This is a genomic window from Intrasporangium flavum, assembly GCF_001956915.1.
Taxonomy (GTDB): Bacteria; Actinomycetota; Actinomycetes; order Actinomycetales; family Dermatophilaceae; genus Monashia; species Monashia flava.
Map to the genome: position 1 here is coordinate 1 of NZ_MLJO01000012.1, position 175830 is coordinate 175830.

Below are 175830 nucleotides of genomic sequence, written 5' to 3' on the forward strand. Positions count from 1 at the left end.
GTTCAACAACCCCACCCCCATAAGGAGCGAGGCAACCCCGCGAACGGGGTTAAAAATGATCCAGGCTGAGCCGAACAACCAGCAAAAATACTGATCGTCGTTGTCAACCAAAGAAATAAAATCATCCAAGAAACCAGCCACCCGCGACCATCAAGCCACGAGCGACGCCGGCCCCTCGAGACGAGGTATTGGCATCGATTTTTGACACGCTGTTGAGTTCTCAAGCATCAGACACACACCATCAACCACACCCACCAACGCGGGCCCGGCCTCCGGGGCAACCCTTCAAACTTACCCGCCGCCTCGACCTGAGTCAAACTCGCGAGCCGCTCCGAAGAGGCATCTCACGCGACCCTCCGGAGAGGGTCTGGCGGGTCCGACGGCCCCCGGCCATCAGGTCGGGTTTCCCATCGGTGTCGGCCCCGGGACCCGGCCGCCTCGGCGTCCGTTCCGCCCGGTCGGGCTGACGTCGTAAACGTTAGCCCGTGGACCCGGAGGAAGACAAATCCGTATCCCCCCGTGCGGCGGTCGGCGCCCGACCACCGCACGGGCACAGGCCTGTTCGGTCAGGCGATGCGGTCGATGACGATGGGGTCGAGCACCGGACGCGAGCCCTCGGGGGCCACGGTGATCCCGCCCTCGAGGGCCGCGACGGCCCGCTCGAAGCGCTCGGGTTCGTCGGTGTGCAGGGTGAGCAGCGGCTCTCCCCCGCGCACGCTCGCGCCGGGCTTGTAGTGGATCTCCACCCCGGCGCCGGCCTGCACCGGGTCCTCCTTGCGGGCCCGGCCGGCGCCCAGGCGCCACGCGGCGACCCCCACGGCGAGCGCGTCGAGCTCGACGAGCACCCCGTCGGCGGGCGCGAGCACGTGGTGGGTCTCCTTCGCCGTCGGCAGCGGCGCCTCGGGGTCGCCTCCCTGGGCACGGATCATCCGGCGCCACGCGTCCATGGCACGCCCGTCCTTCAGCGCGTCGGCGGGGTCGACCTCGACGCCCGCGGCCTGGACCATCTCGCGCGCCAGGGCCAGCGTCAGCTCGACGACGTCCTCGGGGCCGCCCCCCTCGAGGACCTCGACCGACTCGCGCACCTCGAGGGCGTTGCCGGCCGTGAGGCCGAGGGGCGTGCTCATGTTCGTGAGCAGGGCGACGGTCTTGACCCCGGCGTCGGTGCCGAGGCGCACCATCGTCTCGGCGAGCTCGCGCGCCTGCCCGAGCTCCTTCATGAAGGCACCCGACCCGACCTTGACGTCGAGGACGAGCGAGCCGGTGCCCTCGGCGATCTTCTTGCTCATGATCGAGGTGGCGATGAGGGGCACGCACGAGACGGTGCCGGTGACGTCGCGCAGGGCGTAGAGCTTCTTGTCGGCCGGCGCGAGGCCCGAACCGGCCGCGCAGATCACGGCACCGACGTCCTCGAGCTGGGCGAGCATCTGCTCGTTCGACATGTCCGCCCGCCAGCCGGGGATCGACTCCAGCTTGTCGAGGGTGCCACCCGTGTGGCCCAGCCCGCGGCCGGACAGCTGCGGCACCGCGACGCCGCACGCCGCGACGAGCGGTGCCAGGGGCAGGGTGATCTTGTCGCCGACGCCACCGGTCGAGTGCTTGTCGCTCGTCGGTCGCGACAGCGAGGAGAAGTCCAGCCGCTCCCCCGAGCGGATCATCGCGTCGGCCCAGCGGGCGATCTCGCGGGGGCTCATCCCGTTGAGGTAGATCGCCATCGCGAGCGCGGACATCTGCTCCTCGGCGACGACGCCGCGCGTGTACGCGTCGATGACCCAGTCGATCTGTGCGTCGGTCAGCTCGGACCGGTCACGCTTGGCGGAAATGACGTCTACGGCATCGAAGGCTTCGCTCACGCGACCATCATTCCCCAGCCCGGCACGCGTCGGAGCACGGGCGGCCGTTTCCGCCACAGGCGGAGCGGTCGGCCGTGACGCCCGATCAGGGGCACCACGGCCGACCGAGGATCTCAGCCCTCCGCGGCGTCGAGGTCCGCGGCGCCGAAGGCCTGCGGGAGCACCGCCGACATCGGCAGGACGCCCTCCGGCGTCATGAGGAGGCAGTCGGGGCCGCCGTTCTCCCAGAGGAGCTGGCGGCAGCGCCCGCACGGCATCAGGGCCTGGCCGTCTCCCCCGACGCAGAACACGTGGGTGAGTCGGCCGCCACCGGTGGCGTGCAGCTCGGAGACCATGCCGCACTCGGCGCACAGCGCGACCCCGTACGCCGCGTTCTCGACGTTGCAGCCGGCCACGACGCGTCCGTCGTCGACGAGACCGGCCACCCCGACGCGGAAGTGCGAGTACGGGGCGTAGGCACGCTCCATGAGCTCGACGGCACGCCGCCGGAGGGCCTCCCAGTCGACGTCGGTCACGAGGCCTCGCCCTTGCGGTACACCTGTCCGTCGGCCGCCGGCATCCGCAGGCGCTGCGAGGCGAACGCGAGCACGAGCAGCGTCGCGACGTACGGCGTCATGGCGGTGAACTCGTTGGGCACGCTCGGCGCCGACAGGAACCACCCGAGGGCGAGGACACCCATGACGACCATCGGCACACCCTTGAGCGGCTTGCCCTGCCGACGGCGGACGAACTGCCAGATGCCCCACGCGACGAGGGCGACGGCGATCGGCAGCAGGTAGGCGCGGACGACGTCACCGCCACCGCGCAGCTGCACCGCGTCGGTGTAGCCGAAGAGGGCCGCGCCGCCGGCGAGGCCACCCGGGCGCCAGTTGCCGAAGATCATCGCGGCGAGGCCGATGAAGCCGCGGCCACCGGTCTGGCCCTCGCGGTAGAGGTTGCTGGCCACGAGGACCAGGAAGCCACCCGCGAGCCCGGCGAGGCCGCCGGAGATGAGGACCGCCGTGAACTTGTAGCGGTAGACGTTGATGCCGAGCGTCTCGGCCGCCACCGGTGACTCACCGCACGAGCGCAGCCGCAGCCCGAAGGCCGTGCGCCACAGCACCCACCACGTGGCCACGAGGAGGAGCACGGCGATGACGGTCAGGATGTTGAGGTTGGTCGTCAGCGCCCGCAGCACCGACGCGAGGTCGGAGACGAGCCACCAGTGCTTCTGCTCGAGCGTCAGCAGCGGATCCGCGAGCCCGGGCACCGACAGGAACGGAAGCTGCTCCAGCGGCGGCGACTGCGTCGGGCCACCGCCCGGCAGGCCGGTGAAGGTGCGGACGGCGAGGTAGGCGCCGGCACCGGCCCCGAGCAGGTTGATCGCGACACCGGAGACGATGTGGTCGACGCCGAACACGACGGTGGCGAGGGCGTGGACCGCGCCGCCGACGACCCCCGTGAGGATCGCACCGAGGATGCCCGCCCACGGGCCGTAGTGGAAGCCGAAGAAGGCACCACCCCAGGTCCCGAGGACCATCATGCCCTCGAGGCCGATGTTGACGACGCCGGCGCGCTCGCTCCAGAGGCCGCCGAGACCGGCCAGGCCGATGGGGACGGCGAGGCCGATGGCGGCCATGAGGGCGCCGGAGGAGTCGATGTCGTTGGCGCCGGTGATGACGCGGACCGTCGAGAGGACGACGAGGCCGCCGACGATGAGGGCGGCCCAGAACCAGCGCGGTCGACCGGTGCGCTTGGCCGCGGGCGCAGCGGCCGGGGCCGTCTCGGTGATGACGGGGGTGCTCATGCCACCGCTCCTTCCGCCGGGGCCGAGGCTTGCCTGGCGAGCTCCGTGGCGACGCGACGCTGCTCGAGGGCGACGTTCGCGCGGCGCACGATCTCGTAGGCGATGACGACGGACAGCACGATGACTCCCTGGATGACGAGCACGAGGCGGTCGCTGACTCCGGCGCTGATCTGCAGGCCGTTGCCCTGGGCGTCGAGGTAGGCGAACAGCAGTGCGGCGAAGCCGATGCCGATGGGGTTGTTGCGACCGAGCAGGGCGATGGCGATGCCGGCGAAGCCCAGACCCGCCTGGACGGTGTCGCCGTAGACGTAGTCCTGGCCGAAGAGCAGCGGCATGCCGACGAGGCCGGCCGCGGCGCCGGAGATGAGCATCGAGGTCAGCACCATCCGCTTGACCTTGACGCCGCTCGCGACGGCTGCCGACTCGGAGCGACCGGTCGCGCGCAGGTCGAACCCGAACCGGGTCTTGTTGATGACGAACCAGTAGAGGACACCGACGAGGATGGCCAGCACGACGAGGCCGTACACCTTGCTCGGGGTGGCGATGATGCCGTCGAGCGAGATGCCCGGCACCCGGGAGTCCGCGGGCAGCGGCTTGGTGTTGGTCGCGTTGCTGCCCTGGACCTTCTCGGCCGTCTTGCCGAGGAGGAAGGCGACGAGCAGCGTCGCGATCGCGTTGAGCATGATCGTGGAGATGACCTCGGAGACGCCTCGCGTCACCTTGAGGACACCGGCGATGCCGGCCCAGAGGGCGCCGGACGCCATGGCCACGATGATCGCGACGATGATGTTGAGCCAGCCGGGCAGGAAGCCCTGGCCGGCGAAGAGGGCCGCCGCGAACGAGGCGACGCGGTACTGGCCGTCGACGCCGATGTTGAACAGGTTCATCCGGAAGCCGATGGCCACGGCGATGGCCGAGAGGTAGTACACGGACGCGGCGTTGATGATGGCGACGACCTGGCGCGGGAGCGGGGCCTTGAACAGCTGGGCCCAGACGGCGCCGACGGGGTCGCCCGCGACGTAGAGGATGATGCTCGTCACGACGACGGCCACGACGATCGACAGGAGCGGCGCCGCGATCGCCATGAGGATGCGACGGGCGTCCAGGCGGGCGGTCATCGGGTCTCCCCCTCGTCGTGGGTGCCCGCATCGGGCGCATCGGTGGGTGCCGGTGTCGAGCTGTCGGACGTGTCGGGCGTGGCGTCGGTGGACGCCTCGGCCGCGTCGACCGAGTGCGCGCCGGTCATGGCGGCACCGAGCTCCTCGCGGGTCACGACGTCCGGGTCGAACTCTCCGGACAGGCGTCCGCGCAGGATGACGCGGATCGTGTCGGACAGGCCGACGAGCTCCTCGAGGTCGGCCGAGATGAGCAGGACGGCGAGGCCGTTGCGGCGGGCCTCCTTGATGTGGTCCCAGATCGCCGCCTGCGCGCCGACGTCGACGCCACGGGTCGGGTGGGCGGCCACGAGGACGCGCGGGCTTCGGCGCATCTCGCGACCGATGATGAGCTTCTGCTGGTTGCCGCCCGACAGCGACCCGGAGGTGACGTTGATCGAGGGCGTGCGCACGTCGTACTCGTCTACGATCGTCTGGGTCTCGCGCTTGGCCGCGCCCGCGTTGACGAGGACGCCGCCCGGCCCGGTGACGTTGATGGCCTCGGTCTGGTGGCCGAGGATGACGTTCTCCCAGAGGGGCGCCTCGAGCAGCAGCGCGTGCCGGTGGCGGTCCTCGGGGATGTAGCCGATGCCGGCCTCGCGGATCTCGCGGACCTGCCAGTCGGAGATGTCGACGTCGCCGAGGAGGATGCGCCCGCTCGAGGGCTCGCGCATGCCCATGATGACCTCGACGAGCTCGGCCTGGCCGTTGCCCTCGACGCCGGCGATGCCGACGATCTCCCCGGCGTGGATCGTGAGGTCGATGCCGTCGAGCAGGGCCGGGCCCCCGGCCGGGTCGGTGAGCGAGGTGTCCTCGATCGTCAGCAGCGGTGTGTCGGTGACCGTCGACTCCTCGGTGGAGGGCGACGGCAGCTCGGAGCCGACCATGAGCTCGGCCAGCTGGCGCGGCGTCACGCCGGTGGGGTCGACCTCGGCGACGGTGGTGCCGCGTCGGATGACGGTGATGGCGTCGGCGACCTTGAGCACCTCGTCGAGCTTGTGCGAGATGAACACGACGGTGAGGCCCTCGGACTTGAGCTCGCGGAGGTTCTCGAAGAGCTCGTCGACCTCCTGCGGCACGAGGACCGCGGTCGGCTCGTCGAGGATGATGATCCGCGCGCCGCGGTAGAGGACCTTGAGGATCTCGATGCGCTGGCGGGCGCCGACCCCGAGGTCGGCCACGAGCGCGTCGGGGCGCACGTCGAGGCCGTAGGCCCCGGAGATCTCGCGGATCTTGGCGCGGGCGGCGTCGCCGATGCCGTGCAGCTTCTCGGCGCCTAGGACGACGTTCTCGAGGACCGTGAGGTTGTCGGCGAGCTGGAAGTGCTGGAAGACCATGCCGATGCCGGCCTCGATGGCATCCGACGGCGAGCGCAGCTGGCGCACCTGGCCGTCGACCTCGATGGTGCCCTCGTCGGGCTGCTGGACCCCGTAGAGGATCTTCATCAGGGTCGACTTGCCGGCACCGTTCTCACCGACGATGGCGTGGACCGTGCCCTTGTCGACGGTCAGCGCGATGTCCTTGTTGGCGACGACGCCCGGGAAGCGCTTGGTGATGCCCTCGAGCCGGACGGCAGGGGCGCCGTGGTGGACGGCCTTCGGAGGCTCGCCGGGCTCGCCCCCGGTCACGGGCTCGTTGGTGACGATGACACACACTCCTCATGCGGGCCCGCCTCGACGCGGGCGTCGATCGAGTATTGAACCAGCACTCGCGAACCTAACGCGCCACGCGGTGCCGGGGTGGGTAACTCGGTGAAGATGCGACGGCCCGGACGACGCGCACGCGTCGCCCGGGCCGCCCGGTGGGACGGCCGCGAAGGCCGCTCCCCTCCGAGAATCAGGACGATCAGGACTTCGGGACGGTGATCTCGCCCGAGATGATCTTCTGCTTGTACTCGTCGAGCTTGCTCTTGATGTCGTCGATGTGGCCACCGGTCGTGGCGTAGTCGACGCCGCCGGCCTTGAGGTCGAAGACCCGGTTGCCGGCCTTGAAGGTGCCGTTCTTCACCGCGGTGATGAAGTCGTAGACACCGACGTCGACCTTCTTGATCATCGAGGTCAGGATGACGTCGCGGACGTCGGCCGGGGCCGTCTTGGCCTGGTCGGAGTCGACGCCGATGGCCCACTTGCCGGCCGCCTTGGCCGCCGTGAAGACACCGCCGCCGGAGCCGCCGGCTGCGTGGTAGACGACGTCGGCGCCGCCCTGGTACATGCCGTCGGCCGCGGCCTTGCCCTTGTCGACCGAGTTGAAGCCCGAGAAGTCCGGCGGCTGGGTCAGGTACTTGATGTCGATCTTGACGTCGGGCTTGACCGCCTTGGCGCCGGCCACGTAGCCCGCCTCGAACTTCTTGATGAGGTCGGTCTGGACGCCACCGATGAAGCCGATGTGGTTGGTCTTCGTCTTGAGGGCCGCGGCCGCACCGACGAGGTAGGAGCCCTGCTCCTCGGCGAAGGTGATCTGGTCGACGTTCGGGCCGGCCGAGTCGGGCGACGAGTCGTCGACGATGGCGAACTTGACGTCGGGGTTGGCCTTGGCGGTCTCGCCGACGGCCTTGGCGTACGCGAAGCCGACCGCGACGATGTTGTTGTAACCGGCGTCGATGAGCTGCTGCAGGCGCTCCTTGCGGGCCGACTCGGGCTCGCCGTTGACCGCGGCCGCCTCCTTGGTGTCGGCACCGAGCTCGGACTTGGCCTTGTCGAGGCCGGCGGCGGCGGCGTCGTTGAACGACTGGTCACCGCGGCCACCCACGTCGTAGGCCATGCCGATCTTGAGCGAGCCGCCGGCGGCGCCGGTCGAGCCGCCCGTGCTGCCGGGGGACGTCGTGTTGTCGGTGCTGCTGCCGCAGGCCGCGAGGCCGAGCGCGGCGGCGGCGACGACAGCCGCGACCTTCGTTGCGTGACGCAAGAGGTGCTCCTTAGGAAATTCGTCGGACCGACGACGACATCGGCCCAGATGCAAGGGAACTGTAGACCTCGGCGGGCAACGATCTACGCAGCGCCGCGGAAGTCACGGGAAGTGTTATCGATCCGCGACCGCTGTGTCGTGAGATCGACAGGACACGCCCGGTGATCTGTGTCATGGCGTGCAGGAAAGGCCCGGGAAACACCCGGGAAGGGGACGTGTCAGGCCGGGGCGGCGAGGGGTCAGCGGGCGATGCCGAGACGGCGCGGGCGCTCGGCGTCGCTGCGGGCCGACGCCGCCGAGAAGACGACGCCGGCCAGGGTGCGGGCGCCGATCGGGATCGCGGCCTCGTCGACGACGAGGTCGCCCCGGTGCAGGTCGTAGGTCGGGCCGCCGGGCGTGCGGGTGCCGAGGCGCGCCATCGCGCCGGGCACGTGCGTCAGGTACCAGGCGAAGTCCTCGCCACCGAGCGACTGGGGCGTCGGGGCGACGAAGGCGCCGGCTCCGGTGACGGCGGCGGTGAGCGCGTCGATGCAGCCGGCGTCGTTGACGACGGGCGGCACGCCCTTGGTGATCGTCACCTCGGCGTGGACCGCGTACGGGGAGACGACGGCGTGCACGACCTCCTCGAGGAGGCGCTCGACGCCGTCCCAGATGCTCGCGTCGAGCATGCGCAGGGTGCCGCCCACCTTGCCGGAGGACGGGATGACGTTGTGGGCCCCGCCGGAGTGGACCGAGCCCCAGACGAGGGCGGCGCCGGCGCGGGGGTCCAGACGCCGCGACAGCACGGCCGGCACGTCGGTGACGACCTTGGCCAGGGCGTAGGTGAGGTCCTGGGTCAGGTGCGGCCGGGACGTGTGGCCACCGCGCCCGACGAGGACGACCTCGACCTGGTCGGCGGCCGCCGTGATCGGACCGACGCGCAGGCCCACCTGGCCGGCGTCGAGGTTCGGGTCGCAGTGCAGGGCGAAGATGCGGTCGACGCCCACGAGGCCGTCCTGGGCCACGACGTCCTCGGCACCGCCGGGCATCAGCTCCTCGGCGGGCTGGAAGACGAGCCGGGCGCCGAGGCCGGCCGCGACGAGCCGGGCCTCCTCGTTCTTCAGGGCGAGCGCCGCGCCGAGCAGGGCCGTGGTGTGCACGTCGTGGCCGCACGAGTGGCTGACGCCGTCGGTGCCGGAGGCGAAGTCGAGGCCGGTGGCCTCGCGGATCGGCAGGGCGTCGATGTCGGCGCGCAGGGCGATGCGCTCGACCGGGTCGGTGGCGCCGAGGTCGGCGACGAGGCCGGTGCCGCGCAGCCGTCGCACCCGGATGCCGGCCGACTCGAGACGGTCGGCGATCGCCGCGGTGGTGCGGACCTCGCCGCGCCCGAGCTCGGGATGGGCGTGCAGGTCGCGACGGAAGGCGATGAGCTCGGCCAGGTGCTCGTCGACGACGCGTCCGATCGCGTCGAAGGGCAGGGGCAGGGCGGCATCGGTCACGATCACGGGATTCTAGCGAGAGGATGGTGCCCGCCCCGGCACCTCGGGGTCGTCGGTGTGGGCGGCACCCCGGCGCAGGACCCCGGGAGGCGACGTGGACGGGCCGGTGGCGGACGCCTCGGACGAGCCCCGCGACGTCGCCGTCCTCGACGTGCTGCGACGCGTCGACCGGGCGCTGCCCTTCACCACCGTCACGCCCGACGCGTCGGCCGCGACGACGTGGTGCGCCGACGTCCTGGCCCACGTGCGCGCGGGCGCCGACCCGCTGGCGCCCTGGCGCGACGCGCTGCGGGAGCAGATGTCCCGACGGCACGGGGTGCCGGTCGCGGCGCACGTGCCGGCGGCGTTCGTGCTCCAGTGGTGGTGCGAGGTGGCCGCGACACCCCTGGCCCACGCCGCGGCGCTCGGTCCGTGGGTCCTCGTGCCACCGGCGTCGGGGCTCGGCTTCGAGCTGGCACCCGGCCTCTACCCGCACCGCCTCGTCGTCGACCCGGCCCGCGCCCGGCTCGAGGTGGAACCCGACCCCGAGCGGAGGGCGGCCCGCTCCCGCGCCGTGTACGACGACCTCGTGCACGAGGTCGTCGCGGCGTTCGCGCCCGGGGTGCGGATGGGCTCGCGGCAGCGCTGGGGCGTCGTCGACGACACGTGGTCCACGGCATCGCGCGTCGCGGCCGGGGCCGCCGGGCACCCGACCGGGCCCGAGCCGCGTCGGGTCTCGTGCTGCTTCATCTACGCGCTGCCGGGGATGCGCGAGTGCGCGGCCTGCCCGCGCAGCGGGAGCCCCTCCGGGCGGCGGTGGGGCGCCGGGCCGCAGAACTAGGGTGTGGCCATGTCGCAGCCGATGCCCTCGCCCGACCTGCTCGTCGTCCGGGAGGAGGTGCGCGACGCCCTCGACGCCGGCCTCGGTGTCGTCGCCCTCGAGTCGACGATCCTCGCCCACGGGCTCCCCCACCCCGACAACGTCGAGGTGGCCGCCCGGATCGAGGACGCGGTGCGGGCCGGCGGCTCGGTGCCCGCGACCATCGCGGTGCTCGACGGCGTCGTCCACATCGGCCTCGGGCCGGCCGAGGTCGAGCGCGTGTGCACCGACCCCGGCGTCGCCAAGCTGTCGGTCCGGGACGTCGGTGTCGCCGCGGCCCTGGGGCTCTCGGGCGCCACGACGGTGGCCTCGACGTCGGCGCTCGCGCACCTCGCGGGTATCCGCGTCTTCGCCACCGGCGGTCTCGGCGGCGTGCACCGCGGCGCGTCCGAGACGTTCGACGTGTCGGCCGACCTCGGTGTCATCGCCTCGACGCCGGTGCTGGTCGTGTGCGCCGGGGTGAAGTCGATCCTCGACGTCGCCGGCACCCTCGAGACCCTCGAGACCCTGTCGGTGCCGGTGCTCGGCTACCGCACCGACGCCTTCCCTGGCTTCTACCTGTCCGACTCGGGACACCGCGTGCCCTGGCGGGTCGAGACGCCGGCCGAGGCGGCCCGGGTCCTCGTGACCCGCGACCGGCTCGGGACCGACGCGGCCGGGATCGTGCTGGCCAACCCGCTGCCCGTGGACCGGCAGGTCGACCGCGACCTGCACGACCGGCTCGTGACCGAGGGGCTCGCGCTGCTCGAGCGCGAGGGCGTGCACGGCAAGGACGTGACGCCGCGGCTGCTCGAGTACTTCCACGACAGCTCGGGCGGGGAGTCGCTGCGGGCCAACGTCGAGCTCGTCCTCGCCAACGCCCGGCTCGCCGGCGAGGTGGCGGCGGAGGTGGCCGCCCAAGTGCACAAGCTGCCGGCGGCGTCCGGCGCGGGGGCCTGAGCGATGCGGTCGGTGGTCGTCGTCGGCGACGTCGGGCTCGACGTCATCACCTCGCCGGGCGGGCCGATCCGGTGGGGCACCGACACCCCGTCGTCGGTGCGCCTCGTGCCCGGCGGTGCGGGCGGCAACTCGGCGGCCTGGCTCGCGTGGGCGGGCATGCCCGTGACCGTCGTGGCCCGCGTCGGCAACGACCTCGCCGCCCGCGCGGTGGCCGGGGACCTCGCCGAGCGGCACGTGCGCACGGCCTTCGCCGTCGACCCCGTGCTGCCGACGTGCGTCGTCACGGTGCTGCTCGACGCCGAGGGCGAGCGCACGATGCTGCCCGACCGCGGCGCCAACCGGGCCTTCTGCCCCGACGACGTGTGGTTCGCCGACCTGCCGCACGACGACCGGGAGACCCCGCACCTGCACGTGTCCGGCTACGTGCTGCTCGACCGCGAGTCGCGGCCCGGCGGGCTCGAGGCGCTGCGGCAGGCCCGCGAGCTCGGCTGGACCGTGTCGGTCGACCCGCAGGCCCACGCCCTCATCGAGCGCGAGACCGCCGACGCGTTCCTGTCGTGGGTCGACGGCGTCGACCTGCTGCTGCCCAACTCCTCCGAGCTCGACGCGCTCGGCGGGTTCGAGCGGGTGCTCGGGCACGTGCGGGAGGTCGTCGCCACCGACGGGGCGGCCGGCGCGCGGTGGGTGGGTGAGGGCATCGACGAGACCGTCGACGCGCCGCGCATCGACCACGTCGACGCCACGGGCGCGGGTGACGCGTTCAACGCGGGCCTGCTGTCGGTCTGGCTGAGCGGCGGGTCGCGGATGGCGGCGCTGCGGGCCGGCGTCGATGCCGGGTCCTCCGCCTGCCAGGGCCTCGGCGCCCGCCCCCGCTGACCCACGGTTTTCGCGACTCCGGTCCCCGTCCGGCCCTCGGCTCCTACCATCGGTGCAGGGGCGGCCCTGCCCGCGGCCGCGTGGGCGGGCACGTGGGAGGAGCCATGGCGCCACGCTGGCACCGCATCGACGACACCGACCTGCCGAACGACGGACGCGTGCGCAGCGTCGTCGTCGACGGTCGCAGCCTTGCCGTGAGCCGCTGCCCGACGGGCGTCGGCGCGCTGGAGAACAGGTGCCCGCACCAGGGCGGGCCCCTCGGCGAGGGCTCGATCGAGAAGGGGTTGCTGCGCTGCCCCTGGCACGGGTACGACTACGACCCGCTCACCGGCAAGCCCCCGGAGGGGTTCAGCGACGCGCCGACGTCCTACCCCGTCGAGGAGCGCGACGACGGCACGTGGGTGCAGCTGCCGGACCACGAGCCGCACCGGCGGACGGTCTCGGACGTGCTCGTCGAGACGCTCGTGGCGTTCGGTGTCCGCCACGTCTTCGGGATGGTCGGGCACTCCAACCTCGGCTTCGCGGACGCCATGCGTCGGGCCGAGGAGCGTGGCGAGCTGACCTACATCGGCATCCGGCACGAGGGCGCGGCGTCCTTCGCGGCGAGCGCCTACGGCAAGCTCACCGGGCGGCCGGCAGCGTGCTTCGCCATCGCCGGTCCGGGTTCCACCAACCTCCTCACCGGCCTCTACGACGCCAGGCTCGACCGCTCCCCGGTCGTCGCCATCTCGGGTCAGGTGCCGAGCAGCGTGCTCGGGCGCGGCGCGTTCCAGGACGTCGACCTGTCGGCCGTCTTCGCCGACGTCGCCCTGTCGAGCACGACGCTGCACGCGGGGAGCAACCACGCGGAGCTCGCGGCCGTCGCCGTCAAGCACGCCGTCGACGGTCGGGGCGTCGCGCATCTCGTGCTCCCCGACGAGGTGCAGGTGCTCCCCTCCGACGCTCCGGCCGCCGAGCCTGCAGGCCGGCTCGTCCCCCGCCTCGCCGCGCCGCCCGGCGCCGCCGTCGACGCGGCCGCAGCGCGCGTCGCCGCGGCACGGCGCCCGGTCGTCGTCGTGGGCCACGGGGCGCGGGCGGCGCAGCGTGAGGTGGTCGAGCTCGCGGAGCGGCTCGGCGCGCCGGTCCTCACGACCTTCCGCGCGAAGGGGCTCGTGCCCGACACGCACCCGCTCGGTGCCGGGGTGCTCGGCCGCAGCGGCACCCCGGTCGCGAGCTGGCTCATGAACGAGGCCGACCTGCTCGTCGTCGTCGGCGCGTCCTTCTCCAACCACACGGGGATCGCCACCTACAAGGACGTCGTGCAGGTCGACGCCGACCCCGCCGCCATCGGCCGGTTCGACCCGGTGAGCCACCACCTGCTCGGCGACGCGTCGCTCGGGCTGCGCGCGCTGCTCGACCGGCTCGACGGGCTCGATGCCGCAAGGCCGCTCGCCGCCGAGGACCAGCGCGACGACGTCGCGGCCCGGTGGGAGATCTGGCGGGCCGAGAAGTCGCGTCGCGCGCGGGACGACCGCGGTCACGGGGTGTCGGCGGCAGCGGTCTTCGACGCCCTATCGCGGCACCTTCCCGCGGACGCCGTCGTCACGGTCGACGTCGGCAACCACGCCTACTCGCTCGGGCGGTACCTCGAGTCGCACGGGCAGCCGGTGCTCATGTCGGGCTACCTCGGGTCGATCGGGTTCGGCTACCCGGCGGCTCTCGGCGCCTGGGTGGCCGACCCGTCGCGACCGGTCGTCGCGGTCACCGGTGACGGCGGCTTCGGGCAGTACGCGCTCGAGCTGACGACGGCCGTCAAGTACGGCATCCCGGTCAAGCACGTGCTGCTCGACAACCACGCCCTCGGCAAGATCGGCAAGGAGCAGGTGGCCGAGCGCTTCCCCGTCTGGCACACGTCGCTGCACAACCCCGACTGGGCCGAGTACGCCCGCCTGTGCGGCGCCGTCGGCATCCGCGTCGACCGGTCCGCCGACCTCGACGCGGCGATGCGCGAGCTCTTCGCGGCGCAGGGGCCGGCCATGCTGGCGGTGGAGCAGGACATCGAGCTGCTGTGACCGGTCGCCGGGGTGGGCGCCGGAGAGGAGGACCCGTGGGGACCGAGATCATGACGACCGTTCGATCGCTGCACGTCGTGGCCGAGCTCGTGCTGGCCGGGCCGCAGTGGCGGCAGAGCGGGTCGATCGAGCTGGCCTCTCGTGCAGGCGGTTTCGGGACGACGCGGCCCCCGGACCTGCACGTCGACGGCGCCGAGCTCGTCGGCAGCGCCGGTCGGTGGCCGCTGGACGGCTCGAGCGCGCGGGTCCTGGCCGAGGCGGTCGGGGTGGAGGTCGGCGAGCCGGCGGGCGTCTACCACGACGGCAGCCACGGCGACCCGGACGAGCGGCTCGACGTCGACGCGGGGCAGGCCCGGTGGCTCGGCGAGTGCTGGGCGCGCGGCGACGCCGCCCTGCGGGCCTTCGCGCCGCACGAGCGACCGGTGCTGTGGCCGGAGCACTTCGACGTCGGCATCACCCTGGGCGGCGTCTCGTACGGCGTCTCGCCCGGGGACGCCCACCTGCGCGAGCCCTACGCGTACGTCAGCACCTCGCCGGTGCCGAGCGGGCCGTTCTGGAACGTCGCGTTCGGCGCCGCGCGCCCGATGACGCAGCTCGGCGACGCCGTTGCCGTGCGTGCCTTCTTCGCCGAGGGAGCGCGGCGGCTCGCCGGCGACGCCGGCTGACCGGCGGCCCGAGGCCGGCCACGGCCCGAGGCCGGACCGACGTGGGTCCGGGCCGCGGGCCTTCCTGCGTCAGAAGGTCTCGCGGGGGTGGTAGACGCCCCAGACCTCGCGCAGCGCGTGGGCGACCTCGCCGCCGGTGGCCCGGGCCGCGAGCGCGTCCTTCATCGGGTAGAGCAGGTTGTCGGTGCCGCGGGCGGCCTCCTGCAGCCGGGCGAGGGCGGCGTCGACGGCGGCCTGGTCGCGCTCGGAGCGCAGGGCTGCGAGCCGGTCGCGCTGCTCGGCCTCGATGGACGGGTCGACGCGCAGCGGGTCGTAGTGCTCCTCCTGGTCGAGGGTGAACCGGTTGACGCCGACGACGGTGCGCTCGCCGTTGTCGATCTCGAGCTGCACCCGGTAGGCCGACCGCTCGATCTCGGACTTCTGGAAGCCCTGCTCGATGGCGGCCACCGCGCCGCCCTTGTCCTCGACCTGCTGGATGAGGTCGAGCACCGCCGCCTCGATCTCGTCGGTCATCGACTCGACGACGTACGAGCCGGCGAACGGGTCGACGGTCTTGGTCACGTCGGTCTCGTAGGCAATGACCTGCTGGGTGCGCAGCGCGAGGCGGGCGGCCTTCTCGGTGGGCAGCGCGATGGCCTCGTCGAAGGAGTTGGTGTGCAGCGACTGGGTGCCGCCGAGGACGGCGCCGAGCCCCTGCAGGGCGACGCGGACGAGGTTGACCTCGGGCTGCTGCGCCGTCAGCTGCACGCCGGCGGTCTGGGTGTGGAAGCGCAGCATCATCGACTTCGGGTTCTGGGCGCCGAACTGCTCCTTCATGATCCGGGCCCAGATGCGCCTGGCCGCGCGGAACTTGGCGACCTCCTCGAGCAGCGTCGTGCGGGCGACGAAGAAGAAGGACAGGCGCGGCGCGAAGTCGTCGACGTGCAGCCCCGCGGCCTGCGCGGCGCGGACGTACTCCATCGCGTTGGCGAGCGTGAAGGCGATCTCCTGCACGGGCGTCGCCCCGGCCTCGGCCATGTGGTAGCCGCTGATGGAGATGGTGTTCCAGCGCGGCATCTCCTTGTGGCAGTAGGCGAAGACGTCGGCGATGAGGCGCAGCGACTCACGCGGCGGGTAGATGTAGGTGCCGCGGGCGATGTACTCCTTGAGCACATCGTTCTGGATCGTGCCGGCCAGCCGGTCGCTCGGCACGCCCTGCTCCTCGGCGACGAGCTGGTAGAGCAGCAGCAGCGTCGATCCGGGGGCGTTGATCGTCATCGACGTGGAGATCTCGCCGAGCGGCAGGCCGTCGAAGAGGACCCGCATGTCGTCGACGGAGTCGATGGCGACGCCGACCTTGCCGACCTCGCCGTGGGCGATCGGCTCGTCGGAGTCGTAGCCCATCTGCGTCGGCAGGTCGAAGGCGACGGACAGGCCGCCCGTTCCGGCCTTGACGAGCTGGTGGTAGCGCTCGTTGCTCTCCTTGGCCGTGCCGAAGCCGGCGTACTGGCGCATCGTCCACGGCCGCCCGGTGTACATCGACGGGTAGACGCCGCGGGTGAAGGGGTAGCTGCCGGGGGCGCCGAGCTTGGCCTCGGCGTCGAACCCCGCCAGGGCCGACGCGTCGTAGACGGGCTCGATGGGCAGGTCGGACTCGGAGCGCGCACCGGTGCTGTCAGCCATGGGCCGAGCGTATCGGCGGCCCGGTCGCCGACGCGTCGGCCGGCTCTGAACGTTGCCGATCTCACGTCCGCCGGGAGGCCGCCGAACGTGGCCCCTCGACGGGTCAGGCCGTGTCGGCCCACTCGGCGAGCAGCTCGGCCTTGCGCTCCTCCCAGCGGTCCCCGAGCGTGCGCATCTCCTCGCCGATGAACTCGAGGAAGGACACCGACAGCTGGAGGCGCTGCCCAGCCGGGGTGGCCGTGCCCCCGACGGCGACGACGCCGGTGCGCATGCTCGACTCCATGTGCTGCATGACGCGGTCGCGGCTCAGGATCGCGCCGTGCCAGGCATCGGCCTGGACGACGTAGACGTCGCGACGCGTGCCGCGCTCGCGCTCCTTGCCGATGAGGAAGGTCTGGGTGAGGTACCGGACGGCCCCGGAGACGGCGGCGGGGCTGACGTCGAGCGACCCGGTCAGCTCGGCGGCGGTCATCCGGCCGTCGTCGTCGGCGAGCAGGCACGCGAAGACGCGGGCGGCCAGACGCGGCATGCCGGCCTCGGTCAGCGCGTCGCCGAGCCGCTCGACGTAGGCCGCGACGGCCCGGTCGTCGCGCCGTGGTGCCCTGCGTCGTGCCCCCATCGTCGCCTCCCGCCGTCGTGTCCGCGTGCGCGGCTCCTGCCACGACCCTAATTGAGGGTCACAACATTCAGTAAATCGTGAATCTTGTGTATCGTCGAGAGCATGAGCACGGCGATCGAGGTCCACGACCTCCGCAAGACGTTCGGCCACACCGTCGCCCTCGACGGTCTCGACCTCGAGGTGGCCACCGGCGAGATCCACGGGTTCCTCGGGCCCAACGGCGCCGGCAAGTCGACGACCATCCGCATCCTCCTCGGGCTGCTGCGCGCCGACGCCGGCGCCGCCACCCTCCTCGGCGGCGACCCCTGGCGCGACGTCGAGTCGCTGCACCGTCGCCTCGCGTACGTGCCCGGCGACGTCGCCCTCTGGCCCAACCTCACCGGCGGCGAGGTCATCGACCTGCTCGCCCGCCTCCGCGGCGGCATCGACGAGCGGCGACGGGCCGAGATGCTCGAGCGCTTCGACCTCGACCCGACCAAGAAGGGCCGCTCCTACTCCAAGGGCAACCGGCAGAAGGTCGCGCTCGTCGCGGCACTCTCCTCCGACGTCGAGCTGCTCGTCCTCGACGAGCCGACGTCCGGCCTCGACCCGCTCATGGAGGCGGTGTTCCGCGACGTCGTGCGCGAGTTCCGCTCTGCCGGGGGGACGGTCCTGCTGAGCAGCCACATCCTGTCCGAGGTCGAGTCGCTCTGCGACCGCGTCAGCATCATCCGGGAGGGGCGCAACGTCGAGTCGGGCACCCTGACCCAGCTGCGGCACCTGTCGCGCACCCGCGTCGAGGCGACGCTGGCCCGCCCCGTCGACGCGTCGACGCTGGCCGGCCTGCCCGGCGTCGCCGACGCCGAGGTGACCGGCGCGCACGTGACGTGCACCGTCGGGGCCGACGACCTCGGCCGGCTCCTCGAGGTCCTCGGCGCCCACGGCATCACCGCACTGACGAGCGCTCCCCCGACCCTGGAGGAGCTCTTCATGGAGCAGTACCGCAGCGGCGGCACGCCCGTGGTGACCTCATGAGCACCCTCGCCGCACCCTCTCCTGCACCGGCGCGCGGGCGCGTCCGGTCGGCCGGCCTCACCGGCACGCCGTCGCTGCTGCGCCTCGCGGTGCGACGCGACCGGGTCCTCGTGCCCGTGAGCGCGGTCGCCCTCGCCGGCTTCGTCGCGATGTCGGCCGAGGCGACCTTCACGCTCTTCCCCGACCTCGCCTCGGCCCAGGAGTCGATGGCCCCGACGCTCGCCAACCCCGCGCTCGTCGCCATGTACGGCCCGATCTCGAGCCTCGGCATCGACTCCATCGCGACCTTCAAGTCGATCCTGCTCGGCGGCGTCTTCCTCGCCATGCTCGCCTACGTCGTCGTGCGGCGGCACACCCGAACCGAGGAGGAGGCCGGACGGCTCGAGCTGCTCGGGGCCGGCGTCGTCGGGCGCCGCGCCGCGCTCGGGGCCGCGGTGCTGCTCGGCACGGGCGCCGTCGTGCTGACCGTCGTACTCACGGTGCTCTGGTCGATCGCCGTCGGCCTCGACGCCGCCGGCTCGGTCGCGCTCGGGGTGTCCTGGCTCGTCATGGGGCTGTCGTGGGTGGGCGTCACGGCCGTCGCGGCCCAGCTGACCTCGAGCGCCCGCGGCACGGCGGGCTGGTCGCTCGGCGCGCTCGCCGTCGCGTTCCTCGTGCGCGCCGTCGGCGACACCGCAGCCGACGACAGCCCGGCACGGTTCCTGACGTGGCTCTCGCCGCTCGGCTGGGGCGTCAAGGTGTCGCCGTTCGGGGCGAACCGCTACTGGGTCGTCGTCCTCGGGCTGGTGCTCTACGCGGTCCTCGTGGCGGTGGCGTTCGCCCTGCTCGAGCGCCGCGACCTCGGCGCCGGCGTCCTGCCGAGCCGGGCCGGCCGCGAGCGCAGCGACATCCGGTCGGCGGCGGGACTGACGCTTCGGCTCGCCCGCGGGATGCTCGTGGGCTGGGTCGTCGCGTACGTCGTGCTCGGCGTCGTGCTCGGCTCCATCGCCGGGAGCATCACGAGCTTCGTCGACTCCCCCCAGGTCGAGGACATGCTGCGCGCCATGGGAGGCGACGCCGGCACGATCACCGACATCTACTTCGCGAGCGAGCTGCACTTCGCCGCCGTCGCCGCAGCCGCACTGGCGATCGCCGTCGTGACCCGGATGCACACGGAGGAGACGACCACCCGCGCCGAGGCCCTGCTCGCGACCCCGGTGCGACGCACGACCTGGGCCGTCGGCCACCTCGCCCTCGCCGTCGTGGCGAGCGCCGGCGTCATGGTGGTCGGGGCGCTCGTCGCGGGCCTGGTCCACGGGTCGGCGGAGGGCGACGTCGGCGGCATCGTCGTGCGCCTCGTCGGGGCGGCGCTCTCGACCTTGCCGGCCGTGTGGGTGACGCTCGGGGTGGCGATGCTGCTCTACGGGCTGTGGCCCCGGTTCACGGGCCTGGCCTGGGCGGCGCTCATCACCTTCCTGCTGCTCGGCGAGTTCGGCGACCTGCTCGACCTGCCGGCCTGGCTCGTCGACCTGTCGCCGTTCGCGCACCTGCCCGCCCTGCCGGGCGGGTCGGTGCAGTGGCTGCCACTCGCCGTCCTCGCGCTCGTGGCCCTGGCCCTGGCGGTTCTGGGCGTCGGCGCGCTGCGACGTCGCGACCTCGGCTGACCCCGGACGGCGCGGCCGGCGCGACCGCATCGCGCCGGTTCGGGCCCGGCGCCGCGCATCGGTACCGTGTCCCCCATGTCTGCGATCCCCGGCTTCTGGGCCGTCATCCCCGCCGGCGGGTCCGGCACGCGGCTCTGGCCGATCTCGCGCCGCCAGTCCCCCAAGTTCCTCCACGACCTCACCGGCTCCGGGCAGTCCCTGCTGCGCGCGACGTGGGACCGGCTCGAGCCGCTCGTCGGCGACCAGATGCTCGTGGTCACCGGCGTCGCGCACGAGGACGCCGTCCGCGCGCAGCTGCCCATGCTCGGGCACGACGCCGTCGTCGGCGAGCCGTCTCCCCGCGACTCGATGCCGGCCATCGGGCTCGCCGCGGCGATGCTCGAGCGACGCGACCCGGAGGCCGTGCTCGGGTCGTTCGCGGCCGACCACGTCATCCGCGACACCGCGGCGTTCGAGGGCGCGGTGCGCGAGGCCGTCGCCGTCGCGCGCCAGGGCGACCTCGTGACCATCGGCATCGAACCGACCCACCCGTCAACGGGATTCGGCTACATCCGCCTCGGTGAGCCCCTCACGGTCGAGGGCGCGCCGAGCGCCCACCGCGTCGACGAGTTCGTCGAGAAGCCCGATGCCGACACCGCACGGCGCTACCTCGACACGGGCGAGTACCGCTGGAACGCAGGCATGTTCGTCGTCGGCGCCACGACGCTGCTCGAGCTGCTGGCCGAGAACCACGCCGACATGGTCGACCACCTGCGCACCATCGCGGCCGACCCCCGCCGGATGCGCGACCTGTGGCCCGCCCTCCAGAAGATCGCCATCGACCACGCCGTCGCCGAGCCGGCCGCGGCGGCCGGTCGCGTCGCCGTCGTGCCCGCGGCCCTGGGCTGGGACGACGTCGGCGACTTCGCCGCCCTGACCCAGCTCGTCACCTCGTCGAGCGACGTGCCGGGGATCACGGCGATCGGCCCGGCCGACGACATCCTCAGCATCGACTCCACGGCCACGGTCGCCACCGGCGGCCGGCTCGTCGCCCTCATCGGCGTCGACGACCTCGTCGTCGTCGACACCCAGGACGCCCTGCTCATCACGCGACCCGAGCGGGCCCAGGACGTCAAGAAGATCGTCGAGGAGCTCACGGCCAGAGGGCGCACCGACCTCACCTGACCGACCGCCCCGCTCGCCAGGCGCTCCCACGCGTGCACCGCGTCCGTCGAAACCGGCCACCCGGGTGGCCGGGCGGCGCGACAGTGGTGGCATGACCTCGATGCTGCCCGAGCAGGGCGAGTACCTGACGACCGGTTGGGAGCGCGACCTCGACCCTGCCGACTCCCTCGTGCGGCAGGGCGTCGACGCGCACGTCTCGTGGGCGCGGGCCCTGACCACGGCCGCACGCGGTCGCTTCGTCGAGGCCGACGCCTTCTGCGCGGGCTTCGGTGGCGGCGCGTCCGCCCTGCTCAACTGGGCGATCGTCACCCGGCCGCCGGAGCGGTGGGGCGCGGTCGCGGAGGCGATCGTCGAGGCCTACGGACCGGACGCGTCCGCCGTCGTCGTCAGCCCGTTCCCGACGCCCGACCTCAGCCCCTACGGCCTCGGGCTCGTCGGCCACCCGCCCTTCATGCTGCGGCCGACGTCGACGGTGACCGAGGCGCCGCGGACGACCGTCGAGGTGCGCGAGGCGCTCGACCGGGATGCACTCATGGCCGCGGAACGCGTTCTCGTGGAGGGCTATCCGATGCCCGACATGGCCGACCTGCCGCCCGGTGACTTCTACCGGCCCGACGTGGTGGACGGCACGACGCGCGTCTTCGTCGGGTACGCCGACGGCGAGGCCGTGGCCACCGCCGCGGCGCACTCGGCAGCGGGGCTCACCGTCGTGGAGAACGTCGCCGTCCTGGGCTCCGCGCGGGGCCGCGGCGCGGGAGCCGCCCTGACCTGGGCCGCGACGACCGCGTGGCCCGAGCAGCCGGCCGTCCTCATCGCCAGCGACGACGGCCAGCCGGTCTACGAGCGGCTCGGCTACCTCCGCGTCGTGCGGTGGACCTGCTGGGTCAAGCCGTAGGGCCGGGCACGCCCGTCTCGTCGCGGACGAAGCGCCAGAACCGCGCCACCTCGTCGCCGGACTCGACGCCAACGGGCGCGTAGTGCGTGGGCCGCCGTCGCCGGTCGTGCCAGAAGCCACCGGTGCCGGTCGGGTCGCCGGTGGCCGTGAGCCACACCGCGGTGTCGGCCCCGGAGTCGGCATCGCGCAGCAGCGGGCCGGTCAGGGCGGCGAAGCGGGGCAGCGAGTCGGTGACGCCCGGGGTGTCGGCCCAGCCGGGGTGCATCGCGTTGACCCGGATGTCGGCGGCCGCGAGGTCACGGGCCCACAGCTCGGTGAGGATCAGCTGCATCCGCTTGGTGCGCGCGTAGGCCGTGACGCCGGAGTAGCCGCCCGACGCGCTCGCGTGCCACTCGGGGTCGTCGGCGTCGAGGCGCTGGCCGTAGGCCCCGCCGGAGGTCACGACGACGACGCGTCCACCGGCGAGGGCGTCGCGCAGCCCGTAGGTCAGCACGTGCGGGCCGAGGACGTGGGTGGCGAGCGAGAGCTCGTGCCCTTCCGGCGTCGTCGTGCGGTGCTGCGGCATGACGCCTGCGTTGTGGATGACCGCGTGCAGCCGCGGGACGCGTGCGGCGAGGTCGCGGGCGAAGGCCGCCGTGGCGGCGAGGTCGCTGACGTCGGCGACGGCCGGCTCGACCTGCGCACCGGGCACGTCGGCCTCGAGCCGGCGACGCGCGTCGTCGAGCCGCTGCTCGTCGCGGCCTGTCACGTGGACGACCGCCCCGAGGCGGAGCAGCCCACGGGCCGTGGCGAGCCCGAGCCCGCCGCTGCCACCGGTGACGAGGACGTGCCGGCCCACGAGCGCGCCCGGCACGGGGTCCTCGGGCCACCAGGCCCGCCTCACCGCGGGACCGATGCGGGTGTAGCCGAGCACCAGGGACTTGTCCATGAGCCAGTCGAGCGCGGCCGCCGCGTCGTGGAGCACCATGCCGCCACCCTAGGTCGCCGCCCACGGCGCCACGAGGGCAGCGGCCCGAGGAGAGTAGACGCAGGCCGCCGGCACGAGGTCGTCACCGAGCCGTCACCCGACCCACCCCGCAGCGTCGCCCGCGGACCGGGTCGCCACCGCCACGGTGGTCCCGTGCGCGTCGCCATCGTCACGGAGTCGTTCCTGCCGACGGTCAACGGGGTCACGACGAGCGTCTGCCGGGTCGTCGAGCAGCTGACCGACCGCGGCCACGACGTCCGGGTCGTCGCCCCGCGGTGCCGGGACGGCGGGCCCGAGGTGTTCCACGGCGCGCGCGTCCACCGGGTCGCCTCCGTGGCGGTCCGCAGCTTCGACGTCGGGCTGCCGACGCGCGAGGTCGAGCGGGTGCTGCGCGGCTTCGCTCCCGACGTCGTCCACGTCGCGAGCCCCTTCGCGGTGGGCGCCGCCGGCCTCGCCGCAGCCCGCCGCCTCGCCCTGCCGACCATCGCGGTGTACCAGACCGACATGGCGGCCTACGTGCGACGGCACACGCCGGGCCCTGCCGGCGCCGCAGCCGCCGCGACGACGTGGCGCTGGATCCGACGCGTCCACGCCTCGGCCGACCTGACGCTCGCCCCCTCGAGCGCGGCACTCGCCGACCTCGAGGCCCACGGCGTCGAGCGGACCGCCCTCTGGGGCCGCGGCGTCGACGCGTCGCTGCACAATCCCGCGTGGCGGATCGACGCGCTGACGCGGGCCCTGCGTCGCGAGCTCGCCCCCGGGGGCGAACGGCTCGTCGGCTACGTCGGGCGACTTGCTCCCGAGAAGGAGGTCGAGCGCCTCGCCGAGCTCGCCGGCCTCCCGGGCACCCGGCTGGTCGTCGTGGGCGACGGCCCCTCGCGCGAGTCGCTGGGAGAGGTCCTCGGCGAGGCCGTGGCCCGCGCCGCCGTCGGCCGCCCGGACGCGCCGCTGCCGCCCGCGTTCCTCGGCGAGCGGCACGGGGACGACCTCGCCCGCGCCTACGCGGCCCTCGACGTCTTCGTGCACACCGGCACGTCGGAGACCTTCGGCCAGACCATCCAGGAGGCCGGCGCCACGGGCCTGCCCGTCGTCGCGCCGCGGGCCGGCGGTCCCGTCGACCTCGTCACCGACGGCGTCGACGGCCACCTCTTCGACCCGGAGGCCCCGGGAGCCCTACGGGCCCACGTGGAGCGGGTGCTCGACGACCCCGGCCACGCGCACGCGCTCGGGCGCCGGGCCCACGAGCGGGTCCGCGGTCGCTCGTGGTCGGCGGTCGTCGACCAACTCGTCGAGCACTACGCGACGGCCGCGGCCACCGCGGCACGACGTGCCGCCCGGCGCGTGGCGGCCTGATGCCGGGGTGCGGGGCCGCGCCTGACGCGTCGAGGGTTCGTGGCCGGTCCGTGACCGCGGCGCTGTTGGAATGGTCACAGTGCGCGCTACCCGGGGGTACGGCGTCGGAGCACGGAATCCGCGGCGGTAGGGTGCGCGGGTGGCCACCAACACTCTCCCATCGACGGGATCCCAGAGACCTGCGTCGGCTCGCCGCACCACGGTGTTCATGAAGTTCCTCATGGCCGTGTCGGGCGCGCTCTTCGTCTTCTACGTGCTCCTGCACATGTACGGGAACCTCAAGATCTTCGGCGGTGTCGAGGCGTTCGACGAGTACGCGCTCCACCTCCGCACCCTGCTGACGCCGATCCTGCCCTTCGGCGGGTTCCTCTGGCTCTTCCGTGCCCTGCTCGTCGTCGCGCTCGTCGCGCACGCCTACTCGGCCTTCCACCTGTGGAGCCGCGCCAACGGCGCCCGGACGAACCGCTACGTCGCCAAGGAGGCCGCCCGCGCGACGGTCAAGAGCAAGATGATGCGCTGGGGCGGCGTCGCGCTGCTCCTCTTCCTCGTGTGGCACCTGCTGCAGTTCACGATCCTCAAGTTCAACGTCGGCCCCGACGCCGTGGCCGGCGACAGCGCCGGCCAGCTCGTCATCTCGAGCTTCCAGGTGTGGTGGGTCGTGCTCATCTACCTCCTCGCGCTCGTCGCCCTCGGGATGCACCTGTGGCACGGCGTCTGGAGCGCCACGCAGACCCTCGGCTGGGCCTCGACGGCCCGGGCCCGCCGCAACGCCAAGGCCACCGCGACGGTCATCGCCCTCGTCACGGCCGTCGGGTTCGCGCTGCCGCCGCTCGCCATCCTGTTCGGAATCGTCAAGGGGAACTGATCCATGACCGACACGACGGCCACCACGACCGCCCCCACCGAGGCGCCCGAGGCGCCCGCGACTCCCGCGGAGGCCCCCGTCGCCCCGGGCGTCGCCCACGGCCTCTACACCGAGGGCTCTCCCCTCACCGACGGCAAGGCCCCGTCCGGCCCCATCGAGGGACGCTGGAACAAGCGCAAGTTCGAGGCCGCGCTCGTCAACCCGGCCAACCGCCGCAAGCTCTCGGTCATCATCGTCGGCACCGGCCTCGCCGGTGGCGCGGCCGCCGCGACGCTCGGCGAGGCCGGCTACAACGTCAAGTCCTTCTGCTACCAGGACTCCCCGCGCCGCGCGCACTCGATCGCGGCCCAGGGCGGCATCAACGCGGCGAAGAACTACAAGGAGGACGGCGACTCCGTCTTCCGCCTCTTCTACGACACCGTCAAGGGCGGCGACTACCGCTCGCGCGAGTCGAACGTCTACCGCCTCGCCGAGGTCAGCGCCAACATCATCGACCAGTGCGTCGCGCAGGGCGTCCCGTTCGCCCGCGAGTACGGCGGCCTGCTCGACAACCGCTCCTTCGGTGGCGTCCAGGTGTCGCGCACCTTCTACGCCCGCGGCCAGACCGGCCAGCAGCTGCTCATCGGCGCCTACCAGGCGCTCGAGCGCCAGGTCGCGGCCGGCACGGTCGAGATGTTCAGCCGCCACGAGATGCTCGAGGTCGTCATCGTCGACGGCAAGGCGCGCGGCATCATCGCCCGCGACCTCGTCACGGGCGAGGTCGAGACCCACCTCGCCGACGCCGTCGTGCTCGCCTCCGGCGGCTACGGCAACGTCTTCTTCCTGTCGACCAACGCCATGGGCAGCAACGTCACGGCGACGTGGCGTGCCCACCGCAAGGGCGCCTACTTCAGCAACCCCTGCTACACGCAGATCCACCCGACCTGCATCCCGGTCTCCGGCGACCACCAGAGCAAGCTGACGCTGATGTCGGAGTCGCTGCGCAACGACGGCCGCATCTGGGTGCCGAAGAAGAAGGAGGACTGCGACAAGGACCCGCGGCAGATCCCCGAGGAGGACCGCGACTACTACCTCGAGCGGATCTACCCGTCCTTCGGCAACCTCGTCCCCCGCGACATCGCCAGCCGCCAGGCCAAGAACGTCTGCGACGAGGGCCGCGGCGTCGGCCCGATGGTGGGCGACTTCCGCCGCGGCGTCTACCTCGACTTCGCCGACGCGATCACGCGCATGGGCGAGGCCACCGTCCGCGAGAAGTACGGCAACCTCTTCGACATGTACCTGCGGATCACGGGTGAGAACCCGTACGAGGTGCCGATGCGCATCTACCCCGCGGTGCACTACACGATGGGCGGCCTCTGGGTCGACTACGACCTCCAGTCGAGCATCCCCGGCCTCTTCGTCGCCGGTGAGGCGAACTTCTCCGACCACGGCGCCAACCGCCTCGGCGCGTCCGCGCTGATGCAGGGCCTCGCCGACGGCTACTTCGTCCTGCCGAACACGATCCGCGACTACCTGGCCAAGGGCCCGTTCGAGAAGCTCGAGGAGTCGAACCCGCAGGTCGTCGAGGCCAAGGCGTCGGTCGATGCCCGCGTCGCGAAGTTCCTGTCGATCAACGGCGAGCGCAGCGTCGACTCCTTCCACAAGGAGCTCGGCAACATCATGTGGGAGTACTGCGGCATGGAGCGCACCGAGGAGGGCCTGCTCAAGGCCATCGACCTCATCCGCGCGCTCCGTGACGAGTTCTGGCGCAACGTCAAGGTGCTCGGCGCCGCCGACACGCTCAACCAGAGCCTCGAGAAGGCCGGCCGCGTCGCCGACTTCCTCGAGCTCGGCGAGCTGATGTGCATCGACGCCCTGCACCGCCGCGAGTCCTGCGGTGGCCACTTCCGCGCCGAGTCCCAGACCGAGGACGGCGAGGCCCTGCGCCACGACGACGAGTACGCCTACGTCGCCGCGTGGGAGTTCGGCGGCGACGGCGGATCGCCCGTCCTGCACAAGGAAGACCTCGTGTACGAGTTCGTCGAGATGAAGCAGCGGAGCTACAAGTGAGCGGCAACGGCATGAACCTCACCCTGAAGATCTGGCGCCAGGCCGGCCCGAAGACCAAGGGCGAGATGGTGACCTACCCCGTCACCGACATCTCCCCCGACATGTCCTTCCTCGAGATGCTCGACGTGCTCAACGAGCAGCTCAACGCCCGCGGCGAGGAGCCGATCGCCTTCGACTCCGACTGTCGCGAGGGCATCTGCGGCATGTGCGGCCTCATGATCTCGGGCAAGGCGCACGGCCCCGAGGTGACGACGACGTGCCAGCTGCACATGCGCAGCTTCTCCGACGGCGACGTCATCACCGTCGAGCCGTGGCGCGCCGACGCGTTCCCGGTCATCAAGGACCTCGTGGTCGACCGCAGCAGCTTCGACCGGATCATCCAGGCCGGCGGCTTCATCAGCGCCAACACCGGCTCGGCCCCCGAGGCCCACTCGGTGCCGGTGCCCAAGCCGGCCGCGGACCGCTCGTTCATGGCGGCGGCGTGCATCGGCTGCGGCGCCTGCGTCGCGGCCTGCCCCAACGCGTCGGGTATGCTCTTCATGGGTGCCAAGATCACCCACCTCGGCGAGCTGCCGCAGGGCCAGCCGGAGCGCGAGGCCCGCGTCGTCGACATGGTGAGCCAGCACGACGCCGAGGGCTTCGGTGGGTGCACCAACATCGGTGAGTGCGCCTCGGCGTGCCCGAAGGAGATCCCGATGGACGTCATCAACCAGCTCAACCAGGACCTGCGCCGCGCCCTGTCGCACGGACGCTGACCCGGTCTCCGGACGCGTCCCGACGCGTCCGCGCCACGCCTCACCGACGACCCGCCCCGGAGCACCGGGGCGGGTTAGTCTTTCCCGGCCATGACCACCGCCACGCCGACCCGCCGCAGCCGTCGCGCCCGCCCGGCCCGCCCGGCCCGTCGCCGCACCGCCGCCCGAGCCGTGGCCTCCGGCGTCGTCGCCGCGTTCGCCGCCTCCCTCGCCGTCGCGACGGGCGGCGCCGGCCCGGCAACCGCCGCGACCCCCGCGAGCCCGCAGCACCTCGGTGCCCTCACCTGCCGACCGTGGCAGACGCCGGTGACCGTGCCGCCCGGCACGGTCCTGACGCCGCGCGTCTTCCCCACCGCCGAGCGCCCGGCGCCCCCGCGCCCGTCGGCGACGAAGCCGGTCGCCAAGCCGGCGCCGCGCCCGCGCGTCGTGTGCCGCAACGCCGCCCCGACGCCGTTCGAGCAGCCCGCCTGGGACCCCGACTCCGTCGTCGGCGGTGCGCGACTCGCCTCGCCCGGCGTCGTCGTCGACGCCGAGCCGGGCACGCCCCTGCCGCCCGCCGTCTACGACGTGTCCTACGTCGTCGCCGACCTCTCCTCCGGTGAGGTGCTCGCGGCGAAGTCGGCGCACGCGTGGCTGCGGCCCGCGAGCACCCTCAAGACCCTCACCGCCCTGACCCTGCTGCCGCTGCTCGACCCGCACCGGGTCGTCGTCGCCTCGAAGGACGCGCAGGCCGCGGCCGGCTCGCGCGTCGGGATCCTCGCCGGCAACCGCTACCCCGTCGCCAGCCTCGTCGACGCGATGCTCATGTTCTCGGCCAACGACGCCGTGTACGCCCTCGCCGACGCGGCCGGCGGCTACGACCACACGGTCGAGCTGATGAACGCGCGCGCCCAGGAGGTCGGCGCCTTCGACACGCTCGTCGTCGACCCGAGCGGCCTCGACGACGGCGACCAGCGCTCGAGCGCCTACGACCTCGCCGTCATCGCCCGCGACGCGATGCGCCTGCCCGAGTTCCGGGCCGCCGTCGTCAAGCGCGACGCCGTCTTCCCCGGCGGCCGCGACGCGACGGGCAAGGTCTGGAAGCCGTTCCACGTCTACAACATCAACGACTTCCTGCGGCACTACCCCGGCGCCATCGGCGTCAAGCCGGGGCGCACCGACCGGGCCCAGCACACCTTCATCGGGGCGGCCACCCGCGGCGGTCGCACGCTCCTCGTCGCGCAGATGGGCAGCGTGACCGGCTCGTGGAAGCCGACCGCAGCACTGCTCGACTGGGGGTTCGCCAACGCCGACCGGGTGCGGCCCGTCGGGCGCCTCGTCGAGCCGGGTGAGGCCGCACCGCCGGTGGCCGCGCCCGCCCTGACGCCGCTTCCGTCGGCCGGAGCGGCCGACGCGACGCCGGGGGCCGGTGGCACGGGCACGCCTGCACCGGTGGCCTCGGCCCCGGTCGCGGCGAGCGACCCGGGGTCGCTCGCGGTGCTCGCCGGCGTCGGCCTGCTCGTCACGGCAGGCGTCGTGGGCATCGGCGTCGCCGTCCGGCGCCGCCGCGCCCGCCTGTGACCGTGTGACGCGTGGGTCTCCGGGCTCACTCGACGAGAAGGGGTGGGCGTCGCGCGCGCGTCGGTCAGGGGCGTCGGGGGCGCGCCACGACGACGAAGTGCACGAACGCCATGTCGCCGAAGGGGATCGGCACGACACGGGCGGCAGCGCGCAGCAGCGCCGAGTCGCTCGCGGCCCAGCGCCGGCCCATCGTGTTGGCGCCCTCGCACGAGAGCACGTCGTAACCGCAGTCCCGGAACATCTCGACCATCGTGGCGCGGGTGAAGAACCGCAGGTGGGTGCGGTCGAGGGTGCCCTGGTCGACGTAGTCCCAGCGGCCGCGGAGCAGCTTGAGCACGACGGGTGCGTACTGGATGCTCGGGATCGCCGCGACCACGACCCCGGAGTCGGTCAGCAGGGGCGGCACCTGGCGCAGCACCGACCACGGGTCGACGAGGTGCTCGAGGACGTCGTTGAAGAAGACGGCGTCGAAGCGCTCGGTGCGGCCCTCGAGCGCGTCGGGGAAGTAGCCCTCGACGACCTCGTCGAAGCCGTGCCCCTCACGGGCGGCCGCCGCCTGCGAGGGCACCGCCTCGATGCCGACGACGCGCGCGTCCGGGCCGAGGACGCGTCGCAATGTCACGCCGAAACCGCCTGCGCCACAACCGACGTCGAGCACCGTGCGCGCCCCCGGAGGGACGAACGGCGCGACGTCGAGGCGTGCGTTGTCGACGTAGACGTCCTGCTGAGGCGGTTGCACGGTCGGTCACTCTCCCCTGGTGAGGCCGTCCCCGGACGTCCGGGTCAGCGTGCCGCCACCCTACGCAGCCGCCGCGCGGCTCCGGCGGCGAACACGGTGAACCCGCCGAGGACGAACCCGGCGGCCACGCTCGCCCGGTCGACGGCTCGCGACGGGACGGGCGCGGCGTCGTGCCTGCCCCGGGCGCCGGGATCCGGGCCGAGCGAGCCGTCGCTGTGCACCGCGGGATCGGTGCCGCCGTACGGCACGAGCCGCGTGTCGCTGCGGGCCGCGACCGGGGCCACGAACGAGGGCCGTGCGACCCGGGCCAGGCCGGGGCGAGCCCCGTCGGGCTCGAGCCCGCTGAGGTCGGCTCGACCTGCGGCCCACGCCGCCGACAGCAGGACGACGCGGGAGATGAGGTTGAGCCACACGAGCAGGCCGACCGAGAGGGCCACCGCACCGAGCAGCGGGTTGGCCGTGGCCCGCCCGATGAGCCACGCCCCGAGCAGCTTGAGCACCGTGAGGGCCAGAGCGCCCAGGAGCGCGGCGTGGCGCACCGAGGGCCACGGCAGCCGCACCCCTGACAGGACCCGCAGGAGCAGGACCATGATGAGCGTGTCGATCGCGAAGCCGACGAGCGCGCCGGCCAGCCCGACGACGAACCCGTTGCCCGACAGGCCGACCCACGAGGCGACCTTCGAGGCGAGCCCGCCGGCGGCGCTCGTCAGGACCGCCGACACCACGACGGCCACGCCGAGGGTGGAGAGGACGAGCAGGTCGCGGGCCTTCTGCGACACGGCGTTGCCCGCGGCCTTGTCGAAGCCGAAGATGCCGCGGATGCCGGTGCGGAGCGCGCCCACCCAGCCCAGGCCCGCGAGCAGGAGGGTCACGAAGGAGACCAGCCCGGTGACGGTGAGCGTCAGGCTCGAGGGCGCCTCGATGCTGATGATCCCGTTCGGGTTGTCGGGCGTCTTGACCATGCCCGGCAGGATCTGGTTCAGCGTGTCGGCGATCGCCGCGAGCAGGTCGGGCCGCCCCTGCAGGACGAAGCCGAAGATCGCGAAGGCGAGGGCGACCGCAGGGAAGACCGAGAAGAAGGCGAAGTAGCCGACGCCGGCGGCGAGCAGGTTGCCGTTGGCGTCGCTGAAGCGCTGCCACGACTGGTAGGCGTGCGTGGCCTTGAGCCGGTCGATCGTCCGCTTCAGCCACTCGGGCACGGGTCAGCCTCCAGACAGCGCGTAGGTGTGGACGGGACGCCACACCTCGTCCGTACCCTGTTCGTAGAGGTGGAGCGCCCCGACGGTGAACTGCACGGCGTAGCCGGCGAGCTCGTCGAAGGCCCGGTCGAGGTCGGGCGCGGGAACGTTGTGGGCGACCGTCACGTGCGGGTGGTAGTAGAACTCGAGGCTGCGCGAGACCGGCCCGGACCGCAGCTGCTTCTCCAGCGCCTCGCACGCCGAGACGCCCTGGGCGACCTGGATGAACACGACGTCCGACACCGGGCGGAAGGTGCCGGTGCCGCGGAGCACGACCTCGAACGGCTCGTGCCGCTCGGCGACGTCGGCGCAGTGCTCGCGGAACGCGGCGTAGACGTCGTCGTCGACGGGCGTGGGCGGCAGCAGCGTGATGTGCGCCGGGATCTTCGAGGCCTCGGGGTCGCCGAAGGCCGCGCGGCGGGCCTCGAGGAACTCGCCGTGGGGTGACGGGATCGGGATCGAGACACCGATCGTCGTCCGAGGCGCAGCAGTCACGAACCCGACCGTACCGAATGCGGCTGCGGTACACCCGTCCGGGCCGGGTCCGGCTCCGCGGCAGGCCGCCCGACCGTACGCTGGGCCCGTGCCCGGCCAGCCCGCCCCGGACCCCGCGACCGACCGCGGGCGGCGGCTGCGGGTCGCCGCCCTCTTCGTCAGCGACTGGGGGCACGAGTTCCGCGACGTCGCGTCCGGTCGTGTCCCCTCGCACCGGCTCTTCGGCATGGCCGAGCTCGCAGCCCGCGGCCACGACGTGCGCCACCTGACCCGTCGGCGCCGGGTGTTGCGCATCCCCCGCGCCCTCGAGTGGCGCGCCGTGCAGGCGGCCTGGCTGCTGCGGGAGCAGCGACACCTCGACGTCGTCGTGGCCACCCACGAGGCGGCGGCCCTGCCGGCCCTGCTGCTTCGCCGGGCCGGCCTGCTGCGCCGCCCGGTGGTCGTGCTCACCGTCGCGGCGCTCGAGGCGACCTCACGCGGCGGGCGGGCCGGGCATGTCCAACGCGTGGCGCTCAGTGCCGCCGACGCCGTGACGGTGTTCGCGTCGGCACAGGTGGCGCCGCTCGCCCAGCGGCTCGGGCTGCCGGCCGGACGCGTCCGCTCGGTGCCGCTCGGCGTCGACGCGGCCTGGTTCTCACGCGAGGACGCGCGCGACGGACGCGCGGTCGCAGGCGACGAGCCTCGCGACGGCGGCGTGCTGTCGGTGGGCACGAACGCCGGCAAGGACTACCCGACGCTGGTCCGGGCGCTCGACCCCGGCGTGGCGTGCACCGTGGTCACCGATCCGTGGAACCGCGAGCAGGCCGACGCGGCACTGGCGCAGCTCGACGCGGCCCGGCGGCCCGACGTACGCTTCCGCGCCGACGTGCCCATCGCGACCCTGCGCGACCTCTACTCCCGCGCCGAGGTCGTCGTGCTGCCGCTGCGGGAGTCCGAGGTGTCCTCCGGCCAGACCGTGCTGCTCGAGAACCTCGCCGTCGGCACCCCGGTCGTCGTCAGCGACGTCAGCGGCATCGCCGACTACGTCGACGCGTCGGTCGTGCGGCTCGTGCCGCCCGGCGACGTCGCGGCGCTGCGGGCAGCGCTGTCCGACGGGTCGTGGCACGACCGCGCCAGCGGTGGACCGGCCCAGGTCGCAGGGTCGTTCACCACCGCGCACCTCGCCGCAGCGATCGAGGGCGTCGTGCTTGACGTGCTCGACGGCCCCCTCTGACGCCCCCGAGGGGGGTCAGCCCCGACCGGGACGCGGCAGGAAGCCGACCTTGTCGTAGACGCGGCGCACCGTGGCCTCGGCGACCTCGGCGGCGCGCTCGGCACCGGAGGCGAGGAGGCGGTCGAGCTCGGCGCGGTCGTCCATGAGGGCAAGGGTGCGCTCGCGGAACGGCGTCACGGCCTCGACGACGACCTCGGCGACGTCCTTCTTGAGGTCGCCGTAGCCCTTGCCGGCGTAGGCGGCCTCGAGGTCGCCGATGGCGGTACCCGACAGGGCCGAGTGGATCGACAGGAGGTTGGAGACGCCGGGCTTGGTCTCCTCGTCGTATCGGATGTCGCGGTCGGCGTCGGTGACGGCCGACTTGATCTTCTTGACGATGCGGTTCGGCTCGTCGAGGAGGCTGACGAGACCGGCGTCGGTGGCCGCCGACTTGCTCATCTTGGCCGTCGGCTCCTGGAGGTCCTGGATCTTGGCCGTGGCCTTCATGATGTGCGGCTCGGGCACGACGAGGGTGTCGCCGAAGCGCTGGTTGAAGCGGGTCGCGAGGTCGCGGGACAGCTCGAGGTGCTGGCGCTGGTCCTCGCCGACCGGCACGACGTCGGCGTCGTAGATGAGGATGTCGGCGGCCTGCAGGATCGGGTAGGTGAAGAGGCCGACGTTGGTGTTGGTGCCCTTGGCCGACTTGTCCTTGAACTGCGTCATGCGGCTGGCCTCGCCGAACCCGGTGAGGCACGAGAGCACCCACGCGAGCTCGGTGTGCTGCGACACGTGGCTCTGCACGAAGAGCACCGACGCCGCCGGGTCGACGCCGCCGGCGATGAACTGCGCGGCCGTCAGGCGGGTGCGCTCGCGCAGGACCGCCGGGTCGGGCGCCACGGTGAGCGCGTGCAGGTCGGCGACGAAGTAGAACGCGTCGTGCGTCTGCTGGAGGCGCACCCACTCGACGAGGGCCCCGATGTAGTTGCCGAGGTGCAGCGAGTCACTCGTCGGCTGCATGCCGGACAGACTGCGGGGCGTGGACGTCGGGACGGTGGGCGTCGAGGGCATGCGTGCATTCTGGCCCATCGACGGGCGTGCGCCCCAACCAGCCCGCGCCGCGTGGCGCGGGCTGCGCCGCGTGCAGGCGTCAGGCGTGCGGCAGCCCGCAGGAGTAGGTCGGGAACGGGCGGCAGCCGCCGTTCCACGTGCTGCCCGTGACGGTCGCCGTGATCGCCGGGGGCGTGACGGCGGGCGAAGGCCCGACGGGGTCGTAGGTGTAGGTGAGCGTCAGCGTGCCGGCCTGGCTCTTGGTGTAGTTGCGCGTGTAGAGCGCGATGTTGCGGGGCGATCCCGCGGCCACCTGGAACTGGCTGCCCACGATGGCGCACGAGTCGGCGTCCTGGATGAGGACCTCGTTGACGCCGAGGCTGTCGCCGTCGATCTTGATCGAGGTCAGGACGATGTCGGCCGCCACGGTCCCGCTGTTGAGGATCGTGATGCCGAAGACATAGCCCTTGACGAGGTCGTTGGAGTTGCCGGGCAGCTTGCAGCCGCTCCCGGTCAGCTTGAGCGCCACGGTGACCGACGCGGCCACGGTCGGTGCGGCCGCGGCGACGAGCACCACGGGGGTGGCCCAGGCGGCCCCGCGCACGACGGTGCGCCGGCTCGGTCGCGGCGTCGCCGCCGGCGCACTCGACTGCTCGGCGGCCCCGCTCTCGGAATGGCCCTCGGTGTGGCCCTTCGCGTCAAACACGTCCTGCACCCTCCCCGGTTCGTGAACACGACTCGGACGCCCCCCATGACGTCCGATTCGGAGCGTAACGGCAGCAAAGGCTCCGTTGGAGCGGTTTCGCGCAGGTTGCCCCGTGCGTGTCGGAGCACCCCCTTCGGGCGGAATGCCGTATAGGGGCATCAGAGGGGCAGGAGGGGCGCGAGGTGCCAGAGGGTCAGAGCACGTAGTCGACGACGACGGGCGCGTGGTCGCTCCAGCGCTCCGCGTACGTCGGGGCTCGGCCCACCGACACGGTCGAGACGGTCGCGGCGAGCCTCGGCGTGGCCAGCTGGTAGTCGATGCGCCACCCGGCGTCGTTGTCGAACGCCTTGCCGCGCCAGGACCACCACGTGTACGGGCCGGGGCCCTCGCCGGCGTGCGTGCGGTGGACGTCGACCCAGCCGAGCTCGTCGAACCAGCGGTCGAGGTAGGCCCGCTCGGCCTCGAGGAACCCGGCCTTGGTGAGGTTGCCCTTCCAGTTCTTGAGGTCGGCCTCGCGGTGGGCGACGTTGAGGTCGCCGGTGACGAGCATCAGCTCGTCGGCCGCCGAGGCCCGGGCCATCCGCTCGGTCATCGCGTCGAGGAAGGCGTACTTGACGTCCTGGCGCTCGGTGCCCGCCTCCCCCGTGTGCACGTAGACGGAGGCGACCGTGAGCGGGCCTGACGCCGTGGCCACCTCGGCCTCGACCCAGCGTCCGGCGTCGGCGAAGGCGCCGTCGATGCCGACGCGGGTGACCGTGTGCGGCTCGCGCGTCAGCACGGCGACCCCGGCACGGCCCTTGGCCTCACCCTCGGTGTGGGCGACCGACCAGTGCGACCAGCCGAGCTCGGCCAGGACCTTGGCGAGGTCGGCGTCGCCGGCGCGCACCTCCTGGAGGCAGACGACGTCGGGGTCGGCCTCGAGCAGCCAGGGCAGGGCGCCCCGCCGTGCCGCGGCGCGGATCCCGTTGACGTTGGCCGTGACGACGCGCATGGCCGCGATTGTGCCCGAGGCCTCCGACGCCGCCGCCACCCGGGTCCCGTCGCGCGACGCCGGGGTCGCGGATGTGGGCGAAGCGGGCCATCGGGGCCCGGGGCGCTGCCTACAATCGCGGCGTGCCGACCGACGCCCTCACCATCGCGCCCGTGGTGCTCGCGGTCGTCCTCGTCGTCAGCGCGGTGGGCAAGCTGCGCTCGCCGAGCCGCTCGGCCGAGGCCTTCCGCGACCTGCGCGTCCCCGCTCCCCTGCGTCACCGCGCCGTCGTCGAGGCGCTGCCGTGGGGCGAGCTGCTGCTCGCCGTGCTGCTCGTGTCGGTCGGGGGCCTGCCCGGGGTGCTCGCCGCAGCCGCCGCGGTCCTGCTCTTCGCCAGCTACCTCGCACTCGTCGTGCGGGCGCTCGGCTTCGAGGCGCCGGTCGACTGCGCCTGCTTCGGGGAGTTCGCGCCGGGGCGCATCACACGCCGCACCGTCGTGCGCAACGCCTGGCTGCTCGTCCTCGCCGTGCTCTCGCTCGTCCTCGCCGACCCGGCGGACGGCATCTCGGTCCTCGGCCGGCTCTCGACGGCCGGCGCGTGGCCCTGGCTGCTTGCGGCCGCGGCGGCGGCCCTGACGACGTGGCTCGTGACGGCACCGGCCCCCGACGCGGGCGCCCCCTCGGCCGCGCCACCGGCGTCCGGCCCCCTCGGCGACCCGGCGGCCGCCACCGACGCGGACGACGACTACGTGCGGACCCGCACGCCGTCGCTGCCCGTCGTGCTCGGCGACGGCACCGAGACCGACCTCCGACAGCTGTCGACCCAGCGCGCCCAGCTGCTCCTCTTCGTGTCCGAGGGCTGCGGCAGCTGCCAGGACGTCATCGCCGCGGCGCCGCGCTGGCGCACCGAGCTGCCGGCCGTCGACGTGCGCCTCGTCGTCACCGTGCCACCGGGCGAGGGCGCCCTCACCTCGAGCGAGGAGCCGCAGAGCCTGCACGACCCCCGCCAGCGCCTCCGCGACACCTTCGGGTTCTGGGGCACGCCGTCCGCGCTGCTCCTCGGGGCCGACGGCCTGCTCGCCGGGGGCCCGGTCACCGGCGGGGAGGCCGTGCCGGAGTTCGTCGACGAGATCCGGGCGCAGCTCGGCGCGCTCGCCTGACCGGTCGCGCCGACGGCGCGGACACCAGGTGGTGTCCGCGCCGTCGTCGTGCGTCGGGTGGCGTCGTCACGCCGCGCCGTGGGTCACGGCAGCGGGAAGACCCCGGAGATGTTGCACGAGCCGCCGCCGCCCTCCTGGGCGGGCGGGGTGCTGCGGATGACCGTCGACGCGGTCTGCGTCGGTCCGGCCGTCCCGCAGCTGCTCGTGTTGTTGCAGTCGAACACCCGGTAGGTGATCGTGACGACCGAGTTGGCGCTGTTGCCCGTGACGTCGGCCGAGGTGTAGAGCAGGATGCGCTGGTTCGGCACGCCGTCCTTGGTGCAGAACTCGTGGTTCGGGTCGGTGCCGCACGGGCCGCACGAGCAGCCGCCCACGTTGTCCTTGACGACGATCTTGAAGGCGCCGGCGTCGGCGATGCCCTGGATGGTGATGCTGTCGACCACCGTGACGGCGTCACGCGGCAGCGGACCGGTGGCGTTGTGCGCGAGCAGCTCGAAGACGAAGCCCTTGTACGTGCTCGAGGAGTTGCCCGGCAGCTTGCACGCGCTGCCGGTGAACGTCAGGAACCCGGCCGATGCCGCGACGGTCGGAGCCGCCGACGCGACCGCGATCGCGGGCACCGCCCACGCGGCGCCCTTGACGACCGAGCGTCGGCTCGGAGACGTCGATGAGACGCCCTGGTTGTTGGACATGAGTACTACCCCCCACTCGAATGTTTTCCCCCCGGAGAACGAGTCGACTGTATCCGGAAACAAGCCGCTGACCAGCGGTTTTACCCGCAAGATGAGCGAATCCGAGACGGTCATGCGCCCGGGTTGTCCGCAGAAATCAGGCCAGTTCGTGACATGTCGGCCAAGGCTCTTCCGGTCGCTTCGAGGGGGTCGGAGTCGGGCGGCGCACCGTAGAGCTCGACGAGCTCGGCGGCCACCTCGGCGACGGTTGCCGGACCGGCCTCGAGCAGCTCGAGGACCACCGACCCGAGGTCGGACACGCGCACGACCTGGTGGCCGACCTCGCGCTCGACGAGGGCCACCGTGCCCTCGTCGGTCGTCAGGACGTCGACGACGGGCCCGAGCCGCACGACCGTCGCCGGCCCGTAGCCGCTCACCGGGTCCTCCCGAGGACCTCGGTGACGACGGGCCGCAGGTCGGGCGCGTCGGCGAAGTGCAGGACGCGGAGTCCCCCGGCGGCCTCGACCGCGTCGGCCAGCCGGCGCAGCGGCTCGTCGAGCCGGGCCAGCGACGACGTCTCGGGGGCGAGCAGCACGAGGGCTTCGAGGAGCCCGACGTGCTCCACCTCGACCGGGGCGCCGGGCGCGGCGTCACGGCGCAGCGCGACGATGCCGGCCAGCCAGGGGCGCACCACCGGCGAGGCGAGCCCGAGGTCGCCCGGAGCGGTCTCGTGCTTGAGGAAGGCGGTGTCGCCGCGGCGCACCGACAGCGGCTTCGGGTAGGCAAGCACGGTGAGGTCGCGGGTCAGCCCGACCGTCTCGTCGGTCAGGTAGCCGCGGCCGGGGCCGAAGGTGCTCGTGACGGTCGTCTTGCCCGTCCCGCCCGGTGCCGCGTACATGAGCGTGGCGCCGGTGCGCGGGTCGCACAGGGCCCCGGCGTGCAGCATGAGCAGCTCGCCCGCGGCGGCACCGATGGCGGCGTGGGTGATGGTCTGGGTCAGCTCCTGCAGCGACGCCACGCGGGTCGTCCGCTCGGACGGGCCGCCCTCCGTGGTGGGCGTGGGCGGGTCGTGGAGCACCTCGGCGTCCACCGGGGCGTCGGCGTCGTCCTCGAGGCACAGGTGCCACACGCGACGGGCCTCCGCGAGCAGCGACGCGTCGAGCGTGACCCGGACGCGCCGCCCGAGCGCGCGCACGACGAAGGAGGTCGGTCTCACGACGCACCCCCGAGACGGTCGAGCACCTCGCGCATCCGCTGCACCCGGTCGTGCCAGTCGAGGGTGGCCAGCCGGGACGCCCGCGCGCCGGCGTCCTCGGGCCGGCCGGACGCGTCGGTGTCGGGCTCGGTGTCGGGCTCAATGTCGGGCTCGGTGTCGAGGCCGGCACCGACGCCCCCGCGTCCACCGGTGGCGGCGGAAACCGTTGCCCCGGTGAGGGACTCGGCGACGGCGAGGACGAACCCGGCGCCGTCGGCCGAGCAGACGAGCGGGTCGGTGCTGTCGCGGAAGCCCGCGACGGGCGTGGCCACCACCGGCCGTGCGGCGGCCGCGTACTCGTAGAGCTTGATGGGGTCGAGGCTGTCGGTGAAGGGGGTGACGACGTGCGGTACGACGAGGACGTCGGCGTGCTGGAGGTAGGCCGGCACGCCGGTGCTCGGGCGGGCGCCGAGGACGAGCGCGCCGGCCCCGCGCAGCCGCTCGGAGTCGCGGTGGTCCAGCGCGTCGGGTCCGACGAGCACGAGCCGTCCGGGGCCGCCGGCGAGCCCGGCCAGGGCCTCGCAGAGGTCGAGGCAGAGGTCGACGTCGAGGCGGTCGGCGTGCAGCGTGCCGGCGTAGAGGGCCACCGGGCCCTCGGGCAGGTCGGCGGGGCGCTCGTGCACGTCGCGGTAGGCCGCGGTGTCGACCCCGTTGGGCACCAGGGTGACCGGCCGGTCGGCCCCCTTGCTGGCGGCGAGCGCCGGCGAGCACACGACGACCTCGGCGCACCGCTCGAGGAGCACCTGCTCCTGGGAGCGCACGCGGTCCAGCTGCGCGGCGGCACGGTCGGCGAGCGTCCAGTCGTCGGTGACGTCGTAGAGCGCGGGCCAGGTCGTCGCGGTGACGAGGAGCGCGCCGGTGGGGTCGTTGACCCAGAGGGCCGGTGCCGTCATGCCCACGGTCCGCGACGCGCGGATCACCTGTCGGGCCCAGCGGTCGTCGACGCCGGAGTCGAGGCGGCGCGGCAGCCACTTCGTCGGCTCGAAGAGCCACAGGGCGTCGGCACCGACACCGGGAAGCTCGGGGCCGCGGCGCAGTCCCCGGCCGCGTCGGGGCCGTGCGGCGCCGAGGGCGGCGTGGAGCGGGTCGGTGGCCGGCTCGACGAAGAGGACCCGCAGGTGCGGGTCGTCGCGCAGGAGCCCGGCGACGAGGTGCTGGTTGCGGCGCCACACGGTGTCCCAGGCCTCGAGCGAGGCGACGACGAGGTCCATGTCAGAGCACCGCCTCGTAGAGCCGGTCGGTCAGCTCGGCCTGCCGCTCGGGCGTGAAGGACGAGCGCTGGGCGGCCTGCAGCGCCGCGCCGTAGCGGTCGCGGCCGTCGGGGTCGTCGGCGAGGGCGCGCAGCAGCGTCGCCGCGGTGTCGGCGTCGCCCGGCGCGTGGAGGGCGGCCCCCGCGACCGCGCCGGACGTCTCGAGGTGGCCGCCGCCGGCGACGGCGACGACCGGCAGTGCGGCCGCCATGGCCTCGAGCACCGTGAGGCCCAGGCCCTCGACCCGGCACGGCGCGAGGAGCACCGACGCGCGCAGCATGAGGCGCTCGACGTCGTCGCGGTGACCGAGGAACGTCGTGGCCTCGGAGAGGCCGAGCGTGCCGACGAGGGCCTCGACGGCGGTGCGGTCGGAGCCGTCGCCCGCCAGGTGCAGGCGCCAACCGAGCGCGGCCAGGCCCGACGCGGCGAAAGCACGGACGGCGACGTCGGTCTCCTTCTCCCGCTCGAAGCGCTGCGCGACGAGGACCACCGGCTCGCGCTCGGCCGCGGTCGGCGATGCGTCGACGGGCTCGACGCCCGGGTGGATGACGGTGCTCGGCCGGCCGATGCTGCGGGCGACGTGCTCGCTGATGGAGATCCGCGCCCGCACCCGACGCCCCGCGAGGTCGGCGGCGAGGGCCGACACCGCGTTGCTGCCGGCGGGCCGGGCGAAGTGCTGGGTGGCCACGAGCGGGACGGCACGGCCGGCGAGGGCCGCCGCGGCCGCCACCTCCGCTGCCGTCATGTGCGCGTGGACGACGTCGGCGCCCCCGGCCGCCTGACGCGTCCGGCGGGCGACGTCGGTGACGGTGCGGGCGGGCTCGTGGCGCACACGCGGTCCTGCCGCCGCGGCGGTGCGACCCGGGTCGCCGCCGACGACGAGCACCTCGTCGCCGCGGTCGGCCTGGGCCCGGGCGAGGCGGGCGACGTGGCTCTCGACCCCGGCGAACGCGTCGGAGCGCACGACGTGCAGGACCCTCATGCGCCACCTCCGGGCCGGGCGTCGGCAGGCCGGCGCCCCTCGGTCGAGGCGCCCGCGGTCGTGGCGCCCGCGGGCGTGGCGTCGTCGGACGAGGTGCCGGTGGCCGGGCCGTGGCCGAGCGAGGTCAGCAGGTCGAGGTAGCGCCGGGCGACGAGGGCCCACGAGTGCTCCTCGGCCGTGGCACGAGCGGCAGCCCGCGCTGCCTCGACCGGCAGGGCGAGGACGCGCTCGAGCGCGGCGGCGAGCGCCTCGGCCAGCGGACCGTCGGTCGCGTCGACGACCGCGCCGTTGACGCCGTCGACGACGACGTCGGGGACGCAGCCGGTCGGGGTGGCGACGACGGGCACGCCGCAGGCCAAGGCCTCGAGGACGACGAGGCCGTAGGACTCGTAAGCGCTCGGGCTGGCGAGGACGTCGGCGGCGTGCAGCCAGGGCCGCGGGTCGGGGTGGGCACCCACGAGGTGGACCCGGTGGGCCACGCCGACGCGCTCGGCACGGTGCCGGGCGGAGGCGAGCAGCTCGGGGGTGCCGCCGACGACGACGAGGTGGGTGGAGGGGTCCGTGGCGGCGAGCGCGTCGGTGAGCGGGGGCAGTCCCTTGCGGTCGAACTCGTTGCCGATGAAGAGCACGACTCGGTCGGTTTCCTTAACCCCCAACGCCTTTCGGGCGTCGGAACGCTCGGCGCGCGTCGGCGGCCGGAAGCGGTCGACGTCGACGCCGTTGCCGATGACGACGGTCGGCGGGCGCAGCCGCGGGTAGGTGTCGCGCAGCAGCCGCTCCTCGGCGCGGACGAGGTTGACGACGACCCGGTGCGCCCCCGACCGGGTGTAGCGGTACCGGTCGCGCGCCGTGGTGAACACGTGCAGGGGGTTGCGCAGCAGGCGCAGCCGGGCGTGCCCGCGGGAGGCCATCGCCACCTGGACGATGCCGTGGTTGACGTAGACGTCGCCGGCGAGCGCGTCGTTGTGGCACACCGACAGCTGCTCCGGGTGGGCGCGCAGGTGGGCGCGCGCCCGTGCCGTGCCGACGGTGGAGAACCACACCACGCGGGCCAGCAGCGCGAGCCGCCCGCCAACGCCGCCGCCGGGCGCCGGCAGCCACCCGCCGCCGCACTCGGCGAGAGTGAACCGTCGCACGTCGACGCCGGCCCTGAGCCACTCCTGCTCGAGGTGGTGGGCCACGGCGCCGACCCCCGTGCCCGGAGCGATCTCCGGGGTGATCTGCACGACAGTCGTCATGAGGCACCCAGCCGCGTCGCCCAGGCCACCTCGGGCACCCGGCCCTCGACGACCGCGGCGGGCGCGGTGCGCCTCAGCTCGGCGTACCGCTGCGCGCCGAGGCAGATGCCGAGCACGACGAACGGCACCGAGGCCTGCACCGCCGACCAGAAGAGGTCGAACTGGGCCTGGACCAGCCGGTTGACGAGGACGCCGAGCGCGACCGAGCCGTAGACCGGGTCGAGCTTCCACGCGACGCGCAGGGCCACGACCGCGAGCACGACGAAGAGCAGGAGCCCGACCACCCCGGCCGAGGTCAGCACCTCGATCTCGGCGTTGGGCGGCTGGAACGAGACGGGGAACCGGTCGGTGTACCACCAGCGCAGCCCGACCCCGAACCACGGGTCGGTGCCCCACACGTCGAGGCTGTCCTGGAACCACGTGAGGCGCTGGAACACCGAGTTGAACTGGTTGCCGGAGTTGATCTGGTCCTGGACGAGGTTGGTCACGAAGACGACGGCCGGGGCGAGCAGCAGCAGGACGAGCTTGCTGCGGCGGCGCTCGGACCGGCCCCGCAGGACGAGGACGAAGACGGCGGCGACGAAACCGACGACGGCCTGGCGCGACTGGGTCAGGAACATCGCCACGACCATGAGCGCGAGCAGCAGCCAGCCGAGGCGCCTGCCGATGCCGGCCCACGCCGGGCGGGCGTAGAGGATCGTCGCGCCGAACGAGCAGACGGTGCCGACGAAGTTCTTGTGCATCGGGTAGGGGAAGGTGATGTAGACCGGCGAGAGGTCGCCGTGCAGCACCTGCAGGCCGCCCTCGACGACCGTGACGGCGGCGAGGAAGGCGATCGTGGCGACGACGAGCCGCATCCCGGTGCGGGCGTGCCCGTTGGCGCCGACGGCCCAGCCCACGACGAGGCTGCCCGAGACCGTCATCCACGCGTGCGCCCACTCGACGGCGTTGGCCGAGTACGGGTTGTTGACGACGGTGACGAGGGTGGCGAACTGGTAGGCCGCCGAGGCCCATAGCACGGCGCGCAGCCCCGGCGAGAAGGGCCGGCGGGCGAGGAGCAGCGCCGGCAGGCTCGCCGCCGCGAGCGCGAAGTCGGACAGCGAGAGGTCGACGCCCTGGCTGCCGACGCGGAGCACCGCGAAGAGGACGGGCAGCACGGCGAGCGGGATCAGCCCGGGCTGCACGGCCGTGACTCCGGTGGCGAGCACGGCGACGGCGATGACGATCGCCGCCTCGGGCGCCGTGGCGGCGAAGTGCCCGACGGCGAGCAGGAGGGCTCCGGCGAGCACCACGAGACCGGCCGCGCGCACCCGCCCCCAGCCGCGACCGTCCACCGCGCCACCTGCCAGCGACACCTCAGATCCCCTCTCCCGCAAGCCCGCCCGCGACCGAGTCCGACGGGCGACGCTCTGCCCGCACCGGTCCGGAGAGGTTGGCACGCAGGCGGCGACGGGCCGCGACGCCCCGCTCCCCCGGCAGCACGAGTGCGCGCACGCCGGAGCCGAGCACCTGGCCGACGCGGCTGACCTGCCAGCCGACCGCCCCGTGGTGCTTGCGTAGGAACAGCTCCTGGGCCGCCTGCACGTGCCCCTCGCGACGGTCGGGGTCGGTGCTCGTGGCGGCGCCGACGTGGACGGCGTTCGCCTCGGGCACCAGGGCGTGGCGCCAGCCGAGCCGCACGGCCCGCGCCGCCCAGTCGGTCTCCTCGCCGTAGAGGAAGAAGCGTTCCTCGTCGAAGGGGCCGACGTGGTCGAGGGCCTCGCGGCGCAGCAGCAGCACCGAGCCGATGACGTACCGGTCGCGGCGCCACCGCCCGATGCCGGCGGCGTCGAGCCACGTGCCGAGCGGCGACGGGAAGGGCCAGGTGACGCGGGCGGCGCGGCCCTCCGGGTCGACCTGCGCCGGACCGACGCTCGCCAGGCCGGGGTCGGCGGCCAGCGCCGCGACGAGCCGGTCGACGTCGGCCGGCCCGACGGCGGCGTCGGGGTTGACGAGGAGGAGGTCGGCGTCGGGATCCGCGTGACGCAGGCCCTCGTTGACGCCGGCCGCGAAGCCGCCGTTGCGCCCGGGGTCGACGTACCGCGCCCCGTGGCGCTCGGCGACCGCGCGGACCGCGGGCGAGGACGAGTTGTCGACGACCGTGACGCGGCGGCCGGCGAGCGGTTCGAGCGCTCCCCCGAGCAGCTCGGGCTGGCCGTAGGCGACGACGACGACCTCGAGCGGGCGCCGCCCCGGCCCGGCCTCGCGCGGCGTGCGCGTGGCCGACCGGTAGAGGGCGTCGTGGTCGGCGGCCACGCGCTCCCACGACGACGCGGCAGCCCGGGCCAGTCCGGCCTCGCGCAGCCGGTCGGCCGTGGCGGCGTCGCGCCCGGCCTCGGCCGCCGCCTTGGCGAACCCGGCCGCGTCGGCCTCGGCGACGACGAGAGCGGCGTCACCGACGACCTCCGGCAGGGCCCCGCTGTCGCTGACGACGACCGGGGTACCGCACGCCATCGCCTCGAGCGCGACCCGTCCGAACTGCTCGACCCACGACGGGGTCGTCAGCGACGGCACGCAGAGCACGTCGACGGAGCGGAGGAACCCGGGCAGCTGCGCCGGGTCGAGCGCCCCGAGGTGCTCGACGCGGGCGGCCACCCCGAGGTCGGCGGCGAGCGCGTCGAGACGAGGGCGGTCGGGACCGTCACCGGCGACGCGCAGCACCAGGCCGGCGTCGAGGGCCAGGGCCTCGAGCAGGACGTGCACGCCCTTGGCGGGGTCGAGCCGCCCGGCGTAGCCGACGACGACGTCGCCACCCTCGCGGGAGCGGTCGTCGCGGGTCGGGCCCGGCGTGAAGGTCGTGAGGTCGGTGCCGAGGTCGATGGTGCGCGCCCGGCCCATGAAGCCCTTGCGCTCGACGATGCGCCCTGCGGCGTCGTTGCACACGTCGACGCCGGACGCGTGCCGCAGCGCCCAGCGCTCGAGCCAGCGGAAGGGCGGCGGGTAGCGCTTGTCGATGTTCTGGGCCGAGTAGAGGACGTACGGGGCGCGCTGGCGGCGCAGCCGGCGCAGGAGCAGCACCTCGGCGGTCGCGAGCGCGAACGGCTCCTCGTGCACGTCGACGACGTCCAGCGGCCGCCCGAGCGCCCGCCACAGCGGCCGCGGGTCGTAGACGAACAGGGCCGGGTGGCGTCCGACGGTGGCGACGCCGGTGACCGGCTCGCCGTCACGGGGCACGAGGGGCACGACGCGCCCGCCCTCGGACCACTCACGGGCACAGAGGAGCTCGACGTCGTGACCGAGCCGGCGCAGCGCGCGCTCGCGCTCGCGCCAGCCGTCGACGACGGCGCTGTGGGACACGCGCAGTGCCCGCATCGGCCCCCTCCTGACCGTTCCTGGTCGGGCCCGCGGGCCCGACCGGCCCCTCCCCAGGGACCGCCGGTGCCAGATGTCCCCGACTGGGCCCCGGCATTCGGATGATATGGGACGATGCTCGCACGTACCGTCGAGATCGGCCGGGGGGACCGTGACTTTTCGTGACTTCCTCACAGTGCTGGGGGCACGGTGGCGGATCGTCGTCCTCAGCCTGTTGACGGTGATCGCGGCCACGGCCGTCCAGACGATGCTGACGCCTGCCGTCTACACGGCCAGCACGAAGATCTACCTGTCGGCCACCGAGCCGCCGAGCTCCACCGACGGCAAGTCGGGCACGTACGCCATCCAGGCCACCGACCTCGCCACCTACCTCGACGTCCTCACCTCGCCGTCGGTCAGCGAGCCGCTGACCCAGCGCCTCGGGCTGCCTCCGGGCACGCCCCTCGGCCTCTCCGGCGAGGTGTCGCAGACCTCGAACATGATGACGATCAGCTCGACCGGTGGCGACCCGCAGCTCGTGGCCCGCGTCGCCAACGAGGCCGGGCCGGTCCTGGCCGAGGTCGCCAAGAAGTTCTCGCCGCTGCTCGCCTCCAACGGCCAGGCGGTCGAGTCCACGACGATCTCGCCCGCGTCGGTGCCGGGCGAGCCGATCTCGCCGAACGCCAGGCGCAACCTGCTCATCGGCGGGCTGCTCGGCCTCGCCCTCGGCATCGGCCTCGCCCTGCTGACCCACACCCTCGACACCAAGGTGCGCACCGAGGAGGACATCAAGGCGCTGTCCAAGCGTCCGATCCTCGGCGACATCCCGCTCGTCAAGGCCGCCAAGGACTCCACCGGCTTCGTCAGCCTCGAGTCCGACCCGCACGGGCGGCACGCCGAGGCCATCCGCCGGCTGCGCACCAACCTCCTCTTCGTCGACGTCACCACCGGCGGCCACTCCTTCGTCGTCACCTCCTCGGTGCCGGGCGAGGGCAAGACGACCACGACGGTCAACCTCGCGCTCGCCATGGCCGACGCCGGTTCGCGGGTGCTGCTCATCGACGGCGACCTGCGCAACCCGTCGGTGGCCAGGGCGCTCGGCCTCGACGGCGGCTTCGGCCTCACGACCCTGCTGCTCGGGCTCGCCGAGCCCGACGACGTGATCCAGCAGTGGCGCGACAGCACGCTCTTCGTGCTGCCGGCCGGGGCCGTGCCGCCGAACCCGAGCGAGCTGCTCGGGTCCGAGCCGATGGAGCAGCTCTTCGGCAAGCTCGCCCAGCAGTTCGACTTCATCCTCGTCGACAGCCCGCCCGTCGTGCCCGTCATCGACGCCGTGCTCATCAACAAGCTGACGCACGGCCTCATCATGGTCGTCGGCGCGGAGCGGACGAAGAAGAAGGACCTCGCGAGCGCCGTCCAGTCCCTGGAGACGGTCGACGTGCCGGTGGCCGGGTTCGCCCTCAACATGGTGCCGTCAGGGTCCTCGACGACCCACCGCTACGGCTACTACGGCTACAACCACGACACCTATGCGCCGGCCAAGCCGGTCAAGCCGTCCCGGTCGGAGAAGGCCGCGGCCAAGGCGTCGGCGAAGGCCGCGGCCAAGGCCGAGCGGGCCGAGCACAAGCGGCAGCCCGCCCGGCACGGCTGACCTGCGCCGGGTCAGCGGGCGGCGCGCAGCAGCCCGCGGGCCACGAGGTCGGCGACGAACGCGTCGACCTGCTCGCCCACGGCCTCGGAGGACTGCTCCCACGCGGCCGCCACCCGGGTGCGCCAGCCCTCCGCGGGGGCGCTCGTGGCGGACGTCCAGATCGAGGCGGCGACGCCCTCGAGCACGTGGATCGGGCCCCCGGGCAGCCCCGCCACCCAGACCGTCAGGCCGTCGGCCGCGACGACCGCGGCGACGTCGCCGGCCGGCTCGTAGGCAGGGCGGTCCCCGCTCACGTCCCGCTCCCGCGTCGGCGGTGCAGCTGCTCGCCGACGCCGCGCACCGGGCGGGCGAAGAACTCGGCGACGACCTCACGGCGGGTCAGCGGCGCGCCCCGCACGATGCTGAGGTGCTCGACGTTGACGAGGACCGAGCGTCCGGCCACCGTCAGCTTGGCGCGGAGCCCACGGGCGGCGCGGATGCGGGCCCGCCACTCCTCGACGCGGGTGCCACCGCGCGCCGCGACGCGCCACAGGCCGTAGGCGGGGTCGCCGGCGTGGTCGTCGAGGGTGCCGGTGATGACGGAGAAGGCGAGGTGGGCATCGAGCCGGTCGACCCAGTCGAGGACCGCGGCGCGCTCGGCGTCCGTGGCGCTCGTCCAGACGCAGTCGACGTCGCGGGCGGCCTTGGCGTCGTTGCCGGCCCGGGCCGCGTGCAGCAGCAGGAGGCACGCCTGGGCGGGGCGCGAGGGCACGGCGCACGGTCGTCCGCCGAGCGAGGTCGTCTGCCGTTCGGACCACAGGGCCTCGAAGGCGGCCTCGGGCGTCGGCCCGGTGCCGGGGAAGAGGCGGTGCACGTCGAGCAGACCGAAGTCCTCGTGCCGGAAGGTCGCGGAGTGCTCGAACGACGAGCCGTACGCGAAGGTGTTGATGAGGTCCCAGCCGTGGTCGCGCAGCCCGGACAGGACGGCGGGCACGTCGCTCGGGTGCACGAGGACGTCGGCGTCGGAGTAGCTGCGGCTCGGCACGAGGCTCGGGTCGAGCGCGGCGCCCTTGACGTGGACGGCGCGGGCGCCGAGGCCGTCGACGAGGTGCTGGACGGCCGCGTGGGCGAAGGCGATTCGCACCTCGTGCGGGATGTCGACGGTCGACGTCACAGCCATCGAGCCAACCCCCATACACTGCGAGCCAACCGGACGTTCGCACCCTAACAGCCCGTCCGGGGCCGCGGACCCGGGTCGCGACGAACGGCCCCGCGCGACGGTGGCCGCGGGTGCCGGAGAGGGGGTCACGTGTCGCGTCGAGCCCGAGTCGTCTGGCTGCTCTGCGGGCTCGCGGCGGTCCTCGGCTTCGTCCTGACGGCACTGCTCGTGCTGCGCACCTCCCCCGGAGAGGCCGTCGACCGCTGGGTCTCCCGGGTCGTGCTCGACGGCGTGCCGGCCGGGCTCCGGCGCGGTCTCGACGCCCTCGCCCGGCCCTGGCTGCTCGTCGCGCTCGCCCCCGTCGACGTGGCGCTGGCCCTGCTCGCGATCGTCCGGCGCGGGTGGCGCCGGCTGGGCGTGGCGGTGCTCGTCGTCCTCGCGTGCGCCGTCGTGACGGCAGGCCTCGACGCGCCGGCCCTGCTCCGCCTGCCGGGAGCCGGCTACCCGTCCGACCACGCGACGGTGGGGTTCACGCTCCTCGTGGCGCTCGGCGTCCTGTGGCCCCGCCCCCTCGGACGCGGTGGGCTCGGTGTCGGGGCCGTGCTGGCCGTCGTCGTCGGCGTCGGCAACGTCAGCTGGTACGCGCACCGCCCCGTCGACGTCCTCGGCAGCGCCCTGCTCGTGGCGGCCGCGACGGCGCTGTCCGTGGCGCTGCTCGGCGGCGACGCGTCGAACGTGCGCCTCGAGGCGGGAACTCGCTCGGACGCCCCAACGCCGGACCGTTCAGAGGCCCACTGACCGCCAGACGCGGGCGTGCCCGAGGGCGCTGGCCTCCCACGTGAACCGCCGGGCCCGCGCGAGCCCGCGTGCGACGAGGGCGGCCCGGTCGGTGCCGGCGGCCAGGGCGTCGAGGACGCCGTCGGCCAGGCCCGGGCCGGTGGGCTCGACGAGCAGCCCCGCGTCGCCGACGACCTCGGGCAGCGAGGACCGGTTCGAGGCCACGACGGGGACGCCCGCCGCCATGGCCTCGAGGGCGGGCAGCCCGAATCCTTCGACGAGCGAGGGGACGACGACGACCTCGGCCGCGGCGTAGAGGCCCGGCACGTCCTCGGCCGGGAGTCGCCCGGCCAGGACGACGCCGGGCAGCTCGGCGAACAGCTCGGTCCGGCGCGGGTGCGGCGGCCCGGCAAGGACGAGCGTCAGGTCGGGGCGCGCCCGGTGGACGACGGGCCAGGCGTCGGCGAGGGCGGCGAGGTTCTTGCGCTCCGAGGCACCGCCCGCGGTGAGGACGTACGGGCCGGTGACACCGAGCGCCTCGAGGCGTCGCGACGGCAGCGCCTGCGCCCCGAAGAAGAGGGCGTCGACGCCGTTGGGCACGACGTGCGGGTCACGGATGCCGAGGGCCTCGACCGCCTCGGAGGCCGTGTACTCGGAGACGCAGACGACGGCGGCCGCCCGCCGCAGCTCCTCGGCGGCGGCCCGGACCGGGGCCGACTCGTCGGCGAAGCGCCAGGCGACGACGTCGTGCAGGGTCACGACCTCGGTCGGGGCCGGCGGCAGCTCGAGGCTCATCCGGTGCACGAGGCCCGCCCCGCGGTGCACGAGCCGGCCGACGGCGGCGCGCGGCCCGGCCGGCGCCTGCGACAGCCAGCCCATCGGCAGCCGGACCGTGCCGGGCAGCGGTGACCGGAGCGAGCGGGCGATGCTGCGCCTGACCTCCCACGTCTCCCCCGGACCCGAGAGCACGTCGAGGGCGGCGCCGGCCCGGGAGGCCACGTGGCCCTCGTAGGCCTGCGCCCCCATGGGCACGGCCGTGGCCGTCGTGGCGATGGTGAGGCGGGGCACGCGTCCTCCTCCGGCGGTCAGCGGGTCGGTGCGGAACGGCGGTCTCGGGCCGTGCCCGCATCGTAGGGTGAGAGCCGCCGCCCGGGCGGGGACCCGGGCCGTTCCGACACCCCGAGGAGGCGGCGTGACCGGTGGTCGGCCCCGCGTCGCCCTCGTCGCGTCGTCCTACGACCCGTACGTCGGCGGCGTCGAGTCGCACGTCCGGCACGTGGCCCGGGCGCTGCGCCGGCTCGGCACCGACGTCGAGGTGTGGACCGTCGACCGGGGCGAGCACCTCGACGAGCGGGTCCTCGACGACGTCGTCGTGCGGTACCTGCCGACGCCGATGCCGGCCCGCAACGCGGCGTCCCTCGCCCGCTTCGCGACCGCAGCGCCTGCCGCGTGGCGTCGCTGGCGTGCCGCCCACCGCGAGCTGTCCCCCGACGTCCTGCACGTCCAGTGCTTCGGGCCCAACGGGGCCTGGGCCCTGGCGCTGTCGCGCCACACCGGAACCCCGCTCGTCGTGTCGAGCCACGGCGAGACCATGGCCGATGACCACGACGCGTTCGGTGGCTCGGCGCTGCTGCGCCGCGCGCTGACCCGCGCCCTCGCCGAGTCCGCGGTGACCACCGGGTGCTCCGAGTCGGTGGTGGCCGACCTGCGCAGCCGGTTCGGTCTCGCCGGAGGGGTCGTCGTGCCCAACGGCGTCGACCTGGCGGCGCACCCCCTCGGCCCGGCCGGCCCCCCGCCGCCCCACGACGGGCAGGCTCCGATCGTCCTGGGCGTCGGCCGGCTCGAGCACAACAAGGGCTTCGACCTGCTCGTCGATGCCGTCGGCCGGCTGCACGAGGAGCGGCGCGCGGCGCCGCCCCGGCTCGTGCTCGTCGGCAGCGGTACGCAGGAACAGCGCCTCGTGGAACGGGCGCGGTCGCGCGGGATCGGCGACCGGGTCGAGCTCACCGGCGCTCTCGACGAGGCGGGCGTCGACGCGTGGCTGCGACGCGCATCCGTCGTCGTCGTACCGAGCCGGGTCGAGGCGTTCGGGATCGTCGCCCTCGAGGCGTGGCGGGCCGGGGCGCCGCTCGTCGCGACGAGCCTCGGCGGCCCGGCCACGTTCGTCACCGACGACGTCGACGGCCTGCTCGTCGACCCGACCGACGAGCGCGCGCTCGCCGGCGCCGTCGGCGCGCTGCTCGACGACCCGTCCCGCGCTCACCGGCTCGCGTCCGCAGGACTCGAGCGGGTGCGCGGCTACGACTGGTCCGACGTCGCCGCGGCCTACGCGAGGATCCACGCCGACGTGGTGCGCGAGCCGAGCCGCGTCACCACCTGACGGCGTCGACACCCGCACCCGACCGCGGCCAACGAGGTCGCGGTCAGCGAACCGGCGTCGCCCCGCCGAGGAGGAGGTCGAGCACCCGGGAGGCGGGACGACGGACGCGGTCGGGCAGGACCCGATCGACGGCGCCGCGGTCCTCGACCGTGAGCCCCGCACCGAGCAGGCGCAGCACGCCGACGCACATCACGGTGCCGAGCACCGCGGCGCCCACCGCACGCAGGAGCACCGGCCCCTCGACGGCTGCGGCGGCCAGGTAGGCCCCGACCGCCGACAGCGACCCGACGAGGAGCGGCACGGCGTCGCGGGCCACGACGCGCAGCGGTAGGTCGAGGGCGCGCAGCTCGCGCACCGCAAGGATGCCGAGGCTCGTCAGGGCCCCGGCGGCGTTGGCGACCACAGCACCCCACACCCCGATCGAGGGCACGAGGGCCACGGCCAGCCCGAGGTCGACGACGAGCGCCACGACGTAGGCCACGAGGATCGGGTTGCCCGACAGCCGTGCCGTGACGAACGCGAAGATCGGGCCCCCGGCCGTCGCGATGCCCGAGGTCACCGCGAGCGCCAGCACCACCGGTGAGGCTTCGGCGAACTGGTGCCCGTAGAGCACGGGGACGAGCAGGGCCAGCGGCGCCACGACCGCGGCGTCGACGAGGGCGACGACCGACGACCCGCTGCGCACCACGCGGCGGAACGCCGGTGCCACGGCCGACTCGTCGACCTCGCGCAGCCCGGAGATCGCGGGGATGAGCGGACCGACGATGGCCTGCGCCGGCGCGAAGGTGTGCACGGCCAGACCGAATGACAGCGCGTAGATGCCGAGGGCCTCCGGCGTCGCGAGCCAGCTGAGGACGAAGACCTCGCTGCGCGAGGACACGAGACCGCTGACCACCCCCGCGAGCCCCATCGGCACGGCGAACCGCCAGAAGCCGGCCGGCATCCCGCGCGGCAGGGCCGGACGCAGCACCGCGACGCGGTAGGCGGGGGCGATCCGCGCCAGGCACAGCCCGACCGCCAGACCGGTCACGACCAGGCGCGTGGCCCACACGGCGTCCGGGGTCCGCACGACGAGCGCCACGACGACGACCGCCACCTGGGTCAGCAGGGTCGTCACGAGCGCGATCTTCGCCCCGTCCGCGGTCTTGTTCTCGATGCCGAGGCTCGTCGCGCCGCCGTCGAGCGCCGAGGGCAGCACGACGCCGAAGAGCAGGGCCACGCCCATCGCCCACGGCGGCACGTCGGCGGTCACGAAGACCACGACGAGCAGCACCGGCATCGCCACGACGAGCCGGAAGCCCTGCCACTGCGAGAGCAGCCGCGCCACGTCGGCGGTGCGGCCCCCGGCGTGCGCCTTGGCGCCGTACTGGATGACCGCCGTGGCGAACCCGGTGGTCAGCAGGCCGGAGACGAACTCCATGATCGCCGTGAGCAGCGCGAGCCGGCCGTAGTCGGCGGCCCCGAGGACGCGCGCGACGACGAGGTTGACGAGGAACGCGATCGGGATCGCGACGAACGTGTGCACGACCGTCCACGCGGCGCCACGCACGGCGCGCTCCTGGAGGTGACCGGCGCTCATGGCCGTGGGGTCGTCACCGACGTCACGGGCCGCGGCGGCATCGGGCACGAGGACCCTGTCGTCGGGACCGGTCTCGTCACCGGGCGAGGAGGCCGGCATGAGCGGCAGTATGTCAGCCGTCCCGGTGGATGCGGCCCGATCCGCCCGTTTCGACCCCTCCCGCGTCGTAACCTCGCAGCGTGCCACGCCCCGTCCACGTCGCCGTGCTCGACCACACCGCCGAGCCCGGTGGCGCCGAGCTGGCCCTCGTGCGCGTCCTCGAGGGCCTCGACCCGCACCGGGTCACCCCGGTCGTCGTGCTCTTCGCCGACGGCCCGCTCGCCGCACGGGTCCGTGCCCTGGGCCACGAGGTCGTCGTCGTGCCCCTCGCCGGGGACGTGCTCGGCGCCGGCCGCGCCACCGGCCCGGCCGCGGCCCTGCACCCGCGTCGGGTCCTCGCCGGCGCGTCCTTCCTGCGGCGTCTCGTCGCGACGCTCCGCCGCCTCGACGTCGACGTCGTGCACACCACCTCGCTCAAGGCCGACCTCGCCGGCGCCCTCGCCGCGCCCCTGGCCCGGCGCCCGCTCGTCTGGCACGTGCACGACCGGCTCGCCCCCGACTACCTGCCGGCGCGCACCGCGCGCCTGCTGCAGTCCCTCGCCCGACGCGTCCCGCACACGGTCGTCGCCAACTCCGAGGCCACGGCCGCCACGTTGCCCGGTGCCCGGCGGCTCACGGTCGTGCACCCCGGGCTCGCCCCCGAGCAGGTCGCACCCGCGGCGCGCACGCGCCAGCCGGCCGGCCCGCCCGTCGTCGTCATGGTCGGCCGCATCAGCCCGACCAAGGGCCAGCTCGTCCTCGTGCGCGCGGCCCGACGCGTCGCCGACGCCCGCCCCGACGTGTGCGTCCGCATCGTCGGCGACCCGGCCTTCGGCGCCGACGACTACGCCGAGCAGGTCCGCGCCGAGGTGCGGGCGCTCAGCCTGCAGGACCACGTCGAGCTCGTCGGGTTCCGGCCCGACCCGCGCCACGAGCTGGACCGCGCCAGCGTCGCCGTGCACGCCGCGACGGTGCCCGAGCCGTTCGGCCAGGTCGTCACCGAGGCCATGGCCGCGGGCGTCCCAGTCGTGGCCACCCGCGGTGGCGGCGTCGACGAGATCGTCCGCACCGACGCCGACGCTGCGACCGGGCTGCTCGTGCGGCCCGGGGATCCCGACGCCCTCGCCGCCGCCGTCCTCGACGTCCTCGACGACCCCGAGCGGGCCCTGGCGCGCGCTGCCCGAGCCCACGCCGACGTGACGCGCCGGTTCCTCGCCGCCGCGTCGGCCGAGGGTCTGACCCGCGTCTGGGAGCAAGCCGCCCGCTCGACGCCCCACCTAGCGCCCCACCCGGTGCCCCACCCGGCGCGGAGCCGCCGATGAGCACGCCCACGACGCGCGTGAACGTCGTCTGCGCGCCGCCAAACGGCCCGAACCCCGGCATGGCGAGCGTCGACCTCGCCTTCGAGCACGTCGCCCGGCACGCCGGGCTCACCGACGTGCGCTACTGGCGGCTCTGGGACCAGAGCGAGTGGCGCGCGGCGCCGGGCGGCTCCGAGCGCCTCGACGACCACCGGGTCCGCGACACCGACACCGGCCTCACCTACGAGCTGGCCCGCGGCCGCCTCGAGGAGGTGCTCGACGCCGACCGCGTCGTCTTCTGGGGCGACTTCCTCCACATGGCCGTCTACCTCGAGCACAGCGCGCACGTGCTCACCGACCGCATCGGCCTGCCCCTCGACGCCGACGCCGCGCTCCGGCTCACCGGGCAGCACCTGCTGCTCACCGACGCCGGCCCGGACGTGCTCGGACGCGTCGTCACCTACGGCTCGACGCTGGCCTTCAACATGCCGGGCGACTATCGCGGCCCCTACGGCGAGGCGCTGCGCCGCTTCCACCGGGGCGCCGCCGCCGTGAGCCACCGCGACCCGTACTCCTCGGAGGTCGCGCAACGCCATCGCGGTGGCGCCGACTGCTGCGGTGGCACCGACGCCGCCCTCGTGCTGCCGCCACCGTGCCCCGCGACGCACACCGACTCCGCCGTGGGCGTCGGCGGCGACCCCCGCGGCACCGGAGGCGCGGGCGACCCGGGCGTCCTCGGCGTCTTCGTCGGCCGCTCCCGGCTCTCCCCCGAAGACGTCGGCACGTTCGGGCGCCGTCTCGCCGGCGCCCTCGGGCTGAGGTCGGCGTGGGTGCCCTGGGGGCACGAGCCCGGCTTCTGGCCGATGCGCGGACGCGCCCGGCTCCGGCTGGCCTGGCCCGAGCTCGACGCCGGCGTGCCCACCGCATCGGGCCTGCGGCGGGCCCGGCTCGCGGCGTCGGCCCTGCGCGAGGGGCCACGCCCCGACGAGCCCCTGACGCTGGGCCAGCTCGAGCACCGCCTCCTCGCCTGCCGCCTCGTGCTCACCGACACCTACCACCTGGCCCTCACCGCGTGGCGGCTCGGCGTGCCCGCCGTCTGCCTCGTCGACCCGCCCCACGCGGAGTGGAGCGTCAACGCCGGGGCGGTCGGGTCCGAGCGCGACAAGCGGGTCGACCTCTACTCGCGGCTCGACGCGCTGCCGCTGCTCGTGCACGCGCTGCCCGGGCGGCTGCGGTCACGCGCGGAGGTGCGACGCGTGGCCGACGCGCTCGCCGACGGCCACGCCGAGGCCGCGGCACGGTCGTGGGTGTCGGACCGTCGTTCCGCGGAGACCGCGCGCGTGCTCCGTATGCTGGCGCTGCCGTGACCGGCCGGCCCCTCGGGGAGCCCCGTCGACCGCGTGCGCCCCGCCCGACGAGCACCGGGAGCCGCGAGTGACCCACCGTCCACGCGTCGCCATCGCGCACGACTACCTCACGCAGCGAGGGGGCGCCGAGCGCGTCGTCCTCGCCCTGCACCGCGCCTTTCCCGACGCGCCGATCCACACGACGCTCTACGACCCGGCCGGCACCTACCCGGAGTTCCGCGACGCCCACGTCGTCACCTCCCCGATCGACCACGTCGCGCCGCTGCGCCGCGACCACCGGGCCGCGCTGCCGGTGCTGCCGTGGGCGATCTCGCGCCTGCCGGTCGAGGCCGACGTCGTCGTGGCGTCGAGCTCGGGCTGGGCGCACGGGGTGCCGACCACCGGCCGCAAGCTCGTCTACTGCCACGCCCCGGCGCGCTGGCTCTACCAGACCGACGCCTACCTCGGCGGCCCCGCGGCCCGCTCGCTCCGGGGCCGCGCGCTGCTGACGCTGTCGAGCCGGCTGCGGCGGTGGGACCGCGCGGCCGCGGCCTCGGCCGACCGCTACCTCGCCAACTCCAGCGTCGTGCGCGACCGGGTCCGCGAGGCGTACGGCATCGAGGCCGACGTCGTCGCCCCGCCCTACGGCATCGACGCGTCCGGCCCCCGGGAGCCGGTGCCCGACCTCGCGGACTGGGCCGGCGAGGGCTTCCTGCTCGTCGTGTCGCGGCTGCTGCCGTACAAGAACGTCGACGTCGCGGTCGACGCGGTGCGGGGGCTGCCCGAACGGCTGGTCGTCGTGGGCTCGGGCCCGCTCGAGGGCCGCCTGCGGGCCGACGCGCCCGGGAACGTCCGTCTGGTCACGGGCCTGTCCGACGCGCAGCTGCGCTGGACGTACGCGCACGCGTCGCGGCTGCTCGCCCCGAGCCTCGAGGACTTCGGCCTGACGCCGCTGGAGGCCGCCGCGTTCGGGGTGCCGACGCTGGCCCTGCACGGCGGCGGCTACCTCGACACCATCGAGGAGTCGGCCAACGGCGCCTTCTTCGACGCGCCGTCGGTCGAGGCGGTCCGGGCCGCCGTCGTCGACGCCCGCGAGCGCCGGTGGGAGCCCGACGCCGTCCGCGCCCACGCCGTGCTCTTCTCCGAGGAGCGCTTCCACGCCCGGATGCGGGCCGAGGTGGACCGGCTGCTCGCCGAGCCGTGGCCGGCGTCGGCGCCTAGTTGATGGTGCGCAGCACGAGCACCCACGCGACCACCGGGGCACCCACCGCGAGGATGATCGCGAGGACGCGCTGGGCCGCGGCGTGCGCGTAGACCTTCGCGATGACCGCCGCGGCCACCCCGGCCGCGAACACCCCGAGCGAGTACGTCGCGAACGACGCGCTCAGCTCGACGATCTCGGGCGAGCGGGTGATGTTGGCGATCGTCGCGGCCTTGCCGGCCGGGCCCCACGGCGCCGGCAGCGGCACCTGGGCCAGCAGGATGAGCGCGATGCCGAGCAGGTCGGTGCGCCCGTGGCGCGGGCCGGCGGCGACCGCCTCGCGCCGCGTCGTGGCCACCCGTGACGGCGGCACGTGCGGCGGCGGCGGACGCAGGGCCCGCGGCAGCGTCCACAGCAGGCCCGGCAGGCCGGTGAGCACCGCGAGGTAGGCGGCGTAGAGCTTCGGGCGGTAGTCCGAGGCGAAGCCGAAGACCGTGACGACGAACGGGGTCGCCTGCACGAGCACCCACACGTACACCGCGAAGGCGAGGACGCCGACGAGGACGAGGGTCACCTCGGACCGACGGCGGGTTCCTGCTCCGGACATGCCGCACAGTGTAGGCAGCCCGGGGCACCCGCCCGAATGTGCCCGAACGCGCCCGGCCCGCCACCTAGACTGGCGCCGTGGAGACGACGCGCGGGACCGCCAGCGACCTGTTCGACCCCGACCGGGTCGACGCCGACGCGCTCGCCGACGGGGGCTCGGGCTCGTCCGGATCCGGTGGGTCCGGCGACGACCACGGCAAGGGCCGCGGCGACGACGGAAGCGGCCGGCGCGAGAAGCGTCGCAACCGCAAGGTGCTCGTCGCCGCCCTCGTGCTCCTGCTCGTGCCGGTCCTCGCCGTCGGCGGCTACCTCGCGTGGCTCAACCACCTCGTCACCGACAACGTCAAGCAGGAGCTGCTCCTGCCCGACGCGTCCGGCCCGGGCGCGCTGCCCACGCTGCCCGACGGGAGCGTCGTGACCCAGCCGGCCGGCAACGGCACCAACTACCTCATCATCGGCAACGACGCCGGGCCCGACCGCGTCGGCGCCCGCTCCGACGTCATGGTGCTCGTGCACATCCCGGCCGACCACTCGCGCGTCACGCTGATCCACTTCCCGCGCGACCTCTACGTCTCGATCCCGGGCAAGGGCAAGAACAAGCTCAACGCCGCGTACGCCTTCGGCGGCGCGCCGCTGCTGGTCCGCACGATGCAGGACCTGCTCGGCGTGCGCGTCGACCACGTCGCGATGCTCGGTTTCGAGCAGTTCAAGGCCATGACCGACGCCGTCGGTGGCGTCGACGTGAACGTCGAGGAGCCGAGCAAGGACAACGGCTACGACTTCCAGGTCGGCACCATGCACATGGACGGCGACATGGCCCTGGCCTTCGTCCGCGAGCGCAAGCAGCTGTCCGAGGGCGACATCTCGCGCGGCCGCCGCCAGCTGGCCTTCATCAAGGCGCTCATGCTCAAGACGCTGAACAAGGACGTCCTGCTCAACCCGGTCAAGCTCGGCCAGTTCGCCGACGCCGCGACGAAGAACCTCACCGTCGACCAGCACCTCGACGTGGGCACGATGCGTTCGGAGGCCCTGGCGCTGCGCGACATCCGCGGCGGCGACATCCGGTTCATCACCGCCCCGTTCACCGGCTTCGGCACGAGCCCGGCCGGCGCGTCGATCGACATCGTCGACGAGGTCAAGATGAAGGACCTCGGCGAGGCGATCCGCAACGACGAGCTCAACTCCTACCAGGACTGACGGCGGGCCGCGCCCGACTCAGGCCGCGCGCCAGCTGCGCAGGTCGCCGGCCGCCGTCCACGTGCGGTCGCCGACGACGAGCCAGCCGGCCTGAGCCGTGACGGACAGCGCCACCTGCCCGGCGCGCACGCCCCGCGTCGCGACGCACGCGACGACGGTGCTGCGGTCGGTCCCGACGCGCACGACCTGCACGCCGGCGCACGCGCCGACCACCCGCGCCACGTAGGTGACGATGCCTGCGTCGTCGAGGTTCGACAGGGCCACTCCCCCGGCGGCCGTGCCCTCGGCGCGCCACGTGCGGCCGCCGTCGGTCGAGCCGACGACCTCGCCGCCGGCGCAGAGCGCCTGGGCACGCGTGGCCGAGGTGCGCGACAGGTCGAGGACCGCGGCGCCGCCGCAGGGCTTCGGGTCGGTCGCCTTCGGGGCGACGATGCTCGCCGGGTCGTCGAGGCGGCGCGCCCACGAGCCGGTCACCGCGGCCGGCGCCTGCCACGTGCCGCCGCGGTCGCGCGAGGCGTACTGGCTCGGCACGCACGACGCCGAGGACCCGATGACGAAGACACGCGATGCGTCGAGGGGCTGCACGCGGGCCAGGGCCCGGGCCGGTGAACGCAGCGTCGTCCACGTGGCGCCGCCGTCGGTCGTCACCTCGAGCGCGGCACCTCCGGCCGTGCACGTCCCGGTCGACCCGCGGTAGGCGGTCGACGCGTCGACCCCGGCGACGAGGAGTGCCACCGGGGTCGCGGTGGCCGTGGTCGCCGGCGACGGGGTCGTGGTGGTGGTCGGGTCAGCGGTCGGGCCGGTGGCGCCCGCGGTCGCGCCGGTCGGCCCGGGGCCGGTCGTGGCGGACGTCGAGGGGGTGCCGTCGGGCAGGCGGGTGGCCGCCGACGGTGCCGGGGGCGGCCCGTGCAGGCCGCCGGGGCGCAGGGCCACGGCCACGAGCACGGCGTCGATGATCAGCAGCGCGACGAGCGCGGCCGTCGCCAGCCCTCTCCTCATGAGTCATCCCCCTACGCACGGCACCGCCGACCTCCCGTCCCCCGACGGGCCCCCGCGGTCATGGTAGGGGCGAAATGCCTTGCGACGAGCGGTCGCCCGCAGACTCGGTGGGGATGTCCGGTATGTCCTCAGCGGGTCGGCGGACGCAGTGCGCCGGCGACGACCGGCAGGACGTCCTCGATCGCGGTGCCCATGAGGGCGTACGCCTCGGCCCCTCGCCCGTACGGGTCGGGGATGTCGGACTCCTCGGCGGCCCGGGCCCGCACGAAGCCCCGGCGGTCGCGGGCGGCCTCGGCGACGCGCGTCACCCACGGCGTCGCGTCCGGGGACCCCACCTCGGCGTTGGCCTCGGCGGCCGCGGCGGACAGGTCGGTGTCGGCGAGCAGGTCGGCGAGCTCGCCCAGGGTGAAGGTGCGACGCAGGACGCGCGGATTGAGCGCGACGGCGTCGGAACGGTGCCGCTGGGTGGCCGCCACGACGAGGTCGGCCTCGGCGAGGATCGCCGGGGTCAGCTGCCGCGAGGCGAACCCGACCGCGTCGGCCCCGGCCCGCTCGAGCAGCTCCACCGAACCGGGCTCGATCGGGGCGCCGACCATCGCCCGGGTGCCGGCGCTCGACACGACGAGCCCGGTGCCGTCGAGCAGCTGTGCGAGGCGGCGCTCGATGTACGGCGAGCGGCACACGTTGCCGGTGCACACGACGAGGACGCGGCCGGCCGGGACCGAGCCCCCGGCGTCGGGCGCTCCCACCGGACCGGCCGGCTCCACCGCGCTCACCGGGATGCCTGCTCGGCGAGCTCTCGCGTGAAGGCGAGGCACGCCTCCCACGTCGGCAGGAGGCCGGCGGCGGCCGCCTCGTCGAGGGTGGGGGCGGCGGCGTCCTTGGGCGACACGATCGGCTCGAAGCCGGCCGGCAGCTCGAGGCCGACCCGGGGGTCGAGCGGGTTGACCCCGCCCTCGGTCGAGGGGTTGAACACCTCGGAGCACAGATAGACCGCTGTGCCGTCCTCGACGCAGGCGAGGGCGTGCCCCAGCCCCTCGGCGAGGTAGACGGCGCGCCGGTCGACGGTGTCGAGCCGGACCGAGTCCCACTCGCCGAAGGTGGGCGAACCGACGCGCAGGTCGACGACGTAGTCGACGAAGACGCCGCTCGTCGCCGTCACGTACTTCGCCTGCGAGGGCGGCACATCGGCGAAGTGGATCCCCCGCAGCGCCCCGGCGCGCGACACCGAGATGTTCGTCTGGCGCACCGCCATCTCGTGCCCGATCGCCCCGGCGAGGTGGTCGACGCGGAAGCCCTCGGCGAACAGCCCCCGGTCGTCGGGGAACTGGCGGGGCGTCACCTCGAACGCGCCGGCGATGCGCAGCGGTCGGATGTCCATCAGGGGGTGTCCTCCGGGAGGTCGTCGGGTGGGTTCGTCGGGAAGCCCGTCAGGGGGCGTCGCGGCCCTCGTCGAGCAACCCGTGCAGGTAGCGACCGTAGCCGCTCTTGAGCTGCTCGTCGGCGTGCACCCGCAGCCCGTCGTCGTCGAGCCAGCCGTTGCGCCAGGCGATCTCCTCGACGCAGCCGATCTTCTGCCCCTGCCGCGCCTCGACGACGTGCACGAACTGGCTGGCCTCCATGAGGCCCTCGAAGGTGCCGGTGTCGAACCAGGCCGTGCCGCGGGGAAGGACGCTGACCGACAGCGTGCCGCGTCGGAGGTAGGCGTCGTTGACGGCGGTGATCTCGAGCTCGCCGCGGGCGCTGGGCGTCAGACCGGCGGCGATCTCGACGACGTCGTTGTCGTAGAAGTAGAGGCCCGGCACGGCGAAGCTGCTCCGGGGGCGGGCCGGCTTCTCCTCGATCGACACGACTCGCCCGGTGTCGTCGAACTCGACGACGCCGTAGGCCGACGGGTCGGCGACCCGGTAGGCGAAGACGTGCCCGCCGGTCAGCGTCGTGTGCTCGGCGAGGCGGGTGCCGAGGCCGGGGCCGAAGAAGATGTTGTCGCCGAGGACGAGGGCCACGCTGTCGCCGCCGATGAAGTCGGCACCGAGGACGAACGCCTGGGCCAGGCCGTCGGGGCTGGGCTGCACGGCGTAGCTGATCGACATGCCCCACTGCGAGCCGTCACCGAGCAGCCGGGTGAACTGGTCGGCGTCCCAGGGCGTCGTGATGACGAGCACCTCGCGGATGCCGGCCATCATCAGCGTCGAGAGGGGGTAGTAGACCATCGGCTTGTCGTAGACGGGCATCAGCTGCTTGCTGATGCCGCGCGTGATCGGGTGCAGCCGGGTGCCGGTACCGCCGGCGAGCACGATCCCCTTCATGGTGAGCCAGCGTATTGGGAGGTCACGCGGTGCGCGTCCACGTGCGCAGGTCGGCGCCGGACCGCCACACGGTGTCGCCGACGGCGAGCCAGCCGGCCGCGTCGACGACGGAGATCGACACTCGCCCCTCGGGCAGGCCGTCCGGCACGACGACGCAGGCGACGCTCGTCGCCGACTTCCCCGTGACGCGGGCGAGCTCGACGCCCTCGCAGCCGTCGGCGACGCGCGCGACGTAGGCGCGGGCGGAGCCCTTCTCCTCGCGCACCGACAGCGCCATGGCACTGCCGACCTGCGCGAGCCGCGTCCACGTGGCACCGCCGTCGGAGGACGTCGTGACCGATCCGTCGCCGCAGAGGGCGCGAGCGGAGGTGCCGGAGACGCGCGAGAGGTCGACGAGCGTGCCGGGCCCGCAGGGGCGGGCGGTCGGGCGCTCGGGCGTCACCGCCGTGCCCGTCGCGCCGCCGGGCGTGCGCGACCAGCCGCCCTGGAGCGCGCGGGGGCCGTTCCACGTGCGGGCGCCGTCGTCGGTGATGAACTCCCCCGCCGTGCACGAGGCGTCCGCGCCGATGACGAACGCGCGGTCGGCCGACACGGGCTGGACGCGTCCGAGGGCCTTGGCGGGCACCACCCGGGTGCCCCACGTGCGTCCGCCGTCGCCGGTGACCTCGATCGCGGCGCCGCCCTTGTCGCACGTGCCGAGCACGGCGCGCCACGCCCGGGAGTCGTCGAGCGCGACCACGACTTGGCGCAACGGCACCGGGCGGGTCTCGGGGGTCGGCGAGGGCGTCGGGGTCGAGGTCACCGGGGTCGAGCGCGGCGCCGGGGCCGCGGGCGCGGCGCCCACGGCGTCGGGGCGGTAGGCGAGCGCGACGAGGGCGGCGTCGACGACGAGCAGCACGAGCAGGCCCACGAGGGCGAGCCGTCCGGTCGAGGAGCGCATCCAGCGGGTCACGCGCCTCACTCTACGGACCCGCCGGGACGAACCGGCGCAACTCGGGCGCGTCGGCACTAGGATGCGGCGGGAACCACCAAGTCGGAACGCGCGGAAACCACCCACCCATCCATCACCCGCGGACCGGCCGAGGGAGAGACGGGGATTGTGGAGCTCCAGGACTACCTGAACGTGATCCGGAAGCGGTGGATGATCATCGCCGCGGTCACGCTCGTGACCCTAGGCCTGTCCGCCGCCTACACGGCACTGTCGCCCCGCACGTATGCCGCGACGACACAGTTCTTCGTGTCGACCTCGGGCGACGACACGACCTCGGCCCTCGCGCAGGGCAACACCTTCACGCAGGCGCGGGTCAAGACCTACGCCCAGCTGCTCGAGACGCCGAAGGTGCTCGACCCGGTCATCAAGAAGGTCGGCCTCGACTCGACGTCCGACGTGCTCGCGGGCCAGATCACCTCGGCGATCCCCCTCGACACCGTCCTCATCGACGTCACCGTCACGGCGAGCAGCCCGGGCGCCGCGCAGGCCATCGCCAACGGCATCGCCGACGTCTTCCCGCAGACGGTCGCCGAGATCGAGCGCAAGCCCGGCCAGGACAGCCCCGTCAAGGTCACGCTGACGACCCCGGCGCAGGCCGACCTGACGCCCGTCAGCCCGAAGCCGACGCGCAACCTCGCGCTCGGCCTCGTCATGGGCCTGCTCCTCGGGTTCGGTCTCGCCCTGCTGCGCGACGTCCTCGACAAGTCGGTCAAGTCCCAGCGCGACCTCGAGACCGTCACCGACCGCACCCTGCTCGGCGCCATCGCCTTCGACACCGACGCGCCGGACCACCCGCTCATCGTCCAGGTCGACCCTCGCAGCCAGCGTGCCGAGGCGTTCCGCTCGTTGCGCACCAACCTGCAGTTCATCGACGTCGCCGACCCGCCGAAGTCGATCGTCGTCACGTCGTCGCTGCCCGGCGAGGGCAAGTCGACGACCACCGCCAACCTCGCGCTCAGCCTCGCCGAGACCGGCATGTCGGTCGTCGTCATCGAGGGCGACCTGCGCCGGCCGCGGCTGCTCGACTACCTCGGCTTCGAGGGCTCGGTCGGCCTCACCGACGTGCTCGTCGGGCGTGTCGAGGTCGACGACGTCCTGCAGCCCTTCGGCCGCACCGGGCTGCGCCTGCTCGGCGCCGGCCCGATCCCGCCGAACCCGAGCGAGCTGCTCGGCTCGGCCAACATGGAGCGTCTCGTCGAGGACCTCTGCGCGCGGTTCGACTACGTGCTCATCGACGCTCCCCCGCTGCTGCCGGTCACCGACGCCGCGGTCCTCAGCACCATCGTCGACGGCGCCATCGTCGTCGTCGGCGCCGGGGTCGCCCAGCGCGAGCACGTCCGTCGCGCGCTCGAGTCGCTCGAGGCCGTCAACGGCTCGATCCTCGGTCTCATCCTCAACCGGGTCCGCGCCAAGGACGGCGGGGCCGGCTACGGCACCTACGCCTACGACTACCGCCCGGAGAGCGAGCGGCAGCGCGCCAAGGACCGCGGCCCGCGTCGGTTCCGCCGGCCCGTCGCCGACCCCGACGACCGGCACGAGGTCATGCCACGCGGCGCGCGGCCGGGCGAGGCGCCGGCCCACGGCGAGCCCGCCCACGGCGCGCACCCGCACGTCCCGGCTCCCGGTGCGCCACCTCGGGCGCCGCACGAGCCCGCCACCGACGACGCGGGCGAGCGCATCTTCCGCTGAGCACGTACGAAGGCCGCCGCACCCACGGCGCGGCGGCCTTCGTCGTGAGCGGGTGTCAGGCGCGCGCCGAGGTGACCACCGAACCGAGCGCGGTGACGACGACCGCGAGCTGCTCCTCGATGCGGGCGAACGCCTCCTCGTGCACGCGGGCGTTCTGGCGGAACGGGTCGACGACGTCGATGTCGTCGGCGTCGCGCGGCACGACCGTGCCGCGTGCCGCGGCGGCCTCGGTGACGACCTGCTCGAGCCAGGGCTGGGTCGGCAGGATCGAGCGCCACGACCGGGACTCCGCGCAGAGGTCGGCGAAGTCGCCCAGGGCGAAGATCCGGCGCATCGCCTGCGGGCGCAGACGGGCCACCTGACCGCGCTGCGCACGCGTCATCGTCAGCACGAGGGCGGCGTCGTCGAGCATCCGCGGACTCACCTGGCGCGCCCGGAAGGCGGTGACGTCGGCGCCGAGGCGCCGCAGCTGCTCACGGGTGTCGGTCTCGATGTCGGAGTCGACGACGGCTCCCGTCCCGGCGCTGTCGACCGGCACGCCGGCTCTGGGTAGCAGCTGTCTCAACCTCCGCTCGGCATACGGCGAGCGGCAGATGTTGCCGGTGCAGACGAACAGGATGCCGCGGGTCTGAGGGGTGTCCCCGAGCACTGTGCCCCCAAGGTCTCGTGTCGGTGTCGTGACGTCGAGACTAAGCGTGGATCCTGTGCATTCGGTGGGCATTGTCCGTTTGGGGCGGGTTTGTCCCGCGCGTCGGCCTACCAAGCGGTGCTGGCGCGCCGCCCCATCCCCCGGTAGTCCCACCCGGCCTCGGACCACGCCTGCGGGTCGAGGACGTTGCGTCCGTCGATGACGCGCGGGACCGCGACGAGCGTCTTGGCGCGGGCCGGGTCGAGCTCGACGTACTCCTTCCACGCGGTGAGGAGGATGACGAGCTCGGCGCCGCTGAGCGCCTCCTCGGTCGTGTCGACGATGTGCAGGTCGGGGCGCATCCGGCGCACGATGCCCGACGCCGCCGGGTCGGTGGCCACGACGTTGGCCCCGCGGCCCCACAGGCGTCCGGCAATGTCGAGGGCCGGCGAGTCGCGCACGTCGTCGCTGTCGGGCTTGAAGGTGAGGCCGAGGACGGCGACCTTGACGCCGACGAGGCGGCCGCCGGCCATCTCGGAGGCGAGGTCGACGGCGTGGTCGCGGCGGCGCATGTTGATGGAGTCGACCTCGCGCAGGAAGGTCAGCGACTGGTCGACCCCCATCTCGCCGGCGCGGGCCATGAAGGCGCGGATGTCCTTGGGCAGGCAGCCGCCGCCGAAGCCGATGCCGGCCTGGAGGAACTTCGGCCCGATGCGGTCGTCGTGGCCGATGGCCTCGGCGAGCTTGGACACGTCGGCGCCGGCGACGTCGCACAGTTCGGCCATCGAGTTGATGAAGGAGATCTTCGTGGCGAGGAAGGAGTTGGCGGCGACCTTGACGAGCTCGGCCGTCGGGTAGTTGAGCAGCAGCCGCGGCGTCTCGGAGGCGATGATCGGCGCGTAGACCTCGTCGAGCAGGGTCCGGCCGAGCTCACCGCGCTCGACGTCGTCGGGCAGTCCGTATACGACGCGGTCGGGGTGCTGGGTGTCCTTGACGGCGAAGCCCTCGCGCAGGAACTCCGGGTTCCACACGACGACGACGTCGAGGCCCGCCTCGGCGAAGCGGTCGGCCATCGCCTGGGCAGTGCCGACGGGGACCGTCGACTTGCCGACGACGACGAGCGGGCCGTCCGGGTGCGGCTGGGCGTTGGCGATGATGTCGTCGACGGCGGACCACACGTAGCTCATGTCGGCGGCGTAGCTGCCTCCGCGCTGCGGCGTGCCCACGGCGATGAAGTGGACGCGGGCGTCGGCGAGCTGCGACTTGTCGGTCGTGAACACGAGGGTGCCGGCGTCGACGCCCTTGCGCAGCAGCGGCGCGAGGCCCGGCTCGTGGAAGGACGGGATGCCTGCGGCGAGCTTGTCGACCTTCTCGGGGTCGACGTCGACGCCGACGACGTCGTGGCCGAAGTCGGCCATGCACGCGGCATGGACCGCGCCGAGGTATCCGCATCCGATGACCGAGATCTTCACGCCGGGCAGCATATCGAGGGGTGGGAAACGGCAGGTGGCCGCGAGGTTTCGCCGGGCTTCGTTACCCTCGCCTCATGCGCGTCCTCGTGACCGGCGGTGCCGGGTTCATCGGCTCGAACTTCGTGCTCCGGGCTCGCGAGACGCGTCCGGACTGGACAGTGACGGTGCTCGACGCCATGACCTACGCGGCCAACCGACGCTCGCTGGCGCCCGTGCTGGCCGACCTCGGCGGCGACGGCTCGGTGCGCCTCGTCGAGGGGTCGGTGGCCGACGCCTCGCTCGTCGACCCGCTCGTGGCCGACCACGACGTCGTCGTGCACTTCGCCGCCGAGTCGCACAACGACAACTCCCTCGACTCGCCGTGGCCGTTCGTCGAGAGCAACGTCGTGGGCACCTTCACGCTGCTCGAGGCGATCCGGCGGCACGACAAGCGGCTGCACCACATCTCGACCGACGAGGTCTACGGCGACCTCAAGCTCGACGACCACGAGCGGTTCACCGAGAAGACGCCCGTCAACCCGTCCTCGCCGTACTCGGCCACCAAGGCCGGCGCCGACCTGCTCGTGCGCGCCTGGATCCGCTCCTTCGGCATCAAGGCGACGGTCTCGAACTGCTCGAACAACTACGGCCCGCGCCAGCACGTCGAGAAGTTCATCCCGCGGCAGGTCACGAACATCCTCGAGGGCATCCGCCCCAAGCTCTACGGCTCGGGGCTCAACGTCCGCGACTGGATCCACGTCGATGACCACAACGACGCCGTCATCGCGATCCTCGAGCAGGGCCGACTCGGCGAGACCTACCTCATCGGCGCCGACGGCGAGCGCGACAACCTCGACATCGTCCGGATGCTGCTCGAGATCATGGGCCGTCCCGCCGACTGGTACGACCACGTCGACGACCGCCCGGGACACGACCTCCGCTACGCCATCGACGCGACGAAGCTGCGCCTGGAGACCGACTGGCGGCCTCGGTACGCCGACGTCCGCGCGGGCCTCGAGCAGACGGTGGAGTGGTACCGCGCCAACCCGCAGTGGTGGCAGTCGGCCAAGGTCGAGGCCGAGCGCACCTACGCGAGGCTCGGCCGGTGAGCGTGAGCCCCGACGCGTCGGGCGCCGGGCGCGCGCTCGTGACCGGAGCGAGCGGCATGCTCGCCCACGACCTCGTGCCGGCGCTGCGCGCGGCCGGGTGGGTCGTCACCGCCATGGACCGGGCCGACCTCGACGTCACCGACCCCGCGCAGTGCGTCGCGGCCGTCGAGGGCCACGACCTCGTTGTCAACACGGCGGCGTACACGCGCGTCGACGACGCCGAGACCGACGAGGCGGCGGCCTTCGCCGTCAATGCGGTCGGCGCCGCCAACGTGGCCCGTGCCTGCGCCCGCGGCGGGGCGCGCCTCGTGCACGTGTCGACCGACTACGTCTTCGACGGCACCGAGTCCGAGCCGTACGCCGTCGACCACCCGGTCGCCCCGCGCTCGGCCTACGGGCGCACCAAGGCGGCCGGCGAGTGGGCCGTGCGCGCACTGTGCCCCGAGTCGTGGGTCGTGCGCACGGCCTGGCTCTACGGGGCGGGCGGGCCGAACTTCGTCGCGACGATGCTGCGCCTGGCCACCGAGCGCGACACCGTGTCGGTCGTCGACGACCAGGTGGGCCAGCCGACGTGGACGGTCGACCTCGCCGACCTCGTCGTGCGCCTCGTCGCGGCCGGCGCGCCGTACGGCACCCACCACGGCACCTCGAGCGGGCAGACGACGTGGTTCGGGCTGGCCCGCGCGGCCTTCGAGCTGAACGGCCTCGATCCGCAGCGGGTGCTGCCGACGACGTCCGACGCCTTCCCGCGCCCCGCTCCCAGGCCCGGCTGGAGCGTGCTGTCCCACGCCTCCCTCACCGCCGCGGGTGTCGCCCCGATCCGCGACTGGCGCGAGGCGCTCTCCCTGTTCGCAGGCTGACCACCGGCCGGTCCCGTCGGAGATATCGGGCGACGTCCCCTAAACTCGGGCAAGTCGGTCAGCCAACAGGGAAGCGACCATGCGACTGCTCATCACCGGGGGCGCCGGTTTCATCGGCTCGAACCTCGCCCGGCTCGCCCTCGATGCGGGTCACGAGATCACCGTCCTCGACGACTTCTCCACCGGGTTTCGCGACAACCTCGACGGGCTCGACGTGCGCCTCGTCGAGGGCTCCGTGGCCGACCGAACCGCCGCCGACGCGGCGATGGAGGGCGTCGACTCGGTCGTGCACCTCGGCGCCCTCGGCAGCGTGCCGCGCAGCATCGCCGACCCCGTCGCCACCCACGTCGCGAACGCCACCGGCACGCTGACGGTGCTCGAGGCGGCCCGCGCGGCCGGCGTCCGCCACGTCTCGTGCGCGTCGTCGAGCTCGGTGTACGGGCTCAACCCGGCGCTGCCGAAGCACGAGCGCGAGTGGGTCCGGCCGATGAGCCCCTACGCCGTCACCAAGCTGGCCACCGAGCAGTACACGCTGGCCTACCAGCAGGGCTACGGCATGGACACCCTGGCCTTCCGGTTCTTCAACGTCTACGGCCCCCGCCAGCGCGCCGGCCACGTGTACGCGGCCGTCATCCCGGTCTTCGTCGACGCGCTCCTGCGCGGCGAGTCGCTGCCGATCAACGGCGACGGCACGAACTCGCGCGACTTCACCTACGTCGGCACGGTGTGCCGGGTGCTGCTCGACGCCTCCGAACGACGCGTCACGCACCCCGAGCCGGTCAACCTCGCCTTCGGCACCAACACGACGCTGCTCGAGCTCGTGAAGCGGATCGAGGACGCCGCCGGCATCCCCGCCACCGTCGAGCACCGCGGCCCACGACCCGGCGACGTCCTGCACTCACAGGCCGACAACGCGAGCCTGCGAGGCCTCTTCCCCGACGTGTCACCGGTGCCCCTCGAGCAGGGCCTCGCCGAGACCGTCACGTGGTTCAAGGAGAACGCATGAGCCAGACCCTCGTCGTCGTCGGGCAGGGGTACGTCGGCCTGCCCATGGCACTGCGTGCCGCCGAGGTGGGGCTCAAGGTCCACGGCCTCGACACCAACTCGCGCACCGTCGCGGCGCTCAACGCAGGCGTCTCACACATCGACGACGTCAGCGACGCCGACCTCGCCGCCGGGCTCGCCAACGGCTACGAGGCGACCGCCGACCCGGCCTGCATCGAGAACGCGGACGTCGTCGTCGTCTGCGTGCCGACCCCCCTCGCGCCCGAGGGCGGCCCCGACCTGCGGCCCGTCGAGGTCGCCGCGCAGGCGATCGGCGAGCACCTGTCCCCCGACACCCTCGTCATCCTCGAGTCGACGACCTACCCCGGCACCACCGAGGAGATCTTCGCGCCGCTCGTGACCCGCGGCCGGTTCGAGGTCGGCAGCGACGTGTTCATCGCCTTCTCCCCCGAGCGGATCGACCCGGGCAACAAGACGTTCGGCGTGCGCAACACCCCGAAGGTCGTCGGTGGCATGACGCCCGAGTGCACCCACCGGGCGCGCGAGTTCTACGGCCTCTTCATCGACACGGTGGTCGAGGCCCGGGGCGCCAAGGAGGCCGAGATGGCCAAGCTCCTCGAGAACACCTTCCGCCACGTGAACATCGCGCTGGTCAACGAGATGCTCCGCTTCTCCCAGGAGCTCGACATCGACCTCTGGGACGCCATCGACTGTGCCGAGACCAAGCCCTTCGGGTTCATGGCCTTCCGCCCGGGCCCGGGCGTCGGCGGCCACTGCATCCCCGTCGACCCCTCCTACCTCTCGCACCGCGTCAAGGCCAAACTCGGCTACGCGTTCCGGATGGTCGAGCTCGCCGAGGAGATCAACCACGCGGCCCCCGACTACGTCGCCTCGCGCGTCTGGTCGCTGCTCAACGACCACGGCAAGGCCGTCAACGGCGCCAAGGTGCTCCTGCTCGGCGTCACGTACAAGCCCGACATCGCCGACTGCCGCGAGAGCCCGGCCGACCCGCTCGCCGGACGCCTCCTGTCGTGGGGCGCCGACCTCAGCTACCACGACCCGTTCGTGCCCCGCTGGAGCCCGCGCGGCGCCGACGCCGAGCTGACGTCCGTGACGGACCTCGAGGCCGCCGTGGCATCGGCCGACGTCGTCGTGCTGCTCCAACCGCACGCCCAGTACGACCTCGACCGCCTCGCGGCCGTGGGTTCACCGCTGCTCGACACCCGTGGGGTCATCGACCAGACCGAGGCCGTCCAGCGGCTCTGACCGGCCTGACCCGATGGGTCGAGCACATACCGATGTCGTCGCCGATCGGAGTGTGCTGTGAAGGTGTTCCTGGACGTAGGTGCCCACGTCGGTGAGACGCTGGCCGTCGCGATGCGTCCGCGGTGGGGTTCGACCGCATCTACTGCTTCGAACCGGCTTCGCCGTGTTGGCCTGAACTCGAGCGTCTTGCGGACGGTCGGGTCGAGTTCTGCAAGTACGGCCTGTTCGACCATGACGGCTGCTTCGCCCTCCACAACCCTGGCTCCGTCGGGACATCCCTGTCCGCGGACAAGGACGGGTCCCTGGGCAGCATGACGTGCGAGTTCCGGGACGTCGCGGGGTGGTTCGAGCACGAGCTGGACCCGACGGACGAGATCTACCTCAAGATGAATGTCGAGGGCGCCGAGTTCGAGATCGTCCGCCGCCTGTACGAATCGGGTGCGCTCAACCGAGTGGCCCACCTTCTCATCCACTTCGACGTGCGCAAGGTGCCGGGTCGGTCGCACCTCGAGGGTGAGCTGCGAGCCATGCTCGACGAGAGCCACGTGCACTGGGTTCCCGCCGAACGCATGGTTTACGGCAACGTCGCTCGGGGCACGCGCAACTGGCTGGAATGGTGTGCTGCCCTTGGGCTCTTCGACCGGTGGTGGCCACACTGCGTCGTGCCGAGGGCCGCAGCCGGGTGCGACTTGCGCCGCTGCGGCGCCGCGTCGAGCAACGCGTGGTGCGCGCGCACGAAGGCCAAGGCTCTACTGCCGCCGATTGACCCAGTCGACCGACCCTGTGGTCGACACGATCTTGGCGGGCGATCCTGCAACGGTCACTCCGTCCGGGACGTCATCCACCACGACAGAGTTTGCCCCGATCGCGACACCGCTACCGACGGTGATGCCACCGATGATGACCGCACCGGGCCCGATGTAGACGTCGTCGCCGATCACCGGGACGCCTGCTCGACGTCCCTTGTTGGCGCCGATCGTGACGTTGTGGCTCAGGTTGCAGTTGCGACCGATCCGCGCCGCAGCGTTGACGACGATGCCACCTGCGTGTCCGATGAGCAGCCCCGGTCCCACCGATGTGGAGCCCGGAAGGTTGACCCCGAGCCGGTACCGCTGGCGCCTGAGGGCGAGGCGGGCCAACATCCGCAACGGTCCCTTCAGGGACGCGCTGCCGACGAGCCGGAACCACACGTTGTAGCGAAAGGCCTCGCCCAGGAAGTACTGCTTGACGACGTCCGAGGCCGCGCGTCGGCCGGTGATCCGGGCAACGTCGGACACGATGAGCGACCAGGTCCCTTCCACGCTCACACCTTCCTCGTCCGGACGATCTTGGCCGGCGCACCGACGACCACGGCACCCGGGGGTACGTCACGAACTACCACCGAGCCTGCTCCGACCGCCGCGCCGTCGCCGATGGTGACGCCGGCCAGTACAAGAGAGCCGGCCCCGATGAACACGTCGTCTCCGACGACGATGGGACGGTTGGTCCCGCGCAGCTCGCTGAACCGTTGTCTGTCGGCGGGGATCGGATGGTCGTTCGTGATGAACATGCAGCGCGGCCCCATCTTGAGGCGACGCCCCAGCGTGATGGTCTCGTTCCCCGTGAAGAGCGACCCGGTTCCGATTCCGGCCCCGTCGAGGACGACCAGATGCCTGCTCAGCTTGACTCCGGGTTCGATCGAAGCGGTCGATGCCACGGAGGAGCAGACCTTGTCCGCGAGGCGCGCCCGAAGCCGGTGCCCGCCGGGCACGAGCGTGTGGAGCCGTCGCGCGAACCCGTCGTAGGCGACCACAGCGAGGGCACGAGTGAGATCAGGCCGGGATGACACTGTTGTTCACCTTTCGTTCGGCGCGCCGGCGCGCGGCGAGCAGCACTCCGGCATACACGACATAGAGCATGAACGACGCGCGCACGGCGCCCGGCAGTGCGGCCGTATGCACGAGGACGAGGTACGCAGGCACCGCGAAGACGACGAGAGCGACGGTCACATACGCGACGACCGGCACCCGGTGGAGTCCCATGAGGAACCGGGCGTCCATGAGTGCCAGCCCCATGAACAGCTCCGCGACGAGGAGCAGGCGCGCGAGTGGCACCGCGTCCGCGTAGGCGTCCCCGAACAGGAGCGGAATGGCGTAGGGAGCGAGCACCCAGCCGACGACAGCCAACGCTCCTTGAACGGCGAGGGCGAGCCGGTAGGTGCGCCGGCTCGTGCTCGTCACGGCCCCCGCCGCCGCGGTCTGCACGAACAGCAGTTGCCCAACTGCTGAGGAGGTGATGCGCGAGGCCTCGGCCATGGTGGCCGCGACGGCGTACACGCCTCCGGCTGCGGGGCCGAGCACGCCCACGATGACAAGGCGATCGAGACGCTGGACGACGAGCAGGCTCACGTTGTACCCGACTGCGGGCACCCCGAGACGGACCAAACCTCGAACGGCCGGCCAGCTGAGAGCAGGGCGTGGGGTCGGCTGGTCGAAGATGTCCCAGGCGCCGAGAACCGTCTGAACCGCGGCCCCGGCGGCCGCGCAGATGAGGGCTGCCCGGAGGGTGGCGTGGCCCGTTGCCACGGCGAAGGTGAAGAGCAGGCATTGGAAGAGGACACCGATGGCCAAGAACAGGATCGAGCGTCCTGCGCGGCCATAAGCCTGCAACAGGTCCGAGGACTGGCGCGCCACCAGCAGGAGTGCGGCGACGAGCGCTGTCAGGAGCAGCTCAGTGGCCCCGATGTCCTGGAGGCCGAAGAACAGGCAGATCGCGGGGGCGAGAAGGGCGGCGGCAAGCGTCATCACGATCGAGGCGCCGAAGAAGGTCGAGACGTCCTCATCGCGTGGGACCGGCCGCGCGCGCAGCCGAACACTGACACCGGTGCCGAGTGTCAGGACGAGGCTGAGGATGGCACCGACCGTGACGATCGTCGTCAGCGCACCTTGGCCGGCGGGCCCGAGGTATCGGGCTGTCAGCACCCCCAGGACGGCGGTCAGCACCGCGTTGAGGACGGCCGGCGCGCTGACGGAGAAAAACCCAACCAGCCCCGGGCGCCGTCTCATCTGCGGCCCACGGTCGTGCGGACGAGCCCAGGCGGCAGGGACGGTGGAGCCTTGCGCCGACCGCGACGGAGGTTTGCGGCGACGCGCACGAGCAGGACCACACCCACCGCCGCGCCGGCCTCGAAGGGCACCGGGGTGAAGTCGTTGCGGACCCAGAGGAGCAGGACGAAGGTCAGGGTGCCCACGAGGGCGTTGCGCAGCGGCGTCGTCTCGATGGAGTCCAGACGGGCAATGAGCAGACCGATGATCGCCATGACGACGACCACAGCGATCACGCCGCCCGCGTGGAAGGCCTCAGCCGCCGGCGAGCCACCGATCGGCCCCACGCGCCGGCTGATCATGGCGCCGAACACCGCCGGGTCGTCGGCGACGGCGATCACGTCGCCGCCCAGGAGGCGTCCGACGATGAACCGACGGAAGGGCGCGAGGTAGGTGTCGACCCCGACGTAGGGCTCGAGATAGCGCTCGTGCAGGTCGCTCGAGACGACCAGCGGACGAATCGAGTAACCGAGCTCGGTGATGCCGTCGAAGGGCCGGAACGACGAGGGATCGAAGCCGTTGCCGAAGCCGACCTGGCGGATCACTCGTACTGCAGCACCCAGACCGAGGCCGCCGACGAACGCGAACGCCATCCAGGGCCGCAAGGGGATTCTTCGACGTCGGGCGGCCACGACGAGGTAGGCGGCCAGCGGAAGGATGACCTCGCCGCGGAGCCCGAGCATGAAGGCCGGCACGGACCACACCGCGAAGATGACGAGCCCGGCCCGGCGAGCCGAGGCCGATGGCCCTGCTGAGAGGGTCGGCATGCCGAGGCCCATCATCACGTAGGCAGCCGGCATGCTCGTCGCAGCCGTGGAGTCGAGGAACTGGACGTACGAGCCGGATACGGCGGCTCCACTGGCCAGCACGTTGTACACCCAGAGGAGACAGCCGACGGACAGGAGAAGCAGACCGATGTGCCCCGCGCTGCGGAAACGCAACCACGCTGCTGTCTCCTCGATCCGTGACTCCTGATGACGTGGGTCGAATCCGATGAGGTAACCGAGCATCAGGGCGCTCGTCGCGATCGTCACGAGCAGCGACGCTGAGGTGAACCCGTCGCTCATGACCCACTGGGTGTCCAGGGGGTTGAGCAGGCTTGGCGAGGCGCCGAGGGCGATCGGGACCAGCAGGCCCACGTGGAACAGCAGGAATAGACCGGCGTACACCGGTCCCAGCGAGAACGGCCGACGCCGGTTGAGGCGGAAGAGAGCCACGATGGCCAGGACGGCCGCAACGAGAGCCAGGCGGGCAGCCGTACCGGAGGATGCCTGACCCCCGTCGCGAAGCAGGAAGGCCACGGTGCCGAGCCCAGCGAAGACGACACCCCAGACCAGGCGGCGAGACAGGTCCCGGTCGTGCGCCCCGGTCGCCGTCCTCACGATTCGCCCCGGTAAAGCCGGTGGTGGACCTCGCTGGCCGTCTTCTGGGAGAACGCGCTGGCGGCGAAACCCGCACGTACCTCGGCCCGCCGATCGCCACCGTCGCTGGCGCGGACACAGGCGGCGACGACGTCGGCCCACACGGCGTCGGCCTGGTCCAGTCCGACAGCATTGACACCAGGCACCTGTTCGGCGATGAAGCGAACGCCGGGGAGGTCGGAGGCCACGACGGGGGTCCCCACCGCGAGCGACTCGAGGACGACACCCGGGAGTCCCTCACGGATGCTGGGAAGGATGACGACGTCTGCCTGTCGCATCAACGAGTGCGCGTCACGACGCGACCCGAGATGGTGGACCCGGCCCTCCAGCCCGGCCCTGTCGGTGGCCGCGGCGACGTCGGCGGAGTCGACACCCTCGCCTCCGACGAAGGCGAGGTGCACGTCGTGCCCGGTGTCTTGCAGCGCTGCCACAACCGACACGGCGCGAGTTCGGTTCTTCTCGGGGCTGGGCCGACCGACGTGCAGGATGACCGTCGGCTCGGGACCGATCCCCAGCTCGGACCTGAGGTCAGTGCCCTGCTCGTCCGACACCCGCACGCCGTTGACGATGACCCGAGCGCGGCGGTCAGCCTCCCAAGCACCTGAGTAGCCGTCGCGGAGCGCTGAGGGGCTGACGCCCACGATCGCCGTCGCGCACGAGTGGATGAGGGCGCGCATCACCCGCCGCTGCAGCCGTCGGCGCACGGTGTTCGCGTGCCCGTCGCCGTCACTGCGGAAGTGGGCGATGCGCACCGGCACGCGGGCAAGAGCGGCTCCGAGAAGCAACGCGCCCGAGAAGGTGGCTACGTGGCTGTCGACGACGTCCGGCTGCAGCCGGCGCAGCAGGCGCAGATACCCCACCGGGAACTTCGGGCCCAGTCGCACTGGATGCACGTGGCCGCCGAGACTCTCGATCTCGTCGGCGAGTACGCCACGGCGCCCCGACAGCGTCAGGAAGTGGAACTCGACGCCTTCCGGCGCCAAGTCTCGAACGAGGTCGAGGGTTCGCATCTCGGCACCGCCGACATCCATGGCCCCGAAAACGTGAAGCACGGTGGTCATGAGCGGTCCTCCAGAAGCTGTGTCACGGCTGCCACGAACTCGTCGTCACCCCGCGCGGCGGCGTGCCGCAGCTGTGCCGCTCGTGCGATGTTGTCGGCGCTGAGCTCGCTCCACCGCGTTTGCGGCGAAAGCAGTAGCCCGAGCCCTGTCGCGAGGTCGGCGATGTCTTTGGGGCGGCGAACCCACGGCGCGCCGAGCAGCTCGGAGACACCGCCGACGTCGGTCGCCACCGTCGGCAGTCCTGCCGACATCGCCTCAACGAGTGCCCGGGGCATTCCTTCGGTCCACGACGCCAGAGCGAACGCATCGGCGTCCGCATAGGCATCTCGCAAAGCCTGCCCGGAAAGGTGGCCCAAGAACTCCACGCCGCCTCGCGGCGCGACCTGGGACTCGATCGAGGCACGCAGCCTTCCCGTGCCGGCTACGCGCAGTGTGAGGTCCCCGCCGGCGTCACGAACGCGCGCGACAGCGTCGACGAGGTCGGGCACACCCTTGTAGGGCTGGTCCATGCTCGCAACGGTCAGGAGCCGAACAGGGCCGTCCGGTCGGCGCCGCGGCTGGGTCGCGACGTCGCCGCAACGCACGTCGGACGCGGCGACACTCCGGGTTCGCGGGCCGGCCGGGTACACGCCCTGGAGCGCGTGTGTGGTCACGTAGCGAGCAACATCCGCTCGCCGAGCCAACCAACGGCTGCCACGGTGCAGAACCGATCGGGCCATCACACCCCGCCACCCCGGCACGACATCGGGACCAACCGACTGGGCCGCGTTACCGACCACGATGACGACGAGCCGGCGGCGGCGCAGCCGGGCGGTAGCGCCTCCGACGACCCCCAGCAGGCCGGGTAGGTAGACGACGACCACCTCGTGTCGTCCCACCTGCCGCCACACGCCGCGAATCAGTGAGATCAGGGAGGCAGGACCCGACCACGGCAGGGCCGCTCCGTGTGCGCCTTGCAGGAGGGGTACACCAGACTCCGGCGCCTTGGTCAGGTCTGTGCGCCCCACCCTGGCCACCAGAGTGCACGGCACCTTGGCCGCCAGCGATTCGAGCGCACCGAGCTGTGTCCGGCCGAGGATCTCTCCGTTGGGAGCCAGGGAGCACTGCTGCTCGGTCAGGACCGCAACGGCCGGACGGTCAGGCAAGGACCTGCTCCACCACTCGGGCCGCGCACTGGTCGAGGTCGAAGTGCTGGCGCATGTGCTCCCGGGCGAGAGGGCCGCGTCGTGCCAACGCGCCCGTTTCCTTCTCGGCCGCGGCTTCGGACAGGGCCGCAGCGAGCACGTCTACCTCACCCACGGGGACAACCCAACCGCTGCCCGGCAGAACTGCCTCGGGCAACGCTCCCGCGCTCGACACGATCGAGGGAACCTCCATCGCGCTGGCCTCGAGCGCCGCTCCGTGGTTCTCGGACAGGGACGGCGAGATGGAGACATCGGCCCATTCGTAGTACGGCCGGACGTCCTCGACCTTCTCGACCCACTCGATCGTCGGGTCGTCCGCCACCTGGTACTTCTGGAGAAGTCTCTGACGGTGCTCCTCGCCTGCCTCGTCGAAGCCGGACCCGACGAGCAACAAGCGCGACTCCGGGTGGTCGAGTCGGAACGTGCTCCAGGCCTCGAGCAGCACGTCGTGCCCCTTGATCCCGACCCCGGGAAAAACTGCGGACTTGGGCGCGTAGACGTAGGCGACCATCACCGCGCGCAGTCCACTGCCCGTCGCGACCAGGGACGCCGCATCGGGTCGTGAGCCGGCAGCGACCGAGAGCGCGAACCGAGACAGATCGACGCCGTACGGCACGGCGACCACTCTGGCAGCGGGCATGCCGAGGTCGCGGTAGAGGCGCGCCGTGTACTCCGACCCTGCGATGAGCATGCTGTCGAGTCGCATGAGGAGACGTTCAACGGTCCGGATCGCCCGGCTCTCCAGATAGAGCGGGCCCGCGACCATGTGGACGCGACGAATGCCGGAGCCGAGGGTGGTCAGCCGCGCAGCCAGCGCGCTGGCGTACAGGTGGTAGAACACGACGTCCGGCCGAGTACTGCGAATGACTCGACGAAGCCGGACCAGCCCCGACAAGGTTGCGAGGCGAGGACCGAAGGTGAAGTCGAAGGGAGACTCCACGACGCTGATGTCCGCGGCATCCAGGGCCCGTCGCAGTCGTCCGTCCCCGGCCGGGATCACGGCCGTCACCTCGGCGCCGGCCGCCCGAAGGGCGGACAGCTGCGGGACCGCCCACATCCCGCCCTCGTTGGTCTTGAGCACGAGGGTCACACGGGTCACGAGGTGGTCCTGTCGCGGAGGGGCCGGTCGAGCAGGGGCATCGTGACATGCTCGGGGGCCGAGATGCCCTGACGGCCGACAACCGAGCCGATCGTCCGTCCGATGATCCAGAGGTCGAGCCACAACGACTGGGCCTCGACGTACTCGACGTCGAGGCGCAGCCGGTCGTCCCAGGCGATCGCGTTGCGACCTGAGACCTGCGCCAGCCCGGTGATGCCGGGGCGCACGTCGTGACGACGCAGCTCGATGGCGGTGTAGAGCGGCAGGTAGCTCATGAGCAGTGGCCGAGGCCCGACGATCGACATGTCGCCGCGCACGACGTTCCAGAGGGTCGGCAGCTCGTCGAGGCTCGTGGCCCTCAAGAATCGCCCGAGATCGGTCATCCGATTGGCGTCGTCGACGAGGCCGAGCTCGGGGTTGACGTGGAGCATGGTGCGGAACTTCACGAGGGTGAAGGGGCGCCCGTCGCGGCCCGGCCGCTCCTGACGGAACAGGACCGGGGAGCCGAGTCGGCGTCGGACGACGAGCGCGACGACCGCCTGGACCGGCAGCGACAGGACGAGCAGGGGTACCGCGACGAGCAGGTCGAGGGCGCGCTTGAGGAGGCGACGCCTCACCGGCCCTCCAGGTGCGCCGTCACGGCGTCGATGACGCGCAGGACGTCGGCGTCGGTGAGCCCGACGCCCGAGGGCAGCGTGACGCCGCGCTCGAAGAGCCGCTCCGACGCCCCGGTGAGAAAGGCGCGCTGGTCGCGGTGCAGAGGCTGCAGGTGCATCGGCTTCCACACGTGGCGGGCCTCGATGTCGGCGGCGTTGAGGGCCGTGACGATGCCGTCGGCGACGGTCTCGCCCTCCTCGCGCCGGGCGCCGGGACCGTCGACCGCGATCGTCGTGAGCCAGCAGTTGTCGTCGTCGTCGCGGTCCGCGCCGCTCCGGCCGAGGAGGCGGATGCCCGACACTCCCGACAGGTGCTTCTCGTAGAGGTCCCGGATCTCGCGGCGACGCGCGATCATGTCGTCGAGCCGCTCGAGCTGTCCGCGACCGAGCGCCGCGAGGATGTTGGACATCCGGTAGTTGAAACCCACCTCGCTGTGCTCGTACCAGGGCACCGGGTGGCGGGCCTGCGTCGACAGGTAGCGCGCCCGCGCCAGGACCTCCTCGTCGTCGCTGAGCAGCATCCCGCCGCCCGACGTCGTGAGGATCTTGTTCCCGTTGAAGGACAGTGCGGCGCTGCGCCCGAAGGAGCCCGCGCCCCGCCCGCCGTGGACGGCGCCGAGCGCCTCGGCTGCGTCCTCGACGAGGTGGACGTCGCGCTCGGCGAGCCCCGGCTCGAGCCGGTCGTAGTCGACGCAGCGGCCGAAGAGGTCGACGGCCAGCACCGCGGGCACCACCGCCCCCTCGGCACGGAGGGTGTCGACGGCCTCGAGGACGAGGTCGACGTCGAGGTTGCCGTCGGACTCCTGGGCGTCGACGAGCACGGGCTCGGCGCCGGTGTAGGCGATGGCGTTGACCGACGCGGCGAAGGTCATCGTCGAGACGGGCACGACGGTGCCCGGCCCGGCGCCGGCGTCGAGCAGCGCCAGGTGTAGGGCCGCGGTTCCGGAGGACAGCGCGAGGGCGCCGGCGACACCGCAGCGCGCCGCCACCTCCGCCTCGAACGCATCGACGTGCGGGCCGAGGGGTGCCACCCAGCCCGAGCGGAGCGCGTCGAGGACGTAGCGCTCCTCGGCCTCGCCGACATCGGCCTTCGACAGGTGAATTCGGGTCACGACTGGCTCACGCCCACTTCCGTGTCGGTGGCGAGTGCCTCGCCACGCATCCATTCGCGCCCCTCCTCCATGCCGATGAAGACGGCACCGAGAACGTCGTCCACCTGGATCGGGGGGACGTCGACGCTGTTGACGAGGGGGTGCCCGGTTCCGCGGCGCTCCTCGGTCGGGGAGAACAGCTCCTCGCCGAGCTTCTCCCCCGGGCGCAGGCCGGTGAAGACGATCTCGACGTCGCGGCGGCCACTCATCCGGATGAGGGTCTGGGCGACCTCGAGGATCTTCACCTGCTCGCCCATCTCGAGCACCATGACCTCGCCGTCGGTGCCGATGGAGGCGGCCTCGAGGACGAGCTGGCAGGCCTCGGGGATGAGCATGAAGTAGCGCTCGACCTCGGGGTGGGTCACCGTGACCGGGCCGCCCATCTCGATCTGCGCGGTGAAGGCGTGGACCACCGAGCCGCGCGAGCCGAGCACGTTGCCGAACCGCACCGACACGTAGCGCCCGTCGGCGCGGCGGGCGAAGTCTGCGGTGAGGCGCTCGGCGATGCGCTTGCTGTAACCGAGGACGCACGTGGGGTTGGCGGCCTTGTCGGTGGAGATGTTGATGAACGTCGAGACGCCGACGCGCTCGGCGGCGTCGAGGACGTTGAGGGTGCCGACGACGTTGCTCTTCCAGGCCTCGAGCGGGTGGGCCTCGAGGAGCGGCAGGTGCTTGAGCGCGGCGGCGTGGAAGACGACCTCGGGACGGGCCCGCTCGAAGGCCTCGGCGAGCGCGACGGTGTCGCGGATGTCGGCGAGGACGAGGTCGTCGGAGTCGAGGAGCCCGTTGCCGGTGAGGCTCATCTGCGTGGCCTGCAGGCCCGACTCGTCGCGGTCGAGCATGAAGAGGCGCAAGGGACCGAACTTGGCGATCTGTCGGCACAGCTCGGAGCCGATCGAGCCGCCGGCCCCGGTGACGAGGACCCGGCGGCCGGAGATCTGCTCGGCGATGGCCGTCGTGTCGAGCTCGACCGGGCGACGGCCCAGCAGGTCGGCGACGTCGAGGTCGCGCAGGTCGTGGGGGGTCGGACGCCCGCCGATGATGTCCTTGAGCGGGGGCAGGCTGACGACCTCGAGGCCGGCGTCGGCCGCGCGGAGCGCGAGGTCGCGCAGCGTCGAGGCCTCGGCGTTGGGCAGCGCGACGACCAGGGTGTCGGCGTCGAAGCGCTCGGCGACCTCGGCGAGGTCGGAGCGGGTGCCGCGCACCCGCACGCCCTCGAGGCGCAGCCGGTGCTTGCTCCTGTCGTCGTCGAGCAGCGCGACCGGCACGAACGGGGTGGACCCGTCGTACTTCATGCTGCGGATGAGGCGGCGCCCCGCCTCGCCGGCGCCGAAGACGATGGCGCGGCGCTCGGCCGCGGACTCCGCGGCGCGGTGGGAGCGCACAGTGCGCACGACGAAGCGCAGCGCGAACATGGCGGCCAGAGCCAGCGCCGCAGCCGTGAGCGGCACCCCGCGCGGGATGACGGCGGGCTCGACGAGCAGACCGGTGAGGAAGAGCATGGCGCCGACCACGGCGGTGGTCGCGGTCAGCTCGACGACCTCCTCGAACGAGCCGAGGACGTGGCTGATGGAGTACGGGCCGACGACGTAGCCCAGGACCAGCTGCCCGACCATCGCGGCAAGCGCGAACCAGGCGGCCCCGCGCACGAACGGGTTGTCGAGGCTGAGGCTGAAGTCCAGTCGGATCCACAGGGCCGCGTAGATCATGACGACCCAGACGAGGGCGTCGACCCCTGCCCAGCCGAGACGAACCCAGCGGGCCCTTCGAGTCTTCGCCTTCACCGTCTCATCACCCTGTGTACCCCTGGTTCCCTGCTGACCCCGAACGCGCCGCGGACCCGGGTTCTCGAGCCACCCCCGACCGGCCGTGGAGACAGAAGGTGCAAAAGGGGTAATCGGCGCGAGCCCATGCTACCTGCGTGAACGCGGCCAACCGCGCATTTGATTGCCTACTTCACTATCTGGACACCGCACGGACCGCAACCCGAAACCTGGCTTCTTCCCCCTCTCGCGGGAGGGGTCACGAGGTCCCCCGCCACGGGAGGCCCGAGCACTACGCTGCGAGGCACCGGCACCAGCCCGGGGTCCACGCGTCGACGTCCGCCGGAGGAGCACGATGTACACCCCCAAGATGAGCTCGCGCCTCGCCGTCGAGGCCCTCGGAACCTTCTGGCTCGTGTTCATCGGCTGCGGGTCGGCGATCTTCAACGGCAAGTTCGTGCGCCAGGACCTCAGCGACTCCGCCCCGGTGCAGCTCGGCATCGGCCACCTCGGCATCGCCATCGCCTTCGGCCTCGCGGTGACGACGATGGCCTACGCGGTCGGGCACGTGTCGGGCGCGCACTTCAACCCGGCGGTGACCATCGGGATCGCGATCGCGCGGCGCTTCGAGTGGCGAGAGGTGCCGCTCTACCTCGTGGCGCAGGTCGTCGGAGGCCTGCTGGCCGGGGCCGCCCTCACGGGCCTGTGGACCTCGCAGGGCCTGCCCGCCACCGGCAACCTCGCGGCCAACGGCTGGGGAGCCCACTCCCCCGGCGGTTTCGGGCTCGGCGCGGTGCTCGTCGTCGAGGCGCTCGTCACCGCATTCTTCGTCTACATCATCCTCGGGGCGACCAAGGCGGACGCCCCGAAGGGCTTCGCGCCGCTCGCCATCGGGTTCGGCCTGCTGCTCGCCCACCTCGTCGCGATCCCGGTCAGCAACGCCTCGATCAACCCGGCCCGCTCCACGGCCGTCGCGTTCTTCAACGGCAACGACGCCCCGGCCCAGCTCTGGGCGTTCTGGGTCGCGCCCATCGTCGGTGGCCTCATCGCCGGCGCCACGTACGCCTGGATCACCGGCGAGGACAGGGCCGACCTCGACATCGACGGCTCGACCGACGACGTCGACAACGCGGCCCGCGACGCCGAGGGACGCCCGGTCCTCGACTAGCGGGTCCGGGGCCGGGAAGCGGTGGTTCAGCCATGGGCTTCACCGGGAATTTCTGAAGTACATGCCTTCATGGTTGCGATATGAAGTTATGCTCTTCATATGGCAGCACTGAAGGCTGAGGCTTCACCCGTCGTCCTCATCGGCGACATCGTCGACTCCCGGCTCCACGCCGACCGCCAGCGGCTGCACGACGCGCTCGAGGCGGCCATCGACGAGGTCAACACGGCCCTGACGCCGCTCGACCCCCTCGTCATCACGCTCGGCGACGAGTTCCAGGGCGTGTTCGCCACCCTCGGGGACGCCCTCGCCGCCAGCTTCCGCGTCCGAGCCCACCTGCACCCCGACGCGGACGTCCGCTTCGGCGTCGGGCGGGGCGAGGTCTCGACGCTCGACCCGGTGCGCGGCGTCCACGACGGCCCCGGCTACTGGGCCGCGCGCGACGCCATCGTCGAGGTCGAGGAGCGCGCCACCCGGCCACGCTCGCGGACGGCGCGCACCGGCTACTCCCCCGACGCGTCCGGCGCCTCGGGATCGCACGACACGGCCACGACCCTGCGCGTCGCGCTCGACTGTCTGGACTTCATGGTTGGGTCGATGTCGACGACGACCCGCGACATCCTCGGAGGACTCATGGACGGCCGGAGCCAGCACGACGTTGCGACGCGGCTCGGCGTCAGTGCGTCCGCGGTGTCGCAGCGGGTGCGGCGCGACGGCGTCGGGGTGGCCCTCGACGCCATGGCGGCCCTCGGGCGGCTCCCGTGACGTGGCTGTCGGTCGTCCTCGTCGGGCTCGGGGTCGCCGACCTCGTCCGCTCCTCGTCCTGGCGCCGGTCGCGCCTCGTCGCGCACGTGGCCGCCCCGGCGGCGGTGGCCGCGCTCGCGCTGGTCGCCGGCCTGAGGTCTTGGCCAGACGTCCTCGCGCTCGGACTCGCGCTGGTGGGCTGCGCGGCGTGGATGGAGCTGTCCCGCCATGCCCAGCGCACCGGCCGCCGCGCGCTCGAGGCCCTGACCGCCTTCGCGGTGGTCGTCGTCGGCCTGCTCCTGTTCTCGGGCGCGGCGAGCGCGCCGGGCGGTGCCCTCGCGACGTGGCTGCACTGGGCCGACCTCCCCGGCGGCACGTCGCACTCGCCCGAACGCGTCCTGCTCGTCGCGGGGCTCGTGGCCTTCAACATCGCCACGGCCAACGTCATCGTCCGCCTCATCCTGCTGACGATCGGCGCCCTGCGTCCCGACCAGATCGCGGCGCCCCCCGTCCCCGACCCCGCCGACCGACTCAAGGGCGGACGCCTGCTCGGGCCCATGGAGCGGCTCGTCATCCTCGGCCTGGGCCTGGCCGGCGAGCTCGGCGCGGCCGGCTTCGTCATCGCGGCCAAGGGACTGCTCCGCTTCCCCGAGGTGCAGGCCGCGGCGCGCAGCGGGTCCCAGGGCGGGTCCGGCAGCTACAGCGGTGGCCCGGCGGGCATCGACGACGTCACCGAGTACTTCCTCGTCGGCAGCTTCGTCAGCTGGATCCTCGCCCTCGCCACGCTCGCGCTCGGCCGCTGAGCGCGTCCCGACGCCCCGGCGATCCCGGCCGAGCCCGACGCCCCGGGGTGACCAAGGCCGCACCCGGGCGGCGCAGGGCGGCCCCACGCTCGCTGGTAGCGTCGGAGCGTCCACGCGCCAGACCGATGTGAAGGGCCATCCCCGTGAGCACTACCCCCGTCAAGGTCGCCGTCACCGGCGCCGCCGGCCAGATCGGCTACAGCCTCCTGTTCCGCATCGCCAGCGGTGCGCTGCTCGGGCCCGACACCCCCGTGGAGCTGCGTCTCCTCGAGATCACCCCGGCGCTCAAGGCGCTCGAGGGCGTCGTCATGGAGCTCGACGACTGCGCCTTCCCGACCCTCGCCGGCGTCCAGATCGGCGACGACGCCACGAAGGTCTTCGACGGCGTCAACCACGCCCTCCTCGTCGGCGCCCGCCCGCGCGGTCCGGGCATGGAGCGCGGCGACCTGCTCGAGGCCAACGGCGGCATCTTCGCCCCGCAGGGCAAGGCCCTCAACGAGGTCGCGGCCGACGACATCCGCGTCACCGTCACCGGCAACCCGGCCAACACCAACGCGCTGATCGCCATGAGCAACGCCCCCGACATCCCCACCGAGCGCTTCTCGGCCCTGACGCGTCTGGACCACAACCGCGCGATCAGCCAGCTCGCCGCCAAGCTCGGCGTGCCGGTCACCGAGATCAAGAAGATGACGATCTGGGGCAACCACTCGGCGACGCAGTACCCCGACCTCTTCCACGCCGAGGTCTCCGGCAGGAACGCCGCCGAGACGGTCGGCGACCAGGACTGGCTCGCCGGCACCTTCATCCCGACCGTCGCCAAGCGCGGCGCGGCGATCATCGAGGCGCGCGGCGCCTCCTCGGCCGCCTCCGCGGCGTCGGCCACGATCGACCACGCCCGCACCTGGGTCGAGGGCACGGCCGACGGCGACTGGGTCTCCATGGCGGTCCGCTCCGACGGCTCCTACGGCGTCGAGGAGGGCCTCATCTCCTCGTTCCCCGTCACGGTCAAGGACGGCGCGTGGAGCATCGTCCAGGGCCTCGACATCGACGAGTTCTCGCGCGGCAAGATCGACGCCTCGGTGGCCGAGCTCGCCGAGGAGCGCGACGCGGTCAAGGGTCTCGGCCTCATCTGAGTCGGGCTTCCAACAGCCTCCGACGGGCGTCGGTCACCACGGGTGACCGGCGCCCGTTCGCATTCCCTTCGCCGAGAAGGCAACCCGACGCGTCGGGGCCGGGCACCACGAGTGCGCCCACGCGTCGGGGCCGAGGTCGACGACGACGCTCGGGTCAGCGGGAGGTGCGGTCGACCGACGTGCGGCTGGGGCCCTCCGACCCGACGTTGACCGTGGCCGAGGCGATGAGCACCCCGATGCCGAGGACGAGCAGGATGACGACGTCGAGGGCCCGCGAGCGAACGTTGAGGCCGCCGGCCTTGCGAGCGGGTCGGGCGATCAGGCGGATGACGGCGCCGATGCCGAACGCCGCCGCCATGATCCGGCCGCCCCACCGGACGTCGTAGAAGCCCATCGTCAGCACACCGATCGCCGCGAGGCCCGCGACGAGGTACCACCAGCTGAGGACGACGAACCCGCTACCCCGCCACTGCATCGACGCTGCTCAGGCGCGCGCGCCGGCGACCGACGCCTCGGCGGCCGCCACGATGTTGCTCAGCAGCAGGGCCCGGGTCATCGGGCCGACACCACCGGGGTTGGGGCTGACCCAGCCGGCCACCTCGGCGACCTCGGGGGCGACGTCGCCGGCGACCTTGCCGTCGACCCGGCTGACGCCCACGTCGAGCACCGCGGCGCCGGGCTTGACCATCTCGGCGGTGACGATGCCGGGCACGCCGGCCGCGGCGATGACGATGTCGGCCTGGCGCACCTCGGCGGCGAGGTCCTTGGTGCCGGTGTGGCACAGGGTGACGGTGGCGTTCTCGCTCTTGCGCGTCAGGATGAGGCCGAGCGGGCGGCCGACCGTCAGGCCGCGCCCGACGACGACGACCTTCGCGCCGGCGATCGGCACGTCGTGGCGGCGCAGCAGCTCGATGCAGCCCATCGGGGTGCAGGGCAGCGGCGCGGGCTTGCCGAGGACGAGCCAGCCGAGGTTGGTCGGGTGCAGGCCGTCGACGTCCTTGCGGGGGTCGACGCGCGAAAGCAGCGCCATCTCGTCGAGGCCGGTGGGCTGCTGGACGAGGAATCCCGTGCAGGCGGGGTCGGCGTTGAGCTCGTCGATGACGGCCTCGACCTCGGCCTGGGTGGCGGTGGCGGGCAGGTCGCGGCGGATGCTCGTGATGCCGATCTCGGCGCAGTCCTTGTGCTTGGCGTTGACGTACCAGTGGCTGCCCGGGTCGTCGCCCACGAGGACGGTGCCGAGCCCGGGGACGACCCCCTGCTCGGCGAGCCGCGCCACCCGCGCGGCCAGCTCGGCCTTGATCGTCTTGAGGGTCGCCTTGCCGTCGAGGATGCGTGCCGTCACGGGTGACATCCTGCCACGGCCCGCAACGGGGACCGCGGCCGCTCCGGCCGCGCCCCGACCGCGCCCCGACGCGTTCGGACCTCCGGTCAGCCGGCGAGGTCGTCGAGCGGGACGTCCGGGTCGGCGAGCCGGTCGCGGTCGACGACGATGCGTTCGCGCACGAGCTTCTGCACGGCGTCGATGGTGTCCCAGACGTTGACGTGCATGCCCGCGAGCACGCGCACGCCCTCCCCCTCGGGGACGACCCAGAACGCCATGAACTCGTTGGTGTCGGGCTTGCCGCGCAGGAGGACCTCGGCGCCGGAGTCGCGCGGCACGTACCCGGCGTACTCGAGCCCGACGTCGTACTGGTCGGAGAAGAAGAACGGGATCGGATCGTAGGTCTGCTCCCCGGTGGCCATCGACCGGCCCGCTGCGAGGCCGCCGTCGTTGGCGTTGGCCCAGTGCTCGACGCGGACGTTGGTCCCGAGCGTCGTGCTGCGCCAGCTCGCGACGTCACCGGCAGCCCAGACGCCGTCAGCCGAGGTGCGGAGGGCGGCGTCGGTGACGATGCCGTTGTCGACCTCGATGCCGGCGCCCTCGGCCAGCCCGGTGTTGGGGGTGATGCCGACGCCGACGACGACGGCGTCGGCGGGGATCCGGTCGCCGGTGCTCGTGACGACGGCTTCGACACGCCCGTCGCCCTCGAGCCGGTCGACGCCCTCGCCGAAACGGAACTCGACACCGTGACCGCGGTGCAGGTCGGCGAACCAGCCACCGACGGTGTCGCCCATGACGGCGTTGAGCGGGGTCGGCTGCGGCTCGACGACGGTGACCGACGCGCCGGCCTCGGCGGCAGCGGCGGCGACCTCGAGGCCGATCCAGCCGGCCCCGACGATGACGATGCGGGCGTCCTTGCCCAGCTGGGCCTTGAGGGCCTCCGACTCCTGCATCTCGCGCAGGTAGAGCACGCCGTCGAGGTCGGCGCCGGGCGCCTTGAGGGCCCTGGCCGAGGAGCCGGTGGCGAGGAGCAGCTTGTCGTACCGGAGGACCGTGCCGTCACGGAGCGTCACGGTGCGCGCGGCGGTGTCGAGCGAGGTGGCCGGGTTGCCGAGCCGCAGGTCGACGCCCTGCTCGGCGTACCACGCCTCGTCGTGGGGGTAGGCGGACTCGGGCTCGTCCTCGCCCTTGAGCACGCCCTTGGACAGCGGCGGCCGCTCGTACGGGAGGCGGTCCTCCTCGGTGACGAGGACGATGCCACCCTTCTCGTCGGTCTCGCGGATGCCTTCGACGGCCTTGGCGGCGGCGAGGCCACCGCCGACGATGACGTAGGTGGCGTGCTCGTCCTGCGGTGTCGTCGCGTCGCTCATGCTGGCCTCATACCCTCGCGGCTGCCCTCGCTCATGGGCCCACCCAAACACGCCGAGGCTGCGGCGTCGAGGGCCCGGACCGCGGCGGGTGGGGCGCCCCGGTCACGGATCCGAAGCAATTTCACGCAAACGGCACGGAACGAGGAATTTTCCTGCCTATGGTGAGGCCCACCACCCAGAGGGAGTCGCGGTCCCCCGCGGCCGGTGCCGGTGCCGACAGCCACCGGCGGCCGCATCGCGACCCCCTCACACCGGCCGCGGTGGTCAGCCCACCGCTCCCGTCGCGGCCACGACCCGGACCGCGGCAGGCAGGGGAAGCCACGGCACGGGCACGAGGGCCCGCCCCACCTCCCAGGGGCGGGCCCTGCTGTGCGACCAGCCGGTTGGGACAGGCCGGTCGGGACCGGTGACGGCGAGGCGGGCCGCCAGGCGTCAGGAGGTCCAGGCCCGCCAGAGGGCCGCGTACTCGCCGTCGAGCGCCACGAGCTCCTCGTGGCTGCCGAGCTCGACGACCCGGCCGTCGATGACGACGGCGATGCGGTCGGCGTCGTGGGCGGTGTGCAGGCGGTGCGCGATCGCCACGACGGTGCGCCCGGTGAGCAGGGCGTTCATCGACCCCTCGAGGTGGCGGGCCGTGCGCGGGTCGATGAGCGAGGTGGCCTCGTCGAGGACGATGGTGTGCGGGTCGGCCAGGATGAGCCGGGCGAGCGCGACCTGCTGGGCCTGCCCCGGCGTCAGGGCCTGGTGGCCCGACCCCAGCTTGGTGTCGAGGCCCTCCGGCAGGCGCTCGACCCAGTCGAGGGCGTCGACCGCCTGCAGCGCCTCGCGGACCGCGCCGTCGCCCGCGCCCTCACGGGCCAGCACGACGTTGTCGCGGACCGACCCGATGAAGACGTGGTGCTCCTGGGTGACGAGGGCGACCTCGGTGCGCAGCACGTCGAGCGGCAGCTCGACGAGCTCGACGCCACCGACGGTGACCGACCCGGTGCGCGGCCCGTGGATGCCCGAGAGCAGGCGCCCCAGCGTCGACTTGCCCGAGCCGCTCGGCCCGACGATGGCGAGCCGCTCGCCGGTGGCCATCGTGAGGTCGATGCCGTGCAGCACGTCGTGGCCGGCGCGGTAGGCGTAGCGCAGGTCGCGGCCCGCGAGGTCGGGGCCGGCGGGGCGGGCCTGCCCGGGCGTGCGGTCGGGCGGCACCGTGGCGATGCCGAGCAGGCGCGTGGTGGAGGCGATGCCCACCTGCACGCGGTCGACGGTGTGCACGAGCATGTCGAACGGGCCCCAGAGCGCCTCGGCGTAGAGGATCGCCGTGGTGATCTGCCCGAGCGTGGCCCAGCCCTGGGCGAACCCGATGGCGCCGAGGAGCAGCACGAGCACGCGCGGCAGGCTGAAGGCGACGTCCATGACGACGAAGAGCAGGTTGCGCAGCGTCATCGTGTAGCGCTCGGCCTGGCCGGACACCTCGATGTCGTCGTCACCGCGGCGCAGCCGGTGCCGCGCAAGGCCGAGCGCCTCGACGGTGCGCGCGCCCTCGACCGTCTCGGTGAGGGTCGTGTTGATGCGCGAGTAGGTGCCGCCCTCGGTGAGGTAGCCCTTCGGCGCCCGCTGCAGGTAGCGGCGCACCTGGATCATCGCGAGGAGCATGAGCACGATCGAGGGCAGCGAGAGCCACAGCGAGTTCGTCGTCATCGCGACGAGGGTCAGCACGACGGTGATGCTCGCGAAGATCGACTGCGGCAGCGCCCACCGCACGCTCTCGCTCATCGTGCCGACGTCGCGGGTGACGCGGGTGACGAGGTCGCCGGTGCTCGCGCTCTCGACGCGCGAGAGGGGCAGGCGCAGGATCGCCCGGACGACGTACTCGCGGGCCGTGGCGAGCACGCCCTGGCCCAGGTAGGTGGCCGACAGCTGGGCGGCGAAGGTGAACAGGCCCTGCACGACGACGAGCCCGGCGACGACGAGGGCCGACGAGGTGGCGCCCGCCATGGCGGCGTCGACGCGCCCGGCCTGGACGTCGGCGACCGTGGAGTCGACGAGCCGGCCGAGCAGCCGTGGCACGAGCAGGCCGGCGCCGGCGGCGAGGGCGTTGGCGACGATGACGAGGGCCACCAGCGCCTTCTCGTCGGACAGCAGGCCCCCGATGAAGCGCACGACGTCGCGGTTGGTGGCAATCGGCAGGCCGGTGCGGGCGTTCATCGTGTCGGCCACGAACTCCTGGGCCCGACGCTCGCGCAGCAGGTGCCGACGCCGCAGCGCCGCGAGCCGCTCACCCACCGAGGCCGACGCCGGTGGGCGCAGCTCCTCGGGCACCGCGGGCGCCTCGTGGGCGGCGTCCCACGTGCGCGCCGACTCGGACGCGAGGTACTCGGGCAGCAGGTCGCTGAGCGCGGCAGCGGACGGCGTCGTGGTCGCGTTCATCGCACCTCCTCCGGGTCGGTCGCACGCAGGTCGGCGGGCAGGGGCTCGCTGCGGGCAGGGTCGGTCAGGGCAGCGTTCGGGCCCGTGGCACCGACGCCCGGTGCGTCGTCGCGGGCGAGCACCGAGTGGTCGGTCTCGCCGCGGGCCACGACCGCGCGGTAGGCGTCGGAGCGGGCGAGCAGGTCGACGTGGCGGCCGCGCTCGGTGGCGTGGCCGTCCTCGAGCAGGACGATGTCGTCGGCGTGGTGCAGCAGCAGCGGCGAGGCGGTCATGACGATCGTCGTGCGCCCGGCGCGGTGGGCCCCGAGGCGTTCGGCGATGCGTGCCTCGGTGTGGGCGTCGACGGCCGAGGTGGGCTCGACGAGGACGAGCACCTCCGGGTCGGCCGCGAGGGCGCGCATGAGGACGAGCCGCTGTCGCTGGCCGCCGGACAAGCCGCGGCCACGCTCCTCCAGCTCGCCCTGCCAGCCGCCGGGAAGCGCGTCGAAGACGTCCTCGGCCGACGCCGTGTGGAGGGCACGCTCGGCGTCCTCGCGGGTGAGCCGGCCGAGCGGGTCGACGGCACGGCGCAGCGTGCCGGCGAACACCTGCGGCGCCGTGTCGCTGACGAGGATGGCGTCGCGGACGTCGTCGAGCTCGACGCTCGAGAGGTCGACGCCACCGACGCTGACGCCCCAGGGGCGTCGCGCCTGCTCCTCGTCGCGCTCCGCCTGGGCCTCGCGGGCCTTGGTGCGAATGGACCGCTCGCGCTTGGCCGCCCGGCCCTTGAGCTCTTCGGGGATCTCGTCGCTGACGAGTGCGCCCTCGTCGCGGGGCAGGTAGCGGCCGATGCGGTCGGCGAGCGCCGCGGACTCGTCGGGGACGGCGCACACGACCATGGTGAGGCGGCCCGGCTCGAACGAGGCACCGGAGCGCTCGTCGACGATCGCCGCCTCGCGGGGCAGGGCCTGCGGTGCCTCGGGGTGGACCCACGGCGGACGCTGGCCGAGCACCGCCACCGCCTTGCGCGCCGACACGACCGAGCGGGTCCACTTCTGGGCGAACTCGACGAAGGTGCGCATCGGCTGGATGAGGAACAGGCCGTAGCCGAGGAAGCTGACGAGCTGGCCCACCGTGAGCCTGCCCTGGGCGACCTCGCGCGTGCCGACCCACATGAGCGCCACGACGAAGCCACCGGACAGCAGCACGCCGACCGACTCGACGGCCGCGAGCCAGCGACCGGCGGCCACGCCCGAGTGGCGCACCCGCTGCGACTGGGCCGCGTAGTTGCCGCCGAAGGTGTCCTCGCCGCCGATGCCACGCAGGATGCGCAGGCCGGCGACGATGTCGGTGGCCATCGAGGTGAGCTCGGAGTTGCGCGAGCGCTCGACGCCCTGCCAGCGCTGCATCGGGCGCAGCAGCGGCGAGCCGAGGACGACGAGCAGCGGGGCGGACACGAGGACGAGCACGCCCATCCGCACCGACGTCGTCAGCACGATGCCGGCCACGACGAGGTAGGCCGCCAGCTGCGAGAAGGCGCGCGTCGTGATCTCCATGAGCGCGCCGAACTGGTCGCCGTCGCTGCCCGAGACCGACAGCACCTCGCCGGTGGGCGTCCGGCGGGTGAGCACGTGGCCCAGCTGAAGGGCCTTGCGCGTGACGAGCTTGGTCGTGCCGTAGAGGGCGATGAGCCACTCCCGCACGATGAACGTGTGGAAGACGATGCCGCTGCTCGCGCCGACGAGGGTGACCACGGCGAGCGCGAGCACCCATCGCAGCGTCGTGCTGCTGTCACCGGCCACGATCCCGGCGTCGATGGCCCGCCCGACCATCCACGGGCCGACGGTCTGCGGGACCATCCACACGAGGGCGGTGACCAGACCGGCGACGAAGAGCACGCCGTTCTGCCGCACCATCCACCAGAGGAAGCGGCGCGGGTTGCGGGTGTCGGGCTCGGGGGCCCCGCGCTCGGTGTAGGCGCGGGTCGGGGGCGGGAAGTCTCGCATGGCCCGTCCACCCTAGGCCGGACGACCGACACCGCCCCACCGGTTTTTCCGCGTCCCGGTGGGTCGGTGTCGGAGGCCCCCGTCGGGGGCCGGTCCCTGGTCGGTCAGTGGGTGGGTCGACAGCCGCTCACGGAGTCGGGTCCGCCAGTGCGGCGGAGCGGATGTCGCTGTTGCCGAAGGTCGCCGGGCACGAGCCGATGACGTCCGGAGCGCTGACCGGCGAGCTCGTGTAGAGCGACGCACGGTACGCGTCGACGGCCGGGCAGTCGGCGGCGTCGCGGGTGTCGTTCCACACGCCGACGACGCCGGTGCGCGTCGCCGCGGCGTAGACGTAGTCGCCGAGGAACTCGTCGGTCAGGGAGTTGGACGAGGAGCCGCGGGGGTCACCCACGGTGCCGCGGTGCATCGAGGTGAACCCGGTGAGGGCTCCGCCGACGACGTCGGAGTGCAGCACCTCGCCGACGAGGCCGCGGGGAGCCGTCGTGTTGTCCTGGTAGACCGTCGTGAAGGAGTTGACGACGACGTACACGTCGGTGCCGTTCGGCGAGATCGCCGGCGCAGAGTAGACCGGCCGGTCGCCGGAGGTCAGGGACACCGCCGTCGGTCCGGTCCACGACGCGCCACCGTTGCGCGACGTCGCGACCATGAGCCGCTCGTGGTTCAGACCGTTGGCGCCGTCGGACCACGTCATGACGATCTGGTTCGTGGCGTCAGAGCCCGTGGGGGCGCCGTTCGCGATGTCGACACCCGGAGCGGGTGCGAGGTCGACGCGAGCGCCACCGAGGCCGTCCATGACCGGGCGACCCTGGACGGGGTCGATCACGCCCGGCGGGACGACGCTGGTGATGAGCGTCGGGCCGGTGAAGTGCGCGCCGGCGTCGGTCGAGCGGTACATCATCTCGTAGCTCGTGCCGCCACGGACGCCGACGCCGAAGACGTACACCGTGCCGTGGCTGTCGGTGCGGACGGTGCAGCCGTCGGGCTGGCCGCTGATGCCGTTGTCCGTGGCCGGGCCGACCTGCTTCGAGGTCCAGGTGATGCCGCCGTCGGTCGACCGCGCCACGATGAGCGGGGTCGGCAGGGCGTGGCCCTTCTCCTGGCTGCGGAAGGAGGCCCAGCAGACGTAGGTCGTGCCGAAGTGCGGGCTGCTCGACGCGTTGTCGGCCCAGATCTGCTCCTTGTCGGAGAACGTCGTCGAGGACTGCTTCGAGACGAGGACCGGTGCGGACCACGCCGCGTTGTGCCCTGCGGTCGCACCCGTGAGGTCGTCGGTGTGCGAGACGGCGATGGCTTCGAAGCCCTTGAACGTCTGGTCCTGCCTGGTCGCGCCGAAGTTCGCGGTCAGGTTGGCGTAGTAGAGCCTCGAGCCGTTGGCCCACGAGAAGTGCCCGGACGCGTCGGGCCGTGGACCGAAGGCCAGGCCCGGGTCACCGTCGGAGACCAGGCCCGCCTCGTAGTACCGGGGCAGCGTGCCGATCGGGCCCACGTGGGGCTGGCACGCGGCGGGGCCGAGGCAGTCACGGGCGCTCCAGCCCGTGTACGTCGGCTGGGTCCAGGACGTGCCCCCGGTGGAGGACAGGTAGATGCCGGACACCCCGACGCCGGCGGTGAAGGGACACGTGTTCGGTGCACCGGCGGCGCACGACTCCATGTCGATCTCCTCGTTGGCGCCGGCAGCCACCACCGAGGGGGCGTGGGCGTCGATGGCGACGGCGGGCTCGTTCTGCTTGTTCTGCGAGAAGGGAGTGACCGGGCTGCCGTTCGTCACGAGGACGTCCGACGGCACGGCTGCCGCGACAGCGGTACCCAACAAGGCGGTGGCCAGGGATACCAGGGCAGCGGTCACGATGCGTGGTCGACGCATGACTGCTCCGTTCGACGGTCGGGAAGAGGTGAACGGTCGTCGCGTCGGCGCCCGAGGCGGCCACCCTCCAGAGTGCCCCGGCCGGACGCGTCCGACAAGACGTCCGGCCGGGTCGGTCCCCGATGTCCGGAAGGCCGGTCACGTCATGACGTGACCGGCCTTCCGCGAGAGCTGGACCTCGGCTCAGCCGGCTGCCCCGGCGAGGGCCTCGAGGGCCTGGGTGAAGCACTGCTCTGGCGGGGTCACGAGGCCGGCGCCGACCTGCCCGGTGCCGGCCACGCGTCCGGCCATGCCGGTGTTGATCTGCGGCAGGATGCCGGTGCGCGCCACGGCGGCGACGTCGATGCCCGTGGGGGTGCCCCGGAACTCGAGGATCGGCACCTGGAAGGCCTGGTGCTCCCCCACGGTGATCTCGTACATCGTCTGCGTGGCCCGCAGTGCGAACGGCACGTCGCCACCGACGAACTTGACGATGGCTGGGGCCGCCGCCATGGCGAACCCGCCGATGCCGGCGGTCTCGGTGATGGCCGAGTCGCCGATGTCGGGGTTGGCGTCGTCCGGGCCGTACGAACCGAGGAAGAGGCCCTCGGGCGTGTTGGCCGGACCGGTGAACCAGGCGTCGCCGGTGCCCGACACGCGGATACCGAAGTCGGTGCCGTTGCGGGCCATCGTGGTCACGACGCTCGCTCCCGGGATGCCGTGCGCCGCAAGGGTGCTCAGCTTGCACGCCGGCATGCCGAGGTTGAGGAAGAAGTGCTCGTTGGCACCGGAGAACCGCACCGCCTCGGCGATGTCGGCCGACGACGCGTCGGCGGTGATCATGGTGGGCAGCAGCTCGCGCAGCAGCATGAGGGAGCCGGCGCGGTTGCGGTTGTGGCCCTCGTCGCCCATCTGGAGCATCTGGGCGATGACCGCCTTGATGTCGACGGGGCCCGACGCGTCGACGCGGGCACGCACCGCCTGCTGGAGGATCGGGCCGAGCACGGAGTTCATCCAGTGCAGCCGGTCGATGACCTCGGGCCCGTACGCGCCGTACCGCAGCACCTTGCCGAGACCCTCGTTGAGCGAGCACCACGACGTGTTGTCGTGCACGTCGTCGTGCAGCTCGTAGAGCCACATCGACGGGCTGACGACGCCGGCCATCGGGCCGACGGCGTCGCGGTGGTGGCACGGCTCGAGGGTGATGCCGTCGCCCTTCTCGAGCCTGGCCTCCGCCTCCTCGGCGGTGTCGGCCAGCCCCTCGAAGAGCATCGCGCCGATGAGCGCGCCCTTGAGCGGCCCTGAGGCGCGGGCGAACTCGATCGGCGGACCGGCGTGCAGGAAGGTGCCGCGCTCGAGCCCCAGCGCCTCCGACGCGGGCTGGACGTCGACGAGGTCGGCGCCGGCGGCGACCATGCGACGCAGCGCCTCGGCGTTCGCGGCGTCGCGACGCGGGTCGGCCAGCACGGTGGCCAGGTGGCCCTCCGTGCCCGGCAGCGGCGGCTGCCACGCGGCCTCCGTGACGCGGACCGCCTGGGACCGCAGCGACTCGGTCAGAAGCGGGATGCCGGCGGTCGCGACCGTGACGTCGGCGTCGAGGAGCCCGTGCAGCGGGGCCGCCGGGCCTTCCGACGCTGACGTCGCCGAGCTCGTCGACGTCTCGGAGGTCGCGGCGGCCTCGGACGCCTGCGGCGCGTCGGGCACGTCGCGGCCCAGGAGCCGCACGGCCTCACGCGTGGCGGCCGCGTTGGACAGCAGCACCGTCGCGCCGGCCTCGACGAGCGCCTCCACCGAGGCCTCGAGCCCCTGCGGGTCGGACGCCGTGCCGGTGACCGACACGACGACGGGCAGGGTGCGGCCGGCCTCGGCTGCGATCGCGCGCGCGGCGCGCACGGCGTCGGCGAGCTCGGGGGCCGGGTCGGCGTGGGCGCCGTGGCCGAGGACGAGGTCGAGGAGCAGGACGCCGCACGTCGGGTCGGCGGCCTCGGTGGCGATGCGCTGCAGCCGCAGGGACGGGTCGATCATCGGGTGGGCCCGGCCGCGGGTGAGGGTGTCGTCGCCGAAGTCGACGACGACGTGGCCGGGGTCGCGGAGGTCGGCGCCGAGGGCGAGGTCGGGGCGCAGCGGGATGTTCGAGCGGATGTCACCGAGCGCGGCGCCCGCCACGAGCATCGCCTCGTCGGCGAGCGTGCCGCCGCAGAAGAGGCCGCGGAGGGCGGCGCCCGACGCCTTCTCGTGAGACGAGACGCCCTGCCACACGGGCCATCCGGGCTGCGCGCCGCCGGCCGCGGCGACCACGGCCTCGACCGAGGCGGTGAGGTCGGGGCGTCCCTCCCCCAGCGTGGCCCAGTGCACGGGCTTGCCCAGCCCCGCGGCGAAGGTCTCCAGGTCGGCGAGCACCTCGGCGGCCGGAGGCTTGGACACGACGACGATGCGGTCGGTGGCCGGGTCGGCCGCGAGCGCGGCGAGGGCCTGACGCGTCGAGCGGCCACCCACGGCCGCCGACACGTCACGACCGCCGACCCCGAGGCAGTGGCTGATGCCGACGCCGGCGGCGTCGAGCAGGCACATGACCTGCTGGGCTCCGGTGCCCGAGGCCGCGACGAGCCCGATGGACCCTGGGCGCACGACGTTGGCGAAGCCGAGCGCGACGCCGCCGACCACCGCGGTGCCGCAGTCCGGGCCCATGACGAGCACGTCGGCCTCGGCGGCGGCGTCCTTGAGCCGGACCTCGTCCTCGACGGGGACGTTGTCGGAGAAAACCATGACCGAGACCCCGGAGCGCACGGCGTCGAACGCCTCCACGGTGGCGTTGGCCCCCGGCACGCTGACGAGCGCGAGGTCGGCGCCCGACGCCGCGATGGCACCACCGAGGGTGCGTCGCGCCGGCGCCTCGCCGAACCCGCCCCCGCCTGACGACGCGGAGCGCAACCCCGCGAGGGCGTCGTCGACCGCGGCACGCGCGGCGACCACGCCGTCGTCGGTGCCGCGCACGGCGACGACGAGGTCGTTCGGCGACGCGTCCGGCACCTCGAAGCCCATGCCTCGGATGACCTCGAGGTTGAGGTCGGTGGCCATGGCGACCTGGGCCGCCTCGACGCCGTCGGTGGCCGCGACGGTGCGCGAGACCTGCATGAGGCTGACGGAGTCGTGGTAGGCGCCGGTGCGAAGCTCGACGTGCTCAGGCACTGCGGGATCCCTTCTCGGTGGGGTCGTTTCGATGGGTGTGGTCCGAAAGTGTCTGGTGGCGAGGCGGATCGCTCGCATCGAGCGCGAGCAGCGCTCCGGCCAGGCCCGACACGAGGTCGTGCCCCGACGAGTGCCCGATGGCCAGGACCGGCGCGAGCAGGTCGGTGACGGCCGCGGCCACGGCGGGCGCCGGGCCGGTGTCGGCGGCCGAGCTCGCGGCGCCGGGCCCTGCCTGGAGGGCGGTGACGAGGCGGGCGACCTCAGGCACGGCGTAGCCGTCGCCGGCTGCCACGAGCAGTGCCGCGGACAGGCTCGTCGTGCGGCCCAGCGCAGACCGCACGGCGGTGCGCACCCTCGACAGGGCACGCCCGGCGGCCGCCCCGGCGTCCGAACCGGTGCTCGAACCGGCGACGAGCGCGAGGAGGGCGCCGCACAGGGCATCGTCCCCGCTCGGCGTCAGGCCTCGGCCGGCCCCCACGAGGCCGTGCACGCCGCTCTCGACGGGCCGCCCGGCGAGAGCGTCCGCGACGAGCTCGGCGACGAGCTCGCCGAGGACGCCGGGCTCGGGCAGCAGCCGGGCCGCCCCGACGCGTCGCGCCCCGGCGCGAACTCGCGCAGGGCGGGCCAGGCGCGAGGCGACGACCTCCGCGTGCGGTAGCCGCACGCGTCCGGCCCCCACGAGCACCGTGTCGCCCGCGGCGACGCCCCAGCGGACCGTCGAGGAGGGCTCGGCGAGGCGCAGGCCGATGGGCAGCGCGAGCGCGTCGGAGGCGAGCACGGCCAGGACGTCGGCGTGGGCGCCGAGGCCGAGGTAGAGGCAGGTGGGGAACGCCGCGAGCACCGGGCAGGGCCGCACGGCACCGGCCACCGTCCCGGCGACGAGAGGCGAGACCGCGGCGGGCACGAGCACGTCCGAAGGGTCCGCCACCGCCTCCACCGCCCTCTCGTGCGCTCGATCCTGACGCGACGCTACCGAGGCTCGCTAGGGTGGGCTCATGGTGAAAGTTGCCAACGATCCGGCCCTCCACGACGGTGACTTGCCAGCCCCCGCACGGTCGCGGGTCGGTGGCGAGCCCGAGGTCTCCGGGATCTCCCTGCGGCTCATCGCCGGCCTCGCCGCCGGTGTCCACGGCGCGGTGCACGCCACCGGGGCACAGCTCGACGTGTCCGTCGACAGCACGACGCCGCTGCGCACCGCGCTGAATGCCGCCGCCCTCGGCGACGCCCTGACCCACCAGCTCGTGCTCGCCGACGCCGCGGCCCTGACCGAGGCAGCCGAGGCAGCCGAAGCAGCCGAGCCGGCATCCGGCACGCCCGCCATCGCGGCAGTGGACGTCCTGGCCGACGCCGGCGCAGCGGGCCTCGTGCTCTCGGGCGTCGACGAGGCCCCCTCCCGCGCCCTGCGCGGGGCCGCCCGACGCGCCGGGCTCGCCCTCATCGACGTGCCGCTCGAGGCCGTCGCGACGTTCACCACCGAGGTGCTGAGCGCGATCCTGGCCCACCAGACCGCGACGCTGCGCCGGCTCGAGGACGCCGACCGGGCCCTCGTGCAGATCGTGCTCGCCGGCGGCTCCCTCGACGACCTCTGCGAGCAGGTCGTCGGCTTCCTCGACGGCGCGGCCATGGTCACGACCACCGACGGGCGCGTCATCGCCCGGGCCGGGTCGCAGCGCGAGCTCGAGCACGCCCTGTCGCTCGAGTGCTTCGACCGCACCGGGCGCCTGCTGACCGAGGCCGAGCCGATGGGCCCCCGCCCCGAGGGACCCACCTCCGACCGCGCCGCGGTGCGCATCGTCGCAGGTCATCTCGACCACGGCGTGCTCATGGCCTGCTGCAGCCATCGGCACCTCACGGCCGACGACGCCCGCCTGCTCGAGCGCGCCGCCACCGTGGCGGCCCTCGCCATCACCAAGGACCAGGCGGTGTCGGCCGTCGAGGGCAAGTACCGCGCCGAGTTCCTCCGCGACGCCCTGGCCGGGCGGGCGGGCAGCCCGGCCGACGCGGTCGCCCACGCCGCGTCGCTCGGTTGGGACATCGACCGGCCACTCGTGGTCGTCGTGGCCGAGACCGACGAGGACGACGACCGCACGACGCGCGACCCCGAGGAGGTGCGCTTCCTCCAGCAGCGCTTCGCCCGGGCCTGGACGCACGCCGTCGCGGTGCGCGACCCGCGCTCGCCCGTCATGGGGTTCAGCCGTGAGGTCGTCACCCTCGTCCCGGTGCCCGAGGGCGCCGACACCGACCGCGTCATGCGCGTCGTCGGCGACCTCGTGCGCGTCGTGCGGGGCGACGGCGGCGGTGGGCGTCGCAGCTTCTCGGCCGGCGTCTCCCGGCCCATCTCGTCGGCGGCCGGGCTCGCCCAGGCCTACGACGAGGCGCTGTCGGCCGTCACCGTCGGACGACAGATGCAGGGCGACGGCGCCCTCGCCCACGTCGACGGCCTCGGCATCTACCGGCTGCTCGCGCTCGTGCCCGACGGCGCCGACCTGCGCCGGTTCGTCCACGAGTCGCTGCGCGAGCTCGCCACCGACGACTCCGCCGAGAACGCCGGGCTGCGCGAGACCCTGCGCGTGCTTCTCGACACCAACCTCAACGTCGCCGAGACGGCCCGCATCCTCTTCTTCCACTACAACACGCTGCGCTACCGCATCGGCAAGCTCGAGAAGATGCTCGGCCCGTTCACCACCGACCCCGACCTGCGCCTCACCCTCGCGCTGGCCCTCAAGATCCACGCGATGCGCGGCATCTGAGGCCTCCGCCCCTACGGCACGACCTGCCAGAGGGGCTCCGTCGGCGTGTATCAACGTTTGACGAACGCAATCCCCTGACCCGGGAGTAGTTTTCGCCCATCCCGGAGTGGGACGTGACCCGCATCACGCATGCGGCAACCATAGGAGTCGGAATGGCTTTGGGCTGGAAACTGCACGGGGACGGAAAGACGCTGGGGCCCGACGACGTCGTCGCGCCCGACGAACGTCTCTCGTGGGGCAAGACGGTCGGGCTCGGCGCCCAGCACGTCGTCGCGATGTTCGGCGCGACGTTCGTCTTCCCCCTCGTCATGGGCCTCAACCCGCAGCTCGCGATCATGATGAGCGGCATCGCGACGATCTGCTTCCTGCTCATCGTCAACGGCAAGGTGCCGAGCTACCTCGGCACGTCGGCGAGCTTCGTCGGTGCCGTTGCGGCGATCCGCGCGCAGGGCGGCACGACCCAGGAGGTCACCGGCGCCATCCTCGTCGCGGGCCTCGTGCTCGCGCTCGTCGGCGTCGCGATCCACTTCCTCGGTTCGTCGGTGCTGCACAAAGTGCTGCCGCCGGTCGTCACCGGCGCGGTGGTCATGCTCATCGGCTTCAACCTGGCGCCGGTCGTGGCCGGCATCTACTGGCCGCAGGACCAGTGGGTGGCCCTGCTCGTCATGGCCTTCACCATCGTCTTCGCCGTGGCCTTCAAGGGCTTCATCTCGCGCATCGCGGTGTTCCTCGCCCTGATCTTCGGCTTCGTCATCTCGTGGCTGTTCGACAAGATGTTCGGCCAGATCACGTCCTACGACGCCGCGGCGGGCAAGGTCACGACGCACTTCCGCACGAACTTCTCCGGCGTCTCCGACGCGTCGTGGTTCGGCTTCCCGCCGCACACCGAGATGGTCGCCGGCAAGGAGGTCGTCGGATGGCACGCCCCCAGCTTCTCGGTCGCGGCGATCCTGCTCGTCCTCCCGGCCGTCATCGCGCTCATCGCCGAGAACACGGGCCACGTCAAGGCCGTCGCCGAGATGACGAAGAGCGACCTCGACCCGTACCTGGGCCGGGCCATCGCCGCCGACGGTGTCGGCACCGTCATCGCGAGCTCGGTCGGCGGCTCGCCGACCACGACGTACGCCGAGAACATCGGCGTCATGGCGGCCACCCGCGTCTACTCGACGGCCGCGTACTACGTGGCGGCCGTCGTCGCGATCCTCTTCGGCCTGTCGCCGAAGTTCGGTGCGCTCGTGTCGTCGGTGCCCGGCGGCGTGCTCGGCGGCATCACCGTCGTCCTCTACGGCATGATCGGCCTGCTCGGCGCGAAGATCTGGAAGGAGAACGGGGTCGACTTCGGCAACCCGATCAACCTCGTCCCGGTCTCCGCGGGCATCATCATCGGCATCGGCGGTGTGTCGCTGAAGTTCTCGGACAGCTTCGAGCTCGGCGGCATCGCCCTCGGCACGATCGTGGCCGTCGGCGCCTACCACCTGGCCCGTGCCGTCGCCCCGGCCGACCTGCGTGAACGGGCCGACGCCGCTGGAGGCACGATGATCTCGCTGGGCCAGCGCGAGGGGGACTACGGCGACGCCGACGGCGTCGACGACCTCTACCAGGACGCCCCGGGCGGCCCGGACCGTCGACACTGACGCTTCCCGCACGACACGCACGACCCGCGTGGCCCCCGACACCGTCGGGGGCCACGCCGTTTCCCCGCCCTCCCCGGCCGGCCAGGTCGCCCGGCCGGGCAGGCATCGGCAGCGCAACCCCGTTCCTTCGGCAGAACGTGCCAAAACCGACGGCACACCGATGCATCGGGATTCTCTGGTTCCACCCCCCAACGGAAGGCAGGATCGGTTCGGTGAAGCCCGCACCCTTCGTGCACCACGCACCGCGCTCCGTCGACGAGGCCGTCGCGGTGCTCGCGCAGGCCGGCCACGACGGCAAGGTCCTCGCCGGCGGCCAGAGCCTCGTGCCCGTCCTCAACATGCGCCTCGCCTCGCCCGGCCACCTCGTCGACGTCAACGGCATCCCGGGGCTCGACGGCATCGACGTCGCCCCCGACGCCGTCCGCGTCGGTGCGCTCGTGCGCCACCGCGGGCTCGAGCGCTCCGACGCCGCCGCGTCCGCGCTGCCGCTGCTGCGCCAGGCCGTCGTCAACGTCGCGCACCCGGCGATCCGCAACCGGGGCACGACGGTCGGCTCGCTGGCCCACGCCGACCCGGCGGGCGAGATGCCGTCGGTCCTGGCCCTGACCGGTGGCGTCATCGAGGCCGTCGGCCCCAACGGCGCGCGCGAGATCCCCTGGGACTCCTTCTTCCTCGGCCCGCTCGAGACCTCCCTCGAGCACGACGAGCTCGTCGTGGCGGCCCGGTTCGGCCGCTTCCCCGAGGGCACCCGCACCGCGTTCGCCGAGTCGGCGCGCCGGCACGGCGACTACGCCCTCGCCGGTGTGGGCGTGGCCGTGACGCTGAGCGACGGCGTCGTGTCCGCGGCGAGCGCGTCGTTCGTCTCCGTGACGCCGGTCCCCTCGGTCCTCGACCTCGGCGACGTCCTGAAGGGGCTCGAGCCGCGCACCGACGCGTGGACCGCCGCCCTGGACGACGTCGCCGACGCCGTCGGCGGGCACATCGAGCCGGACGGCGACATCCACGCCACCGCCGAGTACCGGCGGATGCTCGCGACCGAGCTGACCCGCCGCACCCTGACCACCGCCGTCACCGGCGCTCCGACCGCCAGCCCGACCGCCAGCCCGACCGCCAGCCCGAGCGAGGAGCCCGGCCGATGACCGACACCACGACATCCGACGCCGCCACCGGCGAGCAGCTGCACGACGTCTCGATCCGCGTCAACGGCGTCAGCCGCACCGCGTCGGTGCCGGCCCGGCGCCTGCTGTCGGACTTCCTCCGCCACGACCTGCGCCTCACCGGCACCCACGTCGGGTGCGAGCACGGCGTCTGCGGCGCCTGCACCGTCCTGGTCGACGGCGAGCCGATGCGCTCCTGCCTGATGTTCGCCGTCAGCGCCCAGGCCCACGAGGTCACGACGGTCGAGGGCCTGTGCACCGCGCCCGACGCCCGCGTCGCGCCCACCGGCGAGTCGATGAACCCGGTGCAGCAGGCGTTCGCCGAGTGCCACGGTCTCCAGTGCGGGTTCTGCACCCCCGGTTTCCTCACGACCGTGACCGCCTACCTCGAGGAGAACCCGGCACCGACGAGCGAGGAGGCGCGAGAGGCGATCTCGGGCAACCTGTGCCGCTGCACGGGCTACCAGAACATCGTCAAGAGCGTCCTGCGCGCCGCCGAGATCAAGGCTGAGCGCGCCGCCGAGCAGGCCCCCGGGGAGCACGCATGACGACCCAGATGTTCGGGGCCCCGGTCAAGCGCAAGGAGGACCCGCGCCTCGTCACCGGCGGCGGCCGCTACCTCGACGACCTCGGCCACGACGCGCTGGCCGCCGCGTTCGTGCGCAGCCCCTACGCCCACGCCGGTGTCGTCGACATCGACGCGTCCGATGCGATCGACGTCGACGGCGTCGTCGCCATCTACACGTGGGACGACCTGCCGGGCCGCGTCGGCGAGCCGCTGCCGCTGCTCATCCCGCACCCGACCCTGACCCACGGACGCACCGGCTACCCCCTGGCGCGCGACGAGGTCAACCACGTCGGCGAGCCGGTCGTCATGGTCGTGGCCACCGACCGCTACGTCGCCGAGGACGCCTGCGACCGCATCCGCGTCACCTACGACCAGCGTCCGGCCGTCGTCGGCATCGAGAACGCCCGCGACGGAGCGCTGCTCGTCCACGACGACGTGCCCGGCAACGTCGCCGCGAACATGCTGCAGACGGTCGGCGACGTCGACGCCGCAATGGCCTCGGCCCCGCACCGGCTGACCCTCGACCTCGACATCGAGCGCAGCGCCTGCATGCCGATGGAGGGCAAGGGCGTCTACGCGCGGTGGGACAACGAGAAGGGCGAGCTGCGGATGTACTCGTCCACGCAGACGTCGACCGGCGTGCGGGCGGCGGTCGCCGCCAAGCTCGACCTGCCGCTCGCCAAGGTCGAGTGCATCGCGCCCGACGTGGGCGGCGGCTTCGGCGTCAAGATCGTGCACCCGTGGCCCGAGGAGGTGCTCGTCCCCTGGGCCGCGCGCCTGCTGAACCAGCCGGTCAAGTGGGCCGAGGACCGCCGCGAGCACTTCATCGGCGCGGCGCACGAGCGCGGCCAGCTGCAGCGCATCGAGGTCGGGTTCGACGACGCCGGAAGGCTGCTCGCGCTCGACGTCAAGATCTGGCACGACAACGGCGCCTACACCCCGTACGGCATCATCGTGCCGATCATCACCTCGACCCAGCTGCTCGGGCCGTACAAGCCGGGCGCGTACCGCGTCGAGTTCTGGTCGCTCTACACCAACACCGTGCTCGTCACGCCGTACCGCGGCGCCGGCCGCCCGCAGGGCTGCTTCGCCATGGAGCGCACGATGGACGCCATCGCCGACGCCCTCGGCCTCGACCGCGCCGAGGTACGCTCGCGCAACTTCATCCTCCCCGAGGAGATGCCCTACGACCACGGCCTGCTCTTCCAGGACGGCCGCCCGCTCAGGTACGACTCCGGCGACTTCCCGGCGAGCCTGGCCAAGCTCAAGGCCCTCGTCGGCTGGGACGACTTCGCGCAGTACCGCGCGGCGGCCGAGGCCGAGGGACGCAAGGTCGGGCTCGGGATCGGCTGCTACGTCGAGGGAACCGGCGTCGGCCCCTACGAGGGCGGCCACATCCAGATCGAGACGAGCGGGCGCGTCAACGTGTCCACCGGGCTGACGTCGCAGGGCCAGGGACACGAGACCGTCTTCGCCCAGATCGTCGCCGAGGAGCTCGGCGTTCGCCTCGAGGACGTCCAAGTCACCACCGGCGACACCCGCAAGATGCCCTACGCCGTGGGCACCTTCGCCTCGCGGGCCGCGGTCATGAGCGGCAGCGCCATCGCCATCGGCGCCCGCAAGGTGCGCGAGAAGGCGCTGCGCATCGCGGCCGACGCGCTCGAGGTGTCGCCCGAGGACCTCGAGATCGTCGAGGGCGACGTGCGCGTCAAGGGCGCGCCGGGCACGTCGATGAGCCTCGGCACCGTGTCGGTGCTCTCGAACCCGCTGCGGTACGCCTTCGACGAGGCCGCCAAGGCCGCGACGCAGTTCGCCGGCACGTTTGACCCCGACAAGCCGCCCGTCGCCGAGGGCGAGGAACCCGGCCTCGAGGGCAAGGGCTTCTACTCCCCCACCCAGGCCACCTTCGCCAACGGCATGCACGCGGCGATCGTCGAGACCGACCCCGTCACCGCCGAGATCCGCATCCTGCGCTACTGCGTCATCCACGACTGCGGCACGATGATCAACCCGATGATCGTCGAGGGCCAGGTGCACGGCGGCGTGGCCCAGGGCGTCGGTGGAGCGCTCTACGAGCGGATGGTCTACGACGAGTCGGGACAGCTGCTCAACGCCTCCTTCATGGACTTCCTCGTGCCCTACGCGTCCGAGGTGCCGACCATCGAGGCCGACCACCTCGAGACCCCGTCGCCGCTGAACCCGTTGGGCATCAAGGGCGCCGGCGAGGCCGGGTGCATCCCGGTCACCGCCGTCATCGCGTCGGCCATCGAGGACGCCGAGGGCTTCCCGATCACCCGGATGCCGATCTCGCCCAACGACCTGTGGGAGCTGCGCCGCCGCCACGCCGCCGGCGACCTCCCCTCCCTGCACCGTTCCCCGCGCACCGTCACCGACGCCGGTGCGCCTGCCGACGTCCGAGCCCCCAAGGAGCCGACCGCATGAAGATCTCCGGATCCGCCACCCTCGCCGCGCCGCCGCAGCAGGTGTGGGACGCGTTCCACGACCCTGCGGTCCTCGCCCGCTGCCTGCCGGGCTGCGAGCGCCTCGTCGAGCTCGCGCCGCACACGTACGCCATGACGGTCACGGCCGGCGTCGCGGCGATCCGCGGCACCTACGACGGCGAGGTGTCGCTCGGCGACCCCGCCGCTCCCGACTCGTTCTCGATGCGCGCCAAGGGAGCCGGCGCCCCCGGCACGGTCGACGCCGACGTCGTCGTGCGCCTGGCCGCCTCCGCGGCCGGCGGCACCGACCTCACCTACGACGCCGACGCGTCGGTCGGCGGGCCGATCGGCGGCGTCGGGCAGCGGATGCTCGCCGGCGTCACGAAGAAGATGGCCGGCCAGTTCTTCACGGCCGTCGACGCCGACCTCGCTGGTGGCGGGGCCGCCGTGCCGGCGGGTGCTGCCGCACCCACGCCGACCGCGGCCGGGACCCCGTCGTGGGTGATGGGCAGTGACGTGGCGTCCACGGGTGCCCCTGCGAGCGGCCCCGGGGCGGTCTACGCGGGCCGGGCCGCCGCGTCCGGCGAGCCGTCGCGGATGCGCGACTTCGCCCTCGGCACCCTCGCGGGCGGCGCGATCGCGCTCGTGGGGGTCGTCGTCGGCTGGGCCATCGGGAGAGGATGAGGCATGCGCGCGTTCACCGCTGCGGCCGTGCAGGTCGCCCCCGTGCCGGCACCCCTGAGCGCCGACACGATCCGCACCAACGTCGAGCACTGCGTCGAGTGGACGCGTCGCTGCGTCGAGGCCACCGGCGCCGAGCTCGTCGTGCTGCCCGAGACCGCGACCACCGGCTTCACCCCCGGCTGCTCCAAGGAGGAACTGTGGGACCTCGTCGCCGAGATCCCCGGCCCGCTCACCGAGCCGGTGCAGGCCGTGGCCCGCGAGCTCGGCGTCCACGTGTGCCTCGGCACCTACGAGCGCGGCCCCGAGCGCGGCGTCGTGTACAACTCCTCGGTGCTCGTCGGCCCGTCCGGTGACGTGCTCGGGGTGTACCGCAAGACCCACCCGTTCTGCTCCGAGATCGTCAGCGGCGGCGGCTGGGTCACGCCGGGCGACACCGTGACCGTGTGCGACACCGACCTCGGCCGCATCGGCATGATCATCTGCTTCGACGGCGACTACCCCGAGCTGTCCCGCATCCAGGCCGTCCAGGGCGCCGAGGTCATCTGCCGGCCGTCGGCGCTGCTGCGCTCGGCCGACATCTGGGACCTCACGTCACGCGCCCGTGCCTACGACAACCACGTCTACGTAGTCGGGGCCAACGCCGTCGGCACCGACCCGGCCGGCGTGCTCTACTTCGGCAACAGCCACGTCGTCACGCCGGTCGGGCACGTCGTCGCCAAGGCCGCCACCCACGAGGGCTGGGTCACGGCTCGGCTCGACCCGGACGAGGCGCTGGCCTCGCTGACACCGGGCTCGAACGTCGGCCAGGCCTTCGACCACCTGCGGGACCGCAACCTCGACCTGATCCGCAACCACCGCGACGACCTCGAGCGCCCCGCCGCGACGTCGTTCCCGCACGCCCCGATCCACCGCGGCGAGGCCGGCTGAGGCGCCATCCCACCCGACGCGTCAGCCGCCCTCGAAGCGGCGCAGCAGCTCGCGGATGGCGGCCATCTCCTCGGCGAGCGCGTGCCGTCCGGCGCGGGTGATCGTGACCCACGTGCGCGGTCGCCTGCCGGCGTACCCCTTCTCGACGTGGACGAGCCCGCTGCCGGCGAGCACCTCGATGTGCCGGCCGAGGTTGCCGTCGGTGAGGCCGAGGTTGGACCTGAGGTAGGTGAAGTCGGCTCGGTCGGCCTCCGAGAGCAGGGCCAGGATGCCGAGGCGCGCCTTCTGGTGGACGACGTCGTCGAGCCGGCTCGTGGGGTGCGGCTCGTCCTCGCCGGACGCGCCGGACGCGTCGGCCACCTCGACCGGGTCGGCGGGCGTGGCGTCGCGCGGGGTCACGACGCCACCGGCTCGTGGCGCGAGGCGGTGCCACCTGCCCGGCGTCCGCGGAGGCCGACCCCGATGAGGACGAGGCCGAGGACGGCCATGACGACGAGGTCGGCCTGGACCACGGCGTGCACGGGCACGGCGTCGCCCGGACCCACGAGGCGGAGCAGGTCGCTGAAGCGGTTGGTGAAGAAGCCGAGGTGCGCGAGCGTCACGACGACGCAGAAGACGACGACCCACACGGCGAGCCTCCGATCACGGCGTCGCCGGGCGATGAGCAGCAGCGCGATGCCGATGAAGGCCGTCGGCGCCATGAACCCGACGATGCCGAACATCCCGACCATGCCCCACGCCGAGAACGGCAGGCCGAACGTGGCGATGAGGAGCAGTCCGACACCACCCGCGATCCAGGCCCCTGCGCCCGCCCCGGCACCGCGTCGGCGGCTCCGGACGGCGAACCACAGGCCGATGACGAGCAGGCCGGCGCCGCCGACCACGGCCCAGTAGTTGTCGGCGAACTGCGAGAACCACAGCTCGGCGTCGGTGCTGTCCCTCGACTGGCCGGGACCGAGGTCGGAGTAGAGGACGTTCTGCTCGACGTGGCTGACGGCCGCGTAGCCGAGCGTCAGCACGCCGAGGACGAGCAGCGGGATCTCGAGGCCCCGGGTGTCGCGGCGGGCCACCCGGCGCAGCTGCTCGGTGCGCGCGAGGACGTCCTCGGCGGCGGTGACCTCGTGCGGTCGAGGAGGCCGGGCGGGCTGGGTCGGCTGGGGGTGGGTCATCGACGCTTCCTTCCGCGGCGGGCGCCCCTGTGCGCCCGATGCGTCAACTCTGCATTGCAGAGTAGTCACGCGTCAAGAGTTCTCGCCAAGACCAAGCCGATGCCGCACGACCGTTGGTGCGCGACCGGCGTCCCCGGCCGGCGTGTCGGCGCTCGACACGCCGAGGTGCGGCGGGACGCGTCGGGCAACGGTCGTCCGGCGGGGGCGGTGTCAGCCCGAGCGGCGTCGGCCCGGGCCACCGCGCGGGGTGGCCCGGGCCCGCTCCCCCTCAGCTCGCGGGCCGCTCGCGGCCCACGCCCTGCGCCATCCCCCAGACCGCCGCCAGCAGGAGGGCGACGACGATCGCGATGACGAGCACGACGAGGCCCGAGGGGTTCTCCCAGAGCACGAGCACGAGGGCGCCGACGGCGAGCACCCCGCCGCCGACCGCCATCGTGTGGTGCGCCACGGTCGCGCCGACCGGCCCGCGGCTGAGCGAGCCCCACGAGCTGCGGGCGGCCGCGCCCACCCGGCGGCCGGCCCGGGCGATGCCGGCGCGGCGGCCGAGCAGGATCGCGACCACGGCGACGACGAGCGCGACGATGAAGACGAGGCGGATGCCGTCGCGCAGGAAGCGCGTCACGGTGTCGAAGACGTAGGCCGAGGCCTGCGGCGACATGACGTCGGTGGGCATCTGGTCGAGGTAGACCCCCCGGAGCACGACGAGCCCGATCCGCAGCACCACCAGCCCGATCGCGGTCCCGAGCGCCGCCCAGAGCAGCGTCTTGCGCCGGCGCCCCCGGGCCAGGGCGATGGCGCCGGCGAACGCCGCGAGCCCGATCCACGGCAACCAGGTCGCCACGGTGTTGAGCAGGCGGACGGCCTGCTGGGCCTTGTCGACGCCCTGGAGCCGAGCGATCTCGATCGTCGCCCCGACCGCCGGGATCTGGGAGGCGACGGTCAGCCCGGCCGCGACGAGGCGCGCCTTGACCGCCTCGATGATCGGACCGAGGTTGAGCAGCACGGCCCCGTTCGAGACCGTGACCGCGTTGCCCTGGTCCTCGCCCGTGAGGATGCCGACGAGCGAGTCGTGCGCGGTGCGGTTGGCTGCGGTCCAGAGGGTCGCGAACGCCTCGCTCGTCACCGCCCGGTGCACGACGGTCGAGATGAGGCCCGACACGGCGTTGACGATCGGGGCCTTGAGGCGCGCGGCCTCCGGCGGGAGCGCCTGCTCGACGAAGGCACCGACGTCCAGACGCGCCGCGATCTGCCGGTTGATCGCCGCCTCGACCGAGGCCTGCACGTCCGCGTTCGACGCGAGCGGTTCCATCGTCGCGACGTACCGGTCGGTGTTGAGCACCTGGTTGCGCGCCCAGATGGCCGGCACCGAGAGCGTCAGGCACAGGGCGCCGATGATGACGAGGATGACGGCGCCCGTCGTGCGGGCCGCCCGCCGGACCCGCACCGCCGTCGGCGACTCGAGCTCGGCGTTGCGGCGCCGGAGCCGCTCGATCTCGGCCTCGAGGGCTGCCACGTCGCTCGCGGACGCGGCGGCCACGGGGACGGCCCCCACCGGCACGTTCTCCACGGGCAGGGTCCCCACGGGCACCGTCGCCAGCGGGACGTCGGCCGTCGGGGAGGCCACGACCGGGACGTCCCCGTCGGGCACCGTCGACGCCGTCGGTCCGGTGGACACGGTGGGCACGGTCGGCGTGGTGGGCGCACCCCCGGCGGGCGTGCTTGCCGTCGGGCCGTCGCCCGTGGGCACGCTCCCCGTGGGCAGGTCCCCTGTCCGCACGTCGTGCACGGGTACCGGCTGCGTCGGTGGTGTGCTGTGGCCTGCGCCCACCGGTTCCTGGTCCGTGGTCATGTCCGGTCACCTTCCCCACGCTCGCGCGCCGCCCTCGCGGGCGCCCCTTCCGCGACCCACGGGTCCCTGCCGGCACGGCTGGTCTCTCGGGCCCACCATCGCGCCGGGCCCCGAGGGGCGCATCATGCTCCGGGGGTGAGGCGGACCCGCGCCGCTGCACGGACCATCGGGGTCATGCCCAGCGACGCCGACGGTCCGCGTCGGGGATCGACCCGGACGGGCCGGATCCTCGACCGGGGCCGGCACCTGCAGGCGCAGGCGGGCCGACGTCTCGAGACCGCCGGCGACGAGCACGCGTCGGTCCGGCTGCTGACCGACGCGCTCCGTGAGGACCGCGACACCGGTGGTGCCCTGCTCGCGGGCGCCCTCGCCTTCCGACTGTTCCTGTGGCTGCTGCCCGCGGCCCTCGTGATCGTCGCGCTCTTCGGCTTCTCGAGCCCGGAACAGGTGCGCAGCGGCGTCACCGAGGCCGGGCTCGGCGGCTTCATGGCCTCGACCATCTCGCAGGCGACGGCACAGGCCCACCAGGGCCGCTGGCTCCTGCTCCTCATCGGCGTCGTCGGCCTCTACTCGACGTCGGTCGACGTGGCACGGGCGATGTGGATCGGCACGCGGCTCGCGTGGCACCTGCCGGCCGCCCGGCTGCCCGGCCGGTCCCGGGCCGCGTCGGCCGTCGTCGTGTTCATGGTGCTCGCGATCGCCCTGACGCTCGCGGCGAACTGGCTGCGCTCGGTCGCCCTCACGGTCGGGGTGGTCGTCACGCTCGCCATGCTCGCCGCGTACACGCTCCTCGGCTGGTACGTGCTCAGCGTGCTGCCGCGACCGGCGGGGACCTCGGCGGTCGAGCTGCTGCCGGGCGCCCTGCTCGTGGGCGGCGGCCTGCAGGTGCTCCACCTCGTCAGCGTCTTCTTCCTCATGGGCCGCATCAGCAGCTCCTCCCAGCTCTACGGCGCCCTCGGCGCGGCCGCCACCGTGCTGCTCTGGACCTATCTGCTCGCCCGCGTGCTCATCGGCGCCTCGACCCTCAACCACACCCTCGCCCGCTACCGCGACGCGGCACGGCTGCCCTCCGGCGGCGACCACGTCACCGCGGTCACGCTGCGCAGCCTGCCCGCCCGGCTCCGGGCCGACTGGCGCGACATCGTGGCCCACGCCCACGGCGGGGGCGCCGCGAGCCCCGCCGGACGCGTCGCGGCCGGGACGGTCCGTCCTGACGGTTCTGCCGGGTCTGCCGGTGTGGAGGACGGGCAGGCCGCGACGCTCACCGTGTGGCGCTTCGAGTCCGAGGGCGGCGCCGAGGAGGCCGGCCACACGCTGCGCGAGCTCGAACGCCGGGGCGCCCTGCGCGTCCTCGACGCGGCCGTCGTCACGTGGCCCACCGACGCGCCCCGCCCGCGGGCCTCGCAGCTGTCGGCCAGTTCGGTGGGTGGCGCGCTCGGGGGCTCCTTCTGGGGCCTGCTCTTCGGCATCATCTTCTTCGCCCCGGTGCTGGGGCTCGCCGTCGGTGCGGCGGCCGGCGCGCTCGGCGGCTCGCTGCGGGAGGCGGGGATCGGCGAGGCCTTCATCCGGCAGGTGCGAGACGAGGTCACCCCGGGCACCTCGGCCCTCTTCCTCATGACCTCCGACGTCGTCGTCGACCAGGTCCGCGCGGCGTTCCTCGCCCACCACCCGACGCTGCTGCACACCAGCCTCACGCCGGAGCAGGACGCCGCGCTGCGCGAGTACTTCCGCGGCTGACCCGCCGGGCCGGCCCGACGCGTCAGCCCCGGGGTGCGGGACCGGCCGGCTCGGACGCCGCGGCCCAGTCGTAGACGACCGAGGTCCGCAGCAGGACGTCGACAGCGGAGCGGTTCTCGCGGCTGAACACGACCCAGAAGAGCAGGAGGGGCACGAGCACGCAGAGGAGCGCGCGCACGAGGGCGACGAGGGGCCGGATCCGCCGGCCGTGGGCGTCGACGACCCGCAGCCCGAGCACGCGGTCGCCGTAGGTGCGGCCCGTCGTCGCCCACGCGATGCCGAGGTAGCAGGTGAGGAGGGCGAGGAACGCGACGAGGAGCAGCCCGAATCCGGGGTCGGGGAAGGAGAAGCCCCGGGGACGCAGCAGGTAGGTGACCGCGACGACGCCGCCGTACCCGGCCGCGACGGCGACGACCGTCACCAGCCCGTCGACGACGCCGGCCAGCACCCGGGTGACGATCCCGGCCCGGTGGCCCTGCACCGACCTCGCCGCCGGCGGCACGGTGAGGCGCGCGATCGGCCCCCGGGCCGGGTCCACGGGCGGCTGCGCGGCCATGGTCGTCAGGGCGCGAGGCCCGGCGTGCCCGGATCGGGCCCGCCCCAGTCACGCCGGATCTGCGGGCGCGTCGGTGGGGTGCCGTCCTCCTCCTCGAAGACCGGGCCGGGCGCCCGCTCGGGCCGGTGCAGGAGCCGGTCGACGACGTGCGCCACCCGCTCGTCGGCGCCGATCCCCTGTCGGCGGACCTCGCGGACCCCCTCCGAGGCCATCGAGCCGGTGGAGCTGCGGATGATGCCGGGCAGGTCGATGCCCTCGACGACGAGCTCGGCCAGCGCGACGAGGTCGAGCTTGGCGATGACGGCGTCGACGTCGACCCGCTCGACGATGCCGTCGACGTCGATCCGGTCGACGATCTGCTGCAGGTCCACCCCGGCGACGATCGCGTCGATGTCGATCCGCTCGATGATCCGCTGCAGGTCCACCCCGGCGACGATGGCGTCGATGTCGATCCGCTCGATGATCTGCTGCAGGTCCACCCCGGCGACGATCGCGTCGATGTCGACCCGCTCGACGATGCCCTGCACGTCCACCCCGGCGACGATCGCGTCGACGTCGACGTGCTCGCGCACGACCGAGTTGAGGTCGACGAGGTCGAGCGCGGGCTCGACGACGCGGGGGGCCACCCGCCGGGCCGCCTCGTGGGCGCGTCTCGCTCCCTCGTGCCGCGCGTCCGCCCCCCGCGAGACCAGGTCGTCGACCCAGGAGACGGCCCGCAGCTGCCGGCCCAGGGCCAGCGGCACCCACGCGAGCGCCGTCAGCGGGCGCGCGAGCAGAGCCGCCAGCCGGGCCGTCCGGACGGCCTGCTCGACGACGACCACCGTGACGGCCACGACGCCGTCAGCGAGGTCGGTCGCCGTCCACGCGTGCGACCCTCCTCCGTCGTCGGGCACCGGTGGCGCCGCCGGGGAGACGGGCTCGTCAGGGGGTTCGATGAGCACGATCGTTCGCTCCTCACGACGACGGTGACGACCTCTCGATCCTGCGGCGTCCGGGTGCGGCCGCGCGTCATCCTCAGCGGGTGACCCGCCTCGTCGCCTGGGCGCCCAGACTGGGGCTGCCCCCACCGACCCACGAGCCAGCGGACGGAGGATCCGGCATGCCACGAGGACCATCCCGCCGTCGGATCGCCTCGGCCGCACCCGTGGCCCTCTTCGCGACCATGCTGGTCGCGGCCCTCCCGCTCGGCGCCTGCTCCGGCACCACGACGGGATCGGGCACGGCGGCGTCGGAGTCGCGACCGGTGGGCGGCTTCTCGAGCGTGGAGCTCGCCGGGATCGGCACGGTGCTCGTCGAGCCGGGACCGAAGGCGTCGGTCACCGTCGAGGCCGACGACAACGTCCTGCCGCTGCTCACCACCGACGTGTCGGGCGACACCCTCGTGCTCGGCACGGAGCCCGGGTCCTCGATCTCGCCGCGGACGCCGATCAGCTACCGGGTGAGCGCCACCGACCTCTCCGGCCTCCTCGTCAGCGGGTCGGGCGACATCAGCGCCACGGGGGCCTCCGGGCCGACGTTCGAGGTGGCCATCTCCGGCTCGGGCACGATCACGGCGGCCGGCACGACCGACCGGCTCTCCGTCGACATCTCCGGCTCGGGCGACTTCGCGGGCGGCTCCCTCTCGGCCCGTGACGTCGACGTCACGGTGTCCGGAAGCGGCAGCGCCCTCGTCCGCGCGAGCACCACCCTGCACGCGTCGATCAGCGGCAGCGGCGACGTGCGCTACGTCGGGGCACCCGCCGTGACGAAGGACGTCAGCGGCTCCGGCCAGGTCGTGAAGCAGTAGGGGGCCGTCAGCCAGGGGGTCGCGGCGCGCGCAGCCGGGCGGCCTGCGTCGTGAGGTGGCGACGCTCGGCGTCGTTCGTCGCCGTGGCGGCCGCCCGGGTGAGCAGCTCTGCGGCCGCGGCGTTCTCGCCGGCCATCTCGAGCAGCTGGCCACGCACGGCGAGCCACCGGTGTGTCGCGCCGAGGCGGTCCTCCACCTCGTCGACGACCTCGATGGCAGCCCGCGGGCCGTCGACCATCGCCACCGCGACCGCCCGGTTGAGCGTGACGACCGGGTTGCCCGTGACCTTCTCGAGGAGCCCGTAGAGGGTCAGGATCTCGGCCCAGTCGGTGTCGGCGGCAGTCGGCGCGCGGTCGTGCACCGCGGCGATCGCGGCCTGCAGCTGGTACTCCCCCACCGACCCGAGGGCCAGGGCCCGCGCGAGCACGCCGAGGCCCTCGGTCACGAGGCCGCGGTCCCAGCGCGAACGGTCCTGCTCGGGCAGCGGCACGAGCACCCCCGACGCGTCGCTGCGGGCGGGACTGCGCGCCTCGAGGAGGAGCATGAGCGCGAGCAGCCCGAGCGCCTCGGCGTGGTCGGGCGCAGCGGCCACGAGCATCCGCTGCAGCCGGATCGCCTCGCGGGACAGTTCAACCCGCTGCAGGTCGGCCCCTCGAGTGCCGGTGTAGCCCTCGTTGAAGAGCAGGTAGAGCACGTGCAGCGCGGACGCGAGCCGGGTGTCCAGCTCGTCGGGGGCGGGGCGGCGGAACGGCTCGCCGGACGCGCGGATCGTGGCCTTGGCGCGGCTGATCCGCTGGGCCGTCGTCGCCTCGGGCACGAGGAAGGCACGCGCGATCTCGGCGGTCGTCAGGCCGCCGACGGCCCTCAGCGTCAGCGCGATCGCAGACGCCGGGGTCAGCGTCGGGTGGCAGCACATGAGCAGCAGGGTGAGGCTGTCGTCGTGGTCGACGGCGTCGGTCGCGGGTACCTGCCAGTCGACGGCCCGCGCCTCGCGGTCGCGCCGGGCGCTGTCGCTGCGCCACTGGTCGACGAGCCGGCGAGAGGCCGCGCGGACCAGCCACGCGCGGGGCTCGTCGGGCAGGCCGTCGACGGGCCAGTGCCGCGACGCCGCGAGCAGGGCCTCCTGCACGGCGTCCTCGGCGGAGTCGAAGTCGCCGAATCGGCGGCTGAGGATGCCGACGACCTGCGGCGCGAGGGTGCGCAGCAGGTCCTCGAGCGGCGGCGTGCTCAGCGGGTCGAGCCCGCCGTGCGCAGGAAGGCGTCCATCTGCTCGGTGTCCGCGGGTGCCTGCTCCATGACCCGCCGCACGTGGATCGGCTGCTGCGTCGGGCGGCCCCCGCGCCCCGGGACGGCCGAGACCCGGGCCGCGATCTCGAGGGCGCGCTCCTCGGTGTCGACCTCGACGACCTGGAAGCCGGCGAGCCACTCCTTGAACTCCTGGAACGGGCCGTCGGTGACGACCGGCGCGCCACCGTCGGACGTGACGATCTTGGCGAGGTCGGGACCGGTGAGGATCGTCGCGTCGACGAGCTCGCCGTTCGCGACGAGCTCGTCGTTGAGGGCCGCGTAGTAGTCGAGGTGGGCCTGGACCTCGGCCGGCTCCCACTCCGACATCGGGGTCTCGTCCGGGCCCGACTGGAAGTCGACGCCGATGAGGTACTTGGCCATGGTGCTCTCCTTCGTGTGCGGCGTGCCCAGCGTGGCACGCTCACCCCCTCGACGGAGCCGAGGGCGCGACCTCGACATCCGGCCGGGGGTGGCGACCACGACTGTCGAGGGTTGACGCCGGGACCCGGTCCTGTTGGCAGCATGTGCCAACGCCCCGGCCCCCGCTCCCTCGGTTGAATCCTGACCATGACAGCAGCGACCCCAGCGGCGTCCACCGGCCCGGACGCGTCGACCCGTCGGCGCCTCCGCATCGGGATCGACACCGGCGGCACGTTCACCGACGTCGTCGCCCTCGACGAGGACTCGGGCGAGCTCGTCACGACGAAGACGCCCTCGACGCCGGGCAACCCGGCCGACGGGTTCCTCGCCGGCGTCCGCAAGGTGCTCGACCTCATGGGCGCGAGCGGCGACGACATCACGGCCGTCTCGCACGGCACCACCGTCGCGACGAACAAGCTGCTCGAGGGCAAGGTCGAGGCGCTCGGCTTCGTCACGACCGAGGGCTACGAGTTCATCCTCGAGATCGCCCGCCAGGCGGTGCCGGACGGCTACGGCAACTCCTACTTCTGGGTCAAGCCGCCGCGCATCGTCCCGGCCGACTACGTCAAGACGGTCGGCGGCCGGATGGACTTCGAGGGCAACGAGATCCGCCCGTTCGACGAGGACGGCGCCGTCGCCGTCGCGCGCTGGTTCAAGGAGCGCGGCATCACGACGATCGGCGTCTGTCTGCTGCACTCGTACGCCGATGACAGCCACGAGCTCGCGATGCGCGAGGTGCTGAGCCGCGAGCACCCCGACGCGGTGGTGTCGATCAGCTCGGAGGTGCTGCGCGAGTACCGCGAGTACGAGCGCTCCATGACGACGCTCGTCGACGCCGCCGTCAAGCCCAACGTCAGCCGGTACGTCGCCAACATCCACCAGCGCCTCGACGAGTTCGTCGACAGCAGCGAGAAGCTGCCGTTCTACATCATGAAGTCCAACGGCGGCGTGCTCTCGGCCGACGAGGTCGTGCACCAGCCGATCACCACGGTGCTGTCCGGCCCGGCGGCCGGGGCGCTGGGTGCCGGCCTCATCGCGAGCCGCGCCGGCTTCGACAAGGTGCTCACCTGCGACGGCGGCGGCACGTCCACCGACGTCTCCGTCGTCCTCGGCGGCGAGCCCACCCTGACGACCGAGGGCAGCGTCGGCGCCTACCCGAGCAAGATCCCGATGATCGACGTCGTCACCGTCGGCGCCGGCGGGGGCTCCATCGCGTGGATCTCCCCCGAGGGCTCGCTCAAGGTCGGGCCGCAGTCCGCGGGCGCCGACCCCGGGCCGCTCTGCTACGCCAAGGGTGGCACCGAGCCGACGATCACCGACGCGCACGTCACCCTCGGTCGGATCCCCCCGCACCTGCTCGGCGGCGAGATCCCCCTCGACGTCGACGCGGCCCGGGCCGGCGTCACGGCCCTCGCCGAGCGCCTCGGCCTCGACTTCGAGCGCTGCGCGACCGGCATCCTCGAGATCTCGGCGTGGAACCAGGCCAACGCCCTGCGCCAGGTCAGCGTCAAGCGCGGCCTCGACGTGCGCGACTTCATGCTCGCGACCTTCGGCGGGTCCGGCTCGCTGCTCGCCTGCCGCCTCGTCGACATCCTCGGCCTCGCCGGGGTCGTCGTGCCGCAGAACCCCGGCAACGTGTCGGCGTTCGGGTTGCTGACGGTCGACGTCAAGAACGACTACGTGCAGACCTCCGTGTCGCGGCACGCGTCGCTCGACCACGCCGCCGTGCAGAAGACGTTCGACGACCTGACGGCCAAGGCCGCGAGCGCCCTTGACTCCGAGGGCTTCCCGACCGAGGCGCATCGCTACACGCGCACCGTCGACCTCCGGTACTTCGGCCAGGCCTACGAGGTGCGCGTCGCCGCACCCGAGGGCGACGTCACCGAGGCGTTCGCCGCCGACGTGGCCGCGCGCTTCCACGACGAGCACCGGGCCCTGTACGGCTACGACTTCCGGAACGACCCGAGCCAGCAGGTCGAGTGGGTCAACCTCCGCGTCACCGGCGTCGGCCCGATCACCCGCCCCGAGCTGCGCGAGCTCGAGCCCGCCGAGGGCGCCCCCGACGTGCGGGAGCGCGCCCACCGCTCGGTGCGGCCGGTGTGCTTCGACGCCGACGCCGGCTACGTCGACACCGACGTGTGGTGGCGCCCCGACCTGCGGGCCGGCGACACCGTGCACGGCCCTGCGATCGTCGAGGAGTTCGGCTCGACGGTCCCCGTCCACCCCGGCTTCGTCGTGCGCGTCGACGCGCTCGGCAACCTCGTCATCACCAAGGAGGCCTGAGATGTGCTTCTCCTGCCAGACCGCCAGCACCCGCCTCGCTCCTGTCGACGCCGCCACCGGCTCGCACCCCGGGGCAGCCACCGGTCACGTCGCAGGTCACGTCGGTGACGCGCCGGTCAACCCGGCCGGGCTGCCCACGGCCTACGAGCACGGCAACCGGCTGACGCCCGAGGGCACGACGGTCGACCCGATCCTCGTCGAGATCGTCGAGGGCACCCTCGCGAGCGTCGAGATGGAGGTGGAGACGGCCATCGCGCGCACGAGCCGCTCCCCCATGATCCGCGACGCGCACGACTTCCGCGCCGGGATCCACGACCGCCAGCTGCGCAAGCTGACCGGACGCTCCTACAGCGCGCTCGTGCACCCGATCGCCCGCGACTTCCCGCTCGCCGAGATGAGCGAGGGCGACGTCTTCTTCCACAACGACGTCTACGAGTCCGAGGGCGGCATCGGCCACCTGCCCGACCTCTGCGTCACCGTCCCCGTCTTCTCCGGCGGCGAGGTCGTCGCGTTCGTCCAGGCGTTCGGCCACCACGACGACATCGGTGGCGCCGTGCCCGGCTCGATGCCGAGCAACGCCCAGACCGTCTTCGAGGAGGGCCTGTCGGTCCCGCCGATCAAGCTGTGGGACAAGGGAGTTCCCAACCAGGCTGCGTTGCGCATCATGACGCGGAACAGCCGCATGCCCGACAGCCTCGCGGCCGACCTCGACGCCGAGTGCTCGGCCTGCCTCATGGGCGCGCGCCGCCTGGGCGAGCTCTTCGAGCGCTACGGCCGCGACACCATCGAGGCCGCCTTCGACGCGATCCTCGACAAGACCACCGAGACCTACCGCCGCGAGATCCTCAGCAAGATCCCCGACGGCACGTACGTCTGGGAGGACTACGCCGAGCACGACGGCGTCGACGAGCCGAAGCTGCACACGCAGCGGATCACGCTGACCAAGCAGTCGAGCGGAGGCCCCGGCCCGGGCGACGGCGGCCCCAAGCTCGTCATCGACTTCACCGGCACCGCACCCCAGGCCAAGGGCCCGATCAACCACTGCGGCGACTACGTCGGCGGCAACTTCCTCAAGAAGTGGCTCGCCCCGATCCTGCGCAACCTCGCCGACACCCCCGAGCGGATGGCCGAGCTCGACGTCAACGAGGGCATCGTGCCCCTCATCGAGATGAGGTTCCCCGAGAAGGGCACCCTGCTCACGCCGATCTACCCGGCACCGACGAACGCCCGCACCTTCGTCATCCTGCGCCTGCTCGGGGTGCTGGCCGGCGTCGTCGCCAAGGCGGTCGACGGCAGGATGCCGGCGGACCAGGAGACGATCCGCTACACCGGCGTCTACGGCAAGGACCGCGACGGCAACGACTACCTCATGCGCGAGGTGCTCGGCGGCGGCTCGGGCGGGCGCTACTACGCCGACGGCGAGGACACGATCCACGTCGTCCCCGACAGCCGCAACCTGCCCACCGAGTTCACCGAGAGCCGGTTCCCCTTCATCGTCGAGCGGCTCGGGCTCGCCGTCGACTCCGGCGGCGCCGGCCGGCACCGCGGCGGCCTCGGCTACGAGAAGCACATCCGGATGCTCAAGGACGCCCACTTCATGTCGATCGCCGACCGGTCGATCCTCGCCTGCTGGGGCGTCAAGGGCGGCAAGGCCGGTCGCCCCTTCGAGGTGACGGTCGACGTCGGCGGTCCCGACGAGCGCACCGTCGACGCCCTCGCCGACGCCGAGGTCGTCAGGGCCGGCCAGGTCATCCGCATCCGCACCACCGGCGGTGGCGGCTGGGGCGACCCGCTGGAGCGCCCCTACGACGAGGTCGAGCGCGACCTGCGCTGGGGCAAGGTGTCCTTCGACGGCGCGCGCCGCGACTACGGCGTCGTCGCGAGCGGCACCAAGGACGAGCCGGTCGTCGACGCCCCGGCTTCCGACGCCCTGCGCGCGCAGCTGCGCGACGAGCGCGCCGCCGAGCAGCCGTTCTTCGACCGCGGACCGGGCTACGCGACCCTCGCCGCCGGCCAGCAGGCGGCGGACGTCGACTGGGTCTGAGCGGTGCGCGCTCTCGTGATCGGCGCGGCCGGCAAGACCGGTCGCGCCGTCACGCGCGCCCTGGCCGCACGGGGCGTCGACGTCCGCGCCGCCGTGCGCTCGGCCGGCGCCGAGGACCGGGCTCACCGGGCCGGTGCCGGGTCCGTCGCGGTCGTCGACCTCGAGACCGGGGCGGGCCTCGGTGCCGCCGTCGACGGGGTCGATGCCGTCTACCACCTCGCCCCGAACGTGCACCCCGACGAGGTCGGGATCGCGCGCCGCGTCGCGACCGCGGCGGCAGGGGCCGGCGTCGCCCGCTTCGCCTTCCACTCGGTGCTCCACCCCGACGACGCGTCGATGCCGCACCACGTGCGCAAGGGCCGGGCCGAGGCCGTCGTGCGCGAGCTGCACCCCGAGGCCCTCGTGCTGCGCCCGGCGGCCTACCACCAGAACCTCCTCGACGCCGCTCGCGCAGGACGCATCGCCGTGCCCTACTCGCTCGACACCCCCTTCACCAACGTCGACCTCGACGACGTCGCCGAGGTGGCCGCCCTCCTGCTGACCGAACCGGTCTGGCGGACAGGCACGTTCGAGCTGGCCGGCCCCGAGCGGCTCACCGTGCGCCAGCTGGCCGACGTCGCCGCGCGCACCCTCGGCCACCCCGTCGTCGCCGAGCGGGTCGCCCTCGACGCGTGGCGCGCCGGGCCCGGGGCCGCGCTCGCGGCGTCGGCGCGTGCCGACCTCGAGGCGATGTTCGCCGCCTACGACCGCGACGGGCTCGTCGGCGACCCGACGCCCCTCGGCCGGTTGCTGCCGCACGCGCCCCGCACGTGGTCCGCGGCCCTCACGGCCGGGTGAGAGCCGCGGTGTCACACGCGGGTCGGTGCCGCAGCGTCAGTCGACGTCGCGCTCCTCGATCGTCTGTCGCACGGTGTTCGTCGGGAAGGTCGACCCGCCCGGGTTCTCCTCGCGCGTCACGATCTTCTTGCGGTGCGTGCCCTTGCTGCCGTGCCAGATCAGGGCACCACCGGCGACCATGAGGATGATCCCCACGACGGGCAGGTTGATGACCGACGTGTTCGCCCGCACGGCGAAGGTGAGGATCGCGCCGATGACGGCGAGCAGGACTCCGACGCCCACGATGTGCGGCCCCTTCCCACCGGGCCTGACGGCGACCCGGTACTGCTCCTTTACCCGAAACTGTATCGCCGCTGACCTCCACGGGACACCGCCCACCCGGCCGGCGCGGGCCGCCGCACGGCACAGATGTGCCAATCACGGCGGCCTCCTCTGGCAGGACGTGACAACGCCGCGCGACGGCGGCCGCTCCTAGGCTCGCCGCATGAGCCAGCCGACGCGGCCCACCGACGCCACGGCCGACGGGGTCGACGCCTCCACCCCGTCCCCCGCCCCCGGGGCGCCCCAGCGCGTCGTCGTCGCGCTCGGCGGCAACGCCATGACCGGCCAGGACGGCAGCGCGACGCCGCACGCCCAGCGGGCGGCCATCGCCGGCGCGATGGAGCACGTGGCCGACCTCGTGGCGCGCGGCGTGGAGGTCGTCATCACGCACGGCAACGGACCGCAGGTCGGCAACCTCCTCGTCAAGAACGCCCTCGCCGCCCACGTCGTGCCGCCCGTGCCCCTCGACTGGTGCGGCGCGCAGACCCAGGGGACCATCGGCTTCACGGTGCTCGACACCCTCGAGGCCTCGCTCGCCTCCCGCGGCGTCGAGCGGCCCGTCGCGGCGCTCGTCACCCGCACCCGCGTCGACGCCGGTGACCCCGGCTTCACCCGTCCCACCAAGCCGGTCGGGCGCTACCTGCCCCGCGAGCAGGCCCAGGCGCTCATCGACCACGGCGAGACGTGGGAGGACCGCGGCGAGCGGGGCTGGCGTCGGGTCGTCGCCTCGCCCGAGCCGCTCGAGGTGCTCGAGGTCCCCGCCGTGCGCACCCTGCTCGGCGCCGGCTACGTCGTCGTCGCGGCCGGTGGCGGGGGCATCCCCGTCGTGCGCGGCGGCGACGGGCGCCTGCGCGGCGTCGAGGCCGTCATCGACAAGGACCTCACGGCCGCCCTGCTCGCCCGGGCCCTCGACGCCGACGTCCTCGTCATCGCCACCGACGTCGACCACGCGGTCGCCGCCTGGGGCACCCCCGAGGCGCACCCGATCGGACGCGTCACCCTCGAGGAGCTCACCGCCTACGCCGACGCGGGCCACTTCGCGTCCGGCTCGATGGGCCCGAAGGTCGAGGCGGCGCTGCGGTTCGTCCGCACCGGCGGTCGCCGGTCCGTCATCACCGACCTGTCCCGCATCGCCGACGCCGTCGACGGCGGCGTCGGAACCGTCGTCGAGAACCACTGAAGAGAAAGGTCATCCACCGTGCCTGAAGCCATCGAGGTCCGCAAGGTCCCGATCCACTCCGTCGCCGACGCGTCCGAGCTCGCGAAGCTCATCGACGACGGCGTCATGGAGGCGAGCCGCGTCATCGCCATCATCGGCAAGACCGAGGGCAACGGCGGGGTCAACGACTACACCCGCATCATCGCCGACCGTGCCTTCCGCGAGGTGCTCGTCGCCAAGGGCGCCCCGGCCGACCAGGTCAAGCAGGTGCCGATCGTGTGGTCCGGCGGCACCGACGGCGTCATCAGCCCGCACGCGACGATCTTCGCGACCGTCCCGGCCGAGCAGGCCGAGCCCTCCGACGACCTCCGCCTCACGGTCGGGTTCGCGATGAGCGAGGCGATCAAGCCCGAGGAGATCGGCTACGTCGCCATGGTCTCCAAGGTCGCCGACGCCGTGAAGGTCGCCATGGAGCGCGCCGGCATCACCGACCCCGCCGACGTGCACTACGTGCAGACCAAGACGCCCCTGCTGACGATCCACACGATCCGCGACGCCAAGGAGCGCGGCCACCGGGTCTGGACCGAGCACACCCACGAGTCGATGGACCTGTCCAACGGCACCACCGCGCTAGGCATCGCCGTCGCGCTCGGCGAGATCGAGATGCCGGGCGACGCCGACGTCATGCACGACCGGTCGCTCTTCTCCTCGGTGGCCTCGTGCAGCTCGGGCGTCGAGCTCGACCAGGCGCAGGTCGTCGTCGTCGGCAACGCCCGCGGCGTCGGTGGCCGGTACCGGATCGGCCACTCGGTCATGCAGGACGCCCTCGACGCCGACGGCATCTGGGCCGCGATCAAGGACGCCGGCCTCGACCTGCCCGAGCGCCCGCACCCCTCCGACCTCGACGGCCGCCTCGTCAACGTCTTCCTCAAGTGCGAGGTGAGCCAGGACGGCCAGGTGCACGGCCGCCGCAACGCCATGCTCGACGACTCCGACGTGCACTGGCACCGCCAGATCAAGTCGGCGGTCGGTGGCGTCACGGCCTCGGTGACCGGCGACCCGGCCGTGTTCGTGTCGGTCTCGGCCGCCCACCAGGGCCCCGACGGCGGTGGCCCGGTCGCCGCGATCGTCGACCTCGGCGAGGGCGAGCCCACCGGCTACCGCTGGACCCGCTGACCCGCTTCACCGTCGAGAGGCCACGAACGGTGGTCCGACCCACGACGAGAGGCCAGCTTCTCCCGAAGAAGCTGGCCTCTCGTCGTACCGCAGGCCACCGAAGGTGGCCCCTCGACGGTGAAGGGCGGGAAGCGTCAGTGGAAGAAGTGGCGCGTCCCGGTGAAGTACATCGTCACGCCGGCGGCCTGCGCCGCGGCGATGACCTCGTCGTCGCGGATCGAGCCACCCGGCGCGACGACGGCGCGCACGCCGGCGTCGAGGAGGATCTGCAGCCCGTCGGCGAAGGGGAAGAACGCGTCGGACGCGGCGACCGAGCCGCGGGCCCGGTCCTCGCCCGCACGGCGCACCGCGAGGTAGCAGGAGTCGACGCGGTTGACCTGGCCCATGCCGACGCCGACGGCCGCGCCGTCCTTGGCGAGCAGGATCGCGTTCGACTTGACCGCACGGATCGCGCGCCAGGCGAACTGGAGGTCGGCGAGCGTCGCATCGTCGGCGGCGTCACCCGCCACGAGGCGCCAGTTCGCGGCGTCGTCGCCACCCGTGACCGCACCGTCGTCGCCCTGCACGACCGCGTCGACCCGGTCGACGGTCTGCACGAGCAGGCCGCCGCTCACCGGGCGCGTCTCGATGCGGTCGACGGCCTCGGCCATCCCGGCCGGCAGGCGCAGCACGCGCAGGTTCTTCTTCGCGGTGAGGATCTCGAGAGCCTCCGGCTCGTAGTCCGGCGCGATGATGACCTCGGTGAAGACCGGCTTGGCCGCCTGAGCCATCGCGGCGGTCACGGTGCGGTTGGCGGCGATGATGCCGCCATAGGCGCTGACCGGGTCGGTGGCGTGGGCCCGCTCGTAGGCCTCCTCGATGGAGGCGCCGACGGCGATGCCGCACGGGTTGGCGTGCTTGATGATGGCGACGGTCGGCTGGTCGCCGTGGTCGTGCGCGGCGCGCACGGCGGCGTCGGTGTCGACGTAGTTGTTGTACGACATCTCCTTGCCGTGCAGCTGCTCGGCGGAGGCGACGCCGGGGCGCCAGTGCGTGTAGAGGGCCGCCTGCTGGTGCGGGTTCTCGCCGTAGCGCAGGGCTGCCGCGCGGTCGAACGTGGCGCCGGTCCAGGCCGGGAAGCCGGTGCCGTCGGCGGTGTCCGCGTAGGCGTTGCCCATCCAGTTGGCGACGGCGTTGTCGTAGGACGCCGTGTGCACGAACGCCTCGGCGGCCAGACGCTTGCGCTGCTCCAGCGTGAAACCGCCGGCGCCGAGCGCCTCCGCGACCGCGCCGTAGGCGGCCGGGCTCGTGACGACGGCGACGCTCGGGTGGTTCTTCGCGGCGGCGCGCACCATCGACGGGCCGCCGATGTCGATCTGCTCGATGCACTCGTCGGGCGTCGCACCCGAGGCGACGGTCTCGCGGAACGGGTAGAGGTTGACGACGACGAGCTCGAACGCCTCGACGCCGAGCTCGGCCAGCTGCTCGAGGTGCTCGGGCTTGCGGGTGTCGGCGAGGATGCCGGCGTGGACCTTCGGGTGCAGCGTCTTGACGCGCCCCTCGAGGCACTCGGGGAAGCCGGTCAGCTCCTCGACGGGCGTCACGGCGATGCCGAGCCCGGCGATCGTCCTGGCCGTCGAGCCGGTCGAGACGATGGCGACGCCGGCGGCGTCGAGCGCCCGGGCGAGGTCCTCCAGCCCGGTCTTGTCGTAGACGGAGATGAGGGCGCGCTTGATCGGACGGCGGCCGTCGGGCATCGGGACTCCTGGCGTGGGTAGACGGTGTCGATGACTCCGGAACACCCAGGCGGGCGATGCTCCGACCGTTTCACTCCCTGGTGGTTCCCCACCTGCGCCAGTCGTGTACGGCCAGCGTAGCGGCCGACGCGGCGCCTGCCGAATCCGTCAGCGGCCTCAGCCGATCCGGACGCGCCGCCCCTCGACGGTGAAGCCCTCGCGCGCCAGCCGGCCGACGACCTCGACGAGCATCTCGCGCTCCTGGACCTTGATCCGCTCGTGGAGGGACTCCTCGGTGTCGTCCTCGGCGACGGCGACGACGCGCTGCTCGATGATCGGGCCGGTGTCGACGCCGGCGTCGACGACGTGGCACGTCGTGCCGGTGACCTTGACGCCGTAGGCGAGCGCGTCGCGGACGCCGTGGGCACCGGGGAAGCTCGGCAGCAGGGCCGGGTGCGTGTTGACGACGGTGGCCACCGCGAGGGCGGCCGGGCCGAGGATGCGCATGAACCCGGCACTGACGACGAACGCCGGCGCCGCCTGCGCGATGCGCGCCGCGAGCGCGGTGTCCCACGCCGCGCGGTCGGCGTGGTCGCCGGGGCGCACGACGGAGGTGGGCACGCCGGCCCGCTCGGCCCGCTCGAGCCCGACGCAGGGGCGGTCGGCGACCACCGCGGCGACGCGGACGCCGAGGGCCGGGTCGGCCGATGCGTCGAGGAGCGCCTGCAGCAGGGTCCCCGAGCCCGACACGAGGACGACGACGTCGACGGGAGCAGAGGGACCGGCGGGCCCGTCCTGCGGCTCGACCGCGGGCGCGGCGTCGGGCTGGCTGGCGGTGGACTCGGTCGTCACGGCCCGGAGTCTAGCCACGGCCCCGCCGCCGCTCCCGCGTCGTCCGGGCGCGGAGGGCGCGCGCGGGTGAGCCCGTGCCGCGCCACCGCCGCGGATGGGTGAGGATGGGCGCATGAGCCAGCCGCCCCGGGACCCGCAGCGCGAGGCCGAGATCGCCTACGCGCGCGAGAAGGCGCGGTACTCCCTGCCCGTGCCGCTCTTCGCGCTCGTCGGGATCAGCGCCATGTACCTGCCCCTGCCCCAGCGGTTCGTCGCCCTGCTCCCGCTCGTCATCGCGATGGGCCTGGCCGTACGGCTGCTGCGCTTCCTCACGCCGCGACCGGGGCGCGAGAAGGTCTGGGCCGGCGTCGCCCTCGGCGTGCTGACCCTGCCGGTCACCTCGCTGCTGCTGCAGGCCCTGATGTACGGGCCGGTCAGCCGGTACGAGGACTGCCTCGCGGGCGCCCAGACGAGCGTGGCCCGGGGCCAGTGCGAGCGGCTGCGCGAGGCGAGCCCGCTCGGGTTCATCTCCGGCTGACGCGGCCCGTGCCGGGCGACGCGTCGGACCCCGCGGCGTCGTCACCCTCCGCCGCCGGCGCGGTGTCCCGCGCGACCGAGGTGTCGGCGCCGGTGTCCGGCACCTCGTCGGCCTGCCGTTCGCGCACGAGCAGCACCGCCAGCCACAGCAGCGCCCCCGCGAGCACCTCGGCGCCGAGCGCCGCCGCGAAGGCGGCGACCGGCACGCCGACGCGTGAGAGCCGGTCGACGCCGACCGCGCCGTTCGCAAGCGCCGTGAGCCCGACGACGACGGCCACCGGCAGGAGCGCGGCCACGACCGTCGCGGTGACCCGGGCCCGGACGTTGCCGAAGAACTCGAGCTCGCGGTCGACGCGTCGGGCCTGCAGCGCGCCGACGGCCACGGGCGCGAGCACCACGAGGTACATCGCCGCCGGGTAGTCGGCGGCGCGGGGCAACGCCCCGAGCACCGGCACGAGCGGCAGCAGCCCGGGCTGGGCGGCGGCCGGGGAGACGGTGGATCCGAGCGCGAGCTGGAAGCCCGGCCCGGCGAGGAAACCGAGGGCCCAGGTGGCGGCGTTGCCGAGCAGGGCCAGCTGTGCCAGGCCCAGCACGGCGGTGGCGCCGGCGTTGACGCCGTACTCGTCCTGGATCGCCACGACCTGGCCCCACGACATCGCGAGCCGCGCCACGACGACGACCGCCCCGAGCGCCAGCAGCACGCCCACCCCGCGCCAGCCGGTGCGCCACACGGCCGGCAGCCACGTCGGCCCGCGGCGGAACCAGGTGCGCACGAAGGCCGGCGCGGCGTCGTCCTCGGGACGCAGGAGCACGAAGCCGAGGGCGACCACGGGCACGAGCAACGACCCGAGGACCGCGGCCGCTCCCGGGGTGGCCGGGCCGCCGAGCGTGAAGAGCGCGATGACCGCCGCGGCCGCGCCGTACCCGACGACGAACCCCGGCACGACGCCCCAGCGCGCCACCTGGCTCCACGCGTCGGGACCGACGCGGAGCCGCTCGGTGGCGACGACGCGTCGGGCGAACCGGAAGGCGACGTGCACGAAGACGAGCAGGAGCAGCACGGGCGTCACCGAGAGCGTCACCCCGGCCGCGGTGCCGACCGACTGGCCGTGCCCGAGGAACCAGAGGGCGCTGCCGACCGACACCGCCGAGAACCAGCCGAGCGAGCTCTCGGGCGCGGCCACCCAGCCGACGAGGGCCGGCAGGCCGACGACCGACCACGTCCCGATCGCGGCGAGCAGTCCCGCGCGCAGGGCCGCCGGGACGGCGGACGACGGGGTGGGGCTCGAGGCGGGCAGCGGACTCACTCCTGACGGGCGGGGCGTGCGGTCGCCTCCATGGTCGGCGCTGGGCCTGCCGCGAGCGAGCCCCCACGCCGAGCGCGCCCCAACTCGTCACCCCAACTCGTCACCCCAACTCCGCACTGCCCCAAGCGGTGTGACCGACGGAGCACGCGAACGGACTGACAGCCACAACCGGACGACGGAGACTGGAGGTGAAAGGGAGTGACCCTCCATGACCACCATCCGCTCCCGGGTCACGACGTTCCTCACCGGCGTCCTCGGCCCCCTCCTCGCCCTCGCCCTCGCAGCCGCCGTCGCCGCGCCTGCACCCGCCCTCCCCGGCCCGGCCACCGCCTCGCCCACCACGGCCGTCTCCACCGCGGCGGTCGCCTACGCCGGCACCGTGTACCTCACCTTCGACGACGGCCCGAGCGCCACGTACACCCCCAAGGTGCTCGCGATCCTGCGCCGGTACGGCGTGACGGCGGTGTTCTTCGAGGTCGGCCAGAACGTCTCCTGGTACCCCTCGATCACCCGCAGCCTGCGCGCCTACGGCAACAAGATCGGCAACCACACGTGGAGCCACCCCGACCTCACGACGCTGTCGTCGGCGTCGGTCACCTGGCAGCTGAACCGCATGGAGCAGTCCCTCGGCTACCGGCCGCGCTGCGTGCGGCCGCCCTACGGGGCCACGAGCTCCCGGATCGCCGCGATCATCGCCGCGCGCGGCCAGCGGCAGATCCTCTGGACCGTCGACCCCCGCGACTGGTCGCGACCCGGCACCTGGACGATCGTCAACCGGGTCCTCGCGAACGTCCGTGACGGCTCGCGGATCCTGCTGCACGACGGCGGCGGTGACCGCTCGCAGACCGTCGCCGCCCTCGACCTGCTCATCCCGCGCCTGCGCGCCCGCGGGTTCGTCCTCGGCCTCATGGCCTGCTGACGCGGACCGGAGACCCTCGACCCGGCGTCCGGCGGCTCCCTCCCCCGGACGTCGGCCGGGCGGCCACCCCACTGGGGTGGCCGCCCGGGCGGACGTGCTCTGGGACCGACGCGTCAGCCGGCGAGGCCCTTCATGATCTCGCGCATGAGGTCGGCGGTCTCGGTCGGCGTCTTGCCGACCTTGACGCCGGCGGCCTCGAGGGCCTCCTTCTTGGCCTGGGCCGTGCCCGAGGAGCCCGACACGATGGCGCCGGCGTGGCCCATCGTTTTGCCCTCGGGAGCCGTGAAGCCGGCGACGTAGCCGACGACGGGCTTGGTCACGTGCTCCTTGATGTAGGCGGCCGCGCGCTCCTCGGCGTCGCCACCGATCTCGCCGATCATGACGATGGCGTCGGTGTCGGGGTCGTTCTGGAACGCCTCGAGGCAGTCGATGTGCGTCGTGCCGATGATCGGGTCGCCACCGATGCCGACGGCCGAGCTGAAGCCGAAGTCACGCAGCTCGTACATCATCTGGTAGGTCAGCGTGCCCGACTTCGAGACGAGGCCGATGCGGCCCGTGCCCGAGATGTCGGCCGGGATGATGCCGGCGTTGGACACACCCGGGGTGATGAGGCCGGGGCAGTTCGGGCCGACGATGCGCGTCGTGCCCTTGTCCTTGGCGTAGTTGTAGAACTCCGCCGTGTCCTTGACCGCGACACCCTCGGTGATGACGACGACGAGCGGGACCTCGGCGTCGACGGCCTCGACGGCGGCGGCCTTGGTGAAGGCGGCCGGCACGAAGATGACGCTGACGTTCGCGCCCGTCTGCGCGACGGCGTCGGCGACGGAGCCGAAGACGGGGACGCTGACGCCACCCTCGAAGTCGACGGTGGTGCCGGCCTTGCGCGGGTTGACGCCGCCGACGATGGTCGTGCCGGACTTGAGCATGCGCTGGGTGTGCTTCATGCCCTCGGAGCCGGTCATGCCCTGCACGATGACCTTGGAGTCAGCGTTGAGGAAGATAGCCATGGTTGATCGTTCTCTCTCTCGGACTCGGGGTCAGGCCTGCGAGGCCAGCTCGGCGGCGCGGCGCGCGGCGCCGTCCATCGTCGGCTCGATCGTCACGAGGGGGTGGTTGCGCTCCTGCAGGATGCGGCGGCCCTCCTCGACGTTGTTGCCGTCGAGACGCACGACGAGCGGGCGGTTCTCCTCGTCGCCGAGCGCGTCGAGCGCGCCGACGATGCCGTTGGCGACGGCGTCGCACGCCGTGATGCCGCCGAAGACGTTGACGAAGACGCTCTTGACCTGCGGGTCGGACAGGATGATGTGCAGGCCGTTGGCCATGACCTCGGCGCTCGCGCCGCCGCCGATGTCGAGGAAGTTGGCCGGCTTCTGGCCGCCGAACTGCTCACCGGCGTAGGCGACGACGTCGAGGGTGCTCATGACGAGACCCGCGCCGTTGCCGATGATGCCGACGGAGCCGTCGAGCTTGACGTAGTTGAGGTCCTTCTCCTTGGCCGCGGCCTCGAGCGGGTCGGCGGCCGCCTTGTCCTCGAGCCCCGCGTGGTCGGCGTGGCGGAAGTCGGCGTTGGTGTCGAGGGAGACCTTGCCGTCGAGGGCGATGATGGCGCCGTCCTCGGTCTTGACGAGCGGGTTGACCTCGACCAGCGTCGCGTCCTCGTCGCGGTAGACGGTCCACAGCTTCTGGATGACGTCGGCGATGGCGTCCTTGTCGCCGTCCTCGAAGCCGGCCGCGTCGACGATCTCGCGCGCCTTGGCGGCGTCGATGCCGGCGTTGGGGTCGACGGCGATGCGGGCCAGGGCCTCGGGGCGCTCGACGGCGAGCTGCTCGATCTCCATGCCGCCCTCCTTGGAGCACATGGCCAGGTAGGTGCGGTTCGCGCGGTCGAGCAGGATCGAGAAGTAGTACTCCTCGGCGATGCGGGCGCCCGCGGCGATCATCACCTGGTGGACCGTGTGGCCCTTGATGTCCATGCCGAGGATCTGCTCCGCGTGGGCCTGCGCCTCGTCGGCGCTCTTGGCGACCTTGACGCCGCCGGCCTTGCCGCGACCTCCGGTCTTGACCTGCGCCTTGACGACGGTGACGCCGCCCGACGTCTCGCCGATGCGCTCGGCGGCGGCACGCGCCTCCTCCGGCGTCGTCGCGGTGGCGCCTGCGAGCACGGGCACTCCGTGCTTCTCGAACATGTCGCGGGCTTGGTACTCGAAGAGATCCACGGGTGGGGTCCGTCCTCGTCGTCGATTGGGTGGTCGACTGCGCCGACGAGGCGTCCGCCGGGCCACCCGCGCGTGCACGCGGTCGGTCCTCGCGCCAGGGCGCAACCGAAAGAAGGCTGACCCTCGGACTCTAGTGCCCCCCGGAGGGTGCGGACGTCACCGGGTGCGGGCGACGGGACGTGGATCACACCGGTGGTCCACGTCGTGGTCGCCGCGCACCCGGCTCGAGTCGTCGTCGGGTGGGCGTCAGACGGGTGCCTGCTCCGTCACCGAGGCACCGTGTCCCGCGGCCGGGGAGCCCCCTCCGCCGGCCGCGGGACGCCAGCGGCGCCACCACTCGTGCAACCCCAGACCGAGCAGCACCGTGGCCACGACGAGCAGGCCGAGTCCGGCCCACGTGGCGGGCGTGCGCACGACCGCCTCGCCGTCGTCGAAGCCCAGGGCCGGCACGAGCGTCCCGGCGAGTCCGGCGACGCACAGGAGCACCCGCAGCCAGACGCGTCGCACCGACGCCGCGAGCGCCACCCCGACCGCTCCGGGCAGCAGGAGCATGCCGGGGCTCGCGAACAGCACGAGGCCGGGCAGCGGCGCGAGCCGCCACCAGCGCGTGCGCCCCGACGCCCGCGCGCCGGCGACCAGCCCGATGCCGGCACCGAGCGTCGCGCTGAGCCCGACGATGAGCAACGTTCCCGCCCAAGAGAACTCGGGCGTCGACGAGACGAGGCGCATGAAGACGCGTGCGAGGACGCCCCAGCCCGTGCCGAGCGCGAGACCGACGGCCAGCCCGGATCCGAGCCCGGTGGGCGACGCCATGCGTCGGCCGGCGGACGGCGCACCCACCGTCACCACTCCACCGGCAGGCACGCCAGCCGCGCACCGGCGGCCCCCGTGACCGGGTTCGTCGGTGCCGCGTGCACGACGACCGAGCGGGTGCCCGCCTGCACGGGGAAGCGCACGACCGCGCTCGAGTCGCCCGCGCCGGAGCCGTCGACGGTGAAGTCGAGCCAGACCTCCGTGGCCGGTGACACCGCCGGTGGCAGGTGCCCGGCGTGCGCGTCGGCGTTGTAGTGCCCCGACGCGAGCGCGGGCAGGTCCGTGGCGCAGGGCCCGTCGTGCAGGTGCGCACCGAACGTGCGCCCCGCGACCGACGGGTCGATGCCGAACACGTGCAGCACTGCGGTCGTGCCCGACCCGTGCCCGACGAGCTGGACGCGGGCCGTCGCGTGGTCGAACGGCCCCGTGGCCACGGTGTCGTAGTCGCGCAGCTGCCCCGCGGAGCGCACGACGACGGCGGCGGCCACCGCCGTCGACGCCAGCGCGACCACCCCCGAAGCCCCGACCAGCCCGACCATCCCGACCTTCCCGCGGCGAATCCTCCTGTGATGCATGGCTTCCACGCCCTCCCTCGTGTTGTGGTTCCTACACTGGAGACGGACGCGCCGGCCTGCCGGGCGACAGGGACGGCGAAGAAAAGAATGTCGAATGCGCCTGTCACCCGGACCGATCCGTCGTCCGTCTGTCGAGGTGATGGATGCGTTTCCTGCTGAGGTCGTGACCGCCGGAGTGGCCGGCGACGACTTCGACACGCAGGCCGCCGCGCTGTTCAACGCGGAGGCTCCCTCGCTGCTGCACCTGGCCCGGTTCTACGTCGACGACAAGACCGCGGCCGAGGACCTCGTGCAGGAGGCCTTCATCCGGCTCAGCCGCACCATGTCGCGCGTCCGCGACCCCGCCCGCGCCGCCGCCTACCTCCGCTCGATCGTCATCAACCTCGCCCGCGACCACAACCGCCGCGGCCTCGTGTCGCTGCACCACCGGCCACCGGCGCCCGACGACGTCCCCTCCGCCGAGGAGGCCGCCCTGGGGCGCAGCGCGCGCCAGGAGGTCATCGACGCGCTGCGGACGCTGCCCGGGCGCCAGCGCGACTGCCTGACGCTGCGCTACTACTACGACATGTCCCCGGCCGACATCGCCGACGGCCTCGGCATGTCGGTCAACTCCGTCAAGACCCACCTCCAGCGGGGCCTGCGGGCCCTGAACGTCGCGCTCCGGGAGACGCCATGAGCGACATCGAGCACCTCATCGAGGAGGCCCTGCGACCCGTGGGCGCCGCACCTCCGCCACCCTCGCGCGACCTGTTCGGCCGCGTCCTCGAGTCGGTCCACGACGACCGGCGGCGCCGGCGCAAGGTCCGGCGCGTCGTCGCCCTCTGGGTGGTCGCGGTCGCGGCCGCCACCGCCCTCGTGCTCCTGCTCACCCCCCGATCGGACGGAGACCTGCTCATGCCCTGGTGGATCCTCGAGCTCGCGACGACGGCGGTGCTCGTCGGCATCGCGGTGTGGCTCGGCCCGTTCATCAAGCGGTTCGGCCGCGCGTACGCCGCCGACGTCTTCCACGACAACCCGGCCACCGGCAAGAGCTACATCGTGCTGACCGACGTCGTCTACTACCTCATCTTCGCCGCGTACATCCTCTTCACGGTGCAGCTCGCCCCGCCGCTCGACCAGTGGGGCAACCACTCGCCGACCGTCGTCGCGCCGCAGGTGCAGGCCGAGCTCGTCCGCATCGGCGGCATCCTGCTCGTCATCGGCGTGCTGCACGGGCTCAACATCGTGCTCATGCCGGTGCTCGGCCGGCTCTTCTCGCTCAACCGACGCGTCGACCGTGCCGACGGTGTCGAGCGGGCCGGCCGCGCCTAGCCGGAGCGCACCACCGACGCGGCAGCCGGGGGACGCGTCAGGGGGACGCGTCAGGGGGGACGCGTCAGGCGGGGTGGACGTTCGCGTGGACCCAGTCGACGATCTCGCGGGTCGTCGCGCCCGGGGTGAAGACCTTGGCGACGCCGAGCCGCTCGAGCTCGGGGATGTCGTCGTCGGGGATGATGCCGCCGCCGAAGACGACGATGTCGGCGGCGTCGCGCTCGCGGAGCAGCTCGACGACGCGCGCGAAGAGCGTCAGGTGGGCCCCGGAGAGCACGGAGAGGCCGACGACGTCGGCGTCCTCCTGGATCGCCGCCTCGACGATCTGCTCGGGCGTCTGGTGCAGGCCGGTGTAGATGACCTCCATGCCGGCGTCGCGCAGCGCACGGGCCACGACCTTGGCGCCGCGGTCGTGCCCGTCGAGGCCCGGCTTGGCCACGACGACTCGGATGACGTCGGCGGTCACGGCACCAGGGGTCTCGCTCATGGGCCGAACTCTAGCCAGACCCGCCGAAGGTGCAGCACGAAAGTGACTGACCACCCATTACCCGGGGTAACGTCACCGCCGTGGGCGCCTCCCAACGCGTGACGACGTCGTCGCGAACCGAGTCCGCCCCGGCCCGTCGGACGAGTGGCGCGAGGAGCGCCGTCGCCGCGGTCGGGGAGGTCGCCGCTGCGCTGCTGACGCCCACCGGGCTGGCCGGCGCCGCCCTCGAGGCCACGTGGATCGGCCTGCACATGGCGCTCTGGCCGGTCGGCCACCTCGGCGCCCGCGCGTCCGACCGGCGCGACGGCTACCGCGTGGGGCACCTGACGCCCAGCCAGCGCGGCCTCATCGTCAGCGACGTCGAGGCCGCCGGCACGCCGATCCTGCTCGTGCACGGCATGGTCGACAACCGCTCGATCTTCACCGTGCTGCGCCGGGGGCTGTCGCGGCGCGGCTTCGGACGCATCGACACCATCAACTACTCGATGTTCACCGGCGACGTCCGGGCGGCCGCCGCCGACCTCGGCGCGGAGGTCGAACGGATCGTCGAGGAGACCGGCTACGAGCGCATCCACGTCATCGGCCACTCGATGGGCGGGCTCATCGCCCGCTACTACGTGACGCGGCTGGGCGGCGACGCACACGTGCACACCCTCGTGACGCTCGGCACCCCGCACCGCGGCAGCTACCTCGCCTACGCCTGGAACAACGGCCTGACCCGCCAGCTGCGCCCGCGAAGCCGACTCTTCGCCGAGCTCGCCCGGCCGGTGCGCGACTGCCAGACGCGCTTCATCGCCTACTGGTCCGACCTCGACCAGGTCGTCGTGCCACAGAGGAACGCCGCCCTGCACCACCCCGACCTCAACGTGCACAACATCGCGCTGCACGGCGTCGGGCACATGAGCATCCCGATCACGAGCAGCGTCGTGCACGGCATCTCGGCCGCGCTGGCCCACCTCGACACCACGGGCGCCACCCTGACCCCGGGCGTCAGCCCGCTGCGCACCCGCCACTCCCCCGACGGGGGCACGCCGAAGCCGCGCGGTGGAAAACCGCCACGGAAGCCGCAGATGCCCTAGGGTCGGGCACAGTCGCGAACCCTCCACCGCGACGCAGCTCCTGCGTTCCTCACCGTTTTTTGCATCACGAAACGGTCACGTTACGCTGGGCGCTCGCAACCGGAACCGATAGGTCAGCTCTTCGTGCCCAGCAACAACAGTTACACCGGCCGGCACCGGCCGCCCTCGAAACCGTCACGGGGTCGACAGTTCGTCGTCCCCGTCGCTCTGCTCTCCTCGACCGTCGCCGGGGGCCTCGTCGTCCGGCAGGCCGGCGCCCAGGAGCTGAGCCCCGAGGCCGCCGCCATGAAGAACGTGTCGAACTCCGTCGCAGGCCTCGGCCTCGCCGCCGACCCGGACGCCGTGGCCGCCGCCGCCGCCAACCGCGCCGGCGCCCGCTCCTCCCGCGACATGGCCCGCGACGCGAGCGCCATCATCGTGGGCGCGACGACCTCCGCCGAGGCCGCCGCCGCCGATGCCCAGGAGGCCGCCGACCGCGCCGCCGCCGCCGAGAAGGCGCGGGCCAAGGCCAAGGCCGAGGCCGACCGCAAGGCCAAGGAAGCAGCCAGGGCCCGGGCCATCGCCCGGGCTCACCGTTGGGTGAACCCACTCAGCGGCTACACGCTCACCTCGGGCTTCGGGTGGCGCTGGGGCAAGATGCACCCGGCCCAGGACCTCGCCGTCGCCACGGGCACCCCGGTCCACGCGCTCTCGAGCGGCACCGTCGTCTTCTCCGGCTGGTCCACCGAGGGCTACGGCTACATGGTCAAGATCCGCTACTGGGACGGCACCGTCTCGTGGATGGCCCACAACAGCCGCCTCGTCGTCTCCGTGGGTGAGGAGGTCGAGCCGGGCCAGCTCGTCTCCTACAGCGGCTCCACCGGCAACTCGACCGGTCCGCACGTCCACCTCGAGATCCACCCGGACGACGGCGCGGCCGTCTCCCCGCGGCCCTGGCTCGCCGACCGCGGCGTCTACCTCTGACCCGACCCGCGCCGGCCGCCCGCACCGGCAGCCGCACCGACGCGCACGGCGTCACGACGCACGGGGCCCGCCCCACCCGGGGCGGGCCTCGTCGTGCGTCCGGTGGGCGCACCTGTCAGGCGTCCGGTGGGCGCCTGTCGGGCTGTGCCCTCAGAGCTTGACGAGCGGCGCGTAGCGCAGCAGCAGGCGCTTGGTGCCGGTGTCGGGACCGAAGTCGACGTGCGCCATCGACTTGTCGCCCTCCCCCTCGACCCGCACCACGGTGCCGAGGCCGAAGGCGTCGTGGCTGACGCGGTCACCGGCGTCGAGCGAGATGACCGGGCGCTTGCCCGGGCTGCGGACCCCGGGGCGGGCCGCGAGCGTCGCGACGGCGGGCCGGTCGGAGCCGCGGGCGCCGCTGAAGGACGGGCCGAGCCGCTGCCAGTCGAGCAGGTCGCCGGGGATCTCGTCGAGGAAGCGTGACGGCGGGTTGTACTGCGGGGCGCCCCACGCCGAGCGCACGGCGGCCCGCGTCAGGTAGAGCCGCTCGCGGGCCCGGGTGATGCCGACGTAGGCGAGGCGGCGCTCCTCCTCGAGCTCCTTGGGGTCGCCGAGGGCGCGCAGGTGCGGGAAGGTGCCGTCCTCCATGCCGGTGAGGAAGACGACGGGGAACTCCAGGCCCTTGGCCGTGTGCAGCGTCATGAGCGTGACCACGCCCTGGGCCTGCGCCTCGGGCTCGTCGGGGATCTCGTCGGCGTCGGCCACGAGGGAGACCTGCTCGAGGAACTCCTCGAGGGGACCGGCCGGTGCGACGTCCTCGGGCTCGGCGTCGGGCTGGCCGGGCGTCGAGGCGGCCTGACCGGTGACCTCGGCCTCGGCGGCGTCGCGGGCCCGGCGCTCGTCGTACTCCTGCGCGACGGCGACGAGCTCGGCGAGGTTCTCGATGCGGGTCTCGTCCTGGGGGTCCTGGCTCGCGCGCAGCTCGGCGAGGTACCCGCTCTGGTCGAGGACGGCCTCGAGCAGGGTCGCGATGCCGCCGCCGCTCTCGTAGACGAGCCGCAGCTGCTCGAGCATCGAGGTGAAGCCCTGGATCGCGGCCACCGAGCGCGTCGCGATGCCGGGGGCGTCCTCGGCCCTGCCCAGGGCCGCGACGAACGGGATGCGCTCGCGCTCGGCGAGGGCGGCGACGCAGGCCTCTGCGCGGTCGCCGATGCCGCGCTTGGGGGTGTTGAGGATGCGGCGCAGGTTGACGGTGTCGGTGGGGTTGGACACGACGCGCAGGTAGGCGAGGGCGTCCTTGATCTCGCGGCGCTCGTAGAACCGGGTGCCGCCGACCACCTTGTAGGGCAGGCCGGTGCGCACGAGGACCTCCTCGACGGCACGGCTCTGGGCGTTGGTGCGGTAGAACACCGCGACGTCGCCCGGCTTGACGCCGTGCTCGGCGAGGTCGTCGATCTGCTTGGCGACGAAGGCCGCCTCGTCGTGCTCGTTGTCGGCGACGTAGCCCACGATCATCGCGCCGTCGCCGGAGTCGGTCCAGAGGTTCTTGGCCCGACGCCCCTCGTTGCGGGCGATGACGGAGTTGGCGGCCCGCAGGATGCGCTGCGTGGAGCGGTAGTTCTGCTCGAGCAGGATGGTCCGCGCGTCCGGGTAGTCCTTCTCGAACTCGAGGATGTTGCGGATCGTCGCGCCGCGGAAGGCGTAGATCGACTGGTCGGAGTCGCCGACGACGCACAGCTCGGCCGGCGGCACGGCGTAGGCGCCCTCGGGGCCTCTGACCTCGCCGACGAGCTCGCGGATCAGCTGGTATTGCGCCTGGTTGGTGTCCTGGTACTCGTCGACGAGCACGTGCCGGAACCGTCGCCGGTAGTACTCCGCGACGTCCGGGAAGGCCTGCAGGATGTTGACGGTCATCATGATGATGTCGTCGAAGTCGAGGGCGTTGGCCTGGCGCAGGCGCCGCTGGTACTGGGTGTAGGCCTGCGACACCGTGCGGTCGTAGTGGTTGCCCTCGGCCACCTGCGAGGCGTAGGTCTCCTCGTCGATGAGCTCGTTCTTGAGGTTGCTGACCTGCGCGGAGAAGCTGCGCGGCGGGTAGCGCTTGGGGTCGAGGTCGAGGTCGCGCAGCACGAGGCCCATGAGGCGCTGGCTGTCGGCGGCGTCGTAGATCGAGAACGTCGACTTCATGCCGACCTTGGCGGACTCGCGCCGCAGGATCCGCACGCACGCCGAGTGGAAGGTCATGACCCACATGGCGCGTGCCCGCGGCCCGACGATGGCCTCGACGCGCTCGCGCATCTCCGCGGCCGCCTTGTTCGTGAAGGTGATGGCCAGCACCTGGCCGGGCTGCACGCCGCGCTCGCCGAGGAGCCAGGCGATGCGGTGGGTCAGCACGCGGGTCTTGCCCGAGCCGGCGCCGGCGACGATGAGCAGCGGACCACCCTCGTGGACGACGGCCTCGCGCTGCTGCGGGTTGAGGCCCAGCAGGAGCGTCTCGGGGTCGAGGTGCGCCGGTGCACCCGGCGTGGCGACGCCGCCCTGCGCGGCCGCCTCGGCCCACGTCGGCACGCCCCGCTCGGTGACCTCGCCGGCGCGCCCGGCCGCCGCTGGGGTACCGGCCCCGCCGCGCTCGAATCCGGGCATGGGAAGGTCGTCGAAGAGCGTGCTCATGATGGGCCCAGCCTACGTCTCACCACCCACACCGCCCGACCACGGCACGATGGGTCCATGACCTCCGAGCAGAGCGCCGAGCAGAGCGCCGGGCAGACCCGGGAGCCGATCCCCGAGCAGGCGCCCGAGCAGGCACCGCACGCGGGCACCGACGCCGGGGCGTGGCCGGAGTGCCCCACGTTCTTCGTGCATCCCGCCCTCCCGGAGGACGTGCCCGAGCTGCTGCGCCTCGTGCGCGCGCTCGCCGACTACGAGAAGGAGCCCGAGGCCGCCGTCGCGACCCCGGAACAGTTCGCCGAGGCCCTCTTCCCCGCCGACGGGTCGCCTGTGGCGTCGGCGCACGTCGCCGTCAAGGACGGCCGCATCGTCGGCATGGCGCTGTGGTTCACGACGTTCTCGACGTGGACCGGGCAGCCCGGCATCTGGCTCGAGGACCTCTTCGTCGACCCCGACTCGCGCGGCGAGGGCATCGGCACGGCGCTGCTCTACGAGCTCGCGGCCACCTGCGTCGATCGCGGCTGGACGCGCCTGGAGTGGTCGGTGCTCGACTGGAACGCGCCCTCGATCGCCTTCTACCGCTCGCACGGCGCCCGCCCCCTCGACGACTGGACGACCTTCCGCGTCGACGGTGACGCGCTGACCCGGCTCGCAGGCCTCTAGGTGTCGCCCACGCGCGGCGGACCCGGATCGCCCGGCGACCCGCCCGGTCCCCGCCCGAGGCGTCCGCCCCGGCGGATGGGCTCGGCGGACGTGCTGTGGCTGACCATGGACCGGCCGACCAACCTCATGGTCGTCGTCTCCGTCGTGCTCCTCGAGTCGGTGCCCGACTGGGACCGCGTGCTCGAGGTGCTGCGCACCCGGATCGTCGAGCCCTACCCCGTCTTCAGCCAGCGCCCCCGGCGGTCCGCGCGGGTCCTGGGCCGCTGGCTGTGGGAGGACGACCCCGACTTCGACCTCGCGCGGCACGTGCGGCGAGCCACCCTCTCGGGACAAGGCACGGCCGCCGAGGCCGACGCGGAACTGCAGGCCTACGTCGAGGAGCAGCTCCCGCGCCCGTTCGACCGGACGCGTCCACTCTGGGAGGTCCACCTCGTCGACGGCCACGGGTCCGGAGCGGCACTCGTGTTCCGCAGCCACCACGCCCTCGCCGACGGGATCGCCCTGACGCGGGTGCTGCTGGGACTGACCGAGGACGCCGACGGGGTGCCGGGCGACCTCGTCGGGCCTTCGGCCGCCGGCGACCTGCCACCACTGCCCGTGGGCGGTCCCGCGGCATCGGGCGCCCTCAGCGCGGGACTGCGCCTGGCCCGAAGCTCCGCGCGCTCGGCCTGGAACCGCTTGCGCTCCAAGGGGGCCCGCGCCGCCGTCACCGATGCGGCCGGCATCACCCTGCGCACCGGCCAGGTCGTCTCCGACCTGCTGCTGACGACCAACCCGACCAGCGCGGTCGGCGGCGTCCCGGGACGGCGCAAGCGTCTCGTCTGGACCGAGCCGCTGCCGCTCGGCGGCCTCAAGGGCGTCGGCAGGCTCGTCGGCGCGACCCTCAACGACGTGCTCCTGAGCGCGGTGGCGGGCGCCCTGCACGAGTACCAGCAGGAGCACGGTCACCCGCCCGTCGATCTCGTGACGATGGTGCCGGTCAACGTGCGCCCGCTCGACGAGCCGTTGCCGCGCGAGCTCGGCAACCGGTTCGCCCTCGTCTTCCTGCGCTTCCCGAGCGGCGACGCCACCCCGCTCGGCCGGCTCGCCCTGTCCAAGGCGCGCATGGACTGGCTCAAGGCCTCGCCCGAGGCGGCCCTCACCTTCGCCCTCATCTCCGTCATCGGCCGCCTCCCGGCCGCGATCGAGCGCTGGGTCGTCGACTTCTTCGCCGACAAGGCGATCGGGGTCACGACGAACGTCGCCGGGCCGCGGCAGGTCCGGTACCTCGCGGGTGTCCCGGTCGCCGGGGTGCTGGGCTGGGTGCCCGGGTCGGGGCGCCACACGCTCGGCTTCTGCATCGTCACCTACGACGACACCCTGCGGGTCGGCATCATGGCCGACGAGTCGGTCGTGCCCGATCCCGAGGCCCTGCTGGCGGCCCTCGAGGAGGAGGTGGCCCTGCTGGTTCGCATCGGGGCCGCCGCTCCCACCCCGGGCTCCCGGCGGCGGCGGTCGTAGGGTGGCGAGCATGACCACCGCCACCAGCGTCTTCGTCACCGAACCCGGCGACCGCAGCGTCCTCGAGCTGCGCGAGCACGACGTGCCCGAGCCCGGACCGGGCGAGGTGCAGGTGGAGGTCGCCGCCGCGGGGGTCAACTTCATCGACGTCTACAAGCGCCAGGGCGTCTACACCGTCCCGACGCCGTTCGTCCTCGGTGAGGAGGGCGCCGGCACCGTCGTCGCGGTCGGTCCGGGTGTCGAGCGCTTCGCGACGGGCGACCGCGTGGCCTGGTGCCAGTCGGCCGGCAGCGAGTCGACCCTGGCCAACAAGCCGGCGTCCGCGCTCGTCCACGTGCCCGACGGTCTCGACCTCGAGGTCGCCGCGGCCGCGATGCTCCAGGGGCTCACTGCGCACTACCTCGTCACGAGCACGTTCGCGGTGTCCGAGGGCGACGTCGCGCTCGTCCACGCCGCCGCGGGAGGCGTCGGCCAGCTGCTCGTCCAGATGGTCACACAGCGTGGGGCCACCGTCGTCGCAACGGCCGGCACCGACGAGAAGCTCTCCATCGCAACGGATCTCGGCGCCCAGCACGTCATCAACTACTCGCAGTTCTCGGCGCCCGAGGACCTCTCCGCCGCCATCCGAGCGGCGGCCGGCCGTGGCGTCGACGTCGCCTACGACGGCGTCGGCAAGGCCACCTTCGACGCGTCGCTGGCCTCCCTGCGCCCGCGCGGCACGATGGTCCTCTTCGGCGGCGCGAGCGGCCAGGTGCCGCCCTTCGACATCCAGCGGCTCAACTCCGGCGGCTCCCTCTTCCTCACCCGGCCGACGCTCGGGCACTACGTGGCCACGCGCGAGGAGTACGAGTGGCGGGCCGGCGAGGTGCTCGGCGCCATCGCCGACGGTTCGCTGAGGCTCGAGATCGGCGGCCGCTACGCGTTCGCCGAGGTCGCCGACGCCTACGAGGCGCTCGAGGGTCGCCGCACCACGGGCAAGCTCGTCCTGGTGCCCGGCCGGTGACCCGGCTGCTCCTGCGCCACCACCGCATCCGGACCGGCGTCGCCGCCGCCGGCGCGTCGCCGTGGACCGACGCGCTGCTCGTCGAGGACGGACGCGTCGTGGCCGTCGGTGCCGACGCCCGCGAGGCCGCCGGTGCAGGCCCGTGCGAGGTCGTCGACCTGCCCGGTGCCGTCGTCATGCCGGGCCTGCACGACGCCCACGTGCACACCGAGTGGCTCTCGCGCGACATGGCCTCGGTCGACCTGCGCGACGCCACGTCGCTCGAGGAGGCGCTCGGACGCGTCGCGGCCCACGCGTCGACGCTCCCGCCCGGGGCCGCGCTGCACAGCGGGCGGTGGAACCACAACGTGTGGGACGTGCCGGTCCAGCCCGACCGGCGCGCCCTCGACTCCGTGACGGAGGGACGCCTGGCTGCCCTCGCCAGCGTCGACGGCCACACCAACTGGGCCAACTCGGCGACGCTGCGGGCCGCGGGCATCACCCGCGACACCCTCGACCCGGTCGGCGGCGAGATCGACCGCGACGCCGACGGCGAGCCCACCGGCATCCTGCGCGAGAAGGCCCAGGAGCTGCTGCTCGCCATCGACCACGACGAGGGACCCCTGCGGCCGTGGCTCGAGCGGTGCCAGCAGCGGCTGCTGTCGGTCGGCCTGACGAGCATCACCGACATCGACGGCGAGGACGCCCGCGACGCCTACGCCGCGATGCACGCCGACGGCGAGCTGCGCCTGCGCGTCACCAAGTGCACCCGCGACGGCGACCTCGAGGCCGCCATCGAGCAGGGCCGCCGGTCGGGACAGGGCGACGACGTGTTCCGCGTCGGGCCGGTGAAGTTCTTCAGCGACGGGGCGCTCGGGTCGCACACCGCGCACATGACCGAGCCGTTCGTCGGGCACGAGGGCTGCGGCATCGCGGCCATGCCGCACGACGTGCTCGTCGAACGGACGCTCCTCGCGGTGCGCTCGGGCCTCGACGTCGCCACGCACGCGATCGGCGACGAGGCCAACCGGCTCGTCCTCGACGCGTTCGAGGCGGTCCGCGCGTCCGGCGGCGTCGGGGCGGACGCGCTGCTGCGCGTCGAGCACGCCCAGCACGTGCGGCCGGTCGACGTGCCGCGGTTCCGTTCGCTCGGCGTGGTCGCCTCGATGCAGCCGAGCCACTGCACCGCCGACCTCGACCTCGCCGACGCCATCATCGGCCCGCGGCGCCTCGCCTCCTACGCGTGGCGCACCTTCCTCGACGCCGGGGTGGCGGTGGCCTTCGGGTCGGACGCCCCCGTGGAGGACCCGAACCCGTTCTGGGGCCTGCACGCCGCCGTCACGCGCCAGCGGCCCGACGGCCACCCGCTCGGCGGCTGGCGGCCGGAGGAGAAGGTGACGCTCGACGAGGCCGTGCACGCGTTCACCGTCGCGGCGCACGCGGCGGTCGGTCGCACCGACGTCGGCCGGCTCGCGCCCGGGCAGCTCGCCGACCTCGTGTGCCTCGACCGCGACCCGTGGGAGCTCGAGCACTCCGACCCGGCCGCGATCCGCGACACCCGAGTGCTGCAGACGCGCATCGCCGGCGAGCTCGTCCACGACGCCTCCTGACCCCCTCCCCACCCCGCGCGGTTCACGATGACGACCACCTTTCAGCCAACGCGACGCGTCCACGCTCGGCCCGCGCTCACAGCCGGAATGGTGGTCGTCATCCGGAACGCGGTGGCGCGCGCCATCGTGTCGCGCACCCAGCCCTGACGGTCCATCGCCTGGTGCTGCGAGAACCGCAGCACCAGCCACCCGTCGAGGGTCAGCTCGTCGTAGCGCTCGCAGTCGATGTCGATCTGGCGACGGCGGGTGTGGAACTCGTGGCTGTCGCCCTCGACGACGATGCGCAGGTCGGCGTCGCTCAGGTCGGGATGGATGGTGCGCCCTGCACTCACGACGGGTGCCTGCGGCACGAGGCGTAGCCCCGCCACGTCGAGGGAGATCGCGCGGAGCACCGACTCGAACGGGTTGGCCGCACGGCCGTCGGCCTCCCGCGCTACCCGTAGGGCTGCAGCGCGACCGGCGCGCGGCACGGCATCGGCCGCGGCTAGCAACCGGTCCCGGCTCACCCGGCGGTTTCGGAGTGCGGAGTCGGCCACAGCCAGGGCCTCGTCGAAGGGCAGCGTCCGCGCACAGTCGATGACGGTGCGCAGTGGTGTCGTCACCTCGCCCCCATGGACGTCCCGTGGGTCGAGGGAGCGCCAGTGCACCTGGCACTCCTGCTGGTCCTCGGGCCGGACGCGGCGGCCGCGGGGCACCGCCACCTCGGGCCGGGTCGGCTGGGTCTTGAGCGGCAGACGCCACATCGCCGCAGCGCTCCGACCCACCGCGACGCCGTTGACCCTGCGCACCGCCCGACGGGCGGCGTCCGCGGTGGGCAGGGCGTAGTGGCCGGGCGCGTCGCGCACGAGGATGCCGTCACGGACGGCGGCCGAGATCTCGCGTCCGGTGAACCGCGGAGCCAGCTCGGCCCGCCGGGCGACACCGCCGAGGGCCGTCACGAACCGGACGACGGGCACGGGACTGGGCATGGGGGCGACTCTGGCGCACCGGACCGAGCCGCCGAGCGCGTCGTCCACAGCGGTGGCTGCGTTCAGGATGACGACCACCGGACGCAGTGCCAGGGGCGCTCGCGCACGTGATGTACGGCGTCGGCCGGATGGTGGTCGTCATCCTGAACAGTCGGTCCCGGTGGCGCGCGGCCGGGGTGGTGGTGGTCGCGGGCGGGTGGGTCAGCCGGGGACGACGGAGAGCAGGAGCGTCGCGAACCAGGTCAGGGCACCGACGACGAGCAGGAAGATGCCGATGATGGCGACGTTGCCCGCCCCCTCGGCGCCCTGGGTCGCAGCGGCGCGTCGCCGCCTCCGGCCGACCACGACGAGCACCGTTCCGGCAACGAGCCACACGAGCCCGATGAGGACGCCCGCGAGAACGCCTGCGTCCCAACGCATCCGGTGTACCTCTGCTTCAGCAGCCGCCGGTCACGCCCACAGGGCCGCGACGCCGACGTTGACGACCGCGCCGCCACCAGCGACGTCGAGGAAGGTGCCGGCGTCCTCGCCGCGCTTGGAGCGGGCGTGGCCGATCTCGGCCATCGCGGCCACGACGAGGGCGATGAGGAGCTTGACGGCGATCTTCGTGTTGTTGACCGTGTGCTCGTCGTCCTTGATCGCCGAGGCGATGCCGACGAGGAGGACACCGGTGACGATCTGGGCCCGGGCTCCCCACACGACCGGCGCGATGACCGTGCGCCCCGAGCGGACGGCAATCCAGCCGCCGACGATGGCGGCCATGCCGAGCAGGTGGAGCACGACGAGGAGGTTGTAGACGAGGTCCATGGCGGTCATCCTACGGAGCGTCGTAGTCGCGGTGCGCGAGGGCCCGGAGCGCGTCGAGCCGACGCCACGACGAGGTCAGCGGCAGCCCGTCGAGCTCGTGCGGCGCGAACCACCGCGCGTCCGCAGTCGTGCCGCCGATGTCGTGGACGACCGGGTCACCGGGCGACGGGCAGGTGGCCGCGTAGACGATGCGCACGGCGTGGAAGTCCTCGACGACGCCCGAGGGCGCGCGGCCGAACCAGTGCGAGGACTGCACCGCGACGAGGTCGCCGAGCTCGACGCGCTGGCCGGTCTCCTCCCACACCTCGCGGTGCAGGCCGTCGACGGGAGCCTCGCCCTCGTCGAGGCCGCCGCCGGGCAGGCCCCACTCCCCCTCGACGTTGGTGAGGTTGGTGAACTCGGTGAGCAGCACGCCGCGCGCGCTCGTGACGACGGCGTACGCCGCGACGCGCTGGTGCGGCACCGCGGGATCACCGACGCGCACGTCCGGGTCGCGGAAGACGGTCTCCGGGGGCGGTACGTCACCGACGAGCGGGCTTGTGCGGTAGGCGATCTCGAGCGCGCCGTCGGCGGCCATCGACGACGCGACCGGCACCTCGACCGCCCAGCCCGCCAGGCCGAGCACGTGCACGGGGTCGGCGCCGTGGTGCAGCGGCTCCGACGCCACGCGCTCCCCCGACGCAGCCAGCGCGACGACGCGGATGCCGCCGGGGACGTTGGTCCTCATCGGCGCACCAGCCCGACGGCGCGCTCGTACTCGGCCACCGCGAGCCGGGCCACCCGCGACCACTCCTGCGCCGGCGGTTCGGCGAGGTTGCGGGCCCGCATCCGGGCCACCTCGGCGGGGTCGCGCGCCAGGTCGGCGATGGCCACCGCCATGGCGTCGTCGCTGTCGACGACGCGTCCGTTGACGCCGTCGGTGACGAACTCGCCGACGCCGGAACCCTGCCGGCCGATGACCGGCAGCCCGACGGTGCGGGCCTCGAGGGCGGCGATGCCGAACGACTCGAGGCGCGCCGGCGACAGGTAGACGTCGGAGGCGGCATACCGCGCACGCAGCTCCTCGCGCGTGACGCGTCCCGGCAGGTGCACCCAGTCGAGGCCGTGGTCGCGCACGTACCGCTCGACGCGCCCGCGGTCGGGCCCCTCGCCGAGCACCGTCAGCTCGAGCGAGCCGGGGCCGGCGAGGGCGGCGGCACGCTCGACGAGCGCCACGAGCGCGGCCGGACGCTTGCGCGCGGCCAGGCGCGTCGCGGTGACGAGGCGCAGCGGTCCCGGTGCGCGCTCGCCCGGGTCGCCGACCGCCCAGCGGGCGACGTCGATGCCGTTGGGCAGCACCCCGACGTGCACCCCGTCGCCGACGAGCCGGCGCAGCGGCTCGGCGGCCACCTCGGAGACCGCCGACATCGCGACGCCGCGCGCCGCCCACCGCCGGACGAACCCGGCCACCCCGAAGGCCGGCGCGACGCCGGCGAGCATGCAGTGCCACGTCATCGCCGTCGGCAGCCCAAGGCCCACGGTGACGCGGGTGCAGTCCCACGCGAACGGGGACACGACGCCGGTCTGGACGTGCGCGACGTCGAAGCCGCCCTCGACGAGCCGCCGGCGCAGCTCCTTGGGGGCCCACGGGTTGACGGGCAGCTCCCACGGCATCCGGGCGGCGAGGCGGTGCACCGGCACGCCGTCGACGACGGTGACCTCCCCGTGCATCTGCCCCTCGGCCCCGCGGGTCGCCGTGAACGCCTCGACCTCGTGGCCGAGCGCGAGCAGCTGCTGGGCGAGGTCGTGGGTCTGCACCTCGATGCCGCCGAGCCGCGGCAGGTAACAGTCGGACAGCAGCGCCACCTTCACGGGTCACACTCTGTCATGGGCCAAGATGGGGCCGATGCCGCACACACTGGTCGCCTTCCACGCCCACCCCGACGACGAGGCCCTGCTCACCTCGGGCACCATGGCGCGCGCCGCCGCCGAGGGGCACCGCGTCGTGGTCGTCGTGGCCACCGACGGCGAGCTCGGCCTCGCGGCCAGCGAGTTCACCGGTGAGGGCCGGCTCGCCGCCACCCGCATGGACGAGCTGCGCGAGAGCGCCCGCGCCCTCGGCGTCGCCCGCGTCGAGCACCTCGGCTACGCCGACAGCGGCCTCGGCCCGGACGTCGCCCCCGACCCGCCCGGCGCGACGCGGTTCGTGCGCGCCGACGTCGAGGAGGCCGCGACGCGCCTGGCCGCCATCCTGCGCGAGGAGGACGCCGACGTCCTGCTGCACTACGAACCGAACGGCGGTTACGGCCACCCCGACCACAAGAAGGTCCACGAGGTCGGCGCCCGCGCCGCCGAGATCGCCGGCACGCCGAAGGTGCTCGAGGCCACCGTGCCGCGCGACACGATCTGCCGGGCCATCGACCTCGCCGCGAAGGTCTACCGGTTCCCGCCCGAGTTCGACCGCTCGAGCTTCGACCGGGCGTTCTCGGCCCGCAACGAGATCACCCACCGCATCAGCGTCCGCCGGCACATCGCGGCCAAGCGCGCCTCGATGCGCGCCCACGCCTCCCAGGCGAGCGCTGACGGGGGCGCCGACCGGACGCTCGCCGCGTTCCTGCGCATCCCCCGCCCGCTCTACGACCTCGTCTTCGGGCGGGAGTGGTTCGTCGACCGGTCGCTCCCGCCGGGCAGCCCGGTGCGGCGCGACGTCTTCGACGGCCTCGGCTGACGCCGCTGCTTCGGCCTCTCCCCAGCCCCGACGCCGCGGTGTGAGTCCCGTCGCGCCCGCCCGCCGGGGCTGCCAGGCCGCACGAGAATGGAGGGGTGAGGTGGCGTCGACGCGTACCCACGCTCTTCTTCCTCGCCTCCGCGGCCCTGATGGGCGGCGGTGCCATCGTCGCCGTGGCCGGGGCGCGCACCGGGTCGGACGCCTGGGGTGAGGTCGCCGGCGGGCTGTGGGTCGCCGCCACGGTCCTCGGACTGGTCGTGTCCGGCTGGACGACGGTGCGGGCCCTGCTCGCGCGGCGCGCGAGCGTCGACGTCGTGGCCGTGCTCGCCCTCGCCGGTGCTCTCTGGGTCGGTGAGGCCTTCGCCGGGGCGATGATCACCTTCATGCTCGCGAGCGGGCAGCTGCTCGAGGCCCGCGCCGCGGCCCGGGCCGACCGCGACCTGCGCCTGCTCGTGGAGCGCACACCCCGCACGGCCCGGCGCCGCGGCTCGACCTCCGTCGACGTCGTGCCCGTCGAGCAGGTGTCCCGTGGCGACGTGCTCGTCGTGGGCACCGGGGAGGTCGTGCCGGTGGACGGCCGGGTGCTCGGGCCCGCCAGCCTCGACGAGTCCGCCCTGACCGGGGAGCCGATGCCGGTGGAGCGCCCCGCGGGCGACGACGTCCGCAGCGGCGTCGTCAACGCCGGCCCGCCCGTCGACCTCGTCGCGACGACGCTCGCGGCCGACTCGACGTACGCCCACGTCGTCCGTCTCGTCGAGCAGGCCCAGGCGTCGTCGGCGCCGCTCGTGCGCACCGCGGACCGGTTCGCGGCGCTCTTCGTGCCGCTGACGCTGCTCGTCGCCGGCCTCGCCTGGTGGCTCGGTGGGACGCCGGTGCGGGCCGTGGCGGTGCTCGTCGTGGCGACGCCGTGCCCGCTGCTGCTGGCCGCGCCGGTGGCCGTCATGTCCGGGGTGTCGCGCGCCGCGCGGGTCGGGGTCGTGGTCAAGGGCGGTGCCGCGCTCGAAGGGCTCGCCGCCGGGCAGGTCATGCTCTTCGACAAGACCGGCACCCTGACGCGGGGTCGCCCCGAGGTCACGTCGGTCGTCGTGCCGCCGCCCGCGGCCGGCAACGAGCCTGCCGCGTCGACAGGGCCCGACGCGTCGACTGAGGCCGATGTCGTCCGCCTCGCCGCGTCGCTCGACCAGGTGTCGCCGCACCCGCTCGCGAGCGCCGTCGTCGGCGCCGCCCGGGCCCGCGCGCTGCCGCTGACGCTGCCCACCGGCGTCCGCGAGGTGCACGGCTACGGCCTCGAGGGACGCGTCGAGGGTCACGTCGTGCGGCTCGGCAAGGCCGCGTGGACCGTCGGTGCCGACGTGCCGGGGTGGGTCGCGCAGGCGCGGCGTCGGGCGGCCCTCGACGGCTGCCTCACGGTCTTCGCCTCGGTCGACGGCAGGCCGGCGGCCGTGTTCCTCCTCGAGGACCCGGTCCGCGAGGACGCCCCGCGCATGCTCGCGGCGCTGCGCGAGGCCGGCATCACCCGGACCGTCCTCGTGACCGGCGACCGGAGCGACGTCGCCGAGACCGTCGGGCGGGTCGTCGGCGTCGACGCCGTCCTGGCCGACCACGACCCGGCCGCCAAGCTCGAGGCGATCCGCGCCGAGTCGGCGCGGGCCCGCACCGTCATGGTCGGCGACGGCGTCAACGACGCCCCGGCGCTGGCGGCGGCGGGCGTCGGTGTCGCGCTCGCGGCCCGGGGCGCGACGGCGTCCTCGGAGGCCGCCGACGTCGTGCTCACCGTCGACCGCGTCGACCGGCTCGCCGACGCCATCCTCATCGCGCGCCGGTCGCGGCGGATCGCCCTCGAGGCGATCGGCGTCGGGATGGGCCTGTCGGTCCTCGCCATGGGCGCTGCCGCGGCGGGCCTGCTCGCGCCGGCCGCGGGCGCCGTGCTCCAGGAGGGCATCGACGTGCTCGCCATCGCCATCGCCCTGCGGGTGCTGCTGCCGGGCCGGATGCACACCGTGCCGATGTCCGAGGCCGACGTGGCCACGGCTCAGCGGCTGCGCGAGGGGCACGCGGTGGCGCTCACGGCCGTGGAGTCGATCCGCACCGTCGCCGACGGGCTCGACCGCCACGACCCCGACGTCGCACCGGTCGTCGCGCTGCTGGCCCGGCTCCGTCGCGACCTCGTGCCGCACGAGCGCGCCGACGAGGACGAGCTGATGCCGATCGTGACGCGCGCCCTGGGGGCGCCGGCCGCGCGGGGCCTGCGCCGCACCCACGCCGAGATCGAGCAGCAGGTCGGCCGGCTGCGCCGCCTCCTCGACGACATCGCCGACGCCGGACGCGTGCGCCCCGAGGACGTCACCGAGCTGCGTCGGCTGCTCTACGGCCTCTACGCCGTCTGCCGCCTGCACAACGCGCAGGAGGAGGAGGGCGCCTTCGCGCTCGTGCCCCACCCCGCGGGCACGCCTGCGGCACAGGCCGACCCGACGCCGAAGCGTCCGTGACGCGAGGCGTCAGGCGTCGGTGGGCCGTTCGAAGACGACCGCCATCGGGGTCTGCTCCGAGCCCTGGCCGAGCGGGTTGTCGGCGAACATCAGCTCGTAGCGCTCCTTGGAGCCGGGGGCGTCCTTGCCGAGCACATTGCGGCCGATGTCGTTGGCGTCCATGACGACGGTGCCGCCGAAGCTCGAGCGCCACGGCTCGGGCACCCGCTCGCGGATGGCGGCCGAGATGCGGGCGGCGACCTCGTCGGGGTCCTTGGGGCCGAGCTTGGCCGACACGTTGGCCGGGTACACCGAGTACTCGGTGGGGCCGTCGATGGCGCGGATGTCGCCGCCGACGAGCTCGTAGAACAGGCCCTTGCGCCCGATGAGCTTGCCGACGAAACCGCCTGCGGCGGCGAAGACCACGCGCGGCAGGCCGGCCTCCTCGATGGCCAGCTGCATGGTGAACGGCGATCCGAGGCCGATGCCGGCCGGGGTGCGCGTCACGTAGCGGGACAGCACCCGGGCGGACCGGCCGACCTTGATGTCCCAGATGAAGTACGAGCGGCCCTGGGTGATGGCCACGATCTTCTCGGAGATGAAGTAGTACCAACGGCCCGTCGTGGCAGCGGCGTGCTCCTCCCCCGCGGCGGGCAGGCCGTCGAAGAAGCGCGTGACGTAGGACAGCGCCTTGTCGACGAGCGGGTCCTCGCGGGTGAACAGCTCGGTGCGCAGCGGGTAGCGGCGCACGGGCGTGCCGTCGTCGGTGGTGAGGTCGAGCTGCTTGCGGGCGTTCGGCTCGTAGTCGGTCTTGACGCGCGGCTCGCCCTCGGGCTCCGCCGCGCGGTCGTCGAAGAACTCCTGGAGCCACAGCTCGAGGTTGAGCAGCCGCCAGATCGTGTCGGAGTCGACGGTGTTCGTGCCCTTGATCCAGCCCTCGAAGGCCTCGAGCACGGCGGTCTGGTCGACGTAGGGCCGGTTGGCGAACGACTCGGACAGGAACTCGCCGTAGATGTGGTTCTTCAGCACCATGAACCACTCGGACTGCGGCGTGACGGCACCGACCTTGTCGCGGCGGTCGAGCACCGAGTCGGGCACGAGGCCGCGCACCGACTCGCGCAGCACCCGCTTGCCGACGCCGCCGGTGACGAACGCCTCGTCGGGCAGCGAGAAGACGAAGCGGGCGAGGTCGCGGTCGACGAACGGCATCCGCACCGACACCCCGGTGGCCCGGGCGTTGCGGTCGGCGGCGCGCAGCCGCGCCGGCAGCGAGCCGCGCAGGAGGTCATCGAGGAGGCGCGCCCGCAGGCCGGAGTCCTCGGAGACGAAGTGCTCCGACGCGTGGGCAGCCACGAACGTGCTCGACAGCAGCGACTCGACGGGGATCCGGCGCCGCCGGCGCAGCCGGTCGGTGACGAGCGGGCGACCGCGACGCAGGAGCACCTCGGCGGAGCGTCCGAGCTCGGACGCCGCGGCCCGCGCGTCGTGGGAGCGCAGCTCGCGCAGGTGGACGAGGTGGTGGGCGCCGAAGCCGGCGAGCAGCTCGTCGGTGCCGGTGCCGTCGAGGACGGTGGCGTCGACGCCGGCGGCCTCGCGCAGCAGCCGGAACTGGGTGTAGGCGCCCGACGAGCCGATCGGCTCCTCCTGGGCCCGCACCAGGCCGCGCATGTCCTTCTTGAACTCGGCCGACGTGGGCTCGACGCGGTGGGCGTCGACGCGGGAGCCGACCGCGGCGAGCACCGCTGCCACGTGGGCGGTCTCGTCGGCGGCGGTGTCGGGGTAGGCCGCGGTCCACGCGTCGATGCCGTCGGGGGCCAGGCCGGTGCGGCCGTCGTTGCCCGCGAGCAGGGCCGTGAGCGCCGCCGAGCCGACGCCCCCGGACAGCGTCGTGCCGACGCGGCCGTCGGAGCCGGTGCGGCGGCGCACCGCGGTGGAGAGCTGCTCGCGCAGCTGCGTGGCGAGCTCGGGCGACCACGGGCGCGGCGACCGCGCGGCGTCCTCGAGCTCGGTGCGCAGCCGCGACCAGCCGGTGCGCTCGGCGCTCGTGGCGTCGGCGCGCAGCGTCACGACCTCGCCCGGCAGGACGCGCTCGATGCCCGCGAAGAAGGTGTCGGCGCCGTCGTCGTGGACCCCGAAGCGCAGGTAGCGGTAGACGGTGCGGTCGTTCGGCCGCTTGTCGTAGCGGCCGCTCGCGAGGATGCCGCGGATGTCGCTCGAGACGAGCCAGCCGTCGTCGACGCGGCACACGAGCAGGGGGCGCGTGCCGAAGGCGTCGCGGGCCGCCGACAGCGTGGCCGTCTCGGCGTCCCAGACGACGACGGCGAACTCGCCGCGGAGGCGGTCCAGGCCCGAGGGACCCCACTCGACCCACGCGCCGAGGGCGACCTCGGCGTCGGAGCCGGAGGCGAGGTCGTGCCCGAGGGTCGTCAGCTCGGAGCGGACGCCGGCGGTGTCGAGCAGGTCGCCGTCGAGCACGAGGGTGTGGCGCCCGGTGGGGGTGCGGGCGACCGACGCGTCGGTGGTCCCCCCGCCGATCGGGCGCAGCGCGAGCGCGACACCGCCGGAGCCGAGCACGGTGGCCTCGCCCTGCCCCGTGCCGTGACCGCAGTCGGCCATCCGTCGTACGAGGTCGCCGTCGCCGTCAGCCCCGAGATGCCCGCTGATTCCACACATGGGCTCCACCCTAGTGTCGGGCGATCCGCTCGCCGAGCCGCCACGGCCAGCGCAGCAGCAGCCACAGCACGAGCGTGCCGAGCAGGACCGAGCCGACGACGTCGCTGAGCCAGTGGAAGTGCAGCCAGAGCAGCCCGAGCACGACGAGCAGCGTCCAGCCGGCGGCCGCGACCCATGCCGCACGGCGGCGGTGGGGCCGCAGCCGCGACACGATCTCGGCGAGCACGCCGGCGCACACGAGGGCCGTGGCGGTGTGCCCGGACGGGTAGGACCCGTCATGGGCGACGACGGCGTCGAAGCCCGGCGCTGCACGGTCGATGACGGCCTTGCCGACGAGCACCGTGGTCGTCAGCAGCACGATCGCGGGGACCGCGACCACGAGGGGTGCGGGGTCACGCCACCGCCGCGACAGCCACGCGGCGACGAGCAGGACGACCGCGACGCCCACGGCGGGGGTCGCGAGGTCGACGACGGCGAAGGCCAGGACGTGCGGCAGCCCAGGCCCGCCGGTCTCTCCCGGCGTCAGGGCCAGGACGGCGTCGTCGAGGCGGTAGACCCGCCCCTCGCGCACGACCCCGACCGTCAGCGCCACGAGCGCGACGAGGAGCACGGCCGGCACCGTCCGCGCCCACGGGTCGCGGCGTGGGCGGTCACGGCCCGGGCCGGTCACTCCCACTCAATGGTGCCCGGCGGCTTGCTCGTGACGTCGAGGACGACGCGGTTGACCTCTTCGACCTCGTTGGTGATGCGCGTCGAGATCGTCGCGAGGACGTCGTAGGGCACGCGCGCCCAGTCGGCCGTCATGGCGTCCTCGGAGGCGACCGGCCGGAGCACGACCGGGTGGCCGTAGGTGCGGCCGTCGCCCTGGACGCCGACCGAGCGGACGTCGGCGAGCAGCACGACGGGGCACTGCCAGATGTCGCGGTCCAGTCCCGCCCTGGTCAGCTCCTCGCGGGCGATGGCGTCGGCCCGGCGCAGGACGGCGAGGCGCTCGGCGTCGACGGCACCGATGATCCGGATGCCGAGACCGGGGCCGGGGAACGGCTGGCGCCACACGATGACCTCGGGCACGCCGAGCTCGAGGCCGACCTGGCGCACCTCGTCCTTGAAGAGGGTGCGCAGCGGCTCGATGAGCGAGAACTGGAGGTCGTCGGGCAGGCCGCCGACGTTGTGGTGGCTCTTGATGTTGGCCGCGCCCTCGCCGCCGCCGGACTCGACGACGTCGGGGTAGAGCGTGCCCTGGACGAGCCACTTGACGGGGTGCTCCTCGTCGCCGCGGTCGTGGACGACGTCGCGGGCCGCCTGCTCGAAGACGCGGATGAACTGCTCGCCGATGATCTTGCGCTTCGTCTCGGGGTCGGTGACCCCGGCGAGCGCCTCGAGGAAGCGCTCACGCGCGTCGACGACGACGAGGTCGACGCCGGTGGCCTCGACGAAGTCCTTCTCGACCTGCTCGGCCTCGCCCTCGCGGAGCAGGCCGTGGTCGACGAAGACGCACGTCAGCTGGTCGCCGATCGCCTTCTGCACGAGGGCCGCCGCGACGGAGGAGTCGACGCCGCCCGACAGGGCGCAGAGGACGCGGTCCTGGCCGACCTGCTCGCGGATCGACTCGACGAGGTCGTCGACGACGTTCGAGGCGGTCCACTCGGGCGCGATGCCGGCGCCCTTCCAGAGGAAGTTCTCCAGGACGCGCTGGCCCTGCTCGGAGTGCAGCACCTCCGGGTGCCACTGGACGCCGTAGAGGCGACGCTCGTCGTCCTCGATGGCGGCGACCGGCGTGCCCGCGGTCGAGGCGGTGACGGTCGAGCCCGCCGGGGCCTCGGTGACGGAGTCGCCGTGCGACATCCAGACCACCTGGCTCGCGGGCTGGCCGTCGAAGAGCGTCGAGCCGGTGCCGCTGATGGAGGCGTCGGTCTTGCCGTACTCACGGGCGCCGGTGCGCGCGACCGTGCCGCCGAGGGCCTGGGCCATCGACTGGAACCCGTAGCACATGCCGAAGACCGGGACGCCGGCCTCGAGCAGGGTGGGGTCGAGCCGCGGGGCGCCGTCCTCGTACACCGAGCTGGGGCCGCCGGACAGGATGATGGCGGCCGGCTCCTTGGCGAGCATGTCGGCGACGGTCATGCTGTGCGGCACGACCTCGCTGTACACGTTCGCCTCCCGCACCCGGCGGGCGATGAGCTGGGCGTACTGGGCGCCGAAGTCGACGACGAGGACGGGATGGCTCTGCAGGTCGTGCGCGTCGGTCACGCGGACAGCCTAGTGGCTCGCGTGGCGGGCCCCGGACCCCGCTCGGCTCAGGCCCCGGTGTCGGCGGTCGCGCCGTCGCCCGCCACGTAGGCGCGGGCCAGCATCGCCTCGATCTCGGCGGTGTTGCGGCGCTCGGCGACCCACGGCACGACGGGCACGAACCCGGCGAGCAGGTTGCGGATGATGCGCAGCGGGCTCCATCCGACCTTGAGGCCGAGGTTGGCGACCGACACGGCGTACGCGAAGTAGATGATCCCGTGGATCGGGCTCCAATACTGCGTCAGGACGTTCGTCTGGTGCAGCGCGTACTTCATGACCATCTCGAGGATGAGCACGAACAGCGCGATGCCGGCGACGATCGCGAGGACGCGGTAGGCCGACAGCGCCGACCGGATCTGCTTCGGCTTGGCCAGGGCCTGCGGGTAGGTGCTCACGTCGTGGCGCTCTCTCTCGTGCTGTCGGTCGTGCTGGGGATCGGTGCGGCGGCGGCGCGCCCGTGCGCCTCCTCGTCGGCGCGCAACATCTTCCACCACATCCAGATGGCGAAGACCCCGAAGACCCACCACTGCACGGCGTAGGCCGCGTTGCGCAGGTTGAGCGGGGTGTCGAGCGTCGGCGGCGGCACGCGGGTCAGGGCCGGGTCGCCCAGCGTCGCGCCCGACGCGTCGGGGCCGGCGTGCTCGGCCGAGGCGAAGACGACGGCGTCGTAGAGGTCGCCGGGCCACTCGTTGACGAGCTCGGCGAGGTCGATCGAGCGCCGCTGCGCGCCCTGGAGGGCATCGCCGGTGCGCGGTGACTCCCCCGGGCCGAGCGTGCCGAGCACCGTGACCGGTCCGGCCGGAGGTGCCGGCGCGGCGGCCGGGGCCCCGGGGACGAAGCCGCGCAGCACCGCGACGGTGCCCGCCCCGGTGTCGAGCGGGGTGACGACCCACGACCCGGTGCGGTCGCCGAGGCGTCGGTCGACGACGACGAAGGAGCGGGACGCGTCGTAGGTGCCGCTGACGGTGACGGGGCGGTTGGACAGCTCGGGCGGGAAGGCGCGGTGCGGCGCGGTGACCGCGGCCAGCGGCTCGCGGGTCATCGTCGCCGCGGCGGCGATGGCGTCCTGGCGGCCGGTGTCGCGCGCGACGCCGAGCTGCCACATCCCGAGCAGGACGCACGCCGCGACGACGACGAGCAGGCCCGCGAGGGAGGCCGCCCAGCGCGGGGTGAGCAGTCGGCGGAGCACCTCCCAAGGGTAGGTCACCGACCTCGGCGTCCCCGACGCCGGCCGGTGCCCGGTGCCCTCCACCCGCCCGGTGCCGTGGCCCGCCCAGTGCCGTGGCTCGCCCGGTGCCGCGGAGGCGCACCGGCGACCGGCGTGCCAGACTCGGGCGCATGCACGGCCGGTCGACCCCTCCTGCCCGCGGCGCCGCGGTCGGCACGCGCCCTGCGGCGCGCGCCGCGCTCGGCACCGGCACGGCCCTCGCGGCCCTCCTGCTCGCCGGCCTGCTCGGCGGGTGCGGCGTCACCGACATCCCGTCCGCGCCCAAGACCGTCACGGTGCTCGTCGACCCTCCGAGCGCGTCGGCGTCGGCCCCCGCCACCGAGACCCCGGTACCGACCGAGACGGCCCCGTCCTCCACCGCCGTGCCCACCGCCCTCGCCGCCGGCGCGCAGCGCGGCGCCCCGCACTCCTTCGCCGAGGCCGCGGCCCGCGTGGCCGGGGCCAAGCCCGCCGGCGGCGTCACCTCGGCGTTCGTCAGCCCGAGCGGCAACCTGCGCTGCATCGTCACCGGCGGCGCGCCGGCCCCGGCGTGCGAGGTCGTCGAGGGACGCGTCACGCCCCCGCAACCGGGCCTCTGTGCGCCCGGCGGCGCCTCCGACATCGGCCGCATCGAGCTGCGAGCCGGCGGGGCCGTGCCGGTGTGCAACGGCGACACCGTCACCCACGCGGACGCCCCGAAGCTCGAGTACGGGTCGCGCACGACGGCGGCCGGTCCGGTGCAGTGTGTGAGCGAGGAGACCGGCGTCACGTGCGTCGACCAGGCCCACCAGCACGGCTTCTTCCTGGCGCGACGCACCTTCGTCACCTTCTGAGCGACCTCCTGACAACCTCCTGAGCGCGGAAGGGCTATGGGCGCCGCCGCGGGCGCCCGGGTGAGCGACACGTAGGATTGGGGTCCACGACCGCCGGACCGCCGGACGCGGGCCGTGGACGACCTGCCAACCCGACGACCGAGGGGCCGCCGTGGCGCACCTGCTCATCCTCCATCTCGCAGCAGCGGTCGTCGCACCCCTGCTCGCGAGGTACCTGCGCGCCAAGGCCTTCGCCGTCCTCTCGCTCGTGCCGGCCGTCTCGTTCGTGTGGCTGCTCACCGTGGCGGGCGAGGTCCGGGCCGGCGCCGGGCCCGTCGAGCGCGTTCCGTGGGTGCCGGGGCTCGGTCTCGACCTCGACTTCCGCCTCTCGACGCTGCAGTGGGTGCTGGCGCTGCTCGTCACCGGGATCGGCGCGCTCGTCCTGCTCTACTGCACGTGGTACTTCGCCGACGACGACCCGACGATCTGGCGGTTCTCGTCGGTCTTCACCGCGTTCGCCGGCTCCATGCTGGGCCTCGTCCTCACCGACAACTTCCTCGTGCTCTACGTGTTCTGGGAGCTGACGACGGTCCTGTCCTACCTGCTCATCGGCCACAACCCGGCCAGCTCGACCAACCGGCGGGCGGCGATGCAGGCCCTCGTCGTCACGACGTTCGGCGGCCTCGCGATGCTCGTGGGCATCATCGCCCTCGGCGTCCACCACACGTACTCGATCTCCGGGCTGCTCGCCGACCCGCCGCCCCTCGACGCCGTCACCGTGGCGGCCGTCGTGCTGCTCCTCGTCGGCGCGCTGTCGAAGTCGGCGCTCGTGCCCTTCCACTTCTGGCTGCCGGGCGCCATGGCGGCCCCGACGCCGGTCAGCGCGTACCTGCACGCCGCGGCGATGGTCAAGGCCGGCGTCTACCTCGTCGCGCTCCTGGCGCCGGCCTTCGCCGGGGCGCCCGGCTGGCACGTCCTGACCGTCGGGCTCGGGCTGCTCACGATGGCGGTCGGCGGCTGGCGCGCCCTGCGCCAGCACGACATCAAGCTGCTCCTGGCCTACGGCACGGTCAGCCAGCTCGGCTTCATGGTCGCCGTCGCCGGGCTCGGCACCCGCACCGCGGGGCTCGCGGCCCTCGCCCTCGTCGTCGCGCACGCCCTCTTCAAGTCGACGCTCTTCCTCACCGTCGGCGTCGTCGACAAGGCCACCGGCACCCGCGACCTGCGCGAGCTCTCCGGCGTCGGCCGGCGGCTGCTGCCGGTGTCGGTGCCGGCCACGCTCGCCGCCCTGTCGATGGCCGGCGTCGTGCCGCTCGCGGGCTTCGTGTCCAAGGAGAGCGCGCTCGAGTCGCTGTGGCAGGACGTCGAGACCGGCGTGCCGCTGCCGCCGGCGTACGGCGGTCTCGCCCTCGCCGGGGTCGTCGTGGGGTCGGCGCTGACGGCCGCGTACACGGCCCGGTTCCTCTGGGGCGCGTTCGCGAGCAAGCCGGGGGTGGCCCCGACGCCGCTCAAGGTGCCGCACCCCGGGTTCGTCCTCGCGCCGCTCCTGCTCGGCACCGCGAGCCTGCTGCTCGGCCTGCTCGCGCCGCTCGAGTCGCCGTGGCTCATGCCGTACGCCGAGACGCTGCCGCAGGGGGCGCCGCCCGAGCCGCTCGCCCTCTGGCACGGCGTCACGGTGCCGCTGCTGCTGTCGCTGCTGTCGATCGCCGTCGGCCTGGTCCTCTTCTGGAAGCGCGACCTCGTGGCCCGGGCGCAGTCGGGGGTGCCCGCCCTCGTCGACGGCGAGCGCGCCTTCGCCCGCACGCTGCGCTGGGTCGACCGAGGGGCCGTCGAGACGACGGCCGTCACCCAGCGCGGCTCGCTGCCGATCTACCTCACCGGCATCCTGCTCGTCTTCGTCCTGCTGCCCGGCGCGGCCGCGGTCACGCAGGGCCGGCTGCCGTCGGTCCGGTTGTGGGACAACGCCGGCCAGGCCGTCGTCGGGCTCATCGTCGTCGCGGCCGCGATCCTCGTGCTCGTCACCCGTCGACGCCTCACGGCCGTCATGCTCGTCGGCGTCACGGGGTACGGCGTGTCGACCCTCTTCATCGTGCACGGCGCCCCCGACCTCGCCATCACCCAGATGCTCGTCGAGACGGTCTCGCTCGTCGTGTTCGTCCTCGCGCTGAGGCGGCTGCCGACGAAGTTCACCCGACACCCGCACTCGCCGGCCCGCACCTGGCGGCTCGGCCTCGGCCTCGCGGTCGGCTGCGCCGTCGGCGCCATCGCGCTCGTCGCGTCGGGCGGCCGCTCCACCGAGCCGGTGTCGGCCGGGTTCCCCACGCAGGCCTACGAGTTCGGCCACGGCAAGAACATCGTCAACGTGACCCTCGTCGACATCCGCGCGTGGGACACCCTCGGCGAGGTGTCGGTGCTCGTCGCGGCCGCCACCGGCATCGCGAGCCTCATCTTCGTGCAGACCCGCAACGCGCGCCTGTCACGCGCGAGCGCCAAGGCGCTGCCCTCGAGCAACCCGTCCCGCGGCACGTGGCTGCACGGCGGCCGGACGCTGCGCAAGGAGAAGCGCTCGGTGATCTTCGAGGTCGTCACGCGCCTCGTGTTCCACGTCATGCTCGCCGCGTCGCTCTTCCTGCTCTTCTCCGGCCACAACCAGCCCGGCGGCGGGTTCGCCGGCGGCCTCGTGGCCGGCCTGGCGCTCGTCGTGCGCTACCTCGCCGGGGGCCGGTACGAGCTCGACGAGGCGGCGCCCTTCGACGCCGGGCTCGTCGTCGGGCTCGGGCTGCTCGTCGCCGTCGCGTCGGCCCTCGCACCGCTCGCCTTCGGCGGCACGATCCTCGAGACCACGGCGTTCGACTTCACGCTCTGGCCGTGGGGCGAGGTGCACCTCGTGACGTCGCTGTTCTTCGACGTCGGTGTCTACCTCATCGTCGTCGGCATGATGCTCGACATCGTCCGCAGCCTCGGCACGGGCATCGACCGCCAGATCGCCGAGGAGGCCGACGCCGGCGCCTCCGACGGCACTGCTGGGAGCGACAGCGACCCCGTCGCCGCGGCCGCCGGCCCGACCACCGGGGAGGTGCACCCGTGACCTCGCTCGCGCCCGCACTCATCGAGAGCACCCTCGAGCCGAACCTGACCCTCGTGCTCGTCACCGTCGGGCTCGTCGCCGCCGGAACGGCGCTCGTCCTCGACCGCAGCCTCGTGCGGGTCCTGCTCGGCGTCGTCCTCATCGGCAACGGCGTCGCCGTGCTCTACCTCGTCGTCAGCGGGCGCGCGGGCCGGGCGCCGTTCGTCGGCGAGGACCCGGCCTCGATCAGCGACCCGCTCCCCCAGGCGATGGTCCTCACGGCCATCGTCATCAGCCTGGCCACCGTCGGCTTCCTCCTCGCGCTGTCCTACCGGCTCTGGCAGATCTCCGGCACCGACGACGTGCCCGACGACGCCGAGGACGCCCGCATCCAGCGCCTCGCCGAGGCCGACGCGACGTCGGAGACCTACGACCCGTCCGAGGTGTCGACGACGACCTCCGACGAGGACGCCCACGAGGACGCCGGCCACGACGCCACCCGAGGAGACGCCCGTGGCTGACCCGACCCTCGCGACCGCCGCCCTCGTCGGCGCCGACCTCGTGCCCAACCTGCTGCCGATGCCGGTGCTGCTGCCGCTGCTCGGGGCGGCCCTGACGCTGGCGCTACGTCGCTCCCCGCGGCTGCAGCGCTCCACGAGCATCGCGGTGCTGACCGCCACCGTCGCCGTCGCCGGCGTGCTCGTCTGGCAGACCGACGCCAACGGCCCGCAGGTGCTGTGGCTCGGGGCGTGGCAGGAGCCGCTCGGCATCTCCCTCGTCGCCGACCGGCTCAGCGCCCTCATGCTGCTCGTGTCGGGCGTCGTGACCCTCCTCGTCCTGCTCTTCGCCATCGGCCAGGGCCACGCAGACGAGGAGGAGGACGACGAGAGCACGCCGCTGTCGATCTTCCACCCCACCTACCTCGTGCTGTCCGCGGGCGTGGCCAACGCCTTCCTCGCCGGCGACCTGTTCAACCTCTTCGTCGGCTTCGAGATCCTCCTGTTCAGCTCCTACGTGCTGCTGACCCTGGGCGGGTCGGCGGCCCGCATCCACGCCGGCACGACGTACGTCGTCGTCAGCCTCATCAGCTCGGCGCTGTTCCTCGTCGGCATCGCCGCGGTCTACGCCGCGACCGGCACCGTCAACCTGGCCCAGCTCGCGATCCGCGTCGAGGGCCTCGCGCCCGGCGTCGCCCTGGTGCTCCAGCTCACGCTGCTCACCGCGTTCGCCATCAAGGCGGCCGTCTTCCCGATGTCGGCGTGGCTGCCCGACAGCTACCCCACCGCGCCGGCGCCGGTCACCGCGGTGTTCGCCGGCCTGCTGACCAAGGTCGGCGTCTACGCGATGATCCGCACCCAGACGCTCCTGTTCCCCGACTCCCCGCTGCAGGGCCTGCTCATGTGGGCGGCCCTGCTGACGATGGTCGTCGGCATCCTCGGGGCGGTGTCCCAGACGGGTCTGAAGCGGATCCTGTCGTTCACGCTCGTGAGCCACATCGGCTACATGATCTTCGGCATCGCCCTCGCCAGCACCCCGGGCACGGCCGGGGCGATCTTCTACGTCGCCCACCACATCACGATCCAGACCGCGCTCTTCCTCGTCGCCGGCCTCGTCGAGCGCTACGCCGGCACCACCTCGCTCGACCGCCTCGGCGGCCTGGCCGCGTCGGCGCCGGTGCTCGCGGTCCTCTTCTTCGTCTCGGCGATGAACCTCTCGGGCATCCCGCCGCTGTCGGGGTTCCTCGCCAAGGTCGGCCTGCTCGACGCCGGCATCGCGCTCGGCACGCCGCTGGCCTGGGTGCTCGTCGTCGGCGGCGTCGTCACGAGCCTGCTGACGCTCTACGCCCTGGCGAAGGTGTGGAGCCAGGCGTTCTGGCGCCCGCGGCCCGAGCCCGTCGGCGCCGCGGATGCGGAGGGCCCCGACGGCACCGACGGCACCGACGCGTCCGGCCCCTGGGCGGTGCAGCCGACCGTGCGCGAGGGGGCGCCCTCCGCCGCCTCGGCACCCGTGGCCGCGGCCACCCGAGGGAGCGTGGCGGTCGCCTCCGAGGTCGGTGGCGACGCCCGCGCGCCCCGTCCGCTGCCGCGGCTCATGCTCGGAGCGACGGCGGCGATGACGGCCGTCGGGCTGCTCATCACGCTCGTCGCCGGACCGCTCTACGGCTACACCCAGCGGGCGGCCGAGGACCTCCACAGCCGCCAGCCGTACATCACCTCGGTCCTGCCGCCGGAGGTGCGCCGATGACCCCGCCCCAGACCGGACCCGACGCCGTGGCCACCACCGGACCTACCGGACCCACCGGGCCCACGAACACCGGCGTCGAGGGCCCCCGACGCCGGCGCCGCACCTTCCAGCCGCGGGCCGTCGTGGCCATCGCGGTCGTCTGGGTGCTGCTCTGGGACCGGGTCTCGATCGGCAACGTCGTCAACGGCCTGCTCGTCGGGCTGTTCGTGACCTTCGCCTTCCCGCTGCCCTCGATCGTCTTCACCGGACGCGTCCGGCCGCTGCGCGTGCTCTGGCTCGGCGTCCGGTTCGTCGGCGACCTCGTCGCGGCGTCGTGGCAGGTCATCCGGCTCGCGTTCGGTCCCGGCCGCCTGCGCAACGCCGTCGTCGGGGTGCAGCTGCGCTCGCGCTCTGACTTCTACCTCACGGTCACCGCCGAGCTCGTCGCGCTCGTGCCCGGCTCGGTCGTCGTCGACGCCCGCCGCTCGAGCTCGGTGCTCTACCTGCATCTGCTCGACGTCGGCCGCGCGGGAGCCATCGACGCGGCCCGGCGCAACGTGCTCGCCGTCGAGGCCCGGGTCGTGCGCGCCATCGGCTCCGACGAGGAGATCGCGGCGCTCGAGGCGGCGGCCGCCGCCGACCCCGACGGCACCGGACGCGTCCCCACCGACCGGCACGCGCACCCGCACGAGCCCCCGGGCGGGCATCCCGACGAGCCGACCGACCCCGCCACCGGAAGGAGCGACGCGTGAACACCATCGCCCTCGCCGCCCTCGCGATGCTCGGCGCCGCGGCCGTCATCGTCCTCGTGCGCATCGCCCGGGGCCCGAGCAACCTCGACCGGATCGTCGCCTCCGACATCCTCCTCGTCGTCGTCATCGCCGGCGTGGCGCTCGAGTCGGTGCGCCAGCGCACCGCCACCTACCTGCCGCTGCTCATGGTGCTCGGCCTCGTCGCCTTCGTGGGCGGCGTGGCCGTCACGCGCTTCCTCTCGCGCGACCGCGACGCCGAGCCCGACGCCGGACCCGGCGCGGGCCCGGCGGGCCCCCCGACCACCGGACGCCCCGACCCCACCGACCCGCAGGAGGCGTCGTGACCGGCCCGGCCTGGCTCCTGTCCACCCTCGACGCGCTGGGCGGGGTGTGCCTGCTGCTCGGCGCGTTCCTCTGCCTGGCCGGGGCCATCGGCCTGGCGCGCTTCCCCGACACCCTGTCGCGGCTGCACGCGGCGACCAAGCCCCAGACGCTCGGCCTCTTCGTCGTCCTGCTCGGCCTCGCGCTGACGCTGCGCACGTGGGCCGCGGTCACGACCCTCCTGCTCGTCGGCGCGACGCAGTTCCTCACCGCGCCGGTGTCGGCGCACCTCGTCGGGCGGGCCTCGTACCGCAACGGCAGCGTCGACCGCGACACCCTCGTCGTCGACGAGCTGTCCGAGGCGCTCGAGCGCTCCGGCTGGGACCCCACCCGCTGACCCTCCCGCTCCGGCCGGTCCGGGAGGTCCGGGTGACCGGGTGACCGGGTGGCCGGGCTGCACTGTCGGACAGAGGTTCTCGGCCCGACCGAAAATCGCGTGAGGCCGTCCTCGCCGCTCCGTACAGTGGAGCGAGTGATCGTGCTGCCGGACGCCCGTCCCCGGACCCCCGACCTGTCCTCGCCGACGGCCTACCTCCGGCGTCTGGCCACCTACCAGGTGCCCACCCTGCTGCTCGGCGTCCTCTTCGGCGTCATCTGGCTCGTCAGCCAGGCGCTGTTCCCGGCGGCGATGAGCAAGGCCATCGACGAGGGCATCATCGGCGGTGACGGCCGGGCCCTGCTCACGTGGTCCGGTGCGCTCGTCGGGCTCGTCGTCGTCAGCGCCGCCTCCGGCGCCGTGCGCCACCGCTTCGCCGTCGCCAACTGGCTCCAGGGCGCCTTCCGCTCGGCCCAGTTCATCGGCCACCAGGCGGCCGACACCGGCGAGGCCCTGACGCGCGCCGTGCCCACCGGCGACGTCGTCGCCACGGTCAGCTCCGACGCGATGCGCATCGGCGGGCTCTACGACGTCAGCGCCCGGTTCGCCGGCGCCGTCGTGTCCTACGTCGTCGTCGCCCTCATCCTGCTCGACGCCTCGAAGCCGCTCGGCCTCGTCGTGCTCATCGGCGTGCCCGTCCTCGTCGGCGCGCTGACCTTCATCGTGCGGCCCCTGCAGGCGCGCCAGCTGGCCCAGCGCGAGGAGTCCGGCACGCTCATCGGCCTCGGCGCCGACACCGTCGCGGGCCTGCGCGTGCTGCGCGGCATCGGCGGCGAGCACACCTTCCTGCGCCGCTACGCCGCGCAGTCGCAGGCCGTGCGCGTCGTCGGCAACCGCGTCGCCGGCTACCAGGCGGCGCTCGACGCGGCCCAGGTGCTGCTGCCCGGGCTGTTCGTCCTCGTCGTCGTCTGGCTCGGGGCCCGCTTCGCCATCGAGGGCCAGATCACGCCGGGCCAGCTCGTCGCCTTCTACGGGTACACGGCCTTCCTCGTCATCCCGCTGCGCACCGCCACCGAGATGGTCGACCGGGCCACGCGCGCCCACATCGGCGCCGGCAAGCTGCTCCGGGTCCTGCGCGTGACGCCCGACCAGACCGACGCCCCGGCCGGCCTCCGGCCGCTGCCCGAGGGCCCGGCTCGTCTCGTCGACCCGACGAGCGGCGTCACGATCCGGCCCGGGCTGCTGACCGCCGTCGTGTCGGCCCGTCCCGAGGAGTCCGCCGCCCTCGCCGACCGGCTCGGCCGGTTCGGCCCGCACGACACCGACGCCCGCCTCGACGGCACCCGCCTGGCCGACGCCCCGGTCGGCGACGTCCGTGCGCGCATCGTCGTGTCCGAGACCGACCCCCGCCTGTTCACCGGGTCGCTGCGCGACGAGCTCGACCCGCTCGGCACGCACGACGACGCCCGGGTCCTCGAGGCCCTCGGGGTCGCCAGCGGCGAGGACGTGCTCGAGGCGCTGCCCGCGGGCCTCGACAGCGAGGTGGAGGAGCGTGGCCGGGCCTTCTCCGGCGGTCAGCGCCAGCGCCTGGCCCTGGCCCGGGCCTTGCTGACGGACGCCGACACCCTCGTGCTCGTCGAGCCGACGAGCGCCGTCGACGCGCACACCGAGGCCCGCATCGCCGGACGCCTCGGGGCGGCCCGCGAGGGCCGCACGACCGTCGTCATGACGGCGAGCCCGCTGCTGCTCGACCGCGCCGACGAGGTCGTCTTCCTCGAGGGCGGCCGGGCCGTCGCGACGGGCACCCACCAGCAGCTCATGACCGACCACCCGCGCTACCGACGCACCGTCGTCCGGGGCGAGGAGGACTGATGACGACCGCCACCACCACTGCACCGCAGGCGAACCCGGCCACCGGTCGCGCGCTGCCCGTCGCCGACACCGCGTCGGTCCGCCAGCACACCCGCGGCCTGCTGCGCCGCCACCGGCGCTCCCTCGCCGTCGTCGTCGGGCTGCACGCGGTCGCCGCCGTGGCCTCCCTCGTCGCGCCGCGCGTCATCGGCCTGCTCGTCGACGAGATCAGCCACGGCCGCTCCGTCGCGGTCGTCGACCGGCTCGCGGTGTGGATCGCCGGGGCGGTCGTCGTGCAGACCGTCGTCACGTGGTTCGCCCGGCGCGCGTCGTTCGTCATGGGCGAGACCGTCTTCGCCGAGCTGCGCGAGCAGTTCATGGAGCGCGTCGTCGGCCTGCCGCTGTCGACCGTGGAGCGCGCCGGCACCGGCGACCTCGTGTCGCGCACGACCAACGACGTCGAGGCCCTCTCGCACGTCATCCGGTTCGGTGTCCCCTCGATCTTCGTCGGCGCCGTCACGACCGCCATCACCGTGGTGGCCGCGTTCCTCACCGGTTGGCAGGTGGCCCTCGCCATCGTCGTCGGCATCCCGGTGCTCGTCGTCTCGACGCGTCGCTACCTCCGGTACGCGCCGGAGGGCTACCTGCGCGAGCGCGCGACGTACGCCGTCCTCAACGGCGTCGTCACCGAGTCGGCCGAGGGAGCCCGCACCGTCGACGCGCTCGGCCTGAGTGCGCGTCGACGCCGCCGCATGGATGCCGCGCTGCACGACTGCTACGACGCCGAGAAGTACACGATGGGCCTGCGGCTGCGCTGGTTCCCCGCCGTCGAGTTCGCCTTCTTCTTCCCCGTCGCCGTCACGCTGGCGTGGGGTGGCTGGCTCATCTCGCGCGACGTCGTGACCGCCGGCACGGTGACGGCCGTCGCGCTCTACGTGCAGCAGATGGCCGGTCCGCTCGACGAGCTGATCTCCTGGCTCGACGAGATCCAGGTGGGGGCCACCTCGCTCGCCCGCGTCATCGGCATCGCCGACGTGCCGCCCGACCGCAGCGCCACCGGCGAGGAGCCGGCCGACGACCACCTCGAGGTGCAGGACGTGCACTACGCCTACCGGTCGGGCCGCGACGTGCTGCGCGGCGTCTCGCTCGACCTCCGTCCGGGCGAGCGGCTCGCGATCGTCGGCCCGTCGGGCGCCGGCAAGTCGACGCTCGGACGCCTCATGGCCGGCATCGACGGCCCGCGCGAGGGCCGCGTCGAGGTCGGCGGCGTGCGCCTCGTCGACCTCGAGCTCGCCCAGCTGCGCGGCCAGGTCGCGCTCGTCACCCAGGAGCACCACGTCTTCGTCGGCACCCTCGAGGACAACCTGCGCCTGGCCCGGCCGGACGCCTCGCGCGACGACCTGCTCGAGGCCCTCGCCGCCGTCGACGCCCGGGAGTGGGCCCTCGGCCTGCCCGAGGGCCTGGACACCCGCGTCGGCTCCGGCGGTCACCGGCTCACCGAGCCGCAGGCCCAGCAGCTGGCGCTGGCCCGGCTCGTGCTCGCCGACCCGCACACGCTCGTCCTCGACGAGGCCACCTCGCTGCTCGACCCGCGGGCCGCGCGGCACCTCGAGCGGTCGCTCGCGGCCGTCGTCGAGGGCCGCACCGTCGTCGCGATCGCCCACCGGCTCATGACCGCCCACGACGCCGACCGTGTCTGCGTCGTCGAGGACGGCCGGATCAGCGAGATCGGCTCGCACGAGGAGCTCCTCGCGGCCGACGGCGCCTACGCCGCGCTGTGGCGGTCGTGGCGCGACGAGCCCCAGCCGGCGCCCCGCTGAGCGGGTCGGACGGCACTTCGTCACGGCGTCGGAGAAATCTGCGGAAATTGCTGACGCGGGGGCGTAACCCCGCCGCCCGGCGGTCGTTGGTCAGCGCGGTGCAGGGCTGTTTCTCGACCGGTTGCCAGCCCGCGCACCGAGGGTGGGGCCGTCTCTGAGGGGTGACGGCCCCACCCGCACGCGTCGCGGGTCCGCTCACCCACCCCCAGCGGGCCCGCGACGTCCTCCCCCCTCGACCGCCCGGCCCCGTCGGGACGCACGGATCGGCCCACCCGGCCTCCTCCTCCACCCGGGTGGGCCCGTCCGTGCCGGGCCCCGACGCCTCCGACCGCTTCCCGACGCGTCAGGCGGGCACGAGCCGGTACGGCTCGCCCTGGGCCGGGCGCCGGTCGGCCTGCCCGGCCGCGGGCCACAGCGACATCGCGCGCTCGGCCTGGGCCGTGATCGTCAGGCTCGGGTTGACCCCGAGGTTGGCCGAGACCGCGGCCCCGTCGACGACGTGCAGTCCCGGGTAGCCCCAGACCCGGTGGTACGGGTCGACGACGCCGTTCTCGGGCGAGTCGGAGATGACCGCCCCGCCGAGGAAGTGCGCCGTCATCGGGATGTCGAGCACCTCGCCGACCGAGGAGCCGGGCCACGCCCGCTCGCCCGTGCCCTGCTCGAGCCGGTGCGCCATGGCGCGAACCGCTTCGTTGCCCTCGGGGATGTAGGTGGGGTTCGGCTCGCCGTGGCCCTGGCGCGAGGTGAGGTGCCAGCCGAACGGACCGCGCTTGCGGCTCACCGTGATCGAGTTGTCGCGCGACTGCATGACGAGCGCGATGACCGTGCGCTCGCTCCAGTGCCGGCTCGACAGCGACCGGAGGAAGATCGTCGGGTGCCGCACGGCGCCGCCGAGGAAGCGCGCCCAGCGCGGCACGCGTCCGCCCCCGTCGACCTGCATGACCGCGAGGGCACCCATGAGGTTGGAGCCCTTGCCGTAGCGGACGTTCTCGACGTGCGTCGTGTCGGACACGTGGAAGCTCGAGGTGATGGCCACGCCCTTGGTCAGGTCGACCGCGCGCGGCACCCGCTGGGTCATCGCGCCGCCGAGGGCCTCGGAGTTGGTACGGGTCAGGTGCCCGAGGCGGCTCGACAGGTGCGGCAGCCCGTCCGTGCGCATGGCCTGGAGCAGCTGGGCCGTGCCCCAGGCCCCGGCCGCCACGACGACCTGGGCCGCGGTGACGGTGCGCTCGCCGGCGCGCCGCCGCCCCCACGCGCCGGAGCGGACGGTCGTCACGGCGTAGCCCTCCTCCGGGCGCGCCGGGTCGAGCGGCCGCAGCCGGGTGACGGTCCGCAACGGCTCGACGGTGACGCCGCGCCGCTCGGCGAGGGCGAGGTAGTTCTTGACGAGGGTGTTCTTCGCACCGACCCGGCAGCCGACCATGCAGTTGCCGCACTCGGTGCACCCGGTGCGCGCCGGTCCGTCACCGCCGAAGTACGGGTCGGGGACGCGTCGGCCGGGCTCGCCGAAGAAGACGCCGACGGGCGTCTTGCGGAAGGTGTCGGCCACGCCGAGGTCGGTGGCGGCACCCCGCATCAGCGCCTCGACCGGCCCCTCGCACGGGTTGACGGTGACGCCGAGCATCCGCTGGGCCGTGGCGTAGTGCGGCGCGAGCTCGGCCTGCCAGTCGGTGATGTGCGCCCACTGCCGGTCACGGAAGAACGCCTCCGGAGGCACGTACAGGGTGTTCGCGTAGTTGAGCGACCCGCCGCCGACGCCCGCCCCGGCCAGCACGAGGCAGTCGGGCAGCCGGTGGATGCGCTGCACCCCGAAGCAGCCGAGGCGCGGCGCCCACAGGTAGCGGCGCACGTCCCAGCTGGTCCGGGCGAAGTCGTCGTCCTCGAAGCGCCGCCCCGCCTCGTACACGTGGACGCGGTAGCCCTTCTCGGCCAGGCGCAGGGCCGCGACCGAGCCGCCGAACCCCGATCCGATGACGACGACGTCGTGGTCGAAGGTGCTCATGGCACCGACCCTAGCCAGCCGCGTCGACGCAGGCTACCGACAGTAACCTGCGTCACGCGTCGGGCGTCAGGCCCCGGGGACGCCCTGGAGCGCGGTGCGCAGCGCCCTGGACACCTCGGGGTAGAGCGTCAGCGAGAAGGACGTCGTCATGTGGCCGTGGTCGAAGTAGGTGATGAGCCCACCGAGCACCGCCGGGCACGTGCCCTCGCGGCACAGCAGGTTCGTGACCTCGAGACGCGTCACGTCGCGGCCCGTGCGCCCGGCCGCGGCGTCGGCGAGCGGGTCGGGCTCGAGCCCGGTGCCGGGGCCCACCTTCTCCTTCGTCGCGCACCGCGCGACGTCGTCGGCGTAGCGGGCGACGCAGTCGGGGACGCTCGTGCCCGCACCCGGGGTGTCGCGGATGACGAGCACCCGCGAACCGGCCTTGACGAACGCGTCCATGACCCGGTTGTAGGAGGCCTTGGCGGTCTGCACCTTCCTGGCCGCCGGCACCCCCGACAGGGGCTGGTAGGTGCGGTCGGACATGACGACGAGGTCGTAGCCGCCGGACGTGATGCGGTCGCGGGCCCACTGGTTGAACGCCGAGCAGTTGTCCACGAGCGTCTGGGTGCCGAAGGAGACCGGGATGTCGACCGAGTAGCACTCGGACGCGATGTAGGTGTCGACCCGCCAGCCACGCTCCTTGGCGGTGCGCATGATCGGCGGGAACCACTGCCCCGCGTGCGAGTTGCCGTAGAGCGCCACCTTGACCGGCGCGTTCTTCGGGCCGTAGCTGCACACCTTGCGACGCGTGAAGGGACGGTTGTTCCAGCAGTCGTCGGCGTACACCTGGGGCTTGTCGTCGGCGGCGCGGACCGGGTTGGTCAGCATCGCGACCTGGCGCCCGGCGCACGCGGCGTCGCGGAAGTAGTCGGCGCCGACGCACTGGGCCGCGGTGTCGATCGGGCCGGCGGTCTGCGCCTCGGCCCGGGAGATGGCCACGTGGGCCGCGCCGGCCGCGCCGAGGGAGGCCGCGAGGCACACCGCGAGGAGGACGAACGAGCGCTTGGTGCTGCGCGCGATGCTCGGCGTGAAGCGCATGAGGTCCTCGACCCAGCGCTTGGTCGCCGCCGACAGCACGAGCACGAGGCCGAGCAGGAGCAGCTTCTGCCACCAGCGCACGTTGTCGTCGTCGAGGACGAACGGGATGACGACGATCGCCGGCCAGTGCCAGAGGTAGACCGAGTACGACACGTCACCGAGCCACTGGACCGGGCGTCGCGACCACAGCGGGAACGGCCCGGGGCGCAGGTCGTCGGACCGGGCCGCGATGACGGCGGCGGTGCCGACGGTCGGCAGGAGGGCGGCGAGGCCGGGGAACGGCGTGCCCCCGGTGAAGGTCCACGACGCCCAGGCGATGGCCGCGAGACCACCCCAGAGCAGCACCGAGCGCACGACCGTGCCGCGCAGGCTCAGCCCGGCGTGGACCGCGGCCGCGAGGGCCGCGCCGACGCCGAGCTCCCAGATGCGCGTCGTCGAGACGAAGTAGGCCTGCGCGGCGTTGTCGTGGGTGAACCACCACGAGAAGGCGAGCGAGGCGCCGCTGACGACGGCGATGACCCCGAGGGGAGCGAAGCGGAACGAGCGGCCGAGGCGGCGGCACACGAGGAAGGCGAGGCCGATGAGGACCGGCCAGAGGATGTAGAACTGCTCCTCCACCGACAGCGACCAGTAGTGCTGGGTCGGCGAGTGCAGCTGGTCGGTGGCCAGGTAGTCGGTCGAGGTGAACGCGAGCATCCAGTTCTCGACGTAGAGCGCCGAGGCGATGACCTCGTTCGCGACCCGCTGGTGGACCGTCTGCGGCAGCCACAGCAGGCTGGCCCCGAGCGTCGCGAGGAGCACGAGCGTCGCGGCGGGGATGAGGCGGCGCACGCGGCGCGCCCAGAAGGCGAAGAGGTCGGAGAAGCGGCGGATCGGCCGCTGGAGCAGGTGCAGCGTGATGAGGAAGCCGGAGATGACGAAGAAGACGTCGACCCCGACGTAGCCACCCGTGAGCCGGTTGGGCCAGAAGTGGTAGACGACCACGAGGGTCACGGCGATCGCGCGCAGCGCCTGGATGTCCTTGCGCGGGCCGGCGTCGGCCGGGCGCTGCGGCGCCGCGGGACCGGTGCGCTCGCGCGGGGTCGCCTCGGTGACCCCGCCGACGATCGCGGGGCTCGCTGCGTCGGGTGCTGCCAAGGCCTGCTCCGTGCTCTCTGCCGGCTCCGGGGCCGGGTGCGTGCGGTGGCTCCGGGGCGCGCTGGCGCGCCCGCCGGGCCGGGGATGGACCTCGACAACCTAACGCACCGACCTCGGGGCTGCCGAAACGCGAGCACGGCGCACGGGGTCGTGCGCGCTCGTCGGCCGCCCGTCGGCCGCCCTCGACACCCGGGTCCCGTGCACCTTCCGTCGCTAGGATGGGCCGCCGCGCCGCCCGCCGGGTGGCCGCCCCTCCCACCGGAAGGCTCCGACGTGTCCGCTGACGCGGCTCCCGAGCACGCCAACGACGCCATCAACGCCACCGACGCCACGACGGCCACGCCTGCCCCGGCCGGCCCGCTGCTCACGGTCATCTCCAACGTGTACGACGACGCCGAGCGGCTCCCCCGCGCCGTGGCCTCGGCCCTGGCGGCCTGGGACGCCACGCACCCCGCGTCCGCTGACGCCGGGGGCATCGAGGTGCTCGTCGTCGACGACGGCTCCACCGACGACACCGGGGCCGTCGCCGACCGGCTCGCGGCGTCCGACCCCCGGGTGCGCGTCGTGCACCGCGGGGTCAACGACGGGGCGCCGGGGGCGCCGCGCAACCTCGGCATCGCCGAGGCCCGGGGCACCTACGTCGCCTTCTGCGACAGCGACGACGAGTACCTGCCGGGCACGCTGCGCCGCCTCGCCGACCTCGCGGTCGCGCGCGACGCCGACGTCGCCGTCGGTGGCGTGGCCCGCTTCAACGAGCGCACCGGGCGCACGACGCCGCTGCCGGCCACCGAGTACGTGTCCGGCCCGGTCGAGCCGCTCGTGCCCGGCTCACCGCTCTGGCAGGACACCATCGCCGTGGCCAAGGTCATCCGACGGGCGTTCCTGCTGGAGGAGGGGATCCGTTTCCCCGAGCGGATCCTCTACGAGGACCAGCCGTTCACCGTGGCGCTCTGGGCGCGGGCCCGTCGCATCGCGACGCTGCCCGACACCGTCTACCTCTGGTACGTCAACAACGTCGCCGGCGAGGAGTCGATCACGGCGCGCCGCCACGAGATCGCCAACTTCCACGACCGCATCACGGCCAACCGGGCCATCGACGCCTACCTCGAGGGCCGCGCCGACCTCACCGCCGCGAAGCTCGACAAGTTCGTGCGGCACGACCTCGCCCTCTACGGCAAGGACCTCGACGCCCGCGACGAGGCGTACCGGTCGGCGTTCGTCGCCTCGGCGCGGGGCTACCTCGCCGACGTGCCGGCCGCCCTGCGGGCCGGGCTCGAGCAGCCCTACCGCCTCGTCGTCCGCGAGCTCGTCGACGGGACGCCCGAGGGCGCCGTCGCCGCGTGCCTGTTCGCCTACCGCCGACGCCACCTCGACCGGCCGCTCGAGTCGCGCGGTGAGCGCTGGTGGTGGCCCTACCGCTCCCCCGAGGCCTCCGGACCCGAGCACGACCTGACCGACGTCGTCCGCTCGCAGTCGGTGCGGGGCCGGCACCTGGCCACCGTGTCGGCGCGGACCGTCACCGGTGCGGGTGCACGCCTGGCCCTCGAGGGCGTCGTCGTCGACGGCGACCGCAGCCTGGGGTCGGGCGCAGGGCTGCGCCTCGAGCTCGTCGACCGCGACACCTCCGCCGTCGTCGCCGAGTGCGCGACGCGGCTGCGCGAGGGCAGGTTCACCGGCGCGCTCGTCGTCCCCGACGCCGCACCGGGCGTTGCCGGCCCGTCGGCCTTCACGGTGCGGGTCTCGTTCGCCCGGCGCGGGGTCGCGGCGCGCCTGCTCGGCGCCCTGCGGGTCGTGCGGGCGGGCGCGGCCCAGCCCGTCGAGGTGGCCGCCTCCGTGGAACTGCCGACCCTCGACGTGCCCGGGGCCGACGGCCCCTTGCACGCCTACCGGACGCGCAACGGCAACCTCGCCCTGAGGCCCCTGGCCGACGCCGCGGCGGCCTCGGACCCGTCCAGCCCCTCGTCCTGACGCCGGACCGCCGGGCGGTCGAGGGCCTC

The 175830-nt window shown here is 73.6% G+C and carries 151 protein-coding genes and 1 riboswitch; of the genes, 68 read left to right on the forward strand and 83 right to left on the reverse strand.

Features of this window, described 5'->3' with window-relative positions; all coding sequences use genetic code 11:
- Positions 1 to 566: 566 nt before the first annotated feature.
- The 7 genes from BIV28_RS09820 to BIV28_RS09850 all read right to left on the reverse strand — a co-directional run bounded on the left by BIV28_RS09820 (position 567) and on the right by BIV28_RS09850 (position 9175).
- Positions 567 to 1853 carry a thymidine phosphorylase gene (locus BIV28_RS09820; RefSeq protein ID WP_076261433.1) on the reverse strand — a complete coding sequence of 429 codons (1287 nt, stop codon included), beginning with the start codon at positions 1851 to 1853 and terminating at the stop codon, positions 567 to 569.
- A gap of 113 nt (positions 1854 to 1966) precedes the next feature.
- Positions 1967 to 2368 carry a cytidine deaminase gene (locus tag BIV28_RS09825; protein ID WP_076261435.1) on the reverse strand — a complete coding sequence of 134 codons (402 nt, stop codon included), beginning with the start codon at positions 2366 to 2368 and terminating at the stop codon, positions 1967 to 1969.
- Positions 2365 to 3639, reverse strand: coding sequence for an ABC transporter permease (locus BIV28_RS09830; protein ID WP_076261437.1), 1275 nt, complete (start codon positions 3637 to 3639; stop codon positions 2365 to 2367). The genes BIV28_RS09825 and BIV28_RS09830 overlap by 4 nt, the downstream gene beginning before the upstream one ends.
- Positions 3636 to 4757 (reverse strand): ABC transporter permease, encoded by a 1122-nt coding sequence (locus BIV28_RS09835; RefSeq protein WP_076261439.1) that lies wholly within the window; start codon positions 4755 to 4757, stop codon positions 3636 to 3638. Before BIV28_RS09835 ends, BIV28_RS09830 begins: the two co-directional genes overlap by 4 nt.
- Complete coding sequence (locus BIV28_RS09840) at positions 4754 to 6421, reverse strand: ABC transporter ATP-binding protein (RefSeq protein WP_076261634.1); 1668 nt, start codon at positions 6419 to 6421, stop codon at positions 4754 to 4756. The genes BIV28_RS09835 and BIV28_RS09840 overlap by 4 nt, the downstream gene beginning before the upstream one ends.
- Before the next feature lie 217 nt (positions 6422 to 6638).
- The gene (locus tag BIV28_RS09845; protein ID WP_076261441.1) at positions 6639 to 7697 is read right to left on the reverse strand and encodes a BMP family lipoprotein; all 1059 of its coding nucleotides are present in this window, start codon (positions 7695 to 7697) and stop codon (positions 6639 to 6641) included.
- A gap of 239 nt (positions 7698 to 7936) precedes the next feature.
- Entirely contained in the window at positions 7937 to 9175 is a 1239-nt protein-coding gene (locus BIV28_RS09850) for an amidohydrolase (protein WP_207555894.1), read from the reverse strand.
- Between the two features lie 106 nt (positions 9176 to 9281).
- On the opposite strand from BIV28_RS09850, the gene BIV28_RS09855 reads away from it, so the two are divergent.
- From BIV28_RS09855 to BIV28_RS09875, 5 genes are all read left to right on the forward strand, one after another.
- Entirely contained in the window at positions 9282 to 9995 is a 714-nt protein-coding gene (locus BIV28_RS09855; protein WP_207555895.1) for a (2Fe-2S)-binding protein, read from the forward strand.
- A 9-nt stretch (positions 9996 to 10004) separates the two neighbouring features.
- Positions 10005 to 10973, forward strand: a complete 969-nt coding sequence (locus BIV28_RS09860; RefSeq protein WP_207555896.1) for a pseudouridine-5'-phosphate glycosidase — start codon at positions 10005 to 10007, stop codon at positions 10971 to 10973.
- A 12-nt stretch (positions 10974 to 10985) separates the two neighbouring features.
- Positions 10986 to 11849 carry a carbohydrate kinase family protein gene (locus BIV28_RS09865; protein WP_207555897.1) on the forward strand — a complete coding sequence of 288 codons (864 nt, stop codon included), beginning with the start codon at positions 10986 to 10988 and terminating at the stop codon, positions 11847 to 11849.
- Between the two features lie 104 nt (positions 11850 to 11953).
- Entirely contained in the window at positions 11954 to 13900 is a 1947-nt protein-coding gene (locus BIV28_RS09870; protein WP_076261450.1) for a thiamine pyrophosphate-binding protein, read from the forward strand.
- A 35-nt stretch (positions 13901 to 13935) separates the two neighbouring features.
- Positions 13936 to 14565 (forward strand): hypothetical protein, encoded by a 630-nt coding sequence (locus BIV28_RS09875; protein WP_207555898.1) that lies wholly within the window; start codon positions 13936 to 13938, stop codon positions 14563 to 14565.
- A 69-nt stretch (positions 14566 to 14634) separates the two neighbouring features.
- On the opposite strand, the gene BIV28_RS09880 is transcribed toward BIV28_RS09875, so the two are convergent.
- Positions 14635 to 16227: an acyl-CoA mutase large subunit family protein gene (locus tag BIV28_RS09880; protein ID WP_076261452.1), complete on the reverse strand. Its 1593-nt coding sequence runs from the start codon at positions 16225 to 16227 to the stop codon at positions 14635 to 14637.
- Between the two features lie 103 nt (positions 16228 to 16330).
- Complete coding sequence (locus BIV28_RS09885) at positions 16331 to 16846, reverse strand: GbsR/MarR family transcriptional regulator (protein WP_076261454.1); 516 nt, start codon at positions 16844 to 16846, stop codon at positions 16331 to 16333.
- Between the two features lie 102 nt (positions 16847 to 16948).
- Here BIV28_RS09885 and BIV28_RS09890 point away from each other — a divergent pair, with 102 nt between their 5' ends.
- The 4 genes from BIV28_RS09890 to BIV28_RS09905 all read left to right on the forward strand — a co-directional run bounded on the left by BIV28_RS09890 (position 16949) and on the right by BIV28_RS09905 (position 21562).
- Positions 16949 to 17860 carry an ABC transporter ATP-binding protein gene (locus BIV28_RS09890; protein ID WP_076261456.1) on the forward strand — a complete coding sequence of 304 codons (912 nt, stop codon included), beginning with the start codon at positions 16949 to 16951 and terminating at the stop codon, positions 17858 to 17860.
- Positions 17857 to 19503: an ABC transporter permease gene (locus BIV28_RS09895; protein ID WP_076261458.1), complete on the forward strand. Its 1647-nt coding sequence runs from the start codon at positions 17857 to 17859 to the stop codon at positions 19501 to 19503. Before BIV28_RS09890 ends, BIV28_RS09895 begins: the two co-directional genes overlap by 4 nt.
- Positions 19504 to 19578: 75 nt before the next feature.
- Positions 19579 to 20667, forward strand: coding sequence for a mannose-1-phosphate guanylyltransferase (locus tag BIV28_RS09900; protein ID WP_076261460.1), 1089 nt, complete (start codon positions 19579 to 19581; stop codon positions 20665 to 20667).
- A 91-nt stretch (positions 20668 to 20758) separates the two neighbouring features.
- Positions 20759 to 21562, forward strand: coding sequence for a GNAT family N-acetyltransferase (locus tag BIV28_RS09905; RefSeq protein WP_083707209.1), 804 nt, complete (start codon positions 20759 to 20761; stop codon positions 21560 to 21562).
- Here BIV28_RS09905 and BIV28_RS09910 read toward each other — a convergent pair.
- Positions 21552 to 22529 carry an SDR family NAD(P)-dependent oxidoreductase gene (locus BIV28_RS09910; RefSeq protein ID WP_076261462.1) on the reverse strand — a complete coding sequence of 326 codons (978 nt, stop codon included), beginning with the start codon at positions 22527 to 22529 and terminating at the stop codon, positions 21552 to 21554. The two genes, BIV28_RS09905 and BIV28_RS09910, sit on opposite strands and share 11 nt — an antisense overlap.
- 153 nt (positions 22530 to 22682) lie before the next feature.
- Here BIV28_RS09910 and BIV28_RS09915 point away from each other — a divergent pair, with 153 nt between their 5' ends.
- From BIV28_RS09915 to BIV28_RS09935, 5 genes are all read left to right on the forward strand, one after another.
- A complete protein-coding gene (locus BIV28_RS09915) occupies positions 22683 to 23882 on the forward strand; it encodes a glycosyltransferase family 4 protein (protein WP_076261464.1) in 1200 nt (399 codons plus the stop codon).
- 202 nt (positions 23883 to 24084) lie between these two features.
- Positions 24085 to 24747, forward strand: a complete 663-nt coding sequence (locus BIV28_RS09920; RefSeq protein WP_083707210.1) for a succinate dehydrogenase cytochrome b subunit — start codon at positions 24085 to 24087, stop codon at positions 24745 to 24747.
- A 3-nt stretch (positions 24748 to 24750) separates the two neighbouring features.
- Positions 24751 to 26796 carry a fumarate reductase/succinate dehydrogenase flavoprotein subunit gene (locus BIV28_RS09925; RefSeq protein ID WP_076261467.1) on the forward strand — a complete coding sequence of 682 codons (2046 nt, stop codon included), beginning with the start codon at positions 24751 to 24753 and terminating at the stop codon, positions 26794 to 26796.
- Between the two features lie 11 nt (positions 26797 to 26807).
- Positions 26808 to 27551, forward strand: coding sequence for a succinate dehydrogenase/fumarate reductase iron-sulfur subunit (locus BIV28_RS09930; RefSeq protein ID WP_076261640.1), 744 nt, complete (start codon positions 26808 to 26810; stop codon positions 27549 to 27551).
- Positions 27552 to 27641: 90 nt separating this feature from the next.
- Complete coding sequence (locus BIV28_RS09935) at positions 27642 to 29111, forward strand: D-alanyl-D-alanine carboxypeptidase family protein (RefSeq protein WP_083707211.1); 1470 nt, start codon at positions 27642 to 27644, stop codon at positions 29109 to 29111.
- Between the two features lie 64 nt (positions 29112 to 29175).
- On the opposite strand, the gene BIV28_RS09940 is transcribed toward BIV28_RS09935, so the two are convergent.
- The 3 genes from BIV28_RS09940 to BIV28_RS09950 are packed head-to-tail and all read right to left on the reverse strand — an operon-like array spanning position 29176 to position 31583.
- Positions 29176 to 29850 (reverse strand): class I SAM-dependent methyltransferase, encoded by a 675-nt coding sequence (locus BIV28_RS09940; protein ID WP_076261469.1) that lies wholly within the window; start codon positions 29848 to 29850, stop codon positions 29176 to 29178.
- Positions 29851 to 29894: 44 nt separating this feature from the next.
- Complete coding sequence (locus BIV28_RS09945) at positions 29895 to 31049, reverse strand: YihY/virulence factor BrkB family protein (RefSeq protein ID WP_076261471.1); 1155 nt, start codon at positions 31047 to 31049, stop codon at positions 29895 to 29897.
- A 3-nt stretch (positions 31050 to 31052) separates the two neighbouring features.
- The gene (locus BIV28_RS09950) at positions 31053 to 31583 is read right to left on the reverse strand and encodes a 2'-5' RNA ligase family protein (RefSeq protein WP_076261473.1); all 531 of its coding nucleotides are present in this window, start codon (positions 31581 to 31583) and stop codon (positions 31053 to 31055) included.
- An 88-nt stretch (positions 31584 to 31671) separates the two neighbouring features.
- Between BIV28_RS09950 and BIV28_RS09955 the strand changes: the two genes are divergently transcribed.
- Positions 31672 to 32796: a glycosyltransferase family 4 protein gene (locus BIV28_RS09955; RefSeq protein WP_076261474.1), complete on the forward strand. Its 1125-nt coding sequence runs from the start codon at positions 31672 to 31674 to the stop codon at positions 32794 to 32796.
- Positions 32797 to 32811: 15 nt separating this feature from the next.
- Here the strand turns inward: BIV28_RS09955 and trpS are convergent, their stop codons facing one another.
- From trpS to BIV28_RS09970, 3 genes are all read right to left on the reverse strand, one after another.
- Positions 32812 to 33861 (reverse strand): tryptophan--tRNA ligase, encoded by a 1050-nt coding sequence (trpS, locus tag BIV28_RS09960; protein WP_083707214.1) that lies wholly within the window; start codon positions 33859 to 33861, stop codon positions 32812 to 32814.
- Between the two features lie 61 nt (positions 33862 to 33922).
- Positions 33923 to 34528, reverse strand: a complete 606-nt coding sequence (locus tag BIV28_RS09965) for a hypothetical protein (RefSeq protein WP_207555900.1) — start codon at positions 34526 to 34528, stop codon at positions 33923 to 33925.
- Positions 34529 to 34721: 193 nt separating this feature from the next.
- Entirely contained in the window at positions 34722 to 35519 is a 798-nt protein-coding gene (locus tag BIV28_RS09970; protein WP_076261643.1) for an exodeoxyribonuclease III, read from the reverse strand.
- Between the two features lie 122 nt (positions 35520 to 35641).
- On the opposite strand from BIV28_RS09970, the gene BIV28_RS09975 reads away from it, so the two are divergent.
- Positions 35642 to 36658 carry a MauE/DoxX family redox-associated membrane protein gene (locus BIV28_RS09975; RefSeq protein ID WP_207555901.1) on the forward strand — a complete coding sequence of 339 codons (1017 nt, stop codon included), beginning with the start codon at positions 35642 to 35644 and terminating at the stop codon, positions 36656 to 36658.
- An 83-nt stretch (positions 36659 to 36741) separates the two neighbouring features.
- Here BIV28_RS09975 and BIV28_RS09980 read toward each other — a convergent pair whose 3' ends face one another.
- The 8 genes from BIV28_RS09980 to BIV28_RS10015 all read right to left on the reverse strand — a co-directional run bounded on the left by BIV28_RS09980 (position 36742) and on the right by BIV28_RS10015 (position 45405).
- Positions 36742 to 37350, reverse strand: a complete 609-nt coding sequence (locus tag BIV28_RS09980) for a hypothetical protein (protein ID WP_076261480.1) — start codon at positions 37348 to 37350, stop codon at positions 36742 to 36744.
- Positions 37351 to 37460: 110 nt separating this feature from the next.
- On the reverse strand, positions 37461 to 37766 hold the full coding sequence (locus BIV28_RS09985; protein WP_076261482.1) for a PqqD family peptide modification chaperone: 306 nt from the start codon (positions 37764 to 37766) through the stop codon (positions 37461 to 37463).
- Positions 37763 to 38545, reverse strand: a complete 783-nt coding sequence (locus BIV28_RS09990; RefSeq protein WP_076261484.1) for a hypothetical protein — start codon at positions 38543 to 38545, stop codon at positions 37763 to 37765. The genes BIV28_RS09985 and BIV28_RS09990 overlap by 4 nt, the downstream gene beginning before the upstream one ends.
- A complete protein-coding gene (locus BIV28_RS20430) occupies positions 38542 to 39795 on the reverse strand; it encodes a glycosyltransferase (protein ID WP_083707216.1) in 1254 nt (417 codons plus the stop codon). The genes BIV28_RS09990 and BIV28_RS20430 overlap by 4 nt, the downstream gene beginning before the upstream one ends.
- A 1-nt stretch (position 39796) precedes the next feature.
- On the reverse strand, positions 39797 to 40816 hold the full coding sequence (locus tag BIV28_RS10000; protein WP_076261486.1) for a glycosyltransferase family 4 protein: 1020 nt from the start codon (positions 40814 to 40816) through the stop codon (positions 39797 to 39799).
- Positions 40813 to 42054 carry a glycosyltransferase family 4 protein gene (locus BIV28_RS10005; protein WP_076261488.1) on the reverse strand — a complete coding sequence of 414 codons (1242 nt, stop codon included), beginning with the start codon at positions 42052 to 42054 and terminating at the stop codon, positions 40813 to 40815. Before BIV28_RS10005 ends, BIV28_RS10000 begins: the two co-directional genes overlap by 4 nt.
- The gene (locus BIV28_RS10010) at positions 42051 to 43409 is read right to left on the reverse strand and encodes an O-antigen ligase family protein (RefSeq protein WP_083707217.1); all 1359 of its coding nucleotides are present in this window, start codon (positions 43407 to 43409) and stop codon (positions 42051 to 42053) included. The genes BIV28_RS10005 and BIV28_RS10010 overlap by 4 nt, the downstream gene beginning before the upstream one ends.
- A 1-nt stretch (position 43410) precedes the next feature.
- Positions 43411 to 45405, reverse strand: coding sequence for a glycosyltransferase (locus BIV28_RS10015; protein WP_076261490.1), 1995 nt, complete (start codon positions 45403 to 45405; stop codon positions 43411 to 43413).
- Positions 45406 to 45625: 220 nt separating this feature from the next.
- Here BIV28_RS10015 and BIV28_RS10020 point away from each other — a divergent pair, with 220 nt between their 5' ends.
- Complete coding sequence (locus BIV28_RS10020; RefSeq protein WP_242652884.1) at positions 45626 to 47035, forward strand: tyrosine-protein kinase domain-containing protein; 1410 nt, start codon at positions 45626 to 45628, stop codon at positions 47033 to 47035.
- Positions 47036 to 47046: 11 nt separating this feature from the next.
- On the opposite strand, the gene BIV28_RS10025 is transcribed toward BIV28_RS10020, so the two are convergent.
- Both BIV28_RS10025 and BIV28_RS10030 read right to left on the reverse strand, forming a co-directional pair.
- Positions 47047 to 47328: a hypothetical protein gene (locus BIV28_RS10025; protein ID WP_076261492.1), complete on the reverse strand. Its 282-nt coding sequence runs from the start codon at positions 47326 to 47328 to the stop codon at positions 47047 to 47049.
- Positions 47325 to 48194 (reverse strand): nucleotidyltransferase family protein, encoded by an 870-nt coding sequence (locus tag BIV28_RS10030; RefSeq protein WP_076261494.1) that lies wholly within the window; start codon positions 48192 to 48194, stop codon positions 47325 to 47327. Before BIV28_RS10030 ends, BIV28_RS10025 begins: the two co-directional genes overlap by 4 nt.
- A 129-nt stretch (positions 48195 to 48323) precedes the next feature.
- Between BIV28_RS10030 and BIV28_RS10035 the strand changes: the two genes are divergently transcribed.
- Entirely contained in the window at positions 48324 to 48971 is a 648-nt protein-coding gene (locus tag BIV28_RS10035) for a phosphatase PAP2 family protein (RefSeq protein ID WP_076261496.1), read from the forward strand.
- On the opposite strand, the gene BIV28_RS10040 is transcribed toward BIV28_RS10035, so the two are convergent.
- Complete coding sequence (locus BIV28_RS10040) at positions 48957 to 50018, reverse strand: glycosyltransferase family 4 protein (RefSeq protein ID WP_076261497.1); 1062 nt, start codon at positions 50016 to 50018, stop codon at positions 48957 to 48959. The genes BIV28_RS10035 and BIV28_RS10040 overlap by 15 nt on opposite strands.
- A 124-nt stretch (positions 50019 to 50142) precedes the next feature.
- Here BIV28_RS10040 and BIV28_RS10045 point away from each other — a divergent pair, with 124 nt between their 5' ends.
- Complete coding sequence (locus BIV28_RS10045) at positions 50143 to 51330, forward strand: glycosyltransferase family 4 protein (protein ID WP_076261499.1); 1188 nt, start codon at positions 50143 to 50145, stop codon at positions 51328 to 51330.
- Between the two features lie 43 nt (positions 51331 to 51373).
- On the opposite strand, the gene BIV28_RS10050 is transcribed toward BIV28_RS10045, so the two are convergent.
- The gene (locus tag BIV28_RS10050; protein WP_076261501.1) at positions 51374 to 53008 is read right to left on the reverse strand and encodes a lipopolysaccharide biosynthesis protein; all 1635 of its coding nucleotides are present in this window, start codon (positions 53006 to 53008) and stop codon (positions 51374 to 51376) included.
- 80 nt (positions 53009 to 53088) lie between these two features.
- Between BIV28_RS10050 and BIV28_RS10055 the strand changes: the two genes are divergently transcribed.
- The 3 genes from BIV28_RS10055 to BIV28_RS10065 all read left to right on the forward strand — a co-directional run bounded on the left by BIV28_RS10055 (position 53089) and on the right by BIV28_RS10065 (position 56859).
- A complete protein-coding gene (locus BIV28_RS10055; RefSeq protein WP_076261503.1) occupies positions 53089 to 54309 on the forward strand; it encodes a glycosyltransferase family 4 protein in 1221 nt (406 codons plus the stop codon).
- Positions 54306 to 55655 carry a hypothetical protein gene (locus BIV28_RS10060; protein ID WP_076261504.1) on the forward strand — a complete coding sequence of 450 codons (1350 nt, stop codon included), beginning with the start codon at positions 54306 to 54308 and terminating at the stop codon, positions 55653 to 55655. Before BIV28_RS10055 ends, BIV28_RS10060 begins: the two co-directional genes overlap by 4 nt.
- Before the next feature lie 67 nt (positions 55656 to 55722).
- Positions 55723 to 56859: a glycosyltransferase gene (locus BIV28_RS10065; protein ID WP_076261505.1), complete on the forward strand. Its 1137-nt coding sequence runs from the start codon at positions 55723 to 55725 to the stop codon at positions 56857 to 56859.
- Here BIV28_RS10065 and BIV28_RS10070 read toward each other — a convergent pair.
- On the reverse strand, positions 56852 to 57442 hold the full coding sequence (locus tag BIV28_RS10070; RefSeq protein ID WP_076261507.1) for a hypothetical protein: 591 nt from the start codon (positions 57440 to 57442) through the stop codon (positions 56852 to 56854). The genes BIV28_RS10065 and BIV28_RS10070 overlap by 8 nt on opposite strands.
- 77 nt (positions 57443 to 57519) lie before the next feature.
- Between BIV28_RS10070 and BIV28_RS10075 the strand changes: the two genes are divergently transcribed.
- Positions 57520 to 58638, forward strand: a complete 1119-nt coding sequence (locus BIV28_RS10075; RefSeq protein WP_076261509.1) for an LCP family protein — start codon at positions 57520 to 57522, stop codon at positions 58636 to 58638.
- A gap of 18 nt (positions 58639 to 58656) precedes the next feature.
- Here BIV28_RS10075 and BIV28_RS10080 read toward each other — a convergent pair whose 3' ends face one another.
- From BIV28_RS10080 to BIV28_RS10100, 5 genes are all read right to left on the reverse strand, one after another.
- A complete protein-coding gene (locus BIV28_RS10080; RefSeq protein WP_076261510.1) occupies positions 58657 to 59637 on the reverse strand; it encodes a beta propeller repeat protein in 981 nt (326 codons plus the stop codon).
- 128 nt (positions 59638 to 59765) lie between these two features.
- Positions 59766 to 60413 carry an arsenate reductase/protein-tyrosine-phosphatase family protein gene (locus tag BIV28_RS10085; protein WP_207555902.1) on the reverse strand — a complete coding sequence of 216 codons (648 nt, stop codon included), beginning with the start codon at positions 60411 to 60413 and terminating at the stop codon, positions 59766 to 59768.
- On the reverse strand, positions 60410 to 61018 hold the full coding sequence (locus BIV28_RS10090; RefSeq protein WP_076261512.1) for a dTDP-4-dehydrorhamnose 3,5-epimerase family protein: 609 nt from the start codon (positions 61016 to 61018) through the stop codon (positions 60410 to 60412). Before BIV28_RS10090 ends, BIV28_RS10085 begins: the two co-directional genes overlap by 4 nt.
- Positions 61019 to 61067: 49 nt before the next feature.
- Complete coding sequence (gene rfbA, locus BIV28_RS10095) at positions 61068 to 61946, reverse strand: glucose-1-phosphate thymidylyltransferase RfbA (protein ID WP_076261514.1); 879 nt, start codon at positions 61944 to 61946, stop codon at positions 61068 to 61070.
- Positions 61947 to 61968: 22 nt separating this feature from the next.
- Entirely contained in the window at positions 61969 to 62898 is a 930-nt protein-coding gene (locus BIV28_RS10100) for a hypothetical protein (protein WP_076261516.1), read from the reverse strand.
- A gap of 147 nt (positions 62899 to 63045) precedes the next feature.
- Between BIV28_RS10100 and BIV28_RS10105 the strand changes: the two genes are divergently transcribed.
- On the forward strand, positions 63046 to 64626 hold the full coding sequence (locus BIV28_RS10105; protein WP_076261518.1) for a tyrosine-protein kinase domain-containing protein: 1581 nt from the start codon (positions 63046 to 63048) through the stop codon (positions 64624 to 64626).
- A 55-nt stretch (positions 64627 to 64681) separates the two neighbouring features.
- Here the strand turns inward: BIV28_RS10105 and BIV28_RS10110 are convergent, their stop codons facing one another.
- On the reverse strand, positions 64682 to 65275 hold the full coding sequence (locus tag BIV28_RS10110) for an arsenate reductase/protein-tyrosine-phosphatase family protein (RefSeq protein WP_076261520.1): 594 nt from the start codon (positions 65273 to 65275) through the stop codon (positions 64682 to 64684).
- Positions 65276 to 65382: 107 nt separating this feature from the next.
- Positions 65383 to 66726: a UDP-glucose dehydrogenase family protein gene (locus tag BIV28_RS10115; RefSeq protein ID WP_076261648.1), complete on the reverse strand. Its 1344-nt coding sequence runs from the start codon at positions 66724 to 66726 to the stop codon at positions 65383 to 65385.
- A gap of 74 nt (positions 66727 to 66800) precedes the next feature.
- Between BIV28_RS10115 and rfbB the strand changes: the two genes are divergently transcribed.
- From rfbB to BIV28_RS10135, 4 genes are all read left to right on the forward strand, one after another.
- On the forward strand, positions 66801 to 67814 hold the full coding sequence (rfbB, locus tag BIV28_RS10120; protein WP_076261522.1) for a dTDP-glucose 4,6-dehydratase: 1014 nt from the start codon (positions 66801 to 66803) through the stop codon (positions 67812 to 67814).
- Positions 67811 to 68674 carry a dTDP-4-dehydrorhamnose reductase gene (gene rfbD, locus BIV28_RS10125; protein ID WP_423221536.1) on the forward strand — a complete coding sequence of 288 codons (864 nt, stop codon included), beginning with the start codon at positions 67811 to 67813 and terminating at the stop codon, positions 68672 to 68674. The genes rfbB and rfbD overlap by 4 nt, the downstream gene beginning before the upstream one ends.
- 79 nt (positions 68675 to 68753) lie before the next feature.
- Positions 68754 to 69680, forward strand: a complete 927-nt coding sequence (locus tag BIV28_RS10130; RefSeq protein ID WP_076261524.1) for an NAD-dependent epimerase/dehydratase family protein — start codon at positions 68754 to 68756, stop codon at positions 69678 to 69680.
- The gene (locus BIV28_RS10135) at positions 69677 to 70945 is read left to right on the forward strand and encodes a nucleotide sugar dehydrogenase (protein WP_076261526.1); all 1269 of its coding nucleotides are present in this window, start codon (positions 69677 to 69679) and stop codon (positions 70943 to 70945) included. Before BIV28_RS10130 ends, BIV28_RS10135 begins: the two co-directional genes overlap by 4 nt.
- A 749-nt stretch (positions 70946 to 71694) precedes the next feature.
- Here the strand turns inward: BIV28_RS10135 and BIV28_RS10140 are convergent.
- The 10 genes from BIV28_RS10140 to BIV28_RS10185 form a co-directional block, all read right to left on the reverse strand.
- The gene (locus BIV28_RS10140) at positions 71695 to 72246 is read right to left on the reverse strand and encodes a serine O-acetyltransferase (protein WP_076261528.1); all 552 of its coding nucleotides are present in this window, start codon (positions 72244 to 72246) and stop codon (positions 71695 to 71697) included.
- Positions 72247 to 72248: 2 nt separating this feature from the next.
- The gene (locus BIV28_RS20435; protein WP_278247771.1) at positions 72249 to 72737 is read right to left on the reverse strand and encodes an acyltransferase; all 489 of its coding nucleotides are present in this window, start codon (positions 72735 to 72737) and stop codon (positions 72249 to 72251) included.
- A gap of 19 nt (positions 72738 to 72756) precedes the next feature.
- Positions 72757 to 73989 (reverse strand): lipopolysaccharide biosynthesis protein, encoded by a 1233-nt coding sequence (locus BIV28_RS10150; protein ID WP_076261530.1) that lies wholly within the window; start codon positions 73987 to 73989, stop codon positions 72757 to 72759.
- On the reverse strand, positions 73986 to 75329 hold the full coding sequence (gene wzy, locus BIV28_RS10155) for an O-antigen polysaccharide polymerase Wzy (protein WP_207555904.1): 1344 nt from the start codon (positions 75327 to 75329) through the stop codon (positions 73986 to 73988). Before wzy ends, BIV28_RS10150 begins: the two co-directional genes overlap by 4 nt.
- Positions 75330 to 75406: 77 nt before the next feature.
- A complete protein-coding gene (locus BIV28_RS10160; RefSeq protein ID WP_076261534.1) occupies positions 75407 to 76510 on the reverse strand; it encodes a glycosyltransferase in 1104 nt (367 codons plus the stop codon).
- Entirely contained in the window at positions 76507 to 77655 is a 1149-nt protein-coding gene (locus BIV28_RS10165) for a glycosyltransferase family 4 protein (protein WP_207555905.1), read from the reverse strand. Before BIV28_RS10165 ends, BIV28_RS10160 begins: the two co-directional genes overlap by 4 nt.
- Complete coding sequence (locus BIV28_RS10170) at positions 77648 to 78793, reverse strand: glycosyltransferase (protein ID WP_076261538.1); 1146 nt, start codon at positions 78791 to 78793, stop codon at positions 77648 to 77650. The genes BIV28_RS10165 and BIV28_RS10170 overlap by 8 nt, the downstream gene beginning before the upstream one ends.
- Positions 78790 to 79410, reverse strand: a complete 621-nt coding sequence (locus BIV28_RS10175) for a sugar transferase (RefSeq protein ID WP_076261540.1) — start codon at positions 79408 to 79410, stop codon at positions 78790 to 78792. The genes BIV28_RS10170 and BIV28_RS10175 overlap by 4 nt, the downstream gene beginning before the upstream one ends.
- On the reverse strand, positions 79407 to 80561 hold the full coding sequence (locus BIV28_RS10180; RefSeq protein ID WP_242652886.1) for a DegT/DnrJ/EryC1/StrS family aminotransferase: 1155 nt from the start codon (positions 80559 to 80561) through the stop codon (positions 79407 to 79409). Before BIV28_RS10180 ends, BIV28_RS10175 begins: the two co-directional genes overlap by 4 nt.
- The gene (locus BIV28_RS10185) at positions 80558 to 82384 is read right to left on the reverse strand and encodes a polysaccharide biosynthesis protein (RefSeq protein WP_341350215.1); all 1827 of its coding nucleotides are present in this window, start codon (positions 82382 to 82384) and stop codon (positions 80558 to 80560) included. The genes BIV28_RS10180 and BIV28_RS10185 overlap by 4 nt, the downstream gene beginning before the upstream one ends.
- A 334-nt stretch (positions 82385 to 82718) precedes the next feature.
- On the opposite strand from BIV28_RS10185, the gene aqpZ reads away from it, so the two are divergent.
- From aqpZ to BIV28_RS10205, 4 genes are all read left to right on the forward strand, one after another.
- A complete protein-coding gene (aqpZ, locus tag BIV28_RS10190) occupies positions 82719 to 83531 on the forward strand; it encodes an aquaporin Z (protein ID WP_076261544.1) in 813 nt (270 codons plus the stop codon).
- A 99-nt stretch (positions 83532 to 83630) separates the two neighbouring features.
- Entirely contained in the window at positions 83631 to 84293 is a 663-nt protein-coding gene (locus tag BIV28_RS10195; protein WP_076261546.1) for a SatD family protein, read from the forward strand.
- Positions 84290 to 85075 (forward strand): hypothetical protein, encoded by a 786-nt coding sequence (locus BIV28_RS10200; protein WP_076261548.1) that lies wholly within the window; start codon positions 84290 to 84292, stop codon positions 85073 to 85075. The genes BIV28_RS10195 and BIV28_RS10200 overlap by 4 nt, the downstream gene beginning before the upstream one ends.
- A 143-nt stretch (positions 85076 to 85218) precedes the next feature.
- Positions 85219 to 86208, forward strand: coding sequence for a malate dehydrogenase (locus BIV28_RS10205; RefSeq protein WP_076261549.1), 990 nt, complete (start codon positions 85219 to 85221; stop codon positions 86206 to 86208).
- 154 nt (positions 86209 to 86362) lie between these two features.
- Here BIV28_RS10205 and BIV28_RS10210 read toward each other — a convergent pair whose 3' ends face one another.
- The 8 genes from BIV28_RS10210 to BIV28_RS10245 form a co-directional block, all read right to left on the reverse strand.
- Positions 86363 to 86683 (reverse strand): DUF3017 domain-containing protein, encoded by a 321-nt coding sequence (locus tag BIV28_RS10210; RefSeq protein ID WP_076261551.1) that lies wholly within the window; start codon positions 86681 to 86683, stop codon positions 86363 to 86365.
- A 9-nt stretch (positions 86684 to 86692) separates the two neighbouring features.
- Positions 86693 to 87550: a bifunctional methylenetetrahydrofolate dehydrogenase/methenyltetrahydrofolate cyclohydrolase gene (locus BIV28_RS10215; RefSeq protein WP_076261552.1), complete on the reverse strand. Its 858-nt coding sequence runs from the start codon at positions 87548 to 87550 to the stop codon at positions 86693 to 86695.
- An 86-nt stretch (positions 87551 to 87636) separates the two neighbouring features.
- The gene (locus BIV28_RS10220) at positions 87637 to 88899 is read right to left on the reverse strand and encodes an NAD(P)/FAD-dependent oxidoreductase (RefSeq protein ID WP_076261554.1); all 1263 of its coding nucleotides are present in this window, start codon (positions 88897 to 88899) and stop codon (positions 87637 to 87639) included.
- Between the two features lie 432 nt (positions 88900 to 89331).
- Entirely contained in the window at positions 89332 to 91317 is a 1986-nt protein-coding gene (locus BIV28_RS10225; RefSeq protein ID WP_076261556.1) for an ABC transporter ATP-binding protein, read from the reverse strand.
- A complete protein-coding gene (locus BIV28_RS10230; protein ID WP_083707225.1) occupies positions 91314 to 93302 on the reverse strand; it encodes an ABC transporter ATP-binding protein in 1989 nt (662 codons plus the stop codon). Before BIV28_RS10230 ends, BIV28_RS10225 begins: the two co-directional genes overlap by 4 nt.
- Before the next feature lie 127 nt (positions 93303 to 93429).
- The gene (locus BIV28_RS10235; protein WP_207555906.1) at positions 93430 to 95166 is read right to left on the reverse strand and encodes a sialidase family protein; all 1737 of its coding nucleotides are present in this window, start codon (positions 95164 to 95166) and stop codon (positions 93430 to 93432) included.
- Positions 95167 to 95349: 183 nt separating this feature from the next.
- Positions 95350 to 98334, reverse strand: a complete 2985-nt coding sequence (locus BIV28_RS10240) for a bifunctional FdrA/YlbE family protein (protein WP_076261559.1) — start codon at positions 98332 to 98334, stop codon at positions 95350 to 95352.
- Positions 98327 to 99244 (reverse strand): oxamate carbamoyltransferase subunit AllH family protein, encoded by a 918-nt coding sequence (locus BIV28_RS10245; protein ID WP_207555907.1) that lies wholly within the window; start codon positions 99242 to 99244, stop codon positions 98327 to 98329. The genes BIV28_RS10240 and BIV28_RS10245 overlap by 8 nt, the downstream gene beginning before the upstream one ends.
- A gap of 127 nt (positions 99245 to 99371) precedes the next feature.
- Between BIV28_RS10245 and BIV28_RS10250 the strand changes: the two genes are divergently transcribed.
- The 7 genes from BIV28_RS10250 (at position 99372) to BIV28_RS10280 (ending at position 108495) form a co-directional block, all read left to right on the forward strand.
- Entirely contained in the window at positions 99372 to 101084 is a 1713-nt protein-coding gene (locus BIV28_RS10250; RefSeq protein WP_242652888.1) for a PucR family transcriptional regulator, read from the forward strand.
- Between the two features lie 152 nt (positions 101085 to 101236).
- Positions 101237 to 102718 (forward strand): uracil-xanthine permease family protein, encoded by a 1482-nt coding sequence (locus BIV28_RS10255; RefSeq protein WP_076261563.1) that lies wholly within the window; start codon positions 101237 to 101239, stop codon positions 102716 to 102718.
- 212 nt (positions 102719 to 102930) lie between these two features.
- On the forward strand, positions 102931 to 103857 hold the full coding sequence (locus BIV28_RS10260; protein ID WP_076261564.1) for an FAD binding domain-containing protein: 927 nt from the start codon (positions 102931 to 102933) through the stop codon (positions 103855 to 103857).
- Positions 103854 to 104423, forward strand: coding sequence for a (2Fe-2S)-binding protein (locus tag BIV28_RS10265; RefSeq protein WP_076261566.1), 570 nt, complete (start codon positions 103854 to 103856; stop codon positions 104421 to 104423). The genes BIV28_RS10260 and BIV28_RS10265 overlap by 4 nt, the downstream gene beginning before the upstream one ends.
- Complete coding sequence (cutA, locus tag BIV28_RS10270) at positions 104420 to 106885, forward strand: aerobic carbon-monoxide dehydrogenase large subunit (protein ID WP_076261567.1); 2466 nt, start codon at positions 104420 to 104422, stop codon at positions 106883 to 106885. Before BIV28_RS10265 ends, cutA begins: the two co-directional genes overlap by 4 nt.
- On the forward strand, positions 106882 to 107568 hold the full coding sequence (locus tag BIV28_RS10275) for an SRPBCC family protein (protein ID WP_076261569.1): 687 nt from the start codon (positions 106882 to 106884) through the stop codon (positions 107566 to 107568). The genes cutA and BIV28_RS10275 overlap by 4 nt, the downstream gene beginning before the upstream one ends.
- A 3-nt stretch (positions 107569 to 107571) precedes the next feature.
- Positions 107572 to 108495, forward strand: coding sequence for a carbon-nitrogen hydrolase family protein (locus BIV28_RS10280; RefSeq protein ID WP_076261570.1), 924 nt, complete (start codon positions 107572 to 107574; stop codon positions 108493 to 108495).
- 21 nt (positions 108496 to 108516) lie between these two features.
- Here the strand turns inward: BIV28_RS10280 and BIV28_RS10285 are convergent, their stop codons facing one another.
- The 3 genes from BIV28_RS10285 to BIV28_RS10295 form a co-directional block, all read right to left on the reverse strand.
- Complete coding sequence (locus BIV28_RS10285) at positions 108517 to 108894, reverse strand: winged helix-turn-helix domain-containing protein (RefSeq protein ID WP_242652890.1); 378 nt, start codon at positions 108892 to 108894, stop codon at positions 108517 to 108519.
- Positions 108891 to 109664, reverse strand: a complete 774-nt coding sequence (locus BIV28_RS10290; protein ID WP_076261572.1) for a hypothetical protein — start codon at positions 109662 to 109664, stop codon at positions 108891 to 108893. Before BIV28_RS10290 ends, BIV28_RS10285 begins: the two co-directional genes overlap by 4 nt.
- A gap of 268 nt (positions 109665 to 109932) precedes the next feature.
- Positions 109933 to 111339, reverse strand: a complete 1407-nt coding sequence (locus tag BIV28_RS10295) for a hypothetical protein (protein ID WP_207555908.1) — start codon at positions 111337 to 111339, stop codon at positions 109933 to 109935.
- A gap of 348 nt (positions 111340 to 111687) precedes the next feature.
- Here BIV28_RS10295 and BIV28_RS19730 point away from each other — a divergent pair, with 348 nt between their 5' ends.
- Positions 111688 to 113250, forward strand: a complete 1563-nt coding sequence (locus BIV28_RS19730) for a YhjD/YihY/BrkB family envelope integrity protein (protein ID WP_083707227.1) — start codon at positions 111688 to 111690, stop codon at positions 113248 to 113250.
- 22 nt (positions 113251 to 113272) lie between these two features.
- Here the strand turns inward: BIV28_RS19730 and BIV28_RS10310 are convergent, their stop codons facing one another.
- On the reverse strand, positions 113273 to 113806 hold the full coding sequence (locus BIV28_RS10310) for an RDD family protein (protein ID WP_083707228.1): 534 nt from the start codon (positions 113804 to 113806) through the stop codon (positions 113273 to 113275).
- 5 nt (positions 113807 to 113811) lie between these two features.
- Entirely contained in the window at positions 113812 to 114747 is a 936-nt protein-coding gene (locus tag BIV28_RS10315; protein WP_076261575.1) for a hypothetical protein, read from the reverse strand.
- Positions 114748 to 114905: 158 nt separating this feature from the next.
- On the opposite strand from BIV28_RS10315, the gene BIV28_RS10320 reads away from it, so the two are divergent.
- Positions 114906 to 115592, forward strand: a complete 687-nt coding sequence (locus BIV28_RS10320) for a head GIN domain-containing protein (protein ID WP_083707229.1) — start codon at positions 114906 to 114908, stop codon at positions 115590 to 115592.
- Positions 115593 to 115599: 7 nt separating this feature from the next.
- Here the strand turns inward: BIV28_RS10320 and BIV28_RS10325 are convergent, their stop codons facing one another.
- Together BIV28_RS10325 and BIV28_RS10330 are read right to left on the reverse strand one after the other, a co-directional pair.
- The gene (locus tag BIV28_RS10325; protein ID WP_076261661.1) at positions 115600 to 116823 is read right to left on the reverse strand and encodes an RNA polymerase sigma factor; all 1224 of its coding nucleotides are present in this window, start codon (positions 116821 to 116823) and stop codon (positions 115600 to 115602) included.
- The gene (locus tag BIV28_RS10330; RefSeq protein WP_076261663.1) at positions 116820 to 117260 is read right to left on the reverse strand and encodes a YciI family protein; all 441 of its coding nucleotides are present in this window, start codon (positions 117258 to 117260) and stop codon (positions 116820 to 116822) included. The genes BIV28_RS10325 and BIV28_RS10330 overlap by 4 nt, the downstream gene beginning before the upstream one ends.
- 186 nt (positions 117261 to 117446) lie before the next feature.
- On the opposite strand from BIV28_RS10330, the gene BIV28_RS10335 reads away from it, so the two are divergent.
- Genes BIV28_RS10335 through BIV28_RS10345 form a run of 3 tightly spaced genes read left to right on the forward strand, consistent with a single transcriptional unit; the run spans position 117447 to position 122463 of the window.
- Positions 117447 to 119582, forward strand: a complete 2136-nt coding sequence (locus BIV28_RS10335) for a hydantoinase/oxoprolinase family protein (RefSeq protein WP_076261578.1) — start codon at positions 117447 to 117449, stop codon at positions 119580 to 119582.
- 1 nt (position 119583) lies between these two features.
- Positions 119584 to 121626, forward strand: a complete 2043-nt coding sequence (locus BIV28_RS10340) for a hydantoinase B/oxoprolinase family protein (RefSeq protein WP_207555909.1) — start codon at positions 119584 to 119586, stop codon at positions 121624 to 121626.
- A gap of 3 nt (positions 121627 to 121629) precedes the next feature.
- Positions 121630 to 122463, forward strand: a complete 834-nt coding sequence (locus BIV28_RS10345; RefSeq protein WP_076261580.1) for an SDR family oxidoreductase — start codon at positions 121630 to 121632, stop codon at positions 122461 to 122463.
- Positions 122464 to 122499: 36 nt separating this feature from the next.
- On the opposite strand, the gene BIV28_RS10350 is transcribed toward BIV28_RS10345, so the two are convergent.
- Positions 122500 to 122745, reverse strand: a complete 246-nt coding sequence (locus BIV28_RS10350) for a hypothetical protein (protein WP_076261582.1) — start codon at positions 122743 to 122745, stop codon at positions 122500 to 122502.
- Between the two features lie 202 nt (positions 122746 to 122947).
- Between BIV28_RS10350 and BIV28_RS10355 the strand changes: the two genes are divergently transcribed.
- Both BIV28_RS10355 and bar read left to right on the forward strand, forming a co-directional pair.
- Complete coding sequence (locus tag BIV28_RS10355) at positions 122948 to 123964, forward strand: carbamate kinase (RefSeq protein WP_083707230.1); 1017 nt, start codon at positions 122948 to 122950, stop codon at positions 123962 to 123964.
- Positions 123965 to 123982: 18 nt separating this feature from the next.
- A complete protein-coding gene (gene bar / locus BIV28_RS10360) occupies positions 123983 to 125119 on the forward strand; it encodes a barbiturase (protein ID WP_076261583.1) in 1137 nt (378 codons plus the stop codon).
- Positions 125120 to 125253: 134 nt separating this feature from the next.
- Here bar and purH read toward each other — a convergent pair whose 3' ends face one another.
- Together purH and purN are read right to left on the reverse strand one after the other, a co-directional pair.
- The gene (gene purH / locus BIV28_RS10365) at positions 125254 to 126855 is read right to left on the reverse strand and encodes a bifunctional phosphoribosylaminoimidazolecarboxamide formyltransferase/IMP cyclohydrolase (protein ID WP_076261585.1); all 1602 of its coding nucleotides are present in this window, start codon (positions 126853 to 126855) and stop codon (positions 125254 to 125256) included.
- Positions 126856 to 126891: 36 nt separating this feature from the next.
- Positions 126892 to 126969, reverse strand: a riboswitch (ZMP/ZTP riboswitch).
- 42 nt (positions 126970 to 127011) lie between these two features.
- Positions 127012 to 127584: a phosphoribosylglycinamide formyltransferase gene (gene purN / locus BIV28_RS10370; protein ID WP_242652904.1), complete on the reverse strand. Its 573-nt coding sequence runs from the start codon at positions 127582 to 127584 to the stop codon at positions 127012 to 127014.
- A gap of 214 nt (positions 127585 to 127798) precedes the next feature.
- On the opposite strand from purN, the gene BIV28_RS10375 reads away from it, so the two are divergent.
- Positions 127799 to 128203: a hypothetical protein gene (locus tag BIV28_RS10375; RefSeq protein ID WP_076261588.1), complete on the forward strand. Its 405-nt coding sequence runs from the start codon at positions 127799 to 127801 to the stop codon at positions 128201 to 128203.
- Here BIV28_RS10375 and BIV28_RS10380 read toward each other — a convergent pair.
- The gene (locus BIV28_RS10380) at positions 128190 to 129509 is read right to left on the reverse strand and encodes a cell division protein PerM (RefSeq protein ID WP_207555910.1); all 1320 of its coding nucleotides are present in this window, start codon (positions 129507 to 129509) and stop codon (positions 128190 to 128192) included. The two genes, BIV28_RS10375 and BIV28_RS10380, sit on opposite strands and share 14 nt — an antisense overlap.
- 208 nt (positions 129510 to 129717) lie before the next feature.
- On the opposite strand from BIV28_RS10380, the gene BIV28_RS10385 reads away from it, so the two are divergent.
- Entirely contained in the window at positions 129718 to 130428 is a 711-nt protein-coding gene (locus BIV28_RS10385; RefSeq protein WP_076261589.1) for a polysaccharide deacetylase family protein, read from the forward strand.
- A 113-nt stretch (positions 130429 to 130541) separates the two neighbouring features.
- On the opposite strand, the gene sucD is transcribed toward BIV28_RS10385, so the two are convergent.
- From sucD to BIV28_RS10405, 4 genes are all read right to left on the reverse strand, one after another.
- Positions 130542 to 131435, reverse strand: coding sequence for a succinate--CoA ligase subunit alpha (gene sucD, locus BIV28_RS10390; protein WP_076261591.1), 894 nt, complete (start codon positions 131433 to 131435; stop codon positions 130542 to 130544).
- Between the two features lie 30 nt (positions 131436 to 131465).
- Positions 131466 to 132644: an ADP-forming succinate--CoA ligase subunit beta gene (gene sucC, locus BIV28_RS10395; protein ID WP_076261592.1), complete on the reverse strand. Its 1179-nt coding sequence runs from the start codon at positions 132642 to 132644 to the stop codon at positions 131466 to 131468.
- A gap of 246 nt (positions 132645 to 132890) precedes the next feature.
- Positions 132891 to 133484, reverse strand: a complete 594-nt coding sequence (locus tag BIV28_RS10400; RefSeq protein WP_076261594.1) for a hypothetical protein — start codon at positions 133482 to 133484, stop codon at positions 132891 to 132893.
- Between the two features lie 2 nt (positions 133485 to 133486).
- Complete coding sequence (locus tag BIV28_RS10405) at positions 133487 to 133969, reverse strand: hypothetical protein (RefSeq protein ID WP_207555911.1); 483 nt, start codon at positions 133967 to 133969, stop codon at positions 133487 to 133489.
- Positions 133970 to 134195: 226 nt separating this feature from the next.
- On the opposite strand from BIV28_RS10405, the gene BIV28_RS10410 reads away from it, so the two are divergent.
- Together BIV28_RS10410 and BIV28_RS10415 are read left to right on the forward strand one after the other, a co-directional pair.
- Positions 134196 to 134708, forward strand: a complete 513-nt coding sequence (locus BIV28_RS10410; protein WP_076261597.1) for an RNA polymerase sigma factor — start codon at positions 134196 to 134198, stop codon at positions 134706 to 134708.
- Positions 134705 to 135343: a hypothetical protein gene (locus tag BIV28_RS10415; RefSeq protein WP_076261598.1), complete on the forward strand. Its 639-nt coding sequence runs from the start codon at positions 134705 to 134707 to the stop codon at positions 135341 to 135343. Before BIV28_RS10410 ends, BIV28_RS10415 begins: the two co-directional genes overlap by 4 nt.
- 64 nt (positions 135344 to 135407) lie before the next feature.
- Here the strand turns inward: BIV28_RS10415 and icmB are convergent, their stop codons facing one another.
- Positions 135408 to 135830, reverse strand: a complete 423-nt coding sequence (gene icmB / locus BIV28_RS10420; RefSeq protein ID WP_076261600.1) for a coenzyme B12-dependent isobutyryl CoA mutase small subunit — start codon at positions 135828 to 135830, stop codon at positions 135408 to 135410.
- Positions 135831 to 135910: 80 nt separating this feature from the next.
- On the opposite strand from icmB, the gene BIV28_RS10425 reads away from it, so the two are divergent.
- Both BIV28_RS10425 and BIV28_RS10430 read left to right on the forward strand, forming a co-directional pair.
- Positions 135911 to 136909: an esterase/lipase family protein gene (locus BIV28_RS10425; RefSeq protein ID WP_242652892.1), complete on the forward strand. Its 999-nt coding sequence runs from the start codon at positions 135911 to 135913 to the stop codon at positions 136907 to 136909.
- Between the two features lie 123 nt (positions 136910 to 137032).
- A complete protein-coding gene (locus tag BIV28_RS10430; protein WP_076261601.1) occupies positions 137033 to 137872 on the forward strand; it encodes a M23 family metallopeptidase in 840 nt (279 codons plus the stop codon).
- Between the two features lie 150 nt (positions 137873 to 138022).
- Here BIV28_RS10430 and pcrA read toward each other — a convergent pair whose 3' ends face one another.
- Entirely contained in the window at positions 138023 to 140521 is a 2499-nt protein-coding gene (gene pcrA, locus BIV28_RS10435) for a DNA helicase PcrA (RefSeq protein WP_076261603.1), read from the reverse strand.
- A 57-nt stretch (positions 140522 to 140578) separates the two neighbouring features.
- On the opposite strand from pcrA, the gene BIV28_RS10440 reads away from it, so the two are divergent.
- The 4 genes from BIV28_RS10440 to BIV28_RS10455 all read left to right on the forward strand — a co-directional run bounded on the left by BIV28_RS10440 (position 140579) and on the right by BIV28_RS10455 (position 145273).
- Positions 140579 to 141181, forward strand: coding sequence for a GNAT family N-acetyltransferase (locus tag BIV28_RS10440; RefSeq protein WP_083707234.1), 603 nt, complete (start codon positions 140579 to 140581; stop codon positions 141179 to 141181).
- Between the two features lie 75 nt (positions 141182 to 141256).
- Positions 141257 to 142681, forward strand: a complete 1425-nt coding sequence (locus BIV28_RS10445; protein WP_076261604.1) for a wax ester/triacylglycerol synthase family O-acyltransferase — start codon at positions 141257 to 141259, stop codon at positions 142679 to 142681.
- A gap of 10 nt (positions 142682 to 142691) precedes the next feature.
- The gene (locus BIV28_RS10450) at positions 142692 to 143684 is read left to right on the forward strand and encodes a quinone oxidoreductase family protein (protein WP_076261669.1); all 993 of its coding nucleotides are present in this window, start codon (positions 142692 to 142694) and stop codon (positions 143682 to 143684) included.
- Positions 143681 to 145273 (forward strand): amidohydrolase, encoded by a 1593-nt coding sequence (locus BIV28_RS10455; RefSeq protein WP_083707235.1) that lies wholly within the window; start codon positions 143681 to 143683, stop codon positions 145271 to 145273. The genes BIV28_RS10450 and BIV28_RS10455 overlap by 4 nt, the downstream gene beginning before the upstream one ends.
- Positions 145274 to 145314: 41 nt before the next feature.
- On the opposite strand, the gene BIV28_RS10460 is transcribed toward BIV28_RS10455, so the two are convergent.
- From BIV28_RS10460 to BIV28_RS10480, 5 genes are all read right to left on the reverse strand, one after another.
- Positions 145315 to 146241: a hypothetical protein gene (locus tag BIV28_RS10460; protein WP_076261673.1), complete on the reverse strand. Its 927-nt coding sequence runs from the start codon at positions 146239 to 146241 to the stop codon at positions 145315 to 145317.
- Between the two features lie 201 nt (positions 146242 to 146442).
- Positions 146443 to 146661, reverse strand: coding sequence for a hypothetical protein (locus tag BIV28_RS10465; protein WP_076261606.1), 219 nt, complete (start codon positions 146659 to 146661; stop codon positions 146443 to 146445).
- Positions 146662 to 146691: 30 nt separating this feature from the next.
- Complete coding sequence (locus BIV28_RS10470) at positions 146692 to 147057, reverse strand: hypothetical protein (protein WP_083707236.1); 366 nt, start codon at positions 147055 to 147057, stop codon at positions 146692 to 146694.
- Position 147058: 1 nt separating this feature from the next.
- Positions 147059 to 147775, reverse strand: a complete 717-nt coding sequence (locus BIV28_RS10475) for an NUDIX hydrolase (RefSeq protein WP_076261607.1) — start codon at positions 147773 to 147775, stop codon at positions 147059 to 147061.
- On the reverse strand, positions 147772 to 148899 hold the full coding sequence (locus tag BIV28_RS10480; RefSeq protein ID WP_076261609.1) for a glycosyltransferase family 4 protein: 1128 nt from the start codon (positions 148897 to 148899) through the stop codon (positions 147772 to 147774). Before BIV28_RS10480 ends, BIV28_RS10475 begins: the two co-directional genes overlap by 4 nt.
- Before the next feature lie 34 nt (positions 148900 to 148933).
- Here BIV28_RS10480 and BIV28_RS10485 point away from each other — a divergent pair, with 34 nt between their 5' ends.
- Together BIV28_RS10485 and BIV28_RS10490 are read left to right on the forward strand one after the other, a co-directional pair.
- Complete coding sequence (locus BIV28_RS10485) at positions 148934 to 149755, forward strand: PIG-L deacetylase family protein (protein ID WP_083707240.1); 822 nt, start codon at positions 148934 to 148936, stop codon at positions 149753 to 149755.
- 95 nt (positions 149756 to 149850) lie between these two features.
- On the forward strand, positions 149851 to 152244 hold the full coding sequence (locus BIV28_RS10490; RefSeq protein WP_076261613.1) for a heavy metal translocating P-type ATPase: 2394 nt from the start codon (positions 149851 to 149853) through the stop codon (positions 152242 to 152244).
- 9 nt (positions 152245 to 152253) lie between these two features.
- Here BIV28_RS10490 and BIV28_RS10495 read toward each other — a convergent pair whose 3' ends face one another.
- From BIV28_RS10495 to BIV28_RS10515, 5 genes are read right to left on the reverse strand one after another with little or no spacing between them, the layout of a single operon-like run.
- Positions 152254 to 154896, reverse strand: coding sequence for an asparagine synthase-related protein (locus BIV28_RS10495; protein ID WP_076261677.1), 2643 nt, complete (start codon positions 154894 to 154896; stop codon positions 152254 to 152256).
- Positions 154897 to 154906: 10 nt separating this feature from the next.
- Positions 154907 to 155506 (reverse strand): phosphatase PAP2 family protein, encoded by a 600-nt coding sequence (locus BIV28_RS10500; protein ID WP_207555913.1) that lies wholly within the window; start codon positions 155504 to 155506, stop codon positions 154907 to 154909.
- Between the two features lie 56 nt (positions 155507 to 155562).
- On the reverse strand, positions 155563 to 157146 hold the full coding sequence (gene guaA, locus BIV28_RS10505) for a glutamine-hydrolyzing GMP synthase (protein ID WP_076261616.1): 1584 nt from the start codon (positions 157144 to 157146) through the stop codon (positions 155563 to 155565).
- Positions 157147 to 157193: 47 nt separating this feature from the next.
- Complete coding sequence (locus BIV28_RS10510; protein ID WP_076261618.1) at positions 157194 to 157580, reverse strand: DUF3817 domain-containing protein; 387 nt, start codon at positions 157578 to 157580, stop codon at positions 157194 to 157196.
- Complete coding sequence (locus BIV28_RS10515; RefSeq protein WP_242652894.1) at positions 157577 to 158374, reverse strand: SURF1 family protein; 798 nt, start codon at positions 158372 to 158374, stop codon at positions 157577 to 157579. Before BIV28_RS10515 ends, BIV28_RS10510 begins: the two co-directional genes overlap by 4 nt.
- A 149-nt stretch (positions 158375 to 158523) precedes the next feature.
- On the opposite strand from BIV28_RS10515, the gene BIV28_RS10520 reads away from it, so the two are divergent.
- The 9 genes from BIV28_RS10520 to BIV28_RS10560 all read left to right on the forward strand — a co-directional run bounded on the left by BIV28_RS10520 (position 158524) and on the right by BIV28_RS10560 (position 169614).
- Entirely contained in the window at positions 158524 to 159225 is a 702-nt protein-coding gene (locus BIV28_RS10520) for a hypothetical protein (RefSeq protein ID WP_076261621.1), read from the forward strand.
- Between the two features lie 151 nt (positions 159226 to 159376).
- Complete coding sequence (locus tag BIV28_RS10525) at positions 159377 to 162292, forward strand: Na+/H+ antiporter subunit A (RefSeq protein WP_083707238.1); 2916 nt, start codon at positions 159377 to 159379, stop codon at positions 162290 to 162292.
- Entirely contained in the window at positions 162289 to 162792 is a 504-nt protein-coding gene (locus BIV28_RS10530; protein ID WP_076261623.1) for a Na(+)/H(+) antiporter subunit C, read from the forward strand. The genes BIV28_RS10525 and BIV28_RS10530 overlap by 4 nt, the downstream gene beginning before the upstream one ends.
- A gap of 58 nt (positions 162793 to 162850) precedes the next feature.
- A complete protein-coding gene (locus BIV28_RS10535) occupies positions 162851 to 164515 on the forward strand; it encodes a Na+/H+ antiporter subunit D (protein WP_083707242.1) in 1665 nt (554 codons plus the stop codon).
- On the forward strand, positions 164512 to 165246 hold the full coding sequence (locus BIV28_RS10540) for a Na+/H+ antiporter subunit E (RefSeq protein ID WP_076261624.1): 735 nt from the start codon (positions 164512 to 164514) through the stop codon (positions 165244 to 165246). Before BIV28_RS10535 ends, BIV28_RS10540 begins: the two co-directional genes overlap by 4 nt.
- Positions 165243 to 165590, forward strand: coding sequence for an MrpF/PhaF family protein (locus BIV28_RS10545; protein ID WP_242652896.1), 348 nt, complete (start codon positions 165243 to 165245; stop codon positions 165588 to 165590). The genes BIV28_RS10540 and BIV28_RS10545 overlap by 4 nt, the downstream gene beginning before the upstream one ends.
- Entirely contained in the window at positions 165587 to 165964 is a 378-nt protein-coding gene (gene mnhG, locus BIV28_RS10550; protein ID WP_242652898.1) for a monovalent cation/H(+) antiporter subunit G, read from the forward strand. The genes BIV28_RS10545 and mnhG overlap by 4 nt, the downstream gene beginning before the upstream one ends.
- Positions 165965 to 166099: 135 nt before the next feature.
- Positions 166100 to 167815: an ABC transporter ATP-binding protein gene (locus BIV28_RS10555; protein WP_076261626.1), complete on the forward strand. Its 1716-nt coding sequence runs from the start codon at positions 166100 to 166102 to the stop codon at positions 167813 to 167815.
- The gene (locus BIV28_RS10560; RefSeq protein WP_076261628.1) at positions 167815 to 169614 is read left to right on the forward strand and encodes an ABC transporter ATP-binding protein; all 1800 of its coding nucleotides are present in this window, start codon (positions 167815 to 167817) and stop codon (positions 169612 to 169614) included. Before BIV28_RS10555 ends, BIV28_RS10560 begins: the two co-directional genes overlap by 1 nt.
- Before the next feature lie 343 nt (positions 169615 to 169957).
- Here BIV28_RS10560 and BIV28_RS10565 read toward each other — a convergent pair whose 3' ends face one another.
- Positions 169958 to 171616, reverse strand: coding sequence for a GMC oxidoreductase (locus tag BIV28_RS10565; RefSeq protein WP_076261629.1), 1659 nt, complete (start codon positions 171614 to 171616; stop codon positions 169958 to 169960).
- 66 nt (positions 171617 to 171682) lie between these two features.
- On the reverse strand, positions 171683 to 173833 hold the full coding sequence (locus tag BIV28_RS10570; protein WP_076261631.1) for an acyltransferase family protein: 2151 nt from the start codon (positions 173831 to 173833) through the stop codon (positions 171683 to 171685).
- A gap of 273 nt (positions 173834 to 174106) precedes the next feature.
- On the opposite strand from BIV28_RS10570, the gene BIV28_RS10575 reads away from it, so the two are divergent.
- Positions 174107 to 175801 carry a glycosyltransferase family 2 protein gene (locus BIV28_RS10575; RefSeq protein ID WP_076261632.1) on the forward strand — a complete coding sequence of 565 codons (1695 nt, stop codon included), beginning with the start codon at positions 174107 to 174109 and terminating at the stop codon, positions 175799 to 175801.
- Positions 175802 to 175830 lie beyond the last annotated feature (29 nt).

Bases quoted from the DNA above. Each gene is read 5' to 3' on its own strand.
- BIV28_RS09830 (WP_076261437.1), bottom strand. From the start codon at position 3,639: ATGAGCACCCCCGTCATCACCGAGACGGCCCCGGCCGCTGCGCCCGCG.
- BIV28_RS09835 (WP_076261439.1), bottom strand. From the start codon at position 4,757: ATGACCGCCCGCCTGGACGCCCGTCGCATCCTCATGGCGATCGCGGCG.
- BIV28_RS09860 (WP_207555896.1), top strand. From the start codon at position 10,005: ATGTCGCAGCCGATGCCCTCGCCCGACCTGCTCGTCGTCCGGGAGGAG.
- BIV28_RS09870 (WP_076261450.1), top strand. From the start codon at position 11,954: ATGGCGCCACGCTGGCACCGCATCGACGACACCGACCTGCCGAACGAC.
- BIV28_RS09880 (WP_076261452.1), bottom strand. From the start codon at position 16,227: ATGGCTGACAGCACCGGTGCGCGCTCCGAGTCCGACCTGCCCATCGAG.
- BIV28_RS09885 (WP_076261454.1), bottom strand. From the start codon at position 16,846: ATGGGGGCACGACGCAGGGCACCACGGCGCGACGACCGGGCCGTCGCG.
- BIV28_RS09890 (WP_076261456.1), top strand. From the start codon at position 16,949: ATGAGCACGGCGATCGAGGTCCACGACCTCCGCAAGACGTTCGGCCAC.
- BIV28_RS09895 (WP_076261458.1), top strand. From the start codon at position 17,857: ATGAGCACCCTCGCCGCACCCTCTCCTGCACCGGCGCGCGGGCGCGTC.
- BIV28_RS09900 (WP_076261460.1), top strand. From the start codon at position 19,579: ATGTCTGCGATCCCCGGCTTCTGGGCCGTCATCCCCGCCGGCGGGTCC.
- BIV28_RS09905 (WP_083707209.1), top strand. From the start codon at position 20,759: ATGACCTCGATGCTGCCCGAGCAGGGCGAGTACCTGACGACCGGTTGG.
- BIV28_RS09910 (WP_076261462.1), bottom strand. From the start codon at position 22,529: ATGGTGCTCCACGACGCGGCGGCCGCGCTCGACTGGCTCATGGACAAG.
- BIV28_RS09925 (WP_076261467.1), top strand. From the start codon at position 24,751: ATGACCGACACGACGGCCACCACGACCGCCCCCACCGAGGCGCCCGAG.
- BIV28_RS09930 (WP_076261640.1), top strand. From the start codon at position 26,808: ATGAACCTCACCCTGAAGATCTGGCGCCAGGCCGGCCCGAAGACCAAG.
- BIV28_RS09935 (WP_083707211.1), top strand. From the start codon at position 27,642: ATGACCACCGCCACGCCGACCCGCCGCAGCCGTCGCGCCCGCCCGGCC.
- trpS (WP_083707214.1), bottom strand. From the start codon at position 33,861: ATGGGCCAGAATGCACGCATGCCCTCGACGCCCACCGTCCCGACGTCC.
- BIV28_RS09970 (WP_076261643.1), bottom strand. From the start codon at position 35,519: ATGCGCGTCGTCACGGCCAACGTCAACGGGATCCGCGCCGCGGCACGG.
- BIV28_RS09980 (WP_076261480.1), bottom strand. From the start codon at position 37,350: ATGTCCAACAACCAGGGCGTCTCATCGACGTCTCCGAGCCGACGCTCG.
- BIV28_RS20430 (WP_083707216.1), bottom strand. From the start codon at position 39,795: ATGGACCTCGTCGTCGCCTCGCTCGAGGCCTGGGACACCGTGTGGCGC.
- BIV28_RS10000 (WP_076261486.1), bottom strand. From the start codon at position 40,816: ATGAGGGTCCTGCACGTCGTGCGCTCCGACGCGTTCGCCGGGGTCGAG.
- BIV28_RS10005 (WP_076261488.1), bottom strand. From the start codon at position 42,054: ATGACGACTGTCGTGCAGATCACCCCGGAGATCGCTCCGGGCACGGGG.
- BIV28_RS10015 (WP_076261490.1), bottom strand. From the start codon at position 45,405: ATGCGGGCACTGCGCGTGTCCCACAGCGCCGTCGTCGACGGCTGGCGC.
- BIV28_RS10030 (WP_076261494.1), bottom strand. From the start codon at position 48,194: ATGGCTGTGACGTCGACCGTCGACATCCCGCACGAGGTGCGAATCGCC.
- BIV28_RS10050 (WP_076261501.1), bottom strand. From the start codon at position 53,008: ATGCCGGCCTCCTCGCCCGGTGACGAGACCGGTCCCGACGACAGGGTC.
- BIV28_RS10060 (WP_076261504.1), top strand. From the start codon at position 54,306: ATGAGCACGCCCACGACGCGCGTGAACGTCGTCTGCGCGCCGCCAAAC.
- BIV28_RS10070 (WP_076261507.1), bottom strand. From the start codon at position 57,442: ATGTCCGGAGCAGGAACCCGCCGTCGGTCCGAGGTGACCCTCGTCCTC.
- BIV28_RS10080 (WP_076261510.1), bottom strand. From the start codon at position 59,637: ATGAGGAGAGGGCTGGCGACGGCCGCGCTCGTCGCGCTGCTGATCATC.
- BIV28_RS10090 (WP_076261512.1), bottom strand. From the start codon at position 61,018: ATGGACATCCGACCGCTGCGCATCGCCGGCGCGTTCGAGGTGACGCCC.
- rfbA (WP_076261514.1), bottom strand. From the start codon at position 61,946: ATGAAGGGGATCGTGCTCGCCGGCGGTACCGGCACCCGGCTGCACCCG.
- rfbB (WP_076261522.1), top strand. From the start codon at position 66,801: ATGCGCGTCCTCGTGACCGGCGGTGCCGGGTTCATCGGCTCGAACTTC.
- BIV28_RS10130 (WP_076261524.1), top strand. From the start codon at position 68,754: ATGCGACTGCTCATCACCGGGGGCGCCGGTTTCATCGGCTCGAACCTC.
- BIV28_RS10135 (WP_076261526.1), top strand. From the start codon at position 69,677: ATGAGCCAGACCCTCGTCGTCGTCGGGCAGGGGTACGTCGGCCTGCCC.
- BIV28_RS10150 (WP_076261530.1), bottom strand. From the start codon at position 73,989: ATGAGACGGCGCCCGGGGCTGGTTGGGTTTTTCTCCGTCAGCGCGCCG.
- BIV28_RS10160 (WP_076261534.1), bottom strand. From the start codon at position 76,510: ATGACCACCGTGCTTCACGTTTTCGGGGCCATGGATGTCGGCGGTGCC.
- aqpZ (WP_076261544.1), top strand. From the start codon at position 82,719: ATGTACACCCCCAAGATGAGCTCGCGCCTCGCCGTCGAGGCCCTCGGA.
- BIV28_RS10195 (WP_076261546.1), top strand. From the start codon at position 83,631: ATGGCAGCACTGAAGGCTGAGGCTTCACCCGTCGTCCTCATCGGCGAC.
- BIV28_RS10210 (WP_076261551.1), bottom strand. From the start codon at position 86,683: ATGCAGTGGCGGGGTAGCGGGTTCGTCGTCCTCAGCTGGTGGTACCTC.
- BIV28_RS10220 (WP_076261554.1), bottom strand. From the start codon at position 88,899: ATGAGCGACGCGACGACACCGCAGGACGAGCACGCCACCTACGTCATC.
- BIV28_RS10225 (WP_076261556.1), bottom strand. From the start codon at position 91,317: ATGAACGCGACCACGACGCCGTCCGCTGCCGCGCTCAGCGACCTGCTG.
- BIV28_RS10230 (WP_083707225.1), bottom strand. From the start codon at position 93,302: ATGCGAGACTTCCCGCCCCCGACCCGCGCCTACACCGAGCGCGGGGCC.
- BIV28_RS10235 (WP_207555906.1), bottom strand. From the start codon at position 95,166: ATGCGTCGACCACGCATCGTGACCGCTGCCCTGGTATCCCTGGCCACC.
- BIV28_RS10255 (WP_076261563.1), top strand. From the start codon at position 101,237: ATGGCTTTGGGCTGGAAACTGCACGGGGACGGAAAGACGCTGGGGCCC.
- BIV28_RS10265 (WP_076261566.1), top strand. From the start codon at position 103,854: ATGACCGACACCACGACATCCGACGCCGCCACCGGCGAGCAGCTGCAC.
- cutA (WP_076261567.1), top strand. From the start codon at position 104,420: ATGACGACCCAGATGTTCGGGGCCCCGGTCAAGCGCAAGGAGGACCCG.
- BIV28_RS10275 (WP_076261569.1), top strand. From the start codon at position 106,882: ATGAAGATCTCCGGATCCGCCACCCTCGCCGCGCCGCCGCAGCAGGTG.
- BIV28_RS10280 (WP_076261570.1), top strand. From the start codon at position 107,572: ATGCGCGCGTTCACCGCTGCGGCCGTGCAGGTCGCCCCCGTGCCGGCA.
- BIV28_RS10290 (WP_076261572.1), bottom strand. From the start codon at position 109,664: ATGACCCACCCCCAGCCGACCCAGCCCGCCCGGCCTCCTCGACCGCAC.
- BIV28_RS19730 (WP_083707227.1), top strand. From the start codon at position 111,688: ATGCCCAGCGACGCCGACGGTCCGCGTCGGGGATCGACCCGGACGGGC.
- BIV28_RS10310 (WP_083707228.1), bottom strand. From the start codon at position 113,806: ATGGCCGCGCAGCCGCCCGTGGACCCGGCCCGGGGGCCGATCGCGCGC.
- BIV28_RS10320 (WP_083707229.1), top strand. From the start codon at position 114,906: ATGCCACGAGGACCATCCCGCCGTCGGATCGCCTCGGCCGCACCCGTG.
- BIV28_RS10330 (WP_076261663.1), bottom strand. From the start codon at position 117,260: ATGGCCAAGTACCTCATCGGCGTCGACTTCCAGTCGGGCCCGGACGAG.
- BIV28_RS10335 (WP_076261578.1), top strand. From the start codon at position 117,447: ATGACAGCAGCGACCCCAGCGGCGTCCACCGGCCCGGACGCGTCGACC.
- BIV28_RS10340 (WP_207555909.1), top strand. From the start codon at position 119,584: ATGTGCTTCTCCTGCCAGACCGCCAGCACCCGCCTCGCTCCTGTCGAC.
- BIV28_RS10355 (WP_083707230.1), top strand. From the start codon at position 122,948: ATGAGCCAGCCGACGCGGCCCACCGACGCCACGGCCGACGGGGTCGAC.
- purH (WP_076261585.1), bottom strand. From the start codon at position 126,855: ATGCCCGACGGCCGCCGTCCGATCAAGCGCGCCCTCATCTCCGTCTAC.
- BIV28_RS10375 (WP_076261588.1), top strand. From the start codon at position 127,799: ATGAGCCAGCCGCCCCGGGACCCGCAGCGCGAGGCCGAGATCGCCTAC.
- BIV28_RS10385 (WP_076261589.1), top strand. From the start codon at position 129,718: ATGACCACCATCCGCTCCCGGGTCACGACGTTCCTCACCGGCGTCCTC.
- sucD (WP_076261591.1), bottom strand. From the start codon at position 131,435: ATGGCTATCTTCCTCAACGCTGACTCCAAGGTCATCGTGCAGGGCATG.
- BIV28_RS10415 (WP_076261598.1), top strand. From the start codon at position 134,705: ATGAGCGACATCGAGCACCTCATCGAGGAGGCCCTGCGACCCGTGGGC.
- icmB (WP_076261600.1), bottom strand. From the start codon at position 135,830: ATGAGCGAGACCCCTGGTGCCGTGACCGCCGACGTCATCCGAGTCGTC.
- pcrA (WP_076261603.1), bottom strand. From the start codon at position 140,521: ATGAGCACGCTCTTCGACGACCTTCCCATGCCCGGATTCGAGCGCGGC.
- BIV28_RS10440 (WP_083707234.1), top strand. From the start codon at position 140,579: ATGACCTCCGAGCAGAGCGCCGAGCAGAGCGCCGGGCAGACCCGGGAG.
- BIV28_RS10445 (WP_076261604.1), top strand. From the start codon at position 141,257: ATGGGCTCGGCGGACGTGCTGTGGCTGACCATGGACCGGCCGACCAAC.
- BIV28_RS10450 (WP_076261669.1), top strand. From the start codon at position 142,692: ATGACCACCGCCACCAGCGTCTTCGTCACCGAACCCGGCGACCGCAGC.
- BIV28_RS10460 (WP_076261673.1), bottom strand. From the start codon at position 146,241: ATGCCCAGTCCCGTGCCCGTCGTCCGGTTCGTGACGGCCCTCGGCGGT.
- BIV28_RS10465 (WP_076261606.1), bottom strand. From the start codon at position 146,661: ATGCGTTGGGACGCAGGCGTTCTCGCGGGCGTCCTCATCGGGCTCGTG.
- BIV28_RS10470 (WP_083707236.1), bottom strand. From the start codon at position 147,057: ATGACCGCCATGGACCTCGTCTACAACCTCCTCGTCGTGCTCCACCTG.
- BIV28_RS10475 (WP_076261607.1), bottom strand. From the start codon at position 147,775: ATGAGGACCAACGTCCCCGGCGGCATCCGCGTCGTCGCGCTGGCTGCG.
- BIV28_RS10485 (WP_083707240.1), top strand. From the start codon at position 148,934: ATGCCGCACACACTGGTCGCCTTCCACGCCCACCCCGACGACGAGGCC.
- BIV28_RS10495 (WP_076261677.1), bottom strand. From the start codon at position 154,896: ATGTGTGGAATCAGCGGGCATCTCGGGGCTGACGGCGACGGCGACCTC.
- BIV28_RS10520 (WP_076261621.1), top strand. From the start codon at position 158,524: ATGCACGGCCGGTCGACCCCTCCTGCCCGCGGCGCCGCGGTCGGCACG.
- BIV28_RS10535 (WP_083707242.1), top strand. From the start codon at position 162,851: ATGCCGGTGCTGCTGCCGCTGCTCGGGGCGGCCCTGACGCTGGCGCTA.
- BIV28_RS10540 (WP_076261624.1), top strand. From the start codon at position 164,512: ATGACCCCGCCCCAGACCGGACCCGACGCCGTGGCCACCACCGGACCT.
- BIV28_RS10560 (WP_076261628.1), top strand. From the start codon at position 167,815: ATGACGACCGCCACCACCACTGCACCGCAGGCGAACCCGGCCACCGGT.
- BIV28_RS10565 (WP_076261629.1), bottom strand. From the start codon at position 171,616: ATGAGCACCTTCGACCACGACGTCGTCGTCATCGGATCGGGGTTCGGC.